The sequence below is a fragment of the Aeromonas sp. FDAARGOS 1418 genome (genome assembly GCF_019048585.1).
Classification (GTDB): domain Bacteria; phylum Pseudomonadota; class Gammaproteobacteria; order Enterobacterales; family Aeromonadaceae; genus Aeromonas; species Aeromonas caviae.
On record NZ_CP077387.1, the window covers coordinates 3,220,759 to 3,451,444 of the forward strand.

A 230,686-nucleotide genomic window follows, 5' to 3' on the forward strand; every position below is an offset into this window, starting at 1 on the left:
CTGCACGAGATCCCGGCGGGCCGGCTTGCGGTTCATTTTCACGACACCTATGGCCAGGGGCTGGCCAACCTGCTGCCGGCGCTCGAGCGCGGGATCCGCACCATCGACTGCTCGGTGGCCGGGCTCGGCGGCTGCCCCTATGCCCCCGGCGCCTCCGGCAACGTCGCCTCGGAGGAGGTGGTCTATCTGCTGCACGGCCTTGGCATGAGCACAGGCGTCGATCTCGACAAGCTGGCCGCCACCGGCCAGTGGGTCAGCGAACAGCTCGGCCGCCCCAACGGCTCCCGGGTCGGCCAGGCCCTGCACGGGAGGGGACGGCGCCTCGCACAAGAGCGCGAGCAGCGCACCCCGGGAGGCCATCATGCATCATGAACCCGGCCCTTGCCGCTGTGCCAGGACCCCTCCAGCTCATCAGGAGGGCGCACCATGAGAGCCAGACACGCCAGTGGCAAGGAGAGGACCTACAGCATCTCGGAGCTGGCCCAGGAGTTCGACATCACCCCCCGCACCATCCGCTATTACGAGTACGAGGGGCTCATCACCCCGACCCGGGAGGGGCAGACCCGCATCTACAGCCACAAGGACAGGATCCGCCTGAAATTGACCCTGCGCGGCAAGCGCCTCGGGTTCAGCCTGGCGGAGATCCGCGAGCTGTTCGACATGTACGACACCGACCGCTCCAGCCGGATGCAGCTTCACTCCATGATCCAGCTCATCGAGGCCAGACGCCACTCCCTGCGCCAGCAACTGGAGGACATCCAGATGGTGATGGCCGAGCTCGATGCCGCCGAGCAGCGCTGCATCCACTCCCTCGGCGGCTTGAAAACCGACGGGGATTGACAGACTCTGGGGGTATCTCGCCCCCGGTATCCCGGTTTTCCAGTGGATATCCGCAGTGGCAGGCCCTGACCCGGCAACCCCCTTGTTCCCCACATCGCCCATCGCGACATGCCGGACAGAGTGGGCGGTTTGGGCAAGCGGCGAGGTGGGGCAAACGGGGGAAATCCGGCCTTGGTCGCACAATAATTCCCCAGCCCGGTCAGAGTGCGGCGCACCTCATGAGTCCTTCCCATGAACCGGGCACGATTAATTGCTACCATATGCGCATCAAATGGAGACCATCATGCTCAAGCCTCTGCCCGCTCGTCTGCTGCGCTATGCCCTCTATCTTCTCGCGCTCCTGCTCATCGGCATCACCATCCTGCTCTGGCAGGCGCCGACCCTCATCCAGCGCCATCTCCCCGGCTGGCTTGCCACCCATTACGGTCTGCACCTCTCCCTTGGCAAGATAGAGGTGGGGATCCGCTCCCCCTCCCTCGTGCTGGGGCCCAGCGCCCTGCTCGATGACAAGCAGCAAGCGCTGGTGTCGTTTGAAGAGCTGAAGCTCATTCCCGCCTTGAAAGCGAGCTGGCAGCAGCGCGCCCTGGTACTGGAAGAGGCCACCCTGACCGCCCCCAGGGCAGATATGGTGCGCCTCGAGGATCTCAAGGGGGAGGCGCGCTTCAACCTGACCGATGCACTGGCCTCCCTGCTCGCCCCTGCGCCGGAGCAAACACCGCCAGCCACCGCCGAGCCCGTGCTGGTGACCATCGGCAAGCTGTCCGTCGAGCAGGGCCGGCTCAGCTACCGGGACAGCCGCAAGCAGAGCAGCCCGGGGTGGGTGCCGCCCCTCACCCTGGACAAGCTCGCCCTGCACCTGCCCGGATTTTCCAGCGCAGAGGGGGTGCTCAACCCCTATCGCCTGAGCGCTACCGTCAACGAGAAGAGCCCCCTCAAGGCCGAAGGGGAGTTCGACATGATGAGCGGCGCCGGCAAGGGCCACCTCAGCCTTGGCAAGGTGGCCATCGCCCCCTTCGCCCCCCTCTGGGCCCCCTATATAAAGGCGACCCTCGCCAAGGGGGAGGCCAGCGCCGAGCTCGCCTATCGCCTCACCCAGGGCAAGCAGGGACTGGACTGGCAGTTGTCAAAGGGCAAGCTGACCCTGGCCAACTGGCAGCTCACACGCAACAAGGGGGAGGAATTTGCCCGCTTCAAGCAGTTGGCGCTGACCGGGATCCGCATCGATGGCAACAAGCAGCGCCTTGAGCTCGATGCCGCCACCCTCAAGAGCCCGGCCATCACCGCCGCCCTCGACCACCAGCAACAACTGGATCTCGCGGACCTGCTGATCCCCCAGAAGACCCCCAAGGGGGGCAAACAACCGGCCACCCCCGCCAAGCCCTGGCAATGGGCCCTCAAGCAGACCCGCATCGACCAGGGCAGCCTCACCCTGACCGAAGCCACCAGCGGCAAGCCCCTGAAACGGGCCATCTCCGCCCTCGCCCTCACCCTGGGGCCCCTTGGCAGCCAGACCGCCCAACCCAGCCCCCTCACCCTCAACGCAGCCCTCGACACCAGGACGACGGTGGCGTTTGACGGCACCCTGGGGCTGACCCCCTTCACCCTGAACGGCGCCATCCGCCAACAGGGGCTGCCGCTGGCCCTGGCCCAACCCTACCTGCAGGATCTGCTGCGCATCAGCGTGCGGGACGGCGAGCTTGCCAGCCGCACCAGGCTGGACCTGGCCACCGACCGCCAGGGGGCCATCAGCAAGCTGGAGATAAGCGGTGGGCTCGAGGTCGCCGGGCTCAACGTGCTGGATCGGGCCGACAACCAGCGCCTGCTCCAGATAGAGAATCTGCAATTGAGCGGCCTGCACTATGATGGCCTGAGCCAGCAACTGCGCATCGCCGACATCCTGCTCAGCAAACCCTATGCCCGCATCGAGATCAACGAAGAGGGGATCACCAACGTGCAGCAACTGCTGCTGCCGCAACCCGCCGCGAACGACATGGAGAGCGCCCCCGCCCCGCACATCGTCATCGATCAGATCCGTACCGCCCAGGGCAACCTGCGCTTCGCCGATCGCAGCCTGAGCCCGGAGTTCGTGGTGGACATCGCTTCCCTCGATGGCCAGAGCCGCCACATCAGCAACACCCCGGGGCAGCGCTCCGAGCTCGCCTTCAACGGCAAGGTGGACCGCTATGCCCCCGTCACCATCCGGGGGGGCGCCAACCTGCTCATCGAGGATCCCGTGCTGGATGTGGCCGTGGCCTTCAACAATCTGGAGCTCACCACCTTCACCCCCTACTCCAGCACCTATGCAGGCTATGCCATCGACAAGGGGCAGCTCTCCATGAAGCTCAACTACAAGCTGCAGGGCAACCGGCTGGAGGGGGACAACGACATCACCATCAAGAAGCTGCAACTCGGGGAGAAGGTCAAGAGCGAGCAGGCCAAGGATCTGCCCCTCGGCCTCGCCATCGCCCTGCTCAGCGATTCGAACGGCGTCATCAAGATGAACCTCAAGGTGAAGGGCAATCTGGATCAGCCTGATTTCAGCCTGGGCAACATCTTCTGGGACGTGCTCGGCAATACCCTCGGCAAGGCCATCACCTCCCCCTTCTCCCTGCTTGCGTCCCTGACGGGGGGCACCAAGGATCTCGACGAGCTCCCCTTCCTGCCCGGCGATCCCGCCCTGACCCCGACCCAGCAGACCAAGCTGACCACCCTCGCCCAGGCCCTCAAGGAGAGGCCCAAACTCAGCATGAACATCCGCGGCAAGGTCAACTTCAACGAAGAGCGCCCCATCCTCCAGCGCCAGAAGCTTGAGCGGCTGCTGGCCAAGATCACCGGCAGCCCGGTGGACTTGACGCTGCTGGAGCAGGATCCTGCCATGCAGTCCGCACTGGCAGAGGCCTATGAAGCCAAGTTCAATGAAGATCTCGGGGATCTGGCCGACCGGTTGCGACTCGATGAAGGGAGCGAGGCCCTGCGCGCCCAGGCGGTGCTCCTGCTGCGGGATCAGCAACTCATCACCGCCAAGTCCCTGCGAAACCTCGCCATGCGCCGCGCCCAGAACACCAAGGAGTATCTGGTGGATACCCAGGGCATCGCGCCGGAGCGCCTCTTCGTGCTCGACAGCCAGGTGAAGGAGACGGACAAGGAAGCCAAGGTGGTGCTGACCCTGGACAACTGATCCGGCGACCGCCGGATACCCCTCTTGTTTGCCCCGACGGCATATGGCCCGAGGGGCTCCCTCCCCCGACCCCTGCCATCAGGATTTGTCTCTCGCTAGCCGTCCCGAACAATCCAGTGATCCAGTTATCCCGTTATCCCGTTATCCCGGATGTCAGCATGTCGGCATGTCGGCATGTCGGCATGTCGGCATGTCAAAATAGATGGCCCGATTAGATATATAGTGTCTAATCGGGCCAATCCTGAACACCCTCTCGCGCACGCCACAGGGCCAACCCCGCGCCCCCTTCCATTTCGAAGCGTCTTCACAGGAGCCCTCGTTCTGCCGCCCCTTCCATCTTGAGGCTCTCTGCCACAGAACGCGCCCTTGGCTCACCCTCTTGCGTCTCGGTTTTTTCACCTGGCTAGCCCATGTCGCCATGCCTCCCGTCTTGACGCTTTTTCACCAGTACAACCGGTGCTGCCGTGTCTGCCATGTTGAAACCTCCGGCCACAGGGCGATCCCTTGACTCAACCTCTTGCGTCTCGGTTTTTTTCATCTGGCTAGCCCATACCTCCATTCCTCCCGTCTTGATGCTTTTTCACCAGTGCTGCCGTCTTTGCCATGTTGAAGTCTCCGGTCACAGGGCAATCCCTTGGCTCAGCCTCTCGCGTCTTGGTTTTTGTCATCTGGGCCCATGGCCCATCCCGCCTCTGGCTTTCTGACAAGGGCAGCCTCTGATCCTGCCCGTTAATCTGGCGCCCCGCTCTTGTGTAGGGAACACGGTGGCGAGCGCGGGGTTGACGAGAAAATGGGGAGCGCAACGGACACTGCGATGGCAAGCGATACGGGAGGCCCATGCGCCACAAACAGGAGGGAAATACTCTTGTCTGATGGCATATGAACTCATTTTTCAATCAAGCCGCCATGACGCGACCATCCGGGGCGCGTTTCCCCTCACCAGCCCCAGTCACCATCGTCGTTGCCGACTTTCATGCCAAGGTGCCTTTTATACAAAATCGCAACGTTGAAAACGTTTTTCATTCACCACTCGTCTACCTGAATGGCACGAATGGTTGGCCACTTAAACTTTCGTGTTCTTTTTTTACCATTTCTGTGTGTCTCCCCCTTGCCCGTGACCCTGAGCCTGCCTAAAATCGCGCGTCTTTTATCAACCCCACCTCTATTGTTGGAGAACACCACGTGAGCGAAAAATTGGCCAACCCTGCCCCTCTGGGTCTGATGGGTTTCGGTATGACCACCATTCTGCTGAACATCCATAACGCAGGTTTCTTCCCCATCAGCGCCATGATCCTGGCCATGGGTCTGTGCTATGGCGGTCTGGCCCAGATCATCGCCGGCATCATGGAGTACAAGCGTGGCAACACCTTCGGTGTCACCGCCTTCATCTCCTACGGCACCTTCTGGTGGAGCCTGGTGTTCCTGCTGGTGATGCCAACCATGGGTCTGGCCGAGGCCACCCCGCACGCCTACATGGGCTGGTACCTGCTGATGTGGGGCATGTTCACCCTGTTCATGCTGATCGGGACCGTCAACTTCCCCCGCGTGAAGCAGTTCGTGTTCGCCTCCCTGACCGTGCTGTTCTTCCTGCTGGCCGCCCGTGACTTCACCGGCAGCACCCTGATCGGCACCATCGCCGGTTTCGAAGGCATCATCTGCGGCGCCAGCGCCATCTACCTGGCCATGGCCACCGTGATCAACGAGCAGTTCGGTCGCACCGTGCTGCCCATCGGCGAGCAGAAGAAAGCCGCTCCCGTCGAGCTCAAAGCCGCTGCCTAAGCACCCGGCGACATCGCTGTCACGAAAAAGGCACCCGAGGGTGCCTTTTGTGTTTCTGCCGCCCGGACACCGTGCCGGTCAGCCCTGCGCTCCGGGATCTCCCGCCAGCAACCGGGTGGCCGGGTAGCGGGCGGCGGGATCCTGGCCGTAGAAGCGGGCGAACTGGTCATAGACCGCGGGGTAGACGGCGCGCAGACGCAACGGATCGGTGAAGAAGCTCTCGCTGCACACCGCGAAGAACTCGGCGGGATGCGAGGCGGCGTAGGGGTCTATCTCGGTCACCTCCTCTCTGGTCAACTGATCGTTCATCTCGTCAAACGCACCTTGCAGCGCCCGGGTCCATTGCTGGGGATCCATGCCCCGCGGCAGGGGCGGTGCACCGTCCGCATCCCCTCCCAGCATGTCGAGCTTGTGGGCAAGCTCATGGATCACCAGGTTGAATCCGTCCCAGTCCCCGTCCTGCTGCAATTCGCTCCAGGCCAGCACCAGTGGCCCCTGGGGCCAGGATTCACCGGCGTTCTCCTCTTCAAATTCGCTCACCAGCCCGAACTCGTCCTGCACCTCCTGACGACGGGTCACGGGCTCGGGGATGATGATCACCTCGTGGAAACCTCGATACCAATCGAACCCCAGGTGCAGGATGGGCAGCACTGCCTGCAGGGCCAGCACCCCCTGCTGGCGGGGCGTCAGTTCCACCCCGATCTGGGTGAGGGTCTTGCGCGAGAGAAAATGGCGCGCCAGCTCCATCAGCCTCTGCGCCTCTTCTTCTTCAAGCCCCTGCAAGATGGGCACCGCCGCCAGCGCCTCGCGCCACTCCTGCTCTTCGGGGAGACGGGGCTCCCGGGGAGATGCACCACCCAATACCTCTTTCAACCTGGACCAGAACACACGGACTCCTCTTGCCAATCAGACAGCTTTCACAAAACGTTTCGGACGCTCGCAATACCCTTGCGCCAGATAAAATCGGTGCGCCCCTTCACGCTTGAGGCTGCTGGAGAGCTCCAGCTGGCCGCACCCCAGGGCTGCCGCCCGCTGCTCTGCCGCCGCCAGCAGCAGGGCCCCGATGCCCCCGCCCCTTGCACCCTCATCGACAACCAGCGCCGAGATCAGGCCCCAGGCTGGTGCAAGGTGCATGGGCTGCAGGCGATGCCACACCAGCACCCCCACCGGGATCCCCTCGCACAGGGCCAGCAGTACCTCCCGCGCCGGATCGGGCTGGGCCAGCCTGGCGCTGACCGCCCCGTCAGGGTTGGGGTAGCCCAGCTGGGCAAACAACCCCGTCAATCCGGCCCCATCTTCCTCCCCGGCGAGGCGAATGATGTATCTGTTTTCCCTTGTTGCCACTCCTGGCCTCCTATTTGCATTACCTCAATCAGCCCTCTGGGCATGGCAAAGCGGCAGATGATGGGTATGTACCGAATCTTGTCCAGTTCCATTCACCATTTGTTAATGTCAATTCACAAATTAACAAAGTCACAACACTTTTCACTAGGAAGGCCCTGAACAAACCGATATGTTAAATCCCGCGGACTAACCAGTCGAAAGTCCCGCACAATCCTGAGTGACCCCCTTGGTCACCATATATTTCAATGTTAGGGCAGCGAGGCACAGACCTCGCCAAGACAGCGCAACAAAGGAGTTGTTGTACATGAATGAGATCGTCAATGCCATCAATGGCGTGATTTGGAGCCCTGCGCTCATTTATCTGTGTCTGGGGGTAGGCCTCTACTTCTCCCTGCGCACCCGTTTCCTGCAACTGCGTCATATCAAGGAGATGATCCGCCTGATGTTCGATGGCAAGGGCAACGATGCTGGCGTCTCCTCCTTCCAGGCACTCTCCATGACCCTGGCCGGTCGCGTCGGTACCGGCAACATCGCCGGTGTGGCCACCGCCATCACCTTCGGTGGCCCGGGCGCCCTGTTCTGGATGTGGATGGTCGCCTTCCTCGGTTCCAGCTCCGCCTTCGTGGAGTCCACCCTGGGTCAGGTCTACAAGGAGAAGCTGGACGGTGAATACCGCGGCGGTCCGGCCTTCTACATCGAGAAGGGGCTCGGCATGAAGTGGTATGCCTGGGTATTCGCCATCGCCACCGTCTTCGCCTGCGGCGTGCTGCTGCCGGGCGTGCAAGCCAACTCCATCGGCGCCGGTCTGCAAAACGCCTTCGATGTGAGCCCGAACGTCACCGCGGCCATGCTGGCCCTGCTGCTCGGCTTCATCATCTTCGGCGGCGTCAAGCGCATCGCCAGCTTCGCCGGCATGGTGGTTCCCTTCATGGCGCTGGGCTACATCATCGTCGCCTGCGTCATCATCGCCCTCAACATCCACGCCCTGCCCGGCATCATCCTGCTGATCTGGAAGAGCGCCTTCGGTCTGGACGCCGGCTTCGGCGCCATTCTCGGTCTGGCCATCATGTGGGGGGTGAAACGCGGGGTCTACTCCAACGAAGCCGCCCAGGGGACGGGCCCCCACGCCTCCTCCGCCGCGGCGGTGAGCCACCCGGCCAAGCAGGGCCTGGTACAGGCGTTCTCCGTCTATATCGACACCCTGTTCGTCTGCTCCGCCACCGGCTTCATGCTGCTCATCACCGGCCTGTACAACGTGCAGGGTCCGGACGGTGCCGCCCTCTACACAGGTATCGCCGGCATCGCGGCAGGTCCTGGCTATGTGCAGACCGCCATGGAGCAGATGATGCCCGGCTTTGGTAGCTACTTCGTGGCACTGGCACTGTTCTTCTTCGCCTTCACCACCATCGTGGCCTACTACTACATCGCCGAGACCAACGTCGCCTACCTGAACCGCACCTTCAAGCTGCCTGGCCTCAAGACCATCCTCAAGATCGCTCTGATGGCCGCCACCGTGTATGGTACCGTCAAGACGGCCGATCTGGCCTGGGGCCTGGGTGACATCGGCGTCGGCCTGATGGCCTGGCTGAACATCGTCGCCATCCTGCTGCTGCAAAAGCCGGCCCTGCTCTGCCTGAAGGACTACGAGGCCCAGCAGGCCAAGGGTCTGGATCCCGTGTTCCACCCGGAAAAGCTCGGCATCAAGAACGCCGACTACTGGATTGAAAACCGCGCCGAGGTGAACCTGATGCGCGAGAAACAGGGTCACGAGTTCGAGCCGGACGAGCGCGCCGTCTAAGCGCCCCTCGCCCACAAAAATGGCAGCCTAGGCTGCCATTTTTATTTGTGCTCTCTTGAGTGAGAGTGAGCGCCGGTTCAGAGCGCGTTGCGGCGGGGTCCGAACGGCAGGCGCCAGCGAAACAGGCTGTTGAGGGTCGCCCGCCACTGGTTGGGGCGCCCCAGGATCTGCCTCTGCAACCGGGTCTCTTCCTTGAGCATGGCTTCGTCACTGCGAGCCCAGGCCTGGGTGTAGAGCTGCTTGATCCCCGCCAGCGCATCCGGCGACTTGGTGATGAGAGTCCGGGCAAAGGCCCGCGCCTCTTCCAGGGGATCCGCGCACACCCGGCTCACCAGGCCGAGGGACTTGGCTTCGCTGGCTTCCAGCTCGCGCCCGCTCATGGCAAGCTCCATGGCGGTATCCATCCCCATCAGGTTGCGCAGGGTGACGCTGCCGCTCATGTCGGGGATGATGCCCCACTTGATCTCCATCACCGAGAAGCGGCAATCCGGGGTGCTGAAGCGAAAATCGGCGCCGAGCGCTATCTGCAGACCGCCGCCAAAACAGACCCCCTGGGTCACCGCAATCACGGGCACCGGCAACTGATGCCAGCCATAGGCCACCCGCTGTGCCAGGTTGGTCGCCTCGTCCGCCTCGCGCTTGAGGATCTCCAGCGCCGCCACCGGCTGCCTCAGCATGGATTTCACATCCAGCCCGGCGCAGAACGCCCGCCCCTCCCCGTGCAGGATCACGGCCCGCAACCCTTTTTGCCGGGATACCGCGTTCAGCGTCTCGTCGATGGCGTCGAACATGGTCCGATCCAGCGCGTTGAGCTTGTCCCCCCGGCAGAGCATCACCTCGGCGATCCCCTCCTGAAACACCCATTTGACCCTTGGCTTTTCCATCTCCGTCTTCGTCCTTTGATTCAACTGGTCATACCACAACGTTACCAGAGTGTTATGGGCAGGTACAGGGAGGCCGCCCCGGGCCTGCGACTAAAGTCGGCTGGCCCGGTGGTGGAGCCTTTGTCAGACTGGCCCCATGGTCACGGTGGAGCCTCTCATGTCACTTCTGTTCAATTTTGCCCGTCCACCGTTCGACGGCCTGGACGAGGAGGCACGCCAGCGGCTCGGTCAGCACCTCAGCATCTGCTACTTTCGCGCGGGCCAGACGGTGCAGCACGCCGGGGAGGAGCCCGCCGGGCTCTACCTCATCATCAAGGGGGCCGTGGAAGAGTCTGCCCCCCATCAATCCTTTGGCGACTATGGCGAGGGGGACATGTTCGACGTCCGTGCCCAGTTTGACGGGCACTGCCGCCACCGTTTCGCCGCCCTGGAAGATACCCTCTGCCAGCTCATTCCCCGCCCCGTCTTTCTGGCCCTGTGCGACGCGCACCCCCATATCGCCCGCTACTTCACCGCCACCCTGGCGGAGCGCCAACGGGAGCAGGAGCGGCGCAGTCAGCTCGGGCAGCAGAACCTGGCGGAGTTCATCCTGACCCGCATCGCTCCCGACCATCTGCAGGCGCCGCTCATCGTGGAAAGCAGCCTCTCGCTCCTGGCCGCCACCGAGGCCATGGTGGCCAGGGGCACCGACTGCCTGCTCTTTCCCGGAGCAGAGGGCAGCCTGAGCCTGGCCACCCGCAAGACCCTGCTCCACGCCCTCACCCTCAAGGGATTGCCGCTCAGTGCGCCGCTGGCGGTGCTGACCCCCACCCCGCTGACGGGTCTGCCACTGGGGAGCTATCTGTTCGATGCCCTGCTGCTGATGACCCGCCACCGCATCAAGCGCCTGGTCATCTGGCAGGGGCAGGAGGTGGCAGGCATCCTGCATCTGACCCAGGTGCTCGGGCTCTTCTCCACCCACTCCCATGTGTTGACCCTGCGCATCGCCCGCGCCGACTCCCCGGCCGCCCTCGAGGCGGTCGCCCGGGAGCAGCAGCAGCTCATTCGCTCCCTGTTTGCCCAGGGGATCCACACCCTGTTCCTGATGAAGCTCATCGCCACCATCAACGAGCAGTTGATCGCCAAGGCCTTTTCCCTGGTGATCCCCGCGGCGCAGCAAGAGCAGGTGTGCCTGCTGATGCTGGGGTCGGAGGGGCGTGGCGAGCAGATCCAGAAAACCGATCAGGACAATGCTCTGATCCTGCCGGATGGCCTGCCGTGGCCCACCCAGTCGGCGGATCTGGCCGCCTTCAGCGCGCTGCTGGCGCGCCTGGGTTATCCCCCTTGCCCGGGCAAGGTGATGGTCAACAACCCGGCCTGGGTGAAGCCGCTTGGCGGCTGGCTGCAAGGGATAGAGCAGGCCTGTGTGCGCGCCAGCGAAGCGGATCTGCTCTGGCTCGCCACCCTGGCCGATGCCCAGGCCATCACGGGAGATCGCGCACGGCTCGCCCCCGTCGCCCGCCACCTGCGGGCCTGCCTCGCCGACCGACCGGATCTGCTGGCGGAGATGGCAAGGGCCGCCGTCGCCTTTCACGCCCCCCTCACCCTCTTTGGCAGGCTGGAGCAAGCCCCGGAGGGGCTGGATCTCAAGCGGGGCGGCCTCTTCCCCCTTGTCCACGGCGTCCGGGTGCTCTCCCTGGAGGCGGGGATCCTGGAGACCTCGACCACGGGGCGCATCGAGGCCCTGGTGGGCCAGGGACGCCTCAGCCGGGACTATGGCACCAATCTGGCGGAGGCCTTCCGGCTGTTCATGCGGCTTCGGCTGCGCAGCCAGTTGCAGGAGGGAGACGGACGGGTGCGGGTGGCCGACCTCGGCCCCGCAGAGCGGGATCTGCTGCGCCATGCCCTGCACCAGGTGAAGAAGTTCCAGCAATGGCTCACCTTGCACTTTCGTCTTAGGCAATAGCGATGTGGATGCACTGGCGCCGCCGCTGGCTTGGCAGGACGTTTCGGGAGGGGGAGTTTGCCCCGCTCTTTGCCCGCCCTGCTGGCGACGAGTGGGTGGCGCTGGACTTCGAGACCACCAGCCTGGATCCGGCGCTGGCGGAGATCGTCTCCATCGGGGCGGTGCGCATCCGGGGCAACCGGATAGAGACGGGCGATGCCCTTGCCATCCGGGTCCAGGCTCCCGCCAGCCTGAGCACCGGATCCGTGGTGATCCACGGCCTGCGCCATCAGGATCTGCAACAGGGCATGGCACTGGAGCCCGCGCTGCGCGCGCTGCTGGAGTTCATCGGCCCCCGTGAGCTGGTGGGGTATCACATCGCCTATGACCTGCGCATTCTCAACCTCGCCTGCCAACGGCTGTGGGGGCTCACCCTGCCCCAGCGCGGCATCGAGGTGAGCCGCCTCTATCACGATCACCTCTATCGCCGCTATCCCGATGCCGCCATCGATCTGCACCTGGCCGCGATCTGTCGCCATCTGGCGCTGCCAGCCCTGCCCCCCCACGACGCCCTGAGCGATGCCGTCACCGCCGCCCTTGTCTTTGTTCGCCTGCATCAGGGCGGCCCCCTGGCTTATCCCAAAGTCTAATTGTCCAGAAATAACATTTAATTCACATTTTGCTTACATGGACAGCCGTGCTGTCCGGTAGGGAACCCCTCATCCACCGCTGACATTCACTGTCATGGAGAACTGCAATGGAACAGCAACCGTATCTTCGGATCCAGCAAGATCCCAACTTCCAGGCACTGGTCGCCAAACGCCAGCGTTTTGCCTGGACCCTCTCCATCCTGATGCTGGGGCTCTACCTGGCGTTCATCCTGCTCATCGCCTTTGCACCGGGCTGGCTTGGCACCCCCTTGAGCGAAGGCTCCAGCATCACCCGTGGCATCCCGGTCGGGATTGGTCTCATCGTATCGGCCTTCGTGCTGACCGGTATCTACGTATTTCGTGCCAACGGCGAGTTCGACGAGCTGAACCAGAAGATCCTCAAGGGAGCGCAATCATGAAAGGCAAGTTTCTGCTGCCGCTGGCAGGTCTGATCTCCACCCCCTTGCTGGCGGCCGACGCCATCAGCGGCGAGGTGCAACGCCAACCCCTCAATATCTCGGCCATCGTGATGTTCGTGGTCTTCGTGGCCGCGACCCTGTTCATCACCTACTGGGCCTCCAAGCGCAACCGCTCGGCTTCCGACTACTACGCCGCCGGCGGGCGCATCACCGGCTTCCAGAACGGTCTGGCCATCGCCGGTGACTACATGTCCGCCGCCTCCTTCCTCGGCATCTCCGCCCTGGTCTACACCTCGGGCTATGACGGTCTCATCTACTCCATCGGCTTCCTGGTGGGCTGGCCCATCATCCTGTTCCTGATCGCGGAGCGGCTGCGCAACCTTGGCAAGTACACCTTTGCCGACGTGGCCTCCTACCGCCTCAAGCAGACCTCGGTGCGCAGCCTCTCCGCCAGCGGCTCCCTGGTGGTGGTCGCCCTCTACCTCATCGCCCAGATGGTCGGTGCCGGCAAGCTCATCGAGCTGCTGTTCGGCCTCCAATACCACGTGGCCGTGGTGCTGGTCGGCATCCTGATGGTGCTCTACGTGCTGTTCGGCGGCATGCTGGCCACCACCTGGGTACAGATCATCAAGGCGGTGATGCTGCTCTCCGGCGCCTCCTTCATGGCCATCATGGTGATGAAGTCCGTCAACTTCGACGTCGGTACCCTGTTCAGCGAAGCGGTCAAGGTGCATGCCAATGGTGCGGCCATCATGAGCCCGGGCGGCCTGGTCGCCGACCCCATCTCCGCCATCTCCCTTGGGCTGGCCCTGATGTTCGGTACCGCAGGTCTGCCCCACATCCTGATGCGCTTCTTTACCGTGAGCGATGCCAAGGAAGCCCGTAAATCGGTGTTCTATGCCACCGGCTTCATCGGCTACTTCTACATCCTCACCTTCATCATCGGCTTCGGTGCCATCCTGCTGGTCAGCACCAACCCGGACTTCAAGGACGCCACCGGCGCCCTGCTGGGGGGCACCAACATGGCGGCGGTCCATCTGGCCGATGCCGTGGGCGGCAGCCTGTTCCTGGGCTTCATCTCCGCCGTGGCGTTTGCCACCATACTGGCGGTCGTGGCCGGGCTGACCCTGGCGGGGGCCTCCGCGGTCTCTCACGACCTCTATGCCTGCGTCATCAAGGAAGGCAAGGCCAACGAGGCCGACGAGCTGCGTGTCTCCAAGATGACCACCCTGGTGCTGGGTGTGGTCGCCATCGGCCTTGGCATCCTGTTCGAGAAGCAGAACATCGCCTTCATGGTGGGCCTGGCCTTCTCCATCGCGGCGAGCTGCAACTTCCCGGTGCTCTTCCTCTCCATGTTCTGGTCCCGCCTGACCACCCGTGGCGCCGTCTATGGCGGCTGGCTCGGTCTCATCAGCGCCGTGACCCTGATGATCCTGGGCCCCACCGTCTGGGTGAAGGTGCTGGGTCATGCCCAGGCCATCTTCCCCTACGAATACCCGGCGCTCTTCTCCATGGGGCTGGCCTTCATCGGGATCTGGTTCTTCTCGGTCACCGACAAGTCCCAGGCAGCCTCCGACGAGCATGCGAAGTTCTTCCCGCAGTTCGTCCGCTCCCAGACCGGGCTCGGTGCCTCCGGCGCCTCCGCCCACTAAGTGGCATCCCTCGCATCCAAGCCGGCCCAGTGCCGGCTTTTTTCATGACCGCCCCCTCGCCTCCCCTCTGCAAGAGAGGCCGGAGCCCGTTGCCGGCCTGGTCGTGAAACCTTCCCCCCTGCAATGGGGCCAGATCACAGTTCCTGCTAAAACTTTCGGGGGATCTGTGCCATAATGCGCGCCATTTGACAGACCAACCGGGACATTCCAGTGCTTTCAAGCAACAACATCACCATGCAGTTCGGCGCCAAGCCGCTGTTTGAGAACATCAGCGTCAAGTTTGGCGGCGGCAACCGCTACGGCCTCATCGGTGCCAACGGCTGTGGCAAGTCCACCTTCATGAAGATCCTCGGCGGCGATCTCGAACCCACCGGCGGCAATGTGAGCCTGGATGTCAACGAGCGCATCGGTAAGCTGCGCCAGGATCAGTTCGCCTACGAAGAGATGCGCGTACTGGACGTGGTCATGATGGGCCACACCGAGCTGTGGGCCGCCATCGCCGAGCGCGATGCCATCTACGCCAACCTGGAAGCCACCGACGACGACTACATGAAGGCCGCCGAACTGGAAGGCCTGGTCGCCGAGTATGATGGCTACACCGCCGAATCCCGCGCAGGCGAGCTGCTGCTGGGTGCCGGTATTCCCATCGAGCAGCACAACGGCCCGATGAGCGAAGTGGCCCCGGGCTGGAAACTGCGGGTACTGCTGGCGCAGGCGCTCTTCTCCAACCCCGACATCCTGTTGCTGGACGAACCGACCAACAACCTGGACATCAACACCATTCGCTGGCTGGAGCAGGTGCTCAACGATCGCGAGAGCACCATGATCATCATCTCTCACGACCGTCACTTCCTGAACTCCGTCTGCACCCACATGGCGGATCTGGACTACGGCGAGCTGCGGGTCTACCCGGGCAACTACGACGAGTACATGCTGGCTGCCACCCAGGCCCGCGAGCGCCTGCTGGCCGACAACGCCAAGAAGAAGGCCCAGATCGCCGATCTGCAATCCTTCGTCTCCCGCTTCAGCGCCAACGCCTCCAAGTCCAGCCAGGCTACCTCCCGCCTCAAGCAGATCGACAAGATCAAGATTGAGGAAGTGAAGGTATCCAGCCGTCAGAACCCCTTCATCCGCTTCGAGCAGGACAAGAAGCTCTACCGCAACATCCTGGAGATCGAAGGCGTCTCCAAGGGGTATGGCGACGGTCCCCTGTTCAAGGGGCTCAACATGATGCTGGAAGTGGGCGAGAAGGTCGCCATCCTGGGTACCAACGGGATCGGTAAGTCCACCCTGATCAAGACGCTGGTCGGTGCCCTGGCACCGGATACCGGCACCATCAAGTGGTCCGAGAACGCCCAGATCGGCTACTACGCCCAGGATCACGCCGAAGACTTCGACACCGATCTCAATGTGTTCGACTGGATGGCCCAATGGAAGCAGGAGAACGAAGACGAGCAGGCGGTGCGCTCCGTGCTGGGTCGTCTGCTCTTCTCCCAGGACGACATCAAGAAGCCGGTCAAGGTGCTTTCCGGTGGTGAACAGGGCCGGATGCTGTTCGGCAAGCTGATGATGCAGCGCCCCAACATCCTGATCATGGATGAACCGACCAACCACCTGGACATGGAATCCATCGAATCCTTGAACCTGGCGCTGGAGATGTACAAGGGTACCCTGATCTTCGTCTCCCACGACCGCGAGTTCGTCTCCTCCCTGGCGACCCGCATTCTGGAGCTGACCGAAGACGGCATCCGCGACTTCGGCGGGACCTACGAGGATTACCTGCGCACCCAGGGTGTGGTGTAATCCCCCGCCTTCAAGCAAAGCGATCAGAACCGGCGCCTCGTGCGCCGGTTTTTTTATGCCTCCTTAATCACGCCCCACAGGGATAGGGAGAGCAAGAGTACAGCGCGCTGTCATACACCTGTCCCGCTCATCCCCAGCAAGGATAGGCAACACAAGCCCGTGCCTGGCCCCTTCCCTCCTGCGCCCACCCGCTCTGCCGGGCTGTCGATGGCACAAAAAAACGGCTCCATCATGGAGCCGTTTTCACACTTGGGGCCGTGAGGCTGACTTACTCGACAGTGGCTTCCACGTCGGTGAAGTATTCGATCTTGGCCGCCTTGCGCAGCTCGTCGATCAGCGACTTGTAGTCAGCCTGTGCCTTGCCCTGACCCAGCTGACCTTGCAGCAGGCTCACCATCTGGGACGGCTCCTTGATGACGTTGACCTTGTCCAGCGCCACCACCACACGATCACCGTTGGCTTCGGTCACCAGCTCGACGCTCGGCTTGCCATCGGTCGGATGGGGCATGCGGAACGCCTGGGTCACCAGGTTCTGATCCATCTCCTGGGCGAAACGGGATACGCCGGTATGGGTATCCACTTTCAGACCCAGCGCGGTCAGGTCGGCCTGAACGTTCTCACCGGCCTTGAGCTTGTCCAGCAGACCCTGGGCCTTGCCACGGGCCACTTCACTGGCCTTGTCGTGCTTGATGGCGGTGATCACCTGCTCTTTCACCTCGGCAAGCGGCTTGGCCGCCTTCGGCTGGTGACCCATGATGTGCAGCACCAGCGCCTTGCCGTCGGCCAGCTCGATCACGTCGGAGTTGGTATTGTCATCACGCAGCTGTTCGGAGAATGCCACGGAGAGCACCTTGGGATCATTGAGCGGTGCCGGCGCATCGGCTTGGCTGAAATAGCCGGTGGACTGCACCTGGAGGCCCATGGCTTCGGCGGTCAAGTCCAGGGAGTCCGGGTTCTCGAAGCTGCTGTCGGCCATCTTCTGCTGTTCGGCGAAGAACTGCTCCTTGGCCTTCTCAGACTGCAGACGGGCGATGGTATCGCTCATCACGTCCACGAAGGGCTTGGTCTTGGCAGGCTCGACGCCCAGCAGCTTGATGATGTGGAAGCCGAACGGGCTCTTCACCACGGCGGAGAGATCGCCGGCCTTGGCCAGCGCGAACGCGGCTTTCTCGAATGCAGGATCCATCACCCCCTTCTCGAACCAGTCCAGCTCGCCACCCTTCTTGGCGGAGAAGGTGTCGCTGGAGTCGGCCTTGGCCAGCGCGGCGAAATCGTCACCTGCCTTGGCCTTGGCCAGCACGGCCTCGGCTTTCTGCTCGGCGGCCTTTTCATCCTTGCCAAACGGGATCAGGATGTGCGCCACCTGACGGCGCTCGGGACGCTGGAACAGATCCTGATGCTGGTCGTAGTAATCCTGGGCATCCTGCTCGGTGACCTTGATGTTCTTGCCAAGGTTCGCGGCATCGAGCAGCAGATAGTCGACCTTGACCGTCTCGTCGTTCATGAAGCGGCCGCTGTTGGCCTTGTAGAACTGCTCTACCTCGGCATCGCTCACCTCGATCCCGTCCACATAGGCGGAAGCGGCCAGACGGATCAGGCGCAGGTCACGGGTCTGGTTGTAGAGGCGATCCAGTTGCTCGGCTTCACCCTTGAGGGCGAACTCCGATCCCAGCACGGCGCCCATCAATTGCTGGCGCACCATGTCCTGGCGCAGGGAGTCGCGGAACATCTCGGGGGTCATGCCGGCACGGCGAATGAGCTGCAGGTAGCGGTCATTGCTGAACTTGCCGTTCTCGGCAAACTCGGGCATGGCGACGATGGCCTGCTTGATCTGCTCATCGCTGACGCGCAGACCCAGGGAGCGGGCCTTGTCATCGATCAGCGCCTGATCGATCAGACGGTCCAGCACGCCACGGCGGAACTGTTTCATGTAATCGGGATTGGCGGCCAGCTGGTTGAAGGCCTCACCCATTTGGGATTCCATGCGGGCCCGCTCATTGCGGTAGGCATTCTCCAGTGCGGGGGCACTGATGTCATTGCCGTTGACGGTGGCGGGGGCGGTACGTGCCGGGCCATTGAGGTAGCTGCCTACGCCGGCCAAGGCAAAGGAGAGGATGATCAGGCCCAAGATAACCTTGGCTACCTTGCCCTGCGCCCCTTCGCGTAGTTTATCCAACATCATGTTTGTACTTATGCTCCCGAACTCGATGGGCGTAAATAATGAAAAGGCGCACCGATTGCGATGCGCCTTGGTCAAGCAGTATGAGGGAGAGCCCTCTCACTTGTCTGGTCAGAGACCAAGGACGGTGCCGATAGATATCAGCGACCGGCTTAGTTGACCGCGTCTTTCAGGGCCTTGCCGGCTTTGAAGGCAGGAACTTTACCGGCAGCGATTTCGATAGTCGCACCAGTTTGCGGGTTGCGGCCGGAACGGGCTGCACGCTCGCGAACGGCGAAAGTACCGAAACCAACCAGAGCAACCTGGTCACCCTCTTTCAGGGCTTCGCCCACGGCATCGATGAAGGCATCCAGCGCACGGCCAGCGGCAGCTTTGGAGATATCAGCACCGTCTGCAATCTTGTCAATCAGTTGAGATTTATTCACTCTTATATTCCCCTTTTATCGAACATCGCTGCGGCGCTGATTTCCCTGGCCACAACAAGTGGAGGTTTTATAACAAGCCTCCTGATCAGTTGCAAGTGACAATCTGGCGCAAACCCGCGCCACATCACGCATTGCGACTCATCATGAGTACCCGATCGGTGGTCAAGGCTACTTCCGTTGTCCGGTGCATGCAAGCCTTAACCACCCCCCGAATGCGCCAAATTTGCGGCGCATCAACATTTACACGACAGAAACGCGTTCGAAACCTTGCGGATTGTCCTGCAACGCCAGTGCAAGCACCTCATCAATCCAGCGAACAGGATAGATTTCAAGATCTTGTTTGACGTTGGCCGGGATCTCCTCGAGGTCACGTTCGTTCTCTTTCGGGATCAGCACACGCTTGATGCCACCACGGTGGGCCGCCAGCAGTTTCTCCTTGAGACCACCGATGGGCAACACCTCGCCACGCAGGGTGATTTCACCCGTCATGGCCACGTCGGCGCGCACCGGGTTGCCGGTGAGGCTGGAGACCAGGGCGGTACACATGGCGATACCGGCGCTCGGGCCGTCTTTCGGGGTCGCCCCTTCCGGCACGTGCACGTGGATGTCGCGCTTCTCGTAGAAGTCGCCGTTGATACGCAGCTTCTCGGCACGGGCCCGCACCACCGTCATGGCCGCCTGGATGGACTCCTGCATCACGTCACCGAGGGAACCGGTGTAAGTGAGCTTGCCCTTGCCCGGCATGTTGGTGGTCTCGATGGTGAGCAGATCGCCCCCCACTTCGGTCCACGCCAACCCGCACACCTGACCAATCTGGTTCTGGTCGGTAGCCTTGCCATAGTCAAAGCGCTGTACCCCCAGGAACTCCTTGAGGTTCTCCTGGTTGACCTGAACATGCTTGATGCTCTTGTCCAGCAGGATGCGTTTGACTGCCTTGCGACAGATTTTGGAGATTTCACGCTCCAGGCTGCGCACACCCGCCTCGCGGGTGTAGTAGCGGATCACCCCGATCAGCGCCGAATCCTCGATGGTGATCTCGGAAGGCTTCAGGCCGTTGCGCTGGATCTGCTTGGCCACCAGGTGCTGCTTGGCAATGTTGAGCTTCTCGTCCTCGGTGTAACCGGACAGACGGATCACTTCCATCCGGTCCAGCAGCGGACCCGGGATGTTCATGGAGTTGGAGGTGGCCACGAACATCACGTCCGACAGGTCATAATCCACTTCCAGATAGTGATCGTTGAAGCTGCTGTTCTGCTCGGGATCCAGCACCTCCAGCAGGGCGGAAGCGGGATCGCCACGCATGTCCGAGCTCATCTTGTCGATTTCGTCGAGCAGGAACAGCGGGTTCTTCACGCCGACTTTCGCCATCTTCTGAATGAGCTTGCCGGGCATGGAGCCGATATAGGTACGACGGTGACCGCGGATCTCCGCCTCGTCACGCACCCCACCCAGGGCCATGCGCACATACTTGCGGCCGGTGGCCTTGGCGATGGACTGCCCCAGGGAGGTCTTGCCCACCCCGGGAGGCCCGACCAGGCAGAGGATGGGGCCCTTGAGCTTGTTCACACGCGCCTGCACCGCCAGGTATTCGAGGATGCGATCCTTGACCTTGTCCAGGCCATAGTGATCCGCATCCAGCACCTCCTGGGCCTTGCCCAGGTCTTTCTTGACCTTGGAGCGGGTCTTCCAGGGCACCTGCACCATCCAGTCCACATAGCTGCGCACCACGGTGGCTTCCGCCGACATGGGGGACATCATCTTGAGCTTGGCGAGCTCGGCCTGGGCCTTCTCGCGGGCATCCTCCGGCATCCCGGCCTCTTCAATCTTGCGATTGAGGGCTTCGAATTCATCCGGGCTGTCTTCCAGCTCACCCAGCTCTTTCTGGATGGCCTTCATCTGCTCGTTGAGGTAATACTCCCGCTGGCTCTTCTCCATCTGCTTCTTGACCCGGGAGCGGATGCGTTTCTCGACCTGCAACAGGTCGATCTCCGACTCCATCATGGCCATCAGAAACTCGATGCGCTCGGACACGGAGGCGATTTCCAGCACCTTCTGCTTGTCTTCGAGCTTGAGCGGCATGTGGGCAGCCATGGTATCGGCCAGGCGCGCCGCATCGTCGATCGCCGAAATCGAGGTGAGTACCTCGGGCGGGATCTTCTTGTTGAGCTTGATGTAACCTTCGAACTGGCCGATGGCAGAGCGCACCAGCACGTCCTGATCCTTCTCCTCGATGGGGGCGGACGCGATGTACTGGGCCTCCCCGACAAAGAAGTCGCGATCGTCGATCATCCGCTCAAGGCGGGCACGCTGGCCCCCCTCCACCAGCACCTTGACGGTGCCGTCCGGCAGCTTGAGCATCTGCAGAATATTGGCCACTGTCCCGACGGAGAAAATTTCCTCCACCGTCGGTTCGTCAGTCGACGCATCCTTCTGGGCCACCAGCAGGACTTTCTTGTCCTGCTCCATGGCCGCTTCCAGACAGCGAATGGATTTTTCCCGCCCCACAAAGAGTGGAATGACCATGTGGGGATAGACCACCACGTCACGAAGAGGCAGGACGGGAATCTCGATGCGTTCTGAACGCTCTAGGTTCATATATGTCCTCTCGGCTTGTTATACCGTTGGCAAAGGCTTGGCTGAGTATATGGGGGCGCAAAGATGAGATTCAATCGCCTTGGCCGTAAAAAGCATGAAAGGGGCAAAAAGCCCCTTTATGTGATTAAAAATCAGACAGTTACTCTGAGGCTGCGGCCTGAGTCTCGGGATTGTCGTAGATCATCAGGGGCGCGGAGTCTCCCTTGATCACCGTCTCGTCGATCACCACCTTGCTGACCCCTTTCAGAGAGGGCAGGTCATACATGGTGTCGAGCAGCACGGCCTCGACAATGGAACGCAGACCCCGGGCACCGGTTTTACGCTCCATGGCCTTGCGTGCAATGGCATTGAGCGCGTCGTCACGAAACTCCAGCTCAACCTCTTCCAGGGCGAACAGCGCGGCATACTGCTTGGTCAGCGCGTTTTTCGGCTCTTTCAGGATCTGGATGAGGGCAGCCTCGTCAAGCTCGGTCAGGGTCGCGACCACCGGCAGACGACCGATGAACTCGGGGATGAGACCGTACTTGATGAGATCTTCCGGCTCCACCTTGGCAAAATTCTCGCTCAGGGTTGCCTTGGCATTCTTGGATTTCACCTCGGCGCCAAAACCGATGCCGGTGCCCTTGACGGAGCGCTGCTCGATCACCTTGTCCAGCCCCGCGAAGGCACCACCACAGATGAAGAGGATCTTGGAGGTGTCGACCTGCAAAAACTCCTGCTGCGGGTGCTTGCGACCGCCCTGGGGCGGCACGGAGGCGATGGTGCCTTCGATCAGTTTCAGCAGTGCCTGCTGCACCCCTTCCCCGGAGACGTCGCGGGTGATGGAGGGGTTGTCCGACTTGCGGGAGATCTTGTCGATCTCGTCGATGTAGACGATACCGCGCTGGGCCTTCTCCACGTCGTAGTCGCACTTTTGCAGCAACTTCTGGATGATGTTCTCCACGTCCTCGCCCACGTAACCGGCTTCGGTCAGGGTGGTGGCATCGGCCATGGTGAAGGGCACATCCAGCAGACGAGCCAGGGTCTCGGCCAGCAGAGTCTTGCCGCTGCCGGTGGGGCCAATCAACAGGATGTTGGATTTGCCCAGTTCCACGCCACCGGACTCGCTGCCGCTGCGAAGACGCTTGTAGTGGTTGTAGACAGCCACTGCCAGCACCTTCTTGGCGTACTCCTGACCGATCACGTAGTCGTCCAGATGGGCGCGGATTTCATGAGGGGTCGGCAGCTCGCTACCATCGCGCTTGGGAGAGATCTCGCGGATCTCCTCGCGGATGATATCGTTGCACAGCTCGACACACTCATCACATACGTAGACGGAAGGGCCAGCGATCAGCTTGCGCACTTCATGCTGGCTTTTGCCGCAGAAAGAGCAATACAGCAGCTTGTCGCCCTCACCCTTGCGTTTCTCTGTCATTCAGCGACCTCGTTTTATCAATAGAGGATGGATCGTCCTGTTGAGTTTACAACAGGACGGGGTACCCTGCTCAGCCGCGCTGGCTCAGGATGCCGTCAACCAGACCATAGGCAACGGCCTGCTCGGCGGACATGAAGTTGTCACGGTCGGTGTCGCGCTCGATGGTGGCCATGTCCTGACCGGTATGGAACGCCAGACGATCGTTCAGGGTATTCTTGATTTTCAGGATCTCCTGGGCATGGATCTGGATGTCAGAAGCCTGCCCCTGGAAGCCGCCCAGCGGCTGGTGGATCATCACTCGGGCATTGGGCAGGCAGAAACGCTTGCCCTTGGCGCCACCGGCCAGCAGGAAGGCCCCCATGGAGCAGGCCTGCCCCATGCAGACGGTGCTCACGTCCGGCTTGATGAACTGCATGGTGTCATAGATGGACATACCCGCAGTGACGGCGCCACCCGGCGAATTGATGTAGATGCTGATGTCCTGATCCGGGTTCTCGGACTCCAGGAACAGCAGTTGGGCCACCACCAGGTTCGCCATGTGATCCTCGACCTGACCGGTCAGGAAGATCACCCGCTCTTTCAGCAGACGGGAATAGATGTCGTAGGAACGCTCCCCTTTCGCGGTTTGCTCTACCACCATCGGGATGAGCGCATTGCGTGGGGATTCAGTCACATCGTTATAGTTCTTGTACATAAGGCATTGTCCCTAAAATAAAATGGCCCGAGTGGAGATCACACGAGCCATTATACTTAACAGTTTTGACCTTAAGTCAAATGTTCTTAGGCAGCGGCACCGGACTTGTTGATCACTTCGTCGAAGGCAACTTCTTTCTCGGTGACTTGCGCCTTGGACAGGATCAGATCGATGGCTTGATCTTCAATGGCCAGGTTGCGCACGCCGTTCAGCATCTGCTCGTTCTGCTGATAGTACTCGATCACTTCTTTCGGATCTTCGTAGGCAGTGGCCATGGACTCGATGATGCTGGTCACACGGGCGTCGTCAGCCTTGATCTCGTTGGTGCGGATGACGTCACCCAGCAGCAGACCAACGCGGACACGGCGCTCGGCCTGGGCCTGGAACAGCTCGGCCGGCAGCTCGGGGGCGTTGCCGCCCTGGAAGCCACCGAAGCGCTGCAGAGCCTGCTGACGCAGGGTGTCGATTTCCTGGGCAACGGCCGCCTTCGGCAGATCGATCTGGTTGGCTTCAACCAGGCCGTTCAGTACCTGCTCTTTCACGCTGTTTTTCAGGGCCTGGGCCAGTTCGCGCTCCATGTTCTTGCGCACTTCTGCCTTCAGCTCTTCAACGCTGCCGCTCTCGATGCCGAAACGCTTGACGAACTCTTCGGTCAGCTCGGGCAGCACCTGCTCTTCAACCTTGTGCAGCTTGGAGGCAAACTTGGCAGCCTTGCCCTTCAGGGCTTCGGCGTGGTAGTCAGCCGGGAAAGTCACCTCGATGGTGAACTCGTCGCCCGCTTTCTTGCCCAGGATGGCGTCTTCGAAGCCCGGGATCATGCGGCCAGCGCCCAGTTCCAGGGTGAAGCCTTCAGCCTTGCCACCATCGAACTCTTCACCGTCGATGGAACCGACGAAGTCCATGGTCACACGCATGCCGTTGGCGGCAGCCACAGCGGCTTCAGTCCAGGTGGCGTGCTGCTTGCGCAGGGTGTCGATCATGTTTTCCAGGTCGCTGTCCTTCACGGTGGCAACCGGCTTCTCGACCTTGATGCTCTCCAGACCGGCAACTTCGAACTCCGGATACACTTCGAAAGTGGCGGTGAATTCGAAATCCTGACCTTCTTTGATCTCTTTCGGATCCATGGTCGGGGCGCCAGCCGGGCTCAGTTTGTTCTCGATGATGGCCTTGATGAAGTTGTTCTGCATCATTTCATCGGCAACGCGGGCGTGAGCCATGGCACCGAACATCTTCTTGATGATGGCAACCGGAGCCTTGCCAGGACGGAAACCGTCGATGCGACGAGTTTTGGCCAGGCCATTCAATTCTTTGCGCACGGCGGCGTCAACGGTAGCGGCCGGTACAGTGATGGTAAGACGGCGTTCCAGACCCTGGGTTGTCTCTACAGAAACTTGCATTCTTTTACCTCGTTCAACTCAGCACTGCGTGCTGACCCTTTATTGCCCCCGGGCAAGCCCGGAGTCTTCCTGTTTATAAAGACAACGACTGTCTTTGTGATGAGAAAATATGACGCGACATTATAGCGGCGTGCAGTGGTCGCGTCGAGCCGCACATCCCCCATCCGGGGCACAGACAGCACAATTTGCGCAAGACTTTCTCCTATATGGGGAAGCCTTGCACCGAGTTCAAGCGTTCCATCCGCAATAATTTGCACTGGCTCACTCTTTTTCACGGCGAACGGGCCATTTTGATCGCCATCCACCGCCAATCGGGCACAAAAATGGCGTGCTGCGACCCAAATTGTCCACCTTCTCGCCTGTGCCATTGCGTCCCCCGGCCGGGCTCGCTATGGTGACAACCAATTTACGTGCTGCTGGAGTCACCCACATGTCCTTTTTCCGCTTCTTGTTCAATCTGCTCTGGTTCGTGCTGGGAGGCGTCTTCATGGGGCTGGCCTGGTGGCTGGCGGGGCTGCTCTGCTTCATCTCCCTCATCGGGATCCCCTGGGGACGCGCCTGCTTCGTCATCGGCACTTTCACCTTCTTCCCGTTTGGCAAGCAGGCGGTGAGCCGCAAGAGCATGACGGGCCAGAGCGACATCGGCACCGGTGCCCTGGGACTGATTGGCAACATTCTCTGGTTTGTGCTCATCGGGGTCTGGCTGGCCATCGGCCACATCGCCTCGGCGCTGGCCTGTTTCGTCACCATCGTCGGCATCCCGTTCGGCATCCAGCACCTCAAGCTGGCCCTCATCAGCCTTGCCCCCATCGGCCAGATGATAGTGACCAACCACGAGGCCGAATCGGGCCGCTACATCCGCTGACGGCCCATCTCAGGCTATCCTTGCGGGTGGAAAAAAGGGCAGACTAGGGTCTGCCCTTTTTCATTGCCCCATTCGAGGTCTTCCATGCTGCCCAGCCATTTTTTTGCCAACCTCGCCCGTATGCGCCTCATCTACCGCTGGCCCCTGATGCGCAACATCCAGCCCGAAAACATCGCCGAGCACAGCCTGCAGGTCGCCATGGTGGCCCACGCCCTCGGCCTTATCAGCAATCGCCTGTTCGGCGCTCAGGTGGATGCAGACCGGGCCGCCGTCATGGCGCTCTACCACGACAGCAGCGAGGTGCTGACCGGGGATCTGCCCACCCCGGTCAAGTACTTCAATCCCGAAATCGCCCGCGAATACAAGAAGATTGAGCTTGCCGCCGAGCAGCGCCTGCTGGGCATGTTGCCGCCTGAGCTGGTCGAGGACTTTCGCCCCCTGCTCGACTCCGGCGCCCAGGACGAGGCCCTCACCAGCCTGGTGAAGGATGCAGACACCCTCTGCGCCTACACCAAGTGTCTGGAGGAGCTGAGCGTCGGCAACCGGGAGTTCGAGCCCGCGCGAAAGCGCCTCGAGCAGATGCTGGACGCCAGGATGAACCCCGCCATGCGCTACTTCATCGATGTCTTCGTGGGGAGTTTTTCACTGCCTCTCGATGAGTTGAATGCCCATTGATGCCACCAACACGGCACCAGGCATCATCTCCTCCTGCGTATTACCTCGATAACCGCCACGTCGGGGGTGTCCCCACAAAAGAGTGACAATAAAAAGGGCCCCGCAGGGCCCTTTATCACATCCATGGGCATCAATGCCCCAGTTCCCGGGACGGCACCAGGCCGCTCGCCCGCCAGGCGGGATAGAGGGTCGCCACCAGGCTCATCAGGATGGCGGCGCCGGTCACGATGAGCAAGTCCTGCATGTGCAGCTCGGTCGGCAGGAAGTCGATGAAGTAGATGTCGGGATTGAGGAAACGGTGCCCGATCACCCCTTCGATGGCGCTCAGGATCTGGGTCAGCTTGCTGGAGAGCAGGCCGCCCAGCAGGGCGCCTAGCAAGGCTCCCGCCACCCCGTTCACCATCCCCTGGATGACGAAGGTAAGCCGGATCTGGCCCGGGCTCGCCCCCATGGTCTTCAAGATGGCGATCTCGCTGCGTTTCTCGTTCACCGCCATCACCAGGGTGGAGACGATGTTGAAGCAGGCCACCGCCACCACCATCAGCATCACCACGTACATCACGGTGCGCACCATCTGGATGTCCTGATAGAGATAGCCCTGACGGCTCATCCAGCTACTGATATAGACGTAGTGCGGGAATTTCTGGGCCGCCGCCACCGTGATGGACTGGGCCTTGAGCACGTCGTTCACCTTGAGGCTGAACCCCTCCACCGCGCTGCCCATGCCGGTGATGGCCTGGGCGTCCGCCAGGTGCATGAAGCCGAGCAGGCCGTCGAGCTGGCCGCCGATCTCGAGCAGCCCCACCACGGTGAGCGCCTCCCGTTTCGGGTTCTTGATGCCGGCGGCATCCCCCGCCTGGGGCAGCAGCAGGGTGACGGTGTCCCCTGTCTTGACCCCCAGCTTGTCGGCGATGATCTTGCCGAGGATGACCCCGTGTTCACCCGCCTGCAGCTCGCGAAGGCCCCGACCCGTCATGAAGTTGCCCGCATCGGAGAGATTGGCTTCCAGCTCCGGCAGCACCGCACGCAGCTGGACCCCCTTGAGGGCGGAGCCGTGCTCCAACAGGCCGTCCAGGCGAATGACGGGGGCAGCCGCCGCCACCCCGGGCTGGGTCAGCAGGTAGTCCCTGAGCCTCGGCCAGTCAGGCAGCGGCGCTTCCATGCCGATGAGCTCGCCGTGGGGGACCACGGAGAGCACCCGGTTCTTGAGCTCCCGCTCGAACCCGTTCATGGCGGAGAGGCCAAGAATGAGGGCCATCACCCCGAGGGCGATCCCGATGAGGGAGGAGGCCGAGATAAAGGCGATGAAACCGTTGCGACGGCGGGAGCGGCTGTAACGCAGGCCCAGGAACAGGGGCAGCGGCTTGAACATCAGGCGACCTCCGCCATGATGCCGCTCACCAGGGTGACCCGGCGGTGGAGCTTGGCGGCCAGGCTCAAGTCATGGGTCACCACCACGAACGCGGTGCCAAGCTCGCGATTGAGCTCGCACAAGAGCTCATAGACGGCGGTGGCGCTGGCATGATCCAGGTTGCCGGTGGGCTCGTCCGCCAGCACCAGGCTGGGTTCGTTGACCAGGGCACGGGCGATGGCCACCCGCTGGCGCTCACCACCGGAGAGCTCGGACGGTCTGTGGTTGAGACGGTGGGAGAGCCCCACCCGCCCCAGCATCTTGCTCGCCTTCTCGGTGGCGCTGGCCACCGACTCACCGGCGATCAGCAGCGGCATGGCCGCATTTTCCAGCGCGCTGAATTCCGAGAGCAGGTGGTGGAACTGGTAGACGAAGCCCAGCTCCTGGTTGCGAAACCTCGCCTGGGTGCGGCTGTCCCAGCCATGGATGTCCTGCCCCTTGAACAGCACGGCGCCGCTGGAAGGGTTGTCCAGCGCCCCCATCAGGTGCAGCAGGGTGGTCTTGCCGGAGCCCGAGCTCCCCACCACCGCCAGCATCTCCCCGGGGGCGACGTCCAGCTCGATCCCCTTGAGTACCTGGGTCTCCAGATTGCCCTCTTTGTAGACATGGTTGAGGGCCTGGCAGCGCAGCAGCGGCTCGCAGGAGACGGATTGATTCATAACGGGGGCTCCACTTGCACCAGTAACAACAGAAGATGAATTATTCATAACGCAGCGCCTCCGCCGGTTTGACCCGGGCCGCGCGGGAGGCCGGGTAGAGGGTGGCACTGAAGCTGAGCAGCACGGCGCCCAGCAAAATGGTCATGACCTGGGCCGGCTCGACGATGACCGGCAGACCGCTGCCCCCCGCCGCCATATAGAGGTTGAGCCCAAGGGCATTGAGCAGAGGATTGAGGCCGAAGCAGAGCGCCAGCCCCGCCAGCCCCCCGAACAGGGCGCCGATGACGCCGCTCGACGCCCCCAGCACCATGAAGATCTTGACGATGCCGGATTCGCTCATGCCCATGGTACGCAGGATGGCCACCTCCCCTTCCTTGTCGGTGACCACCATCACCAGAGCGGAGAGGATGTTGAAGGTGGCAACCGCGATGATCAGCACCAGCATCAGCCCCATCATCCGTTTTTCCATGGCCACCGCCTGGAACAGCTCGCCGCGCTCGCGGCGCCAGTCCTGCCACTCCAGCCCGTCCGGCAACGCGGCCTTCACCACCTCGTCGGCGGCGAAGGGATCGTCCAGCCAGAGGCGGATGCCGCCCACCTTGTCTGCGGGCAGGCGCAGCATGCGCTGGGCATCCCCCAGGGCAATCAGGGCCACCTGGCTGTCCACGTCAGCGCCGACCCCGAAGATGCCGGAGACGGTGAAAAGACGCTGGGCCGGCACCCGGCCAAAGGGGGTAAAGCGGGTACCTTCGGTCAGGATGAGACGCACCTGGTCCCCGATAGAGACCTTGAGGCGGCTGGCCACCCCCTGCCCCAGCACGATGTGGTATTCACCGGCCTGCAGGCTGTCAAGGCGCCCTCCCAGCATCTGGGCGTGCAGGATGTCATCCTTGGGCCAGCGGGCGGGATCGATCCCCTGCACGCTCACGCCGGTGAGCTGACCCGGGCTTTGCAGCATGCCTTCGCTGTCGAGCATGGGGGCCGTGGCCACCACGTGGGGCAAGCGGGCCAGATCGGGCAGACCTTCGGGCTCGGCCTCGATGCGTCCGGCCTGATTGGTCACCACCACATGGGGGATCACCCCGAGGATGCGCCCCTTGAGCTGGCCTTCGAACCCGTTCATCACCGAGATCACCACCATCAGGGCGGCGACCCCGATGGCGATGCCAAAGGTGGAGAACAGGGAGATAAAGGAGACGAAGCGGTTACTGCGTCGCGAGCCTGCATAACGCAGGCCGATGGCCAGCGACAGTGGCTGAAAAAGTCCGGTCTTCAAGGATATCTACGTTGCCAACGAAATAAGATACCGGATAATAAAGGGAAACCGTCTATGACAACAAGGGATAGCCTCCATGCAGGAACAGTTCTTCAGCGTCACCCATGCCACGCCGGTCAATGTGATCCCCATGCCGGCCGACTTTCGTCTGCCGACGCTGGAGGCCCTGGAGGCCGAGTTGCCCGAGCCGTTTCGCATCGCCTCCGCCATCACCTCCATCGATCTGGTGAGCAGCCGGTTGCTGCGCAGCCAGAACGAGTCCATGCACGATCTGGTGGAGATCATCAATCAGCAGTCCCGCAAGATTGACATGATCATGGGCTATGTGCTGGCGGCCCAGGATCACCCCGAGCACCGCTTCCACACCCTGCGCTTTGGCGCCGGGCAGCTCACCTACCTGCACCCCCACCAGGGGCACGGGGAGGCCCCCGCCCTGCACCAGATAGTGCGGCTCAAGATCTTCCTGCGGGAAGAGGCCTCCGCCGTCTACTGCTACGGCGAGGTCGTGCAGCGGGACGCCGGAGAGCATGGCACCCACGTGGTGCTCGACTACGTGCGCATCCGCGAGGATGACCGGGAGCTGCTGGTGCGCGCCAGCCTGCATGTGCAGTCGAAACAGCTCAAGCTGCGTGCCCAGGAACGTCAGCGCTAACCCAGGTCCATGTCAAAAGAACGCCAACAGTAAAAGACTCCGATGATGCCAATGACCCTCCCCGCCTTGCCCGCCAAAGCGGGCCAGAAGACAACGTTCGGCCAGCTGGTCGGCAGCAGCCTGGCTCTGGTTGCCGCCCGCCTCACCCGGGAAGCCCGAAGACCCGTCCTGCTGGTCACCGCCGATACCCCGAGCGCCCTGCGCCTTGAACAGGAACTGGGGTTCCTGCTGGCGGTTCAGGATTGCCCGGTGCTGCTGTTCCCGGACTGGGAGACCCTGCCCTACGACAGCTTCTCTCCCCACCAGGACATCATCTCCCAGCGCCTCGAGACCCTCTACCAGTTGCCGCAGATGCGCCACGGCGTGCTCATCGTGCCCATCTCCACCCTGATGCTGCGCACGGCGCCCCAGGCTTATCTCGACAAATACAGCCTGATGGTCACAAGCGGCCAGCGCCTCAACCTGCAGCAGCTGCGCGGGCGTCTGGCGCAGGCGGGCTACGTGCCGGTGGAACAGGTGCTGGAGCATGGCGAATTCGCCGCCCGCGGCTCCCTGCTGGATCTCTTTCCCATGGGGAGCAGCCGCCCCTATCGCATTGATTTTTTTGACGACGAGGTGGACTCCATCCGCCCGTTCGACCCCGAGACCCAGCGCTCCAGCGAGCCGGTGAAGTCGGTGAGCCTCCTGCCCGCCCGGGAATTTCCCACCGACGAGGGGGCCATCGAGCTGTTTCGTGGCCAGTATCGCGAACAGTTCGAGATCTCCCGCGCCGAGGGCTCCGTCTATCAGGAGGTGAGCAAGGGGCGCTGGCCCGCCGGCATCGAATACTACCTGCCGCTCTTCTTCAACCAGACCGCCAGCCTGTTTGACTACCTGCCAGGCAACACCCTGCTGCTCACCGTGGGGGAGATCTACCCCGCAGCCCAGCGCTTCTGGAACGACATCGGCCAGCGCTATGAAGACAGGCGCTGGGACAACACCCGTCCCCTGCTGCCGCCCCAGCAGATCTATCTGCCGGTGGAGCAGCTCTTCGCCGCCCTCGGGGACTATGGCGCCGTGCGTCTGCAGGAGGCGACCGTTGACGGCGGAGCGGGTCAGCAGGATCTGCCCCTCGCCCCCCTGCCGGATCTGCAGCTCGACCACAGCAAGGAGCAACCCCTGCTGGCCCTTGACGGCTTCCTGCAAGGCTTTGCCGGGCGCACCCTGTTTGCGGTGGAGTCCGAGGGGCGGCGCGAGGGGCTCGGGGATCTGCTCGCACGGATCAACCTGCAACCCCGGGAGTTTGCCTCCCTCGACGCCTTCCTCTCGAGCGATGCGCGCCACGGGCTGCTGGTCTGTCCCCTGGAGCGGGGCTTCCTGCTGCAAGAGCCCGGCCAGACGCCCCTTGCCCTCATCACCGAGGCCGAGCTGCTCGGCGGCAAGATCCGCAGCAAACGCCAGCGGGACAAGAGCAAAAACCTGAGCTCGGATGCGGTGATCCGAAACCTGGGCGAGCTGACCCAGGGCCAGCCGGTGGTGCACCTGGATCACGGGGTCGGTCGCTATCTGGGGCTCGAGACCATCGATGCCGGCGGCCTGCCCACCGAGTTTCTGACCCTGGAATACGCCGGCGGCGACAAGCTGTTCGTGCCGGTCACCAGTTTGCACCTGATCAGCCGCTACACCGGCTCCGACAACCCGCCCAGCCACAAGCTCGGCGGCGAGGCCTGGGTCAAGGCGCGGCGCAAGGCGGCCGAGAAGGTGCGGGACGTGGCGGCCGAGCTGCTGGATGTCTATGCCATGCGGGCAGCCCGTCACGGCTTTGCCTTCAAACACGACCGGGAGGCCTACCGCCAGTTTGCCGCGAGCTTCCCGTTCGAGGAGACCGAGGATCAGCTCAATGCCATCAACGCCGTGCTCGGCGACATGTGTCAGGCCAAGAGCATGGACCGCCTGGTGTGCGGCGACGTGGGCTTTGGCAAGACCGAAGTGGCGATGCGGGCGGCCTTTGTGGCCGTGCACGGCGGCAAGCAGGTGGCCGTGCTGGTGCCCACCACCCTCCTGGCCCAGCAGCACTACGACAACTTCCGCGACCGCTTCGCCAACTGGCCGGTGCGGGTGGAGGTGCTGAGCCGCTTCCGCTCCGCCAAGGAGCAGAGCGCCGTGATGAAGGAGATGGCCGAGGGCAAGGTGGACATCATCATCGGCACCCACAAGCTGCTCGGCGCCGAGCTCACCTTCAAGGATCTGGGCCTGCTCATCGTCGACGAGGAGCACCGCTTCGGGGTGCGCCAGAAGGAGAAGATCAAGGCGCTGCGCGCCGACGTGGATATCCTCACCCTCACCGCGACCCCCATTCCCCGCACCCTCAACATGGCCATGTCCGGCATGCGGGATCTCTCCATCATCGCCACCCCGCCCGCCAAGCGGCTCGCCATCAAGACCTTCGTGCGCCAGCACGAACCGGCGGTGGTGCGCGAGGCGGTACTGCGGGAATTGAAGCGCGGCGGCCAGGTCTACTACCTGCACAACGACGTGGAGAGCATCGAGAAGTGCGCCGCCGATCTTGCCGAGCTGGTACCGGAGGCGCGCATTGGCATCGCCCACGGCCAGATGCGCGAGCGGGAGCTCGAGCGGGTGATGTCGGACTTCTACCACCAGCGCTTCAACCTGCTGGTGTGCACCACCATCATCGAGACCGGCATCGACGTGCCGAGCGCCAACACCATCATCATGGACCGGGCGGATCACTTAGGATTGGCCCAGTTGCACCAGCTGCGGGGCCGGGTCGGGCGCTCCCACCACCAGGCCTATGCCTACCTGCTCACCCCCCATCCCAAGCTGATGACCAAGGATGCGGCCAAGCGGCTCGAGGCCATAGCGTCCCTCGAAGATCTCGGCGCCGGCTTTGCGCTCGCCACCCACGATCTGGAGATCCGGGGCGCGGGCGAGCTGCTGGGCGACGATCAGAGCGGCCAAATTGAATCGGTGGGCTTCACCCTCTACATGGAGATGCTGGAGCAGGCGGTGGAGGCGCTCAAACATGGCAAGGAGCCGTCGCTGGAGCAGCTCATGAGCCAGCACACCGAGGTGGAGCTGCGCCTGCCCGCCTTGCTCCCGGACGACTACATCCCGGACGTCAACATGCGCCTCTCCATGTACAAGCGCATCGCCAGTGCCGCCGACGAGCAGGAGCTGCGCGAACTCAAAGTGGAGCTCATCGATCGTTTCGGCCTGTTGCCTGAGGCGACCAAAACGCTGATGGAGCTGGCCGCCTTCCGCCAGCGCGCCACTTTGCTCGGCATTCGCCGGGTGGAGATGAGCGAGCGCGGCGGCTATCTGGACTTTACCCAGGAAACCCGCGTCAACCCGGCCTATCTGGTCAAGCTGCTCTCGGAGCAGCCGCGCATCTACAAGATGGACGGGCCGACCCGGCTGCGCTTCCAGGTACCGACCCAGGACAGGGCCATGCGCCTCAAACTGGTGGACGGCCTGCTGGCGGATCTCGCCCGCCATGCCACCCCCTGAGGGGAAGCATGACGTCAGCAGGGCGCGACCTGCCGTCTATAACAACGGGAGCCCCAGGGCTCCCGTTTCGTTGCTGGCAAGGGGCGGCATCTCGCCCCCGGCCCCCCTTCTTGCCTCTCGATGCCTCGGTTCGCCCTCCTGGCAGCACCATTTTGCCGCCGAATCCATCTATTTATGCGATACATTGAGTCACAGCCCATCTGAAAAACAGATGGATGTGGGGATGATTGTGGGTAAAAAACGGGTTCCACGCGCCTCGATAGCCCCGCAGATGGACCGTGCCGTATTCATCCCGCCCACGTATCCAGACCCGGTATTCCGGCAAGGGTGCCACCAGCCATTGCACCGCGACCGCCGAGGCGCCGCGTCAGTCCGTCAGCATATCAACCTGGCTACACCCGCCTGCACGCCAATAAAAACGGGAGCCTTGACGGCTCCCGTGACGAAGGGACGCTGGCCCGGGCTCAGCCCTGGTTGGCCGGATCCTCGTGGGCGGAGAACTCCCGCATGAAGGCCTCGGCCCGCTCCACCATCCTGGTGGACCCGACGAAGTAGGGGGTCCGCTGGTGCAGAGCGGTAGGCTGGATGTCCATGATGCGGCCAAAGCCGTCGGACGCCTTGCCACCGGCCTGCTCCACCAGGAAGGCCATGGGGTTGCACTCATAGAGCAGGCGCAGCTTGCCGTTCGGGGAGTTGGTGCCGGACGGGTAGATGTAGATGCCCCCCTTGAGCAGGTTGCGGTGGAAATCCGACACCAGGGAGCCGATGTAGCGGGAGGTATAGGGCCTGTGAGTCGCCTCGTCACGCTCCTGGCAGTATTTGAGGTACTTCTTCACACCGTCCGGGAACTTGATGTAGTTGCCCTCGTTGATGGAGTAGATCTTGCCCTCCTCCGGAATGCGGATGTTCTCGTGGGAGAGGCAGAAGCAGCCGATGGAGGGGTCATAGGTGAAGCCGTTGACCCCAAAGCCGGTGGTGTAGACCAGCATGGTGGAGGAGCCATAGACCACGTAGCCCGCCGCGACCTGACGGTGACCCGGCTGCAGGAAGTCCTCCAGAGTGACCCCGGCGCCCGGTTTGCTGACCCGGCGATAGATGGAGAAGATGGTCCCGACCGAGACGTTGACGTCGATGTTGGAGGAGCCGTCGAGGGGGTCTATCAGCACCACGTACTTGGAGTGACGAGAGAGCTCGGAATCGAAGGAGACGAAGTCCTCCTCCTCCTCAGAGGCCATGCCGCACACCTCGCCACGGGCCTCCAGCGCCGCCTTGAAGCGCTCGTTGGCATAGACGTCCAGCTTCTGCTGCACCTCGCCCTGCACGTTTTCGGCGCCGATGGAACCGATGATGTCCGCCAGACCCGCCTTGTTGATCTCCCGGTTCACCACCTTGGCGGCCAGGCGGATGGAGCTGAGCAAGGAGGTCAGCTCGCCGGTCGCGGTCGGGTAGTCCGCCTGCTTTTTGACGATGAACTCGCCCATGGTGATCATGTTTCGCATTCTTGTTCCTTTAAGATCGTTTCCGTTGGCCGTTGAAAACGTTTGCAAGTATCGGCAAAAAAAGTGCCGATCCCCGGCAGCGTTGTTTTGTAACCCAATGTAACGCCTGTTTTTTGTTTTTGCAGCGAATTAAGCCGTTCTTTAAATCGCCAGAAAGCCGCGCCACCACGGGCTTTCGCCGTGAAACAAGGGTGCCATCCGGCCTCTTTTGGGGGGTTAATTCGTGACAAGAATGCATCCGGGCCGACGCGGCTGCCCGCCTTGCTCCCCCTGACGCCCGGCAATGTTGCACCAGAGGCGCCCCTCTTGAGATCTGCCCCCCAATCCCGCACACTGGCTGCGCTTTGGAAGCAAAAAAACATAAGGATATTCAATGAAAAAGTCGCTTATCGCCGGGGCGGTTACCGCTCTGCTCACCCTCCCCGTCCTCGCCGCCCAGGTGCCTGAAGGCACCCAGCTTCTGCCAGCCGCCCAGCAAGTGTTCGTGCGCAACATCGGTACCGAGCCTGCCTCCATCGATCCCCAGATGGTGGAAGAGAGCGCGGGCAGCGACGTCGTCAACGATCTGTTCGAGGGGCTCTATACCCTGGATGGCAACGGCAAGCTGCAGGCGGCGGGCGCCCTTGGCTACGAGCTCGATGCCACGGGCACCGTCTACACCTTCAAGCTCAGACCCGATGCCAAATGGTCCAACGGCGAGCCGGTGACGGCGGCGGACTACGTCTATGGCTGGCAGCGGGCGGCGGATCCCAAGAACGCCTCCAACTACGCCTGGTTCATCGAGCTGACCGGCGTCGCCAATGCCAGCGACGTGGTGCAGGGCAAGCAGAGCCCGGATGCCCTGGGGATCAAGGCGCTCGATGACTACACCCTGCAGATCACCCTGAAAAACCCGGTCCCCTTCTTCCTCAAGACCCTCTCCCACTACACCACCTTCCCGGCGCCCAAGGCCACCATCGAGAAGTTCGGTCATGAGTGGGTCAAACCGGCCAACATCGTCTCCAACGGCGCCTTCGCCCTCAAGGAGTGGACCCCGAACGAGCGCCTCATCGCCGAGCGCAACCCCCACTACTGGGACAACGAGCACACCGTGCTGAACAAGGTGATCTATCTGGAGATCGTCTCCGATACCGCGGCCTACAACCGCTATCGTGCGAGCGAGCTGCACTACACCACCTATCCCCTGGAGCAGTATCAGCAGATCAAGCGCCAGAGCCCGGAGGAGCTGGTGAGCGCCCCCATGCTCGCCACCTACTACTACGTCTTCAACACCCAGCGCAAACCCTTTGACGACGTCAGGGTGCGCAAGGCACTCTCTCTTGCCATCGACCGGGACACCATCACGGAGAAGATCCTGGGACAGGGGCAGCTCTCCGCCTTCAGCCTGACCCCGCCGAGCGTGGACGGCTTCGAGCTCAAACGCCCCGCCAGCGAGCTGATGAGCAAGGAAGAGCGCATCAAGCAGGCCAAGGCGCTGCTTGGCGAGGCGGGTTACGGCCCGGACAAGCCGCTGACGGTGGACATCCTCTACAACACCAACGAGGGGCACAAGAAGATAGCACTCGCCATCTCCTCCATGTGGAAGCACAACCTGGGGGTCAAGGCGGAGCTCAACAACATGGAGTGGAAGACCATGGTGTCGGCCCTGAACGAGGGTGACTTCGGGGTGAGCCGCTACTCCTGGAACGGAGACTACAACGATGCCTCCACCTTCCTCGACATCATGACCTCCAGCAGCAGCGCCAACAGCGGCAAGTGGTTCAACAAGGAGTACGACGCCCTCCTGGCCAAGGCCCATGACGCCAAGGACCCCGCCGAGCGCAACCGCCTCTATCAGCAGGCCGAGGTGCTGATCGACGAGGAGGCCCCCATCGCGCCTGTCTACTTCTACGTGAAATCACGGCTGCTCAAACCCAACGTCAAGGGCTACCCCTACCAGAACCCGCAAGACCTGGTCTATGCCAAGGATCTCTATCTGACGGCGCAGTGACGCTGGGCACCGAACCAAAAAGACCGCCTCGAGGGCGGTCTTTTTTTATCCTACTTCTCCTGACAGCCCGCCACCGCGAGCCGGGCGCGTCTTCGCACCGTCACGGGCCTCACCAGCAACTGCGCCAGCAACACCCCCATCAGGGTCATGCCGCCACCGATGAGGTGATAGCTGGTGAGCCGCTCCCCGAGCCAGCTGATGGCAAGAGCGGCCGTCATGACCGGCAACAGGTTCATGAAGATGGCGGTGCGGCTCGCCCCGAGCAGGGCAATGCCCTGCATCCAGAGCCAGGGCGAGAGGGCCGAGGTCGGGATCCCCGCATAGAGGATGAGCCAGAGGGCGCTGCCATCGGGCCAGTGCCCGTCCACCAGCAGATAGAAGGGGGTGAGGAACAGGAGGCTGCACAGCACCTGACCGTAGAGCATGGACCAGTTGTCCAGCCCCAGATCCCAGCGCTTGAGCAGCACGCTGTAGAGCGCATAGGTGGCCGCCGAGAGCAGCATGTAAACGGAACCGATATGGATGCCCTGGGTCAGCAGCCGGACCGGATCCCCCTGCCCCAACAAAATCGCCAGCCCCAGAATGGAGATGGCGCCTCCCAGCAGCGCCCCCCAGGTGGGCCGCTCGCGCAGCAACCAGATGCTGAGCAGCACTGTCATCAAGGGGGTCAGCCCCATCATCAGGCCAATCTCGGTGGCCCCCAGGGTCTGGGCCGCGTAATAGCCAAAGGTCTGGTTCAAGACCATGCCGAGCAGGGCCAGCATCGCCAGCTTAGAGAAACCGGCCCGCAGCTTGCGGCGCTCGCGCCAGGCCCGGTGAGCCAGAAACGGGGTCAGCACCAGGGCCGCCACCATCCAGCGCGACCAGGCGAGCGCCGCAGGAGACAACACCCCGACCGCCAGCTTGCTGACGATGCCATTGCCGGCCCAGATGGCCATGCAGGAGAAGGGAAACAGGAAGGCAAGGGGCATCGCTATATCCAGAATAAAAAGGCGGGTATTGCGCGCGAGTATAGAGAGGCAATCAGGATAAGCAAGCCTGCCAACGCAGGAAGAAGCGCCATGACGCGAACGGTTGGCGCCGCGCCCAGGCGCCATCAACAATCATGCCCGCACAGGGGCGGGCATGAGGGGGACCAGGGTCAGCCTGAGGCGCCTCAGGCGGCATCCATGTGGAGCCTTGAAATCAGTTCATTGACCTCGAGCACCGTCTGGCGATGGGGAATATCGGCTTGCAATGGCATCATCAGCAAGCCCGACTGGAAATCGAAGCGCCCCCTGCCGTGGATGTAAATCCGCCCCTTGAAGAAGGTTTTGACATGTTTTGCCACCATCAGTGGCAGGTACTTCTTGAACACTCTCATCGTTTGCAACCTCTTGAAGTTGTATCCGTATGACAGCAGCTTATGCGAAATAATTCCGTTAAATTTATATAAAAAACCGGAAAAATCGACTCTCTCTTCCCCAAAAAACCAAACTGTAACTTATTATTAACTTTTACCGTATTGTATGCGGTCCTTCCAGCCAGAGCAAGACTCCTTTGCCATCTTGCCATTCGATGCAGGCCAGCCCGGACGTCGCGAACATGGGGGCCCCTGCCGCCGGGCAGAGACTCTGGACCAGATACCCCACCAGCGGCAGGTGGCTGACCATCAGGATGTTGTCATGCTCCGCCGCCAGCGCAGTGAGGTAGCTCGCCACGAAAGCCGGGGCCCCATAGGGGGTGATGTCGCCGCTCTCCTCGACCTTGAGGGCCTTGGGCAACTCGGGGGCGATGGCCTGCCAGGTCTGTCTGGCACGCAGGTAGTTGCTGTGGATCACCAGGTTCAGGGAGCCTGCCAATTGGGGAGCCAGCCAGCCCGCCATGTGGATGGACTCTTCGATGCCTTGCTCGGTCAGTGGACGCTGTTCATCAGTCTTTGCGTTCATGCCAGCCTGGCCATGACGCATGATGTAGATTTTCATTACAACCTCGCCCAGGGGGCCTGTTTAAATAGCGGGGGAATCTTACCCCGCCATGCCGGGGGAAACAATTGCGCCACCTCTCAGAAAAGGGTTTGCCTCGCAAGATAGCGGGGTCGATAATCATGTTTAAATTCAAATAAATTCACCGCGAGCCCCTCCCCAATGAGCCCATATGCCAGTCCCAATGACCATCGGCGGTATCACTATCTGGAGCTGGCAAACCGGCTCAGGGTCTTGCTGATCAGTGATCCCGAGACCGACAAGTCCGCCGCCTCACTGGCGGTGAATACCGGCCACTTCGACGATCCAGCCGATCGCCAGGGCATGGCCCATTTCCTCGAGCATATGCTGTTTCTCGGTACCCGCACCTACCCCAAACCCGGTGAGTACCAGCAATTCATGAGCCGTCACGGGGGCAGCAACAACGCCTGGACCGGCACCGAGTTCACCAACTTCTTCTTCGACATCGACAACGGCTTCTTCGAGGCGGGGCTCGACCGGTTCTCCCAGTTCTTCATCTGCCCCACCTTTGCACCGGAGTGGGTCGACAAGGAGCGCAACGCGGTGGACTCCGAGTACCGCCTCAAGCTGCAGGACGACGTGCGCCGCAGCTACCAGGTGCACAAGGAGACGGTCAATCCGGACCACCCCTTCTCCAAATTCTCGGTGGGCAACCTCGACACCCTGGCGGATCTCCCCGGCCGGGATCTGCGCTCGGACCTCATTGCGTTCTACGAAACCCACTACAGTGCGGATCGCATGGCGCTGGTCATGCTTTCACCGGCACCCATCGAGACCCAGCTGGCCTGGTGTGATCGCTTCTTTGGTGCCATTCCGGATCGCCGCCTCGGGCCTCCGGTACTGAGCCATCCTCTCTACCGGCTCGATGATCTCGGCATTCGCATCCAGCTGACCCCGGTCAAGGAGACACGCAAGCTGGCGCTGACCTTCCCGCTGCCGTGCGTGGATGAGTATTACGACAAAAAACCCCTCACCTTCCTGAGCCACCTCATCGGCTATGAGGGGGAAGGCAGCCTGCTCTCTCTGCTCAAGGGGCGAGGCTGGGTCAATCAGCTCGCCGCCGGCGGCGGCATCAGCGGCGCCAACTTCAAGGACTTTGGCGTGAGCTTTGGCCTCACCCCCCTTGGGCTTGAGCATGTAGACGAGATCATCGCCGCCCTGTTTGGCTATCTGAAGCTCATCGAGCGGGGTGGGGTGCAGGCCTGGCGCTATGAGGAGAAGCGCAGCGTGCTGGAATCCGCCTTCCGCTTCCAGGAGCGGGGACGGGCCCTCGACACCGTCTCCGGCCTCGTGCTCAACCTGTTCAGCTACGGGCCGGACGACCTGCTCTACGGCGACTACATGATGCGCGAGTTCGATGAGCCGCTGATCCGGCGCTTCCTCGCCAAGCTGACCCCCCACAATCTGCGAGTGACCATCCAGGCCCCGGAAGTGAGCACGGATCGCCTCGCCCGCTGGTACCAGACCCCCTACAGCGTCCAGAGCATCAGCGAGGCCGAGAAGATCCGCTGGCAGCAGAGTGAACCGGATCCCGCCCTGCACCTGCCGGCGCCCAACCCCTTCATCAGCACCCGCCTCGACGCCCGTCTGCCGGCGCTGCCCGCCGACATGCCGTCCTGCCTCATCGACAGGCCCGGTTTCCGGCTCTGGCACCTGCACGAGCATCAGTTCAGCGTGCCCAAGGGCAGCCTTTACATCTCCGTCGACAGCGAACATGCGGTCAAGAGCCCGCGTCACATCGCCATGGCGCGTCTGGCCGTGGAACTGCTCACGGATCACCTCAACGCCCTCACCTACCCGGCGGAGCTCGCGGGCCTTGGCTACCAGATTTATGCCCATCAGGGGGGCTTTACCATCAACCTCAGCGGTTTTGCCGACAAGCAACCGCTGCTGCTCGACATGATCCTCGGCAACCGCACCCTGGGGTATCCGGATCCGGCCCGCTTTAGCGAGATCAAGGAGCAGCTTATCCGCAACTGGGAGAACCAGTCCAAGACCCGCCCCATCTCCCAGTTGTTCAACCAGCTCACCAGTTTGCTGCAACCCAACAACCCGCCCTTCGAGCAGCTGTTGCGCCACCTGCGCACCGTCGAACTCGGGGAGATGCCCGGCTTCGTCTCCGAGCTCTTTGCCAGGGTGCATCTGGAGGCCCTGGTACATGGAGACTGGACGGCCGCCGAGGCCCTCGAACTCGCGGCCCTGCTGGAGCGCCACCTCGGTGCCAACAGCCAGCCCAGCGCCGAGACCCGCCGCCCCCTCATCTCCATCCAGGACAGAGGCACCCTCATTCGCGAACAGGGGTGCGATCACGAGGACTCGGCGCTGCTGGTCTACTACCAGTCGCGCACCACCCGGGCGCGGGATCTCGCCTGCTTCACCCTGGCCAACCACATCATGTCATCCACCTTCTTCCACGAGCTGCGCACCCGCCAGCAGCTCGGTTACGTGGTGGGAGCCGGCAACCTGCCCCTCAACCGCCATCCCGGTCTCATCTTCTATATCCAGTCGCCGGTAGCGGGGCCGCAGATCCTGCTGGATGCGGTGGAGGAGTTCATCGATCTCTTCCCGCTCGCCATGCTGGAGTTCACCGAGCAGCAGTGGCAGGAGAGCAAGGCGGGGTTGCAGGCCCAGCTCAGCGAGCGGGATGCCAACCTGCGCAGCCGCGGCCAGCGGCTCTGGGTCAGCATCGGCAACAAGGATCTGGGTTTTGATCAGCGCGAACGGGTACGCGAGGAGGTGGGCAGGCTCAGCCGTGCCGATCTGGTGCGCTTTATCACCCAGCTGAGATCCCGTACCTCGGATCGCCTCATCCTCTGCAGCTATGGCCTGGGCCACGAGCACGACGAGCGGATCACCGGCCAGTTTGTCGACGATCCCAGGGCATTTCGGCTCAACGCCGCCACCTTTGAAGGCTGACCTCCCCTGTTGGCAACGCGCAGGCAATAAAAAGCCGACCCCGTGGGGTCGGCTGGAAAAACCATAATCAATTGCGACCAGAGCCGCCAAAAGTGAACATGAGCGTGAAAATCAGACACTGGGTTGATGTTCGACCGGCGTTCAAACCAGAGCTCACCGGTCGGCACCAGCAGTGATTGAGAAACAGCCTCATCTTAGGCATTTCCCTGATTATCCACGTTGATCTATGTCAAAGGAGGTAAAACAAGCGCCACTTCCCTCGTTGGCAGCGGCCTCGCGCCCTCTCAGCCCCGGCGGATCAGCCGGTAAGCCACCTCGTCGAAATAGGAGAGCTGCCCCGAGAGCACCCTGGGGTGATCCAGCTCAGCCCCCCGGCCCAGCACCTCGACACCAAAGTCGCGCTCAAACAGGGTGCGCACCTCCATCTCCCCCACCGAGAACGGCGGCTGTTGCTGCTGCTCGGGCTGATATTCGAGGGTCACCAGCAACACCTGCCCCCCCGCCTCCACCAGGCGGCTCATCAGGGCGGCATACTGGCGGCGCATGGCGCCCGGCAAGGCGATGAGGGCCGCCCTGTCATAGACCAGGCGATAACGCTGACCAAGCTCCGGGGCGGCGAAGAAGTCCCCCTGATAGATGCGCAGATCGGCGTGCCGGTGGCACTGATAGGGACCCACCTCGCTTCTCTCTGCACTCAGGTTGTTCTCGTCAAAAAACTGGGTGATGGCGAGCTCGGAGAGCTCGAAGCCATCCACCGGATGCCCCTGTTCACGCAGCCAGAGCATGTCCCGGGACTTGCCGCAAAGGGGCACCAGCACGGGGTCGCTCCCTTGCTGGGCCGACCACCAGGATTGCAGCCAGCGGTTGAAATCTGCCTGATGAAAGCCAATCCGGTTCTCTTTCCACTTCTGGTGCCAAAATGCCGCTTCCATCATCTTCCTCTCGTCATCTGCAATGGTGCATCACTATCACAACTTCACCGAAGTGGCGCAAGCCCCATGATCCCGCCCCAGTGCACGAGAACGCCCACGATGGGCAGGCCTCAGGCCACGACCCCAGGCAGGCTTGTCGCCATCGCTGCCAGCCGGGTCAGGATCTGCGCGAAGGTGGGTCGCCGGGAAGGCACCTCAAAGCCGCACTCCCCGGCCAGTCGATGAAGGGGGTCGAGGTCGGCGTCCCCCCCATCACAGCGCGCCAGCAGCTCGGCCAGCAGGCAGCCAAAGGCCCGCACTTCCAGGCGCTCCAGCCGCCCGGCCAGCACCTCATCGGCGCGGTCGTAACAGGAGGCGGCACCAAAGTCCCCGAGCAGCACCCGGCCCGGTGCCTCCTGCGACGAGTGAGGCATCGCGGGTTGCAAGGAGTACAGCAGGTTGTGCGCGTAGAGATCGCCGTGGAGGATGCCCCGCTCATGCAGGTGCCGGGCAGCCGCAGCCACCCCTTGCACCATGGCCATCACCTGGGCCGGAGTGAAGTTCAGATCCGCCCCATAGACATCCCGGGTGCAGGAGTCCAGGCTCGGGGGCCCCGCCAGGGTAGCGAAGGCGGGGTCTATCAGGGGCATCACCAGTGCCGGGATGCCGGAGGGATGATCGCTCACTCTCCCCATCACACCGACCAGGTTTGGATGACGACCGGCGGCCAGGGACGCAGTCATCTCGCTCAGGGGCAAGCCATCGCTGGTGACGGCCCCCTTGAAGAGCTTGACCGCCACCGCCCCGGGCCCTTCGGCACCCGCCCACTCGGCGCGATAGATGATGACGCCGGATGCTCCCTCCCCGAGCACATCCCCCAGTGAGAGCGCCTGCCAGAGGATCTCGGTAGTGAACTCCGATGTGCCGTTCAGACACACCTGCTCATCACAGAAAGGGTTGCCCGCAAAGGCCAGCCAGGACAGACGCGGCATCGAGGGCAGCCAGCTCGGCAGCGCTGGCAGGCGGTTGGCGGCGATGCGCAAAAGCTCCAAACGGTGGCAACCGGCAAGCGTCTCGGGAAGCCCAGCGAGCCGGTTGCCCGAGAGCATCAGCTTTTGCAGGGCGTCGCACTGCCCCAGCTCGTCCGGCAGTCGTTCGATGGCATTGTCGGTCAGGATCAGCCAGCGCAATCTGGTGGGCAGGGAGGCGGCCGGGACGGTCGCGATGCGGTTGGCCTTGAAGCCCACCATGGTGAGCGCTGGGCAGCGCCCCAGCACCTCGGGCAGTTCGGTGAAGTTGTTCTCGGAGCAGAAGAGGATGCGCAGCTTCTTGCATTCGGCCAGCGCGTCAGGCAACTCGCTCAGCTGGTTGCCGGTGAGATCCAGCACCTCCAGGGTCTCCTTGAGGCTCAGGATCTCGGGGGGGAACACCGCGAGGTTTTCAGCAAGTTTGAGGTGGCGGGCGCCGCAGAGTTCGCCTGCGCGAAGCTGTTCCAGGGTATGCATGGGATCGTCTCTATCAACATTCGGGCTTGCGGTGGCTCACTGCGGGGCACTCCCCCCAGACCACAAAGGAGGGGCATTATAGGGAATGACGGCCAAAGATGGCCGATTTTCTTGCAAAGCCTGCTCTTGCAAAGGCCCCCCATCGCCACACTCCCGCCCTCCGTTGCCATGAACCATCCCGGTCGCGCGCTTGGGTGGTTGAACATTTGATTGGCACCATATAGTATGGCGCCATACAAAGTCATTCGAGACTCACCATCATGATCACGCTGGAACAGAAACACCTCGCCCTGCTCGAGGATGCAGAGCGCCGCGGACACGCGGACACCCAAAACATGCGCGTCTGCTTTGAGGTGTTGACCCTCGCCGCTGCCATCGATCAGGCGTGCGCGGCGCGCCTGGCCCCACACCGCCTCTCCGAAGGCAAGTTCGTGCTGCTGTTTTTGCTGCGCGACCTGCCACAAGGGCTGGCCCCCCACGAGCTTGCCGACAAGGCGGGGGTCACACGGGCCACCATCACCGGCCTGCTCGACGGGCTGCAACGGGACGGCCTGTTGGCTCGCCACAGCGACAGCCAGGACAGGCGAAAGATCTCGGTGCGCCTGACAGAGCAGGGCCAGGCCCTGGCGCAGCACCTGCTCGATGAGCACAGCCAGTGGATAGGCACCCTGTTTGCCGGGTTCGATCAGGCAGAGCGAGAGACCCTGAGCGCCCTGCTCAAGCGGGCCTGGCTCAATGTCCTCTCATCCCGGGCAGGCTGCATTGAGGCCGCCACAGAGGAGCACCCATGACACGCAATCGCATCACGGATATCGCCCCCTCGCGCCTCGCCCAGCTCAACCGGGGAGAGGCTGAGGCAAGCAACCTGACCGAATGCCTGGCGGTGGATTTTGCCGCCCTGATGCAGTGCACCCTGCCTTCGCTCGGGCCCCAGGCGCTGGCGTCGATGCACGCCGCATCCGGGGAGGGCATTACCCGGCGCATGGCGCTGGCCGCCAGGCTGCTCCTGGCCGAGAGCGGCACGAGGGATCTTGCGGCGCTCAGCCGCCATCCCTCCGATACCGTGCGGGGCTGGGCCTGTTTCATGGTGGGCGCGAGCGAGGGGCTGTCGCTCAGCGACCGCCTGGCCCTCATTCGCCCCCTCGCCGATGACCCGCACTTTGGGGTGCGCGAGTGGGCCTGGCTCGCAATGCGCTCGACCATTGCCGCGCAGCTCGAGATGGCCATTGCCGCCCTGGTGCCCTGGACGGCGGAGCCGTCCGAGCGACTGCGACGCTTTGCAAGCGAAGCGACCCGGCCCCGCGGCGTCTGGTGTACCCATCTTGCGTCCCTGCGACAAGCACCGGAGCAGGCCCTGACGCTGCTCGAGCCCCTCAGGGCCGATCCCGCCCCTTATGTGCAGGACTCCGTTGCCAACTGGCTGAACGATGCGAGCAAAGACAGGCCACAGTGGGTCACTGACCTCTGCGCGCGCTGGTCTCGCGAAAGCCCCTGCCCCGCGACAACCCGGATTTGTCAACGCGCCTTGCGCACCTTGCGCAAGGGCCAACTCCCGAAGGAACCCCTATGACCCACTATCTGGCAGAGCTCTACACCCCCACTCCCGCCTGGCTGGCACTGAGCCAGACGGCCCGTCAGCAGTTCTTCGAGGCCATTGGCACAGGCATGGCCAACCTCGCCGCCCTCGGGGTGGAGCCCATCGCCCTGGGCGAGACCGATGCTGCCACCCTCCATGGCGCGCCCCACCCCTTCTTCGCCATCTGGCGCGGGCCGGATGCCGCAGCCATCGATGCCCTCGTCCAGGGAATAGCCGCATCGGGCTGGCACGACTACTTCGAGACGGTCAACGCCACCGGCGCCGGGGTCTCCCTGGGCGAGCACCTTGCACAGTTGGCCGCCCTGCCCTGCGCCGCCACAACCAGCCCCGCCCTGGCCTGATAACCCCTAAAAGAGCGTTATCCCACCAGGCTTTGCGTCAGTGCTGCCGACACCGGTGGCACTGTTTTCCATGCCCTGCCCTTGCAAACCCAGGTCACCACCACCTGGGAAAGCGGCGCCACAGCCCCGCTCCCTTCCCACTTCCTTCATAAAACGCTGATATCTCCTGATGCCGTGATGGCCCATTGCCGATGGCACAAGTGAGCAAGATCCGGGTCGTCGTGACGAAGGTTCGCAGCCATAGTGCTTTCAAACCAAAAGTGCTTTCAAACCAACAGTGTTTTCGACCCCCCCCCCAAAGCTTTGAACCAAAGGAGGGTTGAACCAAAGGAGGTTTGAACCAGGAGGGGGTTGAACCCATCCACTTGTCTGCCAATCCTGCATGAGCGTCGCCACCTGGCGCCATGCACATCTCGCGAGGGAACTGCCATGTCATTACTGTCCAACAAGGTCGCCATCATCACGGGCGCCAGCTCCGGTATCGGTCGCGCCAGCGCCATCCTGTTTGCCAGGGAGGGAGCCAGCGTCGTCGTCGGCGCCCGCCGCCAGCCTGAGCTGGATCTGCTGGTGGAGGAGATCCGCCATGAGGGGGGCCAAGCGGTGAGCCTGGCGGGGGATGTGAAAAGCGAAACCTATGCCCGCGCCCTGGTGGATCTCGCGCTGACCCGTTTCGGCGGACTCGATATCGCCTTCAACAACGCCGGCACCACGGGGACACCGGGCAGCGTGCCGGGGCTTGAACTGGCGCAGTGGCAGGAGACCCTGGATACCAACCTCACCAGCGCCTTTGTGGGGGCCAAGTACCAGATCCCCGCCATGCAGGCACGCGGGGGCGGCTCCCTTATTTTTACCTCCACCTTCGTCGGCCATACCCTGGGGCTGCCCGGCATGGCGGCCTATGCCGCGAGCAAAGCAGGCCTCATCGGCCTGACCCAGGTGTTGGCCGCCGAATATGGGGCACAAGGGGTGCGGGTCAACGCCCTGCTGCCGGGGGGCACCGACACCCCCATGGGGCGGGCCTTTACCGATACACCGGAGAGTCTCGCCTTTGTGCAGCATATGCATGCCCTCAAACGGCTGGCCCAACCGGAGGAGATCGCCCGCTCGGCCCTTTATCTCGCCTCCGATGCATCGAGCTTTACCACCGGCATTGCCCTGCTGGCCGATGGTGGGGTATCTATTTGTCGCACATGACCTTGTCGCACCCAGGATCCTGCGGCTGCAAACCTACGTGAGAGCGTCCTATGTCTGATTACGCCCGCATCGCCGATGCCATCCGTTTTATCGCAAGCCAGGTGGCGCGCCAGCCCACCCTGGACGAGATAGCGGCGCACGTGCACCTAAGCCCCTTTCACTTCCAGCGGCTGTTCAGCCGCTGGGCCGGGGTTACCCCGAAGCGCTACTTGCAGGTGCTGACCCTGGAGCGGGCCAAGGCGCTGCTGCAGGAGTCGCGCCCGCTGCTGGAGGTGGCCGATACCCTGGGCCTGAGCAGCGGCTCGCGGCTCTATGATCACTTCGTGCAGCTAGAAGCGGTGACGCCGGGCGAGTACAAGCAGCGCGGGGCCGGGCTGGTGATCGATCACGGGGTGCACGACACTCCCTTCGGCCAGGCATTTGTCGCCCTGACCCAACGGGGGGTGTGCAACTTCTCGTTTCTCGATGACCAGGCCCCACAAACGCCGCTGAGTGCCCTCGCCCAGCGTTGGCCTGAGGCAGAACTGCGAGAAGCGCCCTCACGCACCCAAAGCGTCATCCACACCATGTTCGATGGCAGCAAGACACCGGACCGCCCCCTTTCCTTGCACGTGAGCGGCACCAACTTTCAGATCAGCGTCTGGCGGGCGCTGCTGCAGATCCCGCCCGCCAAGGTAGTGAGCTACGCCCAGGTGGCGAGCGCCGTCGGCAACCCCAAGGCCGCCCGCGCCGTGGGGCTGGCGGTGGGCGCCAACCCGATCGCCTTGATGATCCCCTGCCACAGAGTCATCCAGCAAAACGGCAAACTCGGCGGCTATCACTGGGGCGAGACCCGCAAACAGGCGATACACGCCTGGGAAGCGGCGAGGTATGAATGAACGTGACTTTTTTCTGCCCGGCCTGATGGGGGAGAAACCGGAGTGTTGGTTGTGAGGCAGCAGACAATCAGGTAGCGCCAAACGAGCAGGATGCGATATAAAACGGGAACATTAGAAGAGTCAGGGCGCAGACAGCCCCTTTTGTTGCTTTGGCGAGGCATTGTGCTCAGCTATGTCGCCCCCATCGAATTGACAAAGAGACACGTAGGGTGCAATAAGCGCAGCGCATTGCACCATTTGCTGAGCTGCTTTATGCAAGATATGAGGCACAAAATTAGCGGTGCAATTTCATTGCACCCTACGGCACTATGTGACATAACGCCCACATTTGCGGATGGTTTGGAGCGCAGCGGAGACCAGTCCGACAACATGCGTTGCTACAAATTGTTTGGCACAAGCTTTAAAGGCTCATGAATAAAAGGCTCGGTTTCAAATACGCTAGCGATATCTGATAGATTACCAATCTTTAACGAATATGCCCCTGCAGCTTGCTTTTGCTTAAATGCAATTCTCCACTCATGCTGCCATTCATAATCAGAAAATTTATCGAAAATGTCCATTTGGCCATGATGTTCTTCACGGCTTAAATACGAGATCTGCTTTGCAATAACATTATCTTCTCGTGGAGTGTATATGTTTACATCTTTCGAAAGAGCACTTATCAACCTATTCTCAAACTCAATAATTTTTGACCCACCTATAACAACTGCCCGATTACCAAATTTAATAAATTTATCAGATAGGAAAAGACCTGAAGCACCTGACTCCAATATTTTGCCGTCACTGATTTTGGTCATACTGTAAATGTTAGTATCACCTTCATGGTTGTAGCGTAGGTCCACTTTACCTACAGCACCTTCCACAACATGATCCCCTAGTGTGATTGTGAGTCCCTCAGTTTTATAGGTTGCAGCTAAACCTTCGTGAATATCTCCGCGAAGTGCTACATCTGCATCCTCGTAGCCTCTGAAATAGTCAATGTTATTCATGAATAAGAGACCATCATGCAAGAATGAATCCACATACTTCTCATCCATAAATTTGATAAGAACTCGAAATATTTTATAGGGGTCTTCCATAACGCGATATCCCTTAAGTCTTGTAACGTTTCAAACAGGAGGGTGTATTAGCACATCCCGACCGAAGGCTCTTTCTTCTTTGACTTGCTAACTTCCTTCATCGGAGTCAGACTGATTTTTTATCTCATTGATGAGATCGGATACACTTTTCGCTTTCCAAGCAGAAATTAATGACCTAGCGAGCCAAATAGTCGTCAAAACTGCCGACATCATAAAAAAGGCTTCCCATGTAGAAGCTTCAAAGTAAGCTTTTTTAAAATCTGATGTAGCGAATACAACCAATATAGTAACCAGAATTCCGAATGGTGATATCCACCCCTTGCTTTGTTCAATTGAGGACACATGCTCATTCAACACTAACCGGAGCTTATCTTCTGTGATTTGGATAATTTCTTGTTGGAGATTTGTGTGCACTGCTGCAACATCAATCGTCTTTCTATTGTATCTACCTGCGAGGTTACTCATGAGTATCCTCCAGATCTATATACACTTGAATTTCAAATTTCGTTACCTCACCAATCGAATAACACGCAAACATTGCATAAACTTTTCGTTCATCTGTGCTTCCGAGCTCAAATGGTGTTTTCAAGGTTCTACCAAGTGAATTATTCCAATTGTAAAGGGTAGCAACGGCGTGATCTTCTCGACCTTCAAATTCAAAATGCCCATCTGGATACTGGTCTTCATCAGCAATAAATTTAAAGTTGAGTTTCATATCCCAATCGTATGCTCGAAACTCCAACCATATACTTTCATTTTTTGGCACTAGCACATTTGCATCATGTATCCGCTGCAAACTACCCATGGTTACTTTCATGATTGCTACCCGACCCCTTTCCTCATTCCGAATAGTTGTGAAGTTAACAGTAATTAGATGGAAGGCGGTACTAATCCAATATCAGAGCCTTCCGTATAACTCCGCTTCATCTTCACAATCACCAAAAAATTCATTTAAAATCATAACATTACCAAACTTTCACTGGTATCTGAGCGTATTCACTTCTATCCACTGCGGCGCCCACTGCCGCTCGGGGGCTCGCCCCATTCCCGAATAACAGCAAGGCTACCGCAGGGCAGCCTTCCGTTTGCTGCCTTTAACCAACGCTGTATCTCTGGTCTGCTGCATCGGTGACTCCAAAGAGGCCATATCCAGACGGCTATCCTAACGAGCGAGAGAGACAAGAAAAAGCGGAAGGTGGACGTTTCCCAAGCCAGATCAAGAAATTACCCCATCTTGGGGGGGGTATCAGCAGGTCGCATCACCACCATGCATCAAGATGGGGCATCGATACGGCGGGTATCCGGATCCATTGCCCACATGGCACTTGGTGGAAAGGGGTTGCTCCCCCCTCCCCAGCCCGGAGAAACCACAGCCTGCCGCCCTATGTGGACGCGATGGATGGCACTCTATCGATCGACCCAGGCACTCACCACGACAACGTTGGCAACAGAGCCCTCACCCCCTTCGCCAGGAGCAAAATTTTCTCGCAAACGATTGGAAAAAGAAAAGGCGCCTCAAGGGCGCCTTTTTGACAGTTTTGCATTATCGGCAAGGAAAGCGGTGAGCGCTTATTCCCATTCGATAGTGGCAGGCGGCTTGCCGGAGACGTCGTACACCACGCGGGAGATGCCATTGATCTCGTTGATGATGCGATTCGACACGTGGCCAAGGAAGTCGTACGGCAGGTGGGCCCAGTGGGCGGTCATGAAGTCGATGGTCTCGACGGCGCGCAGCGCAATGACCCAGTCGTACTTGCGGCCATCGCCCATGACGCCGACGGAGCGCACCGGCAGGAAGACGGCGAACGCCTGGCTGACCTGGTTGTAGAGGTCGGCCTTGCGCAGCTCTTCGATGAAGATGGCGTCAGCCTTGCGCAGCAGGTCGCAGTACTCTTTCTTCACTTCGCCAAGCACGCGCACGCCCAGGCCCGGACCCGGGAAGGGGTGACGGTAGAGCATGTCGTAGGGCAGGCCGAGTTCGAGGCCGACGCGGCGCACTTCGTCCTTGAACAGCTCGCGCAGGGGCTCCACCAGACCCATCTTCATCTCTTCCGGCAGGCCGCCGACGTTGTGGTGGGACTTGATGACGTGGGCCTTGCCGGTCTTGCTGGCAGCGGATTCGATGACGTCCGGGTAGATGGTGCCCTGGGCCAGCCACTTGGCGTTCTTGAGCTTCTTGGACTCGTCGTCGAACACGTCCACGAAGACGCGGCCGATGGTCTTGCGCTTGGCTTCCGGCTCGTCGATGCCCGCGAGGGCGGAGAGGAAGCGCTCTTCGGCGTCGACCTTGATGATGTTCAGGCCGAAGTGATCGCCGAACATGTCCATCACCTGCTGGCCTTCGTTCAGGCGCAGCAGGCCGTTGTCGACGAAGACACAGGTCAGGCGATCGCCGATGGCGCGGTGCACCAGCATGGCGACCACGGAGGAGTCCACGCCGCCGGAGAGGCCCAGGATCACCTCGTCGTCACCCACCTGCTCGCGGATGCGGGCAACGGCGTCGTCGATGATGGTGGCCGGGGTCCAGAGGCACTCGCAGCCGCAGATGTCCTTGACGAAGTGCTCCAGCATGCGGGCACCCTGACGGGTGTGGGTCACTTCCGGGTGGAACTGCACGCCGTAGAAGCGCTTGGCTTCGTCGGCCATGGCGGCGTGGGGGCAGGTCGCGGTCTGGGCGATGGTGGTGAAGCCGGCGGGGATCTCGGTGACCTTGTCGCCGTGGCTCATCCAGACATCCAGCAGGGCATTGCCGTTGTCGGCAATGGCGTCTTCGATGTTGCGCAAGAGAGCGCTGGTCTTGCCGGACTGGCCCAGCACTTCGACCTGGGCGTAGCCGAATTCACGCAGGTTGGAGGACTGCACCTTGCCGCCGAGCTGCTCGGACATGGTCTGCATGCCGTAGCAGATACCGAACACCGGCACGCCGGCATTGAACACGTACTCGGGGGCCCGCGGGCTGCCCGCCTCGGTCACGGATTCCGGGCCGCCGGAGAGGATGATGCCGCTCGGGTTGAACTCGCGGATCTGCTCTTCGGTTACGTCCCAGGCCCACAGCTCGCAGTAGACGCCGATTTCACGGACGCGACGGGCGATGAGCTGGGTGTACTGGGAACCGAAATCCAGGATAAGGATACGGTGGGCGTGAATGTCTTTAGTCATTTTATTCCTGCATCAGGCTGATGTTGTCACAAAAAGCACGGGATAAAAAAAGGGTGGAAAAACGGGGCGCAGAGCCCCGTTTCATCAGCCCATCCGGTAGTTGGGGGCTTCTTTGGTAATGGTCACGTCGTGAACGTGGGACTCTTTCATCCCGGCGCCCGAGATGCGCACGAACTCGGCCTTGGTGCGCATGTCGTCGATGGTCGCGCTGCCGGTCAGACCCATGGAGGAGCGCAGGCCGCCCATCTGCTGGTGGATGATCTCCTTGAGGCGGCCCTTGTACGGCACGCGCCCTTCGATCCCTTCCGGCACCAGCTTGTCGGCGGCGTTGTCGGTCTGGAAGTAGCGGTCGCTGGAGCCCTTGGACATGGCACCCAGAGAGCCCATGCCGCGGTAGGACTTGAAGGAGCGGCCCTGATAGAGCTCGATCTCGCCCGGCGCCTCTTCGGTACCGGCGAACATGGAGCCCACCATGACGCAGCTTGCGCCCGCGGCGATGGCCTTGGCCACGTCACCGGAGAAGCGGATGCCGCCATCGGCAATCACCGGCACGCCGGTGCCTTCCAGGGCGTCCACAGCGTCGGAGATGGCGGTGATCTGGGGCACGCCCACGCCGGTCACGATACGGGTAGTACAGATGGAGCCCGGGCCGATACCAACCTTGACGGCGTTGACACCCGCTTCCACCAGCGCCTTGGCGCCCGCGGCAGTGGCGACATTGCCGCCGATGATTTGCAGGTCAGGATAGGCTTCACGGGTCGCCTTGATGCGATCCAGCACGCCCTGGGAGTGGCCGTGGGAGGAGTCAATCAGCAGCACGTCCACACCGGCTTCCACCAGGGCGGCGACACGCTCTTCGTTGCCGGCACCGGCACCGACGGCGGCACCGACCCGCAGACGGCCACGCTCGTCTTTGCAGGCGTTGGGCTTGCGCTCGGCTTTCTGGAAGTCCTTCACGGTGATCATGCCCTTGAGCTTGAAGTCGCCGTTGACCACCAGCACCTTCTCGATGCGGTGCTTTTGCATCAGGGCCACCACCTCTTCACGAGGGGCCCCTTCACGCACGGTCACCAGACGATCTTTCTGGGTCATGATCTGTTCGACGGTCTGGGAGAGATCGATGACGAAGCGCACGTCACGGCCGGTGATGATACCCACCAGCTGGTTGCCGTCAGTCACCACGGGGTAACCGGCGAAACCGTTCTTGTGGCTCAGCTCCTTGATCTGGGCGATGGTCATGTCAGGGCGCACGGTAACGGGGTCGCTGACCACGCCGCTCTCGTACTTCTTGACCTTGCGCACTTCGGCAGCCTGCTGCTCGATGGACATGTTCTTGTGAATGAAGCCGATACCGCCTTCCTGGGCCAGTGCGATAGCCAGACGGGCTTCGGTCACTGTGTCCATGGCAGCGGAGATCATCGGGATATTCAGCGTGATCGCAGACGTGAGCTTGGTACGCAGGTCGGCGGTATTGGGGAGAACAGTGGAGTGGGCTGGAACCAACAGTACATCGTCGAAGGTCAGCGCTTCTTTGGCAATCCTGAGCATGGCAATATCTCACCGTTGAGGAGTGGGGGTGTAAAATATTGCCGACAAATTTTACTCATGCATTGGGCAGTGGTAAAGAAGTTTTTTGAATTTTTTATGGCGTAGCCCGATTTAACGCCACCAACAGGGCAAAAAACCAATAAATTCAGCCGTAACCATGCCGTTTTTCCCGACAAGATGATCTTTTTTGCCGTTGAGCCCCTTTCTGCCGCCAGTCTCCCGGAACGGCCTTTTTTCCCTCGCGGCCGTCAGCCAGACCGGCGGTCAGTTCCCCTGATAGCGGCCCGGCTTGTGCCAGTTCATCAGCATGGCGTTCATGGCCAGCGCACTCAGGGTTGACCAGAGCAGCAGGGGAAGCGGCAGGGTGAGCAGAGAGAGCGCAAACACCAGCACATCCAGCACCATCTGGCTCTTTCCCGCATTGATGCCGGTGCGCCGTTGTAGCCAGAGCGTCACCACGCCGGTGCCCCCCACGGAGGCATTGTGGCGCGCCAGAGACAAGACCCCCATGCCGAGGAAGGTTCCCCCCACCAGGGCGGCAAACAGGGGATGGACATAGCTCACCGTCAGCAGCAGCGGCACCGCCTGGGTGGCCGCCGAGAGGGCGACGTTGACGATCAGCGTCTTGAGGGTGAAGGCGCGCCCCATGGTGGCGTAGCAGAACACCATGAAGGGCAGGTTCACCAGGAAGAAGAGCACGCCGATGGGCAGGGTGCTGACATGGGCGATCAGCAGGGCGATGCCCGCGATGCCACCGGTGATCATGCCGGAACACTTGAGCAGATTGAGCCCCACGGCGATAAACATGACCCCGAGCACCATGCCGTAGACATCGTCCTTGAGGGTATGGGCCAGCCCCCTGCCCGCGGCCGCTGGCTGCATGGTCATTTCACCTTCCATATGACTCCTTAGATCCGATGTGATGGTGGCATCCGTTGCCCGACAACCAGGCCGCATTGGGGCTGATGGCGGCGACCCGTTCACCTTGCCGTCCCCACCCCCCAATCTTGCACTCCCCCGCCCCCTGATGTCGCCATCATGGGGATGACAAGGCACAGCAAAAAGAGCGCCAATCAAAACAAGAGTCCGCGATACCATAAATAATCGGATTTAAATTCTGATAAATACGCAATATGCAGGTAGAATGCACCACTTCAGTGATCGGCCATCACAGTGGCGCAGCATGTTTACCCGAGTCACCGAGAAAGGCCTCGTGGTATCCCCTTCACAGCCCGGTTTTTCGGCAGATCATGTCGCTAGGATGCCGCTTTTCAGCATGGATGATGCTTGTCATGGGGGAAATCCGGGGGCCAAACGGCGTGTTTCTTCGGGGCGGGCTCCAGGGGCGGATGTGGATGGAGCGCACCAATCAAGTGCACTTGCACCATCATGGGGCAACTGAGTGGCACGGTTTGCCTTGCACCGCGGCGCAAAGGCGACATGGGCACCGCTTTGCTCACTGCCATGAGCACTGCAATATGCAGAGCATGGAGTGACTCGGGCGGCGGATGCACTACTTCCCTTCCCTCTAGCCCCCTTCCCATGAGCGTGCTGGTCGCGAGTCCACAGGTCTGCCCATTCACCAGCCCCTCCGCAGCCAGAGTCCCATCAGGATGGGGCATCCATTCAGGCATAGGCAGAAGGCAGAATAAAAAAGTCGGCCCGAAGGCCGACTCGCTGCACCTTGTGACAGGGCTTCCTTACTTGAGGTATTTGCCGTCAGCACCGACCTTGCCCGGGCCGTTCAGTACCCAGACCCGCGCCGAATAGGCGGGCACCGCAAAGCTCAGGCTGCCGTTGCTGACGCTCTGGCTCGCACCGGTTACCGCGTCCGTGTAGGTGCCGTTCTTCAGGCCACTCAGGTTTATCTGCTGGGCCGAGTTGGCCGCAAGGCCCACGGCAGCGTAGCTCCCTTGGGCGCTCAGATCACGCACGAAGCTGATGCCGCTCCCCCACTCGTTCACCTGGCTCATGGGCGCCTTTTGCAGGGCGGGCACCGCCTTGCGGATCTGGTTCAGGCGCTTGATGTGCTGATAGAGCGGGTGGCTCGGGGTGGCGGAGTTGTCCAGCACATCCCCGTAGTAGGCACGACCGGTCTGATCCACCGTCATGGTGGCCCCGTCGATGTCCTGGGGCTTGCCCGCCTGGAACATCACCTCCTCCCCGTAGTAGAGGGTCGGGATCCCCCGCGCCGTCCAGAGCAGGTTGTAGGTCATGGCCGCATTGCCCTCTTCCCCGCCGTAGCGGTACTTGAAGTCGTTGTCCGGCCCCACGTCGTGGTTCTGGAAGAAGGTGATGAGCTTGGTGGCATCCCCATAGACCCAGTCCATGGCGAAAATCCCCCCTACCCCGCCAAAGTTCCCCCGGGTGACGTTGTCACGGAAGGTGGAGAAGAGGGAGAAGTCCAGAACCGAGAGGCCGGAATCGCCCCCTGCACGGGGATTGGCCGGGTTGGCCGTGGTGCGGGTGTACCACCAGGGGCGGATCACCGCCGAGGCATTGTCGTTGGCCAGCTCAGAGCCCCAGCCGGTGCCCTTGACCAGGTTTTCGCCAAAGACGAACAGCCCCGGCTTGTGGGCCTGCCAATCATGAACATAGGTCAGCAGTTCGTCCCGCTCGATGTGCTTCAAGGTATCGATACGGATGGCATCGACCCCCATGTCGAGGTACTGACGAATGGCGCCGTTGAGGTAGTCCTTGACGTTCTGGTTGCCGGTGGCGAGATCGATGCAGTCCCCCGCCATGTGCTTGCGCTGCAGGGCAAGCGGGCTCTCCCAGTCACCGCCGGACATGAAACCGTCCAGGTGATACCAGGCGGGATCCAGGGTCTGGGCGTCGATGCCGAAGAAGCGGTTGGGGTTGTAGCCTGCACTCGGCACGGTGGCGCCTGTCTTGGGGTCCACCAGGGGCTGGGTGCCCGCCGGATCGGACTGGCAGCGGGCCTTGTACCAGTCGGGCGCCGCCGGGTTGTCGTCGTCACAGCGGTTGGCGCTGGCGTAGTCCCCGAGATTGCCCTGATAGGGGCCATTGTTGATGAGTCCCTGGCTCGACCCCGCCGGTACGTAGTATTTGACGGGCAGGCGATCGATCCAGGTCTTGCCGCGCAGGCCGTACTGGCTCGAGTGGTTGAGCACCACATCCTGGATCACCTTGAGCCCCTTGGCGTGGGCCGCCTGGATGAACTCCCGGTAACCCGCCCCCGGCGACTCCAGACGGGGATCGACCCGGTAGAAGTCGTAGGCATGGTAGCCGTGGTAGTCGAGGCCGGAGCGGTTCTCCACCGGCGGCGTCACCCAGATGGCGGTGAAGCCGAGATCCTTGATGTAGTCGAGCTTGGCGATCAACCCCTTGAAGTCGCCACGCCACTGGGGATCCCCCGCCTTGTAGCGATCCCGGTTGTAGTAGTTGTTGCTGGCATCGCCATCATAGAAGCGGGCAGTCAGCAGGAAGTAGATGCTCTCGGCACGAAAATCGCCGCTCGCCACCCCCTGCTCGCCGATGCGGTACTCGAAGCGCTGCTCGCGCTGATTGCCGCTGGCGTCGATGGCAAGGGTGCGGATCACCAGATCCGTGCCGCTCCCCTTGTCACTCGCCAGCAGGGGTTGGCCTGCATAGCGGGCCGATGCCGTGGTGGGCTGGCTGCCGTCCGTGGTGAAATGCACGGCGGGGGCGCTGTCCTGATCGTCGCTCACCCCCAGGGTGATGGACTGGCTGTCCACATAACTCCCCGGGGACGGGGTGGCCGTCACCGTGGGGGCCTGCAGATCGGCCCCGGCCAGCGTCTCCACCTCGATGGCCTTGCGCAGGCTGTCAAAGCAGATGCGATAGCTGGTGTTGGCGCTGACCAGGTAATCCTGGGCCGGATACGCCTCGGTCCAGTCCCCCTTGTGGTCAATTTTGAAGCGGGGGTTGCTGCTGCCAAAGGCCTGCTCGGTGCAGAAGGTGGTGCCATCCTCGCTGGTCATGGGGGTGAGCCCCCAGTTGTTGGCCGTGCCCCGGAAGTACCAGCTGTCGCTGCTCTGTCCTGCCCCGACTACCACGCTCACGCTGCTGCTGCCCTTGGCGCCCTGATCGTCGGTGACCGTGAGGCCATAGGTGAAGGTGCCGGTCTGGGTGGTGTTGACAACGATGCTCTCCGTGGTCTCGCCGCTGCTCCACAGATAGCTCGCGATCTGGCCGTCGGGATCCGTGGAGTCGCTGCCGCTCAAGGTGAGCGACGCCCCCTGGGTCACGTTCACCGTCCCCCCCGGGGTAATGACCGCGAGCGGCGGCTGGTTGTCATCCCCAAGGGGGGTGATGCTGTAGGCCAGGGTCTGATCGTTGACCTGGATGCGCACCGTGCCCACGGTGCTCCAGAAGATGTCGCCGCCACTTTTCTCCAGCACGCCGTCGCCGTTGCTGTCGCCAAAGTTGACGGCCCAGTCCCCAGCCTGATCAAACTTGAGGCGCTGGCTCGCCTTGCCATCCAGGTAGGCTTCCACCTGCCACAGGTGATCCCCTACCAGGGTCATGGGGAGGCTGGCCCAGCCATTGAAGGTGCCGCGCACGTTGAGCTGCGGCAAGGTGCTGGCAAACCCCGAAACCTCGCAACTGGCCACCGCCGTCGCACTCACCGCCTGGGTGCTCGCGTTGATGCGGATCTGGTACGCCGTGTTGGCATTGACCCCGTAGTCGGCCGCCGGGTAGCTCTGCTGCCAGTTGCCGTACCTGTCTATCTTGAAGCGCGGGCCGCCGCTGGCATCCCCGCTCACGAAGCGCTGACAGGTATCAAAATTGACGCCGTCCGTCGACGTCATGGCGGTCGCCGCCCATCCATTCGCGGTGCCCCGGAAGAACCACTCCGCCGCCGTGCTCGGCGCCGTGATCAGGGTTCCCAACAATCCGGCCGCGAGTATCCATCTAGCCATTGATAGTCCTTTATTTTCATTGTTTGTGTGTGATACCGGTGTGTCCCGGCATTCCCCCATCCGCAACGTCCCGCCTTCAGATGAGCCCGACCAGTCTAGAGTCCCCCATGACCATTTCATGGCCAATGCGCGCAAAATGTGACCACTGTCGACCTCATCATGGGCTGTATGTGATTGATAGCGCTTTCATTTCCTGGCGCAGAAGTGAGGGGCCCCCCATCGGGGAGAGCAAGATGGCCGCCCTCCGCGACCACCTCGGGCACAGGGTCAGCCCCTGCCTCCTGCACGGCGCCGTTGCCATCGGGGACACTTGCCCCCATGATGCAATCCCCCTTGCCATCTCGGGCAACAGGGCGGTTCATTCAGGGAGAGACGATGAGACCATCGGATTACGGGAGATTGCTCGCGCTGGCAGCCATCTGGGGTGCCAGCTTTTTGTTCATGCGCATCGCGGCGCCGGCGTTCGGCTCGGTCAACACCACCTTCTTGCGGGTCTTCTTCGCCCTCATCGGGCTGGCCGCCATGCTCCTGCTGCTGCGCACCCCCATGCAGTTTCAGGGCAAGCTCAAATCCATCATGGTGCTTGGCATCATCAACTCCGGCGTCCCCTTCCTGATGTATGCCGTGGCGGCCCTCTGGCTGCCCGCGGGGTATTCCGCCATCCTCAATGCCACCACGCCCCTGATGGGCGCCCTCATCGGCTTCTCCTTCTTTCACGAGGCGCTGACCTTGCGCAAGTGGGCCGGGGTCATGCTGGGGTTGATGGGCATCGGGCTCATCACCACCACCGGGGAGGTTGACCTGAGCGGACAACTGGCCATCGGGGTGCTGGCCTGCCTCATCGCCACCGCCTGCTATGGCTGCGCCGGCTTTCTGACGAGACGCTGGGTCACCGAGCGGGGAGGCCTGGACGCCAAACTGGTGGCCTTTGGCAGCCAGATAGGGGCCGTCCTCTTCCTGCTTCCCTTCTTCGGCTACACCCTGGCGACCGGCCCCGCCGTCGACTGGGCCCAGCCTGGGGTCTGGGCCAGCGTGCTGGCGGTCGGCTTCCTCTGCACCGCCTTCGCCTATCTGCTCTATTTCAGGCTGATCGCCGACATCGGGCCCCTGCGAAGCCTCACTGTCACCTTCCTCATTCCGCCCTTCGGCATCCTGTGGGGCTATCTGGTGCTGGGGGAAACCCTCACCGGCGGCTTCGTGTTCGGCGGCGCCGTGGTCTGCCTCGCGGTCTGGCTGGTGACCAGTCCCGCCAGAGCCGTCAAGTCGGCCAAGGCACAAGCCTAGGCTCCGCGTCATCTGCCGGGCCCATGGCTCGGCAGATGGGCGCAACTGGGGTAAGATGACCCCCATCGTTTCTCCCGCCCCGGCGGACACCACAGCAGGGCCAGCCTTGAATCACCTCGAACCCGCCAGTCAGAGCAGACAACAGCAGATCTTCACCGTCACCCGCCTCAACAGCGCCGTGCGCATGATCCTGGAGCAGGATCTGGGGCTGGTGTGGCTCACCGGCGAGCTCTCGAACCTCGCGATGCCAAGTTCCGGCCACTGGTACTTCTCCCTCAAGGACATGTCGGCCCAGGTGCGCTGCGCCATGTTCAAGGGCAACAACCGCCGGGTGCCGTTCCGTCCCCAGGATGGCATGCAGGTGCTGGTGCAGGCGCGAGTCTCCCTCTATGAACCCCGGGGCGACTACCAGCTCATCATCGAGTCCATGCAGCCCGCCGGGGATGGCATGCTGGCCCTGCGCTTCGAGGAGCTCAAGCGCCGCCTCGGGGCCGAAGGGCTCTTTGACGAAGGGCGCAAGCGCCCCTTGCCCCAGGAACCCCGCGCCGTCGGGCTGGTCACCTCCGCCACCGGCGCCGCCCTGCACGACATGCTGACCGTCTTGCGCCGCCGCGCCCCGGACTTGCCCGTTTTCATCTACCCGACCCAGGTGCAGGGGAGCGCCGCCACCGCCCAGATCGTCTCGGCCATCATGCTTGCCAATCGCCGCGCCGAGGTGGATGTGCTCATCGTCGGACGCGGCGGCGGTTCCCTTGAAGATCTCTGGTGCTTCAACGAAGAGGCGGTGGCACGGGCCATCGCAGGCTCCGCCATCCCCGTGGTGAGCGCCGTAGGACACGAGGTGGACGTCACCATCAGCGACTTTGCCGCCGACCTTCGTGCCCCCACCCCCTCTGCCGCCGCCGAGCTGGTGGCGCCTGACAGGAGCACCCGTGCCCAGCGCCTCGTGCACCTGCGCCAGCGGCTTACCCAGGCCATGAGCCGTCACCAGGTCGCCGCCCGCCATGGCTTCGTCCTGCTGCAGAAGCGGCTCGATCATCAGGATCCCAAGCGACGGCTGGAGCAGCAGTCCCAGCGCCTCGACGAGCTCGACCGCCGCTTGCAGCAGCACCTGCGTGATCGCCTGCACCAGGGGGAGCGGCGCCTCGCGGGCCTCGCCATGCGCCTGCAGGCCAGAAGCCCCGAAAAGCTGCTGGCCATCGGCAAACGTCGTCACCAGCTTGCCGAGGAGCGCCTCCATGCCCTCATCGCAAAACGCCAGGATCTCGCCCGCCACCGCCTCGCCATGCTGGGAGCCCGCCTCGACGGCATCAGCCCGCTGGCCACCCTGGGGCGCGGTTACGCCATCGTGCGCACCCCCTCCGGGGAGGTGATCCGCCGCGCATCCCAGGTCAATGCAGGCCAGACCCTGATCACCACCCTCGCAGAGGGAGCGCTGCGAGTGCGGGTGGACGAGGTCGACAACTGCTGACAAAAAGTGGGGGCTTGCACCAGGCCCCCGCCACCTTTCTGTGCTCCGATAGCCCGTTATACCCGAGCATGACCGGCCATCTTGCCCGGGTGGCCGGATGGTTTCTCGCCCCCCTTGATCCCCCCCGGTGGATTGCACCTCAGATACTCGAACAACCCGGCCTGCAAATTCACGTTCCAGAAACGCCCCGCCAGGGTGAGGGCGAGACGCTCGGCCGAGAGCCGTGCCAACCCGTGTCGCTGCCAGGCCTCAAAGAGCGGCATCAGGTGGGAGACCAGCCCCTGTGGCAATTGAGACAACGCCAGCCATCCGGTGTCGAGCCCCCCTCTCAGCAACCCGTCGAGACGGGCATCAGGATTGGGCCTCATCACCATGCCGGGAGCACGCACGCCCTTCGCCTGCGCCTCATGCCAGGGCGCCAGATCCCGGCCATACATGAGGCCGTGGCCGTGAATGTTGCCCCCCGCCCCTGCGCCGAAGGGCAGGATCTCGGCGCCCCACTTGGCCATCTGGTTGTAGCGGCTCTGCTCGGCATCGATGCGCCGCCAGTGGCTGCAGGAGAGCCGCTCCCAACCCCCCGCCTCCAGTGTCCGGGCCCCGTCGGCATACATGACTGCCCGCTGCTGGCCATCGGCGGCCCAGCCCAGGGTGCCTTTCTCGTCGGCGCGCGCCAGGTTGGTGCCCGCCATGGAGATGAGTTGATAGAGATCCACCCCGAGCACCCCGCTCGCCATCACATCCGCGATATCCTGGCGCCACACGGCCTCATCCTGCCCCGGCAGACCGAAGATGAGATCCGCCACGATCACCGCCTCGTTGTGGCGGGTCAGCGCCGCCAGCCGGGCCAGCAAGGTCTCCCTGTCATCGAAGCGGGCCGCCTGCTGGCGCACGCGGGTATCAAAACTCTGCACGCCGAACGAGAAGCGATTGAAGCCACCCGCCAGGGCCGTCTGCCACTTCTCGTCATCAAAGCCGTTGAGCCGCCCCTCCAGGGTCAGCTCCGCATCCACGGTCAGGGGAAAACGGCGGATGGCGCTGGCCAGGCGGGCGAGATCGCCCGCCGCCATGTCGGTTGGCGTGCCGCCCCCCACATAGACCGCCGAGAAAGGCCGGCTCTGGACGAGCGGCGTCTCGGCTGCCTGGCGCAGCGACCCGCAGAGTGCCTCCATGTAGCGGCTCATGCGCGTCGGATTGGCGCCGTTTTCGAAGAAGTTGCAAAAACTGCAGCGCTTGCGGCAAAACGGGATATGGATATAGAGCGCTCGGGCCTTGGCCTCGCTCTCCTGCTGCCACCATGCTTGCCAGCCGGCATCGTCCAGCATCAGGGGGGCGGCCCCTCCCCGGCTGGCATGGGCCGACGTCTTGGCGGTGAAGGCGAATTTGAGGGGATCCGGGGTACAAAACCCCGTCATGGTCGAAGAAAGCTGGAGAGTCGTCACTGGGGTTACCCTGCGTAAATAACGCAAATGATAACGAATATCAGTTGCAGGTATTTGTGCTGGATCAAGTCGGGAAGGAAGTCGTCACTCTGTCTCCATCAGGGCAACAGCGCGTCAGACAAGGAAGGCGTGAAACAACAAGGGAAGAGAGCCACTCTCCCACTGGAGAGTGGTGGCACACACAGGATCAGGCGGTTGATTCAAGGCTCCCGACGGGAGCGCCGCGCCGATACCGGCTGACGGGGGTCAGCCATTGCCGATGATGATGGCAACCCGGCGATTTTCCGCTCGTCCGGCAGCGGTCGCGTTGTCGGCGATGGGCGCCTCTTCTCCGCGGCCGCGGATATCCAGGTTCCCCTGGGGCATACCCACCGACACCAGGACATCGGCCACCGACCGTGCCCGCTTGAGGGAGAGTTGCTGGTTGTAGGCCTCATCACCGTTGGAGTCGGTATGACCGTCCACCCGTGCCCGGTTCAGTCCTACCTCAATCAGGGCCTTGCCGAGTTTCTCCACCACCTGGCGGGTCTCGGGGTTGAGGGCCCCCACATTGTTGGCGAACAGCACCTTGTTGGAGATATCCAGGGTCCATCCCTCGTCGGTCAGGTGAAAGCCCTGCTCCTTCAAGGCGGCGATCTGCTCCGCCGTGAGCCCCTGGGGAGGGCTCTGGCACGCCGCCAGCACACTCAGCAACAGTGCCACCAGGCCCGCTTTGATCGGGTTCAACATGCGCATTCTTATCATCCTTTCACTATTTCCGGTTCAACTTCACGTGCTCGTTTTTCGTGTTTCTCTCTCCTCCCTGCGTTGTCGTTTGGCTTGATACATGGCGTCGTCTGCCCATTGCAGCAGGGCATCCGCCGTCCTCCCCTGCTCGGGATAGCGGGCAGAGCCGATGCTGATCCCCACCCCGAGATGGCGACCGTCACTCAATACCACGGGGGTGTTCATGGCCTGCTGCACTCGCCCTATCACCTCGCGCACCTCGTCCTCCCCATGGATCGGGGTCAGGAGGATGACGAACTCATCTCCCCCCAGCCGGCAGACCAGATCCAGGGGCCTGAGCTGATGCTGCACCCGCCGCGCCACGGCGATCAGCACTTCGTCGCCGATGCCGTGGCCCAGGTTGTCATTGATCTGCTTGAAACGATCGCAATCCAGATAGAGCAGGGCAAAACCTTTATGCCCCTTGTTGCCTGCCAGGATGGCCTGCTCCATGCGAGCCTCGAACAGAGCGCGGTTGGGCAGACCGGTCAGGGGATCATGGGTTGCCTGATGCAGCAGGCTGGCGTTCTCCCGCTTCTGGTGGGCCTGCCAGGCTTCCAGCTCATCGAGCAGCGAATTGAAATCCTCGCCCAGCTCGTGCAGCTCGGCGATATTGGCCGCCGGCGCCCGCTCCTTGAGGGCCCGCTGGCGGCTGACGTTGTAAGCCACCTCGGTCAGGGCCTTGAGGGGTGCCGTGATGGAGCGTTGCATCCGGCGCGCCACATGGAGTGCCCCGAGAATACTGATGAGCAGGCACACCAGGGTAGCCAGCAAGGTCTGCAACAGGAATCGCAACAGGTACTGGCCGTGACCGACCAGATGCACCCTGGCTATCTCCATTTGTGCTCGCGCACCATGGGGAGCGCCACGGGCCCCGGCAGGATCAGGCGGGCCAGGTGCTGCTCCAGGGTGGTCCAGGGGGTAGTGATGTCCCGGCGCCAGCTCGCCAGCACCTGGCCGTCCGGCAGTACTATGCTGGCGCTGGCTATGTCTTCCCGGGAGGTGATGGTCTCCAGGGCATCCAGTGCCGCCTCCTTGTCATGGAAGACCACGGCCGCCTCAGTGGTGTAGCTGATGGCCCGCGCCACCAGCTTGAGGTTGTGATCCGCATAAAGGCGCAGCGCCAGCAGCGCCGTGACGGTCAGAAACAACCCGGCCATGCAGACGGCAGTCAGGGAGATCATCATGTGGGTGCGCCCCAGACTCTGTCGCAGGGTAAGCCTGGGAGTGGCGTGATGGACCGTCATCGCACCTCCTCATCGGCTCGCGCCAGCTTGAGCACGGCCGGGTGCACTCGTACGCCGCTGCGGGCCAGCGCATCCAGATTGACCCGAAAACGCACCCTCTCCTCCCCGGCCTGCAGACAGAAGACCGCATCGGCGATGCACTCGCGGCTCTGCTCGCTGATGCTGAGGATGGCGTGACCGCGCAGGCGCTCGAACAGGGAGAGGCGCTGCGCCGGTGCCAGCACCCCCAGATAGATGACATCGCAGCGCTGGATCAGCGACTCGTCGTCCATGTCGTAGTGATGGACCTCCACCGGTCGGCCATTGGCCTGCCGTTCGATGGTCAGAAGGGATGACGCATATTCCGTCGGCGCCGTGATGCAGAGCCGAAGTCTGGCGGGCTCGCTGGGCCAGCGGGTGTAACTGAGGATATCGAGCACGGTCTGGCGCACCATGTCGCTGCGCGCCTCGGCGGAGGTTGCCGCCATGGCCTGGTTTGCCAGCATCAGCATGCAGCACAGTGGCGCCAGCCACATCAGTAACCGGAGGTAACAAAACATCTGCATGGTGCCCGTGAGAGTGTCCAGGTCGGCGCCGGGGTAACCCGACGCCCATGATGAGAGTGCCTGCATGGCACCGCACCGAGCTTACCAGCCGGGTGGCCAGCCCCCAGAGGCAAGTGGCACGGTTGCGTCACCGGATGTCGCAGCCGTGCCTGCAAGGCGCTCAATGCCCCAGGCAGACACCGTCCATCGACACTACTTCTTGCCAATCCCATATTCGCGCAGCTTGTTGGCGATGGCGGTATGGGAGACACCGAGCCGCTTGGCCAGTTGGCGGGTGGAGGGGAACGCCGGGTAGAGCCGCTCCAGCAGGCGGCTCTCGAAACGCTTCACCGCCTCGTCGAGCCCCCCTTCGAACCACTCGTCGATGAGCGGCATGGCATCGGCCGCCACCGGCAAGTCCACGTGCTCGGGTCCAATCTCGTCCCCTTCCAGCAGGGTCATGGCGCGGTAGAGGCAGTTGCGCAGCTGGCGCACGTTGCCGGGCCAGCGGTAGGCGGTGAGGTACTCGGCCATGTTGCGGGCAAAGCGCGGGCGCGGGCGCTGCAGTTCGCTGGCAAAGCGCGACACGAACTGCTGGGCCAGGGCCATGATGTCCGCCTTGCGCTCGCGCAGCGGCGGCAGATTGAGGCTAAGCACATTGAGGCGGTAGTAGAGATCTTCGCGAAACTTCCCTTCATGGACCAGATCCAGCAACTGCTTCTGGGTGGTGCAGATGAAGCGCACGTTGACCCTCACCTCCTGCTCGTCACCGACCCGGCGAAACACGCCATCTTGCAGCACTCGCAGGAACTTGGTCTGCAGATGGGGGGACATGTCGCCGATCTCGTCCAGCATCAGGGTGCCGCCGCTGGCCAGCTCCAGCACCCCGCGCTTGCCCTCGGTGTTGTTGCCAAAGGCGCCGGGGGCATAGCCGAACAGCTCGCTCTCGGCCACGTTGTCCGGCATGGCCGCACAGTTGAGCGCCATGAAGGGGTGGCTGGAGCGCAGGCTGGCGCCGTGGCAGGCCCGGGCCAGCAACTCCTTGCCGGTGCCGGTCTCCCCCACGATGAGCAAGGGGGCGTCCTGCATCGCGAGCTTGGCTGCCTGGGCCAGCACCTCTTTCATCTTCTGGCTCTCGGCCTGGAGGTGCTCAAAGCCCCCCACTTCCACCGCGTGCAGGGCACTGAAGTGCATGCCGACCCGGCGGGCGGATTTGAGCACCACCACGGCGCCGGCCAGAGCCTGCTTGCCCTTCTCTTCGGCCACGAACAGCGGCATCAGATCGCCCAGGTACTCTTCGCCACCGAGGCTCAGCTTGCAGGTCTGGGGCTTGATCTCCCCCGACTCCAGCCAGCGGCCAAACGAGAAACCCTTGACCAGGGAGGCGATCGCCACGCCGCGCACCTCGTCCGGTGGCAACGCCAGGGTGGTGAGGGCGGCCTGGTTGGCCTGGGTCACCCGCCCCTTGCTGTCGAGGGAGAAGACCAGGTCCGGCAGTGCCTTGAGCAGGGCCTCTATCTCGTGGTGTTCCCGCTCGGAGGGCATGTAGGGGATGGTCTTGACGTCATAGACGCCGGGAATGCGGCGAATTTCCGGCATCAGATGCTGAAAGTCACGGAACTCCAGCTCGGGGAAATTGAGATAGATGATGCCTGAGGTATCGATTTCGATGCCGCGCAGATCGATGTTGTGCTCCACCAGTCGGTCGAGCAATTCCCGGGTCAGGCCCAGACGGTCTTCACAGCTGACTTCAAGACGCATTCGGCACACACTTCCTAGCTAACATTCTGAATAACGGGATAATACAGACTCGATCCCGCCAGTGCGAGCGCTCCCCCACAAAAATGCGGGCCTGCCCCGCTTTCACCGGGCAGGCCCTGTCTGCGCTGGCGCCAGACGGCGGTTACTTCATCAGTCCGTCGGTGCGGGCTGCCATGATGAAGTCGTTGCGATGCAAGCCGCCTATCTTGTGGGTCCACCAGCTCACGGTCACCTTGCCCCATTCGAGCAAGATCGCCGGATGATGGAACTCCGCCTCCGCCAGTTCTCCGAGGCGGTTGGTGAACGCCAGCCCCTCCTTGAAGTTGCGAAACACAAATTCACGACGCAGTTGCAGCTCGCCGTTCACCACCAGGGGCTGCCAGTCGGGGATGAGGTGCATCAGCTCCCCCAGCTCCTGATCGCTCACCCTGGGGGCATCGGCGCGGCACGCCTCGCATCGTTGACTCGCCAGTTCAGTCATTCGGGACTCCTTTCATGAAACATCGTGGGAATGAATTCGGGTTAGCTCGCCTGCTTGCCGGCAACGGGGGCAAAGCGGGGTGGACGCAAGCCAAGACGACGGGCCTCGGCCACGGCCGCCATGATCCCCTGCCCCTCCAGACCATAGAGGGTATCGAGACGAGGCAGCACGAAATAGGTCGGCTGCATGATGTCGATGCGATAGGGGGTACGCAGGATCTCCAGCAGATCGAAGGGTTGCAGCTCGGGCTTGCCCGAGAGGGCATAGGCGGTCTCACCGATGGAGGAGAGAATGCCGCCGCCGTAGATGCGCAGCCCCTCCTCCCCCTGCAGGAGACCGAACTCCACCGTGAACCAGTAGAGCCGCGCCAGATAGACCCGATCCTCCTTGCTGGCATGGCGTCCGAGCCGACCATACAGGTGGGTGAAGTGGGCAAAGGCCGGGTTGGTCAGCATGGCGCAGTGGCCGAAGATCTCGTGGAAGATGTCGGGCTCTTGCAGGTAGTCGAGCTCGTCCCGGCGGCGAATGAAGGTGGCGACGGGAAAACGGCGATCAGCGAGCAGCGCGAAGAAATGATCAAAGGAGATGAGTGCCGGCACCGCCGCCACCGACCAGCCGGTGGCGGGCATCAGGGCAGCGTTGATCTCGCCTAGCTGGGGGATGCGGTCCAGAGGCAGGTCGAGGCGTGCCAACCCGGCCTGGTATTCGTCGCAGGCCTTGCCATCGAGCGCCGCAAGCTGGCGTGCAATCAGGATCCGCCAGGTGCCGTGCTCCTCGTCCGTGTAGTGGATCCTGCCCTGCCCATCCGGTTGGCGGGCCGTGTAGAGACTTGCCATGAGTGATCCCATCCTTCGGGTGCCAGCCGCCATCCGGGCGGTCACTGGTCGTTGAGTCATGGGATCACTGTAACGGTTTGCCCCTCAAAAAAGCAGCCGACCCCGGGGTCGGCTGCTTTTGACAATTGTAAATTATTTGTGACATCCCTATCGAATCCCAACCACCTCACGACTTGTTGAGATAACCCGCCAACTGGCCGATCAGCCGCTTGCGCAGCTCCCCCAGTTTCGGCTTCTCGTCGGCACACCAGGGGAGCGGACGACAGGCTTCCATGGTACGCATCCCGAGGCGCGCGGTGAGCAACCCGGCCCCGACCCCTTGGGCGGCGCGGGCGGAGAGCTTGGCGGTCAGCTCGGCCCCCAGCAGATCCATCCCTACCTCGGTCACCAGCTCGGTGGCCCCCGCATAGAGCATGTTGCGAAACACCTGGCGAATGAGGCGGATGCGGCTCCAGTAGCCGAGCTCGATGGCATAGACATCGGCGATGTCCTCGATCATCCGCAGGTTGCGCCAGAGCATCAGCATCATGTCGACGGTGGCGAGCGGGCTCAGGGCCACCAGCACGGCGGCCTCCCCCGACCATTTGGCGACGCGGGCCTGGGCCAGCTTGTCCCGCTCGGTGAGCACCAGCTGGCTGTAGAGGGTCAGCACTTCCCGATCGCTGTGGCTCTCGTCAAGCTGGGATAACCAGGTGCGATACCCTTCCCGCCCCTTGTCACCGCTCTTCTCGGCCAGGGTCTCGCAGAAGGCCTGCCCCTGACCCACCCCCTGATGGGCCAGCAGATCCTCGGCTCTTGAGCGCACATCCTGGCGCCGCTTCAAAGTGCGCAGCCGCAGCCATTCGCGCCCCGCCACCCCGGCGGTACCCACCGCCACCAGGCCGGAGGCGAGCAGCCAGGCGCCGCCCCAGAAGGGGGAGGCGGCAAACTGATCCACCAGAAAAGCGCCAAACTGGCCAAGGGACAGCAGCCCCACCCCGCCCAGCCCCCAGGCCAGCAGACGATGACGGCGCCGAGGCCTGACGTTAAGCGCGGGTTCCACCTCGGTGAGCTCGTCCAGCGCGTCCAGAGGCTCGAAGCTCTCCTCTTCCAGCCGCCGGGCCGGGGCGGGTGGCTGCGCTTCGCTTGCCACCGAGGGCGCGGGCTCCAGCGTCACCTTGCCTTGCAGGGGAGCGGCGTCATCGGTGCGCCATCTTGTCTGATCGTTCATCGCATTCTCTCCTGTGGGCGCCCCTCGAGCACAGCGGGCCACCCACCCGTTATTCGAGGTGATCCCCGAGCAGGAACTCCAGCGCCGCATCGAGCCGGATATGGGGGAGCGCCTGATGGGCGCTCATGGGCAACGGGCGAAAGGCCTGAAAATCAAACCCTTGAGTTTTCCACCACTGCGCAGGCGGGATCTGGGCAGGCACCTCCCCCGGGAAGAGCAGCAAGGGCTCGCCCGAGAGGGTGGTACCGCGAATGGCGGGAAATTCCCGTCCGTCTGCCACCCCCTTGCCCACCTCGGTGGCCTTGATGGCGGCCAGCGCCAGGCATTCTGTCTCTATCCCCTCGAAGCGGGCCTGACCCCGGCCACGGCTCACCAGGTGCTGCAGGAGCGACACCAGAGGCCCGTGCTGCTCCGGCGTGACGTGATCGGCCTTGCTCGCCACAAACAGCAGCTTGTCGATGCGCGGGGAGAAGAGGCGGCGCCACCAGTTGCTCTTGCCGTAGGCGAAGCTTTCCATGATGCGGGCGATGGCCTGCTGCATGTCACCAAAGCTCGCGGCACCGGCATTGAGGGGCGCCAGGCAGTCCACCAGCACGATCTGGCGATCAAAGCCTGCAAAGTGCTGCTCATAGAAGCCCTGTACCAGATGCTGCTTGTACTGCTCGAAGCGCTGCTTGAAGGTGGCGTAGAGGGTGCCGTCTTCGGGGGAGTGTGTGGGCATCTCCCACACCCAGGGCACGAATTGCAGCAGCGGCGCACCGGCATACTCGCCGGGCAACACGAAACGCCCGGGCTGGATGAGGTGAAGCCCGAGCGCCTGCTTGCAGGCGTGCAGATAATCGGTGTAGCGGGCGGCCAGTTCGCTGGCGGCCCGCTCCTCGAAGGCTTGATCCGCCTGCCAGAGCGGCGTCAGCCAGCCTGCCGCCAGGGCTTGCAGCTCGGGACGACGCAGTTGCTCCCGCACCTGCTCGCTCCACTGCTCGTAGTTCAGATCCAGCAGCGGCAAATCCAGCAGCCACTCCCCGGGATAATCCACCAGATCCACATAGAGGGTGGAGATCTCCCCCAGGTGCCGACGCAGCGGATGGCGGGTGCGATAACGGATCTCGAGGCGTACCTCGGCCACCCCCCGGGTCGGCGCGGGCCAGGCGGGCGGATCGCCAAACAGGGCATCGAGGCCCCGTTCGTAGGGGAAGGTGGGAATGTGGGCGTTTTGCTGGGGCACCCGGCGAGCACCGAGGATGCGTCCCTGGCGCTGGGCGTCCCAGAGTGGCAGACGACCGTCAATGGCCGCGTGCTCCAGTTGATTGACCAGCGCCGTGATAAACGCGGTCTTGCCGCTGCGAGAGAGGCCGGTGACCGCCAGCCGGATGTGGCGATCCCGGGCCCGGTTCACCGCGTCAACGGCCTTGTGCTGGAGCACCGACCAGGAGTGTTCGAGTTTGTTGCGTATCAAGGCGGGTCTTCTTCTCCTTGTGATCACATCAGAGAGACGGCCGCGAGGCGGTATCCTCGCGGCTCGGCACGATTAGAGCTTGCTGAACTCCCGTTGCAGGGTGAATTCCTTGGAGGTCACCAGCTTCTCGATGCGCTGCACCCTGGGCTCCAGTGCATCCAGCTCCTGGCCGATGCGGGCAAGGGCCTGATGAGGTGTGACGCCAGCCTGCCAGCTGCGCGCCTTCATCCGCACCTCGGCGAACTCGGCATCTTCCTGGGAGTAGAGGGTGACCGGCTTCTTGTCGAGCAGGAACCAGGCAGCAATATAGGCGGTGAAGGTGATGAAACCGGCGAAGATGAGACCACTGATGGCCAGCAGCCGCACGATCCAGGTCTCCACCCCGAAGTACTCTGCCAGACCGGCACAGACCCCGGCAATCTTGCCTCGCTGGGGATCCCGGTACAGGTTGCGCCCTTCACGACTGACACTGTTCATACCTTGTTCCTCCAACCGGGGACTTCCGCATCCAGAATCGACTCCAGGGCACCGACCCGTTCCTGCATCTTCTCGGCACGCACCAGCAAGCCCTGCAGCTGTTCACGCTCACCATCGGCAAGACCGGCGCCAATGCGTCCCTTGGCGCGGTAGTGCAGCACCAGCCAGATGGGGGCCACCACCACCATGAAGACCACCATGGGAACCATCAATACACCCAGCAGATCTTCCATCTGTTACTCTCCCTGTTTCGGTGCCGGATTGTGCTGGCCCAGCTTCTGGCGCATGGCTTCCAGCTCGCGGCTGATCTGGTCGTCCGCTTCCAGCTCGGCAAACTGCTGGGCGAGCGCCTTGTCGGACTGCCCCAGATCGGCGCGGGCTTCCATCTCGTCGATGCGGCGCTCCATGCGCTCGAACTTGCTCACCACGGCCTGACTGTCGCCACGGGCCACCTGGGTTTGCACATTGAGACGGCTGCTGGCGGCTTCGCTGCGAATGGCCATCGCCTTCTGGCGGGCACGGGCGTCTTCCAGCTTGGCTTCCAGCTGACGGATCTCCTCCCCCAGCTTCTCGATGCCGCTGTCCACCGCCTGCTGTTCACGAGCCAGGGCGTCGGCAAGCTCCGCCTGCTTGCTCTTCTCGATGAGGGCGGCACGGGCCAGATCTTCGCGCCCTTTGGTCAGGGCCAGCTCGGCCTTGCCCTGCCACTCGGCGACCCGCTCCTGATGGCGGCTCACCTGACGGCCGATCTCTTTTTGATTCGCGAGGAAGCGGGCCAGGTTGGAGCGCTCCTTCACCAGTTCATCTTCCATCTCCTGGATGATCAGACGCACCATCTTCTGGGGATCTTCCGCCTTGTCGAGCAGGGCCGTCAGATTGGAATTGATGATGTCGGCCAGGCGAGAAAAAATGCTCATGATTGTACTCCTGTGATAGGCATCGGGTTGTGTCTCCATTGACAATGGCAACTTGTGTGCCAATCTGGAACAATATTTAACTTGTTGATTTATATGGGCACTCAGAATGCAGTTCAAGTCCCGGGGAAACAAGTGATGATTAAAATAACCAACTTTTGGTAAGATTAACCAGATTTTTCAACTCACAGGGGCAGGGATGACCACGGCCACGGAAAGTCTGTTGGGTGAATCCAACGCATTTCTAGAAATCATCGAGCAGGCATCGCGCCTCGCGCCGCTGCGCAAGCCCGTACTCATCATCGGCGAGCGGGGGACCGGCAAGGAGCTCATCGCCCACCGCCTACATTATCTCTCGGATCGCTGGGATCAAAGCTTTGTCACCATCAACTGCGCCACCTTGAGCGAGAGCCTGCTGGAGACCGAGCTGTTTGGCCACGAGGCGGGCTCCTTCACTGGCGCCGCCAAGCGTCATCAGGGGCGCTTCGAGCGGGCCGACGGCGGCACCCTCTTCCTCGACGAGCTGGCCACCACCAGCGCCCGGGTGCAGGAAAAACTGCTGCGGGTCATCGAGTACGGGGAGTTCGAGCGGGTGGGCGGAGCCAAGCCTCTCAAGGTGGATGTGCGGCTGGTGTGCGCCACCAACGAGGATCTGCCTGCACTGGCACAGAAAGGACAGTTTCGTCACGACCTGCTGGACCGGCTCGCCTTTGATGTCATCACCCTGCCCCCCCTGCGGGAGCGGCGCGAGGACATCCTGATGCTGGCGGAGCACTTCGCCCACGGCATGACCCGGGAGCTGGGGTATCCGCTCTTTGCCGGCTTCTCGCGCAAGGCGACCCAGCTGCTGCAAGATTACCCCTGGCCGGGCAACGTGCGGGAGCTCAAGAACGTGGTGGAGCGCAGCCTCTATCGCCAGGGCAACCCCCAGTTGCCGCTGGCGGATCTGGTGCTCAATCCCTTTGACTCCCCCTGGCGCCCCCGTGCCCGAGGTGACGCCGCCCCTTCCACGGACGCGCCGACCTCGGCAGAGACGGCCCCGACCCCGACCCTGCCGCTGGATCTCAAAGGGGCGGTGGCGGAGTACGAGATTAATTTACTCAAGCAAGCGATGCAGCAATCCCAGTATAATCAGCGCAAAGCAGCCCAGTTGCTGGCCCTGAGCTATCACCAGTTCCGGGGGATGCTGCGCAAATATCAATTGCTGGACGGGGATGACGACAGTGGCAACCAGGAGGCGGGCTGATGCCTGGCACCGGGTCTGTGCGCGCGGATAACGCGGCGCACGTCACCCCTGACGGGAGCGCCTGCCCGGCCGCCCCCCGCAACGCGCCCGCCCCCTGGCGGGCAACTTTGTCTGAAAACATGGTTCCAACATGAGAATGCTCACCCCCCTGCTGCTTGGTCTTCTGGTCCTGGTCAGCGGCTGTCAGAAACGCGATGAAGCCTCCAAAACCGGGCTCATCTATTGTGCCGAAGGGGCACCCCGAACCTTCAACCCGCAGCTTGCCAATTCGGATGCGACCCTGGATGCCAGTGCACGTCCCATCTACGATCGCCTGCTCGAGGTCAATGCCAACACCCTCGGCATCGAAGGGGGGCTCGCCACCCGCTGGCAAAGCAGCGAGGACGGCCTCTCCTATACCCTGACCCTGCGCAAGGGAGTGACCTTCCACCGAACCCCCTGGTTCAGCCCGACCCGTCACTTCAATGCCGACGACGTCCTGTTCACCTGGCAGCGTCTGCTGGACGAACACCACCCCTTCCACGCCGTCTCCGGCGGCGAGTACCCCTATTTTTACAGCCTGGGGCTCGGCAACCTCATCAAGCGGGTCTACAAGAAGGGGCCCTATGAGGTGGTGTTCGAGCTGAACCGCCCCGATGCCTCCTTCCTCGCCACCCTGGCCAGCGACTACGCCATCGTGCTCTCCGCCGAGTACGGGGAGCAGATGCTAAAGGCCGGCACCCCGGCGCTGCTGGACAGCCGCCCCATCGGCACCGGCCCCTTCAGCTTCAAGGAGTATCGCCACAACGAGTTCGTGCGCTACCTGCGTCACCCCGGCTACTGGGGCGGCGAGGCCAGAATGGAGCAGCTCATCTACGACATCACGCCCAAGTCCTCCAAGCGCCTGGCCAAGCTGCTGACCGGCGAGTGCGACGTGATGAGCACCCCCTCTGCCAGCCAGCTGTCGGTGATAGACAAAGACTCCCTCCTGGATCTGTCGGTGCAGTCGGGGATGAACGTCGCCTTCCTCGCCCTCAATACCCGCAAGGCCCCTTTCAACAAGGTGCAGGTGCGCCAGGCCCTCGCCAGCGCCATCAATGTGCAGAATCTGCTGCAGGCGGTCTATTTCGAGACCGGCCAGAGCGCCGCCAGCCTGCTGCCGCCCCTCTCCTGGGGTTACAACCCCTCCCTGCCCCAGCGCAAGCCGGATCTCACGCTCGCTCGCCAGTTGCTCAAGGACGCGGGCTACCCCAACGGCTTCGAGATGCAGGTGCTGGTGCAACCCGGCGCCCGTCCCTACAACCCGGACGGCCTCAAGACGGCGCAACTGATGCGCAGCGATTTCGCCAAGATTGGGGTGAGCCTCAAGATAGTGCAGCAGGCCTGGCCGGTCATCGAGACCCGGCTCGCCCATGGACAATATGACAGCCTGCTCTCGGGCTGGATCGCCGACAACGCGGATCCGGACAACTTCTTCCGCCAGTTGCTGAGCTGCGCCGCCGTCGAGCGGGGCAACAACTACAGCCGCTGGTGCAGCCCGGCGTTTGATCAGCTGCTGGACGATGCGGTGACCACCCCGCAGCTCGCCTTCCGCCTGCGCAACTATTACTATGCCCAGTCCCTGCTCAACGAGCAGTTGCCGCTCATTCCCCTGGCCCATGCCCTGAGAACCCAGGTGAGTCGCAGCGACATTCAGGGACTGACCCTGATGCCCTTTGGCGGCACCACCTTCAACCAGGCCCATCGGGAGTGACCATGACAGAGAACCACTCCATCGTCGGGCCATCGGCGCACCGTCCCCAGGAGGCATAAGCATGTTTTTCTATATCCTGCGCCGCATCACCCTGCTGGTGATCACCCTCCTGGTGCTGACTCTGGGGGCCTACCTCCTGGAGTTTCGCCTCATCACCCAGGTGCTGGATTTCTGGCACGGCTATCCTGACTTCCTCCAGCGCATCGCCGCCGGGGATTTCGGGCTCTCCAGCGTCTCCGGCCAGCCGGTCCTCGACGAGATCCGTCACTACTTCCCGGCGACCCTGACCCTCTGCCTCGCCGCCTTCGCCATCTCGCTGCTGGTGGGCATCCCCTTGGGCACCCTCGCGGCCCTCTATCAGGGGCGCAGCCCGGACCTCTCCATCATGGCCGCCGGCCTCGTCGGCTATGCCATCCCGGTCTTCTGGCTGGGGCTGCTGATGGTGATGTTCTTCTCTCTGGATCTTGGCTGGCTCCCCTCCTCCGGCCAGATCAGCCTGCTCTACGACGTGCCCTCCATCACCGGGATCGCCATCGTCGATGTGTTGATGAGCCAGGAGCCCTGGCGGGAGGCGGCCCTGCACGATGCCCTGCGCCATCTGGTACTGCCTTCCCTGGTGCTGGCCGTGGTGCCCACCACCGAGGTGATCCGCCACGTGCGCAGCTCCCTCATCGACGTGATGAAACAGAACTACATCAAGGCCGCCGCCAGCCGCGGACTCTCCCGCCGCCAGATCGTCTGGCGTCACGGGCTCAAGAACGCCCTGCCCCCGGTGTTGCCGCTGCTGGGGCTGCAACTTGGCAGCGTGCTCACCTCCGCCATGATCACCGAGGTGGTGTTCGACTGGCCCGGCATCGGCCGCTGGCTGGTGAGCAGCATCGCGCTGCAGGACTACGCCGCCATCCGCGGCGCCTTCCTGGTGGTGGCGAGCTTCGTCATCTTCATCAGCGTCAGCACCGATCTGCTGACCACCATCATGTATCCGGCACGGCGTAAAGAACTCTATGCAAGACAAGATTGATTGCGGTCTGTGGATGAACCACGGCGGCCCATGGGCCACCGGTGCACAGACGTGCCCATCCCCTTGCGACCAGCACGGGAGCCTGCATCATGCACGATAAATCGAACATCTATCCGGAGCTCAAGATCCTCTCCCCCCTGGAGCAGACCTGGGCCTCCTACCGGCGCAACCCGCTGGCCATGGCGGGGCTCTGGTGCTTCGGGCTGCTGCTGCTGGTGACCCTCATCGGTCCCCTGGTGATCCCCTACGGCATCGACGATCAGCACAGCAACCACCTGTTGCTCGCCCCCTCCTGGGCCAACAGCGGCAACATCGATTACTTCCTGGGGACCGACGATCTGGGGCGCGACATCCTCTCCCGTCTGGTGGCCGGGGCCAGGCTCACCTTCGGCAACGCCCTGCTGGTGGTGCTCATCGCGCTGGTCATCGGCTCGGCCATCGGCATCCTCGGCGGCATGAGCAAGGGGGTGAAGTCGAGCGTGCTCCATCACCTGCTCGATACCCTGCTCTCCATCCCGTCCCTGCTGCTGGCCATCATCGTCGTGGCCATCCTGGGGCCGGGTCTGTTCAACACCCTGATCGCCATCACGCTCGCGTTGATACCGCCTTTCATCCGGGCGACCTACAACGCGGTCCACGCCGAGATGCAGAAGGAGTACATCATCGCCAGCCGCCTCGACGGCTCTCCGCCCCAGCGGATCATGCGTCTGGCCATCTTGCCGAACATCGTCGAGACCCTGGTGACCCAGACCACCCGCACCCTCTCCGCCGCCATCCTGGACATCTCTGCGGTAGGCTTCCTCGGTCTCGGGGCCCAGTCTCCCCAGCCGGAGTGGGGTGCCATGCTGGCCGATTCGAGCGATCTTATCTATCTGGCCCCCTGGACGGTGACCCTGCCCGGGATGGCCATCCTGTTCAGCGTGCTGGTGACCAACCTGGTGGGCGAAGGCATTCGCGAAGCACTCAAAGAGGGGAACGACTGATGTTGCCAGCCTTGTTATCTATCCCCGCCCCCGGACGCCCTGAGCAACCCGGCTGCGCCCTGAACGGGAGACATTGCTGATGCCCCTGCTCGACATACGCAACCTCACCATCGAAATCGACACCCCCCAGGGCAAGGTCAAGGCGGTGGACAGAGTCAGCCTGACCCTGAACGAGGGGGAAATCCGCGGGCTGGTGGGGGAATCCGGCTCGGGCAAGAGCCTGGTGGCCAAGGTGATCGTCGGCATCCAGAAGGACAACTGGACGGTGCGCGCCGACCGGATGCGCTTCAACGACATGGACCTGCTGACCATGGCGCCCAAGGAACGACGCCGCATCATGGGGCGGGAGATAGCGATGATCTTCCAGGACCCCATCAGCTGCCTCGACCCCTCCGAGGAGATAGGCACCCAGCTCGAGGAGGCCATCCCCACCAGCGCCTTCACCGGCAAGTTCTGGCAGCGCTTCCAGTGGCGCAAGAAGCGGGCCATCGCCCTGCTGCACCGGGTCGGGGTCAAGGATCACCGCAAGGTGATGCGGGCCTATCCACACGAGCTGTCGGACGGCATGTGCCAGAAGGTGATGATCGCCATGGCCATCGCCAACCAGCCGCGCCTGCTGGTGGCGGACGAGCCCACCAGCGCCATGGAGTCCACCACCCACTCCCAGATCCTGCGGTTGCTGGACAAGATGAACAAGCTGGGCAATACCACCATCCTCATCATCAGCAACGACATCGCCGCCATCGCGAACCTGACCGACACCCTCAACATCATGTATTGCGGCCAGATGGTGGAAGTGGGGACCCGGGACCAGATCCTGGAATCCCCTCACCACCCCTATACGGATGCCCTGCTCAAATCCATCCCGGACTTTGACAAACTGGTGCGCCACAAGTCCCGGCTCGAGACCCTGCCCGGGGTGATACCGCCGCTGCAGCATCTGCCCATCGGCTGCCGCCTCGGCCCACGCTGCCCCTACGCCCAGAAGCAGTGCGTGCAGACGCCGCTGATGAGCAAGGTCAAGGGGCATCAGTTCAGTTGCCACTTCCCGCTCAACATGGAAGAACCGAAGAAATGAACCGGCACCAGACCCTGATCCGGGGCACCTGCCCGCCCCGTCAGCCCCTCTATCCGGCGAGCACACCCAAGGAGACCACGTCGTGACCGAACCTTCCCTGTTGCAGGTCAGGGGCCTGTGCAAGACCTACCAGAACCGCACCGGCCTGTTCAGGCGCCGCGCGGTGGAGGCGATAAAGCCCCTCTCGTTCGATCTCGAAGTGGGCCAGACCCTGGCCATCGTCGGGGAGGCGGGCTCGGGCAAGAGCACCCTGGCCCGCATTCTGGCGGGCATGATTGAACCGAGCGGCGGGGAGATCGCCATCGAGGGGCAACCCATGGTCCACGGCGATTACCAGACACGCTGCAAGCTGCTGCGGATGATCTTCCAGGACCCCAACACCTCCCTTAACCGGAAAATCCGGGTCGGCCAGATCCTGGAGACCCCCCTTCGCCTCAACACGGCCCTGAGCGAGGAGGAGCGCCGGGAGAAGGTGATCCAGACCCTGCGCATGGTGGGCATGCTGCCCGACCACGCCCTCTTCTATCCCCAGATGCTCTCCGCCGGCCAGCAGCAGCGGGTGGGGCTGGCACGGGCGCTCATCCTCAATCCCAAGATAGTGGTGGCGGACGAGGCGCTCTCGACCCTGGATATTTCGGTACGCTCCCAGATCATCAACCTGCTGCTGGAGATGCAGGAGACCATGGGGCTGAGCTATGTGCTGGTGGCCAACGATCTGGGGATCGTGAGCCACATCAGCGACGAGGTGCTGGTGATGCACGAAGGGCGTGTGGTGGAGCGCGGCAAGACCTTGCGGGTCTTCGCCGACCCCCAGCACGACGTCACCCGCCGCCTCATTCAGAACTACAACAACGAATACCGCCGCTGATCCCGCGGCGCGTTTCCCCTTGTGCCAGACATAAAAAAACCCGGCCTGATGTCTCATCAGTCGCCGGGGGATTGCGCTCAAAAAGTGATTGCGTCGCTCGTAGTAGGAACAGGGGAATGGTAGGCAGCCCCCGTCACCTCAACAACTGTCAGATCTGACAGGCAGTCCGCTATGGAACCGGAATTGCGGATCCGGCGAACAGATGAGCTCGGCCTCCAGGCGACCGAAGAAGGCCACCCGCTCGCTGATGTCTTCGTCTGCGAACGTCTGTGCCAGGGCCAGGTAGTCCTGATAGTGACGCGCCTCCGAGCGCAGCAGGGAGACATAGAAGCGGCCAAGCTCCTCGTCCAGATGAGGGGCCAGCCTGGCAAAACGCTCGCAGGATCGCGCTTCGATATAGGCACCGATGATCATCTTGTCCACCACGGCCGCCGGCTCGTAGGTGCGCACATGGGTCAGCAGGCTGCGGGCATAGCGGGAGGCGGTGACGGGACCATAGGGGATGCCCCGTGCGGCCATGATCTCCAGCACCTGCTCGAAGTGGTGCAGCTCCTCCTGGATGAGGCGCACCATGGGGAACAGCAGGGGATTGCGCTCCAGCTCCGCAAACACGCTCCTGTCTGATTCGCCCATGGTGCGCTTGCCGAGGATCTCCGCCTTCTCCGGCAAGGCATCGAGCTCCCGGTAGAAGGTCAGCTTGGGCAGCAGGTGACGCTTCTCCTTGGGCAGGCAGTAGCGGCGCACCAGGCTGTGGGCGGTGAGTGCCGCCTTGTTCTCGCAGTTGGCGTGATCGATAAGCAGGGTCGGCAACTGGGCGGGATCCCGCGCCATTTCCACCCACTCATCCGGGGTCTCGCAATGCAGGAACTGGCGAACGGGGGCTAACAGGTCATCCATCTGAACTCTCATCTGTTGATACGACACGCGGCGCCTGGCGCCGGGGGGCCTATGCTAACGGATCCCGCCCGGCCTGCCCACCGCCATCATGGCTCAGCCCGTCAGACGCCTGAGGGAGTCGCGGCGGATCAGGGTGCCGCTGAAGGCGGGCAGTGCGTCCCGGCTCCCCTCCTCCACCATGGTGATCAGGCGGTTGATGGTCTCCTGGATCATCCCGTTCACCGGCATCTTGACGCTCGACAGCGCGGGAATGACGTAAGGGGCCAGGGGGATGTCGTCAAACCCCACCACCGAGACCTCGTCAGGCACCATCACACCGGCTTCGTGCAGCCGTTTGATGGCCCCGATCGCCATGTCATCGTTGCTGGCCACCAGGGCGCTGAAGCGAGCGCCTCGCGCCAGCAAGGTCGAGACGGCGGCCGCGCCACAGGCGGGGGTCCATTTGCCGGGGGCGATCAAGGTCTCCAGCACGGGGATGCCGTGCCGGATCAGCGCCTGCCGGTAGCCAGCCAGGCGCTCGGCGCCGGTGGGGGAATCCGCAGAGCCTGCGATGAAGGCGATCTCCCTGTGCCCCATGGCCACCAGCTTGTCCACCACCGCCTCCGCCGCCGCCTGCTGATCCGCATAGACGCAGTGGGCCGGATGGCGGCTCAGACGCCGGTTGAGCACCATGATGGGCTGCTCATGCTGCTCGATGATCTCGTCCATCTCCTCCACCCCAAGAAAACGTGGATAGATGATGACGCCATCGCAACGGGAATCGAGCAGATACTGGATGGCCTGGCGCTCCTCGTCGGCGCTGTGCTTGCCGTCCGCCAGTATGAGCTGGCGCCCGCGATCCTCGGTCATCCGCGCCACCTGGGAGAGCAGCTCGCCGAAGTAGACGCCGTGGTAGAAGGTGTTGGTGACCACCAGTCCCAGGGTCCGGGTATGCCTGGTCGCCAGCTGCCTCGCCACCAGGTTGGGGCGATAGCCGCACTCCTCGATGGCCTGCTGCACCCGGTCCCGGGTCTCCTGGCTGGTGTAACCGTTGCCCGACAACACCCGGGAGACCGTCGCCTTCGACACCCCTGCCCGCCTTGCCACCTCCAGCATCGTCGTCATTGTGTTCTCCCTTGCTCGTAACGGGGCGCAGTGTACTGCACCGCCCCCGGCTTGTCGTCGCACGAATGGTGTGCTGGCCCGGGTTCAGTGATCCCATTCACGGATCCGGACGCTCGCTGCACAAGGTGCTTGTCTCCCGCGCTCAGGCCGCGCACCCTATGTGGAACCGGTTCCACATTCAGTTTCATGCGCGTTCCCGCCCTTCGCGGCGGCGGGGGCGAGCAGGCCCACTTGGTGAAAAGGATCTACCTCGATGTCAAAAAACTATGCGGCTCTGGCCGGTACCGTCATCACCGCACTCGGCGGCGCCGACAACGTCGTCGCCGTGACCCACTGCATGACGCGGCTGCGCTTTGTGCTCGGCGATCCCGCCCGGGTCAATGGCCCTGCCCTCAAGGCCATCACGGGCGTGCTCGGGGTGGTGCAGGCGGACAACCAGTGTCAGGTGATCATCGGCAACACCGTCTCCCACGCCTATCGCGAGGTGCTGGCCCTGCTGCCCCAGGGCGGCGGGCAGACTCCGCTTCCGGAGGCTTCCGCTGGCTGGAGCCTGCGCCGCATGGGCGCTGCCATCCTCGACGCCCTGATTGGCACCATGTCCCCCCTCATCCCGGCCATCATCGGCGGCTCCATGCTCAAGCTGCTGGCCATGGTGCTGGAGATGACCGGCGTGCTGGAGAAAGGCTCCTCGACCCTCACCATCCTCACGGTAGCCGGGGATGGGGCCTTCTTCTTCCTGCCCCTGATGGTGGCCGCCTCCGCCGCCGTCAAGTTCAAGACCAACATGTCCCTAGCCATCGCCATCGCAGGCGTGCTGGTGCACCCCAGCTTCATCGAGCTGATGGCCAGAGCCGCCGAAGGGGAGCAGGTGACCTTCGCCCTGGTCCCGGTGACCGCGGTCAAATACACCTACACCGTCATTCCGGCGCTGGTGATGACCTGGTGCCTCTCCTACATCGAAGGCTGGGTCGACCGCATCACCCCGGCGGTCACCAAGAACTTCCTCAAACCCATGCTGATCGTGCTGATCGCGGCGCCGCTGGCCATCCTCTTCATCGGCCCCGTCGGCATCTGGATTGGCACCGCCATCTCCGGCCTGGTCTACACGGTCCACGACTACCTGGGCTGGCTGTCGGTGGCCATCATGGGGGCGCTCTGGCCCCTGCTGGTGATGACCGGCATGCACCGCGTCTTCACCCCGACCATCATCCAGACCATCGCCGAGACCGGCAAGGAAGGCATGGTGATGCCATCCGAAATCGGCGCCAATCTCTCTCTTGGCGGCTCGTCCCTGGCGGTGGCCTGGCGCACCCGAAACCCGGAACTGCGCCAGACGGCGCTCGCGGCGGCCGCCTCCGCCATCATGGCGGGGATCTCCGAACCCGCGCTCTACGGTGTGGCCCTGCGCCTCAAGCGTCCGCTCATCGCGAGCCTCATCAGCGGCTTTGTCTGCGGTGCCGTCGCCGGCATGGCGGGGCTCGCCAGCCACTCCATGGCCGCCCCCGGGCTCTTTACCAGCGTGCAGTTCTTCGATCCGGCCAACCCCATGACCATCGCCTGGGTGTTCGGCGTGATGGCCCTCTCGGTGGTGCTCTCCTTCGTGCTGACCCTGGTGATGGGGTTCGAGGACATCCCGGTCGAGAGCCCGGCCCCCCGCGCCGAGCCCGTGCAACCCGTCGCCACCAGCCAGGCGCAGGCCGGGCTGTGACACCCCATTCAGACATGACAAGAGGTAACCAATGTCGTTAACAAGATTTCCCGAGGGCTTTCTCTGGGGCGGTGCCCTGGCCGCCAATCAGGCGGAGGGCGGCTATCTCGAGGGGGGCAAGGGGCTGACCACGGTAGACATGATCCCCCATGGCCCGCGCCGCATGGCGGTCAAACTCGGCCAGGAGAAGCGCATCACCCTGCAAGATGACGAGTTCTACCCAAGCCACGGGGCTATCGATTTCTATCACCGCTATCGGGAGGATATCGCCCTGATGGCCGAGATGGGCTTCACCGTGTTTCGCACCTCCATCGCCTGGGCCCGTCTCTACCCCAGGGGGGACGAGCGCGAGCCCAATGCCGAGGGCATCGCCTTCTACCGCGCGGTGTTCGAGGAGTGCAGAAAGTACAACATCGAGCCCCTGGTGACCCTGTGCCACTTCGATGTGCCCATGCACCTGGTGACCGAGTACGGCTCCTGGCGCAACCGCCAGATGGTGGAGTTTTTCACCCGCTACGCCCGCACCTGCTTCGAGCAGTTCGACGGCCTGGTGAAGTACTGGCTCACCTTCAACGAGATCAACATCCTGCTGCACAGCCCCTTCTCCGGGGCGGGGCTGGTGTTCGAGCAAGGGGAGCACCAGGATCAGGTGAAGTATCAGGCCGCCCACCACGAGCTGGTGGCCAGCGCCCTGGCGACCCGGATCGCCCACGAGGTGAACCCGGCCAACCAGGTGGGCTGCATGCTGGCGGGGGGCAACTTCTACCCCTACTCCTGCAAGCCCGCCGACGTCTGGACCGCCCTCCAGAAAGATCGGGAGAACCTCCTCTTCATCGACGTGCAAGCCAGGGGCGCCTATCCGGCCTATGCGCAGAGGGTGTTTAGTGACAAGGGGATCACCCTGGTGAAGGGGCCGGAAGATGACGAGATCCTCAGGCACACCGTGGATTTCGTCTCCTTCAGCTACTACGCCTCCCGCTGCGCCGCCGCCGACATGAATGCGGGCAACACCAGCGAGGCCAACGTGGTCAAGTCCCTGCGCAATCCCCACATCGAGGTGAGCGAGTGGGGCTGGGGCATCGATCCCCTGGGCCTTCGCATCACCCTCAACACCTTGCACGATCGCTACCAGAAGCCGCTCTTCCTGGTGGAAAACGGCCTGGGGGCGGTGGACGAAGTGAACGAGCAAGGGGAGATAGAGGACGACTACCGCATCGACTACCTGCGCGCCCACATCGAGGCCATGGGGGACGCCATCGAGGACGGCGTGCCCCTGATGGGGTACACCAGCTGGGGCTGCATCGATCTCGTCTCCGCCTCCACCGGCGAGATGAGCAAGCGCTACGGCTTCGTCCATGTGGACAGGGACGACGCCGGCCATGGCACCCTGGCCCGCCGGCGCAAGAAGTCGTTCTGGTGGTACAAGAAGGTGATCGCGAGCAACGGGGAGGATCTGGCCTGAGCCCCCCTCAGTTTCGCCGCAAGGCGCATCCATGCAACAGGGGGGCCGAGGCCCCCCTGTTGCTCATCACGCTGGCAATCTGAAAACGTTTAACTGCCTTCGTTGAAGATCTCGAGGTTGCTGGTCCCTTCCTGCCACTCGCGCACGGCCTTGTTGTCGTCGCTGCGCAGGGCATTGAGGTGGTCCAGATAACCCTGATCCACGTCGGAGGTGACGTAGTGGCCGTTGAAGACCGAGGTCTCGAAGTGGCGCAGCTCGGGGTTGATCTCCCGCACCGCCTCTTCCAGATCTTCCAGATCCTGGAAGATGAGGCCGTCGGCACCGATGAGCTTGCACACCTCTTCCACTTCACGGCCATGGGCAATGAGCTCGTTGGCGGTGGGCATGTCGATGCCGTAGACGTTGGGGAAGCGAATTTCCGGCGCGGCCGAGGCGAAGTAGACCTTGGCGGCCCCTGCTTCACGGGCCATCTGGATGATCTGCTCGGAGGTGGTGCCCCGCACGATGGAGTCGTCCACCAGCAACACCTTCTTGCCCTTGAATTCGGAGCTGATGGCGTTGAGCTTGCGGCGCACCGACTTCTTGCGCTGGGTCTGGCCCGGCATGATGAAGGTACGGCCGATGTAGCGGTTCTTCACGAAGCCCTGACGGTACGGCAGGCCCAGGGTGTGGGCGATTTCCAGCGCCACGTCGCAGGAAGTCTCGGGGATGGGGATGACCACGTCCACGTCGAGATCGTCCCACTCCCGTGCGATCTTCTGGCCCAGCTTGCGACCCATGTTGAGGCGGGCGGCATAGACGGAGACCTTGTCGATGAAGGAGTCGGGACGGGCGAAGTAGACGTATTCGAAGATGCAGGGGTTCATCTGCGGGCTTTCCGCACACTGCTCGGAGAAGAGCTGGCCCTGCTCGGTGATGTAGATGGCCTCGCCCGGAGCGACGTCACGCACCGTCTCGAAGCCGATGGCGTCGAGGGCCACGCTCTCGGAGGCGAGCATGTACTCCACCTGCCCCTGCTCGTCGACCCGGCGACCCAGGATCAGCGGGCGAATGCCGTTCGGGTCACGGAACCCGATGAGGCCGTGGCCGATCACCAGAGAGACCACGGCATAGGCGCCGCGGATCTGCTGGTGCACCTTGCGCACCGCCGAGAAGATATCTTCCGGGCGCAGCGCCATCTTGTCGCACAAGTCCAGCTCGTGGGCCAGCACGTTCAACAGCACTTCGGAGTCCGAGGTGGTGTTGATGTGACGGCGGGCCACCTTGAACTGCTGCTCCTTGAGCTCCTTGGCGTTGGTGAGGTTGCCGTTGTGGGCCAGCACCATGCCGTAGGGGGAGTTCACGTAAAACGGCTGCGCCTCTGCCGCACTGGAGCTGCCTGCGGTGGGATAACGGACGTGTCCGATGCCGATATTCCCTTTCAGGCGCTGCATGTGGCGCACTTCAAACACATCCTTCACCAGACCGTTGGCCTTGCGTTGCCGGAAGTTTCCACTGTCAATGGTCACGATCCCGGCGGCATCCTGTCCCCTGTGCTGCAACACCGTCAAGGCGTCGTAGAGGGCCTGATTGACGGGGGTGGTGCCAACTATACCGACAATACCGCACATGTCTTTGCTACCTCGAAGTCACTGTACCTGTTGAAGAAAACTGGACGAGTTCATCATGAACCCGAAAAACCACTGGATCACCGGCTTGAACTCCGGCACCAGCCTGGACGCCACCCACCAGTCGCTCTGGGAGAGGCTGGTGAAGGTATCCATGAAAAACAGCAGGGCGCTGACGATCAGCACCCCGCGAATGGCGCCAAAACAGACCCCGAGCACCCTGTCGGTGCCGGAAAGCCCGGTCTTTTCCACCAGCAGACCCACCACGTAGTTCACCACGCTGCCGAGGATCAGGGTCGCCACGAACAGGGCGGCGATGGCCAGACCGTTGCGCACCATGGCATCGGAGAAAGAGGTGAAATAGACGGCGAGATCGGGATAGAAATGGCTGGCAATGAAAAAGGCGACGAACCAGGTGACCAGAGACATGGCCTCCTTGAGAAAGCCGCGCACCAGGCTGATGAGGGCGGAGAAACCGACGATGCCGATGATGGCGTAATCAATCCAGACCATAGAAAAAGATGTCCTGCGAAATTGCGGCGCAGTCTAACAAAAACGATTGCGCAATGCTTGATAAAATTGTGTTACAGGCCCGAAGGGAGCTATCCCTTCCCCTTGCGGCGGGTTTCCCGGGCCCAGAATGCACAACGCCATGGCATGCCATGGCGTTGTCGTCTGCAACGAGCGCTTACCCGATGTGGGTCAGGCCGCCCATGTAGGATTGCAGCGCAGCCGGGATGGCGATGCGGCCATCTGCCTGCTGGTAGTTCTCGAGCACGGCCACCAGGGTACGACCCACCGCCAGACCGGAACCATTCAGGGTGTGAATGAGCTGCGGCTTGCCGTCGATGCGCACGCGAGCCTGCATGCGGCGCGCCTGGAAGTCGGTGCAGTTGGAGACGGAGGAGATCTCGCGATAGGTGTTCTGGGCCGGCAGCCACACTTCCAGATCGTAGGTCTTGGCGGCGCAGAAGCCCATGTCACCGGTGGAAAGCGCCATCACGCGATACGGCAGCTCCAGCAATTGCAGCACCTTCTCGGCGTGACCCACCATCTCTTCCAGGGCATCCCAGGATTTTTCCGGGTGCACCAGTTGCACCATCTCGACCTTGTCGAACTGGTGCATACGGATGAGGCCACGGGTATCACGACCGTAGGAGCCCGCTTCGGAGCGGAAGCAGGGGCTGTGGGCGGTCATCTTGATGGGCAGCTCCTGCTCGTCGAAGATCTCGTCACGGGCCATGTTGGTGAGCGGCACTTCGGAGGTCGGGATGAGGGAGAACTTGCGCACCTTGCCTTCGTCTTCCCCTTCCCCTTCGATGCCGGTATTGAAGAGATCCTGGGAGAACTTGGGCAGTTGGCCGGTGCCGTACAGGCTGTCCGGGTTGACCAGATAGGGCACGTAGCACTCGGTGTAGCCGTGCTGCAGGGTGTGCAGGTCCAGCATGAACTGGGCCAAGGCGCGGTGCAGACGGGCAATCTGGCCCTTCATCACCACGAAACGGGCACCGGAGAGCTTGACGCCGTTCTTGAAGTCGACCCCCTTGGCCGCCTCACCCAGATCGATGTGATCGCGCACCGGGAAATCGAACTCACGCGGGGTACCCCAGCGGCGGACCTCCACGTTGTCGTTCTCGTCACGGCCCACCGGGGTGGTCTCGCTCGGCAGGTTGGGGATGGCGTCGGCGATCCCCTTGAGCTGGGCCAGCAGGGCCTCCAGCTCGACCTTGCTGGTCTCGAGCTCGTCGTTGATCTTGGTCACCTCGGCCTTGAGGGGGGCAACATCTTCACCACGACGGGCAGCCTCACCGATGGACTTGGAGCGGGCGTTGCGCTCGGCCTGCAGCTCCTGGGTGCGGGACTGCAGATCCTTGCGTTTCTCTTCCAGAACATTGACCGCCGCTACGTCCAGAACGTAGCCACGTGTCGCCAGACGAGCGGCAGCTTCGGTGATGTCGCTGCGCAGATATTTGGGATCCAGCATGGTTTACCTACTTTTTTTAATGGGATCTGGGCCCGGGTCATCGTGACCGGGTTGGGAAACAGATCCGGAAGTTAACATCGGTTGGCGCACCCCTTTGCCTTCGGAATCGGGCCTTCGAAATCAAGAAGATGGTGCAAGGCCAAGACAACCGGGGTCAGACGGGCAGTGTAGCAGACCGCCCCCCTGCCCGAACAGGGACTATTGCGCCCGTTTTTGCCGGAAACCCCCTCCCCTAATGCCTTTGCCGTGCGCTTTCCCGGCAAGGGGCTTGAAGGTCTTTCCTATCGCTTGCGCGGGCTCTGCTTGTCCAGTTCGTGCAGGTAGTCGAGCTTCTGGCCGATCTGCTTCTCAAGGCCGCGATCGGTGGGCTGATAGTACTGCTTGCCAGCCAGCTCAGGCGGGAAGTACTGCTCGCCGGCGGCATAGGCCCCCGGCTCGTCGTGGGCATAGCGATACTCGGCTCCATAGCCCAGCTCGCTCATCAGCCTGGTCGGCGCGTTGCGCAGGTGCGGCGGCACCTCGAAGTCCGGCAGGTTCTTGGCGTCCGCCAGCGCCGCCTTCCAGGCGGTGTAGACCGCATTGCTCTTGGGGGCGCAGGCGAGATAGACGATCGCCTGGGCGATGGCCCGCTCCCCTTCCGCCGGGCCGATGCGATGGAAGCAATCCCAGGCCGAGAGGGCCACCTGCATGGCACGGGGATCGGCATTGCCCACGTCCTCGGAGGCAATCGCCAGCAGCCTGCGCGCAATATAGAGCGGATCGCAACCGGCGCTCACCATGCGGGCATACCAGTAGAGCGCCGCATCCGGTGCCGAGCCGCGGATGGACTTGTGCACCGCCGAGATGAGGTCGTAGAAGTGATCGCCACCCTTGTCGAAACGGGCCACGTGCTCCCCCACCACGGCGGCGAGCAGGCTGCTGTCGATCACCCGCGCCCCGGCACTGTCGGTTTCGGCCATGTCGGCCAACAGCTCCAGATAGTTGAGGGACTTGCGCCCGTCCCCGTCCACGGCTTTCGCCAGCGCCTCCTTCACCCCGGGGGCGAAGGCGAGGCTCGGGTCGTTGAGGCCACGGGGGTCCTGCATCGCCTGATCGACCATGGCGAGGATATCCTGCTCCTCCAGCCGTTTGAGCAGATAGACCCGGGCCCGGGAGAGCAGCGCGTTGTTGAGTTCGAACGAGGGGTTCTCGGTGGTGGCACCGATGAAGGTGATGGTGCCGTCTTCGATGTGGGGCAGGAACACATCCTGCTGGCTCTTGTTGAAGCGGTGGACTTCATCCACGAACAGGATGGTGCGCACCCCGCGCCAGCCGTTCTCCTTCGCCTTGTCGAGGGCCGCGCGGATCTCCTTGATGCCGGAGGTCACCGCCGAGAGCCGCTCCACCTCGGCCTGGCAGTAGTGAGCAACCAGTTCTGCCAGCGTGGTCTTGCCGGTGCCAGGAGGGCCCCACAGGATCATGGAGTGGCAGTGGCCCGCCAGGATCGCCTTGCGCAGCGGTTTGTCGGGCCCGAGGATATGTTGCTGACCTATGTACTGCTCGAGGGTTTGCGGCCGCATCCGGGCCGCCAGCGGACGAAAGTCCGACGAGAAATCCAGCGATAAATTGCTCATCTGCATTGACCGTCAGGAAGGGTGCAGGCCGCCGTTGCCGGGCGGCCTGCCAATAAAGCCAGCGCCTGCTTGCGCATCAGCGCTGATCGTCCAGTGCGACCCCCGCAGGCGTCTTGAAAACAAATTCGTTGCCCTTGAGCGCCGGCTTGCGGTTGAAGTTGCTCAGGGTGAACTCGCTCCACTGCCCCTGGGCCTCTTTCACGTCGAAGCGGTTGATGTTGTTCTGGCGGTCGAAGGTGATGCGAAAGGAGGCAATCAACTCGTCCTGGTTGCGGCTGGTGACTGTGTAGACATCCCCCTGCTGGGTCACGTCGTAGTTCTTCCAGAGCGCATCGTCGTTGCCGGCGATCAGCACGAAGGGGGTGTTGAGCACCGCATCCTTCATCTTGAGGGCGGTGACCTGCTCGACGAAGGGATCGTAGATCCAGACATCCTTGCCATCGGCCACGATCAGGCTCTCGTCCGGCGTGGTGGTATGCCAGTTGAAACGGTTGGGACGCTGCACCAGCAGGGTGCCGCCGGCACGCTGCAGCTCCTTGCCCTTGCTGTCATAGACCACCTGGGCAAACTTGGCGGAGAAGAGGCTCACCCCCGCCAGTTTCTGCTTGAGATCGCTGGCCGCGTCGGCCCACGCCTGGCTGCTGGCCACCAGCAGCACAGTGCCCATCAACAGTTGTTTTTTCATCACGCTTTTCATAACGGCTATCTCGATAAAAGGCCACGCCCGCAGAGGGCATGGCCAGGATGATAGAGGGGTGAGCCTTAGTCCCGCACCGGCGGCGGGGCCAGCACGTCGCGCTGACCATTGCCGCCCGGGGCGCTGACGATGCCCTGGTTTTCCATCTGCTCGATGAGACGGGCCGCCCGGTTGTAACCAATCTTGAACTTGCGCTGCACGCTGGAGGTGGAACCGCGGCGCGACTCCACCACGAAGGCCACCGCCTCGTCGAACAGGGGGTCGAGCTCTTCGTCGTCACCACCGCCATATTCGCCGCTGCCGCCCTCGCCGCCCGACTCACCGGAGAGGATCTCCTCGATGTAGTTCGGCTCGCCGCGCAGTTTCCAGTCCGCCACCACCTTGTGTACCTCGTGGTCATCGACGAAGGCGCCGTGCACCCGGGTCGGGTTGGAGGTACCGGCAGGCATGTAGAGCATGTCGCCCATGCCGAGCAGGGATTCGGCACCGCCCTGGTCGATGATGGTACGGGAGTCGATCTTGCTCGACACCTGGAACGAGATACGGGTCGGGATGTTGGCCTTGATGAGGCCGGTAATGACATCCACCGACGGACGCTGAGTCGCGAGGATGAGGTGGATACCGGCCGCCCGCGCCTTCTGGGCGATACGGGCGATAAGCTCTTCCACCTTCTTGCCGACGATCATCATCATGTCGGCAAACTCGTCCACCACTACCACGATATGGGGCAGTTTTTCCAGCTCAGGCGGCATCTGATCCATGGAGTCGCCCGGGCGCCACAGCGGATCCAGCAGGGGGGCGCCCTCCTCGATGGCGGCCAGCACCTTGTCGTTGTAGCCCTTGAGGTTGCGCACCCCAACCGCCGACATCAGCTTGTAGCGACGCTCCATCTCGCCTACGCACCAGCGCAGGGCGTTGGCGGCGTCCTTCATGTCGGTCACCACCTCGGTCAGCAGATGGGGGATCCCTTCGTAGACCGACAGCTCCAGCATCTTGGGGTCGATCATGATGAAGCGCAGATCGTCCGGCGTCGACTTGTAGAGCATGGAGATGATCATGGTGTTCACCCCCACCGATTTACCGGAGCCGGTGGTACCAGCCACCAGCAGGTGGGGCATCTTGGCGAGGTTCACCACCACGGGTTCGCCGGCGATGTCCTGACCCAGCCCCATGGTGAGCGGGTTGCGGCTGCCCGAGAACGCCTCGCAGTCGAGGGTCTCGCGCAGGTAGACGGTCTGACGCACCCGGTTGGGCAGCTCGATCCCGACGAACGTCTTGCCCGGGATCACCTCCACCACCCGCACGCTGCTGGCCGACAGAGAACGGGCCAAGTCGCGGGAGAGGTTGGTGATCTTGCTCGCCTTCATGCCAGGTGCCAGATCCAGCTCGAAGCGGGTAATGACGGGGCCCGGATAGACGCCCACCACCTTGGCCTGCACGTTGTAATCGGCGAGTTTCGCCTCCACCAGCCGGCCCATGCGTTCCAGCTCGTCCTTGCTCATCATCTGGGTCTTGGCGGGCGGTCTGTCCAGCAGATCGATGCTCGGCAAAGGGGCCAGACCGGGCTGGGGACGGCGCTTGGCTTTCACCGGCGCAGCGGCAACGGGAGCATCGGGTTCGTCATCCCCCTCCGCCCAGGGCAAGTCGAGGTCATCTTCTTCCTGGCGCACGGCGGGACGCGGACGGCCATTGGCCACGCGCTTGCCCTTGGCGGCAGGCGCCGGAGCCTCGTCCTCTTCGTCGTCAAACTGCGGATCGAACTGGAAGGTGTCTTCGTCAAGCTCCGGCAGCCATTCGTCAGCTTTTGTCTTTTGAGCGCGATTCTTCGCCTTGGGGTTGCGTGTCCAGCTGCCGTGGGGGTCTTCGTCATCCTCTTCCTGATCGAAGCTGCCCACGCCCCCTTCCAGCAGGGGATCCGGCCCCTCATAGCGGGGCTGGCGCCAGCCACCGGTGAGCCAGCGGCCCAGGGTGGTGGGGAAATGGTAGATGGCGCTGACTGAGCCGGTGCAGGCGGCACCGATGCGCTCGACAATGGTGAGCCAGGACCAGCCGGTAAACAGGGTGATGCCGGTGGCCACGAAGCAGAGCAGCAACAGGTTGGCCCCGACGCCGCCAAACAGCGGCACCACAGCGGAGGAGATGACGTCCCCCACCAGACCGCCGGCGGAAAAGTTCTGCAAGTCGTTGAAGTTCATGCTGGCGATGGCGGACATGCCAAGCACCGTCAGCACGAAGCCGATGATCCGTACCGACAGGGTGAGGTAATCCACTTCCAGCAGCTTGCTCGGGCGCCAGAACAGGCTCCAGCCAAGCAGCACTACCAGGGGGGGCACCAGATAGGAGAAGGCCCCGAAGGTAAACATGGTGATGTCGGCGAGCCAGGCACCGGCGCTACCCGCGAGGTTTTTCACCTCCCCTTGCCAGGAGGTTTGCGACCAGCCTGGATCGGCGGGATGGTAGGTCAGCAGGGCAAGCAAAAGATAGGCAGCCATCAGGGTGATGGCGATCAAGACGGCCTCGAAGATCCGTTGTGTACCTGATAAAGGAGTAAACAGCTTTTTATCGGCCAAACTCCGGCTCCTTTGTGAAAACATGAATGCGGGGATAGGGGGCCTAGTATCCCTGAAAAGCCCACCGATTGTCAGCCAGTGCCTGAGGGCGGGCCTGAAACTCTCTATAAGAAGAAACGAGCGGACCGGCCGCTCGTTTCTGACTATCGTGACTCGTCATGGAACTTGCAAGTCACAGCACAACCCCGCTTATCGGGTGCTGATCACCAGACGACTGCTCTGTTTGACCTCTTCCATCACCACGTAGGTGCGGGTGTCGTTGACGCCCGGCAGACGCAGCAGGGTTTCACCCAGCAGGCGGCGGTAAGCGGACATGTCGCTGACGCGGGTCTTGAGCAGATAGTCGAAATCACCGGACACCAGATGACATTCCTGGATCTCTTCGAGCACCTGAACAGCCTTGTTGAACTGCTCGAACACATCGGGGGCGCCACGATTGAGGGTAATTTCCACGAACACCAGCAGAGACGCGTCCAGATAATGAGGGTTCAGAATGGCGGCATATCCTTCGATATACCCTTGTCGCTCCAGGCGACGAACCCGTTCCAGACACGGTGTGGGACTCAGGCCAACTCGTTTGGACAACTCAACGTTCGAAATCCTGCCATCCTTTTGCAGTTCATTCAGAATGTTGCGGTCAATCCTGTCCAAATCCTTTAGCCGACTCTTAGCTTCCATCATTTAATTCCATCCTTTGGCTATTTTTTGGTAAGAATCACCAGTCATTTTATAATAATGGTCACAAATCCTGTCAATACCTGAATATACTAGGCGCAAATGTCGCTTAACATCTAGGCAACATAAACCACCAATCGATAGACGAGGGATAGCATGATTATCGGTGTACCTAAGGAAATAAAAAACCATGAATATCGCGTAGGCATGGTTCCGGCCAGTGTACGTGAACTGACAGCACGAAACCATACTGTTTTCGTCCAAAGCGGCGCAGGAAATGGCATTGGGTTCAGTGACGCAGATTATCTGGCTGCCGGAGCCGAGATCCTGGCCTCCGCTGCCGAAGTTTTCGCCAAGGCGGAGATGATCGTCAAGGTCAAGGAACCCCAGGCAGGGGAACGGGCCATGCTGCGTCCCGGCCAGACCCTCTTTACCTATCTGCATCTGGCGCCGGACCTGGCCCAGACCCAGGATCTCATCGACAGTGGTGCCGTCTGCATCGCCTATGAAACCGTCACGGACGGTCGTGGCGGTCTGCCCCTGCTGGCCCCCATGTCGGAAGTGGCCGGACGCATGTCTATTCAGGCCGGTGCCCAGGCACTGGAGAAATCCCGTGGCGGCAGCGGCGTGCTGCTCGGCGGTGTGCCCGGTGTGGAACCGGCCAAGGTGGTGATCATCGGTGGTGGTGTGGTGGGCTCCAACGCAGCCCGCATGGCCGTCGGCCTGCGTGCCGACGTCACCATCCTCGACAACAACGTCGATACCCTGCGCCGTCTCGACAGCGAGTTCCAAGGGGCTGCCAAGGTGGTCTACTCCAACCGCGAGACCCTGGAGCGCCATCTGCTGGCGGCAGACCTGGTCATCGGCGGCGTGCTGGTGCCTGGCGCCACTGCGCCAAAACTTGTCAGCCGTGACCACATTGCTCGCATGAAACCCGGTGCAGCCATCGTGGACGTGGCCATCGACCAGGGCGGCTGTGTCGAGACCTCCCATGCCACCACCCATGAAGATCCCACCTTCATCGTCGACGAGGTGGTGCACTACTGCGTGGCCAACATGCCGGGTGCCGTGGCACGGACCTCCACCGTGGCCCTGAACAACGCCACCCTCCCCTTCATCATCAAGCTGGCCGAACAGGGCTATCGCAACGCACTGCTCGCTGATCCCCACCTGTTGCACGGCCTGAACGTGATGGCGGGCAAAATCACCTGCAAGGAGGTTGCCGTTGCCCACAACCTGGCTTACACGGATCCCCTGACCCTGCTGAACTGATCGCGTCCCTGCAAAGGGAGGTAGATGAGTGAAAATCCGCCCGCGATGGGCGGTTTTTTTATGCCTGCCATCCCCGGCTCACCCCTCTTGTTGGCGATTGCCCCAATCGATGCGCTGGCCTTTGACCACGGATCACGAATTACCTACAATCGCGCAAACTCATCACGTCTCGGAAATCACATCATGAGCCAAGTCACTCACAGCAAACTGCTGATCCTGGGATCCGGTCCGGCAGGTTACACTGCGGCCGTCTATGCCGCTCGCGCCAACCTCAATCCCCTGCTCATCACCGGCATGCAGCAAGGTGGTCAGCTGACCACCACCACCGAAGTGGAAAACTGGCCAGGGGACGCGGAAGGGCTGACCGGCCCGGCCCTGATGGAGCGCATGAAAGAGCATGCAGAGAAGTTCGATACCCGCATCCTCTTTGATCACATCAATGAAGTGACGCTGACCGAGCGTCCCTTCCGCCTCAAGGGGGACAACGGTGAATACACCTGCGATGCGCTGATCCTCGCCACCGGCGCCTCCGCCAAATACCTGGGTCTGCCCTCCGAAGAGGCTTTCAAGGGCCGCGGCGTCTCCGCCTGCGCCACCTGTGACGGCTTCTTCTACCGCAACCAGGAAGTGGCCGTGGTCGGCGGCGGCAACACCGCCGTGGAAGAGGCACTCTATCTGGCCAACATCGCCAAGAAGGTGCACCTCATTCATCGCCGGGACGAGTTCCGCGCCGAGAAGATCCTGATCAAGCGCCTCAACGACAAGGTCGAGAGCGGCCATATCGTCCTGCACACCCATCAGACCCTGGACGAAGTACTGGGTGACGACATGGGCGTCACCGGCGTGCGCCTGCGCAGCACCCGGGATGACACCACCTCCGAGCTGCCGCTGATGGGGGTCTTCATCGCCATCGGTCACCGGCCCAACACCCAGATCTTCGAAGGGCAGCTGGCGATGGAAAACGGCTATCTGAAAGTGCGTGGCGGACTGGAAGGGTTCGCAACCCAGACCAGCATCCCGGGCGTGTTCGCCGCCGGCGACGTGGCCGACCACGTCTACCGCCAGGCAATCACCTCCGCAGGGACCGGCTGCATGGCCGCCCTCGATGCAGAGCGATATCTGGACGCACAATAATCGGAAGGATATAAAGGGCATGCCAGTTGGCATGCCCTTTTTTATTGCAAGGAGCAGGATGAAACGAAAAATAATGATAGTGGAAGACAGCCTGACGGTACGCCGTATGCTGACCCAGGCCATTGCGCAGCAGACAGGGCTGGAAATCGACGCCTTCGACACCCTTGAAGGGGCTCGCGATTGCCATGGGGAAGATTATGTGGTCGCCCTGGTGGATCTCACCCTGCCGGACGCCCCCGGCGGAGAGGCTGTCAACGTGCTGAGGGAGCGTGGGCTGCCGGTGGTGATCCTGACGGCCGACATCAGCGAAGAGAAGCGGGAAGCCTGGCTGGAAGCCGGGGTGCTGGACTATGTGATGAAGGATTCACGTCACTCCCTGCAATATGCCGTCGGTCTGGTGCACCGCCTCTACCTCAACCAGGCCATCGAAGTCTTGGTGGTCGACGATTCACGCACCTCCCGTCACCGCACCGCGGCCCAGTTGCGCAAGCAGTTGTTGCAGGTGCACGAGGCCAATTCAGCCCGCGATGCGCTGGCGCAGCTCGAGCAGCACCCCGCCATTCGCCTGATGCTGGTGGACTACTACATGCCGGAGATCGACGGCATCAGCCTGGTGCGAATGCTGCGCGAGCGCTACAGCAAGCAGCAGCTCGCCATCATCGGTATCTCGGTGTCGGACAAACACGGCCTCTCGGCACGCTACCTCAAGCAAGGGGCGAATGATTTTCTCAATCAGCCCTTTGAACCCGAGGAGCTGCAGTGCCGGGTCAGCCACAACCTGGAGGCCCTTGAGCAGTTCAACAATATCCAGGAATCGGCCAACCGAGACTACCTGACCGGGCTTTACAACAGACGCTACTGGTTCAACGAAGGTCAAAAGTGGTTCGAGGAGCATCAGCGCCATCAGGCGCAGCTCTCCCTGTGCGTGCTCGATGTGGATCACTTCAAGCAGGTCAATGATCACTGGGGGCACGCCATCGGCGATCAGCTGCTCTGTCATCTGGCCAGGCTGCTCACCCAGTTCTTCCCGGATGCCATGATAGCCCGATTCGGTGGTGAAGAATTTGCCCTGATGGTGCCACACTGCCCCGTTCCCGTGCTGCTCAAGCGACTGGAAGGGCTTCGTCTGCAAATGCGTCAGCAACCGCTGTCGCGGGAGATATCGCTCTTTGTGCGCGCCAGTTTCGGCGTCATCAATGTCGGGCGGCTCTCCATGGACGAGGCGCTGAGCGAGGCAGATCGCCAGTTGTATCAGGCAAAGAATACCGGGCGAGACAAGATAGTCTGTCAGGACGTCTGAGCAAGCATCAGCAGAGACACTCCGTGTAGTACCGCCCGGCGCCCCTTATGTGACGGCCGCCGGGTCAATCCCTTCTTCACCGTTCAATAGGTCTTGTCGACTCGCACCCCATCGTTGAAATAGAGGATGCGCACCTTGTCGCCCTGCGCAAAGACCATGGCCGGATCGTAATCCTGGATCACGTTGATGAGCCCGTTCTGCTCGTTGCGGATCAGCAGCTCCACCAGCTTGTTCTCCACCACGCTGCCCCCTGACTGAAACTGCTGCACCGCCGCCGCTCCCGCCAGCGCTCCGACCGCAGTGGCAATCTCCCGCCCGTGCCCACCGCCAAACTGGTTGCCGAGCAGCCCGCCAAGCACGGCCCCTCCCAGCGTTTTCCAGCCGGAATGCTCTGATTCCATCATCTGGCGCTGGGTGATGTTGCGCACCGCATCCACCTGGCCGAAGACCACCTGCTCCACCGGACGCGCCGTGTTGCGTTCATACACAGCACTCCAGGCCGGCGCCGTGACAAAGCCAAGCAAGCTGGATACTATCAGGATAATGGCCTTCATCTATGAACCTCTGCCTTATGTCTCGCTATCTTACCGAACTGGATGATGAGCTGTGCTGGTTTCCCTCCCCCAGCCATGCGCTGGAAGAGCCCAACGGGCTGCTCGCGATTGGGGGAGATCTCTCCCCCGCTCGATTGCTGGCAGCTTACCACAGCGGGATCTTTCCGTGGAATGAACCCCATCAACCACTGCTGTGGTGGTCACCGGACCCCAGGGGAGTCATCGTGCCCGAGGAACTCCACATCGGCCGCAGCCTGCAGAAGTGTTTGCGCCGCACCCCCTTCGAGATTTACATCAATCGCGCCTTTGATGACGTCATTGCAGCCTGCGCCGCCCCCCGTCGCACCGCCAGCGGCACCTGGATAAGTGCCCCCATGATCGACGCCTATCGGCGCCTTCATCGCCTCGGTCATGCCCACTCCATCGAGATCTGGCAGGATGATCAGTTGCAGGCAGGTCTCTATGGCCTCTCCCTGGGCCGACTCTTTTGTGGTGAATCCATGTTCAGCCGCATCGACAATGGCGCCAAACTGGCCATGGTGGCCCTCTGTCGCCACTTTGCAGGGCACGGCGGTGCCCTCATCGACTGCCAGATGCAAAACGACTTTCTGGCCACGCTGGGCGTCCAGGAGTGGCCAAGGCAGCGCTTTCTGACCACCCTGGCCACCCTGACCCGGCAACCGTTGCAAGAGGGATGCTGGCAACCGAGGAGAATCAGCCTATGAGTGAAGAAGTGATCCTCAAGGTCGGGCTGACCCCCAGGCACCCGTGCAGCTACCTCGGTCACGAGCAGGAGCAGTTGCTGGTCCTGATGGACCATGAACTGCTCAACGCCGCCGGGTACGAACGGCTGCTGACGGCAGGATTCCGGCGCAGTGGCAACGACATCTATCGTCCTCACTGCCCCGCCTGCAGCGCCTGCCAATCCTTGCGCATACACAGTGAACGCTTCATCCCGAGTCGTGGGCAGAAACGCATCCGCCAGTTGAACCGGGATCTCGAACTCGTGCTGAGCTATGACGACAAGCCCGAGTATTACCAGCTCTATGAACGCTATATCCGTGAGCGCCATCGGGATGGCAGCATGTATCCACCGAGCCGGACCCAATACAAGGGGTTCCTGCACTGCGACTGGATGCCCCCCCTTTATCTGGAGATGCGCAAGGAGGGACGCCTCATCGGCGTGGCCACCACGGACCTGCTTCCCCACTCTCTGAGCGCCATGTACACCTTCTTCGACCCCGACTATGCCGACCGGTCGCTCGGCACCTTCGCCATCCTGAGCCAGTTGGAACTGGCCAGACGTACCGGTCGTCAGTGGCTCTATCTGGGGTATCTGGTGGAGGAGTGTCGCAAGATGAATTACAAGCGCCAATACCTGCCCCATGAGCTGCTGGTCCAGGGAGAATGGAAAAAAATCGACACCAAGCCCGAGTAAACTTTACACATAGCCTTAAATCCGGCATGATCCAGCGGTTTTTTGTTGTGGCTTATCAAGAGGATTCAATGGCTAAAGAAGACAGTATTGAGATGCAGGGTACCATTCTCGAAACCTTGCCCAATACCATGTTCCGTGTGGAACTGGAAAATGGTCACGTGGTTATCGCTCATATTTCCGGCAAGATGCGCAAAAACTACATCCGTATCCTGACTGGGGACAAAGTAACGGTGGCTCTGACTCCGTACGATCTCTCCAAGGGACGTATTGTTTTCCGCTCTCGCTAAGCCAGGAATTCAGCAAAAAACCCCAGCCTCTCGGTTGGGGTTTTTTGTCATTTCCGGCCTTGCTCACAGTCAGTGAGAGACAGCTTCAACGTTGACCTGAAAATCAAAGCTGAGGCTGTTGTTCACCAGCTCGACCTTCACAATGCCGCCATCGACCAGGGAACCAAACAGGATCTCGTTGGCCAGGGGCTTCTTGAGGTGCTCCTGAATGACCCGGCCCATGGGTCTTGCCCCCATTGCCCTGTCATACCCTTTCTCTGCCAACCAGTGGCGCGCCTCTTCAGACACCTCCAGTGAAACGCCCTTGGCATCCAGCTGAACCTGCAACTCGACGATGAACTTGTCGACCACCTGATGGATCACTCTCATGTCGAGATGGTTGAACCAGATGGTGTGATCGAGCCGGTTGCGGAACTCCGGACTGAACGTCTTGTTGATCACCTCCATGGCATCGTGGCTCATGTCCTGCTGCTGGAAGCCGATGGACTTGCGCTGGGTCTCCTGAACCCCTGCGTTGGTGGTCATCACCAGGATCACATTGCGAAAATCTGCCTTGCGCCCGTTGTTGTCCGTCAGGGTACCGTTGTCCATCACCTGCAGCAGCAAGTTGAAGACATCCGGATGCGCCTTCTCGATCTCGTCAAGCAGCACGACGGAGTGCGGATGCTTGAGGACCGAGTCGGTCAACAGCCCTCCCTGCTCGAATCCCACGTAACCGGGAGGAGCCCCGATCAACCGGGACACGGTATGGCGTTCCATGTATTCCGACATGTCAAAACGCAATACCTCGACCCCGAGCGCCTTGCCCAGTTGCTGGGTCACTTCGGTCTTGCCCACCCCGGTCGGGCCGGCAAACAGGAAGCACCCCACAGGCCGGCGTTCGTTGCCAAGCCCTGAACGAGACAACCGAATGGCATCGGTCAGCACCTCGATGGCCTTGTCCTGCCCGAACACCACCATCTTGAGATTGCGCTCCAGATTCTTCAGCACCTCCTTGTCGGAGGAGGAGACAGATTTCTCTGGTATACGGGCAATCTTGGCAACAATTGCCTCGATTTCCGGCACATTGATCACCTTCTTGCGCTTGCTGACGGGCAAGAGGCGTTGCCCTGCACCCGCTTCGTCGATGACGTCGATGGCCTTGTCAGGCAGATGGCGATCATTGATGTACTTGGCGGAGAGCTCTACCGCCGCCCGGATCGCCTTGACGGTGTAACGCACGCCATGGTGAGACTCATAACGGCTCTTGAGTCCCATCAGAATGCGAGTGGTGTCGTCTACTGTGGGTTCGACGATGTCGATCTTCTGGAAGCGGCGAGCCAGGGCCCTGTCCTTCTCGAAGATCTGGGCATATTCCTGGTAGGTGGTGGAGCCCACGCAGCGCAGCAAACCATTGGAGAGCAGCGGCTTGATGAGGTTGGCCGCATCCAGCTGGCCACCGGAAGCCGCACCGGCCCCAATGATGGTGTGGATCTCGTCGATGAAGAGGATGGCCCCCTCCTGACGCTCGATCTGCTTGAGCAGCACCTTGAGGCGCTTCTCGAAGTCACCACGATACTTGGTGCCCGCCAGCAGGGAGCCCATGTCCAGGGAGTAGATGGTGCTACCCGCAATCACCTCGGGCACATCCCCCTTGACGATACGGTAGGCAAGCCCTTCGGCGATAGCGGTCTTGCCCACACCGGCTTCCCCGACCAGCAAGGGGTTGTTCTTGCGGCGGCGGCACAATACCTGAATGGTGCGATTGAGCTCCTGATCACGGCCGATGAGCGGATCGATACGCCCCTCCAGCACCAGCTGGTTGAGGTTGGTGGCAAAGCTTTCTATCTGGGCAGAGGATACCTCGTCATCAGATTCCGCATTGTTGCCACCACTCTCGGGCTTGTTGTCCTTGCGCACCCCGTGGGACAGGAAGTTCACCACATCCAGGCGGCTTATTTCGGCTTTTTTCAGGAAGTAGGCGGCCTGGGACTCTTGTTCGCTGAAGATGGCGACCAGGACATTGGCACCGCTCACCTCGGTATTGCCGGACGACTGGACATGGAAGACGGCACGTTGCAGCACGCGCTGGAAGCCCAGCGTCGGCTGGGTTTCCCTGTCTTCGTCGTCACGGGGGATGAGCGGGGTCGTTTGATTGATGAAGGCGCGGATCTCTTTGCGCATCTGTTCCACATCCGCACCACATGAACTCAGCGCCTCATGGGCTGAGCTGTTATCCAGCAGGGCCAACAACAGGTGCTCGACGGTCATGAATTCGTGGCGCTCGTCACGGGCCAGCTTGAAAGCCTCGTTCAGCGTCTTTTCTAGATCTTTGTTCAACATAGGCACCTCCCCTCAGTACAGCAACAATGCGGTGTCGTTATCGCCATCAAGTCATCAGATTCAAGCCTTTTCCATGGTACATAGCAGTGGATGTTCGTTGTTACGTGAATAGGTGTTGACCTGGACCACTTTGGTCTCGGCAATCTCGGCGGTAAATGTGCCGCAGACTCCCTTACCACTATAATGCACGCTCAGCATCACCTGAGTGGCCTTCTCCAGATCCATACCAAAGAACCTTTGCAGCACCTCCACCACGAACTCCATCGGTGTGTAGTCGTCGTTGTTCAGGACGACCTTGTACATGGGTGGCGGTTGCAGCTTCGTTTTCTCTGCCTCTGCAATCTCTTCATTAGCAAAGAGTTCTTTCTGCTTGCTCATAGTTGCGCTTTGGTACCTCTAGATTACTACCGTGTCGCTCAAGATTGTCAATAGACTTGTTAACCAGATCACATCGGTTGTTAACAACTTCTTGACTCGCTTAAAAGTTGGACTAGATTGGTTACTTGCTAATCGGCGCCCGTCTGCTACGGGGTCATGCCCTAGTTATATAAGGCTGGCGCAGGTTACTCAACGACTTCAGGGTAATCAATAAAAGGATGTAGATGTATGGCAACCGGAACAGTCAAGTGGTTCAACAACGCAAAAGGATTTGGGTTTATCTGTCCGGAAGGCGGTGGTGAAGACATCTTCGCTCACTACTCCACGATTCAAATGGAAGGTTACAAGACCTTGAAAGCAGGTCAGGCAGTCAACTTTGAACTGCAGCAGGGGCCGAAAGGAAATCATGCCTCTGTCATCGTGCCAAACGAAGCACAGAACATCTAAGAGTCAAACTGGATAAATTAAAAAGCGGCATCCCAAGGGATGCCGCTTTTTTATGGACAAGCACGAAGAGGGGAACAAGAAAGGACAAGCCTTCCTTGTTCCCTGCTGCCGCTACCTCAGCGGGCCAGCAGGATGTTGAGCATGCGGCGCAGCGGCTCGGCGGCGCCCCACAGCAGCTGGTCACCCACGGTAAAGGCGGCCAGGTACTCCGGGCCCATGTTGAGCTTGCGCAGACGACCGACCGGGATGCTGAGGGTGCCGGTGACGGCGGCCGGGGTCAGCTCGCGGGCGGTGATGTCGCGATCGTTGGGGATCACCTTGACCCAGTCGTTGTGGGCGGCCAGCAGGGCTTCGATCTCGGCCAGCGGCACATCTTTTTTCAACTTGATGGTGAAGGCCTGGCTGTGGCAGCGCAGGGCGCCGATGCGCACGCACAGACCATCCACCGGGATAGCGGCGTTTTCGATACCGAGGATCTTGTTGGTCTCGGCCTGGCCTTTCCATTCTTCACGGCTCTGGCCGTTGTCGAGCTTGGTGTCGATCCAGGGGATGAGGCCACCGGCCAGCGGCACACCGAAGTTGTCCACCGGCAGGGTGCCGGAGCGGGTCTTCTCGGTGATCTTGCGCTCGATGTCGAGGATGGCGGAGGCGGGATCCGCCAGCTCCACCGCCACTTCATCCCGCAGCATGCCCATCTGGGTGACCAGCTCGCGCATATGGCGGGCACCACCACCGGAGGCCGCCTGATAGGTGGCCACGCTCACCCACTCCACCAGATCGGCCTTGAACAGGCCACCCAGGGCCAGCAGCATCAGGCTGACGGTGCAGTTGCCGCCAACGAAGGTCTTGATGCCGTTGTTCAGGGCATCTTCAATGACGTCACCGTTGACCGGATCCAGGATGATAACGGCGTCCTTCTCCATGCGCAGGGAGGAGGCGGCGTCAATCCAGTAGCCCTGCCAGCCGGCGGCTTTCAGGCGCGGATAGACATCCTTGGTGTAGTCGCCGCCCTGGGCGGTGATGATGACGTCCTGTGCGGCCAGCGCCTCGAGATCGAAGGCGTCCTGCAGGGTGCCGGCATCGACGCCAAAATTGGGGGCGGCCTCACCGGCCTGGGAGGTGGTGAAGAAGGTGGGTTGAATGCGGGCAAAATCCTTCTCTTCCTGCATCCGACTCATCAACACCGAACCCACCATGCCACGCCAACCGACCAAACCTACTTTTTTCATAATGTCCTACCCTGGATAGCTGCTTATAGAAATCGTGTGTGGTACCCGTGACCCCCTGCCTTGGCGCCAGCCGTTTACAAGGGATTCACAATATATGAGTTGCAAAAAATGCGTCTGTCCACATTACGGATTGTGACGGCGGGCGCAAGTCGAATTGCGCAATATTCTGTGCCATTCGCTGCAATATCCGTCGGCCTGGCCGACCTGCGGGCAGCCGGTTGGCATCCTGCCTCCACTTGGGGCATCATTGAGACCGACCGGCAGCCCCGCTGCCCCTCGGGGACGGCCCCGAGGCCTCCTGATACGCAGGGACGACCCTGCTTCCTGCGGAATCTGCCTTATGTCCTGGTTGCTATTGCTGTTGGCCGGCCTGTTCGAGGTCGCCTGGGCCATCGGCCTCAAATACACCGACGGTTTCAGCCGTCCCCTCCCCACCCTGCTGACCCTGATCGCCATGGCCGTGAGCGTGCTGCTGCTCGCCATGGCGGTCAAACAGCTGCCCCTTGGCACCGCCTATGCGGTCTGGACCGGCATCGGCGCGGTCGGCACCGTGCTGATGGGGATCTGGCTGTTCAACGAACCGGCCACCCTGGCCCGGGTGCTCTGCCTGCTGCTCATCATCGTCGGCATTCTGGGGTTGAAGTTCATCGGTTAGGCGCGCTGAAAGGGCCGGGTACACCGGCCCCGACGTGGCAAGCTCCAGGGGGCGATGTCAGCCCGGCGTGTTGCTGTGTTCCTCTGCTTGCTGATGTGTTCGCAGGCGGTGAGTAAAGGCGGGTGGCACAGACGTGGCATGGCGCGTGATGGCGAGCAAGATCTGCCCCATGACCGCCCGGGCGAGCATGGGGTGCCTCCTTTTATCTTTTCGTCTGCTCCTTCAATCACTCCACCAGCGTCTGCTCGATGCGGGCCCCAGGCATCATCTGCGTGAGACCGGCAATCAGCCTGTCGCCGGCATCCCACAAGGCCGTGCGCGGCATCGGCGGCAGACACTCCAGAATGAACCACATCCGGGGGGAAGAGAGGCTCAGGCGAGTGCGGATCCCCTGGCGCCAGTTCCAGCGGCGACAGGTGACGCCGAGATCGTCCCGCCACACCACCTCTCCGGGAGCCGGTGCCTCCTGGATTGGCAGCCCTTCTTTGAGGGTGTCAAAGCATTCGCTGCCATCGGCAATCACCAGGCGCGGCGTCCCCACATAGGCCGCCAGATCCTCCCCGCCCACGGGAATGGCATACTCGATGCTGATGGCGTTGTAGAGATCCACCACGGGATCGATGGCGGGCAAGACGCCATCGCGCAGCACCCGCTTGCGCAGTGCCTGGGCCGAGCAGGGCGTGCGGGCAGGCTTGGCGCCAAACCCCTTGAACACCTGATCCCAGGCGGCCAGATGTTCAAGGGCCCAGGGGGCCTCGTCGGTGCCAAGGGCCGCACATGCCCGGGCCAGGGCCCGCTCCCCCACCAGAGTGTCAATCACGGGGGCGGCTTCCACCACGATGCTGAGGGCACAAAAACCCGGCGCCAACCTGGCTATCTCGGGGTCGATACGGGGGATCATCGGGAACATTCAGCACTCCTGGTCAAGGCTCATCAAGACGGGGTGGCGGAACGGGCACGGGCGTTCCCCTCTTTTCCTTCCCCCGCCAACGGTTGACGCCATGATGAAGGGCACAGGGTCATAATAAAATTTACTTTATCTTAATTATGTTAAGTAAAACTGATGACCCAACCCTCTTTCCCATGAAAAATCGCCGCCCCGCAGCGCACCGTCCGGCCCCACTACCACACCCCGCCCATCCAATGCAGACCTGGGCAAGCCCACACCATTGCCCTGGCCGCTTTCCCCGTCACTCATGCTATTATCTGCGTCCAAACATGAGCCCATAAAATCAGGACATTGTGATGACCGACCACACTTTTATTCCCGGCAAGGACGCAGCGCTGGAAGACTCCATCGAACGCTTCCAGACCAAGCTGCAAGCCCTGGGGTTTGATATCGAAGAGGCCTCCTGGCTCAACCCCGTGCCCAACGTCTGGTCCGTGCACATCCGGGACAAGGAGTGCTCCCTCTGTTTCACCAACGGCAAGGGTGCCAGCAAGAAGGCGGCGCTCGCCTCCGCCCTTGGCGAATATTTCGAGCGTCTCTCCACCAACTACTTCTTCGCCGACTTCTATCTGGGCGAGCAGGTAGCCAATGGCGACTTCGTTCACTACCCGAACGAGAAGTGGTTCCCCATCGAGGGGGATCAGCTGCCCGCCGGTCTGCTCGACAGCTTCACCCGCAAGTTCTACAACCCGGACGGTGAAGTGACCGCCGATATGTTGGTGGACCTGCAATCCGGCAATGAGGAGCGCGGCATCGTCGCCCTGCCCTTCGAGCGCCAGTCTGATCACCAGACCGTCTACATCCCGATGAACATCATCGGCAACCTGTATGTTTCCAACGGCATGAGCGCCGGCAACACCCGCACCGAAGCCCGCACCCAGGGGCTGTCTGAGGTGTTCGAGCGCCACGTGAAGAACAAGATCATCGCCGAGGCCATCAGCCTGCCCCAGATCCCGGGCGAGGTCATCGCCCGTTACCCCGGCATCAAGGCGTCCATCGATGCGCTGGAGGCCGAAGGCTTCCCCATCTACAGCTTCGATGCCTCCCTCGGCGGCCGTTATCCGGTCATCTGCGTGGTGCTGCTCAACCCGAGCAACGGCACCTGCTTTGCCTCCTTCGGCGCCCACCCGCGCTTCGAGGTCGCCTTCGAACGCACCGTCACCGAACTGCTGCAAGGGCGCAGCCTCAAGGATCTGGACGTCTTCGTGCCGCCCTCGTTTGACAACGAGCAGGTGGCGGATCACCACAACCTGGAGACCCACTTCATCGACTCCTCCGGCCTCATCAGCTGGGATCTGTTCAAGGAAGAGTCCGACTTCGAGTTTGCCGACTGGGACTTCCGTGGCACCTCGCAAGAGGAGTTCGACCACCTGATCAGCATCTTCCACGAGCTGGAGCAGCCGGTCTACATCGCCGACTACGAGCACCTGGGGGTCTACGCCTGCCGTATTCTGGTGCCCGGCATGTCCGACATCTATCCGGTGGAAGATCTGCTACTGGCCAACAACACCATGGGGGCCCACCTGCGGGAGACCATCCTGGCGCTGCCGGCGCTCGAGTGGGACGCAGAGCAGTACATGGCCCTGTTCGACCAGCTGGATGAAGAGGGTCACGACGAGCGGACCCGGGTGCGCGAGCTGCTCGGCATCGCCGCCGCCAAGGGCACTGCCCTGCACACCCTGCGCGTCGGTGAGCTCAAAGCCATGCTGGCGCTGGCCGCAGGCGACCTGGAGAGCGCCCTCGACCTCATCGACTGGACCATGGAGTTCAACCAGTCGGTGTTCCCGGCGGATCGCGCCGCTTACTACCGCGCCCTGCGCGCCTGCGTCGAGCTCTTCCTGGACGAGGAACGCGACCCCGAGCAGTACCGTCCGGTGTTCGCCCGCATGTTCGGGGAAGAGACCCTGGCACAGGCGTGGGCCAACGCCCGCGGCGAGGCGCGCTTCCACGGTCTGGAAGCCGCCGATCTCTCCCTCTCCCAGTTCCCGCTGCACCAGAAACTGCTGGCCGCTTACGAGAAATTACAAAAAGCCAAACGAATCCATAGCTGGAACTGATATGCTGATATGACGAAGGGGCCCTGAGGGTCCCTTCTGTTTTATGGTCTACGCTTTGGCTGGCCGTGCCACAAAGATGAAATAAAAGACAAAAAATACCTCTTAGGGGGTTGTTAATTTGGCACTCATGGTGCAGTGCGGCCGCAAAGGTGCCTGGCCGGTACTTTTTAAAGGGTGTCCTTTATAAGTTCTTAAAAATCATAAAATTAATAACAGACTCATTTCTGTTTCACCTGAAACCTGGTGTAAAGAAACGCTTCCGGATGGTGAAAAATCCTGTAGTAAAATTACATTCACAATCTGTAATTCTTGATCGGAGTCAATTTTGGGGATCAGCCCCTTTGTTATGATTTCCACAGGCAAAATATGCAGGTACTGAGAATTGAAAGCAGAATCTCCCTTTGATTGTCTGAAGCCCGAAGCCATCGCCGCCCTGGCCGAAGACATTACCTATGCCAAGGCCACCAAGCCCGCATACAAGGTCATTCCCCTGGCCATCACCGCTGGCGCCTTCATCGCCATCGCCTTCGTCTTCTATATCACCGTCACCACGGGCTCAAGCGGCATGGCCTGGGGCATGTCCAAGCTGGTGGGCGGCATCTGCTTCTCCCTCGGTCTCATCCTCTGCGTCCTGCTCGGCGCCGAACTGTTCACCTCCACTACCCTCACCCTGGTAGCCAAGGCGGCGAATCGCATCAGCTGGGCCCAGTTGCTCAAGAACTGGGGACTGGTCTACTTCGGCAACCTCATCGGCGGTCTCATCATCGTCGGCCTCATCATCATGTCGGCACAATACATGGCAGCGGATGGCCAGTGGGGACTGAACGCCATGAAAGTGGCCCAGCACAAGATCCATCACACCTTCTTCGAGGCCGTGGCCCTTGGCATCCTCTGCAACCTCATGGTGTGTCTCGCCGTGTGGATGGCCTTCGGCGCCCGCAGCGCCACCGACAAGGTGATGGTGATGCTGCTCCCCGTCGCCATGTTCGTGGCCTCCGGTTTTGAGCACAGCATCGCAAACATGTTTATGATCCCGGTCGGTATCGCCATCCACAGCGTCGCGAGCCCGGAATTCTGGCAGGCCATCGGCCAGGATCCGGCGACCTTTGCCGACCTGACCGTGTCCAACTTCGTCCTGCACAACCTCATCCCTGTCACCATCGGTAATATCATTGGTGGTGGCGTTATGGTTGGGCTGACTTACTGGTTTATCTTCCGTCGCCATCATTAAGGATGGCGGCAGACACATAAATACCTTGAGAGGTAATGAAAATGGCAGAACTTAACGAACAGTTCCAAAAAGCATGGGAAGGCTTCGCAGCCGGTGAATGGCAGACCTCTGTCAACACCCGTGACTTCATCCAGAAGAACTACACCCCGTATGAAGGTGACGAGTCCTTCCTGGCTGGCGCGACCGAAGCCACCACCAAGCTGTGGGACAAGGTCATGGAAGGCATCAAGATCGAGAACCGCACTCACGCGCCGGTCGATTTTGATACCGACCTGCCCTCCACCATTACCGCTCACGATGCCGGCTATATCGACCAGAGCCTGGAGCAAATCGTTGGTCTGCAGACCGACAAGCCGCTCAAGCGCGCCATCATCGCCAACGGCGGTATCAAGATGGTCAAGACCTCTTGCGAAGTGTACGGTCGCCAGCTTGACCCCATGGTCGAGAAGATCTTCACCGAGTACCGCAAGACTCACAACCAGGGCGTGTTCGACGTCTACACCAAAGACATCCTGAACTGCCGCAAGTCCGGCGTTATCACCGGTCTGCCGGATGCCTACGGCCGTGGCCGTATCATCGGTGACTACCGTCGTGTTGCCCTGTACGGTATCGACTTCCTGATGGCCGACAAACTGGTTCAGTTCAAGTCCCTGCAGGCTGACCTGGAAAACGGTGTCAACCTGGAAGCCACCATCCGTCTGCGCGAAGAGATCTCCGAGCAGCACCGTGCCCTGGCCCAGATGAAGGTGATGGCTGCCAAATATGGCTGCGACATCTCCGTACCGGCCAAGACCGCCAAAGAAGCCGTACAGTGGACCTACTTCGCCTACCTGGCGGCGGTCAAGTCCCAGAACGGCGCGGCCATGTCCTTCGGTCGTACCTCCAGCTTCCTGGACATCTACATCGAGCGTGACCTACAGAAAGGCCTGATCACTGAGCAAGAAGCCCAGGAGCTGATGGACCACATGGTCATGAAGCTGCGTATGGTTCGCTTCCTGCGTACCCCGGAATACGATTCACTGTTCTCCGGCGACCCGATGTGGGCGACCGAGACCCTGGCCGGTATGGGCGTTGACGGTCGTACCCTGGTCACCAAGAACAGCTTCCGTATGCTGAACACCCTGTACACCATGGGCCCGTCCCCTGAGCCGAACCTGACCATCCTGTGGTCCGAGAAGCTGCCGGTCGGTTTCAAGAAGTACTGCGCCAAGGTATCCATCGAGACCTCTTCCGTTCAGTACGAGAACGACGACCTGATGCGTCCGGACTTCAACAACGATGACTACGCCATCGCTTGCTGTGTGTCCCCGATGATCGTCGGCAAACAGATGCAGTTCTTCGGTGCCCGTGCCAACCTGGCCAAGACCATGCTGTATGCAATCAACGGCGGTATGGACGAGAAGCTCAAGATCCAGGTCGGTCCGAAGACCGAAATGGTCACCTCCGAGTACCTCGATTACAACGACGTGATGGACAGACTGGATCACTTCATGGACTGGCTGGCCAAGCAGTACGTGGCCGCGCTGAACATCATCCACTACATGCACGACAAGTACAGCTACGAAGCCTCCCTGATGGCGCTGCACGACCGTGACGTCTATCGCACCATGGCATGTGGTATCGCCGGTCTGTCCGTAGCCGCTGACTCCCTGTCTGCCATCAAGTACGCCAAGGTCAAGCCGGTACGTGATGCCGATGGCGTCTCCATCGACTTCGAAATCGAAGGCGAGTACCCGCAGTTCGGCAACAACGACGCTCGCGTCGATGACATCGCCTGCGACCTGGTCGAGCGCTTCATGAAGAAGATTCAGAAGCTCAACACCTACCGCGGTGCCGTGGCTACCCAGTCCGTGCTGACCATCACCTCCAACGTGGTGTACGGTAAGAAGACCGGTAATACCCCGGATGGTCGTCGCGCCGGTGCGCCGTTCGGCCCGGGTGCCAACCCGATGCACGGTCGTGATCAGAAGGGTGCCGTTGCTTCCCTGACTTCCGTTGCCAAGCTGCCGTTCGCCTACGCCAAAGATGGTATCTCCTATACCTTCTCCATCGTGCCGAATGCCCTGGGCAAAGACATGGAAGCCCAGAAAGCCAACCTGGCCGGCCTGATGGATGGTTACTTCCACCACGAAGCCAACCTGGAAGGTGGTCAGCACCTGAACGTCAACGTGATGAACCGTGAAATGCTGCTGGACGCCATGGAAAACCCGGAGAAATATCCGCAGTTGACCATCCGCGTATCCGGTTATGCCGTTCGCTTCAACTCCTTGACCAAGGAGCAACAGCAAGACGTCATCACCCGTACCTTCACCGCTTCTCTGTAATAGAGTCTCGGAGAACAAAAACCGGCACCCAGGTGCCGGTTTTTTTATGCCTGATAGTCAGGGAGCATCGGCCTGAACCTGCCGGCAAGGCCGGCTCTCCCCTCCTCTCATCCCGCCTTGTTCAGGGCCGCTCACCCGCAGTCAGACGGCGGTTGATATCGGCGATGACCGGGGCGATATCCGCCAGGGTGTCGATGACGTAGTGCGCCCCCGCCGCCCGCAGTTTGGCCTCGGCCGGTACGCGCCGGGCAGCGATCTCCGCTTCGCTCATGGCGGCAAACTCGTCCCAGGTGGCGCCAAACTCGTTGCCGGAGACCGACAATCCCACCGTCCACATGCCCGCGTTCAACCCTTCGCTGATACCCGGCACGGCGTCATCTACCTTGATGCAACGATGCACCGCGCTCACTCCCAGCTCAATCACGTTGGCCAGCGCCATCCAGGGTCCGGGGCGACCGCCAGCCTTGAGATCGTCGGTGGCGACCCAGTGATCCGGGCGATAGCCGTGATCGGCCGCCGCAGGTACCAGCGCCTCCATCACCGGACGGGGGTAACCGGAACAGGAGCCGATGCGCAGCCCCTGGCCCCGCAGTGCCTCCAGCACCGGTAGCATACCGGGGATGGGGGCGGCAAAGCGGGTCACCGCGGCAATCTGCAGTGGCATAAAGGTGTGATAAATGTGGTCCACCTCGGCGTGGCTCATGGGGTGGCCAAAGCGGGCCTGCCAGCGCGCATCCACCGAGGGCAGACGGCCGAGCGCCGCGATATGATCCCACTTGCCCAGCCCCATGGGCTGGCGCGCCTCATCCAGGGTCACAGCAAAGTCATAGGCGCGGGCGAAGGCCTCGACGAAGATGGAGGTGGGGGCGAAGGAGCCGAAATCGACGACGGTACCGGCCCAGTCTAGGATCAGCGCCTCTACGTCGGTGGTCGGGTCTACAACAATCTGCAAGTCAGTCATGGTGGTGTTCCTGTTTCGGTGAAAGTGCGATCTCGCCAAGGGCGTGATCGAGAATGGTGATGGCACGCACCAGATCGGCGCGGGCGATATTGAGCGGTGGCGAGAGCTGGATGACATTGCCCTGAGAGACCTTGAAGCTGAGCCCCAGCTCAAGACAGCGGTAGAGCAGCCGCTCGGCGGCCTGGCTGTTGCGGGTGCGACTCTGGTGATCGACCACCAGATCGAGCGCCCAGAGCAAACCGATACCGCGCACCTGCCCAATGAGCGGGTGGCGCTCGGCAAGCGCCGCGAGCTCTACCGCCATAAAACGGCCATCCTCCCGCACCTTGGCCAGCAACCCCTCTTCACGGATGGTACGGATGGTGGCAAGGGCCGCCGCGCAGCCGATGGGGCTCTTCTCGTGGGTGTAGTGACCCAGTGAAATGGCCGCCGCCTGATTGAAACGATCGCGGGTGATGAGCGCGGCAAATGGCACCACCCCGCCCCCCAACCCCTTGCCCAGGCAGATAATGTCGGGCTCGATGCCGAATTCTTCAAAGCTGAACCAGTGACCAGTGCGCCCCAGGGCATTGGGGATCTCGTCGACGATCAGCAGCACCTTGTGGCGATCGCAGATCTCCCGCACCCGCTGCCAGTAGGCCTTCGAGGGCAACTGTACGTCGGTATTGCGGATCGGCTCGGCGATAAAGGCGCCGATCCCCCCCTCCTTCTCGATGACGTACTCCAGATAATCGGCATAGTGCAGATCATCCCCCTCTCCGCGATACCAGACACCGCGATAGCGGGTGGGAGGCGGAATGCGCTCCACTCCGGCCATAAGCGGGCCCATACCGGCGCGAAAACAGGCCTCGCCACCAACTGAAATAGCATCGAGGGAGGCGCCGTGAAAGGCATCCCACAGGGACACCACCTTGCTGTTGTCGGTAATAAAACGGGTAAGCTTCAGGGCAATCCCCACCACCTCGCTGCCGCCGGGGGCGAACAACACCCGGTTGAGATCGCCGGGGGCCAGTTCGGCCAGGGTGCGGGCGCAGTCGATGGCGACCTGATGGGTGTAGCGGCGGGGCGCAAACGGCAGATCGGCGAGTTGCTGTTGCACCGCGGCCACCACGTTAGGATGACCGTGGCCCAGCTGATGGACGCTGTTGCCGTGGAAATCGAGATACTGTTTGCCCGATACACTGGTCAGCCAGCTCCCCTGCGCGCGCTCAATCAGATCCAAACAGGGGGTGGAGAGCGCCTGATGGAGAAAGTAGCGGCTATCCTCCGCCAATCCGGCCTGTACCTCTTCGCTCTGACCTGCCCACCAGCGCGCCCGACCCTCGCCAAGGTTGATATCCCCTTCGCTGTCGGCCCGGCCGCTGCCGTGCAGCTTATGGTCGTGCTGATCGCAACCGTGAGGCGCCATGCTAGTCATCACGCAGCCCCCTGCCAGTAGCAGGCGTTGGCCATGGCGGCGAGCAGATCCCGCACCCGCTCTGGGGTCACATCACCGATATTGCCGATGCGGAAGCAATCGGCTTGGGAGACCTTGCCCGGATAGATGACAAAGCCCTGCGCCTTGAGCCGCTGGTAGAAGTCGGCGAAGCGGTAGTCAGGGTGGGTCGGAGAGTAGAAGGCGGTGATGATGGGGGATTGCCATTTTTCTGGCAGCAGCGGCGCAAAGCCGAGCTCAGCCATCCCCGCCACCAGTGTGCGCTGGTTCTCGCTGTAGCGCCGATGGCGGGCGGCAATGCCCCCCTCTTCATCCAGCTCGCGCAGAGCCTGGGCAAAGGCGAGCACGGTATGGGTGGGCGAGGTGAAGCGCCACTTGCCTCCCTGCTGCTCCATGGTCTGCCACTGGGCATGCAGGTCGAGGGAGACCGAACGGGCATGACCGGCGCAGGCCGTGAGCGCCACGCGGCGAGCGATAACGAAACCAAAACCTGGCACCCCCTGAATGCACTTGTTGGCCGAGCTGATGAGATACTCGATGCCAAGGCGCCCCATGTCGATGGGGATGCCGCCAAAGCTGCTCATGGCATCGACGATCAGGCGGATACCGCGGCGCTGGCAGAGCTGAGCCACCTCGTCGAGCGGGTTGAGCATGCCGGTGGTGGTCTCGCAGTGCACCATGGCCAAGTGGGTGATCTCGGGGTGGCGCGCCAGCATCGCCTCGATGGCGGCGGGTTCCGGGCGGGTCGTCTCGCCGCAGTCGAGCTCATGGTGGCGCAGGCCAAGGCAGCGGGCCATCTCCCCCATGCGGGCACCGTAGGCGCCGTTGTTGATGATCAGCAGATACTCATCGACTCCTATCGCCGAGCCCAGTACGCTCTCCACCACATAGCTGCCGCTCCCTTGCAGCAGCACGGCGCTGTAGTCGTTTTGATATTCCGGGCCGGCGGCGAGGCGCACCAGCTCGCGGCGGATGGGCTCCACCACACCCTGGTTGTAGTCCGCATCCCAGGTGCAGCTGTCTTGCAGCATGGCGGCGCGTACAGTCGCGGTGGTCGAGAGGGGGCCCGGGGTCAGCAGCAGGTAATCGACGGCGGCGGGGGCCGCAGGAATATGGGTCATGACTTCGCTCCTTTTTGGTATATACCAGAATGAGCGCATTGTGGATAACTGCCCCGCCAAGGTCAAAGGCGTGGCGCTAAGTGCAACAAAAAATTCATTTTCAGCGCCGGGATCGCGATAATCTAGAAAGCCTGAACCACAGACCTAACACTGGCATCTACCAACACATCTTGATGTCGCCGTTTAACCACCGGGCAGATGACCAGCCCTGTCCCAACTCATTGCACAACTTATTGCAAAACCAGGGATTTTCATGAGCAAACCCCAATACCTGCAGATCAAGGATGCCCTCGCCAACCAGATCCTGGCGGGGGGCCTGGCCCCCAACGACAAGCTCCCCTCCGAGCGGCTGCTGGGGGAACTCTATGGCACCACAAGGGTTACCATCCGCGAGGCGCTGGTGCAGTTGGAGGCGAACGGCCTTATCTATCGGGAGGATCGCCGCGGCTGGTTCGTCACCCCGCCGCGTTTCAGTCTCAACCCCAGACGCACCTCCAACTTTCACCAGATAGTGCGGGAGCAAGGGGGCGAGCCGCGCACCGAGCTGCTGGAAAAAAGCCGCCAGGCGGTGCCGCCCGCGTTGATGGCGCAGTTGCAACTCAAGCCGTTTGACAGCCTCTTTTTGCTCAAGCGACTGCGCTACGCCAACGGGCGCGCCATCTGCTACTGCGAGAACCACTGCCTGCCAGAGCGGGTGCCCGGCCTGCTGGAGCTGGATCTCAACGGCAGTCTGACCGAGATCTACCAGGCCCATTACGATCTCCACTACGCCCGCATGCAGGTGCGCTTCTTCCCCACCGCCCTGCCGGACGAAGTGGCCAAGACGCTCGGGGCCACCGCCGGTCTGCCCGCCCTGCGCCTCGAGCGACTCAACTTCGATCAGCACGGCCGGGTGCTCGATTTCGATCTGGAGTACTGGCGCCACGACAGTCTGGAGATCGAGGTGGATACCCAGGATTAGTCACGGACAAATCAGGGACGGCAAAACGTCACGGGGCTGTCACGGTCACGTCATAAAGATCCCCTAGCCTCTCTCTCGACCAATCTGGTTTATACCAAACCAATTTAACTGGAGAAGAGGATGAAACAGGGAACCCATCTGCTGGCCGCCGCCGTACTGGCTGCCATGACCGCCCCGGCACTGGCCGCGACCGACCTCACCGTCTACACCGCCTTCGAACCGGAGCAGCTCAACGAGCTGAAAACCGCGTTCGAGCGCCAGCATCCGGATATCAACATCAAGTGGGTGCGTGACTCCACCGGCGTGGTCACCGCCCGCTTGCTGGCAGAAAAAGCCCAGCCCAAAGCGGATGTGGTATGGGGACTGGCGGCGACCAGCCTGATGCAGCTCGATCAGCAGCAGATGCTCAATGCCTATGCACCGAAAGGGCTGGACAAGCTCGACAGCCGCTTTCGCGACAGCAAGGCCGAGCCGCACTGGATCGGTCTGGACGCCTTCTTCAGCGCCATCTGCTTCAACAAGGTTGAGGCAGAAAAACAGGGGATCCCGGCGCCGACCAGCTGGGCCGACCTCACCAAGCCCATCTACAAAGGCAAGGTGATCATGCCCAACCCCAGCTCCTCCGGCACCGGTTACCTGAGCGTCGCTGGCTGGCTGCAGACCATGGGCGAGCAGCAGGGCTGGCAATTTATGAACGGCCTGCACCAGAACATCGACCGTTACACCCACTCGGGCTCGGCTCCCTGCAAGCTGGCCGCCAGCGGCGAGACGGTGATCGGTATCTCCTTCGACTTCCCGGCCACCAGCCTCAAGGCCAAGGGGGCCCCCATTGAGGTGGTGTTCCCGAAAGAGGGGTCGGGCTGGGATATGGAAGCCGCCGCCATCATCAAGGGCACCCCCAAGCTGGAAGCCGCCAAACAGCTGCTCGACTTTGCCGCCACCGAACAGGCCAACGCCCTCTACAACAAGTCGTTCGCAGTGGTCGCCATCCCCGATGTAGCCCAACCGAGAGCGGGCTATCCGGCTGATATCAAAGGCCAGATGATCGACAACGACTTTAGCTGGGCAGCCCGCGAGCGTAACGCCATCCTGGCCCAGTGGAGTGCCAACTTCGACGGCAAGACCGAAGCCAAGCAGTAAGCGTGAAGGGCGGCGGTTTGTTCACGCCCCACACACAGCCACCAATAAACTGCCAGTCGAAGGCCAACAGCTGTTGGCCTTCGCTTTTTGGTTTTCACTTCCCGAGTGTGTATTGCCTTCAATTAGCGACGCTTCGCCCATCCACACAGGGCCCAACTACTTGCTGGCGACCGGATGTCATTTGACTGTCATCAAGCTGTCATCCCCCGATCACCTGACCGTCACACTTCACTCGCAAACTGGTATATACCAAATCAGTAGCGAGTCGAACCATGACCCAGCCCTATCTGGACATTCAACATCTCAACAAGCAGTTCGGTGCTTTTCAGGCCCTTAAAGGGATCTCTCTGACCATTGAGCCGGGGGAGTTTATCTGCTTTCTCGGCCCCTCCGGCTGTGGCAAGACCACCCTGCTCAGAGCCATCGCCGGGCTGGATCTGCCGGACAGCGGCGAGATCTGGCAAGGGGGGCGCAATATCTCCCTGCTGCCGCCCCAGCAGCGGGACTTTGGCATCGTGTTTCAGTCCTACGCCCTCTTCCCCAACCTGACGGTGGCCCAGAACATCGCCTTCGGCCTTGAGAATCAGGGGCTGGCGCGGGATCTTATCAAGGAGCGGGTGGATCACTGGCTGGGGCTGGTGGATCTCACTGCCCAATCCCACAAATACCCGAGCCAGATCTCCGGCGGCCAGCAGCAGCGGGTGGCGCTGGCCCGGGCACTGGCCCTCTCCCCCGGCCTGTTGCTGCTGGACGAACCGCTCAGCGCGCTGGATGCGCTGGTTCGCACCCACCTTCGCAGCGAGATCCGCGCCCTGCAGCAGCGCCTTGGCATTACCACCATCATGGTGACCCATGATCAGGAAGAGGCGCTGACCATGGCCGATCGCATCGTGGTGATGGAGGGCGGCCGCATCGTGCAGGTGGGCACCCCGCAGGCGATCTACCACCAGCCTGCCAGCCGTTTCGTGGCAAGCTTTGTCGGCACCATGAACTTCCTCGATGCCCTGGTGCTCGGCCCCAATCAGGTGCGCCTCAACGAGCAGCCGCTGCAACTCACCAACCGGGCCGCCGCCGGCAGCAAATTGCAGGTGGCGATCCGCCCCGAGGCGATCACCCTGAGTGCGCCGAGCGAACCGTATCTTGGCCATCATGGCGTTGAAGCAACCATCGATCAGGTGGAGTTTCTCGGCGCCGCCCAGCGCCTTATCTGCACCGCCGACACCTATCTGGGCCCGCAGCAGATCCTGGTGGAGCGCCCGACCCATGAGCTGCCCCGCCACGAACAGGGGGGCTGGCGCAGCGGCATGCGCTGCTCGCTGCACTGGCCCGCCGGGGCGATGCAGCTGTTTGAAGGAGAGTGTCTATGACTGCCCCCCTTGCGACCTCCTCCCTGTTGCCGCCCGCGACAGCCCGGCAAGACTCTCGTTGGTCGCGACTTTGTCGCGGCTGGAGCCGGGATCAGCTGCTGCAACTGCTCCTGCTTGCGCTCGGTATCGCCCTGCTGGTGGGGGGCCTCTTGCTGCCGCTGCTCACCATGCTGCAAAAGAGCCTGCAAGATGCCGATGGCCTCTGGGTGGGCCTTGCCAACTTCAGCGCCTACTTCGACTCCCCTCATCTGGGGCGCACCATTGGCAACACCCTCTGGCTCGGAGTGCTGATCACCGCGCTGGTGGTGACCATCGCCTTCGGCTACGCCTACGCCCTCACCCGCACCTGCATGCCGGGCAAGCCCCTGTTTCGCCTCATCGGTTTGATCCCGCTCCTGATGCCCTCCCTGTTGCCCGCCATCAGTCTGGTCTACTGGTTTGGCAATCAGGGAGTTGCCAAGGGGCTGCTCGGCGGCGAGAGCATCTACGGCCCTATCGGCATCGTCATTGGCCTGGGCTTCTGGTGCTTTCCCCACGCTCTGATGATCCTTATCACGGCGCTCGGCCAAAGCGATGCCCGCCTCTATGAAGCCTCCCGGGTGCTGGGCAGCAGCGGCTGGCGCACCTTTGTCACAGTCACCCTGCCCACCGCCCGTTATGGCCTGCTCAGCGCCGCCATCGCCGTCTTCACCCTCACCATCTGCGACTTCGGGGTGGCCAAGGTGATTGGCGGCCAGTACAGCGTGCTGGCTACCGATATCTACCGGCAGGTGATCGGAATGCAGAACTTCTCGCTGGGCGCCGTTGCCAGCGTCACCCTGCTGCTGCCAGCGCTCATGAGCTTTGCGCTGGAGCACAGAGTGCGCAGCAAGATGCAGGAGCAGAGCAGCACCAAGGCGGTGCCCTATCAGCCCAAACCCCATCGGCTGCGGGATCTGCTGGCGCTCGGCTGGTGCACGCTCTGGGCCCTGCTGTTTCTGGCGCTGGTGGGGATGGCGGTTTACGGATCCTTGGTGCAGTTCTGGCCCTACAACCTCGCTCTGACGCTGGATCACTACGCCTTTGACAGCAACAGCGTCTACGGCTGGCAGCCCTTTACCAATACCTTGCAGCTGGGCCTCTATACCGCGCTGATCGGTTCCGTGCTGGTGATAGTGCTGGCCTGGGCGCAGGAGAAGGGGCGCCACTTCGCGCCGCTTCGCCAATTGCTGCATCTGCTCGCCATGCTGTCGCTGGCGGTGCCCGGCATGGTGCTGGGGCTGGGTTACATCTTCTTTTTCAACGGCAATCCGCTCTTTGGCGGCCTATACGGCACCCTGCCGCTGATGGTGCTCTCCTGCATCATCCACTACTACACCGTGGGCCATATGACGGCGCTGACCAGCCTCAAGCAGTTGCCCAAGGAGCTGGAGCTGGTGGCCATCTCATTGCGCATTCCGCTCTGGAAGGCGTTCTGGCGAGTCACCCTGCCCGCCTCCCTGCCCGCACTGCTGGAGATCTTCATTTACCTGTTCGTCAACGCCATGACCACCACCTCGGCGGTGATCTTCCTCTACTCGAGCGACAGCGTGCTCGCCTCCATCGCCGTACTCAATATGGAGGATTCCGGCGATACCGCAGCGGCCGCCGCCATGGCCACCCTGATCCTGCTGGCCGCCGCCACCGTCAAGCTGCTCCAGCTCTTTTTGAGCCGCGCCCTGCTGGATCGCACCCAGCGCTGGCGCCACCCATAACCTTATCGAGGAGTCATCATGTCCACTCTCCCCTTCTGGCTGGCCGAGGCGCTCGCCGCCGAACAGCCCGCGCCCCCCATCCCCCTGGTCGGCCACCACGAGGCCGATGTCTGCATCGTCGGTGGCGGCTTTACCGGGCTGTGGAGTGCCATCGCCCTTAAACAGGCCGAGCCACACTTGCGCATCATGGTGCTGGAGAAGGATCGCTGCGGCAGCGGCGCCTCCGGGCGCAACGGCGGCTGTTTGCTCACCTGGTCGGCCAAGTATTTGACCTTAAAGCGCCTCTTTGGCGAGCAGCAGGCCGCCTGGCTGGTACAAAGATCCGAGCAGGCGGTGCACGAGATTGCCCGCTTCTGCGAAACGCACAACATAGAGGCGCAGCTGAGGGTCGAGGGCACCTGCTACACCGCCACCAGCGAGGCGCAGCGCGGCCTGATGGAGCCGGTATTGCAGGCACTGAAGCAGGCCGACCTTAACCAGTGGCAGGCGATTGCAGAGGGTGAACTGGCGAGCCAGAGCGGCTCCCACGTTCATCTGGAGGGGTTCTACAGCCCCCACGCTGGTTCGATGCAACCGGCGCTGCTGGTGCGCGGCCTGCTGCGGGTAGCGCGGGAACTGGGGGTCGAGGTCTATGAACACTCCCCCATGCGGCGCCTTGAGGCGGGCCAGCCTGCGCGGGTGCAAACGCCACAGGGCGAGGTGCGTGCCCGCAAGGTGGTGCTGGCCCTCAACAGCGCCATGGTGCAGCACTTTCGCGAGTTTAGCCGCAGCATAGTGCTGGTCTCCTCCGATATGGTGATCACCGACCCCGCGCCGGATGCACTGGCTGCCCAGCAGCTTGAGCACGGCCGCTCCGTGGTGGATGGCCGCACCTTTGTGCATTACTACCGCTCCACCCCGCAAGGGCGGCTGATGCTGGGCAAGGGGGGCAACACCTTCGCCTTTGCCAACCGCCATCTGGCCGAGTTTGATGCACCGAGCCGTTATCTTGCCCCCCTCACCCGCACCCTTCGCCGCTTCTTTCCGGCCCTCAAGGAGGTGCCCATCGCTGCCAGCTGGTGCGGCGCCTCCGATCGCTCGGTGGATGGCCTCCCCTTCTTCGGCCACTGGCGAGGGCAGCCCAACGTTGTCTATGGCCTCGGCTATTCCGGCAACGGAGTGGCGCAAAGCTGGATGGGCGGCCAGATCCTGGCGGCCTTGGTGCGCAATGAAGTGCGGGAGGAGGACAAACCGTGGCGTGACTGCGCCTTGGTAAGCGGCCCGCGCGGCTACTTCCCGCCAGAGCCATTCCGCTGGCTGGGGGCCATGGCGGTGCGGGGTGCCATCCGGCGCAAAGAGAAGGCGGAAGATGAAGGCCACGCGGTGGCCTGGTATGACAAACAGCTGGCCCGGCTGGCGGATGCGGCGGGCAAGGCAGACAAATAGGCGCCTTCGTCCAGCGCTTCGGAAAGCACCAAAAAACCGAAGGGGCAGGAGAGTGATGACTCCCCTGCCCCTTCGCAGTTGGTACGGCTCTCGGCTGGCCCGAAAGACAGCCCTGGCGTTAGCTGGCCCAGGTGATGATATGGTCGGCCCAATCGCCGGCATGTACCTCATGGATCACCTTGCCGCGCACCGACTGACCCGCCTGATGCATGGCGGAGCGACTGCCGGTGATCAGCGGATGCCATTCGGGCAGGGTCTGCCCCTCCGCCAGCAGGCGATAGGCGCAGGTGGAGGGCAGCCAGTTGAACTCGGCAATCTTGTCGTGGGTGATCTGCAGGCAGTTCGGCTCTTTTTTAAAGCGGTTGCCGTAATCGGAGCACTGGCAGGTCTTGGTATTGAGCAGATTGCAGGCCACGTTGGTGAACACCAGCTCGTCGGTGTCCTCGTCGATCAGCTTGTTCAGGCAGCACTTGCCGCAGCCGTCGCACAGGGACTCCCACTCCGTCATGGTCATCTGTTGCAGGCTTTTTACCTGCCAAAAGGGGGCGTTCTGCACGGGTTCACTCTGCTGCATAAAAGTTGGCTCACTCAATACACTGACAAGCGCGTGGTTATACGCCCTATGGCCCGATTTTTCAAGGTTGGTGGCTGTCTACGATAAGCGTCTGGCTTCGCATGCTCAGCACCAACCGACAACGCCTATAGGTTGTGGCTGGACTTGCGAAGCCCAACATACGAGATGATTTGACATACGCGGACAATGATCATAGGTGCCCCTCTCGACAGAGATCTCTCAAACCAAATTAATGTTTACACTACAGTCAAAAGGTGGTTCCCCAGATTTCCTACAACCTAGGATTTAATCGATTTTATGAAGTTTCCTATTTGTTCAACTCCATCAAATGTAGACGGCAGGTTTCCATCCTCGGTCACTATTCCAGAGAATATAATTCGTTCAAATTTATCCAACACATCGGCATCTTGGCTCTTTATCTTGCTAGCGTACTCAGAATAACTTTGAATAAACCTGCATAATGTTTTTCTAAGGTCTATTTGCAATAATTGTGACTTAACTGATTTGTAGTTAAAAAGAAGCACTCTAAAATAATAAATGGAAATTGCGACTAAAGAAAGTGTTGGAAAAATAGACGCTAACAAACCATCTCTGATGGCAGATATATTGTCGATATTTCTGTAAATTACCAAAAACTCTGTAATGATTGGTAAGAAAATTATCACAGACAACAATTTCAACCAGAATAAAATCCCATCTCGCTCACTTTTCTTTTCATTTGCTAGATCATCAAAACCTTGATACAGACCAACAAAATTAAATCCATTCTCATATCTAGATAGAGATGCCTCTATTGCTTTTACTCTACCTTCCCTCTCATTTAAATCATGCTCCCATTCTTCTTTCAATTTTTTGGCTTTAGCTGCAACAGTCTCGAAATTCTTTAGCGTTTCGATTTCATCACTGTTTGAGACCTCTTTAAAAATACTGATAGGTAGGTCACGAATAGCGAATTCAATCTGTTCCCTTGCCATATCCTCAAATAAATTTACATTATCAAAAACGAAGCGCTTAGCAACTTCGAACTCCATTGAAAGATCATTTTTGGTTGAAAGGTACAGCTCAAAAAGAAATCGAAAGCACATCGAGCAAATATCATCTAACCTATCTTTTGTCAGCTCTTTCTCATCAGCAAGCCTACTAATGAATTGATCTCCTATCCATTGTATATTTATCTGACAGAATGTATTCCATTCATCAGGTCTTTTCTCCATAGCATTCACAACTAAACGTATAAGACTATTCCTCTGTTTCTCGAAGTCGTTCGAAGGAATTAAGCTATCAATTTTGTTCTTAAACTTAGCAAGTACAGTTTTACTCTGATTTGTATCAAATAATTCCATCATAAATATTGCCGCCCACGAAATATTAAAAAATTATCATTTAGCCAACCGCTATCCTACGCAGGGATTTATTCAAGATCTAGCGGTAAATAGAAAAACTATTTTCAATATGCCAATCATCATATTCCATCCATAAAAAAGCCGCCCATTGGGCGGCTTTTTATCAGAGATAACGGGCTGAAAGGACTTACCAACCGGTTACTTCACGCAGGGCTTTGCCGATATCGGCCAGGGAGCGCACGGTTTTCACACCGGCATCTTCCAGGGCGGCAAATTTCTCGGCCGCGGTGCCTTTGCCACCGGCGATGATGGCGCCCGCATGACCCATGCGCTTGCCAGCCGGGGCGGTGACGCCCGCGATGTAGGAGACCACCGGCTTGGTGACGTGGGCCTTGATGTAGGCCGCCGCGTCTTCCTCTGCATTGCCGCCGATCTCGCCGATCATCACGATGGCTTCGGTCTGCGGGTCATTCTGGAACATCTCGAGGATGTCGATAAAGTTGGAACCCGGGATGGGGTCGCCACCGATGCCGACGCAGGTGGACTGGCCGAAGCCCTCGTCCGTGGTCTGCTTGACCGCTTCATAGGTCAGGGTGCCGGAGCGGGAGACGATACCCACCTTGCCTGGCTTGTGGATGTGACCTGGCATGATGCCGATCTTGCACTCACCCGGGGTGATGACGCCCGGGCAGTTCGGGCCGATCATGCGCACGCCGGTTTCCTGCAGCTTCACCTTGACGTCCAGCATGTCCAGGGTCGGGATGCCTTCGGTGATGGTGACGATGAGCTTGATGCCGGCATCGATGGCTTCCAGGATGGCGTCCTTGCAGAACGGGGCCGGTACATAGATGACGGAAGCGGTGGCGCCGGTGGCTTCCACGGCGTCACGGACGGTGTTGAACACCGGCAGGCCCAGGTGAGTGGTGCCACCCTTGCCCGGGGAGACGCCGCCGACCATCTGGGTTCCGTAGGCAATCGCCTGTTCGGAGTGGAAGGTACCCTGACCGCCGGTAAAGCCCTGGCAGATCACCTTGGTGTCTTTGTTGATCAGAACGCTCATTATTTGGCCTCCGCTGCTTTTACCACTTGCTGAGCTGCGTCAGTCAGACTCGTTGCGGCGATGATATTGAGGCCGCTGTCGGCCAGTTTACGGGCACCCAGTTCGGCGTTGTTGCCTTCCAGACGCACCACCACGGGCACTTTCACCCCCACTTCCTTGACCGCGCCGATGATGCCTTCCGCGATCATGTCGCAGCGCACTATGCCGCCGAAGATGTTGACCAGCACGGCTTGTACCTTGCTGTCGGAGAGGATGATCTTGAAGGCCTCGGTCACGCGCTCCTTGGTGGCGCCGCCGCCGACGTCCAGGAAGTTGGCAGGTGAACCGCCGTGCAGGTTGACGATGTCCATGGTACCCATGGCCAGGCCGGCGCCGTTGACCATGCAGCCGATGTTGCCATCGAGCGCCACATAGTTCAGCTCCCACTGGGCGGCGTGCGCTTCGCGGGGGTCATCCTGGGACGGGTCGTGCATCTCGCGCAGCTTGGGCTGACGGTACAGGGCGTTGGCGTCGATGTTGATCTTGCCGTCGAGGCAGTGCAGGTTGCCCTTGTCGGTGATGACCAGGGGGTTGATCTCCAGCAGGGCGAAGTCGCAGTCCAGGAACATCTGGCCCAGGCCCATGAAGATCTTGGTGAACTGCTTGATCTGATCGCCGACCAGACCCAGCTTGAAGGCCAGCTCGCGGGCCTGATAAGGCTGCGGGCCTACCAGGGGATCGATGGCAGCCTTGTGAATGAGTTCCGGGGTTTCGTGGGCGACTTTCTCAATCTCCACGCCACCTTCGGTGGAAGCCATGAAGACCACGCGGCGAGAGCCACGGTCGACCACGGCGCCCAAGTACAGTTCCTTGGCGATGTCAGTGCAGGACTCCACCAGGATCTTGGTAACCGGCTGACCGTTGGCGTCAGTCTGATAGGTCACCAGGTTCTTGCCGAGCCAGTTCTGGGCAAAGGCGCGGATCTCGTCCTTGCTCTTGGCCAGCTTGACGCCGCCCGCCTTGCCGCGGCCACCGGCGTGGACCTGGCACTTGACGACCCAGGTGTTGCCGCCAATCTTGTCGGCCGCTTCGGCCGCTTCCTGCGGGGTAGCACAGGCATAACCTTCGGAGACCGGCAGGCCATACTCGGCAAACAGCTGTTTTGCCTGATATTCATGCAGATTCATAGATGCTCTATCCGTGTTGTAGGTATTTCCGTCCGGGGCTCGTGTTTCTCAATCCCCTGTGAATGGGGGCCTGGGCGGCCCCTCGTTATCTTTCAGTCACGCTTGCTCAGACATCCAGCAGCAGACGGGTCGGGTCTTCCAGGAGCTCCTTGATGGAGACCAGGAAGCCCACGGACTCGCGGCCGTCGATGATGCGGTGATCGTAGGAGAGTGCCAGGTACATCATCGGCAGGATCTCGACCTTGCCGTCGACGGCCATGGGGCGGTCCTGGATCTTGTGCATACCCAGAATGGCGCTCTGGGGCGGGTTGATGATGGGGGTGGACATCAGGGAGCCGAACACGCCACCGTTGGTGATGGTGAAGTTGCCGCCAGTCAGTTCATCCACGGTCAGCTTGCCGTCACGGCCCTTGCCGGCCAGGTCTTTGATGGCCTTCTCGATGTCCGCCAGGCTCATGTTGTCGCAGTCGCGCAGCACCGGGGTCACCAGACCACGGGGGGTGGAGACGGCGATGCTGACGTCGAAGTAGTTGTGGTAGACGATGTCGTCACCGTCCAGCGCCGCGTTCACTTCCGGGTAGCGCTTGAGGGATTCGACCACGGCCTTCACATAGAAGGACATGAAGCCGAGCTTGATGCCGTGCTTCTTCTCGAAGATCTCGCCGTACTGCTTGCGCAGCTTCATGATGGGCGCCATGTTGATCTCGTTGAAAGTGGTCAGCATGGCGGTGGTGTTCTTGGCCTCCAGCAGACGCTCGGCGATGCGCTTGCGCAGACGGGTCATGGGCACGCGCTTCTCGGTGCGACCGGCCAGCGGCGCGACCGGGGCGGCAGCCACGGGAGCGGCAGCAGTCGGCGCAGCCACCGGAGCCTTGCCCAGATTCTTGATGAAGGCTTCCACGTCTTCCTTGGTGACACGACCACCCTTGCCGGTGCCGGTCAGCTTGGCGACGTCGATGTCGTGCTCGGCCACCATGCGGCGCACGGAAGGGCTCAGGCCATCGGCAGCGTCGTCGGCCACGGTTTCCACCGGCTTCTCGCTGGTCGCTTCACCGGCAACGGGGGCCGGCTTGAGCATGGCGATCAGCTGGCGGGAGAGCACGGTCGCCCCTTCGCTCTGCAGGATGTCGCCCAGTACGCCGGCTTCCGGCGCGGGCACTTCCAGCACGACTTTATCGGTTTCGATGTCAACCAGCACTTCGTCACGGGCAACCAGATCACCCGGTTTCTTGTGCCAGGTCGCGATGGTGGCATCCGCCACTGATTCCGGCAGGTCCGGTACCTTGATCTCGATAGTCATGTAATCAGTTCCTTGTTACTTCTTGGCCAGCAGGCTTGTTCCAGGTCAGAGAGGGTCCCGACACGGGCCCTCTCATCCACAACTCGTTATTCCAGGGTAAGGGCGTCTTCCACCAGGGCTTTTTGCTGCTTGGCGTGGACGGACATGTAACCGACGGCCGGTGAGGCCGAGGCCGGGCGACCGGCATAACGCAGACGGGCTTGGCTTGGCAGCACGCTGTCGTAGTGATGACGGGTGCTGTACCAGGCGCCCTGGTTCTGCGGCTCTTCCTGACACCAGACGAAGTCGGTGACATGGCTGTAATCGGCCAGGATGGCGCGCACTTCCTCTTCCGGGAAGGGGTAGAGCTGCTCGATCCGTACCAGGGCCACGTCCTGCTGCTCCGCCTTGCGACGGGCATCGAGCAGGTCGTAGTAGACCTTGCCGGAGCAGAAGACCACGCGCTTGACGCCTTTGGGATCCAGCGCATCGATTTCGCCGATGGCGTTCTGGAAGGTGCCCTCTGCCAGCTCTTCGAGCTTGCTCACCGCCAGCGGGTGGCGCAGCAGGGATTTGGGCGTCATCACGATGAGCGGACGGCGCATGGGGCGCACTACCTGACGACGCAGCATGTGGAACACCTGTGCCGGGGTGGAGGGCACGCACACCTGCATGTTGTGCTGGGCGCACATCTGCAGGTAACGCTCCAAACGGGCGGAGGAGTGCTCCGGGCCCTGGCCCTCGTAACCGTGGGGCAGCAGCATGGTCAGGCCGCACATCCGGCCCCACTTCTGCTCGCCGGAGGAGAGGAACTGGTCCACCACCACCTGGGCGCAGTTGGCGAAGTCACCGAACTGGGCTTCCCAAATGGTGAGACCGGCCGGCTCCGCGCTGGCGTAGCCATATTCAAACGCCAGTACCGCGTTCTCGGTCAGCACGGAGTCGTACACCTCGAACGGGCCCTGCTCGTCGTGCAGGTTGCACAGCGGGGTGTAGGTGCTGGCATCGGTCTGGCTGTGCAGCACGGCGTGGCGATGGAAGAAGGTACCGCGGCCGGAGTCTTCCCCGGTAAAGCGAATGCGGGATCCCTTGTCCACCAGGGTGGCGTAGGCCAGAGTCTCGGCAAAGCCCCAGTCCACCAGCTTCTCACCGGCGGCCATCAGGCGACGGTCTTCGTAGATCTTCTCGACCTGGCGTTGCAGCACATGGGTGGCCGGGTACTGGCTGATGCGCTCACCCAGGGCCTTCAGATGATCCATGGGCACAGTGCTGTCATAGGCCATGGCCCAGTCGTGACCCAGATACGGCGTCCAGTCCACGGAGTGCAGCTCCATGGGGCGCCACTCCTTGCTCACCCGCTCGCCCCGATCCAGGGTGTCGCGATAGTCGTTGACTAGCGTGGTGGCCAGCTCCGGCGCGATGGCTCCTTCGGCGATCAGCTGATCGGCGTAGATCTTGCGCGGGGTCGGGTGCTGCTTGATCTTCTGGTACATCAGGGGCTGGGTCGCGCTCGGCTCGTCGGCCTCGTTGTGACCGTGACGACGGTAGCAGACCAGCTCGATCACCACGTCGCGCTTGAAGGTGTTGCGGTAATCCAGGGCAATTTGGGTCACCAGCACCACGGCTTCCGGGTCATCCCCGTTGACGTGCAGCACAGGGGCCTGCACCGCCTTGGCGATGTCGGTGCAATATTCGGTGGAGCGCAGGTCACGGATATAGGAGGTGGTGAAGCCCACCTGGTTGTTGATGACGATGCGCACCGTGCCGCCCACGCCATAGGCACGGGTCTGGGACATGTTGAAGGTCTCGGCAACAACCCCCTGCCCCGCGATGGCGGAGTCACCGTGGATGGTGATGGGCAGGACGCTGGAGCCGTCCTTGTCACCGCGACGGTCCATACGGGCACGCACCGAGCCGATGACCACGGGGTTGACGATCTCGAGGTGCGACGGGTTGAAGGCGAGCGCCAGGTGGACGTTGCCGCCCGGGGTGGCGAAGTCGGAGGAGAAGCCCATGTGGTACTTCACGTCCCCTGTGCCCCAGGATTCGCCGTGCTTGCCGGCGAACTCGTCGAACAGGTCCTGAGCGCGCTTGCCCAGCACGTTGATGAGCACGTTGAGGCGACCGCGGTGGGCCATGCCGATGACGGCTTCCTTGCAACCCTGCTCACCGGCGCGGCGGATCAGCTCTTTGAGCATGGGCACCATGGCATCGCCCCCTTCCAGGGAGAAACGCTTGGCCCCCGGGAACTTGGCACCCAGGTATTTTTCCAGCCCTTCGGCGGCGGTCAGGCTCTCGAGGAAGCGGGTCTTCTCTTCGAGGGTATAGTTGCCCTTCCCTTCGATGGATTCCAGCCTGTCTTGCAGCCAGCGCTTCTCCTCGGTGGAGGTGAGGTGCATGTAGTCGGCGCCGATGCTGCCGCAATAGGTCTTCTTGAGCGAGGCATACAGATCGGAGAGCACCATGGTCTCGCGACCGATGGCGTAGGAGCCCACATTGAAGGTGGCCTCCATGTCTGCACCTTGCAGATTGTGGAAGGCCGGGTCCAGCTCGGCGACCGGCTCGCGCTGCCACAGACCCAGGGGGTCCAGATTGGCGTTCTGGTGACCGCGGAAACGGAAGGCGTTGATCAGTTGCAGTACGCGAACCTGTTTGGCATCCACCTGGGGATCGGAGACGGGAGCGCTGTAACGGGAGGAGTCCTTGGCCAGGCGGCGGAAATAGTCGCGAACCTGGGAGTGGGGTTGTTCTACTGCATGTCCGTTGACCTGGGGCAGCGACTGGAACAGGCTGCGCCATTCGTCGGCAACGGAGTCGGGGTTTTCCAGGAAGGATTCGTACAAATCCTCAATGTAGCTTGCATTCGCACCAGCCAGGTGAGATGACTCCAACCAGGCCTTCATCACGCCGTTATGCATTTCTATCCCTTGTACATCTTGTTCGCTGCACTGCAGCTTGTAGGGTCATAGCCATCCCGGGGCGGGATGGCTATCCAGAGGTCGGGCCCGGCGCAAGGCGCCCTGGCCCCGATACTACACGGCTCGGTTGAGCAACATCGACTTGATCTGACCGATGGCCTTGGTCGGGTTCAAGCCCTTGGGACAGACGTTCACGCAGTTCATGATGCCGTGGCAGCGGAACACGCTGAAGGCGTCATCCAGGTTGCCCAGTCGCTCACTGGCCGCAGTGTCGCGGCTGTCCGCCAGCCAGCGATAGGCGGCGAGCAGGCCGGCCGGACCGATGAACTTGTCCGGGTTCCACCAGAAGGAGGGGCAAGAGGTGGAGCAGCAGGCACAGAGTATGCACTCGTACAGGCCATCCAGCTTGGCGCGCTCTTCGGGGGATTGCAGGTGCTCACGCACGGGCGGCAGTTTTTCGTCGTTGATGAGGAAGGGTTTGACCTTCTCCCACTGGGTGTAGAACTGGGTCATGTCGATCACCAGATCCCGGATCACCGGCAGACCGGGCAAGGGTCGAATGACGACCTTGCTGCCCTTCTTCAAGAGATCGGAGAGCGGCGTGATGCAGGCCAGACCGTTCTTGCCATTCATGTTGAGACCGTCAGATCCACATACCCCTTCGCGGCAGGAGCGGCGGAAGGCGAGCGTGGGATCCAGCTCCTTGAGCTGGATCAGTGCGTCGAGCACCATCATGTCGGAACCTTCAGGAATATCAAGACGATAATCCTTCATATACGGGACGTTATCAACGTCCGGATTGTATCTGTAGACAGAGAATGTGACGTTCATTGTGCTTGGCTCCGCAATCAGTAAGTCCGGACCTTGGGCGGGAACGCCTCACGGGTCTTGGGTGACATGTTGACAGCGCGACGGGTCATGGACTCGGTGTCCGGATGATAGAGGCTGTGGCACAGCCAGCTCTCATCGTCACGCTCCGGGAAGTCGAAGCGGCTGTGGGCGCCACGACTCTCGGTACGGAAGTTCGCCGCCACCGCGGTGGCATAGGCGGTCTCCATCAGGTTGTCCAGCTCCAGGCACTCGATGCGCTGGGTATTGAACTCCTTGGAGGTGTCGTCCAGACGGGCGTTCTTGAGACGCTCGCGGATGAGTTTCAGCTCGGCCAGCCCTTCTGCCATGGCATCCCCTTCCCGGAACACGGAGAAGTTGTTCTGCATGCAGCGCTGCAGATCCTTGCGGATCTGGGCCGGGTCTTCCCCGTCACGGTTGTTTTCCCAGCGGTTGAAGCGCTCCAGCGCCTTGGCGATATCGGCGTCGGTGGCTTCCACACCGTGCTCCATCGAACCAAGAGTCTCCACCAGGTGCATGCCGGCAGCACGACCGAACACCACCAGATCCAGCAGCGAGTTGCCACCCAGACGGTTGGCACCGTGCACAGAGACGCAGGCGATCTCGCCCACCGCGAACAGACCGACCACCGGCACGTCGTTGCCATCCTTGTCCTGGGTCAGGCACTGGCCGTTCACGCTGGTCGGCACGCCGCCCATCATGTAGTGGCAGGTCGGGATGATGGGGATGGGCTCTTTGACCGGATCCACGTGGGCGAAGGTGCGCGACAGCTCGCAGATGCCCGGCAGGCGGGATTCCAGCACCTCTTTGCCGAGGTGATCCAGCTTGAGCTTGATGTGCGGGCCCCAGGGACCGTCGCAGCCACGGCCTTCGCGGATCTCGATCATGATGGAACGGGCCACCACGTCGCGACCGGCCAGGTCCTTGGCGTTCGGCGCATAACGCTCCATGAAGCGCTCGCCGTCCTTGTTCAGCAGGTAGCCGCCTTCACCGCGGCAACCTTCGGTCACCAGTACCCCTGCCCCGGCAATACCGGTGGGGTGGAACTGCCAGAACTCCATGTCCTGTACGCCGACCCCGGCACGCAGCGCCATGCCGACGCCGTCACCGGTGTTGATGTGTGCGTTGGTGGTGGACTGGTAGATGCGACCGGCGCCGCCGGTGGCGAGCACGGTGGCCTTGGCCTTGAAGTAGACGACTTCGCCGCTCTCCATGTCGATGGCGGTACAGCCGACGATATGGCCATCCTGGTTCTTCACCAGATCCAGGGCATACCACTCGGAGAAGACGGTGGTCTTGTTCTTGACGTTTTGTTGATACAGGGTGTGCAGCAGGGCGTGACCGGTACGGTCGGCTGCCGCCGCAGTGCGGGCAGCCTGCTCGCCGCCGAAGTTCTTGGACTGACCGCCGAACGGACGCTGGTAGACGGTACCGTTGTCAAAGCGGGAGAAAGGCAAGCCCATGTTCTCCAGCTCATAGATGGCCTCGGGGCCGGTCTTGCACATGTATTCGATGGCTTCCTGATCACCGATATAATCGGAGCCCTTGACGGTGTCATACATGTGCCACTGCCAGTTGTCGTCGTGGGCATTGCCCAGGGCGACCGTGATCCCGCCCTGGGCGGAGACCGTGTGGGAACGGGTCGGGAAAACCTTGGATAACAGGGCGCAGCTCTTGCCGGACTGGGCAATCTGCAGCGCGGCGCGCATGCCGGCGCCACCGGCACCGATCACGACCGCATCAAATTCACGAGTTGGAATAGTCACCTTACACACCCCACAGCACGACGAAACCAGTCATCACATAGACAAACAGCACCACCACCAGCACAAACTGCAGCGCACCGCGCAGTCCGACCGGCTTGATATAGTCGGTCAGCACCTGCCACAGACCGATCCAGGCGTGGATCAAGACGCATACGAGCGTCAGCAGGGTGAAGACCTTGGTGAAGGTGTTGGAGTAGAAGCCGGTCCACACCTCGTAGGTGATGTCGTTGAACGCGACAAAGCCAACCAGATAGAGGACGTAGCACGTCATGATGAGGGCGGTGGCGCGGATCAGGATGTAATCATGAACACCGCTGCGCCCGAAAGTTGCAGAATTGGTTACCATACCAGTACCCCCGCCAATACCGCCAAAACCGCGGTGATCACGAAGGCCACACGGGCACTCTGATTACCGGATTCCAGCTCTTCCCAATAGCCCATGTCCATGACCAGGTGCCGCAGACCGCCCACGATGTGGTAAGCCAGCGCGGTCAGGATCCCCCACAGCACGAACTTGACCAGGAAGTTGTCCATGATGGCAACGACCGATTCAAATCCTTCGGGAGAGGCGAGTGAAGTACCAAGCATCCACAGCAAGATGGCCAGTGCCACAAAGGTGATGACCCCTGAGACACGATGCAAGATGGAAGCGATGGCGGTGACAGGAAAGCTGATCGTCTGTAGGTCGAGGTTTACAGGTCTCTGTTTGTTTTTCACGGCTTTGCCCACTCAGCTCCATTGAGCACGTTAGTTATTGTTTTCACACGCTTTGAGGGCGAGGAGTGGCATTTGTTAGGCTTTTGTTACCAAAACAACTCAGGAAAGCCAAAAATAACATTTTCGATATCACATCTGGCTTTGCGAAAGCGTTTCAAACACCGACGACCATCACCCACGTGGCGCAGTATATCGGCGGCCTTAACCAATGACAATCAAATAGCTACACAGAAAATCCAAAACCGTAAACCAGATCTCACAACAGCCTTAACAAGTCATTAATGATCATCCAGCAAAATTGACAAAGACATGGTTCTCTGGTTCAAATAAGGCGCTCCAGCCGCCGTGGTACGGGTAAGAACCTTTGCCAGCGTCATAACAGTCGTAATAAAGTAGGGCTGGAACCAAATTATAAAAGAGCAAAGGAGACGTGCTATGGCTGATAAGATAGCCACCCTACATCTGCCCGGAAAAGAACCGGTTGAATTGCCGATCCTCTCCGGTACCGTTGGACCCGATGTGATCGATGTCAGAAAGCTGGGCACGCAAGGATATTTCACCTTCGACCCCGGCTTCATGGCCACCGGTTCTTGCAAATCTTCCATCACCTACATCGATGGCGACCAGGGTGTCTTGCTGCACCGCGGTTACCCCATCGCCCAGTTGGCCACCCAGGCCAGCTACCTCGAAGTCTGCTACATCCTGCTGTACGGCGAGGCCCCCACCAAGACCCAATATGCGGAATTTGAACGTCTGGTCACCCGCCACACCATGGTGCACGAGCAGATCGCCTTCTTCTTCCGCGGCTTCCGCCGCGACGCCCACCCCATGGCCGTCATGTGCGGCGTGGTCAGCGCGCTGTCCGCCTTCTATCACGACGCCCTCGACATCAACAACGAGGAGCATCGCGAGATCTGTGCCTTCCGTCTGCTCTCCAAGATGCCGACGCTGGCCGCCATGTGTTACAAGTACTCCATCGGCCAGCCCTTCATGCAGCCGCGCAACGCCCTCTCCTATGCAGGCAACTTCCTGCACATGATGTTTGGCGTGCCGACCGAAGAGTACAAGGTCAACCCCATCGTCGAGCGCGCCATGGACCGCATCTTCACCCTGCATGCGGATCATGAGCAAAACGCCTCCACCTCCACCGTGCGTCTGGCCGGTTCTTCCGGTGCCAACCCGTTTGCCTGTATCGCTGCGGGGATCGCCTCCCTGTGGGGCCCGGCCCACGGTGGTGCCAACGAAGCCTGCCTCAAGATGCTCGAAGAGATTGGCTCCGTGGATCGCATTCCCGAGTACATCGGCCGCGCCAAGGACAAGAATGATCCGTTCCGTCTGATGGGCTTCGGTCACCGGGTTTACAAGAACCACGATCCCCGTGCCACCGTGATGCGCGAAACCTGCCACGAGGTACTGACCGAGCTGCAGATCAAGGATCCGCTGCTGGACGTTGCCATGGAGCTGGAACGCATCGCGCTGTCCGACCCCTACTTCATCGAGAAGAAGCTCTACCCGAACGTGGACTTCTACTCCGGCATCATCATGAAGGCCATCGGCATCCCCATGTCCATGTTCACCGTGATCTTCGCCATCTCCCGTACCATCGGCTGGATTGCCCACTGGAACGAGATGCACTCGGACCCGGATCAGAAGATCGGCCGTCCCCGTCAGCTCTACACCGGTCAGCCCCTGCGAGAGTTCGTGCCCCTCGACCAGCGCTGAGCCCGATCTGTCATGGTTTGTTACAAAGGCGGTCATTGACCGCCTTTTCTTTTGCAGGTTTAATCGCGCCCTTTTACGCCAAGGACACTCATCATGAAATCTCCCCTGCTCCTCAGCTCCGCCCTCCTGCTCAGCGCCTGCCAGAGCGCCCCGACCACCGAAACCCTCTATATCCAGGACAAGCTGGCAGACTGCGTCGGTGTCGCCCCCATGAAGTGCATGCAGGTACGCAGTCAGCCGGGCGAGAGCTGGAGCCTCTTCTATCAGCAGATCGAAGGCTTCACCTTTGAACCGGGCTTTCGCTATCAACTCGAAGTGAGCAAGGAGCAACTTGCCGATGTGCCGGCCGATGCCCCTTCCTTGCGCTACCAGCTGATCAAGGTCGTGAGCAAGGAACCGGTTCGCTGACGAGTCGCTGGCAGGTGACCCGGTTTCGTTTGTGTGCTCTCTGGGGTATGCTGTCACCCCTTTTTGCCACGGTTTGAGTACGGACTCGACCCGCATCATGATCACCATCCGCACCATCCGCACGCCAGACTGGCCCGCCATCATGGCCATCCAGCACGAGTGTTATCACCAGTTCGAACCCGAGCCCCTCGAGGTTATGCAGAACAAAACCGAGCTGGCCCCCGCCTCCTGCTGGGTGGCCGAGCGTCAGGGCAAGGTGCTGGGTTACCTGCTCTGCCACCCCTGGCGTGCCCACCAGCCCCCGCCCCTCTCGGTGCCGATGAAGGCGCTGGCCGGTCACGACGAGTTCTATCTGCACGATCTCGCTGTCTCGAGCAAGGCACGCGGCCTGGGTGTCGGACAGCGGCTGCTGGCAAGGGCGCTCGCTTTCGCGAGCCATGCTGGATATCGCCATGCAGGCCTGGTGGCGGTTCAGGATGCCCCCGCCTTCTGGCGCAAGCAGGGGTTTGTGCCCGCCGACACCGGCAAATCGCTGGTGGAGTATGGTGACGGGGCGGTCTATATGCGGTTGCCCCTGGCAGACAGCGGTCCAGAACCGAGAGCCATCAGCAGAGTTCAATAAAAAAGGCGCCTTTCGGCGCCTTTTTCTATTCCGCGTTGTGCTCCCGACGGGGAGATCAAGCCTTGAACTTGCTGAACACCAGAGAGGCGTTGGTACCGCCAAAGCCGAAGCTGTTGGACATGACGGTATTGAGGTCGGCCGCTTCGTATTCACGCACGATGGGCAGGCCCACGGCCTTCTCGTCCAGATTCTCGATGTTGATGCTGGGGGCGATGAAGCCGTGTTCCATCATCAGCAGGGAGTAGACGGCCTCGTGCACGCCGGCGGCGCCCAGGGCATGGCCGGTCATCGCCTTGGTGGCGGAGAGCTTGGGGGCATTGCTGCCAAACAGGGTCTGAATGGCTTCCAGCTCCTTGGTGTCACCAACCGGAGTAGAGGTACCGTGAGTGTTGATGTAGTCCACCTTGCCGACACCCTGCATCGCCATCTTCATGCAACGCACGGCGCCTTCACCACTCGGGGCCACCATGTCGTAGCCGTCGGAAGTCGCACCGTAACCGGTGATTTCGGCGTAGATGTGGGCACCACGGGCCAGGGCGTGTTCCAGCTCCTCGACCACCAGGATGCCGCCACCACCGGAGATGACGAAGCCGTCGCGGTCCGCATCATAGGTGCGGGACGCTTTTTCCGGGCTGTCGTTGTACTTGGTGGAGAGCGCGCCCATGGCGTCGAACTGGATGGTGGAAGACCAGTCCAGCTCCTCGCCGCCACCGGCAAAGATGATGTCCTGCTTGCCAAGCTGGATCAGTTCCAGGGCGTGACCGATGCAGTGGGCAGAGGTCGCACAGGCGGAGCTGATGGTGTAGTTGACACCTTTTATCTTGAACGGGGTGGCAAGACAGGCGGAGGTGGTGGAGGACATGGTACGCGGCACCATGTAGGGACCCACCCGCTTGACGCCCTTTTCACGGGCGATATCGGCAGATTCGGAGGTGTTCTTGCCGGAGGCGCCGCCGGAACCGGTCACGATGCCGGTACGCTCGTTGGAGACCATCTCTTCCGGCAGGCCGGCATCTTCGATGGCCTGCTGCATGGAGAGGTAGGCGTAGGCCGCGGCGTCACCCATGAAACGCATGACTTTACGGTCGATCAGTTCAGACGGATCGAGTTTGATGTTACCCCAGACACGGCTGCGCAGGTTGTACTGCTCGAACTGCTCGGAATAGGTGATGCCGGATTTGCCTGCTTTCAGGGAGGCCAGCACCTCTTCCTTGTTGTTGCCGATACTGGAGATGACGCCGATACCGGTGATCACTGCTCTTCTCATTAATTCATCTCGTCTGGAAAAACTGGCACCGAGTCTACCCGCTTTCGGCTGCCAAACTGGTCTGCTTTCACGTAGAATGCCCGCGATTTTGTGACGCGAGCCGAGGAAAACGTGAGTCAAACATCCTTACATCATGCCCGATTGGACTGGAACGAAGCGGGAACTCCAGTCTCCAGTGAGTTCGGGGATGTGTACTTTTCCAATGATAACGGTCTAAGTGAAACCCGCTACGTCTTTTTGCAGCAAAATCGACTGCCAGAGCGATTTTCGCACCACGATAGTGACAGTTTCGTGATTGGTGAAACAGGTTTCGGTACAGGACTTAACTTTCTGGCCACAATGGCCGCCTTTCTGGAACAGGCCCCCCTGTCCGGCAACGGATCCCGGCTGCACTTCATCAGCGTCGAGAAATACCCTCTTACCCAGGCCGATCTGCGCAAGGCCCTGGCCGCCTGGCCCGAGCTTGCCCCCTTGAGCCAGGACCTGATTGACCAGTGGCCGCTGCCGGTCTCCGGCTGCCATCGCCTGCTCTTTGCCGATGGCCGCATCCGCCTCGACCTCTGGTTTGGCGACATCAAGGAGATGCTGCCCCAGGTGCCCCATCCGGCAACCGGTCTGGTGGACGCCTGGTATCTGGACGGTTTCTCCCCTGCCAAGAACCCAGAGATGTGGACCCAGGATCTCTTCGACGATCTCGCTCGCCTCGCCCGCCCCGATGCCACCCTCTCGACCTTTACCTGCGCCGGTTTCGTGCGACGAGGGCTGATTGCCGCTGGCTTTGCCATGAAGAAGGTGAAGGGCCACGGCAGCAAGCGGGAGATGCTGGCGGGTGTTCGGGAAGGCAAAGTGCCGCAGCAGAGCATCGCACCCTGGTATGCCCGCCCCGCAGGGCGGGAGGGAGAGGTGCTCATCATCGGTGGCGGCATCGCTTCCGCCATGACGGCGCTCTCTCTGGTGGAGCGGGGTCGGCACGTCACCTTGCTGTGCGAAGATGGCGAACCGGCCAGCGGCGCCTCCGGCAATCGGCAGGGGGCGCTCTACCCCCTGCTCAACGGCGAGCACGATGCCCTGTCGCGCTTCTATTCGCTGGCCTTTGGCTTTGCCAGAAACCGGCTGCTGGCCCTGGCAAAGCACCACCCCGTCGCCTTTTCCCTGTGTGGCGTCACCCAACTCGGCTACGACGACAAATCCGCCGCCAAGCTTGCCAAGATGAGCCAGGGCCCCTTCCCCCCCGAGCTGATGCACCCACTCTCGGCTGTGGAGGTTGAGCAGGTGGTCGGCCTGCCCTGCGATGCGGATGGCGTGAGCTATCCCCTGGGGGGCTGGCTCTGTCCGGCGGATCTCACCCGCGCCGCCATCAGGGAGGCGCAGGCCAGCGGGCTGCTGGAAGTGGTGTTCAATGCCGCTGTGACCCGCATTGCCGAGGAGGACGATGGCTGGCGGGTGGAGAGCCAGGATGGCCGAGCCTGGCAGGCGCCAAACCTGGTGGTGGCCGCCGGTCACAAGCTGCCCGCCCTGCTTCCCTTCGCGGAGTTGCCGCTCTATCCCGTGCGCGGTCAGGTGAGCCATGTGCCAACCACGGCTGGCTTGAGCCAGTTCAAGACCGTGCTCTGCTACGACGGCTACCTCACCCCGGCCCACAACGGCGCGCACTGCATCGGGGCCAGCTATGGCCGCAACCAGACCGACCTTGCCTACCGCGCCGACGAGCAGGAGCAGAACAGGGCACGGCTGCAAGCCTGCCTGCCGGATCAAACCTGGCCGGCCGAGGTGGATGTGAGCGGCAACCAGGCGCGGGTGGGGGTGCGCTGCGCCAGCCGGGATCACCTGCCGGTCGCCGGGCCCGTCGCCCGGTTGGCGGCGCTGGCGGATCATGACGTCAACGCCCCCGCGGATCAGCAGAGCGCGCTGCCCCTGCACGCCGGCCTCTACGTGCTGGGGGCGCTCGGCTCCCGGGGGCTCTGCTCGGCGCCCCTGTGCGGCGAGCTGGTCGCCAGCGAGATCTGCGGCGATCCCCTGCCGCTGGCCGCCGATCTGCTGGAGGCGCTCCACCCCGCCCGCTACTGGGTGCGAAGATTGCGCAGGGGCAAGCCACTGCGCGACTAGCCACCCAGGAGCCGGGGCTGCCCGCCTCCACCCCATTGGCGTACCAATAAAAAAACGGGCTCAATCAGCCCGTTTTTTTATGTTTCCCATGAGTGGCCATGGGCCTGTACACGTGTTATCAGCCAGCCCTGGGCCAGACGACCCCCAGCTTGCCCCCCTGATCGGTCTGGCTGGCCAGGGTGTCGAACCGCGCCCGGGTTGCCTCCAGCACCGCCTGCCCTGCCTGCCAGCCCTGATGCTCCAGGGTTGGGCAATCCCGGGTCACCGGCAACTGGGCGAGGCGCGTGCCAAGCTGGCTCACGCTCTCCAGCAGAATATCCTTGTGACGGCTCTCGTAGTCAAACATGGCGGCCACCAGCTTGTCCCACTTCTGGCGCTCCTTCGCGGGCGCACGGGCCTTGTCCATCCAGTTGGGCACCCTGACCTGGATGCGGGCACGAACGCTGGCCTGCTCCAGCTCGCAGCGTGTCGCCGTCGCCTTCGTCTGCAACTGCCAGGAGAGCTGATAGCTGGCCTTGCCGATGTGCCCGTCCGCCTGGGTGGGCGACAAGGCGGTGATCTGGCGCATCACGGCCCCCACATCGGCCCCGGAGACCCGATAGAACTGGAAGTCGACCTTGATATCGGGGGCGACCTTCACACCGGCATAGTGGGAAGGTACAGCACCGATTGAGGCGGCATAAATGAGGGCCACCGTCACCCCTGTCTTGCTGAAGAGTCCCATCTGTCCGCGGCTTTGCTCCTTGTGAGTCCCAGCTTAATTTCAATTAATAATCAATGCATTAATAACCCGATTGGGAGATTACCCCTGATCCAGCCCCCTGTCATCCGCTCTTGGCACCCGCTTGCTGCAAACGTGCGAGTCATCACCCCGGCTCAGGCGGGGATTTGCAGTCGAGATCACAAGCTGCCATCGAATGGATGGTGAAATACTCCTTAGTGGGTAATATCCGCAGTGTTTTTGTTGGCCGATGCCGGATAGTCCAGCGCAACCCTCTGGTGAGCCCTGGCAGGCCACCCCCTCACTTCAACTCTTGGGAAGGTTTTATGATAGAACTCCTGATCGGCACCCTGGTCACCCTGGCCGTGGGTCGCTACATCTTCAAGGGCTACTCCGCCACCGGGGTACTGCTCAGCGGCGGCCTGCTGCTGCTGGCGATCACCGCCCTGATGGGCAAGGCGGTGCTTCCGGCGAGCGTCCCCTCCACCGGCCACATGGCCACCGACATCTTCGAATACGTGCGCTTCCTGCTGGTCGACAGGGGGGGTGGCCTCGGCATGCTCATCATGGTGCTGTGCGGCTTTGCCGGCTACATGAGCCACATCGGCGCCAACACCATACTGGTGAAGCTCGCGAGCAAACCCCTCGGTGTCATCAAGTCCCCCTACATCCTGCTGGTGGCCGCCTATCTGGTCGCCTGCGCCATGTCGCTGGCGGTGAGCTCCGCAACCGGCCTCGGGGTTCTGCTGATGGCCACCCTCTTCCCGCTGATGGTCAACATGGGGATCTCCCGTGGCGCGGCGGCGGCGGTGTGCGCCTCGCCGGCCGCCATCATCCTCTCCCCCACCTCGGGGGACGTGGTGATGGCAGCCCAGGCCGCGAACATGGAGCTCATCGAGTTTGCCTTCAAGCTGACCCTGCCCATTTCCCTGGTGGCCATCGCCGCCATGGCGGTGACCCACTTCTTCTGGCAGCGTTATCTGGATCAGAAGGCCGGGGAGCACAACGCCGCGGTCGCCCCGAGCGATCTCGTCACCGACGCCCCCGGCTTCTACGCCATCCTGCCCTTCACCCCCATCATCGGTGTGCTGCTGTTTGACGGCAAACTGGGGCCCAAGCTCGACATCGTCACCATCATCGTCATCTGCCTGGTGCTGGCCGCCCTGCTGGAGCTGGTGCGCAAGCGCAACGGCCGCGAGCTGCTGGACGGGCTGCAGGTGTGCTGGCGCAACATGGCCGACGCTTTCGCCGGCGTGGTGATGCTGCTGGTGGGTGCCGGGGTCTTTGCCCAGGGTCTGATGGGGCTTGGTTTCATCGCCAACCTCCTGGATCTGGCCCAGAGCTTCGGTACCGGCGGCATCGTCATCATGCTGGTGCTGGTGGTCATCACCACCCTGGCGGCCTTCACCACGGGTTCCGGCAACGCCCCCTTCTACGCCTTCGTGGAGCTCATCCCCCATTTGGCCACCAGCCTCGGCGTCAACCCCGCCTATCTGGTGATCCCCATGCTGCAGGCATCCAACCTCGGCCGCACCATCTCGCCGGTCTCCGGGGTGGTGGTCGCCTGTGCGGGGATGGGCAATCTCTCTCCGTTCGAGGTGGTCAAACGTACCTCGCTGCCGGTGGCCGTCGGCCTGCTGGTAGTGATCCTCGCCACCCAGATCATGGTTCCCGCCTGACTCTTTACCGGCCCGGCTGCCGCCGGGCTGGTATCCCCCCCACCCCATGCAGTAGACTCGGTGCTCTTTTTTCCTAAGGAGGACCGAGCCTTGAGTATGACGGTTCAACTTGCCCACTTCAGCGACTGCCACTCCCATTTCGATGGCGCCCCCATGCGCTTCTCCCCCGATGGCGAGTCCGAATGGCGCACCCAGTGCGGCGGCTATGGCCGCATCCTGACCCGGCTCACCGCCCTGCGCCAACAGGCCGAGGCAGCCGGCCAGACCTGCCTGCTGCTGCATGGCGGCGATACCTTCCAGGGGTCACTTTACTTCAACCGTTTCAAAGGGCGGGCCAATGCGGACCTGCTGGCCCTCTTGCGACCGGATGCCATGGTGATCGGCAACCACGAATTCGATCTGGGCAACGGGCCGCTGGTGGAGTTTTTGCGCCAGCTCGATTTCCCGGTGCTCGCCGCCAACATCGACAACCGTCAGGAGCCCGCCGATGCCCCGCTGCGGCTGCAGGGACTGCCGCAGCTGTTTGACGCGAGCCGCCCCTGGCACAAGCGCGTCATCGACGACGTGCCCTTCGCCCTGCTCGGCATCACGCTGCCGCAGATGGCCGCCATCGCGAGCCCCGATCCCCACACCCGTTTCCACGGTATCGAAGATACCCTCAGCGCCGCCCTCGAAGAGATCAAGGCCGCCGGCATCCAGCACATCATCCTGCTCAGCCACCTGGGTCTGGCGCAGGACAAGCGACTGGCGACCCGCTTCCCCGAGCTCAGCCTCATCGTCGGCGGGCACACCCACAGCCTGCTGGGGGATCTGGCGCCGCTCGGGCTCGACAGCGAAGGCAGCTATCCCCTCATGGTGAACGGGGTGGCCATCCTGCACGCCGCCCACAGCGCCCTCTGTCTCGGGGTGTGCGCACTCACCTTCGACGAGCAGGGACGCGTGTGCCAAAGCCGCGGCCAGCTGGAGTGGTTACCCTGGGATCCCTGGCCCTTTGCTTCCCCGCCTCCTGCGGGGCTGCACTTCTGCGAACCGGCCCCCGAGCTCGAGCAGCATCTGGCCAGACGCTATCGCCCCGAGCTCGAGACCATGACCCGCCGCATCGTGACCCGCCTCGCCGGGCCACTGCACCACCAGCGCCTGCCTGATGCCAACCTGCCCGCCGGCAGCCAGGTCGCCCCCCTGGTAGCGAGTGCCATGCTGGCCAGTGCCCGCGAACAGGTGGGTCAGGTGGACTTTGCCCTGCACAATGCCGGGGGCGTGCGCTGCTCCCTCGAGCCCGGTCCCCTGACCGAAGCAGACGTTGCCGGACGCCTGCTGCCCTTTGCCATTCCCCTTACCCTCTACCGGGTGCACGGCCATGAACTGGCCGAGGCGCTGGAGGGGGCCATCGACAACGCCACCAACAACGGGGGGACGGGCAATGGCAGCGGCAGCTTCCCCTATACCGCCGGGGTGCGCTTCTGCTATCAGGCCGACAGGCCCAAAGGGGAGAGGATCACTCGCCTGGAATGGGAAGTCAGCCCGGGTCAGTGGCAGCACGTCGAGCCGGATGCCATCTATCGCGGGGTCTCCAGTGCCTATACTGCCTCCGGCAAGGAGGGCTACACGGCCCTTGCCCGCACCCTGACCCAGCACAATCAGGAGCTCGGCATCACCCTGGCGGATGCCTTCCTGCGCTGGGCACGCCACCTGCCGGAACTCAGCCCCCTGCCGGCCCTGGTGGAGTATCACGGCCAGTGAATCTGGCACCGACCCATCCCGGGTCGGTGCCGCCTTTCCACCGCATAGGGGAATCCTGGTCCGCTCCCAGGCGCAGGCCCCCTTTCCATGCAACCTCAGGCTGTGACGCCCGACTGCGCCTGCCCTGTCTTGTGATGGGGCCTGCCAGTGCAGCCAGAGGCGTGAAAACGATACTTTTACGAATTATTTCAGGTGCCTACACTTCTTCCATTGCATCGTGCAGCCCGGCTCGGCAAGATAAGCCCGCTTTTTCAGTCTTTCCCGCAGGAACAGGTCACCCATGAATCACGCCATCCGCTTTACCCCGCACCGCCACAATCCCGGGATCAGGCCGTCGGTCATCTTGCTCACCGCCCTGATGGCTCTGCTGTTCTGTCTGCGCAATCCGTTGTTCCACGGCATGGCCCCGGGATTTGATGCCTCCCTGTTTGCAGTAATGGGCAAGATGTGGAGCGAGGGGGGCGTACTCTATCGGGACATGATCGACATCAAGGGTCCCATGATCTTCGCCCTCGATGCACTGGGCTATGGCCTTGGTGGCTTCTTCGGGATCTGGCTGCTGGAGTGGGTGCTCTGCTGGCTGGGCCTCATGGCGAGCTGGCAGGCTTTTTCGCAGCTCGGGCTCTCGGTGCGGGCGCGACTTGGCAGCATGCTGGCCCTGCTGGCGCTCTACAGCACTCGCTACTACTACGGCAACATGACCGAGGACTGGACATTCCATCTGGCCCTCATCGCCCAGTGGGCTTTCATCACCTTGCTGCTGGACAAGCGATTCAGCTGGGGACCGGCCCTGGTCGCTGCACTCACCTTCGCCATCGTGGCCTGGATGCGCACCAACAACGGCGCCTTCTGGGGGGCCTGGTATCTGGTGCTCTTCTGTCACTGGTGCCTGCGCGAGCAGTGGCGCTGCGCCTTTGCCCTGCTCTTCTCCAGCCTGCTTGGACTGGCTCTCGTCGGCGGCCCGCTCTGTGCCTACTTCCAGCACCACGACGTGCTGGCAGAGTTCAAATACTACGCCTTCGGCATCTTCTTTGAAGGGAGCTACGGCAACGGCTTCTCTCCTGAGGTGGGCGCCGTCGGTCTGCTGCGCACCGGCCTCATCATGCTGCTGCCCGCCTTCCTCGTGCTGATGCTCGGGCGCCGCCAGGAGTGGTATCTCCCCGCGCTGTGCGCCACCCTCCTGGGGGTGCTGTTCACCCTGATCGCCAACTCGGTCTCCGGCCATGTGTTCGATCACTATGACGTGCTCTATCTGCAGCTTGGCCTGCTGCCGCTCGCCTGCCTGCTGGACAGAAGCGAGCAGCGATCCGATGCCCTGGGGCTGCTTTGCATCTCCCTGGTGGTGCTGACCGCCAGCTGGCTGCTGGCCCAGCAGCTCGGTTACGGCTGGAGCACCAAGGAGTGGTCTCTGGAGCGGGTGCGCGAGGTGCTCGGCAACAGCCTGCTGTGGGCCTTGCCCGTGCTCATTCTGGTCCCGCTCTGGCGCGCCTGGGACGTGCGAAGCGCCACCCCCTGGCTCGCCTCGCTGGCCATGCTGGTACTGCTGGTCAACAACGCCTGGGAAGGCAATCTCAAGGGCAGGCCGTTCAATCCCCCCGCCCAGGTCAGGGTCGATCGTATCCTGGCCGAGACGGCGCCCACCGACAAGATCTGGGTCGATGGCATCCAGCCGCAATACTACCTCTGGACCGATCGCCAGCCGGCCTCCGCCTATCTGTTCTTTGCCAACGTCAACCCGCCCTACGATGTGCGCGAGCGGGTGCTGGCTGACATCCAGCGCCAACACCCCAAATTCATCATCGCCAAACCGGAGCGGGTGGCACAGGAGCTCAAGACTCCGACCTCCCCCTCCCACCTTGCCTTCTACCAGTATCTGGCAGGTCAGTATGAAGAGGTGGACCCGGGCCTGTACCGGCGCCGCTAATCAGGCACACAGAAGGGGCCATCCTGGTGATGGCCCCTTTTCGTTGCCGTCATAAAGAGGGGGCCCACCATGTTCAAGTGGCCCCATCCTGACTACAATGGCGCTCTTTTTCGCGGCAGAAGGAAGAATCATGGCGGAGCTAACTTATCTGGGGGGCTATCCGGAGCCACTCAAGGCTCAGGTGCAGCAGTTGATTGCGGCGGGCAAACTCGGCGAGATGCTGGCCAAACGCTACCCGCAAACCCACCTAGTCCAGAGCGACAAGGCGCTGCTCGCCTATACCATGGAGCTGAAGAACCGCTACCTGAAAAGCTCGGCGCCACTTTCCAAGGTGATCTTCGACGGCAAGATCAACGTGATCAAGGATGCCCTGGGACTGCACACCTATGTCAGCCGGGTGCAAGGCAGCAAGCTCAAGACCAAGAACGAGATCCGCATCGCCGCCCTGTTCAAGGAGGCCCATCCCGCCTTTCTCAAGATGATAGTGGTACACGAGCTGGCCCACCTGAAGGAGAAGGATCACAACAAGGCTTTCTACCAGCTCTGCCAGCACATGGAACCGGACTATCATCAACTGGAGTTCGATCTCAGGCTCTGGCTCACCTGGCGTGATATCGAGCGTACCGCCCGCTGATCCCCTTGCAAGGAGGCAAGATGCGCCCATGGCACACACCTGTCCAGCCCGTTCGCCATGGGCACTGGTTGCTCCCGGGGCTGATGCTCTGGCTCTTCTCCCTGCCGCTGTCGGCCACCGAACGCTGGCAGCGTGATGACTACCTTGTCCAGAGCTTCATGGAAATCGCCATGAAACGGGAGTATGGCCATGAACAACAGGAGCACTTCTCCCGCTGGCCGGGCCCCGTGCGTCTCAAGCTCGTCAACGAATTCGGCGACAAGCCGCTGCAGGCCGAGGTCGTCAAGGTACAGACCCGTCACCTGAGCAGGATCACCGGTCACCCCATCGAGATTGTCAACGACAACCCCAATCTCACCCTCATCATGACCCGGCACAAACAGATGGCGAGCTGGGCTGCACGCACCATGCGCCAGGACGAGTCGGTGCGCATCGCCCTCAAGGAGGGGATCTGCCTGGCTAATTTCGCCACCAACGCTCGCTACGAGATCACCCGTGCCACCATCATCATTCCGGTGGATTACAGCCGGGCAAAAGGCCGTTTTCTGGATTGCGTAGTGGAAGAGCTGAGCCAGGTGATGGGGCTGCCCAACGACTCGGACAAGGTGTTCCCCTCCATCTTCAATGACAGCAGCATCGACAGCTTTCTGACCGGGCTCGACTACGTGTTGCTCAAGCTTGCCTACCACCCGGCATTGCAACCGGGCATGACGTCAGACGAGGTACGCGCGGCGCTCCCCACCGCCCTCAAGGCACTGCGTGCCAATGGCGACATCGCACAAGCCACCCAACGGGTGCAGGTCGACAGCCTCAAGCGCTGGGCGGGACTCTGAGCGCAGCCAGAAACATGACTCTTTCGCCATTCGCCTTTCGCCTTTCGCCTTTCGCCTTTCGCCTTTCGCCTTTCGCCTTTCGCCTTTCGCCTTTCGCCTTTCGCCTTTCGCCTTTCGCCTTCATGGTCATGCGCTTACCCCATCAACGCAACACGCAGCCCATGGCTGCGTGTTTTGAAGAGCGGTTCGGCAAAGCCAGTACAGGGATCATCATCCGGCTGGAGGTTCCTCCTCGCGCCCTGGCAGATCACGACGATGCTTCCCGCTGAGAGCTTATCTTCAGGCCTCCAGAGCCTCTTCTTCCGGCATCCAGCTATCGGCGTTTTCCCACACCTCCTGCACCATGGCTTCGGCCAGCTCCTTGTCTTCCTTGCTGGCGCGACTGACCGTCAGAGCCATGGCACTACCCGGTGCCACCCGCACATGCAGATCGGGAAAGCGCTCACCCAGTTGCTTGAGCAGCTCCTGGCGCAAGGCCTCCATGGTCGAGGTGGGGATCTGGTGTTTTCTGTCGATGATGATTTCCAGGCGCATAGGGTACGTCTCCATGATAGTTTACTGTATTTTTATACAGTAATTTTAAAAAGTAAAGATGGTGGCTGCACATAAGCCCTCACCGCCCATGCCTTCTTGCTGACGATGTGCAGCCGAACGGCCCCGATTTTCCCCCATCGCTGTCATCATGGAAAAAACAGTTGATATTGATTCTCATCCATCGCATTATCCATGTCTTGTTATAACATAACAAAAGAGGCAATCATGCGCCCCCATATTCACCCTGAATACCGCAAGGTTCTGTTCCACGATCTCGCCAGCAATACCTACTTTCTGATCGGCTCCACGCTGGCCACCGATCGCACCAGAGAGTGGGAAGATGGCAACACCTACCCCTATGTGACGCTGGATGTCTCCAGCGCGTCCCACCCCTTCTATACCGGCAAACAGAAGCAGGTCGGCAAGGAAGGTCAGGTCGCTCGCTTCGGCCAGCGATTCGGTCAGTTCTTCAGCAAAGGAAAAGAGAAACAATGAAAGTCCTCGCCTCCCTGAAATCCGCCAAGTCGCGTCACCCGGACTGCCAGATCGTGCGTCGACGCGGCAAGCTGTTCGTCATCTGCAAGAGCAATCCCAGGTTCAAGGCTCGTCAGGGCTGATTGCGCATCCGCCCCTCATGGATAACAAAAGCCCTCGTCATGAGGGCTTTGTCATCTCTGGGCTCTGCTCACAGCGGGGTGGCGCACTTGCGGTATTCGGTGGGGCTGACCCCTACCCGCTTTCGGAACACCCGCGAGAAGTAGAGCTGATCGTCATAGCCCACCTGCTGGCCTATGGTGGCGACCGACAGCGGCGTGGTCTGCAGCAGCAGCTTGGCCCGCATGATGCGCTGATCCTCACGCCAGCGCACTATGCTCACCCCCACCTGCTCGCGAAACAGGTGCGCGAGGCGCGAGGGGGACAAGAACACCTGCTCCGCTAGCGCTTCCACCGAGATCTCGGCCGAGAGGGACTCGCTCAGGATCTGGCACGCCTCGTGGACCCGGTGATCGATGGCGGGATAGGCATTCTGGGACGATGCCTCGTAGCAGCGGATGAGCAACCGCTCCAAGAGGTTCATGGCCAGTTGCTCCGACATGGGCCGCAGCTGCTTGTGGGTCTCCTCGATGTCGAGGAAGAGGGCGTCGAATTCGGTGAGCAGCTGGTTGTCCGCCAGTTGCAGCCGCCCCACCTGCTCCGTCACCTGGGGCCACTTGAGCCAGTCAGCCCAATAGGCCCGCGGCCGGAAATAGACCCAGCGGTGATACCACTCCCGGGCATCCGGCGCCCGGCCGTAATGGTGCACCGCCGCTGGAGGAAAGAGCAGCAGGTCACCGGGCTCCACGGTGAAGGCCTTGTCCCCCTGAAAGATCTGCCCCTTGCCCTTGATGGTCAGATTGACGATGAACCCCTTCATGCCGTGGGGCCTGTCGATGGTGAAATCCAGCGCGCTCCCCTGCTCGATGGGAGTCATCCCCGAGACCAGGAAGACGTCGAAGGCGTAGCCAGGCAGCAGGGGATTGAGTTGTTTCGGCTTCTCTTTTTGCATCGAGGACATGGCGGAAAACAGGGTTTCAGTAAAAAAGTCGACATGGGCCATTGTAGAGATCCGGCGTAGGAACCCCCTAAGTTCGCAAGCTGTTCGTTGTGAAATTGTTGAACTGGCTCACAGCTTGCCGGGGAAAACACCGGGCCGGCGCGAGGCCGGCCCGGTGACGAGGAAAGACATCGCTCAGATACGGGCTTTGCGCACCTGCTTGTAGCGGTCGAACAGCACGGCGGCGAGCAGGATGAGGCCACGCACCACGTACTGGGCAAACGGGGAGATGTTGAGCAGGTTCATGGCGTTTTCCATCAGCCCCAGGATCAGCACCCCGGCGATGATGTAGGAGATCTTGCCGATCCCCCCCTTCATGGAGACCCCACCCAGCACGCAGGCGGAGATCACCACCAGCTCGAAGCCGATGGAGGTCATGGGCTGGCCCGAGGTCATGCGCGAGGCGAGTATGATGCCGGCGAGCGAGGCGATGAGCCCGGTCATGGTGAAGATGATGATCTTGGTGCGCACCACGTTGACCCCGGCCAGACGTGCGGCCTCCTCGTTACCCCCCATGGCCAGGGTATTGCGCCCGAAGGTGGTCTTGTTGAGCAGCAGACCGAACAACACGAAGCAGACAGCCGTCAGCCAGATGGGCGTCGGGATGCCGAGCAGGGCGGAGTTGCCAAGCTCGAAGAAGCCCTCCTCCACGATGCCCACCGCTTTGCCGTCGGATATGATGTAGCCCACCCCGCGCGCCATCTGCATGGTGGCAAGGGTGGTGATGAGGGCGTTGATCTTGAATTTGGCCACGACGATGCCGTTGATGAGGCCAAAGACAAGGCCCACCGAGAGACCGACCAGAATGCCAAGGGGGATGCTCTCGGTGGCGTTGATGCCCACCGCGCAGGCAACCCCGGAGCAGGCCACCACGGATCCCACCGACATGTCGAACTCGCCGGAGGCGAGGCAGAACAGCATGCCGCAGGCCACCATGCCCGACATGGAGACGGCAAGCCCGAGCCCCCGCATGTTGATCAGGCTGGCGAAGTTGGGGACCAGCACGCAGGCGAGCAGGAACAGGATGGCGAAGATCACCAGCATGCCGTACTGATCCCAGATGCGGGTCAGTTGCAGGCGGGTACCGCTCGCCGCGGTGTCGTTGGCGGCCTGGCCGACAGAGGTAGTAGTTGTCATGGTATTTCTCCTGAAAATTCCGGGTGCTATCTCGTTGCGGTCAGCAGATCAACGGGCCGGCATGGCCAGATTGAGCGCCTTGACCTCGTTGGCCTCGTCGTGGGAAAGCTCGCCGGCGATCTCCCCCTCCCGCATGACCAGGATCCGATCCGCGATGCCCAGCACCTCCGGCAGCTCGCTCGAGACCACCACCACGGCGATGCCCACCTTGGCCAGATCGTAAATCACGTTGTAAATCTCGTTCTTTGCCCCGACGTCGATGCCCCGGGTCGGCTCGTCGAGCAGAATCACTTTCATGTCTTCCGACAGCCAGCGCCCCAGAATGGCCTTCTGCTGGTTGCCGCCGGAGAGGTTCATGATGGCCTGCTGGGGAGACGGGGTCTTGACCCGCATGTCGCGGATCCGCAGCCTCGCGTTCTCGTCCTCCCACTTCTGGTTGATCCAGAAGCCTCCCCACGCGTGGTGGCGGCGGGCGCTGATGTTGATGTTCTCCTGCACCGAATGGATGGGGATGATGCCGAGCGCCTTCCTGTCTTCGGTGCAGAGCATGATGCCGCTGCGAATGGCGTCGATGGGGCTCTGAATGACCACCTGTTTGCCAAACACCGATATCTCGCCCCCTCGAGGTGTCTCGGCGCCGAAGATAAGCTTCATCAGCTCGCTGCGCCCGGCCCCCACCAGCCCGAAGATCCCGAGGATCTCCCCGCGTTTCACCTCGAGCGACACCGGCGCCTTGAGGCCAGGTCCCATCAGGTGTTCCACCTTGAGGCCCGCCTCGCCGAGCGGCCTTGGGCTGTAGCCATAGATGTCGGTCAGCTCGCGCCCCACCATGGTCTTGACCAGCAGATCCCGGTCCACCTCGGCCATGGAGGCGAAGGTGCGCACGAACTGGCCATCCTTGAACACCGTGATGGCATCGCACAACGCGAAGATCTCGTCCATGCGGTGGGAGACGTAGAGAATGACCTTGCCCTCGTCCCGCAACTGGCGGATGACCCGAAACAGCTGCTCAATCTCGCGGGACGACAGGCTGCTGGTCGGCTCGTCGAAGGCGATGACGCTGGCGTCCCGGGTCAGGGCCTTGGCGATCTCCACCATCTGCCACTGACCCAGGGACAGGTACTTGAGCGGCGTTTCGGGGGAAACGTCCATCCCGAGGCGCGCCAGCTGCCTGGCCGCATCCTGGTAGAGCTTCTCCCGATCGATGACGCCGCGCCGGGTCGGCAACTGCCCCAGGTAGATGTTCTCCGCCACGCTCATTTCAGGGACCAGGTGCAGCTCCTGATAGATGATGGCAATCCCGCTCTCAAGGGCATCGACCGTGTTTTGGAACACTTTCTCCTGACCCGCCAGCTTCACCACCCCGCGGGTGGGCGCCTGAAAACCGCTCAGGATCTTGAGCAGGGTGGACTTGCCGGCCCCGTTCTCTCCCATCAGGGCGTGCACCGTGCCCCGCTGGCAGGAGAAGGAGACATTCTGCAGCGCCTTGACGCCGGGAAACTCCTTGCTGATGCCGCAAAACTCCAGATATGGAACTTGATTCATGAGATGACTCCAGCCAGCCGGCACGGCGCACTCCGTCATGCCGGCATGGGTATCAAGGGATGGGGATCACAGCCCTTTCTTTTGCAGCTCGGCCTTGAAGTTGTCGCGGGTGATGAGCACCACGTCGGTCACCTCGGTGAACTTGGCAGGCTCGGCGCCGTTGACGACCCAGTCATGGAGCATCTGGATGCTCTTGTAGCCGTGTACGTCCGGGCTTGGCAGCAGGGAGCCGAGGAAGCCGGTGGCGCTGGACTTGGAGAGCTCGTTCACCGCATCCACCCCGTTGATGCCGATGCCGATGACGCTCTCCGCCTTGAAGCCCTGCCCTTCGGTGGCGCGCACGCCGCCGAGCACCGTGTTGTCATTCATGCCGACGATGAGCCAGTTCTTCACCTCGGGGTGTTGCACCAACATGGAGTTGGCGGCATCCAGCGCCCCCGGAATGTCGTTGCTCTTGGTGGGCGCGCGGAAGATCTGGCCCTCGGGGAAACCGGCGGCCTTGAGCGCGCCCAGGGAGCCCTCGACCCGGCGACGGGCGGTGTCGAGCTCGTCGGCGGTGATGGCGAGCACCCCGGTCGCCTTTACGTCCCACTGGCGCTTTTGCATCTCCTTGTAGAGCTCCTGCCCCTGACGCTCGCCAATCTTGGTGGCGGCCATCATCACCAGGGGCACCTGCTCCATGGGCTGGCCCTTGGCGTTGACGAACTGGTCATCCACCGTGATGACCTTCAGATCCATGCTGTTGGCCTTGGCCATGATGGCGGCACCGAGTTTGGGATCCGGGGTACAGATGACGAAGCCCTTGGCGCCATTCGCCGCCAGACTGTCGATGGCATTGAGGGTCTTCTCGCCATCGGGGACGGCTATCTTGATCACCTCGAAGCCCAGATCCTTGCCCGCCTTGTCGGCGAAGTTCCACTCTGTCTGGAACCAGGGCTCCTCGGGCTGCTTGACCAGGTAGCCCAGCTTCAGCGCTTCGGCCGATAAAGCAGAATTTGCCATACCAAGGGCGAACCCCATCGCGATCATACCTTTAACGATTTTGTTCATGCGAATGTCTCCAACGGTTCTATCAATCCATGTATCCACGCAGTGCTGCTCGTTGAGTCAATCAAGTCGCAGCCATATAAAAACATGCTTAAACAGGACGTTATTGTTGTTGCTGGTTGAGCGAACCAAGTTGTAATCGTTTTCACAATTAAAAATGGAGAGCAGGATCACGCCATGAGATTGCAGCCATTTCGTCTATATAATTAGCAATTTCGTCACATATTGAATTTTAGAGAGCCGTCACCCTGTCGCACTGACAGCGTTAAAATCCATATTTCCAGCAGCCAATGGCTAACCGCCCCTCCTGCCCATCTCCTATGGTTCCCCCCAGTTACCCCTCATTGATGGTCAGGAGCACTTATGTCTGAGCACATCGTCATCGGACTCGATTTCGGCAGCGACTCGGTCAGGGCACTCGCCGTGCGCTGCCAGGACGGCGCCGAGCTGGCGACCCATGTCGTCTATTACCCGCGCTGGCAGGCAGGCCACTACTGCCAACCGGTCAACAACCAGTTCCGCCACCACCCCCTCGACTATCTGGAGTCCATGGAGCAGGCGGTGGTGGCGGTGGTGAACCAGCTCACGCCGAGTCAGCGCACCGCCGTGCGTGGCATCGGGGTGGACAGCACCGGCTCCACCCCCGCCCCCATCGACAGAGAGGGGCGCGTGCTGGCCCTGCGTCCGGAGTTTGCCGACAACCCCAACGCCATGTTCGTGCTGTGGAAGGATCACACCGCCATTGAGGAGGCGGAGGCCATCACCGCCCTGTGCCACGGCGGCCAGTTCCCCGACTACAGCCGCTACATCGGCGGCATTTACTCCTCCGAGTGGTTCTGGGCCAAGATCCTGCACGTCTCCCGCGCCGATGCCGCCGTGCGCGCCGCCGCCTGCAACTGGGTCGAGCTGTGTGACTGGGTCCCCGCCGTCCTGAGCGGCACCCAGGCCCCGGCCACCCTCAAGCGCGGGCGCTGTGCCGCCGGCCACAAGTCCCTCTGGCACCCGAGCTGGGGCGGCCTGCCCCCCGCCGACTTCCTCAATGCCCTGGATCCCCTGCTGACGGAGGATCTCGACTTCCCCCTCTTTACCGACAGCTGGACCGCCGATCTCCCGGTCGGCACCCTGACCCCGGAGTGGGCGGAGCGGCTGCACCTCTCCTGCGAGGTGGTGATCGCCGGCGGCGCCTTTGACTGCCACATGGGGGCGGTGGGGGCCGGGGCCGGCAACAATGCCCTGGTGAAGGTGATCGGCACCTCCACCTGCGACATCCTGATCGCCGACGAAGCCACCATCGGTGATCGGGCCATTGCCGGGATCTGCGGCCAGGTGGATGGCAGCGTGGTGCCGGGCATGGTGGGGCTGGAGGCGGGACAGTCCGCGTTCGGTGACATCTATGCCTGGTATCAGCGCCAGCTCGGCTGGCCCCTGGACAGCCTCGCCGCCCAGTATCCGGAGCTTCGCACCGCCATCGAGCGCCACAAGCAGGCCCTGTTACCCAGCCTCGCCGCCGCCTGGGATCAGCAGCGCGACCTGGCGCACCTCCCGGTGGTGCTCGACTGGTTCAACGGCCGGCGCACCCCCTATGCCAACCAGCGCCTGCAGGGCACCCTCACGGGGATCAACCTCGGCACCGATGCCCCCGATCTCTTCGGCGCCCTGGTGGCCTCCACCGCCTTCGGCGCCCGCAGCATCATGGAGTGCATGACCAGTCAGCAAGTGCCGGTGGAGCAGGTGATCGCCCTTGGCGGCATCGCCCGCAAGTCCACCACTGTGATGCAGACCTGCGCCGACGTGATGAATCGGCCCATCCAGGTGGTGGCCTCGGATCAGTGCTGCGCCCTGGGGGCGGCCATCTTTGCCGCCGTGGCGGCCGGGATCCATCCCGATGTAGCCAAGGCCCAGCGCCACATGGCGAGCGCCGTGGAGCGCACCCACCAGCCACACCCCGAGCGGGTCGCCGAGTATGAACGCCTCTACCAGCGCTACCTCGCCTGGGGCGCCGCCGCCGAGCCCCTCTACAACCGGGGGGTACCGGCATGAACCTCAAGACCCTCAAGGAGCAGGTGCTCGCCGCCAATCTGGATCTGCCGCGCCATGGCCTGGTGACCTTCACCTGGGGCAACGTGAGCGGCATCGACCGAGAGCGCAATCTGGTGGTGATAAAGCCAAGCGGCGTCAGCTATGAGCGGATGCGGGTCGAGGACATGGTGGTGCTGGATCTGGCGGGCAAGCAGGTTGAGGGCGCCTTGCGCCCCTCCTCCGACACCGCCACCCACCTGGTGCTCTATCGCGTCTATCCGGAGCTTGGCGGCGTGGTGCACACCCACTCCACCCATGCCACCGCCTGGGCCCAGGCGGGGCGCCCCATCCCCATTTTCGGCACCACCCAGGCCGACTACTTCCACGGCGAGATCCCCTGCTCCCGCCTGCTCACCCCGGGCGAAGTGGAGGAGGACTACGAGGGGCTGACCGGTCATCTCATCGTCGAAACCCTCAAGCAGACCCCCATCCTCACCATGCCGGGGGTGCTGGTGGCCAACCACGGCCCCTTCAGCTGGGGCAAGAGCGCCGAAGACGCAGTGCACAACGCCGTGGTGCTGGAAGAGGTGGCCCGCATGGCCTGGCTCACCGGCCAGATCAACCCGGGGGCCCGCCCCCTGCCCGATTACCTGCTGGAGAAGCACTACCAGCGCAAGCATGGCAAACACGCCTATTACGGCCAGACAAAAGCCTAAAAGAGGACAAACTCATGGAATTGATGAAACAGCTGGAAGTGTGGTTCCTGGTCGGCAGCCAACACCTGTATGGCGCCACCACATTGAAGCAGGTGGCCGATCACGCCCACACCATCGCCAGCCAGCTCAACGAGGGGGCGAACCTGCCCCTCAAGATAGTGCTCAAACCCACCGGTACAACCCTGGATGAAATCAGCGCGGTGGCCCGGGATGCCAACCACGACGAGCGCTGCGCCGGGCTCATGGTGTGGATGCACACCTTCTCCCCCGCCAAGATGTGGATCCCGGCGCTGAGCCAGTTGCAAAAACCCCTGCTGCAATTTCACACCCAGTTCAACCGGGATCTCCCCTGGAGCGAGATCGACATGGACTTCATGAACCTGAACCAGACCGCCCACGGCGGACGCGAATTCGGCTTCATGGGGGCCCGCCTGCGGCTGCCCCGCACCGTGGTGGTGGGTCACTGGCAGGATGAAGAGGCCAGACAGAAGATTGGCAACTGGATGCGCATCGCCGCCGCCATCCACGACAGCCGCCACCTCAAGATCGCCCGTTTTGGCGACAACATGCGCAACGTGGCGGTCACCGAGGGCGACAAGATTGAGGCCCAGATCCAGTTCGGCTATCAGGTGAACTACCACCCGGTCGGCGATCTGGTCAAGGTGATCGACGCCGTGCCCGAGAGCGACATCGAGGCGCTGCTGGCCGAATATGAGGCGACCTACACCCTGACCGAGGCGGTGCAGGCGGGCGGGGGGCTTCGTGCCTCCCTGTATGAGGCGGCGCGCCAGGAGCTGGGGATGAAGAAGTTCCTCACCGACGGTGGTTTTGGCGCTTTCACCACCACCTTTGAAGATCTCTATGGTCTGCACCAGCTGCCGGGCCTCGCCTGCCAGCGCCTGATGGAGCAAGGCTTCGGTTTTGGGGCAGAAGGGGACTGGAAGACCGCGGCCCTCTTGCGCACCCTGAAAGTGATGGGATATGGCCTTGCGGGGGGAGCCTCCTTCATGGAGGACTACACCTACCACCTGGAGGCGGGCAACAACCTGGTGCTGGGGGCCCACATGCTGGAAGTCTGCCCCTCCATCGCCGCAGGCAAACCCGTGCTGGACGCCCAGCACTTAGGCATAGGCAAGAAGGCCGATCCGGCCCGCCTGCTGTTCGCTGCCCCCGCCGGCAAGGCGGTCAACGCCAGCCTCATCGATCTCGGCAACCGCTTCCGTCTGGTGGTCAATCAGCTGGAAGTGGTGGACCTGCCAGAGGCCATGCCGAAACTCCCGGTGGCCAGCGCCCTGTGGAAACCTCTGCCGGACCTGCAGACCAGTGCCGAGGCCTGGATCCTGGCGGGCGCCGCTCACCACTCGGTGTTCACCCAGGCGGTGGACATCGAGCAGCTGCGCACCTTCGCCGACATCATGGGTATCGAGTTTGTGGCCATCGACGAGCACACCCGCATCCCCGCGCTCAAGGAGCAACTGCGCTGGAACGAGGTCTACTACAAGATCTGCCAGTGACCCTTTAATCGGCCAGCGGCCATCACCATGACAACAGCCCCGCCCGCGGGGCTGTTTCATTTCGCGTCCCCTCAGGGATGACCCTCCCCCTCCAGCAGCCAGTGACAGACTTGCTGTACCCCGTGGCGCTGGCTGTCAGGCCGGGCGAGCAGGGCGTATTCGTGATCCGTCTCCAGCACGGGGGCGAAGGGAGCGACCAGGGCGCCGCTCTCCAGCTCCTCGGCCACTATGGTGGGATCCCCGAGTGAGAGGCCAAACCCCTGCAGCGCAGCATTCATCGCCAAGTCCAGGGTATCGAACAGCTGCCCCCCCTGGGGCTGCCAGGGAATGTCGAGGAAGGCGGCAAACCAGTTGCGCCAGTCCCGCCTATCGGCGCTGGCATGGATGAGGGGCAGCAGGGGCAGCTCGTTCAGGTCGCGCTCAAACAGACGATGCTTGGCAGCAAACGCCGGGGCGCAGACCGGGGTCAGCCGTTCCCGAAACAGGGGCTGGCTGTGGGGATAGCGCCCCAGGCAGGGCTGGTAGACGATGGCGAGATCGAAGGGCTCCCGGGAGAAGTCGATGCCATGGCTGTGGCTGCCACGCACCTCCACCGCCTCCCCCTCGAACGCCTGCAACCGCCGCAGCAGCCAGCGGCTGGCGCAGGAGGGCACCTTGATGCTGATCGCCTGTTCGTGGGGCAGGGTCTGCAAGGCGCTGAGCCCCTCCCCCATGCGGGCCAGCCCTTCACGAACGAAAGGCAGCAGCCGCTCGGCGGCGGGGGTCAAGGTGAGACAACGGGTGCCGCGCACGAACAGCAGGTGGCCCAGGCGCGCCTCCAGCTGGGCGATCTGCTTGCTCACCGCCCCCTGGCTCACGCACAGCTCGTCGGCAGCCAGGGTAAAGCTCAGGTGGCGGGCAGAACACTCGAAGACCTGCAGGCCATAGAGAGGCAACTGAGTACGCGGCTGGGTAGACAACATGACAAGCCTCCATGCTTGAGAAAAACTCATGCGTACCATGCCGAATAATCCGTTGTCCGGCAAGCCTTGGGGGGGCTAAAAAGGGACCTCTTTCACACACGCAGGTGACGGCCCCATGTCCATCCCCCAGGTTTCCAGCAAACTGCCCCAGGTGGGCACCACCATCTTCACCGTGATCGGGGATCTGGCCGCCCGCCACCCCAGCATCAACCTCTCCCAGGGGGCGCCGAGCTTCCCCTGCGATCCCGAGCTCATCCGGGTGACCCACGAGGCCATGCTGGCCGGTGAAAACCAGTACGCCCCCATGACGGGGCTGCCTGCCCTGCGCGAACAACTGGTGGCCAAGATTGCAGCCAGCTACGGCCATCACTATGACGCGGGCGAGGAGATCACCATCACCGCCAGCGCCAGCGAAGCCCTGTTCTGCGCCATCACCGCCCTGGTTCACCCCGGCGACGAGGTGATCATGTTCGAGCCGGCCTTCGACAGCTACCGCCCCATGATCCAGTTGCAGGGAGCCACCCCTGTGGTGATCGCCCTCAAGGCCCCCCATTTCGCCATCCCCTGGGACGAGGTGGCCGCCCGCATCACCCCCCGCACCCGCATGATAGTGCTCAACACCCCCCACAACCCCACCGGCACCGTCTGGCAGGCAGGGGATCAGGAGCGCCTCGCCCGCCTGGTGCGCGGCACCGACATCCTGATCCTCTCGGACGAGGTGTACGAGCACGTGGTGTTCGACGGCGCCCTGCACCAGAGCGTCATCCGCTATCCGGAGCTGGTGGAACGCTCCGTCGCCGTCTTCTCCTTCGGCAAGACCTTCCACGTCACCGGCTGGCGGGTGGGCTACTGTGTGGCGCCCCGCCCCCTGATGGAGGAGATCCGCAAGGTGCACCAGTTCGCCATGTTCGCCGCCGACACCCCCATGCAGTACGGCTTCGCCCACCTGTTGCAGCAACCGGCCCACTATCAGGGGCTGGCGGCCTTCTACCAGCGCAAGCGCGACCTGCTCGCCACGGCCCTGGCCGGTTCGCGCCTGACCCTGCTCCCCTCGGCGGGCAGCTTCTTCATGCTGGCGAGCTACGAGCGGGTAAGCGACGAGCCGGACAGCCTGTTCGTGCAGCGGCTCATCCGCGATCACGGGGTCGCCACCATTCCGGTCTCCGCCTTCTATCACGACGGCACGGATCAGCGGGTCATCCGCCTCTCCTTCTCCAAGGATGACGACACCCTGCTGGCGGGCGCCGAGCGCCTGTGCGCCGTCTAGGGGGCACCATGGATTCACTGCGCGTTGCCGTCCTCCAGATGGTCTCCGGGGATGACCTTGACCACAACCTGGCCCAGGCCGAAGCGCTGCTGCGTCAGGCGGCGGCCGAGGGGGCCGAGCTTGCCCTGCTGCCCGAATATTTCTACCTGATGCCGGTCGATGAGCGGGCGCGAGTGGCCCTGGCCGCCCCCGTTGACGATCACCCCCTTCTTGCCTGGGTACAGGAGCTGGCCCGGGAGCTCGGCGTCTGGATCCTGGCCGGCACATTGCCGCTTGCCAGCCACGAGCCCGGCAAGATGCACAACAGCAGCCTGCTCATCGACCCCCAAGGGCAGCTCGCAAGCCGCTACGACAAGCTGCACCTGTTTGGCTTTTGCACCGGGCAGGAGCAGTATGACGAGGCCGCGACCATGACCCCGGGCCGGGAGGTGGTGAGCCATCCCCTGCCCTGGGGCGTGCTGCGCCTCGGGATCTGCTACGACCTGCGCTTCCCGGAGCTGTTTCGCCTGGGGCCCGCCCCCGATTTCATCGCCCTGCCCGCGGCCTTCACCCACACCACAGGGCTCGCGCACTGGGCGCTGCTGCTGCGGGCACGTGCAGTGGAGAACCTGGCCTTCGTGTTCGCCAGTGCCCAGGGGGGACACCACCCCGGTGGGCGGCGCACCTTCGGCCACAGCATGATCATCGATCCCTGGGGCCGGATACTGGCCCAGGTAGAGGAGGGTCAGGGCCTGGCCATCGCCACCCTGGATCTGGCGGCACAGCGCACGGTGCGCAGCCAGTTGCCAGCCCTCACCCATCGCAAGATAGCCGTCGGCCCGTGAGGCCGGCACCCTTTAGCACGCTAGGAATGACACCACACTTCAAGGGACTGACCATGAAACTCAACACACTGATGATGCTGATGGCCCTGGCCACCGCCGGCCAGGCCGCCGCCAAACCCCTGGTGATCGCCACCGACGCCACCTATCCCCCCTTCGAGATGGTCGACAGCAACGGCCAGCTCGGCGGCTTCGAGGTCGATCTCGCCTATGCCCTGTGCGCGGCCATGAAGACCGAGTGCGAGGTGATCAACCAGCCCTGGGATGCCCTGCTGCCGGGCCTGCAGGTGCGCAAGTACGACGCCATCATGTCCTCCATGAACATCACCGACGAGCGGCGCCAGAAAGTGGACTTCAGCCAGGTCTACTACATGATGCAGAACCGCTTCGTGGGGCGCAGCGACAAGGCCGCCGACTTTGCAGACGATCCGGCCCACTTCAAGGGCAAAGTGATCGCGGTGCAGGAGGGCACTCCCCAGGACAACTTCGTCACCGCCCGCTATGGCGAGGTGGCCAAGATCAAGCGCTACGTCAACGCCCAGTCTCCCATGCTGGATCTGCAGTCCGGCCGCGCCGACTACACCTTCGGCAACATGGTGCAGTTGAAGGTGGGCTTCCTCGACAAGGAGATGGGCAAGCAGTTCGCCTTCGTCGGTCCCCAGTTCAACGGCACCCAGGACAAGATCCTGGGAGAAGGGGTGGCGGTGGCCCTTCGCAAGCACGATGACAAGCTCAAGGCCCGCTTCGATGCCGCCATCGAGAGCGTCAAGGCCGACGGCACCTTCAACACCCTGCTCAAGAAGTACCAGCTCGAAGATCTGCTCTGATCCCGGCATGCCAACCCCCTGGACAGTTGCAAGGGGCCATGGCAACAGGGCGGCCATTGGCCGCCCTGTGTCGTTTTCCCGGCCTCTCGCCGTTATTGGGCCAGGCCCAGGTGCCCGGCAATCTGCTGGTACAGGGTCTGGTAGTTGTCGTCGAAGTGGTGGGAGCCCGGCAGGGTCACCGTCGTCACGTTCGGCTGCTGCAAGCGCGGACAGAGTTTGACCGGGGAGTCATCCTTCTCTCCCTGCACGCAGAGCAGCGGCAGAGTCTGGATCCGTGTCACTTCCGGCAGGGTGGGACAGCGGCCCCCCTTGTCGTGCACCACCATGTCGCTGACGTGGATCTCGAAATCCGACGCCGTCGAGGGCGACAGCATCACGGCGCCCGCCAGGCTGTCGCGATAGGCTGGCGGCAGACGATTGATGACGAAGGGCACTATCTCGGCACCAAAGGAGAAGCCCACCAGCAACCAGCGCTGGCGCCCCCAGCGGGACTGGTACTCGGTGAGGATGCGCACCAGATCCGCCGTCGCCTGCTCCGGCGTCTTCTTCTTCCAGTAATAGGAGAGCGAGCTCCAGCCCACCACCGGCATGCCGTGGGCCTGCAACTGGGCGCCCAGCCCCTTGTCCAGCGCCGCCCAGCCGCCATCCCCGCTCATGAAAACCACCATGGGGGCAGACGAGGCTTGCACCACCGGCAACTCCACCAGCCCCAGATCCGCGCCGACCCGGCCCGGCTGGGCGGCCACCACCGTCAAGGTGAACGAAGAGACGAAACAGCAAATCAACAGCAACAACATGGCTCTCATGGGCCAACTCCTATTTCTTCATGAGCCCGAAGGGGCCGCGACTGATGAGGGAGACGAGGTGAGTCAGGGTGCGGGGCAGCACCAGATGACCGGTACAGAGCAGGTAGCGGGGCTCCCACCTTGGGCCGAACTTCTCCTTGTAACGCCGCAATCCCTGGAAGTTGTAGAAACGGCTGCCCCGGGTGAACAGGGTGTTGCCAAGGCGGGCCCAGTAACCGCCGAGGGGGTTGTCGTTGAAGCCCGACATGGGGGCCATCCCCAGGTTGAAGCTGGCATAACCCTCCTGCTTGCCCCACAGCAGGAGCTCGACAAACAGGAAATCCATGACGGGCGCCGCCCCCGTGTCCAGGCTGTAGCGCATCAGATCGATGGAGAGGCTCTCCTTGTTGTCGCTGGTCCAGAGGTTGGCAAACCCGACGATCTGCCCCTCCCGCCGCACCAGCGCCATCGGGTTGAGGGTGAGGTAGGCAGGATCGAAACTGCCCACGGAGAAGCCCTTCTCCCTGCCCTGCTTGCTGTGCAGCCAGCTGTCGGAGATCCCCTTCAACTCGGGCAGCAGGGGGGCAATCTCACCGGGGGCCACCACCTCGAAGCGCAGCCCTTCCCGCTTGCCCTTGGCGTGGCTCTGGCGCAGGTTGCGCAGGCGACTGCCGGCGAGATCGAAGCTCGGCAGATCCACGATGGCCTCCTCCCCCAGCTTGAAGGGGATGAGCCCGAGATCCAGATAGACAGGGAGATAGCGGGCCGACACCTGGTAGAAGACCGGGCTGACGTCGTGCTCGTCACAGCGCTCGCGAAACTGCCAGAGCAGCTCCTCCACGAGGGAGGGCTGGCCGACGGGATCCCCCATCACTATCCAGCTGCTGCCCTCGGCCCCGTACATGAGGAAGGCCTCGCCGCTTGGGTGGAACAGCAGGGACTTGTCCCCGAGCTGGGCCAGGTAGCCGTGGCCTCCTCCTGCCCGCATCACCAGCCCATGGGCACGGGAGAGCGCCTCGGCATCCGGCTTGCAGGCGGCGAGGCGCAAGGGAGCCAGCAGATGGGCCACCCCGACCACCGCCAGCACGCCGATGACACTCCCCATGGCGCGCAGGGCACGGGAGGCGGCCCCGGGCCCGTGGGCCGAGACGTGCAGCCAGAGGGAGGGGTCGTACTCCACATGGCGATAGGAGAAGAGCAGCAACCACAAGGCCCCCAGCAGCACGGCTCCCACCGACATCAGCCAGGAAGGGGTGAACCGGGCGTGAAGCAGGGAACCCTTGCGATAAAAGAGGGGGCGGCAGGGGGTGATGACGAGCAAGAAGCCCCCGAGCAGCAGGGCCGACTCCCAGTCAAACCCCTTGAACAGGGAGAACAGCATGCCAAGCCCCAGCAGCCACTGGGTGATCCTGAATGCCCCGTCATGACGGCGGTAGAGGCTGTGGGCCAGCGACAGCAGCAACACGCCGCTGACACTGCCGAGCACATGGGAGAGCTCCAGCAGGTGCAGGGGCAACACCTCCAGGAAGGCTTCGATCCGCCCCCTCATGGTGGGGATCATCCCGGAGCAGAGCAACAGGGTGCCCGCCGCGAAGGTGCCCATGCTAACCAGGGCGGGCACCAACTCCCGGGTTGCCATCATCACCCCCTGCAACCGGTGCAGGCGGGCCCGCTGTTGCAGCAGCTCCTGACCTGCGAACAACAGCAGGGCACAGAGGAAGGGCAGGAAGTAGTAGGCGCAGCGATAGATAAGCAGGGAGGCGAGCAGCTTGTCCACCGGCAGATAGTGGGTGAGCAGCAGGCTCATGCTCGCCTCGAAGACCCCGATGCCCCCCGGCACATGGGCCAGCACCCCGAGCAGGCTGGAGAGCACGAAGGCACTGAGCAGCACCGGATAGGGCACGCTGCCGGCTGGCAGCAGCACATAGAGCACGGCGGCGGCGGCCATCCAGTCGAGCAGGGCGATGAGCAGTTGCAGCAGGCGGTATCTGATGCGCGGCAGGAACAGCGGGTGTCCGCGCCAGACCAGGGCTGTCCCCGGCCACACCAGATATGCCAGCACCGTCAGCAGGGCCAGGCCCCCCGCCAGTTGCAACAACCCGGTCGCCCAGCGGGGCCAGTCCACCAGCAGGGCCGCCCCCTGCCCCAGCAGCAGGGCACTGCCCCCCCAGCCCAGCAGACCGAGGAAGAAGGTGATGGAGCAAAAGAGGATTACCCTGGCCACCTCCCCGGTGCCAAGCCCCAGGGAGGAGTAGAGCCGGTAGCGCACCGAGGAGCCGGTGAGCAGCGCAAAGCCCAGGGTGTTGGAGAAGGTGTAGGCGATGAAGGAGGTCATCCCCACCTGCTGCCAGGGCAGGCGTTTGTCCAGCACCTTCAGGGCCAGCAGATCGTAGCAGCAGAGGCAGCCATAGCTGAGCAGGGTGAGCAGCAGGGCGCCCCCCAACTGCGGCAAGGGTTGTGACCAGATGGCCTGGCGGATGTCGTGCCAGTGCCACAGGTGGGTCAAATGATAGAGGACGGTCAAGGCCGCACCCAGCAGCAGCAGGCTGCACAGGGGGCCTATCCAGATCAACAGCTGACGCCGCATTCAAGATTCCTGTCAAAAAGCGTGGAGAAAGAGAGCCTCCGAAAGCGGGCGGACAAGGCGCCCTCCCGGAGTGACTCCCCCACAGGCAGCGCGTGACGCCGCACGTTCACGGGGGCAATCCTATGATTTACCAGGCCCTGCCCGCTCGCCACTTTTCTTCTGTAACCTTATGTACAGGCAGACAAAACATCCCCGTCCGGGATAGAGGCAGGAGACGCCATGACACCCTCCCCCCTGATAAGACGCTTCCCCCAAAACGCCCTGGGGCGCGATCTGGCCGTCGGCGACATCCACGGCCACTTCGCCCTGTTGCAGCAGGCCCTCGACACCCTGGATTTTGATCCCGCCCGGGACCGTCTCTTCAGCGTCGGGGATCTGGCGGATCGCGGGCCCGAGTGCAGCGAGGTGATCCACTGGCTGGCCAGACCCTGGTTTCACCCGGTCTGCGGCAATCACGACGACTACGTCTGCCGTTACGAGAGCTGCGATCGGGAGAACTGGGTCCGAAACGGCGGCGGCTGGTTTCAGCAGCTGACCCCTGCCGAGCAGGCGGCGTTCGCCGTCTACTACCGCAGCCTGCCCCTGGCCATCGAGGTGCAGACCAGCCAGGGCCCCGTCGGGCTGCTTCACGCCGATTGCCCCTTCTCCTCCTGGCAGGGGCTGCTGGACCAACTCGATGCCGGAGTGAGCGGCGGACGGCTTCGGGCCATCAAGAACGTCTGCCTCTGGTCAAGGCGCCGTATCGAACGGCTGGACGAGGACGGGGTCGCGGATCTCGCCGCCCTGGTGGTGGGCCACACCCCGGTGAGGGTGCCGGTGCGCCTTGGCAACGTCCACTACATCGACACCGGCGGCTGGTATCCCGAGGAGGGCGGCTACTTCACCCTGCTGGACCTCAATACCCTGACTCCTCACTTTCCCCAGCCCTGAGCCGGACCGATGGGATGACCAGGCTCACGGACAACGCCCACTGCCCATTAAAGCGCCAGGCGAACGCCCCGGACTTCGCTCTGCCAGCGCGATGGTTTACCATGCAGGCAATTGCGGTGCATGGCACCCCCACCCAGGCGCCAGGCGCCGCCGTCATCGGATACTCCTTTCGAGCAACATGAGCACATCAGCGCACCCGGCCAGCGGGCCCACCTTCTACTTCCACGACTTCGAGACCTTCGGCATCAGTCCGGCCAAAGACAGGCCGTCGCAGTTTGCGGGCATTCGCACCGACGCGGATTTCAACGTCATCGGCGAGCCGCTGGTGATTTACTGCAAGCCGCCGGCAGATTACCTGCCGGAGCCGGAAGCCTGCCTCATCACCGGCATCACGCCGCAAAAGGCGATGAAGGACGGCCTGTGCGAGGCGGACTTCATCCGCCAGATCCACGCAGAGTTTGCCACCCCGGGCACCTGCGTGCTCGGCTACAACAGCATCCGCTTCGATGACGAGGTGACCCGCTACACCCTCTATCGCAACTTCTACGACCCCTATGCCTACGCCTGGCAGAACGGCAACTCCCGCTGGGACATCCTCGACATGCTGCGGGCCTGCTACGCCCTGCGCCCGCAGGGGATAGAGTGGGCGTTTGACGACGAGGGCAAGCCGAGCTTCAGGCTGGAGAAGCTGACGGTGGCCAACGGCGTGGCCCACGCCAACGCCCACGATGCGCTCTCGGATGTGCTGGCCACCATCGAGATGGCCAGGCTGGTGAAAAAAGCCCAGCCCAAGCTCTTCGAGTACCTCTTTGATCTTCGCAACAAGAACAAGGTAAAGGCCCTCATCGACGTGGTGACCATGAAACCCCTGGTGCACGTCTCCGGCATGTTCTCCCCCTGGCAGGGGTGTGCGAGCTGGGTGTCGCCGCTCGCCTGGCACCCCACCAACCAGAACGCGGTGATCATGGTGGATCTGACCCGTGACCCGACTCCGCTCATCGAGCTCTCCTGCGAGGAGATCCGCGAGCGCCTCTACACCAAAAAAGAGGAGCTGGGGGATCTGGCCGGCATTCCGGTCAAACTGGTGCACATCAACAAGTGCCCGGTGCTGGCCCCGGCCGCCACCCTGACGCCGGAGCGGGCAGACGAACTGGGCATCAATCGGGCTCAGTGCCGCAAGAGCCTGGATCTGCTGCGGGCCCACCCCGAGGTGCGGGAAAAACTGGTGGAGGTGTTCAACCAGGAGTTTGCCGGCAGCACCGACGGCGACCCCGACACCCAGCTCTACGCCGGTTTCTTCGGCCACGGCGACAAGTCCACCATGGATCTGGTGCGCGCCACCCCGGCGGATCTGCTGGGGGAGCGGGAGTTTGCCTTCACGGATCCCCGTCTGCCCGAGATGCTGTTTCGCTACCGCGCCCGCAACTGGCCCCACACCTTGAGCGAAGCGGAGCAGAAGCGCTGGCGCCTGCACTGCAGCGACTACTTCAGCCGCCGCCTGCCGGATTATGTGCCGCGCCTGGAAGCCCTGGCGGAACAGAATCAGGGGAACGAACGGAACTTTGCGATTCTAAAGAGTCTCTATCACTACCTTGAAAATCTGTGAGATGTGAGCCGTTTCACAGTTAAAAACCGATGCGTTTCCCCGGCTCGCGACATAATGGGCAGGGAGCCCAAGCTCCTGATAGTGTGAATATTTAGATGCGCTGACGGCATGGATGCCGTGCTTTCGACTGTTGGGGAACTCTCGTTTTATGCGTTCAGCTCTGCCTGCTTTGACACTCGTCGCCTGTGCCCTGCTGCCCCAGGCCGCCCTCGCTGGCGCCCGGTTCGAGGTGCCAGACTACCTCTTGCGCCTGCCGGAGCAGACCTACCGGCTCATCGAGCGCAATTTCAGCACCCTCTACCAGCAGACCGACTTCACCCCGCAAATCACCAACAGCTATTTCAACCACTCGGATCTCTACCGCTTCGCCGGCATTCCCCTGGCCATCACGCCGCAAAACGGCTTCCAGATGGAGGTGTTCGGCCAGCTCTACAACAAGTCGTCCCAGATCTATGCCCAGATGAGCCAGGATCTCTCCCTCTATCGCACGCTGCGGGTGGACATGATGGGGGATCAGAGCGACGAGATCGCCATCGGCATGGGGCTCGGCATCCCCCTGACAACCCGCCTCACCGTCAAGGCGCTCGCCTCCAGCAACGAGATCCCGGGCTATGGCTCCGCCAATTACGCCATCGGGATGGAGTGGCACTTCTAGAGACCTTTTCGCCACGTAAAAAAGGCTCCCTCGGGAGCCTTTTTGCAGTGCAACGCCATCAGGGGTAGCGGATCACCGCCCCCTGCCCCCCTTGCAGCACCAGGGTGCTCCCCAGGGGCGTCTCGTCCCAGAAGTCCGTGCCCCCCGGCGCCAACGGGAACTCGCAGGGGTGCTCCCCCCAGTTGAACAGGCAGAGCAGCTCGCCGCCCCCGGGCAGCGCCACCCGCCCGCGCTCGAATGCCATCCCCTCGAAGCGGGCCGCCGGGGTGCGCGCGGCGCACAGGGCGAGCAGTTTGCCAAGGCGCGCCCCTTGCGCCTCGTCCAGATCCTGCAATCTGTCCCCCGCCAGCACCATGCCACCGCTCGCCACCAGGGCGGCCAGGTGGAAGTCGTACTCGGCGCGGCTCCCGTGCTGGCCCGGGATATCCCGCAGGCAGACGCAGTCGGGGTCCAGCACCCAGAGCCGCTCGTGCTGCCAGGCGCGGCAGAAGGCTTCTCGCGCTATCTGGCGAAAACGGGGGCCCTGGCGCTCCACGTCATCGCTCACCCGCATGCCGTGCACCAGGCCGAGGCTCGGCCACAGCGGCGCATTGCAGCCGAGCAGGAAGGCCCCCTCCCCGGCGCCGCGCAGGATGGCGGCCATGCCGCGCCGATAGGCCTCCACCCGGGTGGCGGCGGGGTCGTGGAAGCGACCACCGTGGATGGCCCCCCAGAAGTTGGCATCGAGCTTGAAGTAGTGAATGCCCCACTGGGTACGCAGGGTGCGAAATACCTGCTCCAGGTGCGTCTGCACCTCGGGGTGGGTGCCATCCAGCACGTACCAGGGGGTGCAGCGCCAGCCCCCGTAGGTGACCCGCTCCGAGGGGAGCGGCAGGCCATCCTCCCCTTTCACGAACCAGTCAGGGTGATCCTGGAACACTCGGGAGCCGGGCTCGGCGATAAAGGGGGCGACCCAGAGCGCAGGCTCGCAACCGGCGGCGCGGATCTCCCCTGCCAGGGCCGCCACCCCCTCCTCGAACTTGGCGGAAGGGGTGAGCCAGTCCCCCATCCTGGCCTGATAGCCATCGTCTATCTGCACGTAGCGCAGGGCCGGGAAACGCTCGGCCCGCACCGCCAGGTTCTCGCGAATGTCCGCCGCGCTCACGTTCGCGTAGTAGTGATACCAGGAGCACCAGCCGCTCGGGCGCGTGGGCACCTCCCCCACCAGGGAACCGTGCTCGGCGGCGATATGCTGCGCCAGCGTCGCGAGCAGGGCCTCCCTGTCCGGCCCCTCCAGGCAGATCAGCGCCTCGCTCTGCCAGTGCGCACCCGGCGCCAGGGTGCGCCCTTCGGTGTTCATCACGATCTCGAGGCGCCCGTCGGGATGGAGGCGAAACTCCCCGCCAAAGCGCTGGCAGCTCGCAAAGGCCAGCAGCAGCCAGCCCCCCTCCTGCGCCACCAGCAGCAGGTTGTGCACCGTGTGGTAGCCATGGTCGGCGGTGATGCGATAGACAGACGCATCGGGGCAGCGGCCCAGGTGCTCGGGGGCATTCCAGCGTCCCCCGGTCTGGGCCAGCATCTGGAACCCCTCTCCGTAGATGGCCGCGTCGGGCGCAAGTCCGAGATCCCCCTCAAACAGCCGCCAGTGGTGGACGGCCTCGGACTGCCTCCCGGTGTTGTCGAGCCTCACCCGGCAAAGCGGCCCCTCCCATTGGCGGGTTTGCAGCAGGGTGTCAGGGAGGGCGGGATCGGCGGGCAGTTGGCGCAACCGGGCCAGGAGAGAGGGGGTCGACATGGGAACTCCTTCTTGTGAATGGGGATGAAGCCGGGGCCATTGTATCCCCTGCGGGCCAGTTGACCCTGTTCCCTCCCCCCCGTGCCTGTTAAACTGCGACCTTGCTCACACTTGCCAAGATGAGGCCCCCGTGCTGCTGCAACGCACCCTGCGCTACCTTCGTGATTTTCTGGTCATCATCGCCTGTCTGCTGGCAGGCAAAGCCGTGGCGGCCATCCTGCCCTTCGCCTTCCCCGGCAGCATCATCGGCATGCTGCTGCTGTTCGTGCTGCTCTCCTTGCAGATCGTCCGCTTCTCCTGGGTCGAGCTGGGGGGCGGCCTGCTGCTGCGCCACATGGGGGTGCTGTTCGTGCCGGTGGCGGTGGGCCTGGTGGCCTGGCTCGAGCCCCTGCGCCAATCCTTCGGTCTCATCATGCTCTGCGTCGTGCTCGGCATCGTGCTCATCCTGGGCGCGGTCGGCCACCTCTATCAAAGGATGAACAAGCCATGATCCTCTGGTTCGCCCTGCCCCTCACCCTGGCCCTCTATTTCATGACCCGGGCCCTCTACCGCCGCCTGCCCTGGCCCGTCATCAATCCGGTGCTGATCCCCACCGCCGTCATCATCGGCCTGCTGCTCTGGCTCGATCTGCCTCTGGATCAGTACCAGCAGGGGGCCTCGCCCCTGACCGCCCTGCTGGAACCCGCCGTGGTGGCCCTGGCCCTGCCGCTTTACCAGCAGGCACGCCAGATCCGCGACAAGCTCACACCCATCCTGGCCTGTACCCTCACCGCAGTGCTCATCTCGGTCTGCACCACCCTGGGGGTCGGCCACCTGATGGGGGCGGATCCGGCGCTGCTCGCCTCCATCGCCACCAAGTCCATCACCACGCCGCTCGCCATGAGCGTCAGCCAGTCCCTCGGCGGCATTCCCGCCATCGCCGCCGCCGTGGTGGTGGTGGTGGGGATCCTGGGGGCCCTGGCGGGCTATCCCCTGCTCAAGCTGATGCGGGTCACCGACCCCGAGGCCCAGGGGCTCGCCATGGGAGCCTGCGCCCACGCCATCGGCACCGCCGCCTCCGCCGAGCAGGGGGTGACCCAGGGCGCCTTCTCGTCGCTGGCCATGGTGGTGTGCGGTGTGCTGACCGCAGCCATCGCCCCCCTGCTGTTCGCCCTCTACCACTGGCTGACCTGATCCCCGTTGCCATGGCCGCCCCTGCGGCCATGGCCTCTGTGCCCTTTCACCGTTTCCATCCGATACCCTCGCCTCCCTGATGCCGGGAGCTGGCGCACAGATTGCGAAAGACAAACGTTTCCTTTACCATCCCCGCCCCTTTGCCCATCAAGGCGTGAGCGCGCTCACACAATTCGCCGCGCTTGCTCCCTACAATGGCCCCCCAATTGGCCTTTGAGGACACAGTATGCATCCCCGCTTTGCCAAGCCATTCGAGACCCTTTCCGCCCCGCTCCAGGCCGCCCTGCTGCCCATGCTGGGGGACGATTTCCAGGCCCGTTTCACCCCGGACCAGGTCGCGACCCTGAAAGCCGCCACCGGGCTGGATGACAGGGCCCTGCGTCTGGCCTTGCTGCCGCTGGCGGCCGCCTGCTCGGTGGCCCCCATCTCCAGGTTCTTCGTCGGCGCCATCGCCTGCGGCCTGAGCGACACCTGGTACTTTGGCGCCAACATGGAGTTCGCGGGCCAGGGGCTGTTCCACTCGGTCCATGCCGAGCAGTCCGCCATCTCCAACGCCTGGCTGGGTGGCGAGACCGGGATCTCCGAGATCACCGTGAACTACACCCCCTGCGGCCACTGCCGCCAGTTCATGAACGAGCTGAGCACCGCCAAGACCCTGAAGGTCTCCCTGCCGGACGATCTCAGCGAGCTGCAATCCTTCCTGCCCCACTCCTTCGGCCCCGCCGATCTCGAGATCACCGATGCCCTGATGAGCCCCCAGGCTCACGACGAGCTGGTGCTCGAGAGCGACGACCCCCTGTGGCAGGCTGCGCTCGCTGCCGCCCGCCAGAGCTATGCCCCCTACAGCCAGGGCTATGCCGCGGTGGCGCTGCAGTTCGAGGACGGGCGCATCTTCTGCGGCCGCTATGCCGAGAACGCCGCCTTCAACCCGAGCCTGCCGCCGATGCAGATGGCCTGCGCCCACGCTGTGCTGGGTGGCGAGGATCTCGCCACCGTGCGCCGCGCCGTGCTGCTGGAGAGCAAGGATGGCCAGATCAGCCAGCGGGACTCCGCCCAGTCCACCCTGAAGGCGCTGGGTTCAGTCGAGCTTGAGTACAAAGCCGTCTGACCCCGGCATCCGCCAACGGGAAGGGGAGCTGCGGCTCCCCTTCTTGCTCTCTGCGGCTCTCATCCTGCCCCTCAGCCCCTTTCTCTGCGCCTCTGGCGCCGTGCATCAGATGCCCCCTGCCCCATGTGAGGGCGGTCTCCCTCCGATGACCGTATTGGCAGACCTCCTCTGCGGTGGCGGGAAGCCCAGGTTAAGGGGCCAATGCCCCACCCCTTGCGGCCCCCGTGTGTGACCCCAAGATGCATTTGCCAAGCCACTGGGATCCCGCCTTTCCATGGATTTTGCAAATGCCTTTCCCGGCCGATTCCCTCGATGAGGGGCGGTATGGCGGCGGCGGGAAACCTCGGGTAAGGGGTCAATGCCCCGCCCCCGCCACTGGCGGCCCCGTGTGTGACCCCAAGATGCATTCGCCCAGCCACTGGGATCACCCCTCTCCATGGATTTTGCAAATACCTTTCCCTGCCGTTCCCTCGACGCGGGGCGGCATGGCGGCGGGAAACCTCGGGTAAGGGGTCAATGCCCCAGCCCCCTGTCGGCTTGCTTCCCCCTGAAATACAGCGGGGGAGCCACTGGCTCCCCCGACTGTCATTGATATGGCCCATATGGCGGCACCGACCCCTGTCAGGACTCCCACAGGATGCGCTGGCTGCCGGACCAGCGCTCGCCGATGTCCGCGTATTTTTGTTCCAGCAGGTGGCGGCGGATCTTCATGGTGGGGGTCAGCACCCCGTTCTCGATGTTCCAGGGGCTCTTGACCACCAGGATGCCCCGCAGGCGAGCATGGGATTCCAGCTTGTCGTTGACCCGATTGAGGGCAGCCTCCAGCTGGGCCTCCACCCCGGCCTTGTCCCCCTTCATGGCTCTCTCGGCGAGCTGCACCAGGGCGACCGGCTGCGGCATGCCGTAGCCGATGACGCAGAGCTGCTCGATGATGGGCTCCTGCCCGAGCATCCCCTCGATGGGCACCGGGGCCACGTACTTGCCCTTGGCAGTCTTGAAGACGTCCTTCATGCGGCCAGTGATGGTGAGGTAACCCTCCCGGTCCAGCTTGCCCATGTCACCGGTGTGCAGCCAGCCCTCGGCGTCGATGGCCTCTGCACTGTGCTCGGGATCCTTGTAGTAGCCCACCATCATGCCGTCGCAGCGACAGAGGATCTCCCCCTCGTCGGAGATCTTGATGGTCACCCCGGGCCCGGCCTTGCCGACGGTGCCTATCTTGTCCGCCCGGAACGGGTAGTTGAGGGTGGAGTAGGCGTGGTTCTCGGTCATGCCCCAGGCCTCGGTGATATGGATGCCGATGCTGTGATACCACTCCAGCAGCGCCGGGGCCACCGGCGCAGAGCCGCAGCCCAGCACCCGCGCCTGATCCAGCCCCAGCCCCTTTTGCAGCTTGCTCTTGATGAGGCTGGAGACGAGGGGGATCTTGAGCAGCAGCGCCAGCTTTTTCTGGGGCAGCTTCTCGTGGATCTTGATGCGGAACATGGCCCAGAGCCGCGGCACCGAGATGAAGACGGTGGGACGGCAGCGCTTGACGTCCTCGATGAAGGTGTCGAGGGATTCGGGGAAGGCGATGGTGGCACCGCTGAACAGGCTGCCGCCGTAGATGTAGACCCGCTCGGTGATGTGGGCAAGGGGCAGGTAGGAGAAGCCGCGATCCTCGGCGGTGAGGGAGACCGCCTCCACCAGCTTCTCGCAGGACCAGGCGTAGCGCTCCACGCTCAGCATGGCCCCCTTGGGCTTGCCGGTACTGCCGGAGGTGTAGACCAGGCTCAGCAGGGCATCCGGCGCCTGCACCGGGCTGTCCGGGATGGGGTCGTATTGCGCCAGCAGATCGTCCCACTGGTGGGCGGCCGGCATGGTGTCGTAAGGCAGGGCGATACGCAGCAGATCCCCGGGCACCCCCGCCTCCTGGATCTTCCAGTCGTCCAGCTTGCCGACGAAGATCGCCCTGGTTTCGCTGTGGCGCAGCACGTATTCGATGGTGTCGACGTTGGCGGTGGGGTAGATGGGCACGCTCACGTATCCCCCCATCTGCATCGCCAGATCGGCGATGAACCACTGGGCGCAGTTCTTGGAGAGCAACGCCACCTTGTCACCGGGCACTAGGCCCAGGGCGCGCAGTGCCGTCACCATGCGCCGCGCCTCGTCGGCGACCTCACCCCAGGTGAAATCGACGTATTCGCGGTGGATGGTCTGACGCAGATAGATTCGGTCGGGACACTGCCGCTCCCAGTGATAGAGCATCTCGAGCGGCAGTCTGGTGGCAATGCGTGAGGTGGAGGCCATGGTTTAATCCCTGAAACAATAGGCGAGCCTCATTATTAACCTTTTGATAACACTCAGGGAAGCAGATTACTTAAACTTGTGTTTGAACTGCGAATGGGATCAAGCTTCCGCCTGGGCCTGCAGACGCTTCCACATCTCCTGCACCAGCACCTCGTCCTGCTCGGAGAGCTCACCTTGCAAGATGGCCTCGTTCAGGCTGCGCAGCACATAGCTCTTGACGTCCCGCACCAGGGTCTTGCCCTCCAGCTCGGCGCGCGCCACCGCAAGGGAGATGTGCCCTCGCAGATAGCCACCCGCAAACAGCTCGTCTTCGCTGGCCGTGGCGACCATGGCGTCGATCAGTCCCAACAACTTGTATTCAAAATCGTGAATCGTCATTTAACGCAGCCTCATTTCCGGGGTTGCCGGCAAAAAATTCGGGGAGTGGAACCGCGATCCGGTCGATCGCGGCTCTCTGGCGCCAGGCCAGCCGCATCCTTGATGTCCTATTCCGGGTTGGCCACCGGGTAGATGACCTGATCCTTGTATCCCGTGGTTATGCGCAGATAACCACTCAACGACCGGTTCAGTGCCGGATCGTCGGTGTCCACCAGCAGCGGACGGCCTTCTAGCGCCGCCAGCTTGGCTTTGGTGGCGAGCACCTGGATATGCTCGCGCCCGACGGCCCGGATCACGTCTGGACTCAATTGCTGATTTCCGCGCCCGAACAGATGTCCCTGACCGCCGATCAGGGTGATGATCAGACGGCAGCGACGGCCGCGGATCCGGGTCAGGATCTCGGCGGCGGACAGATCCTGCCCGATAAGCCGGCCATTTTCCACCAGATCCACACCGAGCAAGGTATTTTCCAGACCCAGCTCCCCCATGCAGGCGGCCACCGTGCTCCCCGACCCCATCAGGTAGAGGGTATCGGGCTCCATCTGCTCCACCACACCGGCGGCAAGATCAGCGAGCACCAGCTCCTCGGACTCCCGCCCCCCCTGCTTGACCGCCTGCACGTAGCGCAGATCCCCGGGCACCAGCAACTGGCCGTAATGGCGGGCGCGCACCTTGCCGGCGCGAAACGCCTCCTCGTCGATGTCCATCACCTCCGCATCCACCAGGCTCAGGAGCTCCCCTGCGATCATTCTGGCCGCCACCCGGCCACTCGCCGCCGGCGTCACCCCGTAGACCCCGGAGTGGATTTTGCACCCCGCCGGGATGCCGAGCACATGGCAGGACTCCCCCACCGCCGCGCAGATGTCACGGGCGGTGCCATCGCCACCGGCGAAGAGCAGCAGATCCACCCCGGCATCGCGCAGGGCCAGGGCGGCCGCCCGGGTGTCCTCGGCGCTCGTCTGCGCCCCGGCAGGCCGATGGACGATGCGATGGGGCAGCCCCAGCTCGGCGGCGAGGTCGGCCCCCATCTCTTCGGCCACCGTCAGCAGCTCGAATGACGTGGTCAGCTCGCACAGGGGCAACAGGGCCTGGCGGGCCCGCTCCCGGGCCTTGGGGACGGCCCCGCGCGCCAGCGCCTCGGCGACCATGCCGTCACTGCCCTTGAGACCGACGGCCCCGCCGATGCCGGCGACGGGGTTGATGATGAGCCCTAATCGAAACATGTTTCCCTCCCGTTGAACGGCTGCCATTTTTATCTTTTCCCGCCACTGGGACAAGCCATGACCCCCTGCTAAAATGCGCGACTTCTACCTCAATCACTGTTCAACCAAGGTTCCATCATGCTGGAATGGATTGCGGACCCCTCCGCCTGGGTCGCGCTCGCCACCCTGACCCTGCTCGAGATCGTGCTCGGCATCGACAACATCATTTTCATCTCCATCCTGGTGGGTCGCCTGCCGGAAGCCCAGCGCCAGAAAGCGCGCATCCTGGGGCTGGGGCTCGCCATGGGCACCCGCATCCTGCTGCTGCTCTCCCTGGCCTGGGTGATGCGCCTCACCGAGCCCCTCTTCACCGTGCTGGGGGAAGCCATCTCGGGACGGGATCTCATCCTGCTGGTGGGAGGTCTGTTCCTCATCGCCAAGAGCACCCACGAGATCCACCAGAGCCTGGAAGGGGCCGCCGAAGAGGCGGGTGTGGTGAGCAAGACCGCGGGCTTCCTGTCCACCCTGGTGCAGATCGCCATCCTCGACATCATCTTCAGCCTGGACTCCGTCATCACCGCCGTGGGCATGGCGGATCATGTCCCTGTCATGGTGCTGGCCATCATCATCGCCGTCGGCGTCATGATGTTTGCCGCCAAGGCCATCGGCGACTTCGTCGATACCCACCCCACCATCAAGATGCTGGCCCTCTCCTTCCTTATTCTGGTCGGGGTGGCGCTGATGGCCGAAGGGCTGGATCTGCACATTCCCAAGGGTTACATCTACTTCGCCATGGCCTTCTCGCTGGTGGTGGAGATGATCAACATCCGCCTGCGCGGCCACCAGGAGCGGGCCAAGTAAACCGCGACCTGCCGAGAGATGGCCAAACAAAAAGCGCGACCCAGGGTCGCGCTTTTTTATTGCCCCGCCAACGGGGCGCCTTGGGCTCAGAGGGCGTTGCGAGCGGCCACGGCGTCCGCCAGGTTGCGCAGCAGCACCTCGGTATCGGCCCAGCCGATGCAGGCGTCGGTGATGCTCTGGCCGAAGGTGAGCTCGCACCCGTCCACCAGATCCTGACGCCCTTCCACCAGGTGACTCTCCACCATGACGCCGAACACCGCCTTGCTGCCGGCACGCAGCTGACCGGCCACGTCCTCGGCCACCAGCATCTGGTTCTTGAACTGCTTGCTGCTGTTGGCGTGGCTGAAGTCGATCATCACTTTCTGGGGCAGACCGGCCTTGTCCAGACCACTCACCACCTCATCCACGTGACGGACGCTGTAGTTGGGCTCGCGGCCACCGCGCAGGATGATGTGACAGTCCGGGTTGCCAGCGGTCGAGACGATGGCGGAGTGGCCGTACTTGGTCACCGACAGGAAGTGATGCGGGGCGCTGGCGGCGCCGATGGCGTCGATGGCCACCTTGATAGTGCCGTCGGTGCCGTTCTTGAAGCCCACCGGGCAGGAGAGACCGGAGGCCAGCTCGCGGTGTACCTGGGATTCGGTGGTACGGGCGCCGATGGCACCCCAGCTCATCAGATCCGCCACATATTGCGGGGTGATCATGTCGAGGAACTCGGAGGCGGTCGGCAGCCCCATGTCGTTGAGATCCAGCAAGAGCTTGCGACCCAGGCGCAGGCCGTCGTTGATCTGGCAGCTGTTGTCGAGGTAGGGGTCATTGATCAGCCCCTTCCAGCCCACTGTGGTACGGGGTTTTTCGAAGTAGACCCGCATCACGATCTCCAGCTGATCTTTCAGCTCGTCGCGCAGCACCTTGAGGCGTTTGCCGTATTCCAGGGCGGCGACCGGATCGTGGATGGAGCAGGGGCCGATCACCACCAGCAGGCGATCATCGTCGCCGGCCAGGATGTTGTGGATGGCCTGACGGGATTCAAACACGGTGGCCGAGGCGGTGTCGGTCGCCGGAAACTTCTCAAGCACCGCAACCGGGGGCAATAACTCTTTGATTTCACTGATACGAACGTCGTCGGTTTGATGCTGCATGACCAAGTTTCCTGCTAGATGACTGCGATAAAGAGATCTCAATCTAGCCCTGTGCCGGGTCGGTGTAAATAGAAAATTACATTCTTCGACAAGGAATTTTATTATCGCACCTTGCAAGTTTGCATAATGCTGCTAGGAGGCATGAAAAAAGCGGGGGGGCAGAGATGAAAAGGCCCGCACGAAGCGGGCCGAAAGGGCTCAGGCCTGACTGACGCTGGCCAGCTTGTCGAAGTAGTCCGGGAAGGTCTTGGAGGTGCAACCCGGATCATTGATGGTGACCGGCGTATCGGAGAGCGCCACCAGGGAGAAGCACATGGCGATGCGGTGATCGTTGTAGGTGTCGATGGCCGCGTGGGTCAGCTGTGCGGGCGGGATCACGGTGATGAAGTCGTGCCCCTCCTCCACTTCCACGCCCAGCTTGCGCAGCTCGGTCGCCATGGCGTGCAGGCGGTCGGTCTCCTTCACCCGCCAGTTGTAGATGTTGCGGATGGTGGTGGTGCCCTCGGCAAACAGCGCCGTGGTGGCGATGGTCATGGCCGCATCCGGGATGTGGTTCATGTCCATGTCGATGCCGTGCAACGGCCCCTGCTCGGCCTCGATGAAGTCATCGCCCCAGGTGATGCGAGCCCCCATCTTCTCCAGTACGTCGGCGAAGTGGATGTCCCCCTGGATGCTGTGCTTGCCGATGCCGGTAACCCGCACCTTGCCCTTGATGGCGCCCGCCGCGAGGAAGTAGGAGGCGCTGGAGGCATCCCCTTCCACCAGGAAGTCGCCTGGGCTGACATAGGTCTGGTTGCCCTTGATGTAGAACACCTTGTAGTCGTCGTGCTCGATGACCACCCCGAACTGCTTCATGATGTGCAGGGTGATGTCGATGTAGGGCTTGGAGACCAGCTCGCCCTTGATGTGGATGCGGGTGTCGCCGGCCGCCATGGGGGCCGCCATCAAGAACGCCGTCAGGAACTGGCTGGAGACGGAGCCGTCGATGTGGACATCGCCACCCCAGAGCCCCTTGGCATCGACCACCAGGGGCGGATAGCCATCCTTCTTCAGGTACTGGATGTGGGCACCCGCTTCGCGCAGGGCATCCACCAGGTGGCCGATGGGGCGCTCTTCCATGCGCGGCTCGCCGCCCAGGGTGTACTCGCCGGAGCCCAGGCACAGGGCGGCGCACAGAGGGCGCATGGCAGTACCGGCATTGCCGAGGAACAGGTTGACCGGCGCCGAGACCGCGAAGCTGCGACCCAGACCGTGCACGGTACACTCGGTCTTGTCGGCGGAGAGCTTGTACTTGACGCCGAGCTGGGTCAGCGCCGCCAGCATGTGGCGGATGTCATCGCTGTCGAGCAGGTTGGTCAGCCGGGTGGTGCCCCGGGCCAGGGCCGCCAGCAGCAGGGCCCGGTTAGAGACACTCTTGGAGCCGGGCAGATTGACCACCCCGGCCACGCTAGAAATGGGTTCCAAACGCAACGAATTCATAGACTTCCTGTTCGATCTCAATTAAATCACCTGACCGGACGTTAACAGCCCGCGTCCCCCGCGGCAAGTTCGACAGTGGCACGACCGCGGGAGAGGGTAGCCTGGGTCAGGATGGGTCTGAAAAACAGACGCCGGGGAGTCCCCGGCGTCTGGCAATGGGGAGACACGCCTCAACCGTGGCGTTTGGCAAAGTCATCCATAAAGCTGACCAGGGCCTTGACCCCTTCCAGGGGCATGGCGTTGTAGAGGCTGGCGCGCATGCCACCGACGATGCGGTGTCCCTTGAGGGCCAGCAGACCGGCCGCTTCCGACTCCGCCAGGAACAGCTTGTCCAGGGCCTCGTTTTTCAGCTGGAAGGGCACGTTCATGCGGGAGCGGCAGGCCACATCCACCTTGTTGCCATAGAAGCTCGACTGATCGAGGTAGCCGTAGAGGAAGTCAGCCTTCTCCTTGTTGCGTGCTTCCATCGCCGCCAGGCCACCCTGCTCCTTGAGCCACTCGAACACCAGACCGGCCAGGTACCAGGCGTAGGTGGGGGGCGTGTTGAACATGGAGTCGTTCTTGGCGGTGAGCTGGTAGTCGAAGATGGACGGCACATCGGCGCGGGCCTGGTTCAGCAGGTCATCGCGCACGATGGCGATGGCCAGACCAGAGGGGCCTATGTTCTTCTGGGCACCGGCGTAGAGGATGCCGAAGCGGCTCACGTCGAGGGGACGGGAGAGGATGGTGGAGGAGAGATCCGCCACCAGGGGCACATCGCCGGTGGCCGGGATGTCGAACATCTCGATGCCATCGATGGTTTCGTTCGGGCAGTAGTGTACATAGGCGGCATCGGCGCGAAACGCCGGCGTCGGCAGCAGGTGGGAGACCCCCTGCTCGTTCTTGGCTACCCCCTGGAAGGTCTGGATGTCACCGTATTTCTGGGCTTCATCCACGGCGCTCTGGGCCCAGACGCCGGTCACTAGGTAATCTGCCTTCTTGTTGGCGCCACCCAGCAGGTTCATGGGCACGGCGGAGAACTGGCCGCGGCCACCGCCGTGCATGAAGAGCACCTTGTAGTTGTCCGGCACCGCCAGCAGGTCGCGCAGGTCCGCTTCGGCCTTCTCGGCGACCGCCATATAGGGCTTGCCGCGATGGGAAAGCTCCATGACCGAGGCTCCCAGCCCCTGGAAATTACAAAATTCGCGCTGGGCGCGCTCCATGACTTCAACCGGCAACATGGCGGGGCCGGCGCAGAAGTTGTAAATCTGTTTGCTCATGACGCTTTCCGTGAATGGATGTGTGTGATCGGTGACTCGAACGTTTTTACACGACAGCCCCCCGTGGGGGCAAAGGCTTTTTGGGATCCAGCGCAACCTTTTGCCCCGGCGCCACCGGGCACCCATCAGACAAAAGCCCTGAACGGGCAGGGGCTTGCAGAGAATATGCATGGAAACGGGGGCGAGACAGCACGGACGGCTTTCTTCGCCCCTTTGTGGCAAATTTACAGCTTGGCGGTGAGCTCCGGCAGCAGGGTGAAGAGATCCCCCACCAGACCGTAGTCCGCCACCTGGAAGATGGGGGCCTCGGCGTCCTTGTTGATGGCGACGATCACCTTGGACTCCTTCATCCCCGCCAGATGCTGGATGGCGCCCGAGATGCCCACCGCGATGTAGAGCTCGGGGGCCACCACCTTGCCGGTCTGCCCCACCTGCAGGTCGTTGGAGACATAACCTGCATCCACGGCGGCCCGCGATGCCCCGACGGCAGCCCCCAGCTTGTCCGCCAGTGCGTCGATGAGGGCAAAGTGCTCTTTCGAGCCGAGCGCCCGCCCGCCGGAGACCACCACCCGGGCCGCCCCGAGCTCGGGTCTGGCGGAGCGCACCGCACGCCGCTCGATGAGCCGGGTACGGCAGCGCACCTCAGCCACCGGCAGCGATTCCATCGCGGCACGCTCCTCCCCGGCCCCGGCCTTGGCGAACGCGGTGGGCCGCACGGTGAGCACCTTGACGGGGGCGCTGCTCGCCACCCGGGCGATGGCGTTGCCCGCATAGATGGGACGCAGGAAAGTGTCGGGCCCCTCGATGCCGGTCACCTCGGCGATCATCTCCACTCCGAGCCTGGCCGCCACCCGCGGCAGCAGATCCTTGCCCTGGCTGCTGGCCGCCATCAGGCAGTGCTGGTAGTCCCTGGCCACCTCGGCGAGCAGTCTGTCGACCCCGTCGTTGAGCCCCTCCGCCAGCATGGGATGTTCTGCCAGCAGCACCCGGTTTACCCCCGTGAGGGCGGCGGCCTGCTCCCCCGCCTCCGTCAGCCCCTGCCCCAGCAGCAAGAGGTGCACCTCGCCCCCCAGGCGCCCCGCCGCCGTGACCAGCTGGGCCAGGTTGTCGGCGATCCGCCCCTGATGATGTTCCGCAATCACAAGTACGCTCATGACAGCACCTTCATGTCATCCATTGATCCCTTGCTCCCCTGGGCCGCTGCCCCATGCATGGCGCTCACGCCTGCGGGAGGCATCCCTCTCATGCCCCTGCCCATCAGAGCACCCGGGCTTCGTGCTTGAGCTTGTCCAGCAACTCGTCCACCGAGCCCACCCTGATGCCGGCGCTGCGCACCGGCGGCGCCATCACCCCGAGCTGCCGTGTCTGGCCGGCCGGCACCACCCCGAGGGCGGCGAACGGCCGGCTCTCCAGCGGCTTGCGCTTGGCCTTCATGATGTTGGGGAGGGAGGCGAAGCGCGGCTCGTTGAGGCGCAAGTCCACGGTCACCACGGCGGGCAGCGCCATGCCGAGGGTCTCGAGGCCACCGTCTATCTCGCGGGTTACCTGCAATTCCCCCTCCACCAGCCTGATGGCGGAGGCGAAAGTGGCAAGCGGCCAGTCATTGAGGGCGGCGAGCATCTGCCCTACCTGATTGTTGTCGGAATCGATGGACTGTTTGCCGAGCAGCACCAGATCGGGCTGCTCCTGCCCGCACACCGTTTGCAGGGCCCGGGCCACGGTGAGCGGGGTCAGGGTCTCGCCGGTAACATAGTGCAGCGCCCGATCCGCCCCCAGCGCCAGGGCATGGCGCAACTGCTCGGCCGCCGCCTCGGGGCCGAAGGTCACCACCACCAGCTCGGATGCCACGCCGGCTTCCCGCAGCCTGACCCCCTCCTCCACCGCGATTTCACAAAACGGGTTGATGCCCATCTTCACATTGGCGAGCTCCACATCGGAGCCATCCCCCTTGACCCGGATCCTGACGTTGTAATCAACGACCCGTTTGACTGCGACCAGCAGCTTCATGGCGGTCATCCCTCATACCTGTTGTGTGGGTCCACCTTGTCGTCACTCACTTTTCTGCTGACAAAGTGGTTTACGTTTACGTAAACTACCAGCACTACCCTAGGCCAAGTCGAGCGCAGAGGCAAGATGGAACGCGAAGCAATGGAATTTGATGTCGTCATCGTCGGTGGCGGCCCGGCAGGCCTGAGCGCCGCCATCGCATTGAAGCAGCAGGCCCCGGCCCTCTCGGTCTGCCTGCTGGAGAAGGGTGCCGAGATCGGCGCCCACCTGATCTCCGGCGCCCTGCTCGATCCCGTCGCCCTCAGGGAGCTGCTGCCAGAGAGCTGGCAGGAGGCCCCCCTCGGCGTGCCGGTGACGGATGATCAGGTCCATCTGCTGCAAAGCGACAGCCGCTCCCTGCAACTGCCCCACTGGGCGGTGCCACCCCGCATGCACAACGACGGCAGCCACATCATCAGCCTCGGCACCCTCTGCCGCTGGCTCGGCAAGCAGGCCGAGGCCCTCGGTGTCGAGATCTACCCGGGCTTTGCGGCGAGCACCCTCATCGTGGAGGAGGGCCGGGTACGCGGGGTGGTGACCGGCGATCTTGGTCTCGACAAGGAGGGCAACCCCAAGCCGGATCACGTGCCCGGCATGGCCCTGTATGGCCGCTATACCCTGTTTGCCGAAGGGGCGCGCGGCCACCTCGGCAAACAGCTGATCGCCCGATTCCATCTGGAAAATAGCGCCCAGCCGCAGCATTACGCCATCGGCTTCAAGGAGGTGTGGCAGGTGCCTGCGGGACAATCCCATCCTGGGCGGGTACTCCATGGCAGCGGCTGGCCCCTTGGTGAGGGAAAGGGCAACAAGAGTCAGGGGGGCTTTTATCTCTATCATCTGGCCCAGGATCAGGTGGCGGTCGGCCTTATCGTCGATCTCAACTACCAGAATCCCTGGCTCAGCCCCTTTGACGAATTCCAGCGTCTCAAGCACCACCCCCTCATCGCGGCAACGTTGCAGGGGGGCGAGCGCATCAGCTACGGCGCGCGGGCCATTACCAAGGGGGGCTGGCACTCATTGCCGCGCATGCACTTTCCCGGCGGCCTGCTCATCGGCTGTGACGCGGGCACCCTGGACTTCTCCCGCATCAAGGGGATCCACACCGCCATGAAGTCCGGCATGGTGGCGGCCGCGACGGTCGCCATGGCACTACGAGGAGGGGATGAAGGGGGACGGGATCTGGCCGAGTTTCAGGACGCGCTGCAGCAAAGCTGGCTGACCCGGGAACTGAAGAGGGCCCGCAACGTTGGGGCCGCCCTGCACCGCTTCGGCCCCTGGCTCGGCGGCGCCTTCAACTGGCTGGAGCAGCGACTCTTTGCCCTGACTTCTCCTTTTACTCTGCTGGACAAGGAGCCGGATTACCGCCAGCTGCGCCTGGCCAGCCGTTGCCAGCCCATCGACTACCCCAAACCCGACGGCAAGCTCAGCTTCGACAAGCTCTCCTCCGTCTATCTGGCCAGCACCAGCCACGACGAGGATCAACCCTGTCACCTGACCCTTCAGGACGCGCGCATTCCGGTCGAGGTCAACCTGCCCACCTGGGCCGAACCCGCCCAGCGCTACTGCCCGGCGGGGGTGTTCGAGATCCTGGATGGGGATACCCGGCCAAGGCTGCAGATCAACGCCGCCAACTGCATTCACTGCAAAACCTGCGACATCAAGGATCCCAGCCAGAATATCGTCTGGACGCCGCCCCAGGGCGGCTCGGGCCCCAACTACCCCAATCTGTAACAGGCTTGCCCACGCACACCAGAGCAGATAACAAGGAGACGCAGCCCCGGAACACCGCCCGGAGACCGTTTCCTGCGCTTGGCCGGGGGCTGTCGCAGGGCGACCAGCAACCCGCCATTCCCGCCGGTGAGCCCGGGCCCTCCCCCACACCAGGGCGAACAAAGAAGGCGACGCCGGGATCGCCCGCATCGGGGTCGCCACGGCTGATCCGACCTCGCCGTTTTTTTGAGCGAACAGGCTGAACCCCTGATGAATAGGCCCTGACAAGCGGGTCCCGCCCCTGTATAGTTCGCCGCATTCAGGTTGTCCATCGGCCTCGTTATGCTATTTCATGGGATCGCTTTCCGTGCGATCTAAGGCCGCATGAACCTGTGCAACCATCCCTGATTACCCATGACTTCTTAAGGGGGGACAGATGATCACCGCCTACATTCTCAACAACAAGGTGCTGGACATAGTCACGCTCGGGCCGGATGACATCGTTCCCGACAACACCGTCTGGCTGGATGCCTACAAGCCGGACACAGCGGAGCGAGAATGGTTGACGGGCCTGTTCCTGGAGGAGGTGCCGGACAAGGAGGAGCTCGATGACATCGAGGCATCCGCCCGCTTCTACTGGGACACCGACGGTCTGCACATCCACTCCCTGTTTCCCCAGCGCATCGGTCGCGACACCAAGGGTGTGCACGTCTCTTTTACCCTGCGCAACAACCTGCTGATCAGCATCCGCGAGGACGACATCGGCCTGGTGCGTCTGCTGCGCCACTACATGCGTCAGGACAGGCTGGAGGTCGAAGATGCCCTCGACATCCTGCTGGAGGTGCAAAACCTCAAGGTGGAGTATCTCTCGGATCTCATCGAGGATGGCTACAAGACCCTGGAGAACACCGCCGATCAGATCTTCGAGCCGGACCAGATCAACCCCATGCTCAAGGAGCTGATGGCCCAGGAAGAGGCCAACGGCCAGATCCGTCTCTCCCTGCACGATACCCGCCGCGCCCTGCGCTTCCTCAAACGCAGTCTGCGCCAGCGCATGACGGGGGAGCAGAACAAGTGGATCGACGAGATGCTGCACGACGTGGAGTCCCTGCTGCCCCATACCCAGTTCCTGTTCGACAAGATCAACTTCCAGCTGGAGGCCTCCATGGGGGTGACCAACCTGGAGCAGAACAAGGTGATCAAGATCTTCTCGGTAGCCGCGGTCATCTTCCTGCCGCCGACGCTTATCGCCAGCATCTACGGCATGAACTTCGGCCGCATGCCGGAGCTCGCCTGGGAATACGGCTATCCCCTCTCCCTGGTGCTGATGGTGATGTCATCGCTGGGCACCGGTCTCTTCTTCAAGCGAAAAGGCTGGCTGTGACGCCGGAACCCGGCAACTAAAGACTGCGGATTGGGGGGCCTGGCCCCCGATTAATTCCCGGCCGTTGCCGGCCTTGCAATGGCCTGCCCTGTGCCCCATATCCCCTTCATCACTCGCACTGCATGAATGGATACCGGGCCACCATGACCCTCTACCCCGAACACCGTTACGACGATCACGGCCAGTTGCGCCCCCCGCTCTGGTTCTGGCCCATCGCCCTCTTGCTGACCCGCTCGGTCTGGCTGTTTCTGATGGCGGGGGTCACCCGGGAGAGTGGCAGCGCCATCCTGACCCTCTTCTACCCGGACAAGCTCACCCTCTATGTCAGCCTGCTGACGGACGTGCCCGCCATGCTGGCGCTGCTCGCCTGCGGCGGCACCCATCGCCAGACTCACAGTGCCAGAGCCTGGCTCAGACGCCACAGCCCCTTGCTGCTGCTCTGCTCTGCCGTCAGTGGCCTGCTGATGCAACTGCACAGCCTCAATCTGCAGCAGTGGTCGTTCAACTGGCCCACCGCCCTGGTGCTCATCGCCAGCCTCTGGGCGCTCTGGTATCTGCTGAGAAGCCGCCAGTTGCGGGATTACGCCCAGGATCAGCCCCACTGACAGGCTGGTTCACTGGCGCGTGACCCGGATCTGCAGAGTCTGGCGTTCGCTGCCGCTGGCTCCGCCCATGCCTGATGGATTGGCGATCGCGGCCTCCCGGCTGCCTTGGGTTGTGGAAAGCTCCCCCACCGTCAGCCACTGGCCCGGGGCGCCGCTCACCTCGGTGGCACTCTGGCCGGTGTGTATGTTGCCTCGCTCCACTCTTGCCTGTTCACTGCTGAGGGCCACCTGCACCCTGTCCCCTATCAGGGTCGCGGTGGCGTAGAGACCGTTCATCAGCGGCATCATGCCCACCACCCTTCCCCCTTGCCACTGGTAAAAGGTGACCGGCTGATAGGACCCCATCTGCAACAACACGGGCCGCCCGGAGAGGCCACGCACCTGCCAGTTGTCACTCTGGCTGCGTTCATAGTGCCGGGCATCCCCCTCCAGCAGCCACTGCCGTTTGGCATCCAGGCCCAGCCCCACTCCGGCCTGCTGACTGCTGGAGGCGCCATCCACCCGCCACTCGATGAGCAGGCTTTGTGGCGGCTGGTTCACTTGCGCCAGGGTACGCTCGGCCTCCTGCAACTGGGCGGGGGTTCCGCTCAGTACCAGCTGGTTGCCCATGGCGCTCACCCCGAGATCCGGGTAGATCTCCTTGAGCGTCTGCACCGCGGCATCCGCCTCGAATACCGGTATGACCTTCACTTCGGCCCTCAAGGGCAATGCCAGCAACAGGCAGCACCCCAGCCCCCAATACCCTGATCCAGCGCGCATCTTCTCCTCCCGGCGTTCACCGCCACCCTCTCGCTTCCTGCCATCATGGTCCATGGCGCCCCGATTGCAACGGGCCTGGTATGCAACCCCACACAGAGGCACCTGATAAAGACTCGTTAAGATACCAATCAATACAAATAAAAATGGTTATCATTTGTTGTCACAACAAAAACCCTCGGATACAATTCGGACTCATTTTTTCGAGTCAGCCTCTGATGAAGCCAGAATCCGTCGCATCCACCCCTGCCGCCATCCACCTGGCGCTGCTCATCAACATGCTCTCCATGGGCTGCATGATGATGGTGATGCCCCTTGGCCCGGAACTGGTAACCCGTCTGGGGATGCTGCCGGAGCAGACAGGTTACTTCAGCGGCGGCGCCACCCTGGGAGCCGCCCTGCTGGGCCTCCTGGCCGCCCCCTGGCTCGATCGGGTCAACCGCAAACCCGCCCTGCTGGTGCTGCTGCTCCTGCGCTTCCTGCTCTTGATGGCTTGCGCCCTGGCCGAGGATAGCCAGACCCTGCTGCTGATCTTTATCCTGTCCGGCTGCGTGGCCGGCCCCCTGGGGGCCATCCTGATGGCGGCGGTGCTGGATCTGGTACCGCCCGCCGAGCGGGGCCGCCGTCTCGCCTACGTGGGCATGGCGTTTTCCCTGGCCGCCATTCTGATCGTGCCCGCGGCCCTCGTGCTGGCCCAGTGGTCTGGCTGGCAGAGCCCCTTCCTCTTGTTTGGTGCTGGCGGCCTGCTGCTGGCCCTGCTGTGTGCGATCTGGCTGCCGTCCCTGCCGGTCAACCGGGCCTCGGCAGGCCAGGGGATACGCCAGTTGCTGGGGTCACCGCTCTGCCAGGGAGCCCTCTTTATCCTCTGCCTGCAGATGTTCGGCCACTTCCTGCTCATTCCGCACTTTGCCAACTACTTCCAGTTCAACCTGGGTTTCCCGCGCGAGCAGATCGCCAGCCTCTATCTGTGCGGCGGCCTTGCCAGCATGGCCACCATGCGCCTGTGCGGCGGCTGGATCGATCAGGGCCGCGCCCAGGGCGCCATCCTGCTCACCAGCCTGGCCCTGGCCCTGATCACCCTGGTGGGCTTTGCCTTGCCGGCAGGCCTGCCTCTCTATCTGCTGTTCACCCTCTTCATGGCCCTGAGCTCCGCCCGTGCCAGCACCACCCTCGCGGTCACGGCGGCCATTCCGGCCCCCCATCAGCGCGCCGCCTTCATGTCTTTCCAGGGCTCGGTCACCAATGTGGCGGCGGGCCTAGGCAGTCTGCTCTCCGCCAGATATCTGGTCTCCGACGAGGGGGGCGCCCTGCACGGTTTCCCCACCCTGGCCTGGATCAACATTGCGTGCACCCTGGTGGCCTGCGCCGGTGTCTGGTTCCTCATCCGGGGCCTGAAGCGCACAAGAGATAACAATAATCCTGCCTCTGGCACCGCCAGACAAGGAAGTCAGTGAGCACCGGATCAGAAGAATCCGGACCCCATAACCTCAGTTATATCCATGGAGTTTTTGACAATGCAGTTGCAGCACGGCCTCTTTAAACTGAACCCCATTCTGCTCTCCCTTGGTCTGCTGGCCGTACCGGGCCTGGCCCAGGCCGAGTCCGTCAAGGCCAACGAGACGGTGGTGGTCACCGCCACCCAGACCAAGCACACCGAGCTGACCGCCCCGGCCAGCGTCTCCGTGGTCACCCGCGCCGATCTGGACAAGATGAACGTCAACAACATCGGCGATGCCCTCAAGCACGTGCCCGGTGTCAACATCATCGGCACCAACCCCACGGGTCGCAACGAGATCAAGATCCGCGGCATGGGCGGTGACTACACCCTGCTGCTGGTCAACGGCAAGCGGGTCAACGCCCGCGAGACCCTGGGCAGCTCCTTTGGCAACGACTTCGACTTAAGCTCCATCCCCATGGCCGCCATCGAGCGCATCGAAGTGATCCGCGGTCCCGTCTCCTCCCTGTACGGGGCCGATGCCCTCGGCGGCGTGGTCAACGTGATCCTGCGCCAGGCCAAGGAGAACACCGAAGCGGCCGTCGGCTACACCCACACCATGCCCACCAAGGGGGATGGCGGGGATGCCAACCAGGGTAGCGCCTTCGTCTCCGGCGCCCTGATCGACAACAAGCTGCTGGGCAGCGTGGTGGTGGAGGGCTATCAGCGGGATCGCTGGAAGAGCGAGCAGTCCAACAACCCGGATGCCGACGCCCTGGAGAAACGGGAAGTGGTCAACGTGCTCTCCAGCCTGAAGTGGCTGGTGGCCGACAACCAGGACATCGACTTCGATCTGGGTTACAACCAGAACGACATGGACAGCTACTTCAACAACGTGCCCCGTGCCCCGACCGCACCGGCCACCCCCCACAACGTGCAGAAACTCGATCGCCTGAGCCTGGGGCTGACCCACAACGGCCGTTGGGAACACTTCGACAGCCGCGCTCGTTACTACTTCGAGCAGACCGATCTGATGGATGACTCCCAGCTCAACGGTGGTGCCGCCGACATCACCCAGACCAACAACACGGTGGATGGCCAGTTGAGCGGCTACCTCGGGGATCACCTGCTGACCTCAGGTGCAGAGTTCCGCAAGACCGAGCTGGAGCACAGCCGCAGCATCCAGAACGGCAGCGTGGATGCGAGCCAGAGCGCTCTCTACCTGCAAGACGAGTTCGGCTTTGGGGATCTGGCCCTGACGCTCTCCGGCCGTCTGGATCACCACGAGACCTATGGCAACGAGTTCAGCCCCCGTGCCTACGCCCTCTACTCCCTGAGTGACGAGTGGGTGATCAAGGGCGGCGCCGGCAAGGCGTTCAAGGCCCCGACCCTGGCCCAGTCCAGCGAAGGGTTCGCCACCACCGCCTGCCGCGGCGCCTGCAAGGTGATAGGCAACCCGGATCTGAAGCCGGAAACCTCCGTCAGCTACGAGCTTGGCACCGCCTACAACGCCGATCGCTTCGGCGCAGGGGTGACCGGCTTCCACAACGAGATCGAGGATCTGATCCAGAGCGATCAGTGGGGCCCGGGCTACCGTCCGACCGTCATGACCTACCTCAACGTCAAGAAGGCCCGCATCAAGGGGCTGGAGCTGACCGGCTGGTTCGACGTGCTGGACAACGTGCAGCTGACCGGCAACCTGACCCTGCTGGACTCCGAAGACAAGAGCACGGGTGACGATCTGGCCAAGACCCCGGATCACACCGGCAACATCGGCCTGGACTGGAAGGCGAGCGACGTGGTCAGCGCCAACCTGGCCTGGCAGTATGTCGGCAGCCAGGTGATCAAGGTGCCGGCTCGCAACGCCCAGGCATTCACCTCCAAGCACTACCAGACCCTGGACGTGAACACCAAGTGGACCGTCACGCCGGCCCTGGACTTCAAACTCGGCATCACCAACCTCACCAATACCCAGCGTGACGAGGTGGCGACCGACGCCGACTTCATCCTGGAAGGTCGTACCGTCTACGCAGGGGTCGATTACAAGCTGTAATCCATCCTGTATGCGGGAGCCCCGGTCGCGGGGCTCCCTTTTTGCGTTTCTGCCTCCCCGAATTCAAGGAGTCATTGAGTGCTCAGATACCAAGCTCGGCTGTTCTGGCTCGGCGTGCTGCTCCTCTTCCTGCTGATTTGTCTGTCACTGGCCACCGGGGCCGGTGTCTATGGTGGCCGCGAGGTCGCCGGTTTCCTGATGGGCGATCCCGCCTTCGTGGCCGATGAAAAGCTCGCCATGATAGTCCATACCCTGCGCCTGCCCCGTACCCTGGCAGCCCTGGTGGTGGGGGCATCACTCTCCCTGGCGGCCTCCATGCTGCAAAGTGCCACCCGCAACCCTCTGGCCGAACCCGGCCTGCTCGGGGTCAATGCTGGCGCCGTCTTTGCTCTGGTGATCGGCCTCACCTGGTTTGGCGTCGAATCCGCCTACGGGTATCTGCTCTGGTCCGGCATGGGGGCCCTGCTCGGCAACCTCATCGTGCTGGGCCTCGGCCTCATGGTGGGGCGCTCCAACCCCCTCAAGCTCATCCTGGTGGGGGTCGCCCTCTCCGCCACCTTCGGCGGTCTTTCCAACTTCCTGTTGCTCTCCAACCGGGTGGTGCTGGAGCAGTTCCGCTTCTGGAACTTAGGGTCCCTTGCCGCCTCCAGTCTGGAAGCGGTACTCACCGTGGTCCCCTTCGCCCTGGCCGCCCTGCTGCTGACCCTGGCGCTCTGTCGCCCTCTCACCCTGATGCAGATGGGGGATCACCAGTCCAGGGCCCTCGGCATCCGCCCCACCCGGGTGCGGATCGGCGTGCTCTTGGCCGCAACGCTCTTCACCGCCTGCGCCATCGCCATCGCCGGTCCCATCGGCTTTGTCGGCTTCCTCGCCGCCTACTGCGCCCGCCTGGTGGAGCCGGTTCGCCTCGCCATCCAGGTGCGCTTCTCCGCCCTGTTCGGGGTGCTCTTTCTGCTCGGTGCCGATGTGCTGGCCCGCTGGCTTATCCAGCCCTACGAGCTGCCCAACGGCGTCATTCTGGCGCTCATCGGGGCGCCCGTGCTCATCCTGGTGGTGCGCAGCGGCGGCTTCCGCTCCCTGCTGGCCGTCAAATAAGGTGCCACGCCCATGAAGAACTCTCTCTCACTCCCGAGCGGCACCCTCTGCCTTCGCCTTGGCAGCCGCACCCTGTTGCTGCACCGCCGCGCCTGGCTCATCACCCTGGGGCTCCTGGTCGCCCTCACCCTGCTCTCCCTGCTGGCCCTCACCCTGGGGTCCGGCAAGATCACCATGATGGGGGTGATCCAGACCCTGCTCGGGGAGGGAAGTCGACTCGATCAGGTGACCGTCTTCAAGATCCGACTGCCGCGCCTGTTGGCGGTGCTGGTGGCCGGCGCCGCCATGGGACTCTCGGGCTGCCTGGTGCAGACCCTGGTGCGAAACCGCCTCGCCACCCCGGACATGATCGGGGTCAACGAGGGGGCATCCCTTGCCATCATCATCTTCTCCCTCTATCTGACCCTGGGCACCTGGCCCTGGTGGGCCGCCCCCTTCGGCGCCCTGTTTGCCGCCGCCGCGCTCTATGCCCTGTGCAACAAGCCGGGGGAACAGGGCTACCTGTTCGTGGTGATCGGCATCGGTGTCTCGGAGCTGATGAACGCCCTCGGCCAGTTCGTCATGTCCACCCAGTCCCTGGTGCACCTCACCAGCCTCTATCTGTGGAACATGGGCAACTTCGTCGGTCAGGGCTATGGCACCTTGCTGCCGGTAAGCCTGCTGCTCCTGCTCATCTGTCCCTGGACCGTCTGTCTCTCCCGCTCCCTTGGCGTGCTGCGCCTGGGACCGGTCACCGCCCGAACTCTCGGGGTCAACGTGAACCGGGTGCAGCTCGGGGTGCTGGCCCAGGCCATCATAGTCGCAGCCCTTGGCACCGCCATCGGCGGCCCCGTGGTTTTCATCGCCATGGCGGCCCCCATCCTTGCCTCCTGGCTCAGCCGGGATCACATCGTGCCGCTCTGGATTGCCGCCCTGTGCGGCGCCCTGATGCTGCTCGCCAGCGACACCCTGGTGCGGGTGCTGGCCAGCCCCCACGAAGTGGCCACCGGCATCATGACCCGCATTCTCGGCGGCCTGCTGCTGCTCTTCATCCTGCTCAAAGATCGCCAGAAGGCCGACTGACCATGGCATTCATCCATTTTCAATACAGACCGAGGGCCGCCCGATGACGCTCACCGTGAACCGACTCCAGTTCGGCTACCCGCAAAAGACCATCTTCAAGGAGATCTCCTTCTCCCTCCCCCGGGGCAAGCTGGTGGGGATCGTCGGCCCCAACGGCGGCGGCAAATCCACGCTGCTCAAGCTCCTTGCGGGACAGGAGCAGCCCCGGTCCGGGGAGATCCTGCTCAAGGAGAAGCCACTCGGTGCCTATGGCGCCAAAGCCCTGGCTCGGGAACTCGCCTATCTGCCCCAACGCCCCCTGGTCCCCCCCGGTATCCTGGTGGAGCAGCTGGTGCAATATGGCCGCCATCCCCATCAGGGCTGGTTCAATCAGTGGAGCGAGGAAGATGCCCGCATGGTGGACTGGGCCCGGGAGCGGATGCAGCTTGATGCCATCTGGCACCAGAGCGCCAGTTCGCTGTCCGGCGGTCAGGCCCAGCGGGTGTGGCTCGCCATGGTGCTGGCCCAGGATGCGGACATCATCTTGCTGGACGAGCCCACCAGCGCGCTGGACATCGGCCACCAGACCGAGGTGATGGAGGCCATCCATCGGGTCGCCGCCGAGGGCAAGACGGTGCTTATCGTCATCCACGATCTCGCCACCGCCGCCCGCTACTGCGACGAGCTGATTGCCCTGGGGGATGGCGCCATCCAGGCCATGGGCCCGGCCCGGGAGGTGGTGACCAAGCCCCTCATCGATCGCCTCTACCAGACCGATGTGGACATACTGCACGCCCCCGGCGACGGGGCCCCTGTCATCGTGCCCCGCCGACGCGCTGACGAAGCGCCTCGCCTGCGCGCCGACCATGGCGTGTCGGCCTGAGCCATACCCTGTGCCAGAGAAAGAAACCGCCTGATGGCGGTTTCTTTCTCTGGGCTTTGCGTTGGCGTTATCCGGGCGCTGGCATCGTGCTCACAGCAGCAAGACGGTGAGCACGCCCCCCGGCAGGGCTTGCCAGTGCAGGGTGGCGCGCCAGCCGGCTGGCAGGGTCGGTGTCAGCGGGCATTTGAGCTCCAGGGTGAGAGTCTGCGCCGTCATGGCGAGCCAGCGGGCATCGAGAAAGTCAAAGTAGCGCCCCACCCGGGGATAGAGCCCCTTGAAGAGGCTCTCCTTGGCGGAAAACACCAGGGTCACGCCCTCTGCCAGGCTCAGCTGGGCGTCGTGACCCCCCGCCTCCAGCCGTCCCCACTCCTCCCCATCCATGATGCCGGGCCATAGCTTCGCCCCTTGGTCGCCATCGAGCCAGGCCTCCAGATCCAGCCCGATTCCCTCCTGGCCCGGACGCACCGCACACAGGGCCACCCCCTCTCCCGCCAGCCGGCTGTGGCTGATGCTCCCCTCCACCCCTTCAGGCCAGAGCGGCTCCCGGGCCGCTCCGATGGCCACGCTGCATCCTGCAAGACCGAAGGGACGCAGGGCCTCACGGGCTGCGAGACGCCCTGCCAGAAACTCCCCGAGGCGCCTGGGGGCAGCCCCCTGCAATGAAGCAGGCAGGATGATGCCCTGTGCCCCAAAGCACTCCGGCGAGAAGGCGGCGGGATCAAAACTGACCCGATGAAGAGGCAACGTCTCCAGGCCCGGCAGGTACAAGGCATCGAATTGACGGACAAAGGATCCATCGAGTGAGGGACAACGAGGCAACATGCAAGGCTCCTGACAGGGGCCTGCGATGGTACCAAAGCAAGCCGAGGTCATGCCACAAATACAAATGACAACGCTTCTCACTTGCTTTGTGGTAGCATGTCCCCGCCCATTCGGGGCTGGCCGGGCGGCTCTCAGGCACTTTCCACAGACTCTGGCCCACCGATTTCACCCATAAGGATGTCACCATGAAGATCTTCTCCCCGCTGGCCACCTTGCTCATGCTGGCCAGCCTGACGGGCTTCCAGGCCCAGGCGGGCAGCCGCCAGGTCATCGATGCCAACGGCCAGCCCCAGAGCGTCCCCGATGCGCCCCGGCGAGTCGTCGTGTTGAGCGAACTCGATCTCGACAGCGCCCTGACTCTGGGGGTGCAGCCGGTAGGCACCGTCAATGGGCGCGGCCAGTCCACCCTGCCCCGCTATCTGCTGGACAAGGCGGGCAAGGAGATCGCCGTGGTCGGGGATCTGGACAACCCCAATCTGGAGACCCTCATCGATCTGGAGCCGGACCTTATCCTCACCGGCCAGACCAAGCCCGAGCTCCTGGCCCTGCTCAAGGAGATCGCTCCTACCGTCGTCACCGGCAACTGGGGCGAGCCCTGGAAAACCGTGTTCGGCCGCAGTGCCGACGCGATGAACCGGGGGGCCGAGGCCAAGGCGTTCCTCACCCGGTATGAGGCCCGCCTGGCAGAGGCCCGCAGCAAGCTCGCCCAGCATCAGGGGGAACAGATGAGCATAGTGCGCTGGAACCCCAAGGGGCCGAGCTACATGCACGGCGGCACCTTTGCCAGCAGCGTGGTCACCGAGATGGGGCTCACCCGACCGTCCCACCAGATTGGCGACAAGAGCCCCCACTCCCCGGCCCTGAGCCTCGAATCCCTCAACCTGCTGGACGGTGACTGGCTGGTGATCGGCACCCTCAGCACCAGCGGGGATGCGGTGGATGCCATGAAGCAGGCCGAGCAGACCCCGGCCTTCCAGCAGCTCGGCGCCATCAAGGGCAAGCGCTTCGGCGCCGTGGACGGGTCACTCTGGACCTCCACCGGCGGCCCCCAGGCGGCCCTCAAGGTGATCGACGACGTCGAGCGCCTGCTCACCAAGGCGGATGCCGCCCCCATCGCTCACTAATCCCTCGGTTTACGGCCAACAAGAAGCCCGCATGATGCGGGCTTCTTTTTTATCCATCGCTCTTACCATCCTGCAAGGCCGCCTACTCGGGCAAGGGTAGCGCCTTTCTGTCGAGCTTGCCGCTGCCGGTCTTGGGCAGAGCATCCAGCAGGATGAGCCGCGCCGGCACCATGTAGTGGGGCAGCGTCGCCTGCAGGCCTTTGCGCAGGGCGAGGCGATTGAGGGTCACCCCGGCCCTGGCCTCCACATAGCCCACCAGCATGGCCTCGTCCCCCTCGCCCACCAGACGCACCGCTGCCTCCTGCACCCCGGCCTGGCGGCGCAGTCCCGCCTCCACCTCGCCGAGCTCGATGCGAAAACCACGCAGCTTGACCTGATCGTCGCGCCGTCCCAGATAGAGGAAACGGTCCGCCCCAAGGAGGCGCACCCGATCGCCGGTGCGATAGAGGCGATGGGTGGCAAGGCGCAGGAAGGCGGCGCTGGTCAAGGCTGGCTTGCGCCAGTACCCCTCGCATAGGGCCGGGCTCTCGATACAGAGCTCGCCGCACTCCCCCTCCGCCACCGGCTGCCCCACTTCATCCAGCACCCAGTGCCGATAGCCGGGCAGGCTGTGGCTGATGGTGATCTGGCCATCAGTCGGTGGCCAGCGCACCTCGCTCACCAGGGACCAGACGGTGGCCTCGGTCGGCCCGTAGCAGTTCCACAGCCGCCGGGTGCGGGCACAGAGCTGCTCGGCCAGACCTGGGTCCAGCGCCTCGCCACCGCACAGGGCAGTGAGGGTATTGCGCCCCTGCCAGCCCGCTTTGAGCAGCATGCGCCAGCAGGCCGGGGTGGCCTGCAGCCAGTTGATGGAGGGGTCGGCCTCGAGCAGGGCCAGCATCCCCAGGGGATCCTTGTTGTGATCACCGCCGGCCACCGTCAGCCGGCCACCGCCCCAGAGCGGCCCCAGCATCTCCAGCAGGGAGATGTCGAAGGCCGGGGTGGTGATGAAGAGCCAGTGGCAGCCAGGTGAAAGCCCGAGCCGCTCACGGATCCCGTCGAGGAAGCAGAGCAGGGCCCGCCGGCTGATGACCACCCCCTTGGGCTCGCCGGTGGAGCCCGAGGTGAACATCATGTAGGCGGCCAGGGCGTCATCCACCTGAGACCAGGAGACGGGCCCTGCCGCTGCGGGCCCGTCGAGGGTGCGCAGCGGACAGCCGAAGGCGGGCACCGATCGATCGCCGTCGCAGATCACCGCCGACAGGCGCGCCTGGCGGGCGATCCCCTGCAGCCGCTCCACCGGAAAGTCCGGTTCAAGGGGCACGAAGGTGAGGCCGAGGCGCAGGCAGGCCAGCAGGCTGGCCACCAGATCGGGGCCGCGGGAGAGATAGAGGCCAACCCGCTCCCCCACCGCCAGCCCCTGCAATCGGGCGGCAATCTCGCCGACCCTGGCATTGAGCGCGCCGTAACTAAGCCACTGCTCATCTGATCCACCCTCACCGATACCCTCCCCTCCCATCCGGATGGCGGGGGCCAGCGGGGTGGCGGCCAGACAGGCCGCCAGTCGCGCGCCCAGGTTGGCCGCCCCCTCACGGGGGGCAGGCCGGGTTTGCACGAGCGGAGCCTTATGCTTGATGGTCACCGTCATAGCGCGGCCTCCGTTTGACGCACCAGCCAGTGTCGGTAGAGCCGGCTGGGGGATGGATGGGCCTTGAGCATCTGCAGGGTAAGTGGCGCCCGATCCTGCGCGAACGCCTCGTTGAGGGCCGCCAGCAGGGCGAGCTGCTGCACCGAATCCACCCCGAGTTCACACAGGGTCTGCTGCCAGATGCCGGGCACGCCGCACTGGCGCTCCCACAGGGCTACCAGCACGCGGGCCTCGGCCGGCGGCTGAGCCAGGCTGGGCTCAGCCCTGCTGGCGGCCACTTGTGTGGCTGTCGCTTGTGCTGGGTACGGCGCGGCCACAGCCACGCTGGCCGGCTGGCCCAGATCCGCCTGCGCCAGCCAGTCGAGCTCGGCCAGCCAGTCAGCCAGCACCGCCTCGGCCCGGGTCTCGGGGATCTGCTCGCCGTCGAACTCGAGGCGCAGCTGGAGCGTCTCGCCCCGGCTGCTGACCACCAAGGAGAGCGGCAGCTCCACCTTCTCCACCACGGCGCCAAAGCGTGGCACCAGCTGGTGAGGTTCGGGGGCGACAGGGGCCGCCGGCATGGGGTAGTTCTCGAACACGAACAGGCTCTGGGACAGACGCGCCCGGCCTTTGGTCAGTGCCGCCAGCGACTGGGTGCCGTGCTCATTGAGCGCCATCAGGTCGGCTTGCAACCGGGCGATATGCTCGGCCAGGGTCAGCTCGGTGCGCCACGCCAGCGCCAGTGGCAGGCTGTTGATGTAGAGCCCGACGCTCTCGGTGATCCCCTCGATGGGGTAATCCCGGCCCGGGGTCACGTTGCCCACCAGGGTGACGGCATCGCCCGAGCGGCGTGCCAGCAGACGGTGCCAGGCATATTGGGCCAACAGGCCCGCAGTCACGCCAAGGTTGCGGGCACGATGGGCGAGCAAGGTTGCTACCTCGGTCGGCAACGCCGTGGCGCACACCGCCGGTCGCTGCTGGGTATGGCGCCCGCTTGCGCTAGCGTCCAGCGTCACCCCGAACAGGCAGGCGAGATCGTTAGGCTTTGTTAGCAGCTCCTCCCGCCCCTGCCAGTAAGCGTCGGCGCTGCGGGTTTGGCTCGCGATATGGCGGCCAAATTCGAGCCAGGCGGTATCCGGCTCGCCCTGCGGCAGCAGGCCGTTCATCAGCGCCTGATAGCCGCGATGCAAGGAACCCAGCAACACGGGGCCGCTCCAGCCATCCAGCACGCCGTGATGGGCGCTGAAGATCACCTTGTGGTGATCGGGGGCCAATTTGAAGCAGGCAAGGCGCAGCAGGGGCGCCTGCTCCAGCGGGATCGGGCGGGCCAGATCCTGCTCGCGATAGGCCTGGACCCGTGCCTCTGCATGTTCCACTTCAGACAAGTCTTCATAGTGGAATGGCAACTCGGCGCGCTTGAGGATGCGCTGCAGCGCGACCCCGTCCGCCAGCACCAGTTCGCTGCGAAGGGCCGGCCAGCGGGCGATCTGCCCCTGCCAGGCCTGACGGTAAACCGCCACGTCCAGCGGCTGGTGATAGTCAATCTCGGTCTGCAGGTGATAGGCGTGATCCCGGGGCAGCAGCGCCCTGTGATGGAACATGCTCTGCTGAAGCGAGGTCATGGGCAGCAATGTCTCCACCTCGCGCCCGCTCAGCACCCGATCGAGCACGGCTTGCGAGAGAGCGATCCCCGGGAAGTCGCTCGGGGTATGGCGCGGCGCCTTCAGGTTGCAGCAGTGCTCCACCAGCGCCGTCAGGTTGTCCGCCAGCCGCGCCATCAGAGCGTCGCTCCCTTGCTGGTTGAGGGCGCCGACCTGGCGCAGGGTGAGGCGGCCATCAAACACGCCCCCGTGCAGACTGACCAGCTCCCGCGGCAGGTTGTCAGGGGACGTAGGTGCCCCCGGCGCCAGCGGCAGGGGCTGCCAGGCTTGAGCGGCCTCGCCCTGATGGCTGACCCCCAGATAGTTGAAGACGACAAGGGCTTGCGGTAACTCCTGCCCACGGGGGTGGTGCAGTCGCAGGGCATTGAAGCCCACCCCCTTGCCCGGCACGGCCCGCAGCCGCTCCTTGGTGTCGCAGACGAGATCGCTCCAGGACGCGCTATCGGCCAGCGCCAGCGGGTAGGTGCTGGTGAACCAGCCCAGGGTACGGCTCACGTCGAGTTCAGCATCGATTGCCTCGCGGCCGTGCCCTTCCAGCATCACGCAGTGACGGCTGCCGTAGCCCTGCTCGCTCAGGGTACGGGTCAGGGCCGCCAGCAACAGGTCGGGCACCCGGGTGAAGCAGGCCTGGTTGGCGGTGTCGATAAGACGAGCCGTGGTCTCCTGACTCAGTTGCAACAGGCTGGCGGCGGCGCGGCCATCGGCGGCGCGGGCCGCTTCCAGCAGGTGACCCTGGCTGCCTTCCCCCTGAGCCAGCCAGAAGCCAAGCTGATCCTCTTCCCGTTTGGCGTAGGCCGCGAGCCCCTCGCCCCACTGGCGATAGCTGCTGCCCTTGGCAGGCAGCGGCTCGCCCCTGCTCACCCGTGCCAGATCCTCGGCCAGAATGCGCCAGGAGACCGCATCGATCACCAGGTGATGGAAGGCGAGGAAGAGCCCCTCCACCGTCTCGCCCTCCCGCTCACCTTCCAGGCAGAGATTGCGCAGGCGGGCCCAGGCCAGAGTGTGGCCGCTGGCAGGGTCGAGCTCTCCCTGCAGCTCGGTCAGGCGGGCTTGCAGCTCGGCCTCATCGAGATTGGCGGCATCCAGGGTCGGCAGCGGCGGCAATGGCAGTTCGGCCAGGTAGCGCTGGCCGGTCGGGGTCACCGCCAGGCGCAGGGCATCGTGGTGCTGGCGCAGGGCATTCAGCCAGCCGCGCAGGGCCTCATCGTCCACCCCGGCCGGCAGGCGCAGGATCACCCCCTGGTTCCAGTGACCGGGCTTGGCAAAGCCCTGCTCGAAGAACCAGTGCTGAATGGGGTGGAGCGGGAACTCGCCGGTCAGGCTGCCCTGCTCGCTTCTGTGGCTGACGGCCTGCTGCTGGCCGAGCTGGCGGCAGAGGCGGCGCACCGTCTTGGCTTCGAACACGTCCTTCACGCTGCAGTGCAGTCCCGCATCCCGCAACCGGGTGGTGAGCTGGATGCTGAGGATGGAGTCACCGCCTAAGCGGAAGAAGTCATCCTCTACCCCGAGGGGCTGCTTGAGCACCCCTTGCCAGATGGCAAGCACAGTCTGCTCCAGTTCGTTTTGTGGCTCGCCCTTGCTCTGCTGCCAGACGATGGCGGGCAGGCGGCGCAAGTCCAGCTTGCCGTTGGGGGTGAGCGGCATCTCGGGCAGCCAGCAGAGGCGCGCCGGCACCATGTATTCGGGCAGGCACTCGCCGGCCCGCTGCAGCAGGGCATCGCCGTCGGGCTCGTTCGCCCCGGCCTGCAAACAGGCGTAAGCGAGCAGGCGACCCTCCTGTACCACCACCTTGATCTGGCGAATGGCCGGGCACAATTCGGCAAGCCGGGTCTCTATCTCCCCCGGCTCGATGCGATAGCCGCGCAGCTTGATCTGCTCGTCTATCCGGCCCAGATACTGGATGTTGCCATCGCGGCGCAGCAAGGCCCGATCGCCGGTGCGATAGAGGCGATGGGTACGTTCCCCATTCGTTGCATCAAAGGCCAGCTCGATAAAGGCCTCCTGAGTGCGCTCTGGCAGATTGAGGTAGCCGCGGGCCAGCCCCAGCCCTGCCAGGCAGAGCTCGCCGGGGACCCCCACCGGGCAGAGGTTGCCCGCCTCGTCCAGGATCAGCGCCTTCAGGTTGTTGACGGGTCGACCGATTGTGATGGGCGCCCCCGGAGTGAGCCGCGCGCAGAGCGCGGTGACGGTGCACTCGGTCGGGCCGTACATGTTGAACAGCGCCACCCGCTCCCCCCAGCGCTCCACAAGGCTGCTCGGGCACGCCTCGCCGCCAAAACCGATGGCCTTGAGGGAGCCGAGCTCCGCCGGTGGCAGCAGGTTGGCGAGCAGGGCGGTCGGCAAAATCATATGGCTGGCACCCCGAGCGATCGCGGCACTGATCACCCCCTCGCCCGGCTCGCCGAAGTGCAGGGCCGCGCCGCAGTAGAGCGGCAGCAAGCTGGTCATGTTGCCGGCATCGAACGAGAGGGACATGCAGTTGAACATGGCCCCATCCTTCCCAAGGGCGATGCGCTCACCATGATCCGCCATCAGGTTGACCAGGCTGCCCTGCTCCACCATGACCCCCTTGGGCAGGCCAGTGCTGCCGGAGGTGTAGATGATCTGGGCCAGCATGGCGGCGTCCCGAGGTAGTACGGGTGTGCTGGTTGGCATCTTGTCCAGCGCCAGCCCGTGCAGATCGTGATATTCGGCAGTCGTGCCCGCCAGCGCCTCGCCAAGCCGCGGGTCCGGCTCTCCCCCGAGCACCAGTGCAATACTGGCGTCGCTCAGGATATGGGCCAGTCGCTCGGCGGGATAGGCAGGATCCAGCGGTACATAGGCCGCCCCCGCCTTCCAGCAGGCGAGCAGGGCAACCACGAAGGCGACATCGCGTCTGGCCTGGATGCCGATGGCGGCGCCCGGGGTGACGCCCTGAGCCAGCAGCCAGTAGGCCAACCGGTTGGCACGCACCTCCAGCTCGCCATAGGTCAAGGATTGCGCGCCGTCGCTGACCGCCAGCGCGTCCGGCAACTGAATAGCGCGCCGCTCGATATGGCAGAGCAGGGTGTCGCGGCTCGGGTAGTCCCGCGGCAGGTCGGCAAGCTCGGCGGCCAGCGCGGCCTGGTCGGTGCCCGCCTCCAGCGGCAGTTGCCAGATGTCGGTCTCGGGGGCCGCCACCACGGCGCGCATCAGGTGCAGCAGGCGATCGGCATAAGCCTGGATGGTCTCCCGCTCGAACAGGGCGGTGGCAAACAGCCAGTCCACCCGGACGGAGTCCATCAGCTCGGTCACCTTGACCGAGATGTCGGTCTTGGCCGGCAGCACAGGCGAGGTCTCCTCCACCAGCTGGCAACCGGGGATGAGATCGTTGAAATCCACCTTGGCCTGATAGACCAGCATGATCTGGAAGATAGGGTTGATGGCGGTGGTGCGATCGGCGCCGATGGCCTCGGCCAGCGCCTCGAAACGGTAGAGCTGGTGATCGAAGGCCGCCAGATCCTCTTCCCGGCACTGCTGCAGATAGTCGACAAAGCTGGGCTTGCCGCTGAGTTGAGTGCGCAGCACCAGGGTGTTGACGAAAAAACCCACCAGCGACTCGATCTCGTGGCGCTCGCGATAGGCGAGCGGGGTGCCGATCACCACCTCCTTCTCGCCGCTCTGGCGCACCATCAGCAAGGCAAACAGGGCGTGCAGACCGATGAAGTTGGAGGTGCTGTGCCGTTGGCACAGGCACTTGAAGCTCTCCCACAGGTCGCTCTCGATGGTGGAGAAGACCAGCTCGCCGCCGCTGTCCTGATGGGCCGGGCGCGGCTTGTCGAGCGGCAGACCGTGCACCTCGGGGCTGCCACCGAGCCGCTCGACCCAGAACGGCTTGAACTCGGCGTGATAATCGAGAAAACGCGGTGAGTTGAACCAGCGGGCATAGTCGATGTAGGTGAGCGGCAGCTCGCTTACCTGCAGAGGCTCGCGGTTCTGATGGGCAAGAAAGGCACGCTTGAGATCCGCGAACATGTTCTTGACCGACCAGCCGTCGGAAATGATGTGGTGCTGGGTGATCAGCAGTACGTGCTCGCGGCTGCCCAGCCGAATAAGATGCACTCGGCTGAGATCCCCCTGGGTCAGGGAGAAGGGACGTCCAATCTCCTCGCGCACCCGGCGAGCCACATAGGCCTCGCGCTCGGCAATGGCCTCTGCGCTCACGTCCTCAATGTGCAGCTTGAAGGGAACATGGGGCAGGATCTCCTGGGCCCCCCTGCCCGCCTCGTCCTTGATGAAGCGGGTGCGCATGCTGGGGTGGCGGGCAAACAGGTGGTCGAAGGCAAACTCCAGCGCCGCCGTGTCCAGCTCTCCCTTCACGCGAAAATAGACCGGCATGTTGTAGAGGTGGGAGGCCTCCTCGTACTGCTCGATAAACCAGAGCCCGCTCTGGGACGAGGAGAGCGGCCCCTGCCGGGCGCCCTCGGAGGCGATAGGAACCTCGAAGGCGGCGCGGGCCGCCAGGCAGCGCACCAGCTCATCCTTGTGGGCCTTGATGGTGGCGCCGATGGCCGGCGTCACCGCCTCCTTGCTCGACTGGGAGATAAGCTGGCCCTTGTCGTTCAGCGCCAGCTTGACCCCCTGCCGCTCCAGCTGTTTCAACAGCAAAATCATATTATTCATCTGTTTCTCAAGCCTCAGGCACTCAGGGTGGCGCCGCCATCGACGACCAGATCCTGCAGCGTGATGTGGCTGGCCAGATCCGAGGCCAGGAAGAGGACGGTATGGGCGATCTCCGCCGGGGTGGCTACCTTGCGCAGGGGGATGCCGAGCTTGAACTGCTCCGGCAGCCCGGCGATGGTGCGGGCCATGGCCTCCTCGCTTGGCAGCATGCCCCGCAGCATGGGGGTATCGGTCGAGCCCGGCGACACCAGGTTGGCGCGCACGCCGAAGGAGGCCAGCTCCAGCCCCACCGTCTGGGTCAGGCTGGTGACCGCCGCCTTGGAGGCGCAGTAGGCCGCCATCTGCATGCGCGGCACATGGGCGGCGTTGGAGCCGATGGTGACGATGGCACCGCGCCGCTGCCCCTTGAAGTGGGGCACCAGGGCCCGCAGCAGATAGAAGACGCCGCTGGCGTTGACCGTCATGCAGTCGTGCCAGTCGTCATCGCTTAAGGTTTCGGTAGAACCGAGGCGCAAGACCCCGGCCCCGTTCACCAGTACATCGAGCCCGCCGTCCGCCAGCAGCGCTGCGCAGCAGACGTTTACCGCCTTCGAGTCGCCAATATCGAGCAGTTGGGTGGCATAGGGGTAGTCCGCTTCGGGAAACGCCAGATCCAGCCCCACCACGGATGCGCCGGCCGCCACGAACTGCGTTGCCACCTCGCGACCGATGCCGCGCCCGGCCCCGGTCACCCAGACCCGCTTGCCAGTGAAATCAAAGGCCATTGCTTGTTGCTCCTTATCCATCACCACACCATCTCCACGCTCTCTTCGTCCTCGGCAAGCAGACCGTCGAGGAAACGGCAGAAGTCATCGAGGCGCGGGTGATCGAACACGTCGGAGACCTTGACCTGCACCCCGAACTCGGCGCCGAGCCGGTTGACTATCTGTATGGTCTGCAGGGACTGGCCCCCCAGCTCGAAGAAGTTGTCGGCGGGCGCCATGGTGGCCAGACCCAGGATCTGCTGCCAGATGGCGCCGACCCGGTTCTCGGTCTCGCTGCCCAGGGTCAGGGCTTCGCCGCCCGCCTGGTAGGCGGCCAACAACCCCTTGCGATCCAGCTTGTTGGAGCCGGTGCGGGGCAGCTGGTCATAGTGGCGATAGTCGGTGGGGATCATGGCGGCAGGCAGCACCCTGGCCAGCTGCGCCTTGATGACCCGGCTGTCGCGCTCAGGCCCCGCCACGAAGGCCACCAGCCGGCGCACGCTGCCGATGCTCACACCCTGCACGCAGGCCTCGTCCACCCCCGGCAGGGCCAGCAGCTGGGCCTCCACCTCGCCGGGCTGGATGCGATAGCCGCTTATCTTGAATTCGTTGTCGCGCCGGCCAAGGTAGACCAGCCGGCCGGACACCAAGCGCACTCGATCGCCGGTGCGATAGACGGGCATCTGCTCCGCGCCAACCCGCAGGGTATCGAAGCTGCCTTGCACGCCCCCCACATAGCCGTTGGCCAGCTGTGGCCCGAGCAGCACCAGCTCACCCTCGATGGCGGGTTGCTCCCCCGCCCCCAGAATGAGCGCCTGCATGCCGGGCAGCGGCAGGCCTATGGGCAGCTGGGCCTGGTTCGGATCTTCCTGCTGCAGCTCCTGGGTGGTCACCACCACTGTGGTTTCGGTGGGGCCGTAGGTGTTGAAGAGACGCACATCGGAGCGGCCCTGGCGCTGCCACTGGGCTAGCTGCTCGGGGTAGACCGCCTCGCCACCTATGATAACGGTGGCCAATCCCGAGGGAATGTGGGCCTGACCCGCCGTCAGCGCCACCACCCACTCGTTCCAGAACGCGGTGGGCAGATCGAGGTGAGTGATCCCCATCTGCTCCACCCCGGCCGCAAAGGCAGGCATGGATTCGAGCAGGGCGTCGGTGCGCAGCACCAGGGTGGCACCTGCGCTCAAGGTAGCGAACACCTCCTCGATGCTGGCGTCGAAGTTGAAGGGGGCGAATTGCAGCATCCGCGCCTCTTCATCCAGGTGATAACGGCAGCGGGCCGCGGCGGCGAAGTGATCCAGCGCCCCGTGGCTGACCGCCACCCCCTTGGGCAGGCCGGTCGAGCCCGAGGTGAACATCAGGTAGGCGACGGCGCGGCCGGCGGCAGGCTGATTGAGCCGATCGTCGCTCACCAGGTCCCCCGCCAGCAGGGTGCGGCCCTCAAACAGGCTGGCCAGCTTGTGACGATACTCGGCCTGGGTGATCAGGGTCTTGACCTCCCCCAGCCGCAGTATATTGCCCTGGCGCTCCAGCGGCTGCTCGGGATCGAGGGGCACATAGACGGCGCCCGCCAGCAGCACCGCCAGCTGGGCGAAGATGGCCTGGGGGCTGCGGGCCAGCATGACCCCCACCTTGTCGCCGGGGGCGACGCCTGCGGCCTGCAGGGCGGCCGCCATCTGTTCGGAACGGGCCAGCAGCGCCTCGTAGCTGACGCTCGCCTCCCCTTGTATCAGGGCAATCTTGTTCGGGGTCTGGGCGGCGAAGTGGCAGAGCGCCTCCAGCACGGGGCGCACCTGGAGAGCTTCGTGGGCTGGGCCAGAGATCAGGGCGGATTGGCGCTGCTCGGCCAGCCAGTCGGCCTTGAGGGTCCCCAGGGTCTGGGCGGGCTCGGCCAGCCAGCGTCCCAGCAGGGCAAAGAGGGTATCGGCGATGGCTGCCAGATCGGCCTGCTGGTAGCAGTCGGGGTTGGCGTCCAGATCCAGTCTGGGCTGACCATCGACGCCGACCTGCACCTCGATGGTGAGATCCTCCACCGGGCCGGCGCTGATGTTGAGAATATGGGCAGATAGCGGCCCGAAGCGGCGAGCGTGATCGAACGGCATGATGTTGACCAGGGGGCCGAACAGGCGTTTGTCTCCCCCCACCAGGCCAAGGTCGCGGCGCAGCAGCTCGTAGCGGTAGTGCTGGTGCTTGCGCACCCCGCGCTTGGCCTTGGCCACGGCGCCGGCGGCCCCCGCCAGACTCAGCTCTTCACCAAGCGCCAGCGCCAACGGGGTGATGTTCATCTGCATGCAGGGCACGGTCAGCGACGCCGAGCCGATGCGGTTCATCATCATCAGGCCGAGCAGGGTCTTATCCTGGCCGCTCGACAGCGACAGCTGGGCCGAGAGGCCGGCCAGCAGCAGATCGGGCCAGCCCAGCTTGTGCTCGTCGGCAAAGCTGGTCAGGGATTGCCAGAGAGCCGCCGGCAGCGGGCGGCTCTCGCGAATAAACTCGGCGGCGATGGGGGCGCGGGCCTCGCCAAAGGATTTCACCTCGGGCCAGCCTTGCAGCTGCTCCTGCCAGAAGGCGCGGGCGGCGTCGTTCTTGCCGCTCTGCTCGCGGCTCGCCTCTTCTGCCAGCACCTCCGCCAGAGAGCCGAAGGGAGATGGGGAGTTCATCTCACCGGCCAGCCCCTCTGCATACAGTTCGGCGATGCGCTGGAACAGCAAGGTGGTGCCAAAGCCGTCGAGGGCGATGTGGTGCACGCAGCTGTAGAGATAATCGCGGCCGGGGCCGCGCAGCAAGGCGAAACGGCAGGGCGCCTCTTGGGTCAGCTCGAACGGGCGGCGCAGATCGGCCCAGGCCCAGGCGCGGGCCAGCGTCTCGTCATCGTGCTCGAGGGAGACCTCTTCATAGGCCAAGGGCAGCTCATGCGAGACGAAGCAGACCGCCTCCTTATCGTCTTCGAAGTGGCCCTTGAGCGCCTCGCACTCCCCCACCGCCTTGGCAAGGGCCGCGACCAGCACGGCCGCCTCGACCTTGCCGTCGAAGGCAATGCACTCGGCGGTGTTGAACATCGCTTTGTCGTCGTTCAGCAGATGTCCGGACCAGAGCCCCTGCTGGGGGATGGTCAAGGGGAAGCGGTTCATGGGGTCACCTCCAGCGCCTGGGCTGCCAGCCTGGCCTCGATGAGGCGCCACCAGCCGTTGAGGGTCGGCAGCTTGGCGAGATCCACGAAGCCGAGCTCCACCCCGGCGGCGCGCCACTCGGTGAGCAGGGCCATGATCCGCACCGAATCCAGACCGTAGTCGATGAGGTTCTCGTCGGGATCAAACTCATCTTCGTCCTCGTCGATGTGACTCAGCAGCCGTGCCTTGAGCCCCTCATACGTCAGCAACGGATTGGTCAGGAGCGGATTGGTCTGGGCGGCAGAAGCCGGGGCGAGGGCCAGCACCTCCTCGCAGCGGATCACCTTGCCGCAGCGGGTTGCCACATAGTCGAGCGCCATCTGATGGTCGGCCAGGGAGAAGTCCGCCACCCCGTCCGCCAGGAAGAAGGGCTGGATGTCGCGCATGAAGGCGTCACAGGCGGTCATCATGCAGCCGATATGGCCGTAGATACCGCCGATGATCAGCTGATCCCGTCCCAGCGCTTTGAGCATCTGCTCCAGCTCGGAGCGCTGGAAGGCGCTGTAACGCCACTTGACCAGCACGGTGTCGTCACGCTCCGGGCGCAGCGCTGCCACCACCTGCTGCAGCTCGGGGCTCTTGTTGAGACCCGGGCCCCACATGTCGTTGAGCAAAGCGCGATCTTCAGGGGATTGATCCTTGGGCTGGGCGGTGTAGAAGACCGGGATGCCGAGGGCCTTGCACTGCTTGCGCACGGCGGCCAGCTGCTCGGTGAGCGCCGCGATCAGCGGGCTGTTTTCGCCATAGAAGGCGGTGAAGTACTCCTGCATGTCGTGGATCAGCAGGGCGGCACGTTTGGGATCCAGAGACCAGTCGACCTTGTTGGCCTTCCACTGGCTGGGCATGGCGTAATTGTTCAGGGTTGGGATAGCCATAACGTCATGATTCCTTACTAGTTTTTATGCTGTAGAGGCTGGTTGGCGGCGATGGCGTGCGCAATGCGCGCCCGCAGCCCCTGCTTGTCAATCTTGCCCACCGCCGTCATGGGCAGGGCGTCCAGGGTTTCGAAACGGTCGGGCAGCTTGAAGTCCGCCACCCCGCGCTCGCGCAGAAACTTGCGCAAGGCCAGCGGCTTCAAGGCGGGATCCGTGCTGACGATGAAGGCGCAGCTCTTCTCCCCCATGGCGCTGTCGGGCATGGAGACCAGGGCCGCATGGGTAATGGCCGGATGGTGCAGCAGCTGGTTTTCCACCTCTTCCGCCGCGATCTTCTCGCCGCCCCGGTTGATCTGATCCTTCTGCCGCCCCACCACGGTGAGGTAACCATCGGCATCCTGTACCACCAGATCGCCGGAGCAGTAGAAACCCTCGACATCGAACACCCGGGCGTTGTGAGCCGGGCTCTGGTAGTAGCCGCGGAAGGTATAGGGGCCGCGGGTGTGCAGGGCGCCAGGCTCGCCGGGGGCAACCGGATTGCCCGCCTCATCGAGGATGCGCACCTCGTCGTCCGGGCTCATGGGGCGGCCCTGGGTATGGATCACCTTCTCGTCGGGGTCGTCCAGCCGGGTGTAGTTGACCAGCCCTTCCGCCATGCCGAACACCTGCTGCAGCCGGCAGCCGAGCAGCGGCCCAATCTTGCTGGCCACCGCCTCCCCCAGCTTGGCGCCGCCCACTTGCATCAAGTCGAGGCTCTCGAGCTGAGTGCGCGCAGTGGGGTCCGCTTCCGCTGCCTGCAGCCAGAGGGAGACCGCCGGCGGCACCAGCGAGGTGAGATTGACCCGGTGGCGGGCGATCAGCGGGAAACAGCTGATGGGGCTGGGATCGGATGCAAGCACCACAGTGCCGCCCGCCTCGAATACCCCCAGGGCGCCCGGGGAGCTCAGGGGGAAGTTGTGGGGCGCCGGCAGGGCGCACAGATAGCGGGTATGGGGGCCGAGGCCGCAAATTTCGTTGCTGCGGCGCACGCTGTACAGGTAATCGTCGTGGGTGCGCGGGATGAGCTTGGGGGTGCCGGTGCTGCCGCCGGAGAGCTGGAAGAAGGCCACCTCGTCCCCCGGGGTCGGGCCATATTTCACTGGCTCACTCTCATCCCCCTTCGTCAACCAGCGGGTCAGCCCCAGCTCCCCCCCATCGCCATCCAGCAGCACCAGCTCGGCGCTGATGGTTGTCAGCAGCTCGCTCTCGCGACCCTTGCTCGCAAACAGCGGATGAGCCAGCGAGCCGATAAAGAGGCGCGGTGTGATCTGCTCGGCATAAGAGAGGAGCTCCAGCCGGTTGTGGCTAAAGAGCGCATTGACCGGCGCGATGCCGGCCTTGAGCAGGGCGAAGAACACCAGATAGAACTCGGCCACGTTGGGGAGCTGCACCAGCGCGGTGTCCCCCACCCCCAGGCCGTGGCGGGCCAGACTCGCGGCCAGCCGGCTCGAGGCGGCGTCCAGCTCGCCATAGCTCAAGCGCCGCTCACCGCAGAGGATCGCCTCGGCGTCGGGGGCCAGCTCGCACTGGCGCGCCAGCATGGTGGTCAGCGGCTCGCCGCGCCAATAGCCCTTGGTGCGGTACTGCTGGGCCAATTCGTCGGGCCAGCGGGTATAGGGCAGGAAGTGGTTGAATTGGCTCATTGCGCCACCTCCGGACTCAGGCCCAGTGCCTTGAGCATGGTGCCAAGCTTGGTGCCGGTCTCGGCCCATTCCATGGCGGGATCCGAGCCCGCGACGATACCGGCGCCGGCAAACAGCTCGACCTGATGGCCATCGAGCACGCCGCAGCGGATCACCACGGCCCACTCGCCGTTGCCCTGGTTGTCGCACCAACCGACGATGCCGCTGAACAGGGCGCGCCGGAAGGGCTCCTGCTCGCGGATGAACTGGCGGGCGAGTTCGGTGGGATAGCCGCACAGGGCCGGGGTGGGATGCAGCTGGCAGGCCAAGGAGAGCACCGATGCCTCGCCGCCATTGAGCCGGCCAGCGATGGGTGTGCCCAGATGCCAGAGGGTATCCGTGCTCATCAGCGAGGGATGAGCGGGGATCGCCAGCTCGCGGCAGTGGGGGGTCAGCACCCGGCGGATCTCGTCGATCACCAACTTGTGTTCATGCTGATCCTTGCGAGAAGCCAGCAGATCCCTGGCCACCATTTCGTCTTGCGCCGGCTCGCTCACCCGTCTGGCGGAGCCCGCCAACGGATGGGTGAACACCTCTCCCCCGCTGACCCGCAGCAGCAGCTCCGGGCTGGCGCCCAGCAGGCGGCGACCCTGGCCGAGCGGCAGGGAGAAGTGGAAGGCGTGGGGATTCTGGGCCATCAAACGGGCCATCACCTGCGTAGGGTCGGCGGGCCGGTGCAGGGTAAGGGTGAGTTTGCGCGACAGCACCACCTTGGCGAGCCGACCTTGTGCAAACGCATCCAGCGCCGCACTGACCGAGGCCTGGAATTCGCTGGCCGGCGGGGTGCTCTGCACCGAGATGACCCGGTTGGCCTCGACGGTCTGCTCCACTTCTGTCGCCGGTGTCGGCTCTGTCGGGGCCAGTTTCTCGCCCCGCTCATAACGGCCGGGCACATAGAGGCAGGAAGCCTCTGCCGGGTCGAACGCAAAAGCACCGATGAGCAGGGGGTTGCTCTGGCCGGCAGCCCTGGCGGCATCGAGGGCCAGGGTTATCTGCTGTGCCAGCAGGGGCCACTCGCAGGCGGGGGTGGTGATGGGTTGCCCCAGGTCAGTGGCACTGATCGTGCCCTGACACGAGGTAAACAAGAAATCAGGCGACATCTTCGCCTCGGCAGGTGCGCCATTGTCCATTACTCGAGTCTTCACGTCATACCCTCAAAGAAGATTCAAAATGATAATGATTATCAGTTTGACTTTGTGCGGCGGTAAAATACTCGCTTTGAAATCGCGGGGTCAATGGGATTTTGCATCGTTAAAACAGGAGCTTGTCTGTGGGTATGTCGGGGATGACGCCAGGGCGGGCCTGCTGGCGGTGAAGGGAAATAGCTACTCGAATGAAAACGGATTGCCATCCCCATATGGGGGATGCGACAGAAACCGGTCATAGAGGCCCCACTGGCGGCCAACCCGCTTTGCCTCTAAGATGGCGCCACCTCTTGTGACAGCCCCGAAAATGGAACCCTCCCATGTTGAAACACCTGCTTCTGCTTCCCTTCGCCCTGCTGCTGGCGGCCTGCTCGCTGACCCAGTACAGCGTCAGCGAAGGGGAGATCAACCAGTACCTCAAGGAGCGAGTCGCCTTCGAGAAACAGCTGGGGATCCCCGGCATCATGTCGAGCAAGATCCGACTCGATGACATGCAAAGCCGCATCGGCCGCAGCCAGGCCGACAAGGTCGAGCTGGATGCCGCCGGCGAGCTGCAGGTGGCGAGCCCCCTTGGCAGCCAGCAGATGAAGATCCGCCTCTCCCTGCGGGCACGCCCGGACTATGTGGCGGAGCAAGGCGCCATCTATCTGCGCGATCTCGAATTGCTCTCCGTCAAGACCGAGCCGGCGGACGTGGGCACCGCCCTCTCCCCGCTCTTGCCCACCTTCAACCAGTCCCTCTCCCTGTTCCTCTCCCAGACCCCCGTCTACCGGCTCGATGGCAGCCGCCAGAACGAGGCGCGGATCAAGGAGAAGGTCGAGGCCCTCAAGGTGGAGCCGGGCCGACTGGTCATCCCCTTCAAACTGATGTGACACCTGCCGCCGCGCCTCTCCTCTTCACCCCACCGGGGCGCGGTTTTTTTCTTCTCAAGCCCCGCCCTTTGCCCCATAATGCACACCATTCTCATTTAGATTCATGAGAAGCGTCATAATAAAATCAACAATATGGTGAGAAGGACATGAGAAAAACCGTACTGGTGCAGGCGATCGCCTGCGCACTCCTCAGCAGCGCTGCACAGGCTGCCGTCAAGGTGGAGGACAAGACGTTCAACACCGCCGCCAACATGCTGGCCTACACCGAATTCGAGCTCTCCGGCGAGCCGCTGGCCGAGGCCCTCGGTCTGGATCTGGATGTGCTGGACGCCAACCGCGCCGACGAGCCGACCCCGTTCGACTTCGCCGCCGGCATCGAATCCTATGAATACTCCGAAGAGGCAATGTACGCCCTCAACTACCAGTCCGGCATGGGCCCCCATCTGGTAAACGGGCCGCAAAACCAGGCCCGTGGCGGCACCCTGGCCGACCTGGGCAAACGGGTACTGGCCATGGCAGAGGCCGTCGGCTTCCCCGCCGATGAAATTCCCCAGGGCATGTATCCCCTCTCCCTGCCCTACGCCTCCGCCAACCCGGAGTTCGCCCAGGCCGTGAACGCCACCCCGGTCAACGGTGACCAGATCACCATCAAGACCGCCAAGGGCAACGAGAAGAGCGTCAAGACCCAGGTCCCCGCCTACTTCCGCGACTACGCCACCCTGCGCTGGAGCGGCAGTGACAACCTGCTGGTCCCGGCCGCCGTGGGCGGCATCCTGCTCAAGGAAGTGATGTGGTCCCAGGATTTCCTGGGGGGCATGCACGTGGCCGAGACCGATGAAGAGGTGGAAGCCGCGTCCGCCACCATGGATCAGGACGGCAAGCACAAGCTGGGGGTTTCTGCCGCCGACGGCTTCAACGGCATGATGCTGACCGAGCAGTCCATCGACAAGCTCGCCATCCTGCAGGGTCAGCTCGGCTTTGACGGCAAGACCCTGGGCGCCAAAATCACCCCGCAGTACGATCCGGCCAAGGGGGTTGTCTACTTCCCTCATCAGGTGAAGGTGACCGAGACCAGCAAGAACGACGCCGGTGCCATCGGCAAGCTGGAGGTCGTGGACGGCTCCGCCCAGTTGCGCGACGCCTGGATGCTGCTGTGGCCCCTCTCCGAGTTCTACGCCTTCAGCGATCAGCGCACGGCCAACACCAATCAGAACCCGGCCTTCCACGCCGTGTTTGACGGTACCCCGTTCGCCGCCGCTCCGGCTGCCAACCAGACCAACGATCTGGGCAAGGCGGTGGCGGGCAGCGATGCCTTCTCCCTGGCCCTGAACCTCTCCAACCTCACCTTCAAGAACCTGCTGGCCCTGCACTTCGAGCCCAAGGCCGGCACCCTGGTCGACAGCTGGCAAGCTGGCAAACAGGCCGGGCACGTCACTACCTTCGACGCCGCCTACGCCCTGGTCGCCCTGCAGATCTTCCAGCGCGCCCAGGATGCGCTGCCGGTGGGTTACGCCGCCGGTGACAATGGCGAGCTGAACCTCAAGACCCCACAGGGTGAGCAGGCGATCGCACTGGTCCGCAAGCAGGCCGATTTCATCCTCGCCAACCTCAAGGGCAAGAACGGCCTGGTCCATGACGGTCTGACACTGGGCGGCAAGCTTGACGCCGGTCAGTCCATCGACGCGCAGTTCGCCGCCATCCGTGGCCTGACCGCCGCCTTCCTGGCCACCTCGGATGCCAAGTACCGCACCGCGGCGCGCGAGCTCTTCATCGCCGCCGACAAGGCCTACTTCAATGCCAAGGCCGGTACCTGGCTCGCCGGCAAGCAGGGTGAATACACCCCCTGGACCCAGGCCGCCATCTCCGGCGCCCTGCGCTCCGCCATGCTGAACCTGCGCAACGAAGGGGCCGAGAAGGCACCCGAGCTGGAGCTGGCACAGCTGACCCAGCGCTACGTGAGCTGGTTCCGCGGCACCGTCAACGGCGGCATGCAGATGGCCGAATGGGTCGGCGACTCCGGCGAGAACGTCATCGAGGGTGCCGGCAGCGACACCGACGAAGATGGCGTCCCGCAAGTGACCGCCGCCGGTGGCAAGCATGGCACCGCCATGGTGATGGCCGGCAAGGCCCTGGTCAGCGAGAAATAAATCGACCACCAATAGAAAGGGAGCCCAGGGCTCCCTTTTTTTGTCTGTGTCGACGAGGTTAGCCGAGCTTGGCCAGCATCGGCTTGGTCACCAGCACGATGCCCTGCTCGGAGCGGTAGAAGCGGCGTGCATCCTCGTCCGCGTTCTCCCCCACCACCAGGCCGTCTGGCAGCTTGCACCCCTTGTCCACCACCACCCGGCGCAAGCGGCAACCAGCCCCGATCTCGACCCCGGGGAAGATCACCGCCTGATCCAGGGTACAGAAGGAGTGCACCCGCACGTTGGTGAACAACACCGAGTTGAGCACGAAGGAGCCGCTCACGATGGAGCCCCCCGCAAACATGGAGTTGATGGTCATGCCGTGCTGGCCGTTTCTGTCCTGCACGAACTTGGCCGGGGGCGACATGTTCTGGCTGGTCCAGATGGGCCAGTTCTCGTCATAGATGTCGAGCTCGGGCACCACGGAGGCAAGGTCCATGTTCGCCTCCCAGAACGAATCCAGGGTCCCCACGTCGCGCCAGTAGGGTTTTTGCCCCTCCTTGGCCCCGACACAGGACATGTTGAACGGATGGGCAAAGGCCTTGCCCTCCCCCACGATGCGCGGGATCACGTCCATGCCGAAGTCGTGCTTGGACTCCTGGTTGTGGATGTCCTCTTCCAGCAACTGGTAGAGGTACTCCGCCTCGAAGATGTAGATGCCCATGGAGGCCAGCGAGCGATCCTCGCAGCCCGGCATGGCAGGCGGATTGGCCGGTTTCTCCACGAAGGCGCGGATCTTGCGTTGCTCGTCGATGTCCATGACGCCGAAGGCCGATGCCTCGCAGCGCGGTACCTCGATACAGGCCACCGTCACCTTGGCGCCGAGGCGCACGTGATCGAGCAGCATGGCGGCGTAGTCCATCTTGTAGATGTGATCCCCTGCCAGCACCACGATGTACTTGGGACCGTAGTCACGGATGATGTCGACGTTCTGGTAGATGGCGTCTGCGGTGCCGCGATACCAGTGCACCTCGTCCACCCGCTGCTGGGCGGGCAGCAAGTCGATGAACTCGTTCATCTGGTAGCGCAGGAAAGACCAGCCCGATTGCAGGTGGCGCAACAGACTGTGGGACTTGTACTGGGTCACCACACCCACCCGGCGGATGCCGGAGTTGATGCAGTTGGAGAGCACGAAGTCGATGATACGGAATTTGCCGCCAAAGTGGACGGCGGGCTTGGCGCGGTTATCGGTCAACTGCTTCAGGCGGCTGCCCCGTCCCCCTGCGAGCACCAAGGCCATACTCTGATTCAATAGTTGCCGTGCTTTGGCGGTGTCTACGGGTTCTAGCAACATATCTACCTCTGCTCTGTTGGGGCTGTTTTCAACCCATCTTCGCTTTTTTTACAGACCATGAAAGTGTTTTCACTCACATTTAGTTGCATTCCGCCGGCGCTTTATCGTGGAGTTGCGTGAGTACTCATGTTTTGCGCCAGCGACTTGGTTAGAATTTCTACATCATGAACATCATCAAGGATGAAACGATGTTGAATAAACATGAGGGAAACCTGCTGCTGGTCAGCGCACTGGTCTGCATTCCCATGCTGCTGTTGCAGGGAGTGCTGCTCGCCCCCCCCGCCTCACCGCTCACCCTGCTGCTGGTCCTGATGACCACCCTGACGGGATTCGCCCTGCAGCTCTTTCTCACCCACAGCGTGCGCCGTGGAGAAAAGGCGAGGCAGGAGCAACGCTGGCTGCTGGCGCTGCAGCAGCGGGATCCCGCCATGCTCGACAGCGTACAGGCACAAACGGCTCTGCGCCAGCTCCTTGCGTCCTTCAATGAGGCCGAGATCGATGCCCACCGCCAGATCACCGAATTGCACAATCAGGCGACCCGGGACGAGATGACGGGGCTTGGCAACCGCCACGCCTTCCGGCGCGATCTGACCGAGCTGCTGCAACAGGAAAACACCCAGACCGCCATCCTGGTGCTCATCCGCGCCACCGAGCTCGGGACCCTCAACGCCCAGCGCGGCTTCCAGTCCGGGGATGCCTACATCCGGGACATCGCCGCCCTCATCAGCCACACCGTCAGCCGCTTCCCGGGCCACCGGGTCTATCGCATCTCGGGGGCCGATTTTGCCGTCCTGCTGCCCCCCCTGGCCCAGATCCCGCCCCATCTGCTGGGACGGGATCTGAAGCTCGCCTTCGATCGCTATCAGCACGATCACGAGCTCGAGAGCGCCGCCTACTCGGGCATGACCCGCTTGAGCAGCGAGCAGAAGATAGAGGCCATTCTGGCCCGGGCGGATCTCGCGCTGGCCCGCGCCCAGACAGAGGTGGTCAATGGCTGGGCCATCCAGCAGAACGACGAGGTGGTCGAGGTGCAGGGTCAGCGTCACTGGACCCAGGTGCTGACCGATCTACTGGAGCAGGAGAGCGTCAACTTCACCTGCCAGCCCATCCAGCCCCTGCATCGCGGCATGCTCGCCTATCACGAGATCTATCCCCGTTTCAGCAGCAGCGACGGCACCGTGCTGCCAAGCGATACCCTGCTCGCCATGGCGCAGCGGCTGGACATGGTACTACGCCTGACCCAGATGGTGATCCGCCACGTCATCCGCCAATACCGCGCCTTCGGAGGCCACAACAGCCGATGGGGTCTCAATCTGCCGGGCTCCCTGCTGCAAAACAGCGCCTTTCTCATCTGGCTGGATCACCAGTTGCAAAAAGACCCCGACATCGGGGCCAACCTGGTGTTCGAGCTCGACGAGGAGCACCTGGAGCGCAACCTGACCGGGTCCAGGCGGCTGTTCGAGCTGCTCAGGCGCCACGGCAGCCGCTCGGCCATCTGCAACTTCGGCAAGGGGATCGGCTCCTTCAGCCTGTTTCGCGAGCTCAAACCCGACTACATCAAGCTGGACCCCGGTCTCATCACCGAGCTGGAGCAGGATCTCACCAACCAGCAGTTCGTGCGGATGATCGTCGACGTCTCCCATCGCATGGGCTGCCTGGTGATCGCAGAAGGGGTGGAACAGATAGGCCAGAAGCAGATGCTGCAGAGCATGTATGTGGACGGCTTGCAGGGCTACCTCATCGCCCGGCCCCAGGAACTGGGACCGGAGATCGGTCAGATGGGGATCTTCACGGAGACGGTTTCAGCTTCAACAGGGTCAGAATGATGTCGTTGAGCTGGCGATAACGCTCCAGCTCCTTCTGATCGTAACGGGTCGCCAGCATGGTCGGGTTGTGGCGATGCTTGAGGTAGCGGTTGATCTGCAGGCGGTTGAACCCGGCCACCTTGTAGATCTGGCCGAGCAGGGCATTGAGCTCGTCGTCCGCCAGCCCGGCCCGGGTCAGGTAATCGGGTTGGGACGGGCTCTCCTGGCGGGCAGTGACCTTCTCCAGCTGGCCACGCTCCTGCAAATAGGTGAGCCACTGCTCCACGTAGAGCGGCTTGCAGCCCCCCAGCAGATTGAAGTACCCCACGGCATCGCAGCGGCACCCGCTCAGCAGCACCAGGGCCAGCTCGTCGCTGTCACACTGAAAGCTCACCGGGCCGCTCTGGCTCCAGTCCAGCGCCTGCACCTGGATCCTCCCCTGCGCCCCCGCCTTCGTGGTCACGTCAAAGACAAACATGGCACCTCCCGATCGGCAAAGGGTTGATGATGACCCATCCCCGGGACGGGTGCAAAGGCAAATCACCTTTTCATGGCCCATGGCGGCCATAAAAAAACCGACCCCCTTCCGGGGGCCGGCTCATCACAATCCGGCAGGACGGCTGACTCAGGCGTCCAGTTCCACCAGCGCCTTGGCCAGTTCGATGGGCTCGAGCTCCTGGCCTTCCAGATCGGCGTTCCAGTTCGGGCCGACCAGCACGTCGTCCTCGTCCAGATCGTTGATCCAGATGTCCAGGAACTCTTCGAGCTCGATCACTTCCGGCTCGTAATCCGCCCACTCGTCCACGCAGTGCAGGCGGGCATCCCCTTCGGCGGACCAGAGCGGCATCACGTCCGCATCTTCGAACTCGGCGGAGCGGCACACCACCCAGTCTTCACCGTAGCGCAGACCCCACACCTGACCCGACTCGCGGACTTCTTCGATGAACAGCTGGAAATTGGCGTCAAGATTGTCAGTTAGTTTGCTCATGGGGTCTCTCTCTTGCAAAGCAATGGCAGGCTGTCGGCCAGGGCTGGCCGAGAATGGGGCAGATGGTGTCCCAAAAGCCCCCCAGACTCAAGCCTTATCCCGAAAAAGCGGGGAGAAAGGCCGTCAGATGCGATATTTCGCCACCAGGGCCCCCAGCTCGTCGCAGGCCAGCGCCAGTTGCCCGGATGCCTGCTCGGTCAGCCGGTTTTGGGCCAGGGCATCCGCCGCCAGCTGAGTGATGGCCACCAGCCGCTGGTTGATCTCCTCCGCCGCCCGGCTCTGCTCCGCCGCCGCCGTGGCAATCTGCCCATTCATGGCAGTAATGGTGTGGACGGATCCATCGATGGCATTGATGGCGACATCCGCATCGCCGGCCCTGTCCGCCGTCGCGCGGGAGAGCTGCTGCAACTGGCTGATGCCGCTGACCACCTTGCCGGCCCCCTCCTGCAGCCGCTGGATCATCTGCCGGATCTCGTCGGTGGAGCTGTGGGTGCGGGTCGCCAGGGTACGCACCTCATCGGCGACCACCGCAAAGCCGCGCCCCTGCTCCCCGGCCCGTGCCGCTTCAATGGCGGCGTTGAGGGCCAGCAGGTTGGTCTGCTCCGCCACCCCGCGAATGACGTCGAGCACGGAGCCAATCTGCTGAGTCTCCTGCTCGAGGCGGCTCACCGCCTGCACCGTCTCCACCATTTCGTCCGCCAGCTGGCTGATGGACTCCCGGGTCTGGACCACCACCTCGCGGCCATGCTGGGCCAGATTGAGGGCCGAGTCCGCCGCGTCGGCGGCCTGGGCCGCGTGCTGGCCCACTTCGCGGCTGCTCACCGTCATCTGCTCCATGGCGCTGGCCACCCGCAGGGTATCCTGCTCCTGGCCGGTGACGATGGCGCCGGTACGCTCCACCACCTCGGCCAGCTGGTGGGCATGCACCCGGTTCTGATCCGCTATCTGCTGGCTGCGGGCCACCAGCTGCGCCATCTGGCTGGCGAAGAGGTTGAAGTTGATGCTGAGCTGGCTCAGCTCGTCACGCCCAGACTCTGGCAGACGTACCCGCAGATCCCCCTCCCCCCTGGCGATGTTGCCAAGGGCCGAGACCGAGCGGGAGAGGGGCACGACGATGCTGCGCACAATGAGGCCGACCACGGCAAACAGCAGGAGGGCCAGCACCAGCCCGATCCCCAGCAGGGTGTGCAGCACCTCTCGGTACTGGGCCTCGACGTCGTCCACATAGACGCCGGTGCCGATGATCCAGTCCCAGGGGGCGAAGCGCTTGATGTAGGAGATCTTGCGTACCGGTTCGTCCACCCCCGGCTTGGGCCAGTAGTAGGCCACCTCCCCCGCGCCCTGGGCCCGGGCCAGATCGGCGAAGGCGACGAACAGCCTGAGCCCCTGCTTGTCCTCCACCCCGGAGAGATCCTTGCCGTCCAGCTCGGGTTTCATGGGGTGCATCACCATGGTGGGGTGGCTGTCGTTGATCCAGAAGTAGTCATCGTTGCCGTAACGCAACCCCTTGATCAGCGCCAGCGCCTCGGCCTTGGCGCTTGCCTCGTCCAGCTCCCCCTTGCGTACCCTGGCTTCCAGCCCCGCCACCAGGCTGTAGGCGGTCTCCACCTGGGCCTGGGTCTGGCGGCTCTTCTCCCCCATCAGCCCCTGCTGATAGATCTGCAGGCAGAAGAACAGCAGCAGTCCCAGCAGCGCCAGCACCATCAGGGTCACCAGCGACAGACGCCGACCGATACTCCATTGTCTCAACATACCCTCGCCCCGCAGCAGCTACATATCCTTAACACAAGGTATGCCGCCGCGACGCGGGCTGTCCACGATGTCAGCAAAAGCGATGCCAAAAACATGATCCAGCCCCAAAAACAAGAAAGGGTGCCCAGTGGCACCCTTTCTCGTGGTCGACAGGAAGAGGTATCACCGCTCCCAGTACACCTCTTCCAGGCTGTCTTCCTTCTCCGGCAACCCGCGGGAGAGGCGCGGGCTGCTCTGGGCCAGCACCTCGTAGCTCACCCGGTTGGCGTACTTGCACACCTGGGCCAGAGAGGAGTAGGTCAGGAATTCCGAGAGATGCTTGGCGGAGTTCGGCACGTTCATGCGGTGATAGGCGTTCGCCACCATGTCGTGCAGCACGGCGGACAGCGCCCCGTCCCCTGCCCCGTTGGTGTTCTTTATCTTCTCCGGGCCGCCCATGTAGGGGGAGATGTGGGAGTAGATACGCGCAGGCTTGCGGCACTTGTCCCGGGCCATGGGGCGGCTGAACTCGTACATGTTGAATTCGGGGATGACGCCGGGCAGCAGGGTGTGGGTGGTCTCGCGCTTGTAGTCCTCGTCGGTGTAGCTCGCCATGTAGAGGCCGATGGGGCCGGCGGTGCAGAGCACCATGTCCGCCCAGTCCAGCGCCTTGTCGGCCGCGCCGAGGGGATCCTTTATCCCGGTCAGGGCCTCCGCCTCGTCCTCGTTCATGGCGAGCACGGTCACGTTCTCGCTGATGAAATCGCGCCACCACTGGGGATTCTCGTCGATGACGAAGCGGGTGCCCAGGGTCAGCACCACGGGCACCCCGGCCTCGCGGGCATAGCGCACCGCGGCCATGGCGGCCTCCTTCATGGGCGTGCCGTCGGCGCCGCGCACCAGGTAGGCGGTGATCACCAGGGCCGAGGCCTCCTTGATGATGGTCTCGGGGATGTGGTCCACATCCAGGTGATCCATCTTGCCGGCGTTGATGCCAAAGCTGCGCTCTCCCCCTTCGGTGATGAAGGTGAAGCAGCGCCCGACCGGGCCGTCCACCGGCTGCAGGTAGTCGAGGTTGACCCGGGAGGAGGTGTTGCACAGATAGCGATAGGCATAGCTGCCGATGCGGATGTCCTGGCTCATGACGCCAAGCAGGATGGAGTGGGAGTCCGCCAGCACGGAGTAGTTGTGCATGGTGTTGCCGATGGTGCCGCCGGCAAATTCGCTCACCACCATGTTGTTGGCCTTGAGCTCGTCGTAGACCAGCTCCGCCACCTCGTCGGAGATGAGCATGGAGTGGCCCTTGCTCAGGCCGTACCGGTTCAGGAAGTCTTCGTCCACATGGGCTTCGATATCCACCAGAGTCTGATCGATGCCCACTACATAGGCCTTGCCCAGTTCGGTGAGCTGGGAATTCTGCGGGATCAGGGGATCACGTCTGTCGACCGGGAAGTAGTGTTTGGACTTGCGCTGACCGGGAAATTTCATGGCAATCTTCTGTGCTCTGGGGAAAAGAGGGGCGGGATTTTAACACAATCCACCACGCCGAAAAGTCGCACGATTGAATTTTGAGGTCAGTATAGACAAGGGCTTGCGAGGAAAACGTTTGACTTGCCTGCCACAAAAAACCACCCCGTGACGGGGTGGTGTTGCGGGATGACATTCAGCTTGCCGAGAGCCCCTGCACCAGGGCCAGCACCGAGAAAATCCCCAGCGACAGCCAGAAGAAGAGGGTGCCGAAGAGGCGCGGCATGTTGGGAGCTCTGGGAATCTGGATGCCGATGGCATGCAGGATGCGACCCACCAGCAGCAGCACACCACCCAGGTGCAGCCAGAGCGCACCGACCCCCGCCAGTTCGCACAGGGCCATCAGCAGCAGGGTGAGGGGCACGTACTCGGCAAAGTTGCCGTGGGCGCGGATCGCGGCCAGCATCTCGGGGGCTTCCCCCTCCCCTATCATCACCCTGAACTGGGCGCGGCGCTTGACCACCCAGAAGGAGAGCAGCAGGAACAAGAGCCCGAGCAGGCCGGCGTAAATCAGCGTGATATGCATCATCAGGACACTCCTTTATCGTTGAATCCGAACGTCCGCCACGTCGGGCACCGGATGAGAACGGCCATCATGCCAGCTCGCGACAGATGAGGGAAACCATCATGCGGATATGGGCCTGATCGCTGTTGAGGGCCGGGATGTATTCAAACTGCTCGCCACCGGCGGCCATGAAGATCTCCCGGTTCTGCACCTGGATCTCCTCCAGGGTCTCGAGGCAATCCGCCGAGAAGGCCGGGCAGATGACATCGAGCCGCTTGACGCCGCGAGAGGGCAAGTCGCCCACGGTCAGGTCCGTGTAGGGCTTGAGCCACTCCTCCTTGCCAAAGCGGGACTGGAAGCTCGCAGTCCACTGCTCCGGGGCCAGCCCCAGCGCCTCCGCCAGCAGGGCGGCGGTGCGCCTGCACTGATGACCATAAGGATCCCCTTCCCGCTCGTAGCGCTCGGGAATGCCGTGGAAGGACATCAGCAGATGCTCCCCCTGGCCGTGCTGCTCCCAGTGGCGACGCACGCTCATGGCCAGCGCCTGGATGTACTCCGGGTGGGCATGGTAATCGCGGATGAGCCGCACCACCGGCAGATTGCGTTCGGTTTTCATCGCCCTGGCCCAGGCGTCGAACACCGAGGCGGTGGTACTGACCGAATACTGGGGATAGAGCGGCAGCAGGATCACCCGGTTGACCCCCTGGGCCTTGAGGGCCTGCCAGCCATCGGCCAGCGACGGGGCGCCATAGGTCATGGCGAGCGCCACCGGCACCTCGACCCCTTCCCGCTTGAGCTCGTGCTCCAGGGCCGCGCGCTGCTGCTGGCTGATGACCATCAGGGGGGAACCCTGCTCGGTCCACACCTGCTGATAGAGCTTGGCCACCTTGGGGGAGCGGGTCGGCAGGATGATGAAGTGAAGCAGGGGGCACCAGAGGTAGCGCGGCAGGTCGACGACCCGCTGATCGTGCAGAAACTGGCTGAGAAACGCCTTGACCGCCGCCGTGGTCGGCGCGGCCGGGGTACCCAGATTGACCAGCAAGATCCCGGTTTTCGTGGTCACGTTAGCATCCTGTCGTTCTATGTCGTGGGAATGGAATGCAAGAAAGGGCCCGGTATGGACCCTTTTCTCACCCTCGCAGCCAGCCGGCGAACGGCTGCGTCCTGCCGGCCCTGAATGGCTTAACCGAGAATGGTGGCCAGTTGCTGGCTGACCAGATCCACCGGCTGGGTGCCGTCGATCTTGACGTAACGGGTGTTGCCCGCTTCCGCTTCCTTGCCATAGAAACCGATGAGCGGCGCGGTCTGCTGATGGTAGACATCCAGACGCTTGCGCACTGTGGTCTCTTCGTCGTCGGCACGGATCACCAGATCCTCGCCGGTCACGTCATCCTTGCCTTCCACTTTCGGCGGGTTGAACACCACGTGGTAGGTACGGCCGGAGCCGGAGTGCACGCGGCGGCCGCTCATGCGCTTGACGATCTCTTCGTCCGGCACGTCGAATTCCAGCACGAAGTCCACGGTCACACCGGCATCCTTCATGGCTTGCGCCTGGGGAATGGTGCGTGGGAAGCCGTCCAGCAGGAAGCCGTTGGCGCAATCCGGTTGCGCGATGCGTTCTTTGACCAGGCCGATGATGATGTCGTCGGAGACGAGCTGACCTGCGTCCATCACGGCTTTGGCCTTGAGGCCCAGCTCGGTACCCGCCTTGATCGCCGCACGCAGCATGTCGCCGGTGGAGATCTGCGGAATACCGTGTTTTTCCATGATGAACTGAGCCTGGGTACCCTTGCCGGCGCCCGGAGCTCCCAACAGAACAATGCGCATACACGCTCCTAGTTGATTGGTTATTCAATTCTTGAGAAGGCAAAAAACTACACGTTTTCGCCCGTATTAACAAGCTCGCCCCGTGTGAGTGGCCAGATTATCACCACACTCCCGCCCCGTCTCTGCGACCAAAGACGCAGACGACGACCACGAAAAATGATTGAAAATGCAGCAGCGCACCAGAGGGGAACGGCCAAAAAAAAGCCCACTGTCATGCAGTGGGCCAATCACAATCACATCACGCCTGGAGTAGCAGACGGTTGATACGGGAGACGAAGCTCGCCGGATCATTGAGGCCGCCCTGCTCCGCCAGCTGGGCCTGCTCGTGCAGGAGGGAGACCCACTCGCCAAACAGGCTCTCATCCTCGATGGTGCCGAGCTTCTTCACCAGGGCATGGTCGGGGTTGAGCTCCAGGATGTACTTCTGCTCCGGCACCGGCTGACCGGCGGCGCGCATCAGCTTGATCATCTGGGTGCTCATGCCGTGGGCGTCGGTGACGATGCAGGACGGCGAGTCGGTCAGACGGTGGGTGACGCGCACCTCTTTCACCGCCTCCCCGAGGCTCTTCTTGACCCGCTCCACCAGACCGGCGTTGGCTTTTTCGGCCTCCTCCTGCGCCTGCTTGGAGGCGTCGTCTTCCAGATCCCCGAGATCCAGTTCGCCACGGGTGACGGAGACCAGCTGCTTGCCGTCGAACTCGGTCAGGTGGCTCATCAGCCACTCGTCCACCCGCTCCCACATCAGCAGCACTTCGACGCCCTTCTTGCGGAAGATCTCGAGGTGCGGGCTGTTCTTGGCAGCGGCATAAGAGTCGGCGGTGATGTAGTAAATCTTCTGCTGACCTTCCTTCATGCGGTCAACGTAATCCTCGAGCGACACGGTCTGGGCTTCGCCCTCACCAGCGGTGCTGGCAAAGCGCAAGAGCTTCGCGATCTCTTCCCGGTTGGCGTAATCCTCGGCCGGGCCCTCTTTGAGCACGTTACCGAACTCGCTCCAGAACTTGGCGTACTTCTCGCCGTCGTCTTTCGCCAGCTTGGAGAGCATGGTCAGGACGCGCTTGGAGCAAGCCTTGCGCAGGGAGGCGGTCACCTTGTTGTCCTGCAGGATTTCACGGCTGACGTTGAGCGGCAGATCGTTGGAGTCCAGCACCCCTTTCACGAAGCGCAGGTAGGTCGGCATAAACTGCTCGGCGTCGTCCATGATGAAGACGCGCTGCACATAGAGTTTCAGACCGTGCTTCTGTTCGCGGTTGTAGAGATCGAACGGCGCACGGGCCGGGATGTAGAGCAGGCTGGTGTACTCCTGGGCCCCTTCCACCCGGTTGTGACCCCACAGGAGCGGATCTTCGAAGTCGTGGGCGACGTGCTTGTAGAACTCCTGGTACTCCTCGTCCTTGATGTCCTTCGGGTTGCGGGTCCAGAGCGCGGTGGCGCGGTTGACCTGCTCCCACTCCCCCGGGGTGCCGACGATGGTTTCACCGTCTTCTTCCCGATCCGGCGTACCCTCCTTGAACATCTCCACCGGCACGCTGATGTGGTCGGAATATTTGCTGACCACGGAGCGCAGGCGCCAGTCGTCCAGGAACTCCTCTTCATCGCTGCGCAGGTGCAGGATGACGTCGGTGCCGCGACCGGCTTTGGTCACGTCAGCCACGGTGAAGGAGCCTTCCCCTTGTGATTCCCACTGCACGCCCTGCTCCGGCGCGGTGCCGGCGGCGCGGGAGACCACGGTCACCTTGTCGGCCACGATGAAGGCGGAGTAGAAGCCCACCCCGAACTGGCCGATCAGCTGGGAATCCTTGCCCTGGTCACCGGAGAGGTGCTTGAAGAACTCGGCGGTGCCGGACTTGGCGATGGTGCCCAGGTGCTCGATCACCTGAGCACGGGTCATGCCGATGCCGTTGTCCGAAATGGTCAGGGTCTTGTTCTCTTTGTCCACCACCAGGCGCACGCGCAACTGGCCGTCGTTTTCGAACAAAGAGGCATCGGAAAGCGCCTTGAAGCGCAGCTTGTCCGCCGCATCGGAGGCGTTGGAGATCAGCTCGCGCAGGAATACTTCTTTGTTGGAGTAGAGGCTGTGAGCCATCAGGCTCAGCAGTTGTTTGACTTCAGTCTGAAAGCCGTGGGTTTCGGCGTGAACACTTTGGGTCATCGACCAGTCCTCAAAACGTCGGGTTGAACAGATTCCCAAGCTAGATGGGGTTGGCCTTTCAAATATCAAGGGGCTTGCGTGCAAACTTGAGAGCAAATTTGCGCACCGGCCCCTCGCTTGGCCACACATGCAACCCCCTCCCGGCCTCCCCCTTCGCCTCCCCCTTCACAACGGGGAGGTGCACCGTCGTCCCCTGTCTGGCGAGGAGGGTCAGATTGGGATCGAGTGTGGAGCCAATAGCGGGGTCAGCCTTGCTCTCCCCTGCCAAGGGGAGGGCTGAGGCGGGGTTCGTTGCTTTCTCCCCTGCCAAAGAGAGGAGTGGGGCAGGATCCATTGCTCCCTCCCCTGCCAAGGGGAGGGCCGGGGTGGGGTTCGTGGCCTCTTTAGCTCAGGCGCTGGCGCCCCATCAGGGAGTGGGAGAGCGTGGTGCCATCCACCAGCTCCAGCTCCCCGCCCACCGGCACACCGTGGGCGATGCGGCTCACCTCCACCCCGGCGGTGCGGGCCATGTCGGCGATGTACCAGGCGGTGGCATCCCCCTCGATGGTGGGGTTGGTGGCGAGGATCAGCTCCTTGATCTGCTCCTCTTGCAGGCGGCGCTCCAGGATATCGAGCCCCAGCTCCTCGGGGCCGATGCCGTCAAGGGGCGACAGATGGCCCATCAGCACGAAGTAGCGGCCGGAGAACTGGCCGGTCTGCTCGATGGCCGCCACGTCTGCCGGGCTCTCCACCACGCAGAGCAGACCGTTCTCCTCGCGCTTGGGATTGGCGCAGATCTCGCAGCGATCGTTCTCGGTGAAGGTGCGGCAGTGGCTGCAATGACCGATTTCGGTCAGCGCCCGATTGAGCAGGGAGGCCAGACGCAGGCCGCCGCTGCGCTCGCGCTCCAGCAGGGTGAACGCCATGCGCTGGGCCGATTTCGGGCCCACGCCCGGCAAGACCTGCAGCGCCTTCATCATCTCATCGAGCAGGGGACTGAATTTCATGGGGATATCCTTTGATGCCGCGAAGAGAGGCGCCGCCCCAGGGGCATCGGCAAGCCGTCTCTCCAACCTCTTTTGTTGGCGCAGGACTATACCAGCCCAGGGCCGCCAATGGCAGATCCCGCCCGCAGGCGCCTCGCCGCCGAGACGCACCGGGAAACCGGGCTGACCTCCGTTTTTCAGGGCCGGCAGGCCCCCGCCAGCCCCCGCAAGGGGTAAAACAGCCCCCAAGGTGTTCAATTTTTCTACTCGATTGACCGCAATCGTTAAATAAAACCAAACAAAAAACCTGCGTGTTGGCCCCGCCATCCTCGACTTGCCCCCTTCAGGGGCCGGTTCAGCGCCCCGGGGGTGCGGCGCCGCCTGCCCTCACACGCCGATCGCTGGCGGAGCAGGCTCACAGGATCGCAAAGAAGCGCCGCATCTGGCACTCAAACAGGGGCGAGATCAAGGTATTGGGGACCAGGGCCCCGGTAAACTTGGCCCTCGCGGCAGGATGAGAGGCCCGCTTCCCTCCACTGCCCAGGCTACGCCCCTTCTATCGCGACGCAGCCCGTTGCCCCCCGTTCGTTGCACCCGATGGCCCATGCCGTGGCGGCAGGCCAGCAGATGGGAGTTCGATATCGCATGACATCCCCCAGGATGATCGCCGGATGGCCGCCCCTGTCGGCCCTCCCCAGCCTCCCTGTCATAAGGGAGGGTTCCCTGCCCCCCGGTTATGAGGGAGGGGCGCTGGCCCCTCTTTGGATGGAGCCATGACCACGTCGACACGCCTTCGGCTGCGCCGCGAATTTCATATCGACGGCATAGTTCAGGGGGTCGGCTTTCGCCCCTTCGTCTATGGGCTGGCGCTGCGCCACGGCCTTGCCGGTTATGTGTTGAACGATGCCAATGGCGTCACCATTGGCGCCGAAGGCTCCCCTGAGCAGCTCGCCAGCTTTGCCCGCGAGCTGCGGGAACTGGCGCCGCCACTTAGCCGCATCGATCATTTCAGCGAGCGGGAACTGCCCTTCGCTCATGATCCCGACTTCGATGGCCAATTTCATGGCCAGTTTCGAATTAAAGCGAGCCAGCAACAGAGTGCGGCCACGGTCGCCATCTCGCCGGATCAGGGAATGTGTGAGGCGTGCGCCCGGGACGTGGCCAACCCCAACGATCGCCACCACCACTACCCCTTTACCAACTGCACCCACTGCGGCCCGCGCTACACCATTATCCGCCGCCTCCCCTACGACAGACCCCACACCGCCATGGCCGGCTTTGCCATGTGCCCGCGCTGCGCGGCAGCCTATGAAAATCCGCTGGACAGACGCTACCACGCCCAGCCGGTGAGCTGCCCCGAGTGCGGGCCGCATCTGACCTGGCGCAGCGGCCACGGCGATGCCCTGGCCGAGCGCGAGGATGCCCTGCACGAAGCTGCAAGCGCACTGCAAGCGGGGGCGTTGATTGCGGTCAAGGGGATGGGGGGGTATCACCTGATGTGTGATGCCCGCAATGAACAGAGTGTTGCCAGATTACGAATGCTCAAACGGCGCGAACGCAAACCGCTGGCGGTGATGATGGGCTCCCTTGCCGAGGCCAAACTGCATGTCACCGGCAGCGAAGACGAGTGGCAACTGCTCACCTCTCAGGCCAGACCCATCACCCTGCTGCGCAAGCGCATTAACGATGATCGGCTCTCAGAATCCCTACTGACAACCGCGCCGCTGGCCGAGAGGATCGCCCCCGGCATCCCCTACCTTGGCATCATGCTCCCCTATACCCCGCTCCATCAGCTGCTGCTGGATGCCTGCGCCATCCCGCTGGTGGCCACCAGCGCCAATGGTCGCGGCAGCCCGATCCTTATCGAGTGCGAGGCTGTGGTCAGGGAGCTCGGCAGCGAGATTGACGGCATCCTGGATCACAACCGCCCCATCCTGCACCCGTGCGACGACAGTCTGGTGCAGTGGGCAGGCGGGCGGCGCCAGATGTTGCGGCTAGCCCGGGGCTATGCCCCCTGCACCCCCAGCCTGCAAGAGGCAGTCAGGGTGCCGCTGCTGGCGGTCGGGGCGCAGCAGAAGAACCAGCTGGCGCTCGCCTTCGGCCGCCAGCGCATCTACAGCCCCTATATCGGCGATCTGCACAGCCTGCCGATGCAGGAGCACTTCGAGCAGACCCTGGCGACCTTCCGCGATCTCTACGATCTCAAGCCCGAACTGCTGGTATCGGACTGCCACCCCGGCTACCTCAGCCACCAGTGGGCCAAGGGCTATTGCCGTGATCACAATGCAACCCATCTCGAGGTGCAGCACCATCACGCCCACCTGCTGGCTGTGATGGCCGAGCACAACATCACAGGCCCGGTGCTGGGGGTGGCCTTCGATGGCACCGGCCTTGGCGATGACGGCACCCTCTGGGGCGGCGAGCTGCTGCTGGCCGACGTTCAAAGCTTTACACGGGTTGCCCACCTCAAACCCTTCAAGCTCATCGGCGGCGAAGCGGCCATCCGCGAGCCGGTGCGCCAGCTGCTGGGGCTGCTGTTCGAATTCTATAGCGTGGAGGAGATCAGTGCCCTCGATATGCCGGCGATCAAGCAACTGCCCGCTGGGCAGATCAACAATCTGCACCAGCTCTGGCGCTTGGGTCGCAACGCCCCCCATACCAGTTCCATCGGTCGGCTGTTCGATGCGGTGGCGGCGCTCTTGGGGGTGATCGACACCCCGGATTACGAGGGCGAAGCGGGGCTCTTGCTGGAGGCGGCCGCCTTGCAGCTGGCCCCCGATGAACAGCCCTTCCCCCTCGCCTTTGACCTCCGCCAATCAGCGGAAGGGCCGCTGCAGATCGAGTGGGCAGAGCTCATCCATACCCTTGTCAACGAGCGGCGCAAAGGCACCTCCACTGCCAGCCTGGCCGCCGGTTTTATCCGCGCCATCAGCAATCTGGCCGTTGCCCTTGCCGAGCGCTTCCCCGGCTATCCGGTGGCGCTCGGGGGCGGCGTCTTTCAAAACCGGGTGCTGATGGACGAACTTGTGCCCGCTCTCGAAGCCGCCGGCCGGCAGGTATTGACCAGCGAAACCCTGCCGCTCAATGACGGTGGCATCGCCGCCGGTCAGCTCTGGTTTGCCATTCACCATCTTGCCACGCACCGCCCAACCACAGCCGGTTGTGCCACCTTGTCGGAGTCCTGAAATCCATGTGTCTATCCATCCCCTCTCAGGTGGTGCAGCTGCACCCCGAAGATAACTGCGTCACCGTCGACACCCTGGGAGTGCAGCGGCGCGTCAGCTGCATGCTGCTCGAAGAGCCTCTCCAGGTGGGCGACTATGTGCTGCTCCATATCGGCTTTGTGATGAGCAAGATTGACGAAGAGGAGGCGCAGGCCAGCCTCGAGAGCTTCCGCCAGATGGTGGCCCTTATCCCTGCGCA

General features: G+C 62.9%; 187 protein-coding genes and 1 pseudogene (2 of these 188 running past the window's edge). 85 read left to right on the plus strand and 103 right to left on the minus strand.

What is annotated here, in order from left to right:
* From I6L48_RS15055 to I6L48_RS15070, 4 genes are all read left to right on the plus strand, one after another.
* On the plus strand, nt 1-372 hold the end of the coding sequence (locus I6L48_RS15055; RefSeq protein WP_216987404.1) for a hydroxymethylglutaryl-CoA lyase. The gene continues 600 nt to the left of window position 1, outside the view; only the last 372 of its 972 coding nucleotides appear in the window; the start codon falls outside the window, past its left edge; its stop codon occupies nt 370-372.
* A 54-nt stretch (nt 373-426) separates the two neighbouring features.
* A complete protein-coding gene (locus tag I6L48_RS15060; RefSeq protein ID WP_216987405.1) occupies nt 427-840 on the plus strand; it encodes a MerR family DNA-binding transcriptional regulator in 414 nt (137 codons plus the stop codon).
* A 283-nt stretch (nt 841-1,123) separates the two neighbouring features.
* Entirely contained in the window at nt 1,124-4,018 is a 2,895-nt protein-coding gene (locus tag I6L48_RS15065; protein WP_113070341.1) for a DUF748 domain-containing protein, read from the plus strand.
* A 1,182-nt stretch (nt 4,019-5,200) separates the two neighbouring features.
* The gene (locus tag I6L48_RS15070; protein ID WP_039039055.1) at nt 5,201-5,797 is read left to right on the plus strand and encodes a GPR1/FUN34/YaaH family transporter; all 597 of its coding nucleotides are present in this window, start codon (nt 5,201-5,203) and stop codon (nt 5,795-5,797) included.
* A 78-nt stretch (nt 5,798-5,875) separates the two neighbouring features.
* Here I6L48_RS15070 and I6L48_RS15075 read toward each other — a convergent pair whose 3' ends face one another.
* Both I6L48_RS15075 and I6L48_RS15080 read right to left on the minus strand, forming a co-directional pair.
* Entirely contained in the window at nt 5,876-6,685 is an 810-nt protein-coding gene (locus I6L48_RS15075; protein ID WP_039039054.1) for a zinc-dependent peptidase, read from the minus strand.
* A gap of 18 nt (nt 6,686-6,703) precedes the next feature.
* Nucleotides 6,704-7,072, minus strand: a complete 369-nt coding sequence (locus I6L48_RS15080) for a GNAT family N-acetyltransferase (RefSeq protein ID WP_223919952.1) — start codon at nt 7,070-7,072, stop codon at nt 6,704-6,706.
* Between the two features lie 373 nt (nt 7,073-7,445).
* Between I6L48_RS15080 and I6L48_RS15085 the strand changes: the two genes are divergently transcribed.
* Entirely contained in the window at nt 7,446-8,939 is a 1,494-nt protein-coding gene (locus tag I6L48_RS15085; RefSeq protein WP_113070343.1) for a sodium:alanine symporter family protein, read from the plus strand.
* A 77-nt stretch (nt 8,940-9,016) separates the two neighbouring features.
* Here I6L48_RS15085 and I6L48_RS15090 read toward each other — a convergent pair whose 3' ends face one another.
* Nucleotides 9,017-9,823, minus strand: a complete 807-nt coding sequence (locus tag I6L48_RS15090) for a crotonase/enoyl-CoA hydratase family protein (protein ID WP_216987406.1) — start codon at nt 9,821-9,823, stop codon at nt 9,017-9,019.
* Nucleotides 9,824-9,980: 157 nt separating this feature from the next.
* Between I6L48_RS15090 and I6L48_RS15095 the strand changes: the two genes are divergently transcribed.
* The 5 genes from I6L48_RS15095 to I6L48_RS15115 all read left to right on the plus strand — a co-directional run bounded on the left by I6L48_RS15095 (nt 9,981) and on the right by I6L48_RS15115 (nt 16,271).
* Complete coding sequence (locus I6L48_RS15095) at nt 9,981-11,768, plus strand: putative nucleotidyltransferase substrate binding domain-containing protein (protein ID WP_216987407.1); 1,788 nt, start codon at nt 9,981-9,983, stop codon at nt 11,766-11,768.
* A gap of 2 nt (nt 11,769-11,770) precedes the next feature.
* A complete protein-coding gene (locus I6L48_RS15100) occupies nt 11,771-12,397 on the plus strand; it encodes a 3'-5' exonuclease (RefSeq protein WP_216987408.1) in 627 nt (208 codons plus the stop codon).
* Nucleotides 12,398-12,504: 107 nt separating this feature from the next.
* Nucleotides 12,505-12,816: a DUF485 domain-containing protein gene (locus I6L48_RS15105; RefSeq protein ID WP_039039049.1), complete on the plus strand. Its 312-nt coding sequence runs from the start codon at nt 12,505-12,507 to the stop codon at nt 12,814-12,816.
* The gene (locus tag I6L48_RS15110) at nt 12,813-14,468 is read left to right on the plus strand and encodes a cation acetate symporter (RefSeq protein WP_039039048.1); all 1,656 of its coding nucleotides are present in this window, start codon (nt 12,813-12,815) and stop codon (nt 14,466-14,468) included. Before I6L48_RS15105 ends, I6L48_RS15110 begins: the two co-directional genes overlap by 4 nt.
* 210 nt (nt 14,469-14,678) lie before the next feature.
* The gene (locus tag I6L48_RS15115; RefSeq protein WP_010674576.1) at nt 14,679-16,271 is read left to right on the plus strand and encodes an ABC-F family ATPase; all 1,593 of its coding nucleotides are present in this window, start codon (nt 14,679-14,681) and stop codon (nt 16,269-16,271) included.
* Between the two features lie 268 nt (nt 16,272-16,539).
* On the opposite strand, the gene ppiD is transcribed toward I6L48_RS15115, so the two are convergent.
* The 6 genes from ppiD to tig all read right to left on the minus strand — a co-directional run bounded on the left by ppiD (nt 16,540) and on the right by tig (nt 24,975).
* On the minus strand, nt 16,540-18,453 hold the full coding sequence (gene ppiD, locus I6L48_RS15120; protein ID WP_216987409.1) for a peptidylprolyl isomerase: 1,914 nt from the start codon (nt 18,451-18,453) through the stop codon (nt 16,540-16,542).
* A gap of 149 nt (nt 18,454-18,602) precedes the next feature.
* Nucleotides 18,603-18,875, minus strand: coding sequence for a nucleoid-associated protein HU-beta (hupB, locus tag I6L48_RS15125; RefSeq protein WP_005315375.1), 273 nt, complete (start codon nt 18,873-18,875; stop codon nt 18,603-18,605).
* Nucleotides 18,876-19,115: 240 nt separating this feature from the next.
* Nucleotides 19,116-21,470, minus strand: a complete 2,355-nt coding sequence (gene lon, locus I6L48_RS15130) for an endopeptidase La (RefSeq protein ID WP_041215258.1) — start codon at nt 21,468-21,470, stop codon at nt 19,116-19,118.
* A gap of 139 nt (nt 21,471-21,609) precedes the next feature.
* Nucleotides 21,610-22,884 carry an ATP-dependent protease ATP-binding subunit ClpX gene (clpX, locus tag I6L48_RS15135; RefSeq protein ID WP_010674573.1) on the minus strand — a complete coding sequence of 425 codons (1,275 nt, stop codon included), beginning with the start codon at nt 22,882-22,884 and terminating at the stop codon, nt 21,610-21,612.
* A gap of 70 nt (nt 22,885-22,954) precedes the next feature.
* Entirely contained in the window at nt 22,955-23,578 is a 624-nt protein-coding gene (gene clpP, locus I6L48_RS15140) for an ATP-dependent Clp endopeptidase proteolytic subunit ClpP (protein WP_005324106.1), read from the minus strand.
* Nucleotides 23,579-23,664: 86 nt separating this feature from the next.
* A complete protein-coding gene (gene tig, locus I6L48_RS15145) occupies nt 23,665-24,975 on the minus strand; it encodes a trigger factor (protein ID WP_010674572.1) in 1,311 nt (436 codons plus the stop codon).
* Nucleotides 24,976-25,405: 430 nt separating this feature from the next.
* Here tig and I6L48_RS15150 point away from each other — a divergent pair, with 430 nt between their 5' ends.
* A complete protein-coding gene (locus I6L48_RS15150) occupies nt 25,406-25,840 on the plus strand; it encodes a YccF domain-containing protein (protein ID WP_042016081.1) in 435 nt (144 codons plus the stop codon).
* Nucleotides 25,841-25,924: 84 nt separating this feature from the next.
* Complete coding sequence (gene yfbR / locus I6L48_RS15155) at nt 25,925-26,515, plus strand: 5'-deoxynucleotidase (RefSeq protein WP_010674569.1); 591 nt, start codon at nt 25,925-25,927, stop codon at nt 26,513-26,515.
* A gap of 130 nt (nt 26,516-26,645) precedes the next feature.
* Here yfbR and lolE read toward each other — a convergent pair whose 3' ends face one another.
* The 3 genes from lolE to I6L48_RS15170 are packed head-to-tail and all read right to left on the minus strand — an operon-like array spanning nt 26,646 to nt 29,861.
* Nucleotides 26,646-27,887 carry a lipoprotein-releasing ABC transporter permease subunit LolE gene (gene lolE / locus I6L48_RS15160; RefSeq protein WP_216987410.1) on the minus strand — a complete coding sequence of 414 codons (1,242 nt, stop codon included), beginning with the start codon at nt 27,885-27,887 and terminating at the stop codon, nt 26,646-26,648.
* Nucleotides 27,887-28,585, minus strand: coding sequence for a lipoprotein-releasing ABC transporter ATP-binding protein LolD (lolD, locus tag I6L48_RS15165; protein ID WP_010674567.1), 699 nt, complete (start codon nt 28,583-28,585; stop codon nt 27,887-27,889). The genes lolE and lolD overlap by 1 nt, the downstream gene beginning before the upstream one ends.
* 40 nt (nt 28,586-28,625) lie before the next feature.
* Entirely contained in the window at nt 28,626-29,861 is a 1,236-nt protein-coding gene (locus tag I6L48_RS15170; protein WP_216987411.1) for a lipoprotein-releasing ABC transporter permease subunit, read from the minus strand.
* Nucleotides 29,862-29,937: 76 nt separating this feature from the next.
* Here I6L48_RS15170 and I6L48_RS15175 point away from each other — a divergent pair, with 76 nt between their 5' ends.
* Nucleotides 29,938-30,513, plus strand: coding sequence for a PilZ domain-containing protein (locus I6L48_RS15175; protein WP_042863798.1), 576 nt, complete (start codon nt 29,938-29,940; stop codon nt 30,511-30,513).
* A gap of 42 nt (nt 30,514-30,555) precedes the next feature.
* Nucleotides 30,556-34,020, plus strand: coding sequence for a transcription-repair coupling factor (gene mfd / locus I6L48_RS15180; protein WP_216987412.1), 3,465 nt, complete (start codon nt 30,556-30,558; stop codon nt 34,018-34,020).
* A gap of 464 nt (nt 34,021-34,484) precedes the next feature.
* Here the strand turns inward: mfd and fbp are convergent, their stop codons facing one another.
* Entirely contained in the window at nt 34,485-35,519 is a 1,035-nt protein-coding gene (gene fbp / locus I6L48_RS15185) for a class 1 fructose-bisphosphatase (RefSeq protein WP_029314452.1), read from the minus strand.
* Nucleotides 35,507-35,893, minus strand: coding sequence for a hypothetical protein (locus tag I6L48_RS15190; RefSeq protein WP_180898526.1), 387 nt, complete (start codon nt 35,891-35,893; stop codon nt 35,507-35,509). Before I6L48_RS15190 ends, fbp begins: the two co-directional genes overlap by 13 nt.
* On the opposite strand from I6L48_RS15190, the gene I6L48_RS15195 reads away from it, so the two are divergent.
* Nucleotides 35,893-37,509 (plus strand): peptide ABC transporter substrate-binding protein, encoded by a 1,617-nt coding sequence (locus I6L48_RS15195; RefSeq protein ID WP_113070348.1) that lies wholly within the window; start codon nt 35,893-35,895, stop codon nt 37,507-37,509. The genes I6L48_RS15190 and I6L48_RS15195 overlap by 1 nt on opposite strands.
* Before the next feature lie 50 nt (nt 37,510-37,559).
* On the opposite strand, the gene I6L48_RS15200 is transcribed toward I6L48_RS15195, so the two are convergent.
* From I6L48_RS15200 to sixA, 3 genes are all read right to left on the minus strand, one after another.
* Nucleotides 37,560-38,480, minus strand: coding sequence for a DMT family transporter (locus I6L48_RS15200; RefSeq protein WP_201894137.1), 921 nt, complete (start codon nt 38,478-38,480; stop codon nt 37,560-37,562).
* 185 nt (nt 38,481-38,665) lie between these two features.
* Nucleotides 38,666-38,872 carry a DUF1107 domain-containing protein gene (locus I6L48_RS15205; RefSeq protein ID WP_005324080.1) on the minus strand — a complete coding sequence of 69 codons (207 nt, stop codon included), beginning with the start codon at nt 38,870-38,872 and terminating at the stop codon, nt 38,666-38,668.
* Between the two features lie 133 nt (nt 38,873-39,005).
* Nucleotides 39,006-39,473, minus strand: coding sequence for a phosphohistidine phosphatase SixA (gene sixA, locus I6L48_RS15210; RefSeq protein ID WP_113070349.1), 468 nt, complete (start codon nt 39,471-39,473; stop codon nt 39,006-39,008).
* Between the two features lie 162 nt (nt 39,474-39,635).
* Here sixA and I6L48_RS15215 point away from each other — a divergent pair, with 162 nt between their 5' ends.
* Nucleotides 39,636-42,410 (plus strand): insulinase family protein, encoded by a 2,775-nt coding sequence (locus tag I6L48_RS15215; RefSeq protein ID WP_113070350.1) that lies wholly within the window; start codon nt 39,636-39,638, stop codon nt 42,408-42,410.
* A gap of 284 nt (nt 42,411-42,694) precedes the next feature.
* On the opposite strand, the gene I6L48_RS15220 is transcribed toward I6L48_RS15215, so the two are convergent.
* Nucleotides 42,695-43,342, minus strand: a complete 648-nt coding sequence (locus tag I6L48_RS15220) for a thiopurine S-methyltransferase (RefSeq protein WP_041215264.1) — start codon at nt 43,340-43,342, stop codon at nt 42,695-42,697.
* Between the two features lie 110 nt (nt 43,343-43,452).
* Nucleotides 43,453-44,826, minus strand: a complete 1,374-nt coding sequence (locus I6L48_RS15225) for a leucine-rich repeat-containing protein kinase family protein (protein ID WP_216987413.1) — start codon at nt 44,824-44,826, stop codon at nt 43,453-43,455.
* Between the two features lie 260 nt (nt 44,827-45,086).
* Between I6L48_RS15225 and I6L48_RS15230 the strand changes: the two genes are divergently transcribed.
* From I6L48_RS15230 to I6L48_RS15250, 5 genes are all read left to right on the plus strand, one after another.
* Complete coding sequence (locus I6L48_RS15230; RefSeq protein WP_113070352.1) at nt 45,087-45,617, plus strand: MarR family winged helix-turn-helix transcriptional regulator; 531 nt, start codon at nt 45,087-45,089, stop codon at nt 45,615-45,617.
* Nucleotides 45,614-46,396 carry a HEAT repeat domain-containing protein gene (locus I6L48_RS15235; RefSeq protein ID WP_113070353.1) on the plus strand — a complete coding sequence of 261 codons (783 nt, stop codon included), beginning with the start codon at nt 45,614-45,616 and terminating at the stop codon, nt 46,394-46,396. Before I6L48_RS15230 ends, I6L48_RS15235 begins: the two co-directional genes overlap by 4 nt.
* Nucleotides 46,393-46,764 (plus strand): DUF6616 family protein, encoded by a 372-nt coding sequence (locus I6L48_RS15240; RefSeq protein WP_113070354.1) that lies wholly within the window; start codon nt 46,393-46,395, stop codon nt 46,762-46,764. The genes I6L48_RS15235 and I6L48_RS15240 overlap by 4 nt, the downstream gene beginning before the upstream one ends.
* A gap of 429 nt (nt 46,765-47,193) precedes the next feature.
* Nucleotides 47,194-47,958, plus strand: coding sequence for an SDR family oxidoreductase (locus I6L48_RS15245; RefSeq protein WP_201926875.1), 765 nt, complete (start codon nt 47,194-47,196; stop codon nt 47,956-47,958).
* Nucleotides 47,959-48,008: 50 nt separating this feature from the next.
* The gene (locus I6L48_RS15250; RefSeq protein ID WP_216987414.1) at nt 48,009-48,836 is read left to right on the plus strand and encodes a bifunctional transcriptional activator/DNA repair enzyme AdaA; all 828 of its coding nucleotides are present in this window, start codon (nt 48,009-48,011) and stop codon (nt 48,834-48,836) included.
* A 377-nt stretch (nt 48,837-49,213) separates the two neighbouring features.
* Here I6L48_RS15250 and I6L48_RS15255 read toward each other — a convergent pair whose 3' ends face one another.
* The 7 genes from I6L48_RS15255 to I6L48_RS15285 form a co-directional block, all read right to left on the minus strand.
* Complete coding sequence (locus I6L48_RS15255) at nt 49,214-49,915, minus strand: hypothetical protein (protein ID WP_202043740.1); 702 nt, start codon at nt 49,913-49,915, stop codon at nt 49,214-49,216.
* 87 nt (nt 49,916-50,002) lie between these two features.
* On the minus strand, nt 50,003-50,380 hold the full coding sequence (locus tag I6L48_RS15260) for a hypothetical protein (protein ID WP_216987415.1): 378 nt from the start codon (nt 50,378-50,380) through the stop codon (nt 50,003-50,005).
* Nucleotides 50,373-50,732: a DUF6864 domain-containing function gene (locus tag I6L48_RS15265; protein WP_216987416.1), complete on the minus strand. Its 360-nt coding sequence runs from the start codon at nt 50,730-50,732 to the stop codon at nt 50,373-50,375. The genes I6L48_RS15260 and I6L48_RS15265 overlap by 8 nt, the downstream gene beginning before the upstream one ends.
* 752 nt (nt 50,733-51,484) lie before the next feature.
* Nucleotides 51,485-53,074 (minus strand): glutamine-hydrolyzing GMP synthase, encoded by a 1,590-nt coding sequence (guaA, locus tag I6L48_RS15270; protein WP_042863789.1) that lies wholly within the window; start codon nt 53,072-53,074, stop codon nt 51,485-51,487.
* An 84-nt stretch (nt 53,075-53,158) separates the two neighbouring features.
* Nucleotides 53,159-54,622 carry an IMP dehydrogenase gene (guaB, locus tag I6L48_RS15275; RefSeq protein ID WP_010674549.1) on the minus strand — a complete coding sequence of 488 codons (1,464 nt, stop codon included), beginning with the start codon at nt 54,620-54,622 and terminating at the stop codon, nt 53,159-53,161.
* Between the two features lie 264 nt (nt 54,623-54,886).
* A complete protein-coding gene (locus I6L48_RS15280) occupies nt 54,887-55,522 on the minus strand; it encodes a YitT family protein (RefSeq protein ID WP_052258789.1) in 636 nt (211 codons plus the stop codon).
* A gap of 800 nt (nt 55,523-56,322) precedes the next feature.
* A complete protein-coding gene (locus I6L48_RS15285) occupies nt 56,323-59,529 on the minus strand; it encodes an alpha-amylase family glycosyl hydrolase (RefSeq protein ID WP_254203217.1) in 3,207 nt (1,068 codons plus the stop codon).
* Between the two features lie 375 nt (nt 59,530-59,904).
* Between I6L48_RS15285 and I6L48_RS15290 the strand changes: the two genes are divergently transcribed.
* On the plus strand, nt 59,905-60,813 hold the full coding sequence (locus I6L48_RS15290; RefSeq protein ID WP_216987417.1) for a DMT family transporter: 909 nt from the start codon (nt 59,905-59,907) through the stop codon (nt 60,811-60,813).
* 184 nt (nt 60,814-60,997) lie between these two features.
* Complete coding sequence (gene xseA, locus I6L48_RS15295) at nt 60,998-62,284, plus strand: exodeoxyribonuclease VII large subunit (RefSeq protein WP_254203248.1); 1,287 nt, start codon at nt 60,998-61,000, stop codon at nt 62,282-62,284.
* Between the two features lie 56 nt (nt 62,285-62,340).
* Here xseA and hutW read toward each other — a convergent pair whose 3' ends face one another.
* The 12 genes and pseudogenes from hutW to pspA all read right to left on the minus strand — a co-directional run bounded on the left by hutW (nt 62,341) and on the right by pspA (nt 73,397).
* Nucleotides 62,341-63,696: a heme anaerobic degradation radical SAM methyltransferase ChuW/HutW gene (hutW, locus tag I6L48_RS15300; RefSeq protein ID WP_113070363.1), complete on the minus strand. Its 1,356-nt coding sequence runs from the start codon at nt 63,694-63,696 to the stop codon at nt 62,341-62,343.
* A gap of 273 nt (nt 63,697-63,969) precedes the next feature.
* Nucleotides 63,970-64,458: an OmpA family protein gene (locus I6L48_RS15305; RefSeq protein WP_010674543.1), complete on the minus strand. Its 489-nt coding sequence runs from the start codon at nt 64,456-64,458 to the stop codon at nt 63,970-63,972.
* 33 nt (nt 64,459-64,491) lie between these two features.
* Nucleotides 64,492-65,735: pseudogene (locus tag I6L48_RS15310) on the minus strand (diguanylate cyclase).
* On the minus strand, nt 65,732-66,280 hold the full coding sequence (locus I6L48_RS15315; protein WP_162726203.1) for a YfiR family protein: 549 nt from the start codon (nt 66,278-66,280) through the stop codon (nt 65,732-65,734). Before I6L48_RS15315 ends, I6L48_RS15310 begins: the two are co-directional and overlap by 4 nt.
* A gap of 192 nt (nt 66,281-66,472) precedes the next feature.
* Complete coding sequence (gene tyrR, locus I6L48_RS15320; RefSeq protein ID WP_113070365.1) at nt 66,473-68,020, minus strand: transcriptional regulator TyrR; 1,548 nt, start codon at nt 68,018-68,020, stop codon at nt 66,473-66,475.
* A 142-nt stretch (nt 68,021-68,162) separates the two neighbouring features.
* Nucleotides 68,163-68,501 carry a 4a-hydroxytetrahydrobiopterin dehydratase gene (locus tag I6L48_RS15325; RefSeq protein WP_010674539.1) on the minus strand — a complete coding sequence of 113 codons (339 nt, stop codon included), beginning with the start codon at nt 68,499-68,501 and terminating at the stop codon, nt 68,163-68,165.
* A 41-nt stretch (nt 68,502-68,542) separates the two neighbouring features.
* On the minus strand, nt 68,543-69,337 hold the full coding sequence (gene phhA, locus I6L48_RS15330; RefSeq protein ID WP_113070366.1) for a phenylalanine 4-monooxygenase: 795 nt from the start codon (nt 69,335-69,337) through the stop codon (nt 68,543-68,545).
* A 166-nt stretch (nt 69,338-69,503) separates the two neighbouring features.
* Entirely contained in the window at nt 69,504-70,547 is a 1,044-nt protein-coding gene (locus I6L48_RS15335; protein ID WP_113070367.1) for a YcjF family protein, read from the minus strand.
* A gap of 49 nt (nt 70,548-70,596) precedes the next feature.
* The gene (locus I6L48_RS15340) at nt 70,597-72,003 is read right to left on the minus strand and encodes a YcjX family protein (RefSeq protein ID WP_113070368.1); all 1,407 of its coding nucleotides are present in this window, start codon (nt 72,001-72,003) and stop codon (nt 70,597-70,599) included.
* A 72-nt stretch (nt 72,004-72,075) separates the two neighbouring features.
* The gene (gene pspC / locus I6L48_RS15345; RefSeq protein ID WP_010674535.1) at nt 72,076-72,480 is read right to left on the minus strand and encodes an envelope stress response membrane protein PspC; all 405 of its coding nucleotides are present in this window, start codon (nt 72,478-72,480) and stop codon (nt 72,076-72,078) included.
* Nucleotides 72,477-72,713, minus strand: coding sequence for an envelope stress response membrane protein PspB (gene pspB, locus I6L48_RS15350; RefSeq protein ID WP_005300084.1), 237 nt, complete (start codon nt 72,711-72,713; stop codon nt 72,477-72,479). The genes pspC and pspB overlap by 4 nt, the downstream gene beginning before the upstream one ends.
* A gap of 3 nt (nt 72,714-72,716) precedes the next feature.
* On the minus strand, nt 72,717-73,397 hold the full coding sequence (pspA, locus tag I6L48_RS15355) for a phage shock protein PspA (RefSeq protein WP_216987419.1): 681 nt from the start codon (nt 73,395-73,397) through the stop codon (nt 72,717-72,719).
* A 196-nt stretch (nt 73,398-73,593) separates the two neighbouring features.
* Here pspA and pspF point away from each other — a divergent pair, with 196 nt between their 5' ends.
* From pspF to I6L48_RS15385, 6 genes are all read left to right on the plus strand, one after another.
* Nucleotides 73,594-74,640, plus strand: a complete 1,047-nt coding sequence (gene pspF, locus I6L48_RS15360) for a phage shock protein operon transcriptional activator (protein WP_113070369.1) — start codon at nt 73,594-73,596, stop codon at nt 74,638-74,640.
* A gap of 136 nt (nt 74,641-74,776) precedes the next feature.
* The gene (locus I6L48_RS15365; RefSeq protein WP_113070370.1) at nt 74,777-76,372 is read left to right on the plus strand and encodes an ABC transporter substrate-binding protein; all 1,596 of its coding nucleotides are present in this window, start codon (nt 74,777-74,779) and stop codon (nt 76,370-76,372) included.
* Nucleotides 76,373-76,433: 61 nt separating this feature from the next.
* Nucleotides 76,434-77,393 carry an ABC transporter permease subunit gene (locus I6L48_RS15370; protein ID WP_010674531.1) on the plus strand — a complete coding sequence of 320 codons (960 nt, stop codon included), beginning with the start codon at nt 76,434-76,436 and terminating at the stop codon, nt 77,391-77,393.
* 89 nt (nt 77,394-77,482) lie between these two features.
* Entirely contained in the window at nt 77,483-78,376 is an 894-nt protein-coding gene (locus tag I6L48_RS15375; protein WP_010674530.1) for an ABC transporter permease subunit, read from the plus strand.
* A gap of 79 nt (nt 78,377-78,455) precedes the next feature.
* Nucleotides 78,456-79,454 carry an oligopeptide/dipeptide ABC transporter ATP-binding protein gene (locus tag I6L48_RS15380; protein WP_010674529.1) on the plus strand — a complete coding sequence of 333 codons (999 nt, stop codon included), beginning with the start codon at nt 78,456-78,458 and terminating at the stop codon, nt 79,452-79,454.
* Nucleotides 79,455-79,536: 82 nt separating this feature from the next.
* Nucleotides 79,537-80,322, plus strand: a complete 786-nt coding sequence (locus tag I6L48_RS15385; RefSeq protein WP_039039015.1) for an ABC transporter ATP-binding protein — start codon at nt 79,537-79,539, stop codon at nt 80,320-80,322.
* Nucleotides 80,323-80,460: 138 nt separating this feature from the next.
* Here I6L48_RS15385 and miaE read toward each other — a convergent pair whose 3' ends face one another.
* Nucleotides 80,461-81,219, minus strand: coding sequence for a tRNA-(ms[2]io[6]A)-hydroxylase (gene miaE, locus I6L48_RS15390; protein ID WP_042016277.1), 759 nt, complete (start codon nt 81,217-81,219; stop codon nt 80,461-80,463).
* A 93-nt stretch (nt 81,220-81,312) separates the two neighbouring features.
* Nucleotides 81,313-82,323 carry a LacI family DNA-binding transcriptional regulator gene (locus I6L48_RS15395; protein ID WP_216987420.1) on the minus strand — a complete coding sequence of 337 codons (1,011 nt, stop codon included), beginning with the start codon at nt 82,321-82,323 and terminating at the stop codon, nt 81,313-81,315.
* Between the two features lie 253 nt (nt 82,324-82,576).
* On the opposite strand from I6L48_RS15395, the gene ascF reads away from it, so the two are divergent.
* Both ascF and I6L48_RS15405 read left to right on the plus strand, forming a co-directional pair.
* Nucleotides 82,577-84,031: a PTS cellobiose/arbutin/salicin transporter subunit IIBC gene (ascF, locus tag I6L48_RS15400; protein WP_049637160.1), complete on the plus strand. Its 1,455-nt coding sequence runs from the start codon at nt 82,577-82,579 to the stop codon at nt 84,029-84,031.
* A 31-nt stretch (nt 84,032-84,062) separates the two neighbouring features.
* Nucleotides 84,063-85,493, plus strand: coding sequence for a 6-phospho-beta-glucosidase (locus I6L48_RS15405; protein WP_049637159.1), 1,431 nt, complete (start codon nt 84,063-84,065; stop codon nt 85,491-85,493).
* An 89-nt stretch (nt 85,494-85,582) separates the two neighbouring features.
* On the opposite strand, the gene purF is transcribed toward I6L48_RS15405, so the two are convergent.
* The 7 genes from purF to lrp all read right to left on the minus strand — a co-directional run bounded on the left by purF (nt 85,583) and on the right by lrp (nt 94,645).
* Entirely contained in the window at nt 85,583-87,103 is a 1,521-nt protein-coding gene (gene purF, locus I6L48_RS15410) for an amidophosphoribosyltransferase (RefSeq protein WP_041215287.1), read from the minus strand.
* Nucleotides 87,104-87,121: 18 nt separating this feature from the next.
* Nucleotides 87,122-87,613, minus strand: a complete 492-nt coding sequence (locus I6L48_RS15415) for a CvpA family protein (protein ID WP_010674522.1) — start codon at nt 87,611-87,613, stop codon at nt 87,122-87,124.
* A 175-nt stretch (nt 87,614-87,788) separates the two neighbouring features.
* Entirely contained in the window at nt 87,789-89,084 is a 1,296-nt protein-coding gene (gene serS / locus I6L48_RS15420; RefSeq protein WP_039039009.1) for a serine--tRNA ligase, read from the minus strand.
* A 281-nt stretch (nt 89,085-89,365) separates the two neighbouring features.
* Nucleotides 89,366-90,703 carry a replication-associated recombination protein A gene (locus I6L48_RS15425; protein WP_113070374.1) on the minus strand — a complete coding sequence of 446 codons (1,338 nt, stop codon included), beginning with the start codon at nt 90,701-90,703 and terminating at the stop codon, nt 89,366-89,368.
* A 70-nt stretch (nt 90,704-90,773) separates the two neighbouring features.
* Nucleotides 90,774-91,382, minus strand: a complete 609-nt coding sequence (lolA, locus tag I6L48_RS15430) for an outer membrane lipoprotein chaperone LolA (RefSeq protein WP_041203754.1) — start codon at nt 91,380-91,382, stop codon at nt 90,774-90,776.
* Between the two features lie 77 nt (nt 91,383-91,459).
* Complete coding sequence (locus I6L48_RS15435) at nt 91,460-93,964, minus strand: DNA translocase FtsK (protein ID WP_113070375.1); 2,505 nt, start codon at nt 93,962-93,964, stop codon at nt 91,460-91,462.
* 189 nt (nt 93,965-94,153) lie between these two features.
* Nucleotides 94,154-94,645, minus strand: coding sequence for a leucine-responsive transcriptional regulator Lrp (gene lrp / locus I6L48_RS15440; RefSeq protein WP_005300047.1), 492 nt, complete (start codon nt 94,643-94,645; stop codon nt 94,154-94,156).
* A 150-nt stretch (nt 94,646-94,795) separates the two neighbouring features.
* Here lrp and ald point away from each other — a divergent pair, with 150 nt between their 5' ends.
* The 3 genes from ald to I6L48_RS15455 all read left to right on the plus strand — a co-directional run bounded on the left by ald (nt 94,796) and on the right by I6L48_RS15455 (nt 98,345).
* Nucleotides 94,796-95,911, plus strand: a complete 1,116-nt coding sequence (ald, locus tag I6L48_RS15445; RefSeq protein ID WP_109422445.1) for an alanine dehydrogenase — start codon at nt 94,796-94,798, stop codon at nt 95,909-95,911.
* 183 nt (nt 95,912-96,094) lie between these two features.
* Nucleotides 96,095-97,045, plus strand: coding sequence for a thioredoxin-disulfide reductase (gene trxB / locus I6L48_RS15450; RefSeq protein WP_113070376.1), 951 nt, complete (start codon nt 96,095-96,097; stop codon nt 97,043-97,045).
* A 58-nt stretch (nt 97,046-97,103) separates the two neighbouring features.
* Nucleotides 97,104-98,345 carry a diguanylate cyclase gene (locus tag I6L48_RS15455; protein ID WP_029314438.1) on the plus strand — a complete coding sequence of 414 codons (1,242 nt, stop codon included), beginning with the start codon at nt 97,104-97,106 and terminating at the stop codon, nt 98,343-98,345.
* 83 nt (nt 98,346-98,428) lie between these two features.
* Here I6L48_RS15455 and I6L48_RS15460 read toward each other — a convergent pair whose 3' ends face one another.
* Nucleotides 98,429-98,899: a glycine zipper 2TM domain-containing protein gene (locus I6L48_RS15460; protein WP_113070377.1), complete on the minus strand. Its 471-nt coding sequence runs from the start codon at nt 98,897-98,899 to the stop codon at nt 98,429-98,431.
* Between the two features lie 17 nt (nt 98,900-98,916).
* Between I6L48_RS15460 and aat the strand changes: the two genes are divergently transcribed.
* From aat to infA, 3 genes are all read left to right on the plus strand, one after another.
* Nucleotides 98,917-99,624 carry a leucyl/phenylalanyl-tRNA--protein transferase gene (gene aat / locus I6L48_RS15465; protein ID WP_039039162.1) on the plus strand — a complete coding sequence of 236 codons (708 nt, stop codon included), beginning with the start codon at nt 98,917-98,919 and terminating at the stop codon, nt 99,622-99,624.
* A complete protein-coding gene (locus I6L48_RS15470; RefSeq protein WP_045524744.1) occupies nt 99,621-100,337 on the plus strand; it encodes an arginyltransferase in 717 nt (238 codons plus the stop codon). Before aat ends, I6L48_RS15470 begins: the two co-directional genes overlap by 4 nt.
* Before the next feature lie 68 nt (nt 100,338-100,405).
* Nucleotides 100,406-100,624 carry a translation initiation factor IF-1 gene (infA, locus tag I6L48_RS15475; protein WP_005300033.1) on the plus strand — a complete coding sequence of 73 codons (219 nt, stop codon included), beginning with the start codon at nt 100,406-100,408 and terminating at the stop codon, nt 100,622-100,624.
* Between the two features lie 69 nt (nt 100,625-100,693).
* Here infA and clpA read toward each other — a convergent pair whose 3' ends face one another.
* On the minus strand, nt 100,694-102,946 hold the full coding sequence (clpA, locus tag I6L48_RS15480) for an ATP-dependent Clp protease ATP-binding subunit ClpA (protein WP_216987421.1): 2,253 nt from the start codon (nt 102,944-102,946) through the stop codon (nt 100,694-100,696).
* 60 nt (nt 102,947-103,006) lie between these two features.
* On the minus strand, nt 103,007-103,324 hold the full coding sequence (clpS, locus tag I6L48_RS15485; protein ID WP_005325410.1) for an ATP-dependent Clp protease adapter ClpS: 318 nt from the start codon (nt 103,322-103,324) through the stop codon (nt 103,007-103,009).
* A gap of 228 nt (nt 103,325-103,552) precedes the next feature.
* Between clpS and cspD the strand changes: the two genes are divergently transcribed.
* On the plus strand, nt 103,553-103,771 hold the full coding sequence (cspD, locus tag I6L48_RS15490) for a cold shock-like protein CspD (protein ID WP_010674510.1): 219 nt from the start codon (nt 103,553-103,555) through the stop codon (nt 103,769-103,771).
* Nucleotides 103,772-103,887: 116 nt separating this feature from the next.
* Here cspD and asd read toward each other — a convergent pair whose 3' ends face one another.
* Nucleotides 103,888-105,000, minus strand: a complete 1,113-nt coding sequence (gene asd / locus I6L48_RS15495) for an aspartate-semialdehyde dehydrogenase (RefSeq protein ID WP_042016283.1) — start codon at nt 104,998-105,000, stop codon at nt 103,888-103,890.
* Nucleotides 105,001-105,340: 340 nt separating this feature from the next.
* Here asd and sugE point away from each other — a divergent pair, with 340 nt between their 5' ends.
* Nucleotides 105,341-105,655, plus strand: coding sequence for a quaternary ammonium compound efflux SMR transporter SugE (gene sugE, locus I6L48_RS15500; protein WP_041215293.1), 315 nt, complete (start codon nt 105,341-105,343; stop codon nt 105,653-105,655).
* Nucleotides 105,656-105,881: 226 nt separating this feature from the next.
* Here sugE and I6L48_RS15505 read toward each other — a convergent pair whose 3' ends face one another.
* Complete coding sequence (locus tag I6L48_RS15505; protein ID WP_103260005.1) at nt 105,882-106,565, minus strand: B3/4 domain-containing protein; 684 nt, start codon at nt 106,563-106,565, stop codon at nt 105,882-105,884.
* Between the two features lie 335 nt (nt 106,566-106,900).
* Here I6L48_RS15505 and ycaO point away from each other — a divergent pair, with 335 nt between their 5' ends.
* From ycaO to pflB, 3 genes are all read left to right on the plus strand, one after another.
* Nucleotides 106,901-108,661, plus strand: a complete 1,761-nt coding sequence (gene ycaO / locus I6L48_RS15510; RefSeq protein WP_113070379.1) for a 30S ribosomal protein S12 methylthiotransferase accessory factor YcaO — start codon at nt 106,901-106,903, stop codon at nt 108,659-108,661.
* A gap of 382 nt (nt 108,662-109,043) precedes the next feature.
* Nucleotides 109,044-109,892, plus strand: a complete 849-nt coding sequence (gene focA, locus I6L48_RS15515) for a formate transporter FocA (RefSeq protein WP_113070380.1) — start codon at nt 109,044-109,046, stop codon at nt 109,890-109,892.
* Between the two features lie 41 nt (nt 109,893-109,933).
* Nucleotides 109,934-112,216 carry a formate C-acetyltransferase gene (gene pflB, locus I6L48_RS15520; protein ID WP_302055164.1) on the plus strand — a complete coding sequence of 761 codons (2,283 nt, stop codon included), beginning with the start codon at nt 109,934-109,936 and terminating at the stop codon, nt 112,214-112,216.
* A 121-nt stretch (nt 112,217-112,337) separates the two neighbouring features.
* Here the strand turns inward: pflB and phnX are convergent, their stop codons facing one another.
* From phnX to phnW, 3 genes are read right to left on the minus strand one after another with little or no spacing between them, the layout of a single operon-like run.
* Nucleotides 112,338-113,177 carry a phosphonoacetaldehyde hydrolase gene (gene phnX / locus I6L48_RS15525; RefSeq protein WP_113070381.1) on the minus strand — a complete coding sequence of 280 codons (840 nt, stop codon included), beginning with the start codon at nt 113,175-113,177 and terminating at the stop codon, nt 112,338-112,340.
* Nucleotides 113,170-114,594 (minus strand): aspartate aminotransferase family protein, encoded by a 1,425-nt coding sequence (locus I6L48_RS15530; RefSeq protein ID WP_216987423.1) that lies wholly within the window; start codon nt 114,592-114,594, stop codon nt 113,170-113,172. Before I6L48_RS15530 ends, phnX begins: the two co-directional genes overlap by 8 nt.
* Nucleotides 114,594-115,733: a 2-aminoethylphosphonate--pyruvate transaminase gene (gene phnW / locus I6L48_RS15535; protein ID WP_216987424.1), complete on the minus strand. Its 1,140-nt coding sequence runs from the start codon at nt 115,731-115,733 to the stop codon at nt 114,594-114,596. Before phnW ends, I6L48_RS15530 begins: the two co-directional genes overlap by 1 nt.
* A 253-nt stretch (nt 115,734-115,986) precedes the next feature.
* On the opposite strand from phnW, the gene phnR reads away from it, so the two are divergent.
* From phnR to I6L48_RS15560, 5 genes are all read left to right on the plus strand, one after another.
* Nucleotides 115,987-116,694 (plus strand): phosphonate utilization transcriptional regulator PhnR, encoded by a 708-nt coding sequence (gene phnR, locus I6L48_RS15540; protein ID WP_216987425.1) that lies wholly within the window; start codon nt 115,987-115,989, stop codon nt 116,692-116,694.
* A gap of 120 nt (nt 116,695-116,814) precedes the next feature.
* Entirely contained in the window at nt 116,815-117,834 is a 1,020-nt protein-coding gene (locus tag I6L48_RS15545; RefSeq protein WP_216987426.1) for a putative 2-aminoethylphosphonate ABC transporter substrate-binding protein, read from the plus strand.
* A gap of 272 nt (nt 117,835-118,106) precedes the next feature.
* A complete protein-coding gene (locus tag I6L48_RS15550; protein ID WP_113070386.1) occupies nt 118,107-119,201 on the plus strand; it encodes a putative 2-aminoethylphosphonate ABC transporter ATP-binding protein in 1,095 nt (364 codons plus the stop codon).
* Nucleotides 119,198-120,934 carry a putative 2-aminoethylphosphonate ABC transporter permease subunit gene (locus I6L48_RS15555; RefSeq protein WP_216987427.1) on the plus strand — a complete coding sequence of 579 codons (1,737 nt, stop codon included), beginning with the start codon at nt 119,198-119,200 and terminating at the stop codon, nt 120,932-120,934. Before I6L48_RS15550 ends, I6L48_RS15555 begins: the two co-directional genes overlap by 4 nt.
* An 18-nt stretch (nt 120,935-120,952) precedes the next feature.
* Complete coding sequence (locus tag I6L48_RS15560) at nt 120,953-122,359, plus strand: FAD-dependent oxidoreductase (RefSeq protein ID WP_113070387.1); 1,407 nt, start codon at nt 120,953-120,955, stop codon at nt 122,357-122,359.
* A gap of 118 nt (nt 122,360-122,477) precedes the next feature.
* Here the strand turns inward: I6L48_RS15560 and I6L48_RS15565 are convergent, their stop codons facing one another.
* The 10 genes from I6L48_RS15565 to sdhC form a co-directional block, all read right to left on the minus strand.
* Nucleotides 122,478-122,933 carry a YcgN family cysteine cluster protein gene (locus tag I6L48_RS15565; RefSeq protein ID WP_216987428.1) on the minus strand — a complete coding sequence of 152 codons (456 nt, stop codon included), beginning with the start codon at nt 122,931-122,933 and terminating at the stop codon, nt 122,478-122,480.
* A gap of 278 nt (nt 122,934-123,211) precedes the next feature.
* A complete protein-coding gene (locus tag I6L48_RS15570; protein ID WP_216987429.1) occupies nt 123,212-124,279 on the minus strand; it encodes a hypothetical protein in 1,068 nt (355 codons plus the stop codon).
* A 184-nt stretch (nt 124,280-124,463) separates the two neighbouring features.
* On the minus strand, nt 124,464-125,336 hold the full coding sequence (gene sucD / locus I6L48_RS15575) for a succinate--CoA ligase subunit alpha (RefSeq protein ID WP_005300222.1): 873 nt from the start codon (nt 125,334-125,336) through the stop codon (nt 124,464-124,466).
* Nucleotides 125,336-126,502 carry an ADP-forming succinate--CoA ligase subunit beta gene (sucC, locus tag I6L48_RS15580; RefSeq protein ID WP_005300220.1) on the minus strand — a complete coding sequence of 389 codons (1,167 nt, stop codon included), beginning with the start codon at nt 126,500-126,502 and terminating at the stop codon, nt 125,336-125,338. Before sucC ends, sucD begins: the two co-directional genes overlap by 1 nt.
* A gap of 106 nt (nt 126,503-126,608) precedes the next feature.
* Nucleotides 126,609-127,802, minus strand: coding sequence for a 2-oxoglutarate dehydrogenase complex dihydrolipoyllysine-residue succinyltransferase (gene odhB / locus I6L48_RS15585; protein ID WP_113070390.1), 1,194 nt, complete (start codon nt 127,800-127,802; stop codon nt 126,609-126,611).
* Nucleotides 127,803-127,888: 86 nt separating this feature from the next.
* Complete coding sequence (gene sucA, locus I6L48_RS15590; protein WP_113070391.1) at nt 127,889-130,699, minus strand: 2-oxoglutarate dehydrogenase E1 component; 2,811 nt, start codon at nt 130,697-130,699, stop codon at nt 127,889-127,891.
* Between the two features lie 114 nt (nt 130,700-130,813).
* Nucleotides 130,814-131,530: a succinate dehydrogenase iron-sulfur subunit gene (locus tag I6L48_RS15595; RefSeq protein ID WP_010674497.1), complete on the minus strand. Its 717-nt coding sequence runs from the start codon at nt 131,528-131,530 to the stop codon at nt 130,814-130,816.
* A 17-nt stretch (nt 131,531-131,547) separates the two neighbouring features.
* Entirely contained in the window at nt 131,548-133,314 is a 1,767-nt protein-coding gene (gene sdhA / locus I6L48_RS15600; protein ID WP_029314421.1) for a succinate dehydrogenase flavoprotein subunit, read from the minus strand.
* Between the two features lies 1 nt (nt 133,315).
* Nucleotides 133,316-133,660, minus strand: a complete 345-nt coding sequence (sdhD, locus tag I6L48_RS15605; protein WP_113070392.1) for a succinate dehydrogenase, hydrophobic membrane anchor protein — start codon at nt 133,658-133,660, stop codon at nt 133,316-133,318.
* Nucleotides 133,654-134,043, minus strand: coding sequence for a succinate dehydrogenase cytochrome b556 subunit (gene sdhC / locus I6L48_RS15610; protein WP_029314418.1), 390 nt, complete (start codon nt 134,041-134,043; stop codon nt 133,654-133,656). The genes sdhD and sdhC overlap by 7 nt, the downstream gene beginning before the upstream one ends.
* Before the next feature lie 423 nt (nt 134,044-134,466).
* Between sdhC and I6L48_RS15615 the strand changes: the two genes are divergently transcribed.
* The 3 genes from I6L48_RS15615 (at nt 134,467) to I6L48_RS15625 (ending at nt 136,783) form a co-directional block, all read left to right on the plus strand.
* Entirely contained in the window at nt 134,467-135,753 is a 1,287-nt protein-coding gene (locus I6L48_RS15615) for a citrate synthase (RefSeq protein WP_010674492.1), read from the plus strand.
* A gap of 93 nt (nt 135,754-135,846) precedes the next feature.
* Nucleotides 135,847-136,161, plus strand: coding sequence for a DUF4377 domain-containing protein (locus I6L48_RS15620; protein WP_041215298.1), 315 nt, complete (start codon nt 135,847-135,849; stop codon nt 136,159-136,161).
* A gap of 97 nt (nt 136,162-136,258) precedes the next feature.
* Nucleotides 136,259-136,783 carry a GNAT family N-acetyltransferase gene (locus I6L48_RS15625; protein ID WP_113070393.1) on the plus strand — a complete coding sequence of 175 codons (525 nt, stop codon included), beginning with the start codon at nt 136,259-136,261 and terminating at the stop codon, nt 136,781-136,783.
* Nucleotides 136,784-136,838: 55 nt separating this feature from the next.
* Here I6L48_RS15625 and fabB read toward each other — a convergent pair whose 3' ends face one another.
* Nucleotides 136,839-138,050 (minus strand): beta-ketoacyl-ACP synthase I, encoded by a 1,212-nt coding sequence (fabB, locus tag I6L48_RS15630; RefSeq protein WP_045524722.1) that lies wholly within the window; start codon nt 138,048-138,050, stop codon nt 136,839-136,841.
* 90 nt (nt 138,051-138,140) lie between these two features.
* Between fabB and mnmC the strand changes: the two genes are divergently transcribed.
* Entirely contained in the window at nt 138,141-140,156 is a 2,016-nt protein-coding gene (mnmC, locus tag I6L48_RS15635) for a bifunctional tRNA (5-methylaminomethyl-2-thiouridine)(34)-methyltransferase MnmD/FAD-dependent 5-carboxymethylaminomethyl-2-thiouridine(34) oxidoreductase MnmC (RefSeq protein ID WP_180321008.1), read from the plus strand.
* A 118-nt stretch (nt 140,157-140,274) separates the two neighbouring features.
* On the opposite strand, the gene I6L48_RS15640 is transcribed toward mnmC, so the two are convergent.
* Nucleotides 140,275-140,880 carry a DUF922 domain-containing protein gene (locus tag I6L48_RS15640; RefSeq protein WP_216987430.1) on the minus strand — a complete coding sequence of 202 codons (606 nt, stop codon included), beginning with the start codon at nt 140,878-140,880 and terminating at the stop codon, nt 140,275-140,277.
* Between the two features lie 323 nt (nt 140,881-141,203).
* Between I6L48_RS15640 and dcuC the strand changes: the two genes are divergently transcribed.
* From dcuC to I6L48_RS15665, 5 genes are all read left to right on the plus strand, one after another.
* Nucleotides 141,204-142,556: an anaerobic C4-dicarboxylate transporter DcuC gene (gene dcuC / locus I6L48_RS15645; protein ID WP_010674486.1), complete on the plus strand. Its 1,353-nt coding sequence runs from the start codon at nt 141,204-141,206 to the stop codon at nt 142,554-142,556.
* Between the two features lie 90 nt (nt 142,557-142,646).
* Nucleotides 142,647-144,296: a bifunctional UDP-sugar hydrolase/5'-nucleotidase gene (locus I6L48_RS15650; RefSeq protein ID WP_113070395.1), complete on the plus strand. Its 1,650-nt coding sequence runs from the start codon at nt 142,647-142,649 to the stop codon at nt 144,294-144,296.
* 280 nt (nt 144,297-144,576) lie between these two features.
* Nucleotides 144,577-146,220, plus strand: a complete 1,644-nt coding sequence (locus tag I6L48_RS15655) for a hypothetical protein (protein ID WP_113070396.1) — start codon at nt 144,577-144,579, stop codon at nt 146,218-146,220.
* 130 nt (nt 146,221-146,350) lie between these two features.
* On the plus strand, nt 146,351-146,854 hold the full coding sequence (locus I6L48_RS15660; protein ID WP_113070397.1) for a M48 family metallopeptidase: 504 nt from the start codon (nt 146,351-146,353) through the stop codon (nt 146,852-146,854).
* 20 nt (nt 146,855-146,874) lie between these two features.
* Nucleotides 146,875-147,687 carry a DUF2927 domain-containing protein gene (locus I6L48_RS15665; RefSeq protein WP_225159468.1) on the plus strand — a complete coding sequence of 271 codons (813 nt, stop codon included), beginning with the start codon at nt 146,875-146,877 and terminating at the stop codon, nt 147,685-147,687.
* A gap of 279 nt (nt 147,688-147,966) precedes the next feature.
* Here I6L48_RS15665 and I6L48_RS15670 read toward each other — a convergent pair whose 3' ends face one another.
* Nucleotides 147,967-148,221: a DinI family protein gene (locus I6L48_RS15670; protein ID WP_010674481.1), complete on the minus strand. Its 255-nt coding sequence runs from the start codon at nt 148,219-148,221 to the stop codon at nt 147,967-147,969.
* Between the two features lie 225 nt (nt 148,222-148,446).
* Here I6L48_RS15670 and I6L48_RS15675 point away from each other — a divergent pair, with 225 nt between their 5' ends.
* On the plus strand, nt 148,447-148,716 hold the full coding sequence (locus I6L48_RS15675; protein ID WP_039040091.1) for a type B 50S ribosomal protein L31: 270 nt from the start codon (nt 148,447-148,449) through the stop codon (nt 148,714-148,716).
* A complete protein-coding gene (gene ykgO / locus I6L48_RS15680) occupies nt 148,713-148,838 on the plus strand; it encodes a type B 50S ribosomal protein L36 (RefSeq protein WP_010674479.1) in 126 nt (41 codons plus the stop codon). Before I6L48_RS15675 ends, ykgO begins: the two co-directional genes overlap by 4 nt.
* A 68-nt stretch (nt 148,839-148,906) precedes the next feature.
* Here ykgO and araC read toward each other — a convergent pair whose 3' ends face one another.
* The 4 genes from araC to I6L48_RS15700 form a co-directional block, all read right to left on the minus strand.
* Nucleotides 148,907-149,818: an arabinose operon transcriptional regulator AraC gene (gene araC / locus I6L48_RS15685; protein WP_039040092.1), complete on the minus strand. Its 912-nt coding sequence runs from the start codon at nt 149,816-149,818 to the stop codon at nt 148,907-148,909.
* A 132-nt stretch (nt 149,819-149,950) separates the two neighbouring features.
* The gene (gene araH / locus I6L48_RS15690) at nt 149,951-150,952 is read right to left on the minus strand and encodes an L-arabinose ABC transporter permease AraH (RefSeq protein WP_216987431.1); all 1,002 of its coding nucleotides are present in this window, start codon (nt 150,950-150,952) and stop codon (nt 149,951-149,953) included.
* Between the two features lie 48 nt (nt 150,953-151,000).
* The gene (gene araG / locus I6L48_RS15695) at nt 151,001-152,497 is read right to left on the minus strand and encodes an L-arabinose ABC transporter ATP-binding protein AraG (protein WP_216987432.1); all 1,497 of its coding nucleotides are present in this window, start codon (nt 152,495-152,497) and stop codon (nt 151,001-151,003) included.
* 66 nt (nt 152,498-152,563) lie between these two features.
* Nucleotides 152,564-153,547 carry an arabinose ABC transporter substrate-binding protein gene (locus I6L48_RS15700; protein ID WP_113070398.1) on the minus strand — a complete coding sequence of 328 codons (984 nt, stop codon included), beginning with the start codon at nt 153,545-153,547 and terminating at the stop codon, nt 152,564-152,566.
* 360 nt (nt 153,548-153,907) lie between these two features.
* Between I6L48_RS15700 and I6L48_RS15705 the strand changes: the two genes are divergently transcribed.
* Genes I6L48_RS15705 through araA form a run of 3 tightly spaced genes read left to right on the plus strand, consistent with a single transcriptional unit; the run spans nt 153,908 to nt 157,793 of the window.
* Nucleotides 153,908-155,584, plus strand: coding sequence for a ribulokinase (locus I6L48_RS15705; protein ID WP_113070399.1), 1,677 nt, complete (start codon nt 153,908-153,910; stop codon nt 155,582-155,584).
* Complete coding sequence (locus I6L48_RS15710; RefSeq protein ID WP_113070400.1) at nt 155,581-156,279, plus strand: L-ribulose-5-phosphate 4-epimerase; 699 nt, start codon at nt 155,581-155,583, stop codon at nt 156,277-156,279. The genes I6L48_RS15705 and I6L48_RS15710 overlap by 4 nt, the downstream gene beginning before the upstream one ends.
* Nucleotides 156,280-156,293: 14 nt before the next feature.
* The gene (gene araA, locus I6L48_RS15715; protein WP_113070401.1) at nt 156,294-157,793 is read left to right on the plus strand and encodes an L-arabinose isomerase; all 1,500 of its coding nucleotides are present in this window, start codon (nt 156,294-156,296) and stop codon (nt 157,791-157,793) included.
* A gap of 71 nt (nt 157,794-157,864) precedes the next feature.
* Here the strand turns inward: araA and I6L48_RS15720 are convergent, their stop codons facing one another.
* Nucleotides 157,865-158,755 (minus strand): LysR family transcriptional regulator, encoded by an 891-nt coding sequence (locus I6L48_RS15720; protein ID WP_216987433.1) that lies wholly within the window; start codon nt 158,753-158,755, stop codon nt 157,865-157,867.
* A 115-nt stretch (nt 158,756-158,870) separates the two neighbouring features.
* Here I6L48_RS15720 and I6L48_RS15725 point away from each other — a divergent pair, with 115 nt between their 5' ends.
* The 3 genes from I6L48_RS15725 to I6L48_RS15735 are packed head-to-tail and all read left to right on the plus strand — an operon-like array spanning nt 158,871 to nt 161,670.
* Nucleotides 158,871-160,022 carry a methionine aminotransferase gene (locus I6L48_RS15725; RefSeq protein ID WP_113070402.1) on the plus strand — a complete coding sequence of 384 codons (1,152 nt, stop codon included), beginning with the start codon at nt 158,871-158,873 and terminating at the stop codon, nt 160,020-160,022.
* Between the two features lie 8 nt (nt 160,023-160,030).
* A complete protein-coding gene (locus tag I6L48_RS15730; RefSeq protein WP_113070660.1) occupies nt 160,031-160,846 on the plus strand; it encodes a carbon-nitrogen hydrolase family protein in 816 nt (271 codons plus the stop codon).
* Between the two features lie 53 nt (nt 160,847-160,899).
* Nucleotides 160,900-161,670, plus strand: a complete 771-nt coding sequence (locus tag I6L48_RS15735; protein ID WP_041211345.1) for an ABC transporter substrate-binding protein — start codon at nt 160,900-160,902, stop codon at nt 161,668-161,670.
* 92 nt (nt 161,671-161,762) lie between these two features.
* On the opposite strand, the gene I6L48_RS15740 is transcribed toward I6L48_RS15735, so the two are convergent.
* Together I6L48_RS15740 and mprF are read right to left on the minus strand one after the other, a co-directional pair.
* Nucleotides 161,763-162,476, minus strand: a complete 714-nt coding sequence (locus tag I6L48_RS15740; RefSeq protein ID WP_216987434.1) for an AcvB/VirJ family lysyl-phosphatidylglycerol hydrolase — start codon at nt 162,474-162,476, stop codon at nt 161,763-161,765.
* A 10-nt stretch (nt 162,477-162,486) separates the two neighbouring features.
* Nucleotides 162,487-165,042: a bifunctional lysylphosphatidylglycerol flippase/synthetase MprF gene (mprF, locus tag I6L48_RS15745; protein ID WP_216987435.1), complete on the minus strand. Its 2,556-nt coding sequence runs from the start codon at nt 165,040-165,042 to the stop codon at nt 162,487-162,489.
* 219 nt (nt 165,043-165,261) lie between these two features.
* On the opposite strand from mprF, the gene I6L48_RS15750 reads away from it, so the two are divergent.
* From I6L48_RS15750 to I6L48_RS15760, 3 genes are all read left to right on the plus strand, one after another.
* Entirely contained in the window at nt 165,262-165,972 is a 711-nt protein-coding gene (locus I6L48_RS15750) for a metallophosphoesterase (protein WP_113070406.1), read from the plus strand.
* Between the two features lie 178 nt (nt 165,973-166,150).
* Nucleotides 166,151-167,578, plus strand: a complete 1,428-nt coding sequence (gene sbcB / locus I6L48_RS15755) for an exodeoxyribonuclease I (RefSeq protein WP_216987436.1) — start codon at nt 166,151-166,153, stop codon at nt 167,576-167,578.
* A gap of 148 nt (nt 167,579-167,726) precedes the next feature.
* The gene (locus tag I6L48_RS15760) at nt 167,727-168,233 is read left to right on the plus strand and encodes a hypothetical protein (RefSeq protein ID WP_039038881.1); all 507 of its coding nucleotides are present in this window, start codon (nt 167,727-167,729) and stop codon (nt 168,231-168,233) included.
* Nucleotides 168,234-168,291: 58 nt separating this feature from the next.
* Here the strand turns inward: I6L48_RS15760 and I6L48_RS15765 are convergent, their stop codons facing one another.
* Nucleotides 168,292-170,007: a glycoside hydrolase family 36 protein gene (locus I6L48_RS15765; protein ID WP_216987437.1), complete on the minus strand. Its 1,716-nt coding sequence runs from the start codon at nt 170,005-170,007 to the stop codon at nt 168,292-168,294.
* 130 nt (nt 170,008-170,137) lie between these two features.
* Between I6L48_RS15765 and I6L48_RS15770 the strand changes: the two genes are divergently transcribed.
* The 3 genes from I6L48_RS15770 (at nt 170,138) to cdd (ending at nt 172,288) form a co-directional block, all read left to right on the plus strand.
* Complete coding sequence (locus I6L48_RS15770; RefSeq protein WP_010674461.1) at nt 170,138-170,497, plus strand: CidA/LrgA family protein; 360 nt, start codon at nt 170,138-170,140, stop codon at nt 170,495-170,497.
* Complete coding sequence (locus I6L48_RS15775) at nt 170,494-171,180, plus strand: LrgB family protein (RefSeq protein WP_041212945.1); 687 nt, start codon at nt 170,494-170,496, stop codon at nt 171,178-171,180. Before I6L48_RS15770 ends, I6L48_RS15775 begins: the two co-directional genes overlap by 4 nt.
* Before the next feature lie 226 nt (nt 171,181-171,406).
* Nucleotides 171,407-172,288: a cytidine deaminase gene (gene cdd / locus I6L48_RS15780; RefSeq protein WP_216987438.1), complete on the plus strand. Its 882-nt coding sequence runs from the start codon at nt 171,407-171,409 to the stop codon at nt 172,286-172,288.
* Between the two features lie 621 nt (nt 172,289-172,909).
* On the opposite strand, the gene I6L48_RS15785 is transcribed toward cdd, so the two are convergent.
* From I6L48_RS15785 to I6L48_RS15795, 3 genes are all read right to left on the minus strand, one after another.
* Nucleotides 172,910-174,574 carry an AMP-binding protein gene (locus tag I6L48_RS15785; protein WP_042881828.1) on the minus strand — a complete coding sequence of 555 codons (1,665 nt, stop codon included), beginning with the start codon at nt 174,572-174,574 and terminating at the stop codon, nt 172,910-172,912.
* A 99-nt stretch (nt 174,575-174,673) separates the two neighbouring features.
* Nucleotides 174,674-174,952 carry a YfcL family protein gene (locus tag I6L48_RS15790; RefSeq protein ID WP_042881830.1) on the minus strand — a complete coding sequence of 93 codons (279 nt, stop codon included), beginning with the start codon at nt 174,950-174,952 and terminating at the stop codon, nt 174,674-174,676.
* A 107-nt stretch (nt 174,953-175,059) separates the two neighbouring features.
* Nucleotides 175,060-176,175 carry an ATP-NAD kinase family protein gene (locus I6L48_RS15795; RefSeq protein WP_042881832.1) on the minus strand — a complete coding sequence of 372 codons (1,116 nt, stop codon included), beginning with the start codon at nt 176,173-176,175 and terminating at the stop codon, nt 175,060-175,062.
* A gap of 117 nt (nt 176,176-176,292) precedes the next feature.
* On the opposite strand from I6L48_RS15795, the gene I6L48_RS15800 reads away from it, so the two are divergent.
* Entirely contained in the window at nt 176,293-177,015 is a 723-nt protein-coding gene (locus I6L48_RS15800) for a TerC family protein (RefSeq protein ID WP_010674455.1), read from the plus strand.
* Nucleotides 177,016-177,101: 86 nt separating this feature from the next.
* Here the strand turns inward: I6L48_RS15800 and aroG are convergent, their stop codons facing one another.
* The 5 genes from aroG to I6L48_RS15825 form a co-directional block, all read right to left on the minus strand.
* Nucleotides 177,102-178,157, minus strand: a complete 1,056-nt coding sequence (gene aroG, locus I6L48_RS15805; protein WP_042881834.1) for a 3-deoxy-7-phosphoheptulonate synthase AroG — start codon at nt 178,155-178,157, stop codon at nt 177,102-177,104.
* Between the two features lie 198 nt (nt 178,158-178,355).
* The gene (aroA, locus tag I6L48_RS15810) at nt 178,356-179,636 is read right to left on the minus strand and encodes a 3-phosphoshikimate 1-carboxyvinyltransferase (protein ID WP_041212941.1); all 1,281 of its coding nucleotides are present in this window, start codon (nt 179,634-179,636) and stop codon (nt 178,356-178,358) included.
* Nucleotides 179,637-179,806: 170 nt separating this feature from the next.
* Entirely contained in the window at nt 179,807-180,895 is a 1,089-nt protein-coding gene (serC, locus tag I6L48_RS15815) for a 3-phosphoserine/phosphohydroxythreonine transaminase (protein ID WP_010674452.1), read from the minus strand.
* A gap of 224 nt (nt 180,896-181,119) precedes the next feature.
* Complete coding sequence (locus I6L48_RS15820) at nt 181,120-182,049, minus strand: electron transfer flavoprotein subunit alpha/FixB family protein (protein ID WP_180898544.1); 930 nt, start codon at nt 182,047-182,049, stop codon at nt 181,120-181,122.
* 103 nt (nt 182,050-182,152) lie between these two features.
* Entirely contained in the window at nt 182,153-182,902 is a 750-nt protein-coding gene (locus I6L48_RS15825) for an electron transfer flavoprotein subunit beta/FixA family protein (protein WP_162513478.1), read from the minus strand.
* A 126-nt stretch (nt 182,903-183,028) separates the two neighbouring features.
* On the opposite strand from I6L48_RS15825, the gene I6L48_RS15830 reads away from it, so the two are divergent.
* The 3 genes from I6L48_RS15830 (at nt 183,029) to I6L48_RS15840 (ending at nt 186,640) form a co-directional block, all read left to right on the plus strand.
* Nucleotides 183,029-184,672 carry an electron transfer flavoprotein-ubiquinone oxidoreductase gene (locus I6L48_RS15830; protein WP_042879364.1) on the plus strand — a complete coding sequence of 548 codons (1,644 nt, stop codon included), beginning with the start codon at nt 183,029-183,031 and terminating at the stop codon, nt 184,670-184,672.
* 415 nt (nt 184,673-185,087) lie between these two features.
* A complete protein-coding gene (gene corA, locus I6L48_RS15835; RefSeq protein ID WP_005301617.1) occupies nt 185,088-186,035 on the plus strand; it encodes a magnesium/cobalt transporter CorA in 948 nt (315 codons plus the stop codon).
* Nucleotides 186,036-186,178: 143 nt separating this feature from the next.
* On the plus strand, nt 186,179-186,640 hold the full coding sequence (locus tag I6L48_RS15840) for a DUF2919 domain-containing protein (protein WP_042879365.1): 462 nt from the start codon (nt 186,179-186,181) through the stop codon (nt 186,638-186,640).
* A 9-nt stretch (nt 186,641-186,649) separates the two neighbouring features.
* Here I6L48_RS15840 and I6L48_RS15845 read toward each other — a convergent pair whose 3' ends face one another.
* Nucleotides 186,650-187,399, minus strand: a complete 750-nt coding sequence (locus tag I6L48_RS15845) for a hypothetical protein (protein ID WP_041212937.1) — start codon at nt 187,397-187,399, stop codon at nt 186,650-186,652.
* Between the two features lie 215 nt (nt 187,400-187,614).
* On the opposite strand from I6L48_RS15845, the gene I6L48_RS15850 reads away from it, so the two are divergent.
* From I6L48_RS15850 to I6L48_RS15870, 5 genes are all read left to right on the plus strand, one after another.
* The gene (locus I6L48_RS15850) at nt 187,615-188,850 is read left to right on the plus strand and encodes an MFS transporter (RefSeq protein ID WP_042879372.1); all 1,236 of its coding nucleotides are present in this window, start codon (nt 187,615-187,617) and stop codon (nt 188,848-188,850) included.
* 60 nt (nt 188,851-188,910) lie between these two features.
* A complete protein-coding gene (locus I6L48_RS15855; protein WP_010674445.1) occupies nt 188,911-190,884 on the plus strand; it encodes a siderophore amonabactin TonB-dependent receptor in 1,974 nt (657 codons plus the stop codon).
* A 78-nt stretch (nt 190,885-190,962) separates the two neighbouring features.
* Nucleotides 190,963-191,979 carry an amonabactin ABC transporter permease subunit 2 gene (locus tag I6L48_RS15860; protein ID WP_010674444.1) on the plus strand — a complete coding sequence of 339 codons (1,017 nt, stop codon included), beginning with the start codon at nt 190,963-190,965 and terminating at the stop codon, nt 191,977-191,979.
* Nucleotides 191,980-191,991: 12 nt separating this feature from the next.
* Nucleotides 191,992-193,041 (plus strand): amonabactin ABC transporter permease subunit 1, encoded by a 1,050-nt coding sequence (locus I6L48_RS15865; RefSeq protein WP_042879377.1) that lies wholly within the window; start codon nt 191,992-191,994, stop codon nt 193,039-193,041.
* 43 nt (nt 193,042-193,084) lie between these two features.
* Nucleotides 193,085-193,903 (plus strand): amonabactin ABC transporter ATP-binding protein, encoded by an 819-nt coding sequence (locus I6L48_RS15870; RefSeq protein ID WP_039038896.1) that lies wholly within the window; start codon nt 193,085-193,087, stop codon nt 193,901-193,903.
* Nucleotides 193,904-193,993: 90 nt separating this feature from the next.
* Here the strand turns inward: I6L48_RS15870 and I6L48_RS15875 are convergent, their stop codons facing one another.
* Nucleotides 193,994-194,725: a 4'-phosphopantetheinyl transferase gene (locus I6L48_RS15875; protein ID WP_042879379.1), complete on the minus strand. Its 732-nt coding sequence runs from the start codon at nt 194,723-194,725 to the stop codon at nt 193,994-193,996.
* 185 nt (nt 194,726-194,910) lie between these two features.
* Between I6L48_RS15875 and I6L48_RS15880 the strand changes: the two genes are divergently transcribed.
* On the plus strand, nt 194,911-195,849 hold the full coding sequence (locus I6L48_RS15880; protein WP_042879381.1) for an iron-siderophore ABC transporter substrate-binding protein: 939 nt from the start codon (nt 194,911-194,913) through the stop codon (nt 195,847-195,849).
* A gap of 82 nt (nt 195,850-195,931) precedes the next feature.
* Here I6L48_RS15880 and amoH read toward each other — a convergent pair whose 3' ends face one another.
* From amoH to I6L48_RS15915, 7 genes are read right to left on the minus strand one after another with little or no spacing between them, the layout of a single operon-like run.
* Nucleotides 195,932-197,476: an amonabactin biosynthesis glycine adenylation protein AmoH gene (gene amoH / locus I6L48_RS15885; protein ID WP_042879383.1), complete on the minus strand. Its 1,545-nt coding sequence runs from the start codon at nt 197,474-197,476 to the stop codon at nt 195,932-195,934.
* Nucleotides 197,473-203,757: an amonabactin biosynthesis non-ribosomal peptide synthetase AmoG gene (gene amoG, locus I6L48_RS15890; protein WP_216987439.1), complete on the minus strand. Its 6,285-nt coding sequence runs from the start codon at nt 203,755-203,757 to the stop codon at nt 197,473-197,475. Before amoG ends, amoH begins: the two co-directional genes overlap by 4 nt.
* A gap of 14 nt (nt 203,758-203,771) precedes the next feature.
* Entirely contained in the window at nt 203,772-204,521 is a 750-nt protein-coding gene (gene amoA, locus I6L48_RS15895) for an amonabactin biosynthesis protein AmoA (protein ID WP_042882428.1), read from the minus strand.
* 20 nt (nt 204,522-204,541) lie between these two features.
* On the minus strand, nt 204,542-207,631 hold the full coding sequence (amoF, locus tag I6L48_RS15900; RefSeq protein WP_113070420.1) for an amonabactin biosynthesis non-ribosomal peptide synthetase AmoF: 3,090 nt from the start codon (nt 207,629-207,631) through the stop codon (nt 204,542-204,544).
* The gene (gene amoB, locus I6L48_RS15905) at nt 207,628-208,545 is read right to left on the minus strand and encodes an amonabactin biosynthesis bifunctional protein AmoB (RefSeq protein WP_042882431.1); all 918 of its coding nucleotides are present in this window, start codon (nt 208,543-208,545) and stop codon (nt 207,628-207,630) included. Before amoB ends, amoF begins: the two co-directional genes overlap by 4 nt.
* A 17-nt stretch (nt 208,546-208,562) precedes the next feature.
* On the minus strand, nt 208,563-210,227 hold the full coding sequence (amoE, locus tag I6L48_RS15910; protein WP_042882432.1) for an amonabactin biosynthesis (2,3-dihydroxybenzoyl)adenylate synthase AmoE: 1,665 nt from the start codon (nt 210,225-210,227) through the stop codon (nt 208,563-208,565).
* Nucleotides 210,224-211,411 (minus strand): isochorismate synthase MenF, encoded by a 1,188-nt coding sequence (locus I6L48_RS15915; protein ID WP_042882433.1) that lies wholly within the window; start codon nt 211,409-211,411, stop codon nt 210,224-210,226. The genes amoE and I6L48_RS15915 overlap by 4 nt, the downstream gene beginning before the upstream one ends.
* A gap of 320 nt (nt 211,412-211,731) precedes the next feature.
* Between I6L48_RS15915 and I6L48_RS15920 the strand changes: the two genes are divergently transcribed.
* The gene (locus tag I6L48_RS15920) at nt 211,732-212,283 is read left to right on the plus strand and encodes a lipoprotein (protein WP_039038906.1); all 552 of its coding nucleotides are present in this window, start codon (nt 211,732-211,734) and stop codon (nt 212,281-212,283) included.
* 146 nt (nt 212,284-212,429) lie between these two features.
* The gene (locus tag I6L48_RS15925; RefSeq protein WP_042882434.1) at nt 212,430-214,430 is read left to right on the plus strand and encodes a hypothetical protein; all 2,001 of its coding nucleotides are present in this window, start codon (nt 212,430-212,432) and stop codon (nt 214,428-214,430) included.
* A gap of 58 nt (nt 214,431-214,488) precedes the next feature.
* On the opposite strand, the gene glgC is transcribed toward I6L48_RS15925, so the two are convergent.
* Nucleotides 214,489-215,763 (minus strand): glucose-1-phosphate adenylyltransferase, encoded by a 1,275-nt coding sequence (gene glgC, locus I6L48_RS15930; RefSeq protein WP_039038908.1) that lies wholly within the window; start codon nt 215,761-215,763, stop codon nt 214,489-214,491.
* A 188-nt stretch (nt 215,764-215,951) separates the two neighbouring features.
* On the opposite strand from glgC, the gene I6L48_RS15935 reads away from it, so the two are divergent.
* On the plus strand, nt 215,952-217,589 hold the full coding sequence (locus tag I6L48_RS15935) for an EAL domain-containing protein (RefSeq protein ID WP_042882435.1): 1,638 nt from the start codon (nt 215,952-215,954) through the stop codon (nt 217,587-217,589).
* On the opposite strand, the gene I6L48_RS15940 is transcribed toward I6L48_RS15935, so the two are convergent.
* The 9 genes from I6L48_RS15940 to recR form a co-directional block, all read right to left on the minus strand.
* The gene (locus I6L48_RS15940) at nt 217,552-218,046 is read right to left on the minus strand and encodes a hypothetical protein (protein ID WP_010674428.1); all 495 of its coding nucleotides are present in this window, start codon (nt 218,044-218,046) and stop codon (nt 217,552-217,554) included. The genes I6L48_RS15935 and I6L48_RS15940 overlap by 38 nt on opposite strands.
* Before the next feature lie 147 nt (nt 218,047-218,193).
* Nucleotides 218,194-218,556 carry a DUF2750 domain-containing protein gene (locus I6L48_RS15945; RefSeq protein WP_010674427.1) on the minus strand — a complete coding sequence of 121 codons (363 nt, stop codon included), beginning with the start codon at nt 218,554-218,556 and terminating at the stop codon, nt 218,194-218,196.
* A 123-nt stretch (nt 218,557-218,679) separates the two neighbouring features.
* Complete coding sequence (locus tag I6L48_RS15950) at nt 218,680-220,308, minus strand: methyl-accepting chemotaxis protein (RefSeq protein WP_039038910.1); 1,629 nt, start codon at nt 220,306-220,308, stop codon at nt 218,680-218,682.
* Nucleotides 220,309-220,470: 162 nt separating this feature from the next.
* The gene (locus I6L48_RS15955) at nt 220,471-221,775 is read right to left on the minus strand and encodes an inosine/guanosine kinase (RefSeq protein WP_010674425.1); all 1,305 of its coding nucleotides are present in this window, start codon (nt 221,773-221,775) and stop codon (nt 220,471-220,473) included.
* A gap of 175 nt (nt 221,776-221,950) precedes the next feature.
* A complete protein-coding gene (locus I6L48_RS15960) occupies nt 221,951-222,343 on the minus strand; it encodes an MAPEG family protein (RefSeq protein WP_010674424.1) in 393 nt (130 codons plus the stop codon).
* Between the two features lie 64 nt (nt 222,344-222,407).
* Entirely contained in the window at nt 222,408-223,382 is a 975-nt protein-coding gene (gene hemH / locus I6L48_RS15965; RefSeq protein WP_042882436.1) for a ferrochelatase, read from the minus strand.
* Nucleotides 223,383-223,501: 119 nt separating this feature from the next.
* Nucleotides 223,502-224,146: an adenylate kinase gene (adk, locus tag I6L48_RS15970; protein WP_042882437.1), complete on the minus strand. Its 645-nt coding sequence runs from the start codon at nt 224,144-224,146 to the stop codon at nt 223,502-223,504.
* 238 nt (nt 224,147-224,384) lie between these two features.
* Complete coding sequence (gene htpG, locus I6L48_RS15975) at nt 224,385-226,298, minus strand: molecular chaperone HtpG (RefSeq protein ID WP_216987440.1); 1,914 nt, start codon at nt 226,296-226,298, stop codon at nt 224,385-224,387.
* Nucleotides 226,299-226,681: 383 nt separating this feature from the next.
* Nucleotides 226,682-227,284 carry a recombination mediator RecR gene (recR, locus tag I6L48_RS15980; RefSeq protein WP_010674419.1) on the minus strand — a complete coding sequence of 201 codons (603 nt, stop codon included), beginning with the start codon at nt 227,282-227,284 and terminating at the stop codon, nt 226,682-226,684.
* 752 nt (nt 227,285-228,036) lie between these two features.
* Between recR and hypF the strand changes: the two genes are divergently transcribed.
* Together hypF and I6L48_RS15990 are read left to right on the plus strand one after the other, a co-directional pair.
* Nucleotides 228,037-230,448 (plus strand): carbamoyltransferase HypF, encoded by a 2,412-nt coding sequence (gene hypF / locus I6L48_RS15985; RefSeq protein ID WP_113070421.1) that lies wholly within the window; start codon nt 228,037-228,039, stop codon nt 230,446-230,448.
* A gap of 5 nt (nt 230,449-230,453) precedes the next feature.
* Nucleotides 230,454-230,686, plus strand: partial view of a HypC/HybG/HupF family hydrogenase formation chaperone gene (locus I6L48_RS15990; protein WP_042648489.1) — the 5' portion only. 19 nt of this gene lie beyond the right edge of the window; 233 of the gene's 252 nt are visible here — the first part of the coding sequence; its start codon is at nt 230,454-230,456; its stop codon lies beyond the right edge, outside the window.

Excerpts from the sequence above, each read along its gene's own strand:
- I6L48_RS15060 (WP_216987405.1), top strand. The coding sequence starts at position 427 with ATGAGAGCCAGACACGCCAGTGGCAAGGAGAGGACCTACAGCATCTCG.
- I6L48_RS15065 (WP_113070341.1), top strand. The coding sequence starts at position 1,124 with ATGCTCAAGCCTCTGCCCGCTCGTCTGCTGCGCTATGCCCTCTATCTT.
- I6L48_RS15085 (WP_113070343.1), top strand. The coding sequence starts at position 7,446 with ATGAATGAGATCGTCAATGCCATCAATGGCGTGATTTGGAGCCCTGCG.
- I6L48_RS15090 (WP_216987406.1), bottom strand. The coding sequence starts at position 9,823 with ATGGAAAAGCCAAGGGTCAAATGGGTGTTTCAGGAGGGGATCGCCGAG.
- I6L48_RS15095 (WP_216987407.1), top strand. The coding sequence starts at position 9,981 with ATGTCACTTCTGTTCAATTTTGCCCGTCCACCGTTCGACGGCCTGGAC.
- I6L48_RS15100 (WP_216987408.1), top strand. The coding sequence starts at position 11,771 with ATGTGGATGCACTGGCGCCGCCGCTGGCTTGGCAGGACGTTTCGGGAG.
- I6L48_RS15105 (WP_039039049.1), top strand. The coding sequence starts at position 12,505 with ATGGAACAGCAACCGTATCTTCGGATCCAGCAAGATCCCAACTTCCAG.
- I6L48_RS15110 (WP_039039048.1), top strand. The coding sequence starts at position 12,813 with ATGAAAGGCAAGTTTCTGCTGCCGCTGGCAGGTCTGATCTCCACCCCC.
- ppiD (WP_216987409.1), bottom strand. The coding sequence starts at position 18,453 with ATGATGTTGGATAAACTACGCGAAGGGGCGCAGGGCAAGGTAGCCAAG.
- lon (WP_041215258.1), bottom strand. The coding sequence starts at position 21,470 with ATGAACCTAGAGCGTTCAGAACGCATCGAGATTCCCGTCCTGCCTCTT.
- clpX (WP_010674573.1), bottom strand. The coding sequence starts at position 22,884 with ATGACAGAGAAACGCAAGGGTGAGGGCGACAAGCTGCTGTATTGCTCT.
- clpP (WP_005324106.1), bottom strand. The coding sequence starts at position 23,578 with ATGTACAAGAACTATAACGATGTGACTGAATCCCCACGCAATGCGCTC.
- tig (WP_010674572.1), bottom strand. The coding sequence starts at position 24,975 with ATGCAAGTTTCTGTAGAGACAACCCAGGGTCTGGAACGCCGTCTTACC.
- I6L48_RS15150 (WP_042016081.1), top strand. The coding sequence starts at position 25,406 with ATGTCCTTTTTCCGCTTCTTGTTCAATCTGCTCTGGTTCGTGCTGGGA.
- yfbR (WP_010674569.1), top strand. The coding sequence starts at position 25,925 with ATGCTGCCCAGCCATTTTTTTGCCAACCTCGCCCGTATGCGCCTCATC.
- lolE (WP_216987410.1), bottom strand. The coding sequence starts at position 27,887 with ATGTTCAAGCCGCTGCCCCTGTTCCTGGGCCTGCGTTACAGCCGCTCC.
- lolD (WP_010674567.1), bottom strand. The coding sequence starts at position 28,585 with ATGAATCAATCCGTCTCCTGCGAGCCGCTGCTGCGCTGCCAGGCCCTC.
- I6L48_RS15175 (WP_042863798.1), top strand. The coding sequence starts at position 29,938 with ATGCAGGAACAGTTCTTCAGCGTCACCCATGCCACGCCGGTCAATGTG.
- mfd (WP_216987412.1), top strand. The coding sequence starts at position 30,556 with ATGATGCCAATGACCCTCCCCGCCTTGCCCGCCAAAGCGGGCCAGAAG.
- fbp (WP_029314452.1), bottom strand. The coding sequence starts at position 35,519 with ATGCGAAACATGATCACCATGGGCGAGTTCATCGTCAAAAAGCAGGCG.
- I6L48_RS15195 (WP_113070348.1), top strand. The coding sequence starts at position 35,893 with ATGAAAAAGTCGCTTATCGCCGGGGCGGTTACCGCTCTGCTCACCCTC.
- I6L48_RS15200 (WP_201894137.1), bottom strand. The coding sequence starts at position 38,480 with ATGCCCCTTGCCTTCCTGTTTCCCTTCTCCTGCATGGCCATCTGGGCC.
- I6L48_RS15205 (WP_005324080.1), bottom strand. The coding sequence starts at position 38,872 with ATGAGAGTGTTCAAGAAGTACCTGCCACTGATGGTGGCAAAACATGTC.
- sixA (WP_113070349.1), bottom strand. The coding sequence starts at position 39,473 with ATGAAAATCTACATCATGCGTCATGGCCAGGCTGGCATGAACGCAAAG.
- I6L48_RS15215 (WP_113070350.1), top strand. The coding sequence starts at position 39,636 with ATGAGCCCATATGCCAGTCCCAATGACCATCGGCGGTATCACTATCTG.
- I6L48_RS15220 (WP_041215264.1), bottom strand. The coding sequence starts at position 43,342 with ATGGAAGCGGCATTTTGGCACCAGAAGTGGAAAGAGAACCGGATTGGC.
- I6L48_RS15225 (WP_216987413.1), bottom strand. The coding sequence starts at position 44,826 with ATGCATACCCTGGAACAGCTTCGCGCAGGCGAACTCTGCGGCGCCCGC.
- I6L48_RS15230 (WP_113070352.1), top strand. The coding sequence starts at position 45,087 with ATGATCACGCTGGAACAGAAACACCTCGCCCTGCTCGAGGATGCAGAG.
- I6L48_RS15235 (WP_113070353.1), top strand. The coding sequence starts at position 45,614 with ATGACACGCAATCGCATCACGGATATCGCCCCCTCGCGCCTCGCCCAG.
- I6L48_RS15240 (WP_113070354.1), top strand. The coding sequence starts at position 46,393 with ATGACCCACTATCTGGCAGAGCTCTACACCCCCACTCCCGCCTGGCTG.
- I6L48_RS15245 (WP_201926875.1), top strand. The coding sequence starts at position 47,194 with ATGTCATTACTGTCCAACAAGGTCGCCATCATCACGGGCGCCAGCTCC.
- I6L48_RS15250 (WP_216987414.1), top strand. The coding sequence starts at position 48,009 with ATGTCTGATTACGCCCGCATCGCCGATGCCATCCGTTTTATCGCAAGC.
- I6L48_RS15255 (WP_202043740.1), bottom strand. The coding sequence starts at position 49,915 with ATGGAAGACCCCTATAAAATATTTCGAGTTCTTATCAAATTTATGGAT.
- I6L48_RS15260 (WP_216987415.1), bottom strand. The coding sequence starts at position 50,380 with ATGAGTAACCTCGCAGGTAGATACAATAGAAAGACGATTGATGTTGCA.
- I6L48_RS15265 (WP_216987416.1), bottom strand. The coding sequence starts at position 50,732 with ATGAAAGTAACCATGGGTAGTTTGCAGCGGATACATGATGCAAATGTG.
- guaA (WP_042863789.1), bottom strand. The coding sequence starts at position 53,074 with ATGACTAAAGACATTCACGCCCACCGTATCCTTATCCTGGATTTCGGT.
- guaB (WP_010674549.1), bottom strand. The coding sequence starts at position 54,622 with ATGCTCAGGATTGCCAAAGAAGCGCTGACCTTCGACGATGTACTGTTG.
- I6L48_RS15280 (WP_052258789.1), bottom strand. The coding sequence starts at position 55,522 with ATGGAAGGTGAAATGACCATGCAGCCAGCGGCCGCGGGCAGGGGGCTG.
- I6L48_RS15285 (WP_254203217.1), bottom strand. The coding sequence starts at position 59,529 with ATGGCTAGATGGATACTCGCGGCCGGATTGTTGGGAACCCTGATCACG.
- I6L48_RS15290 (WP_216987417.1), top strand. The coding sequence starts at position 59,905 with ATGAGACCATCGGATTACGGGAGATTGCTCGCGCTGGCAGCCATCTGG.
- xseA (WP_254203248.1), top strand. The coding sequence starts at position 60,998 with ATGATCCTGGAGCAGGATCTGGGGCTGGTGTGGCTCACCGGCGAGCTC.
- hutW (WP_113070363.1), bottom strand. The coding sequence starts at position 63,696 with ATGACGGGGTTTTGTACCCCGGATCCCCTCAAATTCGCCTTCACCGCC.
- I6L48_RS15305 (WP_010674543.1), bottom strand. The coding sequence starts at position 64,458 with ATGCGCATGTTGAACCCGATCAAAGCGGGCCTGGTGGCACTGTTGCTG.
- I6L48_RS15315 (WP_162726203.1), bottom strand. The coding sequence starts at position 66,280 with ATGCAGATGTTTTGTTACCTCCGGTTACTGATGTGGCTGGCGCCACTG.
- tyrR (WP_113070365.1), bottom strand. The coding sequence starts at position 68,020 with ATGCGTCTTGAAGTCAGCTGTGAAGACCGTCTGGGCCTGACCCGGGAA.
- I6L48_RS15325 (WP_010674539.1), bottom strand. The coding sequence starts at position 68,501 with ATGACTGAACTGGCGAGTCAACGATGCGAGGCGTGCCGCGCCGATGCC.
- phhA (WP_113070366.1), bottom strand. The coding sequence starts at position 69,337 with ATGGCAAGTCTCTACACGGCCCGCCAACCGGATGGGCAGGGCAGGATC.
- I6L48_RS15335 (WP_113070367.1), bottom strand. The coding sequence starts at position 70,547 with ATGAACGATCAGACAAGATGGCGCACCGATGACGCCGCTCCCCTGCAA.
- pspC (WP_010674535.1), bottom strand. The coding sequence starts at position 72,480 with ATGAACAGTGTCAGTCGTGAAGGGCGCAACCTGTACCGGGATCCCCAG.
- pspB (WP_005300084.1), bottom strand. The coding sequence starts at position 72,713 with ATGGAAGATCTGCTGGGTGTATTGATGGTTCCCATGGTGGTCTTCATG.
- pspA (WP_216987419.1), bottom strand. The coding sequence starts at position 73,397 with ATGAGCATTTTTTCTCGCCTGGCCGACATCATCAATTCCAATCTGACG.
- pspF (WP_113070369.1), top strand. The coding sequence starts at position 73,594 with ATGACCACGGCCACGGAAAGTCTGTTGGGTGAATCCAACGCATTTCTA.
- I6L48_RS15365 (WP_113070370.1), top strand. The coding sequence starts at position 74,777 with ATGCTCACCCCCCTGCTGCTTGGTCTTCTGGTCCTGGTCAGCGGCTGT.
- I6L48_RS15370 (WP_010674531.1), top strand. The coding sequence starts at position 76,434 with ATGTTTTTCTATATCCTGCGCCGCATCACCCTGCTGGTGATCACCCTC.
- I6L48_RS15375 (WP_010674530.1), top strand. The coding sequence starts at position 77,483 with ATGCACGATAAATCGAACATCTATCCGGAGCTCAAGATCCTCTCCCCC.
- I6L48_RS15380 (WP_010674529.1), top strand. The coding sequence starts at position 78,456 with ATGCCCCTGCTCGACATACGCAACCTCACCATCGAAATCGACACCCCC.
- miaE (WP_042016277.1), bottom strand. The coding sequence starts at position 81,219 with ATGGATGACCTGTTAGCCCCCGTTCGCCAGTTCCTGCATTGCGAGACC.
- I6L48_RS15395 (WP_216987420.1), bottom strand. The coding sequence starts at position 82,323 with ATGACGACGATGCTGGAGGTGGCAAGGCGGGCAGGGGTGTCGAAGGCG.
- ascF (WP_049637160.1), top strand. The coding sequence starts at position 82,577 with ATGTCAAAAAACTATGCGGCTCTGGCCGGTACCGTCATCACCGCACTC.
- I6L48_RS15405 (WP_049637159.1), top strand. The coding sequence starts at position 84,063 with ATGTCGTTAACAAGATTTCCCGAGGGCTTTCTCTGGGGCGGTGCCCTG.
- purF (WP_041215287.1), bottom strand. The coding sequence starts at position 87,103 with ATGTGCGGTATTGTCGGTATAGTTGGCACCACCCCCGTCAATCAGGCC.
- I6L48_RS15415 (WP_010674522.1), bottom strand. The coding sequence starts at position 87,613 with ATGGTCTGGATTGATTACGCCATCATCGGCATCGTCGGTTTCTCCGCC.
- serS (WP_039039009.1), bottom strand. The coding sequence starts at position 89,084 with ATGCTGGATCCCAAATATCTGCGCAGCGACATCACCGAAGCTGCCGCT.
- I6L48_RS15425 (WP_113070374.1), bottom strand. The coding sequence starts at position 90,703 with ATGCAGATGAGCAATTTATCGCTGGATTTCTCGTCGGACTTTCGTCCG.
- lolA (WP_041203754.1), bottom strand. The coding sequence starts at position 91,382 with ATGAAAAAACAACTGTTGATGGGCACTGTGCTGCTGGTGGCCAGCAGC.
- lrp (WP_005300047.1), bottom strand. The coding sequence starts at position 94,645 with ATGATGGAAGCTAAGAGTCGGCTAAAGGATTTGGACAGGATTGACCGC.
- ald (WP_109422445.1), top strand. The coding sequence starts at position 94,796 with ATGATTATCGGTGTACCTAAGGAAATAAAAAACCATGAATATCGCGTA.
- trxB (WP_113070376.1), top strand. The coding sequence starts at position 96,095 with ATGAGCCAAGTCACTCACAGCAAACTGCTGATCCTGGGATCCGGTCCG.
- I6L48_RS15455 (WP_029314438.1), top strand. The coding sequence starts at position 97,104 with ATGAAACGAAAAATAATGATAGTGGAAGACAGCCTGACGGTACGCCGT.
- I6L48_RS15460 (WP_113070377.1), bottom strand. The coding sequence starts at position 98,899 with ATGAAGGCCATTATCCTGATAGTATCCAGCTTGCTTGGCTTTGTCACG.
- aat (WP_039039162.1), top strand. The coding sequence starts at position 98,917 with ATGTCTCGCTATCTTACCGAACTGGATGATGAGCTGTGCTGGTTTCCC.
- I6L48_RS15470 (WP_045524744.1), top strand. The coding sequence starts at position 99,621 with ATGAGTGAAGAAGTGATCCTCAAGGTCGGGCTGACCCCCAGGCACCCG.
- infA (WP_005300033.1), top strand. The coding sequence starts at position 100,406 with ATGGCTAAAGAAGACAGTATTGAGATGCAGGGTACCATTCTCGAAACC.
- clpA (WP_216987421.1), bottom strand. The coding sequence starts at position 102,946 with ATGTTGAACAAAGATCTAGAAAAGACGCTGAACGAGGCTTTCAAGCTG.
- clpS (WP_005325410.1), bottom strand. The coding sequence starts at position 103,324 with ATGAGCAAGCAGAAAGAACTCTTTGCTAATGAAGAGATTGCAGAGGCA.
- cspD (WP_010674510.1), top strand. The coding sequence starts at position 103,553 with ATGGCAACCGGAACAGTCAAGTGGTTCAACAACGCAAAAGGATTTGGG.
- asd (WP_042016283.1), bottom strand. The coding sequence starts at position 105,000 with ATGAAAAAAGTAGGTTTGGTCGGTTGGCGTGGCATGGTGGGTTCGGTG.
- sugE (WP_041215293.1), top strand. The coding sequence starts at position 105,341 with ATGTCCTGGTTGCTATTGCTGTTGGCCGGCCTGTTCGAGGTCGCCTGG.
- I6L48_RS15505 (WP_103260005.1), bottom strand. The coding sequence starts at position 106,565 with ATGTTCCCGATGATCCCCCGTATCGACCCCGAGATAGCCAGGTTGGCG.
- ycaO (WP_113070379.1), top strand. The coding sequence starts at position 106,901 with ATGACCGACCACACTTTTATTCCCGGCAAGGACGCAGCGCTGGAAGAC.
- pflB (WP_302055164.1), top strand. The coding sequence starts at position 109,934 with ATGGCAGAACTTAACGAACAGTTCCAAAAAGCATGGGAAGGCTTCGCA.
- phnX (WP_113070381.1), bottom strand. The coding sequence starts at position 113,177 with ATGACTGACTTGCAGATTGTTGTAGACCCGACCACCGACGTAGAGGCG.
- I6L48_RS15530 (WP_216987423.1), bottom strand. The coding sequence starts at position 114,594 with ATGACTAGCATGGCGCCTCACGGTTGCGATCAGCACGACCATAAGCTG.
- phnW (WP_216987424.1), bottom strand. The coding sequence starts at position 115,733 with ATGACCCATATTCCTGCGGCCCCCGCCGCCGTCGATTACCTGCTGCTG.
- phnR (WP_216987425.1), top strand. The coding sequence starts at position 115,987 with ATGAGCAAACCCCAATACCTGCAGATCAAGGATGCCCTCGCCAACCAG.
- I6L48_RS15545 (WP_216987426.1), top strand. The coding sequence starts at position 116,815 with ATGAAACAGGGAACCCATCTGCTGGCCGCCGCCGTACTGGCTGCCATG.
- I6L48_RS15550 (WP_113070386.1), top strand. The coding sequence starts at position 118,107 with ATGACCCAGCCCTATCTGGACATTCAACATCTCAACAAGCAGTTCGGT.
- I6L48_RS15555 (WP_216987427.1), top strand. The coding sequence starts at position 119,198 with ATGACTGCCCCCCTTGCGACCTCCTCCCTGTTGCCGCCCGCGACAGCC.
- I6L48_RS15560 (WP_113070387.1), top strand. The coding sequence starts at position 120,953 with ATGTCCACTCTCCCCTTCTGGCTGGCCGAGGCGCTCGCCGCCGAACAG.
- I6L48_RS15565 (WP_216987428.1), bottom strand. The coding sequence starts at position 122,933 with ATGCAGCAGAGTGAACCCGTGCAGAACGCCCCCTTTTGGCAGGTAAAA.
- I6L48_RS15570 (WP_216987429.1), bottom strand. The coding sequence starts at position 124,279 with ATGATGGAATTATTTGATACAAATCAGAGTAAAACTGTACTTGCTAAG.
- sucD (WP_005300222.1), bottom strand. The coding sequence starts at position 125,336 with ATGAGCGTTCTGATCAACAAAGACACCAAGGTGATCTGCCAGGGCTTT.
- sucC (WP_005300220.1), bottom strand. The coding sequence starts at position 126,502 with ATGAATCTGCATGAATATCAGGCAAAACAGCTGTTTGCCGAGTATGGC.
- odhB (WP_113070390.1), bottom strand. The coding sequence starts at position 127,802 with ATGACTATCGAGATCAAGGTACCGGACCTGCCGGAATCAGTGGCGGAT.
- sucA (WP_113070391.1), bottom strand. The coding sequence starts at position 130,699 with ATGCATAACGGCGTGATGAAGGCCTGGTTGGAGTCATCTCACCTGGCT.
- I6L48_RS15595 (WP_010674497.1), bottom strand. The coding sequence starts at position 131,530 with ATGAACGTCACATTCTCTGTCTACAGATACAATCCGGACGTTGATAAC.
- sdhD (WP_113070392.1), bottom strand. The coding sequence starts at position 133,660 with ATGGTAACCAATTCTGCAACTTTCGGGCGCAGCGGTGTTCATGATTAC.
- I6L48_RS15615 (WP_010674492.1), top strand. The coding sequence starts at position 134,467 with ATGGCTGATAAGATAGCCACCCTACATCTGCCCGGAAAAGAACCGGTT.
- I6L48_RS15620 (WP_041215298.1), top strand. The coding sequence starts at position 135,847 with ATGAAATCTCCCCTGCTCCTCAGCTCCGCCCTCCTGCTCAGCGCCTGC.
- I6L48_RS15625 (WP_113070393.1), top strand. The coding sequence starts at position 136,259 with ATGATCACCATCCGCACCATCCGCACGCCAGACTGGCCCGCCATCATG.
- fabB (WP_045524722.1), bottom strand. The coding sequence starts at position 138,050 with ATGAGAAGAGCAGTGATCACCGGTATCGGCGTCATCTCCAGTATCGGC.
- I6L48_RS15640 (WP_216987430.1), bottom strand. The coding sequence starts at position 140,880 with ATGGGACTCTTCAGCAAGACAGGGGTGACGGTGGCCCTCATTTATGCC.
- dcuC (WP_010674486.1), top strand. The coding sequence starts at position 141,204 with ATGATAGAACTCCTGATCGGCACCCTGGTCACCCTGGCCGTGGGTCGC.
- I6L48_RS15655 (WP_113070396.1), top strand. The coding sequence starts at position 144,577 with ATGAATCACGCCATCCGCTTTACCCCGCACCGCCACAATCCCGGGATC.
- I6L48_RS15660 (WP_113070397.1), top strand. The coding sequence starts at position 146,351 with ATGGCGGAGCTAACTTATCTGGGGGGCTATCCGGAGCCACTCAAGGCT.
- I6L48_RS15665 (WP_225159468.1), top strand. The coding sequence starts at position 146,875 with ATGCGCCCATGGCACACACCTGTCCAGCCCGTTCGCCATGGGCACTGG.
- I6L48_RS15670 (WP_010674481.1), bottom strand. The coding sequence starts at position 148,221 with ATGCGCCTGGAAATCATCATCGACAGAAAACACCAGATCCCCACCTCG.
- I6L48_RS15675 (WP_039040091.1), top strand. The coding sequence starts at position 148,447 with ATGCGCCCCCATATTCACCCTGAATACCGCAAGGTTCTGTTCCACGAT.
- ykgO (WP_010674479.1), top strand. The coding sequence starts at position 148,713 with ATGAAAGTCCTCGCCTCCCTGAAATCCGCCAAGTCGCGTCACCCGGAC.
- araC (WP_039040092.1), bottom strand. The coding sequence starts at position 149,818 with ATGGCCCATGTCGACTTTTTTACTGAAACCCTGTTTTCCGCCATGTCC.
- araH (WP_216987431.1), bottom strand. The coding sequence starts at position 150,952 with ATGACAACTACTACCTCTGTCGGCCAGGCCGCCAACGACACCGCGGCG.
- araG (WP_216987432.1), bottom strand. The coding sequence starts at position 152,497 with ATGAATCAAGTTCCATATCTGGAGTTTTGCGGCATCAGCAAGGAGTTT.
- I6L48_RS15700 (WP_113070398.1), bottom strand. The coding sequence starts at position 153,547 with ATGAACAAAATCGTTAAAGGTATGATCGCGATGGGGTTCGCCCTTGGT.
- I6L48_RS15705 (WP_113070399.1), top strand. The coding sequence starts at position 153,908 with ATGTCTGAGCACATCGTCATCGGACTCGATTTCGGCAGCGACTCGGTC.
- I6L48_RS15710 (WP_113070400.1), top strand. The coding sequence starts at position 155,581 with ATGAACCTCAAGACCCTCAAGGAGCAGGTGCTCGCCGCCAATCTGGAT.
- araA (WP_113070401.1), top strand. The coding sequence starts at position 156,294 with ATGGAATTGATGAAACAGCTGGAAGTGTGGTTCCTGGTCGGCAGCCAA.
- I6L48_RS15720 (WP_216987433.1), bottom strand. The coding sequence starts at position 158,755 with ATGTTGTCTACCCAGCCGCGTACTCAGTTGCCTCTCTATGGCCTGCAG.
- I6L48_RS15725 (WP_113070402.1), top strand. The coding sequence starts at position 158,871 with ATGTCCATCCCCCAGGTTTCCAGCAAACTGCCCCAGGTGGGCACCACC.
- I6L48_RS15730 (WP_113070660.1), top strand. The coding sequence starts at position 160,031 with ATGGATTCACTGCGCGTTGCCGTCCTCCAGATGGTCTCCGGGGATGAC.
- I6L48_RS15735 (WP_041211345.1), top strand. The coding sequence starts at position 160,900 with ATGAAACTCAACACACTGATGATGCTGATGGCCCTGGCCACCGCCGGC.
- I6L48_RS15740 (WP_216987434.1), bottom strand. The coding sequence starts at position 162,476 with ATGAGAGCCATGTTGTTGCTGTTGATTTGCTGTTTCGTCTCTTCGTTC.
- mprF (WP_216987435.1), bottom strand. The coding sequence starts at position 165,042 with ATGCGGCGTCAGCTGTTGATCTGGATAGGCCCCCTGTGCAGCCTGCTG.
- I6L48_RS15750 (WP_113070406.1), top strand. The coding sequence starts at position 165,262 with ATGACACCCTCCCCCCTGATAAGACGCTTCCCCCAAAACGCCCTGGGG.
- sbcB (WP_216987436.1), top strand. The coding sequence starts at position 166,151 with ATGAGCACATCAGCGCACCCGGCCAGCGGGCCCACCTTCTACTTCCAC.
- I6L48_RS15760 (WP_039038881.1), top strand. The coding sequence starts at position 167,727 with ATGCGTTCAGCTCTGCCTGCTTTGACACTCGTCGCCTGTGCCCTGCTG.
- I6L48_RS15765 (WP_216987437.1), bottom strand. The coding sequence starts at position 170,007 with ATGTCGACCCCCTCTCTCCTGGCCCGGTTGCGCCAACTGCCCGCCGAT.
- I6L48_RS15775 (WP_041212945.1), top strand. The coding sequence starts at position 170,494 with ATGATCCTCTGGTTCGCCCTGCCCCTCACCCTGGCCCTCTATTTCATG.
- cdd (WP_216987438.1), top strand. The coding sequence starts at position 171,407 with ATGCATCCCCGCTTTGCCAAGCCATTCGAGACCCTTTCCGCCCCGCTC.
- I6L48_RS15785 (WP_042881828.1), bottom strand. The coding sequence starts at position 174,574 with ATGGCCTCCACCTCACGCATTGCCACCAGACTGCCGCTCGAGATGCTC.
- I6L48_RS15790 (WP_042881830.1), bottom strand. The coding sequence starts at position 174,952 with ATGACGATTCACGATTTTGAATACAAGTTGTTGGGACTGATCGACGCC.
- I6L48_RS15795 (WP_042881832.1), bottom strand. The coding sequence starts at position 176,175 with ATGTTTCGATTAGGGCTCATCATCAACCCCGTCGCCGGCATCGGCGGG.
- I6L48_RS15800 (WP_010674455.1), top strand. The coding sequence starts at position 176,293 with ATGCTGGAATGGATTGCGGACCCCTCCGCCTGGGTCGCGCTCGCCACC.
- aroG (WP_042881834.1), bottom strand. The coding sequence starts at position 178,157 with ATGCAGCATCAAACCGACGACGTTCGTATCAGTGAAATCAAAGAGTTA.
- aroA (WP_041212941.1), bottom strand. The coding sequence starts at position 179,636 with ATGAATTCGTTGCGTTTGGAACCCATTTCTAGCGTGGCCGGGGTGGTC.
- serC (WP_010674452.1), bottom strand. The coding sequence starts at position 180,895 with ATGAGCAAACAGATTTACAACTTCTGCGCCGGCCCCGCCATGTTGCCG.
- I6L48_RS15820 (WP_180898544.1), bottom strand. The coding sequence starts at position 182,049 with ATGAGCGTACTTGTGATTGCGGAACATCATCAGGGGCGGATCGCCGAC.
- I6L48_RS15825 (WP_162513478.1), bottom strand. The coding sequence starts at position 182,902 with ATGAAGCTGCTGGTCGCAGTCAAACGGGTCGTTGATTACAACGTCAGG.
- I6L48_RS15830 (WP_042879364.1), top strand. The coding sequence starts at position 183,029 with ATGGAACGCGAAGCAATGGAATTTGATGTCGTCATCGTCGGTGGCGGC.
- corA (WP_005301617.1), top strand. The coding sequence starts at position 185,088 with ATGATCACCGCCTACATTCTCAACAACAAGGTGCTGGACATAGTCACG.
- I6L48_RS15840 (WP_042879365.1), top strand. The coding sequence starts at position 186,179 with ATGACCCTCTACCCCGAACACCGTTACGACGATCACGGCCAGTTGCGC.
- I6L48_RS15845 (WP_041212937.1), bottom strand. The coding sequence starts at position 187,399 with ATGCGCGCTGGATCAGGGTATTGGGGGCTGGGGTGCTGCCTGTTGCTG.
- I6L48_RS15850 (WP_042879372.1), top strand. The coding sequence starts at position 187,615 with ATGAAGCCAGAATCCGTCGCATCCACCCCTGCCGCCATCCACCTGGCG.
- I6L48_RS15855 (WP_010674445.1), top strand. The coding sequence starts at position 188,911 with ATGCAGTTGCAGCACGGCCTCTTTAAACTGAACCCCATTCTGCTCTCC.
- I6L48_RS15865 (WP_042879377.1), top strand. The coding sequence starts at position 191,992 with ATGAAGAACTCTCTCTCACTCCCGAGCGGCACCCTCTGCCTTCGCCTT.
- I6L48_RS15870 (WP_039038896.1), top strand. The coding sequence starts at position 193,085 with ATGACGCTCACCGTGAACCGACTCCAGTTCGGCTACCCGCAAAAGACC.
- I6L48_RS15875 (WP_042879379.1), bottom strand. The coding sequence starts at position 194,725 with ATGTTGCCTCGTTGTCCCTCACTCGATGGATCCTTTGTCCGTCAATTC.
- I6L48_RS15880 (WP_042879381.1), top strand. The coding sequence starts at position 194,911 with ATGAAGATCTTCTCCCCGCTGGCCACCTTGCTCATGCTGGCCAGCCTG.
- amoH (WP_042879383.1), bottom strand. The coding sequence starts at position 197,476 with ATGACGGTGACCATCAAGCATAAGGCTCCGCTCGTGCAAACCCGGCCT.
- amoG (WP_216987439.1), bottom strand. The coding sequence starts at position 203,757 with ATGAATAATATGATTTTGCTGTTGAAACAGCTGGAGCGGCAGGGGGTC.
- amoA (WP_042882428.1), bottom strand. The coding sequence starts at position 204,521 with ATGGCCTTTGATTTCACTGGCAAGCGGGTCTGGGTGACCGGGGCCGGG.
- amoF (WP_113070420.1), bottom strand. The coding sequence starts at position 207,631 with ATGAACCGCTTCCCCTTGACCATCCCCCAGCAGGGGCTCTGGTCCGGA.
- amoB (WP_042882431.1), bottom strand. The coding sequence starts at position 208,545 with ATGGCTATCCCAACCCTGAACAATTACGCCATGCCCAGCCAGTGGAAG.
- amoE (WP_042882432.1), bottom strand. The coding sequence starts at position 210,227 with ATGAGCCAATTCAACCACTTCCTGCCCTATACCCGCTGGCCCGACGAA.
- I6L48_RS15920 (WP_039038906.1), top strand. The coding sequence starts at position 211,732 with ATGTTGAAACACCTGCTTCTGCTTCCCTTCGCCCTGCTGCTGGCGGCC.
- I6L48_RS15925 (WP_042882434.1), top strand. The coding sequence starts at position 212,430 with ATGAGAAAAACCGTACTGGTGCAGGCGATCGCCTGCGCACTCCTCAGC.
- glgC (WP_039038908.1), bottom strand. The coding sequence starts at position 215,763 with ATGTTGCTAGAACCCGTAGACACCGCCAAAGCACGGCAACTATTGAAT.
- I6L48_RS15935 (WP_042882435.1), top strand. The coding sequence starts at position 215,952 with ATGTTGAATAAACATGAGGGAAACCTGCTGCTGGTCAGCGCACTGGTC.
- I6L48_RS15940 (WP_010674428.1), bottom strand. The coding sequence starts at position 218,046 with ATGTTTGTCTTTGACGTGACCACGAAGGCGGGGGCGCAGGGGAGGATC.
- I6L48_RS15945 (WP_010674427.1), bottom strand. The coding sequence starts at position 218,556 with ATGAGCAAACTAACTGACAATCTTGACGCCAATTTCCAGCTGTTCATC.
- I6L48_RS15950 (WP_039038910.1), bottom strand. The coding sequence starts at position 220,308 with ATGTTGAGACAATGGAGTATCGGTCGGCGTCTGTCGCTGGTGACCCTG.
- I6L48_RS15955 (WP_010674425.1), bottom strand. The coding sequence starts at position 221,775 with ATGAAATTTCCCGGTCAGCGCAAGTCCAAACACTACTTCCCGGTCGAC.
- I6L48_RS15960 (WP_010674424.1), bottom strand. The coding sequence starts at position 222,343 with ATGATGCATATCACGCTGATTTACGCCGGCCTGCTCGGGCTCTTGTTC.
- adk (WP_042882437.1), bottom strand. The coding sequence starts at position 224,146 with ATGCGCATTGTTCTGTTGGGAGCTCCGGGCGCCGGCAAGGGTACCCAG.
- htpG (WP_216987440.1), bottom strand. The coding sequence starts at position 226,298 with ATGACCCAAAGTGTTCACGCCGAAACCCACGGCTTTCAGACTGAAGTC.
- recR (WP_010674419.1), bottom strand. The coding sequence starts at position 227,284 with ATGAAATTCAGTCCCCTGCTCGATGAGATGATGAAGGCGCTGCAGGTC.
- hypF (WP_113070421.1), top strand. The coding sequence starts at position 228,037 with ATGACCACGTCGACACGCCTTCGGCTGCGCCGCGAATTTCATATCGAC.